This is a genomic window from Psychrobacillus vulpis, from assembly GCF_006861825.1.
GTDB classification, from domain to species: Bacteria; Bacillota; Bacilli; order Bacillales_A; family Planococcaceae; genus Psychrobacillus; species Psychrobacillus vulpis.
This window is the reverse complement of record NZ_VDGI01000012.1, coordinates 1-179,311: the sequence shown is the minus strand read 5'-3', so window position 1 is coordinate 179,311 and position 179,311 is coordinate 1. Positions and strand designations below refer to the sequence as shown.

General features: G+C 36.2%; 175 protein-coding genes, 2 pseudogenes and 3 riboswitches. Of the genes and pseudogenes, 44 read left to right on the top strand and 133 right to left on the bottom strand.

The annotated features are described in order from the left end of the window. Positions 1 to 179 precede the first annotated feature (179 nt). The 3 genes from FG384_RS12150 to FG384_RS20175 all read right to left on the bottom strand — a co-directional run bounded on the left by FG384_RS12150 (position 180) and on the right by FG384_RS20175 (position 3,341). Positions 180 to 1,802, bottom strand: coding sequence for an ABC1 kinase family protein (locus tag FG384_RS12150; protein ID WP_142642865.1), 1,623 nt, complete (start codon positions 1,800 to 1,802; stop codon positions 180 to 182). Between the two features lie 352 nt (positions 1,803 to 2,154). Beyond that, on the bottom strand, positions 2,155 to 2,502 hold the full coding sequence (locus FG384_RS20180; protein ID WP_240793413.1) for a beta-lactamase family protein: 348 nt from the start codon (positions 2,500 to 2,502) through the stop codon (positions 2,155 to 2,157). 350 nt (positions 2,503 to 2,852) lie between these two features. After that, positions 2,853 to 3,341: a serine hydrolase domain-containing protein gene (locus FG384_RS20175; RefSeq protein WP_240793412.1), complete on the bottom strand. Its 489-nt coding sequence runs from the start codon at positions 3,339 to 3,341 to the stop codon at positions 2,853 to 2,855. Positions 3,342 to 3,493: 152 nt separating this feature from the next. On the opposite strand from FG384_RS20175, the gene FG384_RS12140 reads away from it, so the two are divergent. Next, positions 3,494 to 4,093 (top strand): TetR/AcrR family transcriptional regulator, encoded by a 600-nt coding sequence (locus FG384_RS12140; RefSeq protein ID WP_142642864.1) that lies wholly within the window; start codon positions 3,494 to 3,496, stop codon positions 4,091 to 4,093. A gap of 295 nt (positions 4,094 to 4,388) precedes the next feature. Here the strand turns inward: FG384_RS12140 and rnz are convergent, their stop codons facing one another. The 6 genes from rnz to mce form a co-directional block, all read right to left on the bottom strand. Further along, positions 4,389 to 5,333, bottom strand: a complete 945-nt coding sequence (gene rnz / locus FG384_RS12135; RefSeq protein WP_142642863.1) for a ribonuclease Z — start codon at positions 5,331 to 5,333, stop codon at positions 4,389 to 4,391. Positions 5,334 to 5,337: 4 nt separating this feature from the next. Then, positions 5,338 to 6,582, bottom strand: coding sequence for a DNA polymerase IV (locus FG384_RS12130; protein ID WP_142642862.1), 1,245 nt, complete (start codon positions 6,580 to 6,582; stop codon positions 5,338 to 5,340). A gap of 148 nt (positions 6,583 to 6,730) precedes the next feature. Beyond that, complete coding sequence (locus FG384_RS12125; RefSeq protein WP_142642861.1) at positions 6,731 to 7,216, bottom strand: chemotaxis protein CheW; 486 nt, start codon at positions 7,214 to 7,216, stop codon at positions 6,731 to 6,733. 22 nt (positions 7,217 to 7,238) lie between these two features. Further along, positions 7,239 to 8,351 (bottom strand): M20/M25/M40 family metallo-hydrolase, encoded by a 1,113-nt coding sequence (locus tag FG384_RS12120; RefSeq protein WP_142642860.1) that lies wholly within the window; start codon positions 8,349 to 8,351, stop codon positions 7,239 to 7,241. A gap of 17 nt (positions 8,352 to 8,368) precedes the next feature. Then, the gene (locus tag FG384_RS12115; protein WP_142642859.1) at positions 8,369 to 9,916 is read right to left on the bottom strand and encodes an acyl-CoA carboxylase subunit beta; all 1,548 of its coding nucleotides are present in this window, start codon (positions 9,914 to 9,916) and stop codon (positions 8,369 to 8,371) included. A gap of 3 nt (positions 9,917 to 9,919) precedes the next feature. Then, a complete protein-coding gene (gene mce, locus FG384_RS12110; protein WP_142642858.1) occupies positions 9,920 to 10,330 on the bottom strand; it encodes a methylmalonyl-CoA epimerase in 411 nt (136 codons plus the stop codon). Positions 10,331 to 10,477: 147 nt separating this feature from the next. Between mce and prli42 the strand changes: the two genes are divergently transcribed. Further along, positions 10,478 to 10,573, top strand: coding sequence for a stressosome-associated protein Prli42 (gene prli42 / locus FG384_RS19655; RefSeq protein WP_150136656.1), 96 nt, complete (start codon positions 10,478 to 10,480; stop codon positions 10,571 to 10,573). Between the two features lie 147 nt (positions 10,574 to 10,720). Here prli42 and FG384_RS12105 read toward each other — a convergent pair whose 3' ends face one another. From FG384_RS12105 to FG384_RS12085, 5 genes are all read right to left on the bottom strand, one after another. Continuing rightward, a complete protein-coding gene (locus FG384_RS12105; protein ID WP_142642857.1) occupies positions 10,721 to 11,161 on the bottom strand; it encodes a BrxA/BrxB family bacilliredoxin in 441 nt (146 codons plus the stop codon). Positions 11,162 to 11,200: 39 nt separating this feature from the next. Further along, positions 11,201 to 12,295, bottom strand: a complete 1,095-nt coding sequence (meaB, locus tag FG384_RS12100) for a methylmalonyl Co-A mutase-associated GTPase MeaB (RefSeq protein WP_142642856.1) — start codon at positions 12,293 to 12,295, stop codon at positions 11,201 to 11,203. Then, positions 12,295 to 14,454, bottom strand: a complete 2,160-nt coding sequence (gene scpA, locus FG384_RS12095; protein ID WP_142642855.1) for a methylmalonyl-CoA mutase — start codon at positions 14,452 to 14,454, stop codon at positions 12,295 to 12,297. Before scpA ends, meaB begins: the two co-directional genes overlap by 1 nt. Continuing rightward, positions 14,441 to 16,090 (bottom strand): methylmalonyl-CoA mutase family protein, encoded by a 1,650-nt coding sequence (locus FG384_RS12090; RefSeq protein ID WP_142642854.1) that lies wholly within the window; start codon positions 16,088 to 16,090, stop codon positions 14,441 to 14,443. Before FG384_RS12090 ends, scpA begins: the two co-directional genes overlap by 14 nt. A gap of 238 nt (positions 16,091 to 16,328) precedes the next feature. Then, positions 16,329 to 16,796, bottom strand: coding sequence for a GNAT family N-acetyltransferase (locus tag FG384_RS12085; RefSeq protein ID WP_142642853.1), 468 nt, complete (start codon positions 16,794 to 16,796; stop codon positions 16,329 to 16,331). Between the two features lie 274 nt (positions 16,797 to 17,070). On the opposite strand from FG384_RS12085, the gene FG384_RS12080 reads away from it, so the two are divergent. Beyond that, a complete protein-coding gene (locus FG384_RS12080) occupies positions 17,071 to 17,694 on the top strand; it encodes a hypothetical protein (RefSeq protein ID WP_142642852.1) in 624 nt (207 codons plus the stop codon). Positions 17,695 to 17,808: 114 nt separating this feature from the next. Here FG384_RS12080 and FG384_RS12075 read toward each other — a convergent pair whose 3' ends face one another. After that, on the bottom strand, positions 17,809 to 18,138 hold the full coding sequence (locus FG384_RS12075; protein ID WP_142642851.1) for an HIT domain-containing protein: 330 nt from the start codon (positions 18,136 to 18,138) through the stop codon (positions 17,809 to 17,811). Between the two features lie 17 nt (positions 18,139 to 18,155). Continuing rightward, complete coding sequence (locus tag FG384_RS12070) at positions 18,156 to 19,148, bottom strand: zinc-dependent alcohol dehydrogenase family protein (protein ID WP_240793411.1); 993 nt, start codon at positions 19,146 to 19,148, stop codon at positions 18,156 to 18,158. 102 nt (positions 19,149 to 19,250) lie between these two features. Here FG384_RS12070 and FG384_RS12065 point away from each other — a divergent pair, with 102 nt between their 5' ends. Next, a complete protein-coding gene (locus FG384_RS12065; RefSeq protein WP_338101331.1) occupies positions 19,251 to 19,700 on the top strand; it encodes an HIT family protein in 450 nt (149 codons plus the stop codon). 95 nt (positions 19,701 to 19,795) lie between these two features. Here FG384_RS12065 and FG384_RS12060 read toward each other — a convergent pair whose 3' ends face one another. Next, a complete protein-coding gene (locus tag FG384_RS12060) occupies positions 19,796 to 21,034 on the bottom strand; it encodes an MDR family MFS transporter (RefSeq protein WP_142642849.1) in 1,239 nt (412 codons plus the stop codon). 98 nt (positions 21,035 to 21,132) lie between these two features. Here FG384_RS12060 and FG384_RS12055 point away from each other — a divergent pair, with 98 nt between their 5' ends. The 3 genes from FG384_RS12055 to FG384_RS19830 all read left to right on the top strand — a co-directional run bounded on the left by FG384_RS12055 (position 21,133) and on the right by FG384_RS19830 (position 25,343). After that, entirely contained in the window at positions 21,133 to 22,779 is a 1,647-nt protein-coding gene (locus tag FG384_RS12055; RefSeq protein WP_142642848.1) for an ABC transporter substrate-binding protein, read from the top strand. A 1,290-nt stretch (positions 22,780 to 24,069) separates the two neighbouring features. Further along, complete coding sequence (locus tag FG384_RS12050) at positions 24,070 to 24,786, top strand: 3-ketoacyl-ACP reductase (protein ID WP_142642847.1); 717 nt, start codon at positions 24,070 to 24,072, stop codon at positions 24,784 to 24,786. Between the two features lie 413 nt (positions 24,787 to 25,199). Beyond that, entirely contained in the window at positions 25,200 to 25,343 is a 144-nt protein-coding gene (locus FG384_RS19830) for a hypothetical protein (RefSeq protein ID WP_166462439.1), read from the top strand. Positions 25,344 to 25,477: 134 nt separating this feature from the next. Here the strand turns inward: FG384_RS19830 and FG384_RS12045 are convergent, their stop codons facing one another. The 6 genes from FG384_RS12045 to FG384_RS12020 form a co-directional block, all read right to left on the bottom strand. Continuing rightward, positions 25,478 to 26,044 carry an NADPH-dependent FMN reductase gene (locus FG384_RS12045; protein ID WP_142642846.1) on the bottom strand — a complete coding sequence of 189 codons (567 nt, stop codon included), beginning with the start codon at positions 26,042 to 26,044 and terminating at the stop codon, positions 25,478 to 25,480. Between the two features lie 12 nt (positions 26,045 to 26,056). Next, entirely contained in the window at positions 26,057 to 27,115 is a 1,059-nt protein-coding gene (locus tag FG384_RS12040; RefSeq protein ID WP_142642874.1) for an LLM class flavin-dependent oxidoreductase, read from the bottom strand. A 21-nt stretch (positions 27,116 to 27,136) separates the two neighbouring features. Further along, the gene (locus tag FG384_RS12035; RefSeq protein ID WP_142642845.1) at positions 27,137 to 28,066 is read right to left on the bottom strand and encodes a ring-cleaving dioxygenase; all 930 of its coding nucleotides are present in this window, start codon (positions 28,064 to 28,066) and stop codon (positions 27,137 to 27,139) included. Between the two features lie 110 nt (positions 28,067 to 28,176). Continuing rightward, positions 28,177 to 28,620 (bottom strand): MarR family winged helix-turn-helix transcriptional regulator, encoded by a 444-nt coding sequence (locus tag FG384_RS12030; protein ID WP_142642844.1) that lies wholly within the window; start codon positions 28,618 to 28,620, stop codon positions 28,177 to 28,179. Between the two features lie 618 nt (positions 28,621 to 29,238). Continuing rightward, a complete protein-coding gene (locus tag FG384_RS12025) occupies positions 29,239 to 29,532 on the bottom strand; it encodes an RNA polymerase alpha subunit C-terminal domain-containing protein (protein ID WP_142642843.1) in 294 nt (97 codons plus the stop codon). 614 nt (positions 29,533 to 30,146) lie between these two features. Continuing rightward, the gene (locus FG384_RS12020) at positions 30,147 to 30,443 is read right to left on the bottom strand and encodes a TOBE domain-containing protein (RefSeq protein ID WP_142642842.1); all 297 of its coding nucleotides are present in this window, start codon (positions 30,441 to 30,443) and stop codon (positions 30,147 to 30,149) included. 216 nt (positions 30,444 to 30,659) lie between these two features. Between FG384_RS12020 and FG384_RS19825 the strand changes: the two genes are divergently transcribed. The 5 genes from FG384_RS19825 to kynB all read left to right on the top strand — a co-directional run bounded on the left by FG384_RS19825 (position 30,660) and on the right by kynB (position 35,238). After that, a complete protein-coding gene (locus FG384_RS19825; RefSeq protein ID WP_166462438.1) occupies positions 30,660 to 30,905 on the top strand; it encodes a hypothetical protein in 246 nt (81 codons plus the stop codon). 188 nt (positions 30,906 to 31,093) lie between these two features. Beyond that, entirely contained in the window at positions 31,094 to 32,371 is a 1,278-nt protein-coding gene (gene kynU / locus FG384_RS12015) for a kynureninase (protein WP_142642873.1), read from the top strand. A 14-nt stretch (positions 32,372 to 32,385) separates the two neighbouring features. Further along, positions 32,386 to 33,240 carry a tryptophan 2,3-dioxygenase gene (gene kynA / locus FG384_RS12010; protein WP_142642841.1) on the top strand — a complete coding sequence of 285 codons (855 nt, stop codon included), beginning with the start codon at positions 32,386 to 32,388 and terminating at the stop codon, positions 33,238 to 33,240. A 16-nt stretch (positions 33,241 to 33,256) separates the two neighbouring features. Then, the gene (locus FG384_RS12005) at positions 33,257 to 34,609 is read left to right on the top strand and encodes a sodium-dependent transporter (protein ID WP_142642840.1); all 1,353 of its coding nucleotides are present in this window, start codon (positions 33,257 to 33,259) and stop codon (positions 34,607 to 34,609) included. A gap of 2 nt (positions 34,610 to 34,611) precedes the next feature. Further along, a complete protein-coding gene (gene kynB / locus FG384_RS12000) occupies positions 34,612 to 35,238 on the top strand; it encodes an arylformamidase (RefSeq protein WP_142642839.1) in 627 nt (208 codons plus the stop codon). A gap of 24 nt (positions 35,239 to 35,262) precedes the next feature. On the opposite strand, the gene FG384_RS11995 is transcribed toward kynB, so the two are convergent. Beyond that, positions 35,263 to 36,051: a Cof-type HAD-IIB family hydrolase gene (locus FG384_RS11995; RefSeq protein ID WP_142642838.1), complete on the bottom strand. Its 789-nt coding sequence runs from the start codon at positions 36,049 to 36,051 to the stop codon at positions 35,263 to 35,265. Positions 36,052 to 36,232: 181 nt separating this feature from the next. On the opposite strand from FG384_RS11995, the gene FG384_RS11990 reads away from it, so the two are divergent. Both FG384_RS11990 and FG384_RS11985 read left to right on the top strand, forming a co-directional pair. Next, positions 36,233 to 37,624 carry a protoporphyrinogen oxidase gene (locus FG384_RS11990; protein WP_142642837.1) on the top strand — a complete coding sequence of 464 codons (1,392 nt, stop codon included), beginning with the start codon at positions 36,233 to 36,235 and terminating at the stop codon, positions 37,622 to 37,624. A gap of 138 nt (positions 37,625 to 37,762) precedes the next feature. Then, positions 37,763 to 38,713: a nuclease-related domain-containing protein gene (locus FG384_RS11985; RefSeq protein WP_142642836.1), complete on the top strand. Its 951-nt coding sequence runs from the start codon at positions 37,763 to 37,765 to the stop codon at positions 38,711 to 38,713. Between the two features lie 138 nt (positions 38,714 to 38,851). On the opposite strand, the gene FG384_RS11980 is transcribed toward FG384_RS11985, so the two are convergent. After that, positions 38,852 to 39,616 carry a DUF817 domain-containing protein gene (locus tag FG384_RS11980; protein ID WP_142642835.1) on the bottom strand — a complete coding sequence of 255 codons (765 nt, stop codon included), beginning with the start codon at positions 39,614 to 39,616 and terminating at the stop codon, positions 38,852 to 38,854. A gap of 118 nt (positions 39,617 to 39,734) precedes the next feature. Continuing rightward, positions 39,735 to 39,941 (bottom strand): twin-arginine translocase TatA/TatE family subunit, encoded by a 207-nt coding sequence (locus FG384_RS11975; RefSeq protein ID WP_142642834.1) that lies wholly within the window; start codon positions 39,939 to 39,941, stop codon positions 39,735 to 39,737. A 205-nt stretch (positions 39,942 to 40,146) separates the two neighbouring features. Here FG384_RS11975 and FG384_RS11970 point away from each other — a divergent pair, with 205 nt between their 5' ends. From FG384_RS11970 to FG384_RS20405, 4 genes and pseudogenes are all read left to right on the top strand, one after another. Then, a complete protein-coding gene (locus FG384_RS11970; protein WP_142642833.1) occupies positions 40,147 to 40,737 on the top strand; it encodes a hypothetical protein in 591 nt (196 codons plus the stop codon). A gap of 80 nt (positions 40,738 to 40,817) precedes the next feature. Continuing rightward, positions 40,818 to 42,413, top strand: a complete 1,596-nt coding sequence (locus FG384_RS11965) for a catalase (RefSeq protein WP_142642832.1) — start codon at positions 40,818 to 40,820, stop codon at positions 42,411 to 42,413. 83 nt (positions 42,414 to 42,496) lie between these two features. After that, positions 42,497 to 43,153, top strand: a complete 657-nt coding sequence (locus FG384_RS11960; protein WP_142642831.1) for an HAD family hydrolase — start codon at positions 42,497 to 42,499, stop codon at positions 43,151 to 43,153. Positions 43,154 to 43,196: 43 nt separating this feature from the next. Further along, positions 43,197 to 43,325: pseudogene (locus FG384_RS20405) on the top strand (hypothetical protein); the annotation flags it as partial. Positions 43,326 to 43,535: 210 nt separating this feature from the next. Here the strand turns inward: FG384_RS20405 and FG384_RS11955 are convergent. Both FG384_RS11955 and FG384_RS11950 read right to left on the bottom strand, forming a co-directional pair. Then, positions 43,536 to 44,564, bottom strand: a complete 1,029-nt coding sequence (locus tag FG384_RS11955) for a DUF4179 domain-containing protein (protein WP_142642830.1) — start codon at positions 44,562 to 44,564, stop codon at positions 43,536 to 43,538. Beyond that, a complete protein-coding gene (locus tag FG384_RS11950) occupies positions 44,540 to 45,082 on the bottom strand; it encodes an RNA polymerase sigma factor (RefSeq protein WP_166462437.1) in 543 nt (180 codons plus the stop codon). The genes FG384_RS11955 and FG384_RS11950 overlap by 25 nt, the downstream gene beginning before the upstream one ends. 328 nt (positions 45,083 to 45,410) lie before the next feature. Between FG384_RS11950 and FG384_RS11945 the strand changes: the two genes are divergently transcribed. The 8 genes from FG384_RS11945 (at position 45,411) to guaA (ending at position 57,380) form a co-directional block, all read left to right on the top strand. Continuing rightward, positions 45,411 to 46,163 (top strand): exodeoxyribonuclease III, encoded by a 753-nt coding sequence (locus tag FG384_RS11945; protein WP_142642828.1) that lies wholly within the window; start codon positions 45,411 to 45,413, stop codon positions 46,161 to 46,163. 110 nt (positions 46,164 to 46,273) lie between these two features. Next, positions 46,274 to 47,554 (top strand): aminotransferase class I/II-fold pyridoxal phosphate-dependent enzyme, encoded by a 1,281-nt coding sequence (locus FG384_RS11940; protein ID WP_142642872.1) that lies wholly within the window; start codon positions 46,274 to 46,276, stop codon positions 47,552 to 47,554. A gap of 144 nt (positions 47,555 to 47,698) precedes the next feature. Next, positions 47,699 to 49,180: a nicotinate phosphoribosyltransferase gene (locus FG384_RS11935; RefSeq protein ID WP_142642827.1), complete on the top strand. Its 1,482-nt coding sequence runs from the start codon at positions 47,699 to 47,701 to the stop codon at positions 49,178 to 49,180. A 2-nt stretch (positions 49,181 to 49,182) separates the two neighbouring features. Continuing rightward, positions 49,183 to 50,010: an ammonia-dependent NAD(+) synthetase gene (nadE, locus tag FG384_RS11930; RefSeq protein ID WP_142642826.1), complete on the top strand. Its 828-nt coding sequence runs from the start codon at positions 49,183 to 49,185 to the stop codon at positions 50,008 to 50,010. A gap of 1,103 nt (positions 50,011 to 51,113) precedes the next feature. After that, positions 51,114 to 52,064 (top strand): AAA family ATPase, encoded by a 951-nt coding sequence (locus FG384_RS11925; protein WP_142642825.1) that lies wholly within the window; start codon positions 51,114 to 51,116, stop codon positions 52,062 to 52,064. Next, positions 52,061 to 53,266, top strand: coding sequence for a DUF58 domain-containing protein (locus FG384_RS11920; protein WP_142642824.1), 1,206 nt, complete (start codon positions 52,061 to 52,063; stop codon positions 53,264 to 53,266). The genes FG384_RS11925 and FG384_RS11920 overlap by 4 nt, the downstream gene beginning before the upstream one ends. After that, positions 53,263 to 55,455 carry a transglutaminase TgpA family protein gene (locus FG384_RS11915; RefSeq protein ID WP_142642823.1) on the top strand — a complete coding sequence of 731 codons (2,193 nt, stop codon included), beginning with the start codon at positions 53,263 to 53,265 and terminating at the stop codon, positions 55,453 to 55,455. Before FG384_RS11920 ends, FG384_RS11915 begins: the two co-directional genes overlap by 4 nt. A 34-nt stretch (positions 55,456 to 55,489) precedes the next feature. After that, positions 55,490 to 55,591: riboswitch (purine riboswitch) on the top strand. 235 nt (positions 55,592 to 55,826) lie between these two features. After that, positions 55,827 to 57,380, top strand: coding sequence for a glutamine-hydrolyzing GMP synthase (gene guaA / locus FG384_RS11910; protein ID WP_142642822.1), 1,554 nt, complete (start codon positions 55,827 to 55,829; stop codon positions 57,378 to 57,380). 49 nt (positions 57,381 to 57,429) lie between these two features. On the opposite strand, the gene FG384_RS11905 is transcribed toward guaA, so the two are convergent. Beyond that, positions 57,430 to 57,822 carry a GyrI-like domain-containing protein gene (locus tag FG384_RS11905; protein WP_142642821.1) on the bottom strand — a complete coding sequence of 131 codons (393 nt, stop codon included), beginning with the start codon at positions 57,820 to 57,822 and terminating at the stop codon, positions 57,430 to 57,432. A 30-nt stretch (positions 57,823 to 57,852) separates the two neighbouring features. Further along, on the bottom strand, positions 57,853 to 58,776 hold the full coding sequence (locus FG384_RS11900; protein ID WP_142642820.1) for a helix-turn-helix transcriptional regulator: 924 nt from the start codon (positions 58,774 to 58,776) through the stop codon (positions 57,853 to 57,855). A 153-nt stretch (positions 58,777 to 58,929) separates the two neighbouring features. Continuing rightward, positions 58,930 to 59,031: riboswitch (purine riboswitch) on the top strand. Between the two features lie 164 nt (positions 59,032 to 59,195). Between FG384_RS11900 and FG384_RS11895 the strand changes: the two genes are divergently transcribed. Then, complete coding sequence (locus tag FG384_RS11895) at positions 59,196 to 60,527, top strand: NCS2 family permease (RefSeq protein WP_142642819.1); 1,332 nt, start codon at positions 59,196 to 59,198, stop codon at positions 60,525 to 60,527. Between the two features lie 1,089 nt (positions 60,528 to 61,616). On the opposite strand, the gene FG384_RS11890 is transcribed toward FG384_RS11895, so the two are convergent. The 8 genes from FG384_RS11890 to FG384_RS11860 all read right to left on the bottom strand — a co-directional run bounded on the left by FG384_RS11890 (position 61,617) and on the right by FG384_RS11860 (position 67,977). Continuing rightward, a complete protein-coding gene (locus tag FG384_RS11890) occupies positions 61,617 to 62,852 on the bottom strand; it encodes a sensor histidine kinase (protein ID WP_142642818.1) in 1,236 nt (411 codons plus the stop codon). Positions 62,853 to 63,320: 468 nt separating this feature from the next. Then, positions 63,321 to 64,127, bottom strand: a complete 807-nt coding sequence (locus tag FG384_RS11885; RefSeq protein ID WP_142642817.1) for a VanW family protein — start codon at positions 64,125 to 64,127, stop codon at positions 63,321 to 63,323. Between the two features lie 335 nt (positions 64,128 to 64,462). Further along, positions 64,463 to 64,789, bottom strand: a complete 327-nt coding sequence (locus tag FG384_RS11880) for a hypothetical protein (RefSeq protein WP_142642816.1) — start codon at positions 64,787 to 64,789, stop codon at positions 64,463 to 64,465. 35 nt (positions 64,790 to 64,824) lie between these two features. After that, positions 64,825 to 64,974, bottom strand: coding sequence for a hypothetical protein (locus FG384_RS19820; protein ID WP_166462436.1), 150 nt, complete (start codon positions 64,972 to 64,974; stop codon positions 64,825 to 64,827). A gap of 98 nt (positions 64,975 to 65,072) precedes the next feature. Further along, the gene (locus FG384_RS11875; RefSeq protein WP_420849959.1) at positions 65,073 to 66,368 is read right to left on the bottom strand and encodes an FtsW/RodA/SpoVE family cell cycle protein; all 1,296 of its coding nucleotides are present in this window, start codon (positions 66,366 to 66,368) and stop codon (positions 65,073 to 65,075) included. Between the two features lie 7 nt (positions 66,369 to 66,375). Next, the gene (locus tag FG384_RS11870; RefSeq protein ID WP_142642814.1) at positions 66,376 to 66,780 is read right to left on the bottom strand and encodes a PadR family transcriptional regulator; all 405 of its coding nucleotides are present in this window, start codon (positions 66,778 to 66,780) and stop codon (positions 66,376 to 66,378) included. Beyond that, positions 66,780 to 67,313 (bottom strand): sigma-70 family RNA polymerase sigma factor, encoded by a 534-nt coding sequence (locus FG384_RS11865; RefSeq protein ID WP_142642813.1) that lies wholly within the window; start codon positions 67,311 to 67,313, stop codon positions 66,780 to 66,782. Before FG384_RS11865 ends, FG384_RS11870 begins: the two co-directional genes overlap by 1 nt. 190 nt (positions 67,314 to 67,503) lie before the next feature. After that, complete coding sequence (locus tag FG384_RS11860) at positions 67,504 to 67,977, bottom strand: DinB family protein (protein ID WP_142642812.1); 474 nt, start codon at positions 67,975 to 67,977, stop codon at positions 67,504 to 67,506. Positions 67,978 to 68,109: 132 nt separating this feature from the next. Here FG384_RS11860 and FG384_RS11855 point away from each other — a divergent pair, with 132 nt between their 5' ends. Together FG384_RS11855 and FG384_RS11850 are read left to right on the top strand one after the other, a co-directional pair. Then, complete coding sequence (locus FG384_RS11855) at positions 68,110 to 68,442, top strand: DMT family transporter (RefSeq protein WP_142642811.1); 333 nt, start codon at positions 68,110 to 68,112, stop codon at positions 68,440 to 68,442. Positions 68,443 to 68,463: 21 nt separating this feature from the next. Beyond that, positions 68,464 to 68,802 (top strand): DMT family transporter, encoded by a 339-nt coding sequence (locus FG384_RS11850; protein WP_142642810.1) that lies wholly within the window; start codon positions 68,464 to 68,466, stop codon positions 68,800 to 68,802. A 33-nt stretch (positions 68,803 to 68,835) separates the two neighbouring features. Here FG384_RS11850 and FG384_RS11845 read toward each other — a convergent pair whose 3' ends face one another. The 26 genes from FG384_RS11845 to FG384_RS11720 all read right to left on the bottom strand — a co-directional run bounded on the left by FG384_RS11845 (position 68,836) and on the right by FG384_RS11720 (position 96,727). Next, positions 68,836 to 69,207: a YolD-like family protein gene (locus FG384_RS11845; RefSeq protein WP_142642809.1), complete on the bottom strand. Its 372-nt coding sequence runs from the start codon at positions 69,205 to 69,207 to the stop codon at positions 68,836 to 68,838. Positions 69,208 to 69,546: 339 nt separating this feature from the next. Next, positions 69,547 to 70,539: an LLM class flavin-dependent oxidoreductase gene (locus FG384_RS11840; protein ID WP_142642808.1), complete on the bottom strand. Its 993-nt coding sequence runs from the start codon at positions 70,537 to 70,539 to the stop codon at positions 69,547 to 69,549. 29 nt (positions 70,540 to 70,568) lie between these two features. Continuing rightward, the gene (locus FG384_RS11835; RefSeq protein WP_142642807.1) at positions 70,569 to 71,051 is read right to left on the bottom strand and encodes an Rrf2 family transcriptional regulator; all 483 of its coding nucleotides are present in this window, start codon (positions 71,049 to 71,051) and stop codon (positions 70,569 to 70,571) included. Positions 71,052 to 71,488: 437 nt separating this feature from the next. Beyond that, positions 71,489 to 71,860, bottom strand: a complete 372-nt coding sequence (locus FG384_RS11830) for a VOC family protein (RefSeq protein ID WP_142642806.1) — start codon at positions 71,858 to 71,860, stop codon at positions 71,489 to 71,491. A 199-nt stretch (positions 71,861 to 72,059) separates the two neighbouring features. Continuing rightward, the gene (locus tag FG384_RS11825; protein WP_142642805.1) at positions 72,060 to 72,497 is read right to left on the bottom strand and encodes a hypothetical protein; all 438 of its coding nucleotides are present in this window, start codon (positions 72,495 to 72,497) and stop codon (positions 72,060 to 72,062) included. Continuing rightward, complete coding sequence (locus tag FG384_RS11820) at positions 72,497 to 73,294, bottom strand: DUF3100 domain-containing protein (protein ID WP_240793409.1); 798 nt, start codon at positions 73,292 to 73,294, stop codon at positions 72,497 to 72,499. Before FG384_RS11820 ends, FG384_RS11825 begins: the two co-directional genes overlap by 1 nt. 578 nt (positions 73,295 to 73,872) lie before the next feature. Next, positions 73,873 to 74,664, bottom strand: coding sequence for a 2-keto-4-pentenoate hydratase (locus tag FG384_RS11815; protein ID WP_142642804.1), 792 nt, complete (start codon positions 74,662 to 74,664; stop codon positions 73,873 to 73,875). A 3-nt stretch (positions 74,665 to 74,667) separates the two neighbouring features. After that, on the bottom strand, positions 74,668 to 75,696 hold the full coding sequence (dmpG, locus tag FG384_RS11810; protein ID WP_142642803.1) for a 4-hydroxy-2-oxovalerate aldolase: 1,029 nt from the start codon (positions 75,694 to 75,696) through the stop codon (positions 74,668 to 74,670). 24 nt (positions 75,697 to 75,720) lie between these two features. Beyond that, positions 75,721 to 76,614 (bottom strand): acetaldehyde dehydrogenase (acetylating), encoded by an 894-nt coding sequence (locus tag FG384_RS11805; protein ID WP_142642802.1) that lies wholly within the window; start codon positions 76,612 to 76,614, stop codon positions 75,721 to 75,723. Between the two features lie 43 nt (positions 76,615 to 76,657). Beyond that, positions 76,658 to 77,437: a 2-keto-4-pentenoate hydratase gene (locus tag FG384_RS11800; RefSeq protein WP_142642801.1), complete on the bottom strand. Its 780-nt coding sequence runs from the start codon at positions 77,435 to 77,437 to the stop codon at positions 76,658 to 76,660. A gap of 64 nt (positions 77,438 to 77,501) precedes the next feature. Next, positions 77,502 to 78,971 (bottom strand): aldehyde dehydrogenase, encoded by a 1,470-nt coding sequence (locus tag FG384_RS11795; RefSeq protein WP_142642800.1) that lies wholly within the window; start codon positions 78,969 to 78,971, stop codon positions 77,502 to 77,504. A gap of 13 nt (positions 78,972 to 78,984) precedes the next feature. Further along, complete coding sequence (locus FG384_RS11790) at positions 78,985 to 79,434, bottom strand: RidA family protein (RefSeq protein ID WP_142642799.1); 450 nt, start codon at positions 79,432 to 79,434, stop codon at positions 78,985 to 78,987. Continuing rightward, positions 79,431 to 80,447, bottom strand: coding sequence for an amidohydrolase family protein (locus FG384_RS11785; RefSeq protein ID WP_205961785.1), 1,017 nt, complete (start codon positions 80,445 to 80,447; stop codon positions 79,431 to 79,433). Before FG384_RS11785 ends, FG384_RS11790 begins: the two co-directional genes overlap by 4 nt. Further along, the gene (locus tag FG384_RS11780) at positions 80,438 to 80,965 is read right to left on the bottom strand and encodes a 3-hydroxyanthranilate 3,4-dioxygenase (protein WP_142642870.1); all 528 of its coding nucleotides are present in this window, start codon (positions 80,963 to 80,965) and stop codon (positions 80,438 to 80,440) included. The genes FG384_RS11785 and FG384_RS11780 overlap by 10 nt, the downstream gene beginning before the upstream one ends. A 225-nt stretch (positions 80,966 to 81,190) precedes the next feature. Continuing rightward, positions 81,191 to 82,675, bottom strand: a complete 1,485-nt coding sequence (locus FG384_RS11775) for a 4-hydroxyphenylacetate 3-hydroxylase family protein (RefSeq protein ID WP_142642797.1) — start codon at positions 82,673 to 82,675, stop codon at positions 81,191 to 81,193. Between the two features lie 19 nt (positions 82,676 to 82,694). Continuing rightward, entirely contained in the window at positions 82,695 to 83,180 is a 486-nt protein-coding gene (locus FG384_RS11770) for a flavin reductase family protein (RefSeq protein ID WP_142642796.1), read from the bottom strand. 456 nt (positions 83,181 to 83,636) lie between these two features. After that, positions 83,637 to 84,914 (bottom strand): TRAP transporter large permease, encoded by a 1,278-nt coding sequence (locus tag FG384_RS11765; RefSeq protein ID WP_142642795.1) that lies wholly within the window; start codon positions 84,912 to 84,914, stop codon positions 83,637 to 83,639. Then, the gene (locus FG384_RS11760) at positions 84,911 to 85,396 is read right to left on the bottom strand and encodes a TRAP transporter small permease (protein WP_142642794.1); all 486 of its coding nucleotides are present in this window, start codon (positions 85,394 to 85,396) and stop codon (positions 84,911 to 84,913) included. The genes FG384_RS11765 and FG384_RS11760 overlap by 4 nt, the downstream gene beginning before the upstream one ends. 14 nt (positions 85,397 to 85,410) lie before the next feature. Then, positions 85,411 to 86,433: a TRAP transporter substrate-binding protein gene (locus FG384_RS11755; protein WP_142642793.1), complete on the bottom strand. Its 1,023-nt coding sequence runs from the start codon at positions 86,431 to 86,433 to the stop codon at positions 85,411 to 85,413. 393 nt (positions 86,434 to 86,826) lie between these two features. Continuing rightward, complete coding sequence (locus FG384_RS11750) at positions 86,827 to 87,573, bottom strand: IclR family transcriptional regulator (RefSeq protein ID WP_142642792.1); 747 nt, start codon at positions 87,571 to 87,573, stop codon at positions 86,827 to 86,829. A gap of 511 nt (positions 87,574 to 88,084) precedes the next feature. Further along, positions 88,085 to 89,389: a dihydrolipoamide acetyltransferase family protein gene (locus FG384_RS11745; protein WP_142642791.1), complete on the bottom strand. Its 1,305-nt coding sequence runs from the start codon at positions 89,387 to 89,389 to the stop codon at positions 88,085 to 88,087. 393 nt (positions 89,390 to 89,782) lie between these two features. Further along, entirely contained in the window at positions 89,783 to 90,766 is a 984-nt protein-coding gene (locus FG384_RS11740; RefSeq protein WP_142642790.1) for an alpha-ketoacid dehydrogenase subunit beta, read from the bottom strand. Further along, the gene (locus FG384_RS11735) at positions 90,766 to 91,776 is read right to left on the bottom strand and encodes a thiamine pyrophosphate-dependent dehydrogenase E1 component subunit alpha (RefSeq protein WP_142642789.1); all 1,011 of its coding nucleotides are present in this window, start codon (positions 91,774 to 91,776) and stop codon (positions 90,766 to 90,768) included. The genes FG384_RS11740 and FG384_RS11735 overlap by 1 nt, the downstream gene beginning before the upstream one ends. A gap of 16 nt (positions 91,777 to 91,792) precedes the next feature. Then, positions 91,793 to 93,223, bottom strand: coding sequence for a dihydrolipoyl dehydrogenase (lpdA, locus tag FG384_RS11730; RefSeq protein ID WP_142642788.1), 1,431 nt, complete (start codon positions 93,221 to 93,223; stop codon positions 91,793 to 91,795). Between the two features lie 300 nt (positions 93,224 to 93,523). After that, a complete protein-coding gene (gene bcd / locus FG384_RS11725) occupies positions 93,524 to 94,618 on the bottom strand; it encodes a branched-chain amino acid dehydrogenase (RefSeq protein WP_142642787.1) in 1,095 nt (364 codons plus the stop codon). An 87-nt stretch (positions 94,619 to 94,705) separates the two neighbouring features. Beyond that, positions 94,706 to 96,727: a sigma 54-interacting transcriptional regulator gene (locus tag FG384_RS11720; protein ID WP_142642786.1), complete on the bottom strand. Its 2,022-nt coding sequence runs from the start codon at positions 96,725 to 96,727 to the stop codon at positions 94,706 to 94,708. 254 nt (positions 96,728 to 96,981) lie between these two features. On the opposite strand from FG384_RS11720, the gene FG384_RS11715 reads away from it, so the two are divergent. Next, positions 96,982 to 97,227, top strand: coding sequence for a DUF2627 domain-containing protein (locus tag FG384_RS11715; protein ID WP_142642785.1), 246 nt, complete (start codon positions 96,982 to 96,984; stop codon positions 97,225 to 97,227). 203 nt (positions 97,228 to 97,430) lie between these two features. Here FG384_RS11715 and FG384_RS11710 read toward each other — a convergent pair whose 3' ends face one another. From FG384_RS11710 to FG384_RS11585, 27 genes are all read right to left on the bottom strand, one after another. Then, on the bottom strand, positions 97,431 to 98,156 hold the full coding sequence (locus tag FG384_RS11710) for a glycerophosphodiester phosphodiesterase (protein WP_142642784.1): 726 nt from the start codon (positions 98,154 to 98,156) through the stop codon (positions 97,431 to 97,433). Beyond that, positions 98,149 to 99,720 (bottom strand): DUF342 domain-containing protein, encoded by a 1,572-nt coding sequence (locus FG384_RS11705; RefSeq protein WP_142642783.1) that lies wholly within the window; start codon positions 99,718 to 99,720, stop codon positions 98,149 to 98,151. Before FG384_RS11705 ends, FG384_RS11710 begins: the two co-directional genes overlap by 8 nt. A 623-nt stretch (positions 99,721 to 100,343) precedes the next feature. Then, positions 100,344 to 101,135, bottom strand: coding sequence for a sporulation transcription factor Spo0A (gene spo0A, locus FG384_RS11700; protein WP_142642782.1), 792 nt, complete (start codon positions 101,133 to 101,135; stop codon positions 100,344 to 100,346). Positions 101,136 to 101,360: 225 nt separating this feature from the next. Further along, on the bottom strand, positions 101,361 to 102,323 hold the full coding sequence (locus tag FG384_RS11695; RefSeq protein ID WP_142642781.1) for a SpoIVB peptidase S55 domain-containing protein: 963 nt from the start codon (positions 102,321 to 102,323) through the stop codon (positions 101,361 to 101,363). Between the two features lie 204 nt (positions 102,324 to 102,527). Then, positions 102,528 to 104,231, bottom strand: coding sequence for a DNA repair protein RecN (recN, locus tag FG384_RS11690; RefSeq protein WP_142642780.1), 1,704 nt, complete (start codon positions 104,229 to 104,231; stop codon positions 102,528 to 102,530). A 148-nt stretch (positions 104,232 to 104,379) separates the two neighbouring features. Next, positions 104,380 to 104,829, bottom strand: a complete 450-nt coding sequence (gene ahrC, locus FG384_RS11685; RefSeq protein ID WP_142642779.1) for a transcriptional regulator AhrC/ArgR — start codon at positions 104,827 to 104,829, stop codon at positions 104,380 to 104,382. Positions 104,830 to 104,927: 98 nt separating this feature from the next. After that, positions 104,928 to 105,746 (bottom strand): TlyA family RNA methyltransferase, encoded by an 819-nt coding sequence (locus FG384_RS11680; protein ID WP_142642778.1) that lies wholly within the window; start codon positions 105,744 to 105,746, stop codon positions 104,928 to 104,930. Next, positions 105,743 to 107,638 (bottom strand): 1-deoxy-D-xylulose-5-phosphate synthase, encoded by a 1,896-nt coding sequence (gene dxs / locus FG384_RS11675; RefSeq protein ID WP_142642777.1) that lies wholly within the window; start codon positions 107,636 to 107,638, stop codon positions 105,743 to 105,745. The genes FG384_RS11680 and dxs overlap by 4 nt, the downstream gene beginning before the upstream one ends. A gap of 89 nt (positions 107,639 to 107,727) precedes the next feature. After that, complete coding sequence (locus FG384_RS11670; RefSeq protein WP_142642776.1) at positions 107,728 to 108,612, bottom strand: polyprenyl synthetase family protein; 885 nt, start codon at positions 108,610 to 108,612, stop codon at positions 107,728 to 107,730. Continuing rightward, on the bottom strand, positions 108,605 to 108,826 hold the full coding sequence (xseB, locus tag FG384_RS11665; protein WP_142642775.1) for an exodeoxyribonuclease VII small subunit: 222 nt from the start codon (positions 108,824 to 108,826) through the stop codon (positions 108,605 to 108,607). Before xseB ends, FG384_RS11670 begins: the two co-directional genes overlap by 8 nt. Before the next feature lie 5 nt (positions 108,827 to 108,831). Continuing rightward, on the bottom strand, positions 108,832 to 110,184 hold the full coding sequence (gene xseA / locus FG384_RS11660) for an exodeoxyribonuclease VII large subunit (RefSeq protein WP_142642774.1): 1,353 nt from the start codon (positions 110,182 to 110,184) through the stop codon (positions 108,832 to 108,834). Between the two features lie 68 nt (positions 110,185 to 110,252). Further along, positions 110,253 to 111,107: a bifunctional methylenetetrahydrofolate dehydrogenase/methenyltetrahydrofolate cyclohydrolase FolD gene (gene folD / locus FG384_RS11655; protein WP_142642773.1), complete on the bottom strand. Its 855-nt coding sequence runs from the start codon at positions 111,105 to 111,107 to the stop codon at positions 110,253 to 110,255. A 26-nt stretch (positions 111,108 to 111,133) separates the two neighbouring features. Beyond that, the gene (nusB, locus tag FG384_RS11650) at positions 111,134 to 111,511 is read right to left on the bottom strand and encodes a transcription antitermination factor NusB (protein WP_142642772.1); all 378 of its coding nucleotides are present in this window, start codon (positions 111,509 to 111,511) and stop codon (positions 111,134 to 111,136) included. Between the two features lie 1,043 nt (positions 111,512 to 112,554). After that, the gene (ltrA, locus tag FG384_RS11645) at positions 112,555 to 113,817 is read right to left on the bottom strand and encodes a group II intron reverse transcriptase/maturase (RefSeq protein WP_142642771.1); all 1,263 of its coding nucleotides are present in this window, start codon (positions 113,815 to 113,817) and stop codon (positions 112,555 to 112,557) included. A gap of 559 nt (positions 113,818 to 114,376) precedes the next feature. Further along, positions 114,377 to 114,769, bottom strand: a complete 393-nt coding sequence (locus FG384_RS11640) for an Asp23/Gls24 family envelope stress response protein (RefSeq protein WP_142642770.1) — start codon at positions 114,767 to 114,769, stop codon at positions 114,377 to 114,379. A gap of 14 nt (positions 114,770 to 114,783) precedes the next feature. Further along, positions 114,784 to 116,133, bottom strand: a complete 1,350-nt coding sequence (gene accC / locus FG384_RS11635) for an acetyl-CoA carboxylase biotin carboxylase subunit (RefSeq protein ID WP_142642769.1) — start codon at positions 116,131 to 116,133, stop codon at positions 114,784 to 114,786. A gap of 111 nt (positions 116,134 to 116,244) precedes the next feature. Next, entirely contained in the window at positions 116,245 to 116,742 is a 498-nt protein-coding gene (gene accB, locus FG384_RS11630) for an acetyl-CoA carboxylase biotin carboxyl carrier protein (protein WP_142642768.1), read from the bottom strand. A gap of 128 nt (positions 116,743 to 116,870) precedes the next feature. After that, a complete protein-coding gene (locus FG384_RS11625) occupies positions 116,871 to 117,404 on the bottom strand; it encodes a SpoIIIAH-like family protein (RefSeq protein ID WP_142642767.1) in 534 nt (177 codons plus the stop codon). Between the two features lie 4 nt (positions 117,405 to 117,408). Continuing rightward, positions 117,409 to 117,543: a hypothetical protein gene (locus FG384_RS20305; protein WP_276612763.1), complete on the bottom strand. Its 135-nt coding sequence runs from the start codon at positions 117,541 to 117,543 to the stop codon at positions 117,409 to 117,411. 498 nt (positions 117,544 to 118,041) lie between these two features. Continuing rightward, a complete protein-coding gene (locus FG384_RS11620) occupies positions 118,042 to 118,953 on the bottom strand; it encodes a stage III sporulation protein AE (protein WP_142642766.1) in 912 nt (303 codons plus the stop codon). A 14-nt stretch (positions 118,954 to 118,967) separates the two neighbouring features. Continuing rightward, positions 118,968 to 119,351, bottom strand: coding sequence for a hypothetical protein (locus tag FG384_RS11615; RefSeq protein ID WP_142642765.1), 384 nt, complete (start codon positions 119,349 to 119,351; stop codon positions 118,968 to 118,970). Between the two features lie 3 nt (positions 119,352 to 119,354). Further along, complete coding sequence (locus FG384_RS11610; protein ID WP_142642764.1) at positions 119,355 to 119,564, bottom strand: SpoIIIAC/SpoIIIAD family protein; 210 nt, start codon at positions 119,562 to 119,564, stop codon at positions 119,355 to 119,357. A 1,031-nt stretch (positions 119,565 to 120,595) separates the two neighbouring features. Continuing rightward, positions 120,596 to 121,153, bottom strand: a complete 558-nt coding sequence (gene efp, locus FG384_RS11605; protein WP_142642763.1) for an elongation factor P — start codon at positions 121,151 to 121,153, stop codon at positions 120,596 to 120,598. Between the two features lie 16 nt (positions 121,154 to 121,169). Continuing rightward, complete coding sequence (locus tag FG384_RS11600) at positions 121,170 to 122,231, bottom strand: M24 family metallopeptidase (RefSeq protein ID WP_142642762.1); 1,062 nt, start codon at positions 122,229 to 122,231, stop codon at positions 121,170 to 121,172. Positions 122,232 to 122,305: 74 nt separating this feature from the next. Continuing rightward, the gene (locus FG384_RS11595; RefSeq protein ID WP_142642761.1) at positions 122,306 to 122,734 is read right to left on the bottom strand and encodes a hypothetical protein; all 429 of its coding nucleotides are present in this window, start codon (positions 122,732 to 122,734) and stop codon (positions 122,306 to 122,308) included. 133 nt (positions 122,735 to 122,867) lie between these two features. Then, positions 122,868 to 125,432 carry a vitamin B12-dependent ribonucleotide reductase gene (locus FG384_RS11590; RefSeq protein WP_142642760.1) on the bottom strand — a complete coding sequence of 855 codons (2,565 nt, stop codon included), beginning with the start codon at positions 125,430 to 125,432 and terminating at the stop codon, positions 122,868 to 122,870. A 156-nt stretch (positions 125,433 to 125,588) separates the two neighbouring features. After that, entirely contained in the window at positions 125,589 to 126,425 is an 837-nt protein-coding gene (locus tag FG384_RS11585) for a lipoate--protein ligase family protein (protein ID WP_142642759.1), read from the bottom strand. 119 nt (positions 126,426 to 126,544) lie between these two features. Between FG384_RS11585 and FG384_RS11580 the strand changes: the two genes are divergently transcribed. Next, on the top strand, positions 126,545 to 126,910 hold the full coding sequence (locus tag FG384_RS11580) for a rhodanese-like domain-containing protein (protein WP_420849961.1): 366 nt from the start codon (positions 126,545 to 126,547) through the stop codon (positions 126,908 to 126,910). A 903-nt stretch (positions 126,911 to 127,813) separates the two neighbouring features. Here the strand turns inward: FG384_RS11580 and FG384_RS11575 are convergent. Next, positions 127,814 to 128,086, bottom strand: a pseudogene (locus FG384_RS11575) (transposase); the annotation flags it as partial. 556 nt (positions 128,087 to 128,642) lie between these two features. Between FG384_RS11575 and FG384_RS11570 the strand changes: the two are divergent. Then, entirely contained in the window at positions 128,643 to 129,914 is a 1,272-nt protein-coding gene (locus FG384_RS11570) for an ATP-binding protein (protein ID WP_142642757.1), read from the top strand. Between the two features lie 209 nt (positions 129,915 to 130,123). Here FG384_RS11570 and gcvPB read toward each other — a convergent pair whose 3' ends face one another. The 11 genes from gcvPB to comGA all read right to left on the bottom strand — a co-directional run bounded on the left by gcvPB (position 130,124) and on the right by comGA (position 139,052). Next, positions 130,124 to 131,584: an aminomethyl-transferring glycine dehydrogenase subunit GcvPB gene (gene gcvPB, locus FG384_RS11565; protein WP_142642756.1), complete on the bottom strand. Its 1,461-nt coding sequence runs from the start codon at positions 131,582 to 131,584 to the stop codon at positions 130,124 to 130,126. Beyond that, positions 131,577 to 132,923, bottom strand: coding sequence for an aminomethyl-transferring glycine dehydrogenase subunit GcvPA (gene gcvPA, locus FG384_RS11560; RefSeq protein ID WP_142642869.1), 1,347 nt, complete (start codon positions 132,921 to 132,923; stop codon positions 131,577 to 131,579). The genes gcvPB and gcvPA overlap by 8 nt, the downstream gene beginning before the upstream one ends. A gap of 24 nt (positions 132,924 to 132,947) precedes the next feature. Further along, entirely contained in the window at positions 132,948 to 134,051 is a 1,104-nt protein-coding gene (gene gcvT / locus FG384_RS11555; RefSeq protein ID WP_142642755.1) for a glycine cleavage system aminomethyltransferase GcvT, read from the bottom strand. 158 nt (positions 134,052 to 134,209) lie between these two features. Continuing rightward, positions 134,210 to 134,304, bottom strand: a riboswitch (glycine riboswitch). Positions 134,305 to 134,421: 117 nt separating this feature from the next. Next, the gene (locus FG384_RS11550) at positions 134,422 to 134,934 is read right to left on the bottom strand and encodes a shikimate kinase (protein WP_142642754.1); all 513 of its coding nucleotides are present in this window, start codon (positions 134,932 to 134,934) and stop codon (positions 134,422 to 134,424) included. Between the two features lie 383 nt (positions 134,935 to 135,317). After that, entirely contained in the window at positions 135,318 to 135,518 is a 201-nt protein-coding gene (locus tag FG384_RS11545; RefSeq protein ID WP_142642753.1) for a hypothetical protein, read from the bottom strand. Beyond that, positions 135,496 to 135,948 carry a competence type IV pilus minor pilin ComGF gene (gene comGF / locus FG384_RS11540; protein WP_142642752.1) on the bottom strand — a complete coding sequence of 151 codons (453 nt, stop codon included), beginning with the start codon at positions 135,946 to 135,948 and terminating at the stop codon, positions 135,496 to 135,498. Before comGF ends, FG384_RS11545 begins: the two co-directional genes overlap by 23 nt. After that, a complete protein-coding gene (locus FG384_RS11535; RefSeq protein ID WP_142642751.1) occupies positions 135,918 to 136,235 on the bottom strand; it encodes a type II secretion system protein in 318 nt (105 codons plus the stop codon). Before FG384_RS11535 ends, comGF begins: the two co-directional genes overlap by 31 nt. Then, entirely contained in the window at positions 136,225 to 136,656 is a 432-nt protein-coding gene (gene comGD / locus FG384_RS11530; RefSeq protein ID WP_166462435.1) for a competence type IV pilus minor pilin ComGD, read from the bottom strand. Before comGD ends, FG384_RS11535 begins: the two co-directional genes overlap by 11 nt. Before the next feature lie 6 nt (positions 136,657 to 136,662). Next, on the bottom strand, positions 136,663 to 136,986 hold the full coding sequence (gene comGC, locus FG384_RS11525; protein ID WP_142642749.1) for a competence type IV pilus major pilin ComGC: 324 nt from the start codon (positions 136,984 to 136,986) through the stop codon (positions 136,663 to 136,665). Positions 136,987 to 136,999: 13 nt separating this feature from the next. Then, a complete protein-coding gene (comGB, locus tag FG384_RS11520; RefSeq protein WP_142642748.1) occupies positions 137,000 to 138,064 on the bottom strand; it encodes a competence type IV pilus assembly protein ComGB in 1,065 nt (354 codons plus the stop codon). Beyond that, positions 138,045 to 139,052, bottom strand: a complete 1,008-nt coding sequence (gene comGA / locus FG384_RS11515; protein ID WP_142642747.1) for a competence type IV pilus ATPase ComGA — start codon at positions 139,050 to 139,052, stop codon at positions 138,045 to 138,047. Before comGA ends, comGB begins: the two co-directional genes overlap by 20 nt. A 351-nt stretch (positions 139,053 to 139,403) precedes the next feature. Here comGA and FG384_RS11510 point away from each other — a divergent pair, with 351 nt between their 5' ends. Further along, positions 139,404 to 139,646 (top strand): DUF2626 family protein, encoded by a 243-nt coding sequence (locus tag FG384_RS11510; protein WP_142642746.1) that lies wholly within the window; start codon positions 139,404 to 139,406, stop codon positions 139,644 to 139,646. A gap of 141 nt (positions 139,647 to 139,787) precedes the next feature. Here the strand turns inward: FG384_RS11510 and FG384_RS11505 are convergent, their stop codons facing one another. Continuing rightward, positions 139,788 to 140,432: an MBL fold metallo-hydrolase gene (locus FG384_RS11505; RefSeq protein WP_142642868.1), complete on the bottom strand. Its 645-nt coding sequence runs from the start codon at positions 140,430 to 140,432 to the stop codon at positions 139,788 to 139,790. 154 nt (positions 140,433 to 140,586) lie between these two features. Here FG384_RS11505 and FG384_RS11500 point away from each other — a divergent pair, with 154 nt between their 5' ends. Then, a complete protein-coding gene (locus tag FG384_RS11500) occupies positions 140,587 to 140,766 on the top strand; it encodes a DUF2759 domain-containing protein (RefSeq protein ID WP_142642745.1) in 180 nt (59 codons plus the stop codon). A 46-nt stretch (positions 140,767 to 140,812) separates the two neighbouring features. Here FG384_RS11500 and FG384_RS11495 read toward each other — a convergent pair whose 3' ends face one another. The 5 genes from FG384_RS11495 to rpmG all read right to left on the bottom strand — a co-directional run bounded on the left by FG384_RS11495 (position 140,813) and on the right by rpmG (position 145,204). Further along, entirely contained in the window at positions 140,813 to 141,922 is a 1,110-nt protein-coding gene (locus FG384_RS11495; RefSeq protein ID WP_142642744.1) for a YqgU-like beta propeller domain-containing protein, read from the bottom strand. Between the two features lie 159 nt (positions 141,923 to 142,081). Beyond that, on the bottom strand, positions 142,082 to 143,986 hold the full coding sequence (locus FG384_RS11490) for an LTA synthase family protein (protein ID WP_142642743.1): 1,905 nt from the start codon (positions 143,984 to 143,986) through the stop codon (positions 142,082 to 142,084). Positions 143,987 to 144,205: 219 nt separating this feature from the next. Continuing rightward, entirely contained in the window at positions 144,206 to 144,403 is a 198-nt protein-coding gene (locus FG384_RS11485) for a YqgQ family protein (protein WP_142642742.1), read from the bottom strand. Continuing rightward, positions 144,400 to 144,987 (bottom strand): 5-formyltetrahydrofolate cyclo-ligase, encoded by a 588-nt coding sequence (locus tag FG384_RS11480; protein ID WP_142642741.1) that lies wholly within the window; start codon positions 144,985 to 144,987, stop codon positions 144,400 to 144,402. Before FG384_RS11480 ends, FG384_RS11485 begins: the two co-directional genes overlap by 4 nt. A gap of 67 nt (positions 144,988 to 145,054) precedes the next feature. Further along, positions 145,055 to 145,204, bottom strand: a complete 150-nt coding sequence (gene rpmG, locus FG384_RS11475; RefSeq protein ID WP_053588882.1) for a 50S ribosomal protein L33 — start codon at positions 145,202 to 145,204, stop codon at positions 145,055 to 145,057. Positions 145,205 to 145,379: 175 nt separating this feature from the next. Here rpmG and FG384_RS11470 point away from each other — a divergent pair, with 175 nt between their 5' ends. Both FG384_RS11470 and FG384_RS11465 read left to right on the top strand, forming a co-directional pair. Beyond that, on the top strand, positions 145,380 to 145,733 hold the full coding sequence (locus tag FG384_RS11470) for a helix-turn-helix domain-containing protein (protein ID WP_142642740.1): 354 nt from the start codon (positions 145,380 to 145,382) through the stop codon (positions 145,731 to 145,733). Continuing rightward, positions 145,730 to 146,206 carry an endolytic transglycosylase MltG gene (locus FG384_RS11465; protein WP_142642739.1) on the top strand — a complete coding sequence of 159 codons (477 nt, stop codon included), beginning with the start codon at positions 145,730 to 145,732 and terminating at the stop codon, positions 146,204 to 146,206. Before FG384_RS11470 ends, FG384_RS11465 begins: the two co-directional genes overlap by 4 nt. Positions 146,207 to 146,430: 224 nt before the next feature. Here FG384_RS11465 and phoU read toward each other — a convergent pair whose 3' ends face one another. From phoU to FG384_RS11415, 10 genes are all read right to left on the bottom strand, one after another. Beyond that, the gene (gene phoU / locus FG384_RS11460; RefSeq protein ID WP_142642738.1) at positions 146,431 to 147,090 is read right to left on the bottom strand and encodes a phosphate signaling complex protein PhoU; all 660 of its coding nucleotides are present in this window, start codon (positions 147,088 to 147,090) and stop codon (positions 146,431 to 146,433) included. A 19-nt stretch (positions 147,091 to 147,109) separates the two neighbouring features. Next, positions 147,110 to 147,910 (bottom strand): phosphate ABC transporter ATP-binding protein PstB, encoded by an 801-nt coding sequence (gene pstB, locus FG384_RS11455; protein ID WP_240793408.1) that lies wholly within the window; start codon positions 147,908 to 147,910, stop codon positions 147,110 to 147,112. A gap of 28 nt (positions 147,911 to 147,938) precedes the next feature. Next, on the bottom strand, positions 147,939 to 148,817 hold the full coding sequence (gene pstA / locus FG384_RS11450; protein ID WP_142642736.1) for a phosphate ABC transporter permease PstA: 879 nt from the start codon (positions 148,815 to 148,817) through the stop codon (positions 147,939 to 147,941). Then, positions 148,818 to 149,765, bottom strand: coding sequence for a phosphate ABC transporter permease subunit PstC (gene pstC, locus FG384_RS11445; RefSeq protein ID WP_142642735.1), 948 nt, complete (start codon positions 149,763 to 149,765; stop codon positions 148,818 to 148,820). A gap of 84 nt (positions 149,766 to 149,849) precedes the next feature. Next, complete coding sequence (locus FG384_RS11440; protein ID WP_142642734.1) at positions 149,850 to 150,818, bottom strand: PstS family phosphate ABC transporter substrate-binding protein; 969 nt, start codon at positions 150,816 to 150,818, stop codon at positions 149,850 to 149,852. A 347-nt stretch (positions 150,819 to 151,165) separates the two neighbouring features. Then, the gene (locus tag FG384_RS11435; RefSeq protein WP_142642733.1) at positions 151,166 to 152,080 is read right to left on the bottom strand and encodes an iron-hydroxamate ABC transporter substrate-binding protein; all 915 of its coding nucleotides are present in this window, start codon (positions 152,078 to 152,080) and stop codon (positions 151,166 to 151,168) included. Positions 152,081 to 152,458: 378 nt separating this feature from the next. Then, complete coding sequence (locus FG384_RS11430) at positions 152,459 to 154,654, bottom strand: peptidoglycan D,D-transpeptidase FtsI family protein (RefSeq protein WP_142642732.1); 2,196 nt, start codon at positions 154,652 to 154,654, stop codon at positions 152,459 to 152,461. Positions 154,655 to 154,858: 204 nt separating this feature from the next. After that, positions 154,859 to 155,467, bottom strand: a complete 609-nt coding sequence (locus FG384_RS11425; protein ID WP_142642731.1) for a superoxide dismutase — start codon at positions 155,465 to 155,467, stop codon at positions 154,859 to 154,861. A gap of 119 nt (positions 155,468 to 155,586) precedes the next feature. Next, positions 155,587 to 156,066, bottom strand: coding sequence for a DUF456 domain-containing protein (locus FG384_RS11420; RefSeq protein ID WP_142642867.1), 480 nt, complete (start codon positions 156,064 to 156,066; stop codon positions 155,587 to 155,589). Continuing rightward, the gene (locus tag FG384_RS11415) at positions 156,066 to 157,697 is read right to left on the bottom strand and encodes a Na/Pi cotransporter family protein (protein ID WP_142642730.1); all 1,632 of its coding nucleotides are present in this window, start codon (positions 157,695 to 157,697) and stop codon (positions 156,066 to 156,068) included. Before FG384_RS11415 ends, FG384_RS11420 begins: the two co-directional genes overlap by 1 nt. Before the next feature lie 172 nt (positions 157,698 to 157,869). Between FG384_RS11415 and FG384_RS11410 the strand changes: the two genes are divergently transcribed. The 4 genes from FG384_RS11410 to FG384_RS11395 all read left to right on the top strand — a co-directional run bounded on the left by FG384_RS11410 (position 157,870) and on the right by FG384_RS11395 (position 160,529). Continuing rightward, positions 157,870 to 158,370 carry a DUF1189 family protein gene (locus FG384_RS11410; protein WP_142642729.1) on the top strand — a complete coding sequence of 167 codons (501 nt, stop codon included), beginning with the start codon at positions 157,870 to 157,872 and terminating at the stop codon, positions 158,368 to 158,370. A gap of 48 nt (positions 158,371 to 158,418) precedes the next feature. Further along, positions 158,419 to 158,745: a hypothetical protein gene (locus tag FG384_RS11405; RefSeq protein WP_142642728.1), complete on the top strand. Its 327-nt coding sequence runs from the start codon at positions 158,419 to 158,421 to the stop codon at positions 158,743 to 158,745. Positions 158,746 to 158,828: 83 nt separating this feature from the next. Beyond that, positions 158,829 to 159,935: a flavodoxin-dependent (E)-4-hydroxy-3-methylbut-2-enyl-diphosphate synthase gene (gene ispG / locus FG384_RS11400; protein WP_142642727.1), complete on the top strand. Its 1,107-nt coding sequence runs from the start codon at positions 158,829 to 158,831 to the stop codon at positions 159,933 to 159,935. Between the two features lie 12 nt (positions 159,936 to 159,947). Continuing rightward, the gene (locus FG384_RS11395; protein WP_142642726.1) at positions 159,948 to 160,529 is read left to right on the top strand and encodes a hypothetical protein; all 582 of its coding nucleotides are present in this window, start codon (positions 159,948 to 159,950) and stop codon (positions 160,527 to 160,529) included. Positions 160,530 to 160,934: 405 nt separating this feature from the next. On the opposite strand, the gene FG384_RS11390 is transcribed toward FG384_RS11395, so the two are convergent. Genes FG384_RS11390 through FG384_RS11380 form a run of 3 tightly spaced genes read right to left on the bottom strand, consistent with a single transcriptional unit; the run spans position 160,935 to position 162,953 of the window. Beyond that, a complete protein-coding gene (locus tag FG384_RS11390; protein WP_142642725.1) occupies positions 160,935 to 161,345 on the bottom strand; it encodes a Fur family transcriptional regulator in 411 nt (136 codons plus the stop codon). 22 nt (positions 161,346 to 161,367) lie between these two features. Then, positions 161,368 to 162,189 (bottom strand): metal ABC transporter permease, encoded by an 822-nt coding sequence (locus FG384_RS11385; protein ID WP_142642724.1) that lies wholly within the window; start codon positions 162,187 to 162,189, stop codon positions 161,368 to 161,370. Beyond that, positions 162,186 to 162,953 (bottom strand): metal ABC transporter ATP-binding protein, encoded by a 768-nt coding sequence (locus FG384_RS11380; protein WP_142642723.1) that lies wholly within the window; start codon positions 162,951 to 162,953, stop codon positions 162,186 to 162,188. Before FG384_RS11380 ends, FG384_RS11385 begins: the two co-directional genes overlap by 4 nt. Before the next feature lie 103 nt (positions 162,954 to 163,056). On the opposite strand from FG384_RS11380, the gene FG384_RS11375 reads away from it, so the two are divergent. After that, positions 163,057 to 163,323: a hypothetical protein gene (locus tag FG384_RS11375; RefSeq protein ID WP_142642722.1), complete on the top strand. Its 267-nt coding sequence runs from the start codon at positions 163,057 to 163,059 to the stop codon at positions 163,321 to 163,323. A gap of 103 nt (positions 163,324 to 163,426) precedes the next feature. Here FG384_RS11375 and FG384_RS11370 read toward each other — a convergent pair whose 3' ends face one another. Both FG384_RS11370 and FG384_RS11365 read right to left on the bottom strand, forming a co-directional pair. Beyond that, positions 163,427 to 164,314: a deoxyribonuclease IV gene (locus FG384_RS11370; RefSeq protein WP_142642721.1), complete on the bottom strand. Its 888-nt coding sequence runs from the start codon at positions 164,312 to 164,314 to the stop codon at positions 163,427 to 163,429. 13 nt (positions 164,315 to 164,327) lie between these two features. Further along, positions 164,328 to 165,626 (bottom strand): DEAD/DEAH box helicase, encoded by a 1,299-nt coding sequence (locus FG384_RS11365; protein ID WP_142642720.1) that lies wholly within the window; start codon positions 165,624 to 165,626, stop codon positions 164,328 to 164,330. An 81-nt stretch (positions 165,627 to 165,707) separates the two neighbouring features. Here FG384_RS11365 and vrrA point away from each other — a divergent pair, with 81 nt between their 5' ends. Together vrrA and FG384_RS11355 are read left to right on the top strand one after the other, a co-directional pair. Next, positions 165,708 to 166,313, top strand: a complete 606-nt coding sequence (gene vrrA / locus FG384_RS11360) for a VrrA/YqfQ family protein (protein WP_142642719.1) — start codon at positions 165,708 to 165,710, stop codon at positions 166,311 to 166,313. A gap of 66 nt (positions 166,314 to 166,379) precedes the next feature. Next, complete coding sequence (locus tag FG384_RS11355) at positions 166,380 to 167,360, top strand: 4-hydroxy-3-methylbut-2-enyl diphosphate reductase (protein WP_142642718.1); 981 nt, start codon at positions 166,380 to 166,382, stop codon at positions 167,358 to 167,360. 64 nt (positions 167,361 to 167,424) lie between these two features. Here the strand turns inward: FG384_RS11355 and FG384_RS11350 are convergent, their stop codons facing one another. From FG384_RS11350 to ccpN, 9 genes are all read right to left on the bottom strand, one after another. Next, positions 167,425 to 168,543, bottom strand: a complete 1,119-nt coding sequence (locus FG384_RS11350) for a Nif3-like dinuclear metal center hexameric protein (protein ID WP_142642717.1) — start codon at positions 168,541 to 168,543, stop codon at positions 167,425 to 167,427. Further along, on the bottom strand, positions 168,540 to 169,238 hold the full coding sequence (locus FG384_RS11345) for a tRNA (adenine(22)-N(1))-methyltransferase (RefSeq protein ID WP_142642716.1): 699 nt from the start codon (positions 169,236 to 169,238) through the stop codon (positions 168,540 to 168,542). Before FG384_RS11345 ends, FG384_RS11350 begins: the two co-directional genes overlap by 4 nt. An 85-nt stretch (positions 169,239 to 169,323) precedes the next feature. Continuing rightward, positions 169,324 to 169,707, bottom strand: a complete 384-nt coding sequence (gene cccA, locus FG384_RS11340) for a cytochrome c550 (protein WP_142642715.1) — start codon at positions 169,705 to 169,707, stop codon at positions 169,324 to 169,326. Positions 169,708 to 169,843: 136 nt separating this feature from the next. Next, a complete protein-coding gene (locus FG384_RS11335) occupies positions 169,844 to 170,983 on the bottom strand; it encodes an acyl-CoA dehydrogenase family protein (RefSeq protein ID WP_142642714.1) in 1,140 nt (379 codons plus the stop codon). 90 nt (positions 170,984 to 171,073) lie between these two features. After that, on the bottom strand, positions 171,074 to 171,637 hold the full coding sequence (locus FG384_RS11330) for a hypothetical protein (RefSeq protein ID WP_142642713.1): 564 nt from the start codon (positions 171,635 to 171,637) through the stop codon (positions 171,074 to 171,076). A gap of 279 nt (positions 171,638 to 171,916) precedes the next feature. Continuing rightward, the gene (gene rpoD / locus FG384_RS11325; RefSeq protein ID WP_142642712.1) at positions 171,917 to 173,044 is read right to left on the bottom strand and encodes an RNA polymerase sigma factor RpoD; all 1,128 of its coding nucleotides are present in this window, start codon (positions 173,042 to 173,044) and stop codon (positions 171,917 to 171,919) included. Between the two features lie 25 nt (positions 173,045 to 173,069). After that, positions 173,070 to 174,902, bottom strand: coding sequence for a DNA primase (gene dnaG / locus FG384_RS11320; protein ID WP_142642711.1), 1,833 nt, complete (start codon positions 174,900 to 174,902; stop codon positions 173,070 to 173,072). 332 nt (positions 174,903 to 175,234) lie between these two features. Then, a complete protein-coding gene (locus tag FG384_RS11315) occupies positions 175,235 to 176,044 on the bottom strand; it encodes a pyruvate, water dikinase regulatory protein (protein ID WP_142642710.1) in 810 nt (269 codons plus the stop codon). A gap of 11 nt (positions 176,045 to 176,055) precedes the next feature. Further along, positions 176,056 to 176,694 carry a transcriptional regulator CcpN gene (gene ccpN, locus FG384_RS11310; protein ID WP_150136655.1) on the bottom strand — a complete coding sequence of 213 codons (639 nt, stop codon included), beginning with the start codon at positions 176,692 to 176,694 and terminating at the stop codon, positions 176,056 to 176,058. 336 nt (positions 176,695 to 177,030) lie between these two features. Here ccpN and FG384_RS11305 point away from each other — a divergent pair, with 336 nt between their 5' ends. After that, a complete protein-coding gene (locus FG384_RS11305; RefSeq protein ID WP_142642709.1) occupies positions 177,031 to 178,413 on the top strand; it encodes a glycine--tRNA ligase in 1,383 nt (460 codons plus the stop codon). The last annotated feature ends 898 nt before the right edge of the window (positions 178,414 to 179,311 follow it).

Here is a 179,311-nt window from a genome sequence, read left to right as displayed (position 1 = left end):
CGCTTAAAGGCTAATGTTACCATTAGCCCTCCAAGACTCGCTACGAGTGAATGGCTAGTTCTTTCTCGACGGGAATCCCACCCGCTATATGATACGACCTAGGCTCGGCCGCACAAGCACCCGTTAGTTTAAGTACAACCCTTCACAATCCAACTATTACTTTAACATTACTATGCAATTTAATCTTTCCGTTTTTCATGCATGTACTTCATCCATTTTTTTAGCTTATAACTACAAATAATATACCCGATACTTGAGAAGGCATTTACTCCAACTGACAACTTCCAAATAAGGGGATGTGAGGTATAGATACCTGCTGCTATCCCTGTGAAACCAAGTAGCGTTAATTGAAATAACTGCTTTTTATGATTTTCATAAATAATAAATTGAAATTGTCTTCTTTGTTCGGTTTCCTTTAAACGTTCTAATGTTTGAGGTGCATTTAAAAATTCTGTAACAGAATGAAAGATTTTAAATATAGGTTGTGACTGAATCCATTGCCAAACAAATGACCATTTATTACTCCCTTGTTTATTCAACCATTCCATAAAAACAGGTTTACCGAGTTCAATGAGTTCCTCCTCTGGTGCCAAATTGCGGAGGATTCCTTCAATCGTTACGAAAGAACGACCTAAAAAGACAAATCTTGTTGGAACTTGAATGGGTAGTGCTTGAATCATATCGTTCATTTCTAGTTTTAACGCGATAAGATCCATTTCTTTTAATTGAGCAGGTTGGAAGGACATAAATTCAGCTAATAGCCTTTCGATCGTTCTTGATTCAGCATCAGGGAGCAAAAATCCTAATTGAGACAAGCAAACAACAGCTTTAGCATAATTTTTCGAAAGAAAGCTTTCAATCAAACCTTGAAAATTAGCAGCATCCTTTTTGGTGATTTCCCCTACCATTCCGAAATCAAGTAAGATGATTCTTCCTTCCTTTGATACAAGTACGTTTCCCGGATGTGGGTCAGCATGGAACGTACCAGGCTCAATCCATTGTGGAAGGAACACTTTGATGAGCCGTTGAGCCAACTCATGACGGCTCACTTCTAACTGATCTAAAGCCCTCACATTTGTGAGTCTTATTCCTTCAACCCATTCCATCACCAGTACCTTTGACGTACTAAGCTCCGAATACACAGAAGGAATTTGTACAATATCGACATCCTTAAATCGTTCTCTAAAATACAGTATGGCTTTCAGCTCTTTTGTAAAATCAAGCTCTCGTTCAATCACTTGTTTTAGTTCCTTAAACAAGACTTTAAAATTTATAAACCCTTTTGGAACGGGAACAAAGTGATCGGCAAACCAAATGATGATTCCTAAAGTACGGAAGTCAATTTGTACAATCGAATTAATATTAGGACGTTGCACTTTAATAGCGACCTTTGTTCCATCTTTCAAAACACCTTTATATACTTCTCCAATGGATGCTGAAGCAATTGCATCTTTTTCGATTGAAAGAAAGTGATGATTAAGGGGATTCCCCCATTCCTTTTCAAGAATTTCCTGAACATCACTCCAGTTAGAAGGGGGAACTTTGTCTATAAGATCTTGGATTTGGCTTATAAATGCATTGGGCAACAAGTCGGCACGAATGCTGAGCAGCTGTCCGATTTTGATTAGTAAACCTTCTAATTCAAAAAGTGTTTTTCGAAACCTTTCCCCTATTTTTCCCCAAAGTTCTTCCCATTCAGCTTCAGGCTTTTTCCGAATTTTATACCAATAAACTTGAATGAAGATGGAAAAGGACATAGATAGCACCTTTGACATCCGAACCAACTTATTCTTTGTTTTCATCACAAAACCTCTCATTTCTTTTTTAGCCATCCAATCATATTTCTTGAGACGTCTACACCTAAAACCTTCGAAGACCGTTACCTTGCAAATTGACCAGTTCCACAACCTAAATCTAATATTGACATCCAGTACGCTCTCCTCTTTTTATTAACGATTCAGCAGGGTCCTCTTAAGTGTTGTCATTTTTCTTTTCTTGAAGAAATTTATTTACATGGTAGTTCAATAAGACAAAAGAGCTGCCTAAGCAACCCCAGGTTCTTTAACTAAAGCTTCCGTATTTTCCCTACTATTCATAGCTAAAAACTGTACAAAATCAAATAATCTCTTACTACTTTCACATATTTTTATTTTTTCATAGGCAACTGTACAAAGCTTTTCTTAGTGCGAGTTCTCTTAGTTCATTAGCCATTCCAAATCCATGTTTATTCATCGCATAAGCATAACCTAATTTCTCATCTGGATCGGCAAAGCAGAATGATCCTCCTGCACCGGGGTGACCAAAAGAACTTTCACTTCGTCCAAATTTCATATCAGAAAAGTGCTTCCAAAATCCCGAGGAATAGGCTATGTTTATACAATTCACATGATCATAATACCCTTCTATTGGAGGTGTGGCCCTTTTGCATAATTCATTTATTGTTTCTTCACTTAATCCCAGTTCTTTTGAACCACTAGCAAAAGCACCGTAGATTTTTGCCATGGATCGTACTTGTCCTACCCCATAGATAAAATAGGTCGATGATTAAAATTATCATTTGCTACAAATTCTTTGGGGTCTACTAAACTTCTAGCTACTAATGACTTTGTATTAAGAAAACCTAGTAACATTTTTTGGGGCAACTTTGTTATTCCCATAAGTAATTGAATGGGGTGATTTATTCCTTCAATAGTTGTTATTCTATCTTCTGAAACATCTGTGGGAAGACCAATATAAAACTCTGCCTTTAATGGTTCTGCTATTTCCTCTTGAAAGAAATCTTTTAGGGTTCGATGTTTTGGATCTGTCCTTTTAATCAGTTCTCCTATTAAGGTCCCGATTGTCCAAGCGTGTTAGCCTTGTATTTTTCCAATTTCCCAAGCAGGTTTACTTGCAGCAAGGGAAACCGATAAACGAGAAGTATCCAAGTCTTCTAACGTATCAATTCCGAGTTCATTTAGAGGTGACAGCCCTGCTTGGTGTGCTAGAAACTGTCTAACGGTTATCTTTTCTTTTCCATTTTGAGCAAATTCAGGCCAATATGAACACACTTTTTCATCGTAGTTAATGTAACCCCTAGATTGCGCTAAACTTAAAGCCAATGAAGCAAAACCTTTTGTAGCTGAAAATACTTGAACAAGTGTATCTTCTTTCCATTCTGCACGAGTATGCCGATTTCGATATCCACCCCATAAATCAACGACTGCTTCATTATTAATATATACAGAAAAAGCAGCTCCAACTTCTCCTCTTTTAGTGAAGTTCTTAATAAATTCATCCTTTACTGATTCAAATCCCGATGCAACAAATCCATGAACTGATACATTATTTCTTATACCCATGTCTTTACCACCTTTTTTAAGCAAAATCTAGCAATCCTTCAGAAATAACATTTATGTATTTACAAAATAAAAATAATACAATAAAATAAATTTAACAAATATATGACTAAAAGTCTATAAATAGTCAAATAAAACTGGAGTGATAATGAATTATGGCAAGAATTACATCTGAACAGAGAAAACAGATATACGAAGCCCTTCTCATTAAGGGTAAAGAACTGTTTACTCAATATGGATTCTCTAAAACCAGTATTGATGACATAGTAAATGCATGTGGAATTGCAAAAGGTTCTTTTTATACATATTATTCATCAAAAGAAGAGTTGTTTTACGCAGTATTACGAAAAGAGGAAGAGGTGAAAAATATAATTATTTCAGAAATTATGCAGGAGTCTCTACCTCCAAAAGAACTTCTAATTCGCTTCTTTGAGACATCATTTAAAACTATAGAGCAAAATCCATTTTTACAAAGTCTTTATCAAAGAGGGGAATATGAGAGAATTGTGAAAAGACTTCCAAAGGAGCTTCTAGATAATCATGCAAAGGAAGATTTAGATAGTTCTTTAGATTTTGTAAAATTTCTACAAGAAAAAGGTGTAACAGAAGATGATCCTGAAGTACTTATTGGCCTTTTTCGGACAACCATACTTATTCCTTTACATCGACAAGAAATTGGAGAACCAACTTTTTCAAAGATGATGAAAAAAATGATTGAATGTCTATCAGATGGTCTGACAAAACATAGAGAGTGAATTTCATTTATTATAAAGTTAATACTATGGTGCTTCAATTTTCACTTCTATAAAATTATGATTCAGCGATGTATGCTTTCATATTGAAAGCTTAGGACTTTATTTTATAATCTAAATCAATTTTAAATGGACCTTTTCCTTTAACAAAGCCATAATTTTACGACTGGATAGAAAAAAATCTGCCCGGATAAAATCTTTTCTGTCCATATAGAATTATTTCTGACCGGATAGCATTTTTTATTGTTTGACAAAAAGAAAATAGATTCCGAGTGATGACTATTCGCTCGGAATCTTTTTAGTTTTCTCGTTTTGTTAAACTCCCATTTGACCAATCATACTCATCAAAGTCAGCAGCAACATAAATTGGAAACTCGAAATGTTCTACTTGAGAGACCATTTCCTTTATATCGGATGGCATAAATCGTGCACTAATATGATTGACGATTAAATGTTTGGCGCTAGCTTCTCTACATACATTTGCAGCATCAACAATAGTCGAATGTCCATATTGGCTAGCAAGTTCCGCTGTCTCTAGATCGAATGTACCTTCATGTACAACAATATCAGACCCACGACTTAACAATATAGAGTTCTCACAAAAACGCGTATCGCCTAATATAGTTACTTGGAATCCTTCTTTCGGTTCACCAGTTACATCCACACTTTTTACAATACGTCCATCCGGTAGCTCTATATTATGTCCTTCTTTTAATTGCCTTAATAATGGACCTCTCGGAACACCAAGGGCATCGGTTTTTGCTATTAAAAGCTCAGGAGAAAGTGGTTTTTGTGTCACTTTATACCCAAAACAAGGGATAACATGTTCAAGAAGTTTTGCTTCGACGATAAATTGTTCATCTTCAAATATAATTCCTTCTTCGATTTCAATAACATTAAGAGGATATTTAACATGTGTATTTGATATCGAAAGTGTCATTTCAATCCATGCTTTAATACCAGTTGGTCCGTAAATAGTTAGTGCCTCATCTCCTCCTAAAAACGAACGGGATCCAAGTAATCCTGGTAAACCATAAATATGATCGCCATGTAGATGAGTAATAAATAATTTCTCCAGTTTTCTCGGTTTCAATGTTGTATGTAGGATTTGATGTTGCGTCGCCTCACCACAATCAAATAACCAAAATGTCCCTCTCTCATCCAGTAGTTTTAATACAGTTGCCGTTGTATTTCTTTGTTTCGACGGCATACCTGCACCTGTTCCTAAAAATAATATTTGCATCTTGTCACCTGCTTTCATGATCATCCAAAAAGTCTTTACTGAAACTCGTTTTGGATTCTAACGAGGCTTTCTTTTTTACTTTAATACCTCGTTTAATACTATCCTTCCCAAACTTAGTCTGCAACTGTTCGACAAGCTTTAAGATAGGTTCTTCTTTTGCATGTTCTTCAAAATTAAAGATGGATAACTGCTCGACGGATTCCCCTTTATCGTATACATTATTTACTGTAACACCGAGTAATCTAATTGGATCCCCATTCCAAGATGCATGAAATAGTTCGACTGCCAATTGAAAAATTTCATTCTCGTTGTAAAGTCTATTCGACACTGTTTTACTTCTCGTTTTATTTTTCCAATTGACATCTCTAATATGAATAGTAATCGAACGCCCTGCTAAATTTTTAGCATCTAGTCGAGAAGCTACTTTTTTGGATAGTCTGCGAAATACTTTTTCAATTTCCTCTATATTTGTTTCATCGTAAGGAAGCGTTGTAGAGTTTCCAACACTTTTCGTATCAAATACTGATTCCGGATCAACTACCCGATTGTCTATTCCATTTGCACGCTCGGAAAGTCGAATTCCTATTTTCCCAAGTTTCTCTCTTAAAATACCGGGTGTTGCATTAGCTAAATCTCCGATTGTATGAATATCGAATTCCGCTAGTTTTTTCGCAGTACTCCCCCCAACGCCATGCATTTCGATGACCGGGAGTGGCCAAAGTTTTTCCTCAACCTCACGTTTACGTAAGACTGTAATCCCCATTGGTTTTTTCATATTCGATGCGGTTTTAGCTAAAAATTTATTCGGTGCTATTCCGATAGAACTCGGTAAATCCAACTCACGAATAATGCGATTTTGAATGGTTTCCGCAAAAGCAATCGGATCTTGTTCCATTTCTACATCACTCACGTCCATATATCCTTCGTCAATTGACACAGGTTCCACGAGTGGCGTATACGAACGTAGTATATCAAACATAGCTTTGGAAGCAGCTCGATATCGCTCAAAATTAGGAGGCAATAAGATCAATTCCGGACATTTTCGTTTCGCTTCCCAAACAGACATCGTAGTATAAATGCCCTTTGCTCGTGCTTCATACGAGCAAGTGACTAGAATCCCTCGTCTTTCTTTCGGATTCCCAGCAACTGCAATTGCTTTACCTTTCAAAGAAGGATCATGTGCCTGTTCAACAGAAGCATAGAAGCTATTCATATCAAGATGAAATATTATTCTTGCCTTACTCTGCACGTATCTCACCTCAACTTTGTATTATTCTATTATACCAATTTTGTCTCGAATGAAACACTTGCTCGTTTAACAATTTGCAGTGCATAAAGAATAGAAAATGTCTATCAAATCAATAGACGATTTGATAGACATTCTGGGTTACAACTTATTATAAACTAGCTTGTTCTTCCTTCTTAACGCTCTCCAGGTAGGATTGAATATCCTTAATTCCTTCCAATGAACGCACTAAAATGGATGGATCCACTATTGTAATCATACGGTTTTCTAAATTAGCAACCGAAGTAAAATATTGCGTTTTCGTATAATTCACTAATCCAATTTGCTTTAAATCATCGGATGCAATATCTAGAATCTCTTTTGCTTCCTTTACGAGTAGTCCAATTGAAATATCTTCTGTATGCATAGTAATAATCCGAGCGACATCATGATCGACTCCACTACGATTGTACAAAATTTGTTCAAAATCGATTATTGGTACAAGCTCTCCACGAATTTTCATTAGTCCAATTAAATAATTTGGTAAATGTGGGATAGGATTAATATGCTCTAATTTTTCAATAGAAATAACATGTTCTACTGGTACTGCGTAATCTTCGTTTCCACATTGAAATACAACTACCTTTTCACTAGACATTAGGAAACACCTCCTGAGAATATTATTCTGCTGCTACTTTCACTATTTCTACTAGTAAGTCTGCTAGCTTTTCTAACTCTTCTACTGGCATACGTTCATTTGTTGTATGAATTTCCTCATAACCAACTGATAAAATAACAGTTGGAATTCCGAAGCCAGCAATAACGTTTGCATCACTGCCTCCACCACTTGTTTTAATATCGGCTGTTCTTCCAATACGTTCAACTGCACGTTTAGCTACTTGAACTACTTGATGATCTTCTTCAAAACGAAAACCAGGATACATAAGCTGTGTTTCCGTTTCAACAGCACCACCAAGCTTAGATGCTGTTTCATCAAATACTTGAACCATATGAGCTACTTGTGCATCTAGCTTTTCTTTATTAATGGAACGTGCTTCCGCTAAAATGTGCACTTCGTCACATACGATATTAGTAGCTTTTCCACCTTCAAAACGACCAATATTAGCAGTCGTTTCCATGTCAATACGGCCAAGTTTCATAGCAGAAATAGCTTTCGCAGCTAGTGTAATTGCCGAAATCCCTTTTTCAGGCGCTACCCCAGCATGTGCCGTTTTTCCTTTAATCGTTGTCCAAAGTTTTGCTTGGAAAGGAGCTGCTGTTACTATACCACCAACAGTTCCATCACTATCAATAGCGTATCCATATTTTGCGGTAATTAATGAAGGATCCATTTCTTTCGCTCCAACGAGACCACTTTCTTCACCAGCAGTAATAACAACTTGAATATCACCGTGTTCAATATTTGACTCTTTTAGTCGTCTAATTGCTTCAAAAAGAGCCGCAATACCAGCTTTATCATCAGCACCTAAAATCGTTGTACCATCCGAATAAATATAACCATCCTCTTTCAAAGTTGGTTGAATACCTTTACCAGGAACAACTGTATCCATATGCACTGTAAAATAAATTGCATCTGCATCTGTTTTTGTACCTTTTAAAGTTGCGATAAGGTTACCTGCTCCATGCCCTGTTCTTGCTGCAGAATCATCTTCCATAACAGAGAATCCAAGCTGCTCTAATTTATTCATTAAAATTGGTGCAATTATTTGTTCATGTTTTGTTTCTGAGTCGATTTTCACTAGTTCAAAAAACTCTTCTATTAAACGATTCATCTTGTCTAATGACTCCTTTATAATGGAATATTTCCATGCTTTTTAGTTGGTCTTGTTTCTTTTTTATTACGCATCATCTCTAAAGCTTGAATAAGTTTTACACGGGTATCACGAGGATCAATCACATCGTCTACCATCCCCATAGAAGCTGCTACATATGGATTTGCAAATTTTTCACGATATTCTTCAATTTTTTCTGCTCGAACTTTTTCTGGATCATCACTATTTGCGATTTCACGAGCAAATATTATATTTGCTGCTCCTTGTGGACCCATTACCGCAATTTCTGCATTTGGCCATGCATAAACTACATCAGCTCCAATTGATTTGGAGTTCAATGCAACATATGCACCACCATATGCTTTACGTAATATTACTGTCATTTTTGGAACTGTTGCTTCGGAATACGCAAACAAGATTTTCGCACCGTGACGAATAATACCGCCGTGTTCTTGTTTAATACCAGGGAAGAAGCCCGTAACATCTTCAAATGTAATAATCGGAATATTAAATGCATCACAAAATCTGATAAATCTTGCTGCTTTATCACTGGAATCGATATCTAACCCTCCAGCCATCACTTTTGGCTGATTGCAAACGAGTCCTACTACTTCCCCTTTAATACGAGCTAAACCTATCACGATATTTTTTGCAAATTCCTTCTGAACTTCAAAGAAAGAATCTGTATCTACCACTTGCTCAATTACTTTTCGAATATCGTATGGACGAACTGCTTCAAATGGAACTATATCTGCTAAATCTGGACGATCATCTTCTTCACTTGTAACACTAACCATAGGAGGTTTTTCTTCAAAGTTTTGAGGTAAATAACTTAAAAGCGTACGTACATCTTTCAAAACCTCTTCTTCCGTTTTCCCACGGAAATGTGCATTACCACTTATTGTATTATGTACCTTAGATCCCCCAAGGTCTTCGGAGGAAATTTTTTCTCCAGTTACTGTTTCGATTACTTTTGGTCCTGTAATAAACATTTGACTTGTTTCGTCAGTCATAAAAACAAAGTCGGTAATAGCAGGTGAATAGACAGCTCCACCAGCACATGGCCCTAATATAACAGAAATTTGTGGAATTACTCCCGAGTATATAGCATTACGATAGAAGATTTGTCCGTAACCATCTAGCGAAACAACACCTTCTTGTATGCGGGCTCCACCTGAATCATTTAATCCGATAAAAGGCGCTCCATTTTTAGCTGCTAAATCCATAACATTCGCAATTTTCAACGCATGCATTTCCCCAAGCGCTCCACCAAATACAGTGAAATCCTGCGAGAATAAGTAGATAGGTCGTCCATTCACTTTCCCATAACCTGTTACTACTCCATCGCCTGGTCCTTCTTGTTTGTCCATGCCAAAATCTACAGTTCGATGTTGAATAAATGGATTTAATTCAACGAAGGAATCCTTATCTACTAGTAATTCAATACGCTCTCTTGCAGTTAACTTTCCTTTTTCATGTTGTTTCTCAATACGGCTGTCTCCGCCACCTAATTCAATTTTACGTTTACGATCGTATAGATCATTAATTTTTTCATAAATATCCATCTATTACTTCGCTCCCCCTGATTTATCACAAAGTTCATATAAAACGCCGCCAGATGCTTTTGGATGAATAAATGCTACTTGTGCTCCCCCTGCACCTATCTTAGGTGTTTCTTGAATAAGCCTAACCCCTTTTTCTTTCAGCTCGTCCAATCGCTCTTGAATATTCGAAACACCGAAAGCAACATGATGTATGCCCTCTCCTTTTTTCTCAATAAACGTATGAATTGTACTTGTTTCATCCATTGGCTGTAGCAATTCTAGCTTTACATTCCCACTATCAATAAAAGCAACACGAACTTTTTCAGATGGAACGTCTTCAATATGTATAAGTGATAACCCTAATGTTTCTGTATAATACGGTAGTGAATTTTCAATACTTTTTACAGCAATACCTATATGATCTACTTTTTCCACTGTCTCCCACCCCAATTTTAGAATACATATATTAGCTGCTTTCTTTGCTATACTTTCTATTGTACATATTTCAAAAAAAAATGGCTACCACTTGTGCTTTTTTTCGAATTTGTTAAAATAAAAGTAATTGTTAAAGGAGAGAATTTCATGCGCAATCAAACATTCCGTAAAATAATTGTATACTTAATGATTTTTGTAATGGTTATGTCCTCTTTATTATTTGGTTTAAGCTTTATCTTATAATAGAAAGAATGTGTAAGAAGCCTAAGTCTGGACAAGGGTCTTATTATGAGGCTTGCAAATGTAGAGGCTAAGGCTTGAGCATAAAGTAATTCTTTCTTATTGTGAATAAAAACAGCGGAGGCACTTAGTGCTTCCGCTGTTTTTGTATTAGATTTCTTCGCAGTGTTCTTCAAACAATGCTTGGATATGAGTAATAACAGACATTGGATCATGTCCTTCAATTTCGTGACGTCCTACCTCTGCTACTAGCTGTCCATCTTTTAAAAGAGCAAATGATGGAGATGAAGGAAGATGTTCATCACCGAAAAGATTACGTGCTTGTTGTGTTGCTAATTTATCTTGTCCCGCAAAAACTGTAACAAGATGATCTGGTCTTTTATCGTAATGAATTGCATTAGCTGCTGCAGGGCGAGCGATACCACCTGCACATCCACAAACTGAATTTATCATTACAAGCGTAGTACCTGGACGAGCAAATGCAGTATCTACCTCTTCTGGTGTTGTTAATTGTTCATAACCGCTCGCATCCATTTCTCCACGAGCTTGCATTACCATATCATTCATCAATAAATTAAAATCCATATTCATTATGAACACTCCTTTCCAAACTATTTTTATCTTAGCAGATTACTCTTTAGAATTCGAGGAAAATAACTCTTCTACCGCTTGGGAAACGGTTACTTTTTCTTCTCTCACTAATTGTTCCAGTTGCTTCATTGATTGCTTCTTCTCCATCGAAGAAAAGAAGTCGTCATATAGCTTGTTTACAATCATCGTTTTAAACCAATCAATGGTTTGATCTTTCCTTCTATTTTGCCACACCTGATTAGACATCATCTTACTTTGAAATTGTAAAATGGTTTCCCAAACCGCATTTAATCCTGTTTTATAAAGGGACGAAACTGCCAATGCAGGAGTTATCCAATTAGGAGTGGACGGTGCTAGGAAATGAAGGATTTGTTTATATTCCGCAACTGTTTTTTTAGCCAGCTTCTCATTCGTTCCATCCGTCTTATTGACAATAATCGCATCTGCAAGTTCCATAATTCCCTTTTTCATCCCTTGCAGTTCATCTCCTGCACCAGTTAATGCAAGAAGTAAAAAGAAATCGACCATTCCACGAACAATCGTCTCACTTTGTCCCACACCAACTGTTTCCACAAAAATTACGTCATATCCTGCAGCTTCACACAAAAGCATCGTTTCTCGTGACTTTTTGTGAACTCCACCTAATGTCCCAGCCGAAGGAGAAGGTCTAATAAAAGCATTCGGATGCTTCGCAAGCTCTTCCATTCGTGTTTTATCACCTAATATACTCCCACCGGTAACGGATGAACTTGGGTCAATTGCTAACACCGCCACTTTAAACCCTTTATCCACAAGCATTTTTCCAAAAGATTCGATGAATGTACTCTTCCCTGCGCCAGGCACACCAGTTATACCTATTCGAATACTGCTCCCTGTGAATGGTAGCAAAGATTTTAATAATTGCTGACCAATCGTTTGTTGATCAGTTACCGTACTTTCTATAAACGTAATAGCTTTCGCTAAGTGAAGTCTAGAACCTTTTCGAATTTCACAAATATATTCCTCTTGATCGATAACAAGTGGTTTTCTTTTCGAAAATTTCTTTACAGATGCTGTTCCTATTCCATCGTGCTGAGATTTAATGCCGCTCATGACATGCAGTGCCGATTGGTTTGTTTTATCCGTTTCTGCCATTAGCCATCCACTTCCTCATAACCCAATCTTCTATAAATTTCTTCGATTACTTTTAGTGCTGCGACTGGAATAACGGTTCCTGGTCCAAAAATAGCTGATGCACCGTTTTCGCGTAAGAACTCATAGTCTTGAGCAGGTATAACCCCCCCAACAACGATTAAAATATCTTCACGTCCTAATTTTTTCAGTTCTTCTTTCAATGCAGGAACAAGCGTCATATGCCCTGCTGCCAGAGAGCTAACACCAACCACATGCACATCATTTTCCACTGCTTGCTGTGCTGTTTCCTCTGGAGTTTGGAATAACGGACTTATATCTACATCAAAACCTAAGTCTGCAAATGCTGTGGCAATTACTTTTGCACCGCGGTCATGGCCATCCTGACCCATTTTTGCTATTAATATACGTGGGCGTCTTCCTTCATTTTCTAAAAAGTCCTCAGACATTTGTTTCACTGCTTCGATTTCATCTGCATCATTAAAGTTTGCACTATATACACCACTCACGGAACGAATCACCGCCTTATGTCTTCCCGCAACAACTTCAATCGCATCGGAAATTTCCCCAATTGTAGCTCTTTTTCTAGCAGCATCTACTGCACACGTTAACAGATTTTCGTTTCCAGTTTTTGCAGCTTCCGTTAAAGCAGCAAGTGCAGCTTTCACAGCTTTTTCATCACGATTTTGTTTTACTTGTTGTAAGCGTTCCATTTGTTTTTGACGAACTACCGTATTATCGATATTTAAAATATCTATTGCGTCTTCTTGATCTAGACGATATTTATTGACACCGATAATAATTTCCTTTGAAGAATCAATTTGAGCTTGTTTTTTTGCCGCCGCTTCTTCAATTTTCATTTTTGGAAGGCCAGTTTCTATTGCTTTTGCCATACCACCAAGTGCTTCAATTTCTTCGATAAGAGCCCACGCTTTTTCCATTAGTTCATTCGTAAGTGTTTCCACATAATACGAACCGCCCCATGGATCAATAACTTTCGTCATATTCGTTTCTTCTTGTAGAAATAATTGCGTGTTACGAGCAATTCTTGCAGAGAAATCTGTAGGTAGAGCAATCGCTTCATCTAATGCATTTGTATGAAGAGACTGTGTGTGTCCCATTGCTGCAGCATTTGCTTCAACTAGAGTTCTTGTGACGTTATTAAATGGATCTTGCTCTGTTAAACTCCATCCAGATGTTTGTGAATGTGTACGTAGCGCTAGTGATTTCGAATTTTTCGGATCGAAGCTTTTCATCATCTGAGCCCAAATTCTTCGTGCAGCTCGCATTTTTGCCACTTCCATGAAGTAATTCATGCCAATCGCCCAGAAGAATGAAAGCCTTGGTGCAAATGAATCAATTTCTATTCCTGCTTTTATACCTGTACGAACGTATTCTAGTCCATCCGCTAATGTATAAGCTAATTCAATGTCCGCCGTTGCTCCTGCTTCTTGCATATGATAGCCAGAAATCGAAATTGAGTTGAATTTCGGCATATTTTTAGCAGTATACGCAAAAATATCTGCAATAATTTTCATTGACATTTCTGGTGTATAAATATATGTGTTACGAACCATATATTCCTTCAATATATCATTTTGTATCGTTCCAGCTAGCTGCTCCGGAGTTACTCCTTGTTCTTCTGCAGTTACAATATAAAAAGCAAGGATAGGTAACACTGCCCCGTTCATTGTCATGGAAACAGACATTTGGTCGAGAGGTATACCATCGAATAGAATTTTCATATCCTCCACAGAGTCAATCGCGACTCCCGCTTTTCCGACATCACCGGTTACACGTGCATGATCTGAGTCGTATCCACGGTGAGTTGCTAAATCGAATGCAACAGACAATCCTTTTTGTCCCATCGCTAAGTTTCTTCTATAAAATGCATTACTTTCTTCTGCAGTCGAGAATCCAGCGTACTGGCGGACTGTCCAAGGTTTCGCAACATACATGGTTGGATATGGTCCTCGTGTATTTGGCGCAATTCCTGGAAGGTCGTGTAAATGATCCAACTTTTCTCTATCGGATTCATCATACACTTGTTTTAACGTAATACCTTCATTTGTCATGAAAGAAGTTGCTTCTATATGTTCTTGGGTTGTCGTTTTTTCCAATAGACTATCGATGGATACTTTTGAGTAATTAGGCGTTTTCATGAGAATTCTCCTTTGTAGCAAGAGCTAGTAGTTTATGTCCTTTATCAAGAAGAGATTGCCCTGCGTAAATTCTTCCGGAAAGACCCATATCTAACCAGTCTTCGTATTCATCAAATTTTCCAGCAACATCCATTGGAACAAGTAATTGTTCATTTAATAGTGCAGGTACTAAACCAGCAGTCTGTTCATCGTTTCCAACGAAAACTACGTATTTAATGCTATTGCTGTTTATCCATTTCTGCAAATCTACAGGTTTTAAGTTTTCTGATGCAACAATAGGATTTATTCCAATTGAAGTTAAGTAACCACTGACAAAATCCATCCGAGATTTGTAATCTTTTAAAACTCCATAAGGGATAATAGCAGTGTTCAGCGGATTATGCTGAAATGACTTACGTAAATGTTCGAATGGCTCCGCAAGACGTTTGTATTTTGTAGGAAGAATCTCCATTTCTACTTGGTCTTCTGGATTCGCATATATATTTGTGCCGATTAACGACTTTTTACGAGTAGCTAAGCTTGTAAGCTGCTGTTCCCATTTTATAGCTGCACGTTCTTGTAGCTTGGATTCCCTATCCTCCATCGTATCTTCCTTCATTAACTCTAAAAAGTACTCCCAGCTTTTTTCTACAAGTTCTTTTGTTAATGTTTCTATATAATAAGAGCCACCAGCTGCGTCTAATACTCGGTGAATATGTGTTTCTTCTTTTAGAACAAGCTGCATATTTCGTGCAATTCGCTTTGACGTCGTATTAGCCCCTGTCAAATAATCATGTGGAATCGTAGTAACACTATCAGCTCCCCCTAAAACTGCTGCAAGCGCACTGTTACCAGCACGAAGAATATTCACATTTGGATCAAGTGCAGAGAATGACCGTAAAGATGTTTCCGCATGTACTGGTATGGAAGTGATTGTTTCGTTCTCATGTGCTTCTCCAAATGCTTTCCAAAGTACTCGAAATGCACGTATTTTCGCAATTTCCATAAAGAAATTAGTATCAATGGAAAATCGAACAAATGATTTTTTTATTACTTTATCTAGACTAGCAGATGCAACTGCAGCATCTGCTTGAACAAGCACACTTGCTAACTCACTTACAGCGTCTCCACCTTCTTGGTGAATTTTAGATCCGTCTAAGAAAATTGTGCGTGCACTTGGAAAATCGATTGTGTCAGCGCCTATAATAGCCCCTTTTATGTCTTGGAAATTATGTAAAAAAGACGGATTACTTGATACATCTAAAAGAACATTGTGATCAGCTAAAAGAGATGAAAATTCCTTTATTTCCGAAGCCGTCCAGCTATGATTTGTATCCACTATGTAATGGATTACATCATTCCCCTTTGTGAGCGCTTCTTTTATATCTGCTAAAATCTCTTCACTTGAATTACCAGTAGCAGCTTGAGCTACATGCCAATTGGAAGATTTTTTGGATTGTCTGATCGTTTTTGTTTGATTTGCAGGAGTTCCTTGTAAATCCGCTAAAGAATAAAGCGGTTTCAAAACTATATTTTCTAAAGTTTTAGTCGAAAGTGATTCAAGTGTTCTTCCTTTCAAGGACTTTAGAGCAACTTGCTCCCATTCAGCAAGAGTCGCTTCTGTAAATGTCGTTTGTTTCATGTTATGTATTGTCATATGAACGCTTTCGCTTCCCCCTTGTAAACTCTATTTACTAGTTTTATTTTACATCAGTAAGTGGATGGAAGAAAGAACAATAGAAAAAAGTGATTTCCATTTTCCTATTCACTGTGATAGTTGGAAAATAGGAAATTTAGTTGGAAAAGCATGGGCATTAGTTGGAATGTGATGATAAAAAGGGCCATCTCCTCAGTCGATTCATTTATCAACATAGGAAAAAGCCCTTGGAAATATTTTATTTATTTTTTATTACTAATTCACTTGGTTCTTCTAAATACTCTTTTGCAGGAGCAGGATGAGTATATCTTCCCATCGCTGTTTTATGCTTTCTAAGTCCTAACTTTTCATAAAATCCTTCTCTGCCATGTGTAGCTGTAAGTTGGAGAAAGAAAATATCACTACAGTTAGTTAAAATATCCGCCATCACTTTTTTCCCAATCCCCATACTTTGGAAGTTGGGATGTACTAAGACGTCATAAATAGTACCATAAAACTCACCATCCGAGACTACCCTACCACAGCCAATTAATTTTCCTTCTAAATACGCTAATGAAACAAAATAGCTTGCAGTAAATGCTTTTTGAAGTCTATGTTTAGGAAAACTAATCCACTCCACATCTACATAGAGTTGCTCTAACTCATCCCAATCTAAATTATCTAACGAATTAACAATCGAAACTTGTGATACGATGTTCGAACTCATTCTACTTCCCCTCCGTAAAATCTCTCTACTGCTTTGGAACAATTATATATTCGTTACAATATAGAACAATTCCTCTCTATTATTAAAATAAAGACAAATCGAAAAAGACATATAATCGCTAAAATAGAACAATTTAAGATAGAGGTGAATCTATGTGTCCAGTAAATTAATTAAGATAGTTTTGATTGGCGTATTATTTTTCAACTTAAGTGCTACACCATCTTTCCATGCAGAAGAATTTATTGAAACGGAAGAGAAAAGATTGTAGAAAAAGGTGGACGAGCTGAATGACCTGATAAAAGAAATGAAACATCGTCTTCAAAGACTAGAACCAACTGATGCTATACAAATTTCTGATCCTCCCTGGAGTGAACAAGCTTTCCCATCAACGGTCGTACCAGTTTCAGAAGTTATCGAGAATGGAACAAAAATTGCTTTCGAAACAATCTTGAATAAACCTGATTATAAAAGACCTTCTTACGAAGCACATTGGCATAGTACAACTGGGCGATGGAGTTATGTTCCTAATAGGATTCATTATGCTCTACATCGATTATTTATAAATTACGATGCTGGACTCTCTGGTTGGTACGACTTCGAACACAATATCGGATTATCAATTCCTATGTTTCAAAATGAAACAGACTTAGATTTATATATTGTCGTTTTTCAGACTGAAATTACCGATGTTTATACGAAAGGTAATCAAGTGGTTGTTGTCGGTAATCCAAAAAGAAATGGCGTCCAGGCTATTACCATTAAAACAAGTGCGATACATCCAATTAATAAAGAGGAAGCCCTGCTTGTTCAATTAGTTACTCCCACAGGAGATGAAATGGATTATGCGCTCACTTCTTATATGCCTCCTGACTTTTGGTCAAAGCAAAAGCAAAACTAAATAAGTAAGAATGCAAATCAAAAATAGAACGTTATTTATACGAACAAAAGAAATAGCTTGTTTTGAAAAAGATAATTCAAAACAAGCTAAATTAATGATCTCACTATTTTTTGATTATTTAAGAGGCGATCCAGAAACTATATGCCAATGGAGGTGTTTAGAATCTTGGTATTTACCCATGTTAGTAATTACTCTACAAGCCCCATTTTCTAAAGTTACTTTTGCCGCAACATCTTTCACTACTCTTAATAGTTCTAGAAGTAATTCATTTTCACTCTCATCCATTGCTATTAATGATGGTATGTGTTTTTTAGGAATTGCCACTATATGTACTGGATAGAAGGGTTTCGTATGGTAATATGCAAGTACATTATCAGTCTCAATGATTTTATTTACAGATGTTTTCCCATTTAATACTTCATCACAATAAAAATCCTCTGACATAGTATACCCCCTATCAATTATGAGCTTGTTAGAAAAACCTTCCCTTTCCTTCTATTAGAAGATTCCACATTTTCAATTGCTTCTTTCACATTCAAAAGATCGTATTGAGCATCCATTTTCATTAAGTGTAATTTTTGATCATTTATGAGTGTTTTTATTTCATTGAATGCCCCTTGCCAAGTATCTAAAGAGGCTTGATTATTCCAATTTCTTAAATGAAACAAATTCGCGTTCACTTTTGCCTTATGTATTATTTCTGCCCAGTTAACTTGTACTCCGGATAAAAGTCCAATCGTTAAAAAATTCCCATTCGGATGTACGCAAAAACCCAACTCCGTACCTGATGGACCTCCCACAGAATCAATGGCAGCATCAACACCAATTCCATTCGTTATTTCCATAACTGTTTCATATAGTGGACTTTTAGATGTATCAATTACATAAGAAGCACCACATTCTAGTAAGTCTTTTGTATGTAAATTATTCCGAGTAACTGCAATTAACTGAAACCCCAAAACCTTAGATAATTGGGCAAAAATATGACCAATAGAAGAGCCACATGCATTTACCAATAAGACATCATTTGGTCTTAATGCTAAGACTTTCTTACAAGTAACCCACGCTGTAATTGGATTTATATACATTTGTGAAGCTGTAAAATCATCAATAGAGTTAGGTATAGAAACTGCATATTCTGCTGATGTTTTGACATATTCTTGCCAAGTACCTTCCCCACGCAAAGGTAAAACACGTTTACCAATTAAATTACGAGATACTAAAGAACCTACTTCTTCTACAATTCCAACTCCTTCATAGCCAGGAATATTAGGCAAAGAAATCCGATGAGCATAAGATCCTTTAATCGGTATTAAATCAGAAGGATTAATAGGCCGAGCCAACATTCGTACAAGGACTTCATTTTCCATTGGCTTCTGAATACTTTTAGATTCCACTTTTAGTACGTCTTGAGGGCTACCGAATTCAAAGAATTTAATACATTTTGCCTCCAAAACAATAACCCTCCTTTAATAATTATGATATGTTCTATTAATAGACTCTTTCTCCATCTAATATAATTCTATAACTCGAAGTTAATATATAAGTAGTCAAAAATTAATTCTCATCAAAAGGAGGAAATAGAGATGAAAAACAAACACTGTGTGTTTTGCAAAATAGTAAATAAAGAAGCGCCTTCAAATATTATATATGAAGATGAACTGATTTGTTGTTTTTTAGATATAGATCCTATAAATGAAGGTCATGTATTGATAGTACCTAAAGAGCACTACCATGATGTTGATGAGTTAGATGATGAAACTTTACTAAGAATTACTAAACTATCTACAAAGCTTACGAAAGTTATAAAAAAAGCTTTTAATCCAGATGGATATACAATTATGCAAAATGGAGGTATTTTTACTGATTTTGGACACTATCATATGCACATATTTCCAAGATATATTGATGATGAATTTGGATGGACGTGTAAAGAACTGGATAATAAAAATAGTCTAGATTCAGTAAAAGAAAAAATAAAAGTAATACTAGATAGAGAATTATAATGGGTTAGATTATTTACAAATACAATTAAATTACTTATAAAGAGGGCTCAAATTTAGCCCTCTTTTGTTTTACATATTAAAAAATTTGTATAATTTTAGCTCAATAGATTTGTTTTAATATTTTTCCTTACAAATAAGCCTGTATATACAAGGAATATACCTATCATCAAAATAATGCCAATATACACGGACATCATTGTAGGGATTAAAAACGCTCCGATGATAATGGTTGATCTTGCTATTAAATCCGCTCCACTAAATGAAATGTTCGAAAATGCGGAGTAAGATCCTCTCTTATCAGCTGGAATCATATTCGCTTGTTCAGCATTACGAACAGGTGAGTAAACTAATTCACCAATCGTAGCAATAAGGTTAAACAAAACTAGTATGTACCACGTGTTCGCAGAAGTGACCGTTATATAACCTATACTATAAATTATCAATCCAATTAGTAATACTTTTTGCTTACTGAAGCGATCTGTAAATTTATTTATCAAAAATGTAAAACATACTACTAGCAACATATTTTCTATATTAAGAATACTTAACATACGTACTCCGACAATTTCGAAATCTCCGATATTTACAGATTTGAACGTTTCCGCCAATCTCACACCGATATAGCTATTTAAAGAAAATTCTGCTGCAACGATAAACATTGAGCCTAATACGACTTTGACAAAAGGTATATCTTGAAAAGCTACTTTATAATTTTGTAACAAGTCAATAAGCACATTATCATGTTGTTTTTCTAAACGATTTGTATGTTCATCAATCAGCCAAATTTTGTATGCAATTGGAACGATTATAGACGTAATAGTTAGCATGGCAAACAGTTCAATTTGATGATTTATATACAGCAATCCTCCAAGAGCTGCCCCTATAGCCATCGATAAATTCACAAGCCAATAATCTAGTGCATACACTTCCTTTCGATTTTCAGGTGTAGTGGAATCAATAATGATTGCATGCATCGCTGGTCGGCCTAGGCTACTCGTTACTATAAAAGCTACATAAGCAGTGGCAAATAGCCAAATAATATTCTCTTTTGGAAATAAACTAATGGTCATGAATAAAAACATCAAGCCACTTAAAAATGATGTAAAAACTAGCACTCTTTTCCTGGGGAATCTATCTGAGATATAACCACCAATTAAATTAACAAAAAAACTGACGATTACTGTAAATATTAAAAAGACTCCAGCCCAAACTTTACTCATTTCTTGTGCAAAAAATAAGGCCATAAAAGGCATTACCGCTGATGAAACAGCACGGTTAAAAAAAGACGTAATTAAACGTACTTTAATATTTTGTGGATAGTTTTTCCAAGACATGTTGTCAACCCCCTCTGTCTTATGTATATTAAACTAGACTCAATAATTATTAAATGGACATTTGAAATAATTATGTCCACTTTTAAAAGGAGCTTACTATGGATAAATACTTATTAACGTTATGGCAATCTATTTCGTCGGGAAGTATTAAACAATCTGAAGTAGCAGACTTGCTTCAATTAAGCCCGAAGCAAACTACTCGTTATATACAAAAGTGGTCAAAAGAAGGTTGGCTAGAATTTACTTCTGGTGTAGGAAGAGGCAAAGTATCATCTTTAAAATGGAACAAAAATGTGGAAGTTTTTTTTGAGGAACAAGTTATGACAATGATCGATAAGGATCCTGTCGAATTAAGTAGTAAATATTTATTATTAGATTGGTCACCAGCCAGTAAACTCCGTCTAATGAATAAGTTTCGAGACAAATTTGGATATGTTCAATCTACTAATGATAAACTTGTTATTCCTAGAAGATACCCTTTTTTGACAATACATCCTTTAGAAGCTGCGGATGTAAATAGCGCTAGCTTAGTAGCGAATGTTTATAATCGTTTAGTCTCAATCGATGAACAAGGTGTTGTTTCGTCTGAACTGGCACATAGTTGGGATGTTACTTCAACAAAAGTTCGGTTATATTTGAAAAAAGATATTAAATTCCATGATGGTTCTATATTAACTGCAGATGATGTAGTCGTTTGTTTAGACAAATTACGTAACAATCCCCAATACCAACATTTATGGAAACCGGTTCAACAGATAAAAGCCCTATCACCATTAGTAATTGATATTTATTTCCCAACAGGATGCAGTTATTGTTTACAGATGCTCGGAACGATGAATGCGAGTATTTATAAAGAGAATAAAGGTGATGTGCTAGGTACTGGTTGTTTCTACTTAGAAGATAACAACGAAAAGAAAACAACCTTACTAGCGTTTAAGGATTATTTTGGTGAAAGGCCGTTACTTGATGTAGTAGAATTCGTTCAAGTTCCTCAGGAGTTCGACGTAGTGTATAGATCCTCTGCACAAGAAGAAACTCACGCTACTTTTCAAGTAGAAAGTGATTCAGGTTTTGGCGTAGTGATGATGAATACATATCGAAATACCGCAATACAACGTAAAGATGTACGTGATTATTTGCATTATATTATTGCTAAAAACCGACATGAAATAGTACAAGTTGATTCACGTAAACTTCCGAATCATCAAGGCTGCCTCATAGGAAAAGGTGGCAGTTATGCTATTTCTGAAGTAAAAAGGCCAGTTTTTTCAGAGCCTCTCGTTTTGAAATTAGTGAATTACACAGAAACCACAACGTTGTGGTTGAAAGACATATTGGAAAAAGAAGGAGTTCCAGTCGTAACAAAAAGGGTTTCATTTAAGGATACGGTTTCCAATAATGCGGAGAACGAGGATGTCGACCTCTTTATACACGGAGAAGTGTTTGAGATGAATCAAAACTTTTCATTTTTCTATTTTCTATTAAATGGATACTCAAAATTAGCTAGCATCTTGAAAAAAGATAAGAAATTGAATAGTTATTTAGAGGAATACCTACACACTCCATTTGATAAATGGACAACCTTAAATGTGAAAGTAGAAAAAGAATTAATCAACAAATCTATTATGATTCCGCTATATTACGCAAAACGGCAAATCCCTTTTTCAGCAGATTTAATGAATATTAACATTAAGCATTTTGGCTATGTAGACTTTTCAAAACTCTGGGTACGACCAGAAATATAACAAAGCCCATTCGCCTTTTAAGTGCCATCTGAAAATGCAGAGCAACCATAAGAAAAGCCCAGTGCCCCCTAAGTGCATCTTCTCTTCATCGTTTCTTGCGTGCTTTGGACATTATGTCGGCCATCTTATTACCGGATAAGCTTTAAGAGGGACGGGAAGTGGCAAGCCACTTCCCGTCCCTCTTTTTCGGTAATCCTTTGGCTGTCGTTTATCCGTCGCCCGCTTGAAATGGTTGGAGTCAAGTTTCTTTTGCTTAGGTTAAATGAAAGAATTGATACTATCTACCGGGAGAGCGGCTCCCGAAGATACAATTTCGGGCGCTCTTCGCTTCTCAATTTAGAGATGCTGCTTATTTTTTTCAAGTATTAATGTCGAAAACATATAAACAAAAACGAGGGCGGTGAAAAACTTGAAATTAGTACTTTTATAGGAACTTTTTACTTTATCCTTTTTTTATATAGGAGAAAAAAGCGCGGCGGTATGAGACTTCTGCGGGAAAGCGAGACATACTAGACCCCGCACGGAGCGAAGCGAGTGTACTGAAAAACTGTCTATTTTTTAAGGTAAATACTTTTTCACATCTAGAAAATCGTTGAAAAAGGCGACACTCCTGCGGGAATAGCGTTAGTCGAAGACCCCACAGCGAAGCGAGGAGGCTGAGGCAACGCCCGCGGAAAGGGAGGGCACTGAAAAACCTTAGCTTTTAATTTTTTTATATACTCGCCATCAAAAAAGACAATTTTTCGTTCGATTTTGAACGAAAAATTGCCTTTTTCTCCTGTTNGGAGAAAAAGGCAATTTTTCGTTCAAAATCGAACGAAAAATTGTCTTTTTTGATGGCGAGTATATAAAAAAATTAAAAGCTAAGGTTTTTCAGTGCCCTCCCTTTCCGCGGGCGTTGCCTCAGTCTCTTCGCTTCGAGGGCACTGAAAAAGTGTCATTCATATAAATTATCTATCAAATAGTCCTAAGAGAATTTAGCGCTTTGGCATTCGCTTTCCGCGGGCGAGCGACGAGCCTCCTCCTACGCTTCGCNTCCTACGCTTCGCTTCGTGTGGGGTCTCGTCTGTCTCGCTTTCCCGCAGGAGTCTCATGCGTCGCGCTAAATTCTTTAAATGATATACAGCAAATAGTTCCTATAAAAATAATAATTTTGAGTTTTTAGGTTTCTAATAGTTTTAGCATTATTAGACTATTTGGCAGATTAGCATATTAAAGCAAATTAATGTACTTTTTTATTTGATGAAGGTAGCATATTTAAGTAGCAAGATACGTGGAGGAGAGATACATATGCAAACAATTACTGGTAAAACTGCACTTATCACAGGAGCAGGTCGTGGAATAGGAAGAGCAACAGCTATTGCATTTGCTAAAGAAGGCATTAACGTTGGTCTACTAGGAAGAACGATTGAAAATCTAGAAAAGGTAGCTGCTGAGTTAAAAGAGTTTGGGGTGAAGGTTTCATTAGCAACTGCAGACGTTGCAAATATGGAATCCGTTAATCTAGCAGTTGAGAAAATTAAAGAAGAGCTTGGCTCGATTGATATTTTAGTGAATAACGCAGGTATCTCCAAGTTCGGTCACTTTCTAGAAGTAGATCCAGAGGACTGGGCCAAAATTATTCAAGTAAATGTAATGGGCGTCTATTATGTAACAAGAGCCGTATTACCAGACATGATTGAAAGAAAAACTGGAGACATCATTAACATTTCATCTACTGCTGGACAGAAGGGCGCACCTGTGACAAGTGCTTATAGTGCATCAAAAGCCGCTGTAATCGGATTGAGCGAATCATTAATGCTCGAAGTAAGAAAGCATAATATTCGTGTAAGTACGTTAACACCAAGCACAGTTGCCACAGATATGGCAGTTGAACTAAACTTAACGGATGGAAATCCAGAAAAAGTGATGCAGCCAGAAGACATTGCAGACTTTATGGTAGCACAGCTTAAAATGAACCCGAGAATCCTGCTTAAATCGGCTGGGTTATGGTCAACCAATCCTTAAATAAGAAAATCGTTGAAACGGATCTCTTTCCGGAGGCCACTGAAAAACCAAAATTCAGAAAATAAAGTCACCACTTGAGAAGTATATTTGTATCAAAATTGGCATGACGTCCCCATAAACACCCTAAAAAGTGAAGGAATTATGGGATTTCGTTTTTATTTTTTGAAAAAAAGTGACTTTTTCAGTGGCCTCTCTTTCCGCGGGCGTTGCTTCAGTTGCTTCGCTTCGGGGTCTTCTGCTAACGCTATTCTCGCAGGAGTGTCGCCTTTTTCAACGATTTTCTAGAACTGATAAAGTAGAGTATGGGAATTATTGAAAATCCCTCTCTACTTTTTTAGCTTTTTAAACATCCTTTTTTGTATAATCCTATTCTTCAAGGATACACTAACGTAAAAGAAAGGATGAGTTTTTGAATGAAGGATACTAAATTTGCTGAACTTGATCGTGAGCAGTTGCAAGAGCTTAACGAGCTGGAAGATAAACTTGGAGTTACACTTGTCGCTTATGATACTTCAGCGACTTATAATAGTACATCTAGTGAAATGCCCAATTCATAAGCAAGCTAAGAAGTATATTAAAAAGAAGCATGTCTCATTTTTATCTGAGGCATGCCTTTTTTTGCTGTAGAGCATTTTTCCAACTAAATCGTTAAAAATTCCAACTAACCTTAGTTTTTTTCCAACTAAACGCATTAAAAATCGTATGCTGCTTCTTTTGCCTCTCTAATCATATTTACTACATCCATCATCTGAACCGTGTCATCCACAAGTCGATTAATGCGGAAGTGTACATCATCATTTACAATTTCTTTGCGATGGAAATCTTGTTCTTCAACAAATACATAAGTTGGGACAATAGTTGCTTTCATATAGGCTAGAATAGGCTTCAACTGTTGTTCCACCATTAAGAAATGCTTAGATGTTCCAGCTGTTACAACCATGCTTACTACTTTTTCACGAAACGCATTTTCAGGCAATAAGTCAAAAATATTTTTCAATGTTCCTGGAATGGATGCCTGAAATGTCGGCGTTCCGATAATCAGTGCATCAGCCGCCATAATTGTTTCGGTTACGTATTTTGTATCACCATCGTAATCTATATAATTACGTCCATCACTGTAGACAATGTTATAGGCACCTAAATCAATTAGTTCTACTTCTGCATTGGGATATTTTTCTCGAACTTTATCCATTGTATATTCCATTGCGATTTTAGTTTTAGAGCCAACGATAGAGCCGGCTATTCCAACAATTTTCATTTGAATGTCCTCCTATTTTTGGGCAGTTGCTTTTTTCACTGCTGGCATAATTTCGGTTGCTAGTAATTCAATATTTTTCGCTATTTTTTCAAATGGCACGCCACCTGCGTCAATTTGTGCGAGGAAACGTTGTTGTCCGTATAATTCGTATTGGTATAGCAATTTCTCAATTATTTGTTGTGGGCTACCAACCATTAATGCGTCACGGACACTTTTAGATTCTGCAAATTGTGCTTTTGGATAACCAGAACCACGTAACTGTAACATCGTATTATTAATATATGGGTAAAACTCACGCATAGCCGTTTGAGAATCTTCCGCTGTATATAATAAACTAGTTGTCGAGATAGGTAGGGTAGCTGGATCATGTCCGTATTCATGGGCCATTGCGCGATACATATCGACAGATGTTTTAAATGCCATCGCAGGACCTCCTAATGTTGTGAGCATCATCGGCACACCTGCACGGCCTGCTTTAATCGCACTTGCTGGTGGGCCACCTACTGCACGCCAAATGGGCAGTTTCCCATTTAACGGTTGCGGAAAAATTTGCGCATTATTTAAGGAAGGTCTATATTGACCGCTCCATGTGATCTGTTTTTCTTCATTGATTTGTAATAAAAGATCCATTTTCTCTTCGAATAATTCCTCATAATCACGTACATCATAGCCAAATAATTCATATGCCCCTAGTCGAGAACCACGCCCTGCAACGATTTCTGCTCGGCCATTTGAAATTAAATCAAGTGTTGCAAAGTCTTCGTATACGCGTACTGGATCTGCAGTACTTAATACAGTTGCAGAACTTGCAATTTTAATGTTTTTTGTTGCTTGAGCAATAGCACCTAAAATAACGGTATGCGCCTGTGTCGCAAATTTGGGTTGATGACTTTCACCTACAGCGAAGACATCTAAACCTGCATCATCTGCTAATTTTGCTGCTTCGATTAATTCTTGAATACGTTGTTGCTCACTAATTTGATGTCCTGTCATCGGATCATTCAAATAATCTCCTATTGAATAGATTCCTATTTCAATCCCATTTTCTGGTTTTATTCGATATTGTTCCATCATTTATATATTCCTCTTTTCTTATATAATTGGTTTTAGTTTTGCTTCGATTTCAGCCCGTCTATTTTCTAAAAACGGAGGTAATGCTAATTCTTTACCGAGATTTTCATTTGCTTCGTCTGCACTAAATCCAGGGCCGTCTGTCGCTAATTCAAATAAGATGCCATTGGATTCTCTGAAGTATAGACTGTGAAAGTAGTAACGATCGATTACACCGGTAGATTCGAATCCAGCATTTCCAATGCGTTCTGCCCATTCTTTCATATGTTCTTCGGTATCAACGCGTATAGCGATATGATGTACGCTACCACGACCTGGTCGTTCTAAATCCCCTTGTAAACTTTTCAAAACGATTTCACTATAAGCAGCACCTTCCACTGATTGAAAAACGCCTTCTTGTATCTCGTGATAGCCAAGTAAATTGGTTAACATATTGCCTGTTTTCGCTATATTACGAACTGTTAGTTCGACTGGTCCAATTCCTAAAATTTGATGTTGAATAGGAACAGGGGAGCCTTCCCATGGTGTCCAAAATGTCGGTGTTTCTTTTGCTTCATTGCTAATAAGCAGTAATTGTAATCCATCAGGGTCTTCAAATGGTAATGCTAAGCGGCCACCATAAGTAAAGAGATCACCATGCTTTACGTCTAATAACAGAAAGCGTTGTTGCCAATAAGTTAATGTTTCTTCGTTTTGTACTAATAAACCAATTCGTGAGATAGAATTGGTTCCTCGATGCGTACGGGCAGCTATTGGTAATTCGAAAAAAGATAATTCAGTACCAGGACTTCCTGTTTCGTCACCATAGAATAGGTGATACATGCTAGGAGTGTCTTGGTTTACTGTCTTTTTAACTAATCGTAATCCTAATGTTTCTCGATAGAAATTCACATTTGTTTGTGCATTTTTTGTAACCATTGAAACGTGGTGATGACCTTTGATTGTGTTCATTATTTGTTTCCTCCTTATCAATTTACATATCAACTGATATTGTAAAATTTTTTTTGTTTAAATCTAACACCCTCAGATCTCAACATCTGATAAAGGCGCTCGTAATTTTGTCATTTTTGAGGACATTCCTTTTCTAAGCTATGTTTTTGAATTTTTGTCATGAGCATATAAAGTTGTTTTTTCTCTACTTCATTCAGCACTTCGTCAAACATAGAAGATTGAAACTCCGTTTGTTCAGGCATTGCTTTTTGTATAAGAGCTCGGCCTTTATCAGTTAATGAAATGTACTTGATCTTCCAATCCTGCTTGCGTACGATTAGGCGTTCTTTCTCTAGGCGAGTTAACATACGAGACATACCGCCTCTGCTAACAGTTAGTTTTTCTGCTAAATCCATTTGTGTAATAGGCTCATAAATATGAATTTGTGCAAGTACATCAAATTGTGCAGCAGTCATATCGTATCTTTCCAAAAACTCATTCGACAACTGATTACTTCGTTGTACAAAACGCGCAATTCGCAACCAAATGAGAGAGCTTAGCGTATGTTGTTCCATCATTACCAACTCCTTTTCTTTATCTTGTAACATCAGTTTACTAGTAAATTGATAATAACGCAAGATATTTATTTTGAATTCAAGATATATTGATGTAGAGGGAGTTCTAGAGTGATAGATTAGAGATTAAGGCAAATAAGAAAATCGTTGAAACGGCTCCCTTTCCACGGGCCACTGAAAAAGTCACTTTTTTTCAAAAAATAAAAACGAAATCCCATAATTCCTTCACTTTTTAGGGTGTTTATGGGGACGTCATGCCAATTTTGATACAAATATACTTCTCAAGTGGTGACTTTATTTTCTGAATTTTGGTTTTTCAGTGGCCTCCCTTTCCACGGGCGTTGCCTCAGTCTCCTCGCTTTGCTGCGGGGTCTTCGACTAACGCTATTCCCGCAGGAGTGTCGCCTTTTTCAACGATTTTCTTGAAATGAAAAAGTATTATCTTAAAAAATCCAGTTTTATAGTGCCCTCCCTGAAGGTCTCAAGACTCACGCTATTCCTACAGGAGTCGTCATCGATTGACGCGCAGAGAATTAATTCTCTGAGCGTTTTGAATGGTGGGGCACTTGAAGAAAAAATTACAAACTACATTCCTGAAAATATAATAATTCTTGGTGTTTAGTTTCTGAATGATAACCCATTTTCCTTTAAAGCAGATCTAAGTTTAGGTAAAGAAGCTGGTCCCATACCGTGAAATTGCAAAATCTCTTTTTCACTATATTTAGATAGATTCTTCAAAGAAGTTATTCCGTTTTTTTCTAATGCTCGCCTTGCTGGTGCGGAGAGCAATGAAAGGAATCCATCGACAGGTCTGCGTTCTTGCTCACAGGTCGGACAGGTTGGACAATCGCTGCTTTTATAATATTTATGTCCATTGTTGCAAGTCCTTAAATTTTTCTCTGAAGTTGTCATTTTAAATTGTCCCCTTTTCTTATGAAATTTATTTCACCTTTCAAAACTTTCTCAGTGTATTAGACGTTCTTGCTTGCGTTAATTTAAGTACATTTCTTAACAATCTATAGATTTATTTTATCATATGGTTACAAATTTCCTTTTTTTCAGGTAAGAAACCTTTACGTGCATTGTCCTTAGAAAGTTTAGTATTACAAGTTCAAGTTTGCTACATTAATACTCTAGGATATTTTTAGGAACGGGACAGGACACAATGGTGACATACTTTGTGTCGTTTGGAGAAACGTCCGCTCGACTCCAGCGGGAAAAGCGAGACAGACGAGACCCTGCAGGAGCGTAGCGACGAAGCGGCTCGACGCTCCCCCGCGGAAAGCGAGCGGTAAGCTTCGGAAAACAAATTGCTTACCGAATGTATATACTTTCTTTCTTCTCAAGAAAAGCGCCAGCACCTTGGTAAGCCCCAACAAGCAAATAACCAAGGCGATCGTTAAACGTTATCCACATGAGTACCGAAAAAGGGAGAGGAAGGAAAGTGACGAGTCACTTTCCTTCCTCTCCTAAAATTTCATCGGTAATAGTGTAGTTAACGTGCAATCAAAGCACTCGAGAACTTACTATCTTATACGACTTTCAGTTTCCTTATCGAAGAAATGGCTTCTTGATAAATCGAATGATAGTTTAATATTTTGGGCAGGTTGGATAAGTGAATCAGAGTTTATTCGGGTAACATACTGTTGACCTTCGAGTGCAGAATAGACCATCAATTCTGTTCCAGTTAATTCAGATACTTCGATATTAGCTTCCACTGTTGATTCCGAAAATTGAGCTAGAACTTCAGCATCTTCTGAAATATGTTCGGGTCTTATTCCGAGAAGAACCTCTTTTTCGTTGTATCCTTGAGAATTCAGCATCGTGAGTTAGTGAACAGATCCGTGCTAAATCCAATTTGAAAGTCTTTTCTGCGACGAGGAGACTCACGGACCGCCCGCAGAAAGCGTCCGTCTGTAACGGAAATCAACAGTATAGTTAACAGAGCCAAATAATTAAACCCTTTTTATGACTATTAAAATCAAAAGCTGAAACAGAACAGTTAAAGTTCCAATAGCTTCAAGATAGGAGATTTCACAGTGTCCACAGACTTAGTTGCACTCTTTCCATCTATCGAACTATTATCTAAATGCCCAGTTGTAAACGAATCATATATATACATATTTCATAATGAAAATTCGAATTGTTGGATGACCATCAACAAAAATGAAGTATCTGATCGTGAATATACATTGCTTTCTTCAGTTTTTCCAGAAGTTAAACAAACCATTCCGTGGGCGAGCGCCGAGCCTCCTCCTGCGCTACGCTTCGTGCGGTGTAGCTAAGCCTCCACAAAAGGATTTGATGAATCTTTTTGTGGAGGCTTAGCATATAATGATGTGCAAAATTAAATTGCTCTTAATCCTTTTGCAACTTATCAATAGTTTCATTGACACTATATCACTTAAAACATATCATTAATTTAAATAGAAAGAATATTTAGAAACATAAAAAGGAGTGACGATACTGGATGATGGAGAGAGATACAAGATTAGAATATGCAAGAAAATTAGATCAGCAAGACGCGTTGAATAGTTATCGAGATGAGTTCTATTTGCAACCTGAAGTTATTTATATGGACGGAAATTCTTTAGGATTGTTGTCTAAAAGAGCAGAGCAGTCATTATTATCTGCACTTGATGCATGGAAGAAATACGGGATTGATGGTTGGACACAAGGAAAGGATCCATGGTTTTATTTCTCCGAGACATTAAGTGAAATGTGTGCACCACTTGTTGGTGCAGCGAAAGAAGAAGTAATTATTACAGGCTCTACAACAACAAATTTGCATCAGCTAATTGCTAGTTTCTATCATCCAGAAGGAGCACGCATCAAAATTCTAGCGGATGAATTGAACTTTCCTTCCGATTTATATGCGATTAGCAGTCAGCTAGTCTTGCACGGCTATGATCCTAAGGAGCAGATGAAATTAGTGAAAAGTCGTGATGGAGATACATTAAGCGAAGCGGATATTATAGATGCGATGACAGATGATGTCGCGCTAATAGTGCTACCAAGTGTACTTTATCGAAGTGGACAAATCTTAAATATGAAAGCGCTTACTAATGCTGCGCATGAACGAAATATATTAATTGGATTTGACTTATGTCATTCGATTGGATCGATTCCACATTGTTTGGATGATTGGGATGTAGACTTTGCATTTTGGTGTAATTACAAACACCTAAATGGAGGGCCAGGGGCTGTTGGAGGCTTGTATGTTAATAAGAAACACTTCGGACAAAAGCCTGGGCTTGCTGGCTGGTTTGGTTCGGATAAAGAAAAGCAGTTTGATCTGGCGATCGAAATGACACCAGCCTCGAATGCTGGTGCATACCAAATTGGAACACCGAGTATTTTTAGTGCTGCACCATTATACGGTTCACTTCAAATATTTGCTGAAGCAGGCATACATGCAATTCGTGAAAAGTCGTTGAAATTAACGGATTATATGACATTGCTTGTCGAAGAAGAATTGAGTGACTACCAATTTACAATAACAAATCCAAAGGAACACGAACGTCGAGGTGGTCATCTTTTTCTAGTTCATGAAGAAGCGGCTCGGATTTGTAAAGCATTAAAAGAATACAAAGTTATTCCGGATTTCCGTTCTCCAAATGGCATTCGTTTAGCACCTGTTGCACTATATAATTCATACGAAGATGTGTGGAGAACGGTGCAAATATTAAAGAAGATTATGAAAGAAGAGTCATATAAAAAGTTCGAAAACAAACGAGACGTGGTTGCATAAAAAGGAGGGGTTCGATGTCGGAGAATATTTCGGAACTGCATGAAAAGCTAAAAAGTGAAAAAGGGATTTATACTGATTTTCGGGAAGATATGACGTACGGTGAGTATTTGCAGCTCGATGGGATTTTATCTAGTCAAAAACGATTATCAGGTCATCATGACGAAATGTTATTTATCATTATTCACCAAGTGAGCGAGCTTTGGATGAAATTAATATTGCATGAGCTAAATAGTGCTATTCAAGCAATTCAGGACGATAAAATGCAAGCTGCTTTTAAAATGCTTGCACGTGTTACGAAGATACAAACGCAGATTATCCAAGCTTGGGACGTACTTTCGACATTAACGCCTGCCGAGTATTTAGAGTTTCGTGATAAGCTAGGAAAAGCATCTGGATTCCAATCGTTTCAGTATAGACAAATTGAATTTGCACTCGGCTATAAAACAAAACATATTTTGAAAATCTATGACCAAGATACTGCCTTATATGAACAACTTGAAAAAGCGTACAATGCGCCAAGTATTTATGATGTAGCAATTCAAGCATTAGCAAAAGCAGGATTTACATTGAATCCAGCTGTCGTGGAGCGTGACTATTCCGTGACTTATGTGGGAGATGAGTCAGTTGCTGCTGCATGGAAAGAGGTATATCTAAATGTGGATAAGTATTGGAATTTATATCAATTAGCAGAAAAACTCGTTGATGTGGAAGATTGGCTTCAGCAGTGGCGCTTCCGCCATATGAAAACAGTTGAACGCATTATTGGATTTAAAACTGGAACAGGTGGTTCTTCCGGTGTAAATTATTTACGTAAAGTGCTTGATCATCGATTTTTTCCTGAACTGTGGGATTTAAGAACAAACCTTTAAGGAACGGAGGGAGTAAATGAACTCTAATAGAGGACAATGGTCTACTAGACTTGGCTTCATCTTATCTTCAGCTGGGGCAGCGATTGGGCTAGGAGCTATTTGGAAGATGCCATATGTCACTGGCCAAAGTGGTGGAGGAGCATTCTTTTTAATCTTTGTATGTTTAACGCTTCTTATCGGGCTTCCGATGCTAGTCTCTGAGTTTATCATTGGGCGCGGAGCTGGAGCAGAAGCAATTACTGCTTACAAAAAATTAGTGCCAAAAAGTGCATGGGTATGGATTGGTCGGCTTGGCGTAGTTGGATGCTTCCTCTTATTATCTTTTTATAGTGTAGTAGGTGGTTGGATTCTAGTATATAGTGGCATGTCTGTTGTTGGAAATGTCATTACGGAAGGTACAAGTTCAGAGGCGTTGTTTGGCACTATTATAAGTACCCCTTGGATTACACTCGTAGGATTGTTATTGTTTACGCTATTAAACGTATTAGTTATTTCCTCAGGTATCCAAAATGGGATAGAGAAAGCCAATAAATTTATGATGCCATTATTATTCATTTTTTTCTTTATACTCGTTATTCGGTCTCTAACAATTGATGGCGCAATGGAAGGTGTAAAGTTCTTTCTATCACCAGATTTTTCGAAAACTACAGGTGAATCTATTCTTTATGCATTAGGGCAATCCTTTTTTGCGTTAGCAGTTGGGTTTTCTTGTATGGTCACGTACAGCTCCTACTTAAAGAAAGATGTAAGCTTACCATATTCAGCAGGTTCAGTTGTATTAATGAATATTTTCGTATCATTACTTGCAGGATTAGCAATTTTCCCAGTCGTTTTTGCTTTTGGCTATGAGCCAGCAGAAGGTCCAGGGTTATTATTCATCGTCCTACCAACTGTATTTGGACAAATGCCATTTGGGGAGTTATTTTTAGCTCTATTTTTAATATTATTCTTATTTGCTACACTGACTTCTTCTTTTAGTATGTACGAAATTATTGTTGCGGCACTTATGGAAAAATGGCAAAATGCACGTAAAATGATTTCATGGATAATAGGTGGAGTGATTTTTGTTGCATCTATTCCATCCGCATTATCATCAAGTTTACTTCAAGACGTGACGATCTTTGGAAAAAGTGTATTCGACTCGACGGACTTTCTAGTAAGTAATATGATGCTTCCACTAGGCAACCTGCTCATTGCTATTTTCATCGTTCATAAGATGAACAAAGTATTAGTGAAGGAAGAATTTACGCTGAGTAGTTCGTTATCTCCTATGTATTATACAATTTGGCGCTTTTTAATGACGTGGATTGTGCCAGTTGTGATTGTTATTGTGTTAGCTTATTCACTTTGGCCAATTTTAGGAGGATGACAATGGAGAAACGATGGGTTGATATTTCACAACCATTTTCGAATAAAATCGGCACTTGGCCAGGTGATACGCCATTTCAATTTGAACTAGCATACTCAAAAGAGCAGACTGGTTCTGTTAACATCGGTCGTTTCACAACAAGTGTGCATACCGGGACACATGCCGATGCACCATTTCATTTCGACAATAATGCACCGACCATTGAACAGCTCGATGTCAATATCTACATTGGTCATGCTAAAGTAGTAGATGTCACAGGAGTGGAATCAATCGGACGAGAAGAATTACAAGCATTCGAGTTAGATGGTGTGGAACGATTACTATTAAAAACAGCTAAAAAAAATAGTGTAGAACAGTTCCCTACACAAATTCCAGTCTTAAAAGAAAATATCGGTGCTTTTTTGCAGGAGAAAGGGATCTTTTTAATAGGAGTCGATCACCCTTCCGTCGATGCTTTGGATAATAAAGACTTACCTGCTCATCATGCACTTTATCGACATGGTGTCCATATAATAGAAAACTTATTATTACAAGATGTCGCTCCAGGTAATTATGAATTGATTGCGCTGCCTCTAAAGATTCAAGGAGCAGATGGCAGTCCGGTACGTGCTGTCATTCGAGCTATCTAGTAGATAAAGCAGAACTTGCTTTATCTACTTTTTTTGTCCTAACTTGAAGAGAGTTTCCAAAGTTTTTGCTACCCCGTCGTTATCATTTGTATCTGTAACTTCTTTAGCCAATTCCTTTAATTCTTCTATTGCATTTCCCATGGCTACTGGATAACCACAAAGCTTAAATAATCCTAAGTCATTAAAATCATCCCCAAATACAACTATCTTCTCAGGAGATATGTTGAGTTTATCTGACACGAAAGAAACTGCATATTCTTTCGAGATATTTAATTGCATTATTTGGATTAATTTATTTGAATCGGTAATGATGATGTTTGCTTTATCATTATACTTTTCAATAAACGGTTGAATCAGACTTATATTCGAAACTAAAATTTTTGTAGGTTGCAACTGTTTTAGTTTCTCTAACTCGAGTTTTTCAGGGTTATTTGTAATTTTCATAAATGCAGTGTAGTCAATGTCTTTGTAACTGTACCATTTGTCTTCTACTTCTATAGATAACCAATGATTTGGTTCAGCTTCAGTTAAGTAATCGATTATATCGGAACATACATTTGAATCTATCGAAAAATGTTCGTTTATTTTTAATTCCTCACTAACAATCATTGCTCCGTTATAGTAAATCATAACTGATGACGATTGAATTTCTTCGGGTAGTAGAAATTTAACTGACCTAGGAGGACGGGCTGTAGCGATGATTATTGGGATTCCGGACCTTTTTAGTTTTATGATCGAATCAATATTCCGTTTACTAATTTCTTTATTCGAATCTAGTAAAGTACCATCTAAATCTAGAACTACTGCTTCCATTTTTGATTCTCCTTTTCTTATTAATATACAACTAAAATGTAAATTTGACGAAACTGAAAACTATAGAGTATTTTTAATGGAACAGAGGAAGAATAGTGAGGTAAGTCATACCAGATATTTTTAAAACCGCTTATACTAGGGATAGTGAGTAATTCTGGATGAATGACAAGGAGTGAGCATGTTGAAAAAGGTAGTTGTAATAGGCGGAGGAATTACAGGTCTCTCTACAATGCATTATTTACAAAAAATAAAATTAGAAAAAGCATTAAACGTAGAATTGGTTCTAGTTGAATCTAATGATCACTTAGGAGGAAAGATCCACTCGGTGAAGCATAAAGATTTTATTATGGAAACGGGAGCAGACTCGATTGTTGCTCGAAATGAAGGAGTTATACCTTTAGTAGAAGAGTTAAATTTACAAGACGAACTTGTTTATAATGCGACAGGTATTTCATATATTTACACAAATAACGAGCTACACGCTATTCCAGAGGATACGGTTTTTGGTATACCTACAAGCGAAGAGTCTTTAGAAAGTAGCACATTAATATCGGATGAGGGTAAAGAGGAAGCATTAAAAGACTTTGAGTTAAAAAATGTGAGTTTTACGAAAGAAAGCTCAATTGGATCGTTTTTAGAGCATTTCTTAGGAAAAGAATTAGTTGAAAAACAAATTGCTCCTGTGTTGTCAGGCGTATATTCAGGGGACCTGGACAAGCTAACCATGGCTTCTACTTTACCTTATTTGGTAGATTATAAAGATGAATACGGTAGTATCATAAAAGGTTTGGGTGCAAATAAAGAGCAGTTCCAAGCTGCAGCAAATAAAAAATTTATCTCCTTCCAAAATGGTCTTTCAACTTTGATCGATCGTTTGGAACAAGAGCTTAACGATTCTACCATTTTAAAAGGTGTACATACAACGAAAGTAGCGAAAAAAGAGGATAAATATGAAGTCTTCTTTTCTAATTACGAGTCAATCGAAGCAGACTACGTTGTGTTAACGACTCCACATGATGTAGCACAAACACTTTTACAAAATGCAGAATTAGATGTCGATTTTAACAAGCTGAAAAACTCTTCTCTAATAAGCATTTATCTTGGTTTCGATATCCCAGATAATCAGCTTCCAGCTGAAGGTACAGGTTTTATTGTTTCAGAGAATAGTGATGTGAATTGTAATGCATGCACGTGGACAAGCCGTAAATGGAAGCATACATCAGAAAACAGCCATTTGCTCGTTCGAATGTTCTATAAAAGCTCAAATCCGGCGTATGTCGATATGAAACATATGAGAGAGGAAGAACTTGTTCAAGTCGCTCTTCAAGATATCGAAAAGAGCTTGAAGCTTAATGGCAAGCCTTATGTCGTAGAAGTGACCAAATGGAATGATCTAATGCCAAACTATCATATGGAGCATGGTCAAGCGGTTAAATCTTTACAACAGAAAATGACTGCTCAACTTCCTAATGTAGTGCTTGCAGGATGTTCTTACTTCGGTGTTGGCATAGGCGCTTGTATTAAAAATGGTAAAGAAACAGCAGAGTTAATTGGTGAGAATATAGCTAAATAAATTTTCTAATAGAAAATATTCATGTTTGGACCAAAATTTAATTTTGGTCCTTTTTTAATTGGCAAAATGAAATTGTTGGTGTTTTAGTGAAATTTACAATTTTAGAGTGTATGTTAAGATGCGGTTGGGGGTGGTTTATTGTTAGTAAAATCGCGTTCAAATGAATTTAGTTTAATTGGACTGCAGTTGTTAGATAAGCGTTTGCCACAGATGCATGAGATGAAGGAATTAATACATTCGAAGATGCATATGGCCAAGGCGGGTATTTATGGTGAAGTGCTAGTAGAAAGTGTGTTTCGGAAGTATTCATTTCCATTTGAACATGTTGTGCTCCATGATGTTAGCCTGAACTCATATGGAAATTTTCAAATTGATACGTTGTTTTTGACTCAGTATTTTGCAGTGATTTTAGAGAGTAAGAACATTGCCGGGAAGTTGAGTTTCCAGCAGAATCCTCCACTATTAATGAGAGAAAATGATGAAGGGAAAGTGGAGATGTTCGAGAGTCCAGAGACACAGATTGAGCGGAATATATACTTGCTCGGCGAGTGGTTGCGAATAGGAGGAGTGAACATTCCTATATATGGCGCCATTGTGCTGACGAATTCTAAAATTTTGATAGAAGATCCACCTAAGAAATATCCTGCTATTCTTCCTCAAACAAACCCCGTATTTCTAAGGAATATGCCACGAGAAAAAGTATATTTAGAGGTATATGCATTGCATGGATTAGCTAAGAGAATCGCTGTAAGCCATCAACACTACTTTCCTTATCCAATGTGTAGTCGCTGGGGTATACTTCCGAAAGATTTGCTGACGGGTGTACACTGTGAGAAGTGTGAATCTTTTGGAATGGTGAAACAGAAAGGGGGGTGGAGTTGTCCACGGTGTGGTCATTTGGACAAGCTTGCACATGAAAAGACAATTAAGGAGTGGTTTGTTTTGATTGGAGAAACTATTAATAATCGGCAATGTCGATATTTTTTGCAGTTAGATTCTTATCATGTAGCATCTAGACTACTAAATTCAATGAATCTAGAGAGAAGTGGAAAATCCAAAAACACGATAATTTATCAGTGGAAATGGTGAATCGCTCAATCTTGGGTGAAAATCGCTCAATCTCCTCTCAGAATCGCTCAATCTAGGCACACAATCGCTCAATCTCCGCCTAAAATCGCTCAATCTTCCGAAAGAATCTAAAAAAGGTTTACCCGTGGGCAAACCTTTTTAATCGGCTAACTTCAAACTATGTTTCACTCGTTTCAATTGAGCCACGATAATAATGCTAATGATGACAAGCAAAAACCATGAACTTATTTTTCCGATATGAACGAGCGACCAGGAAGCTTCCTGGTTCGGGTATTGCCAAGCTCCGAAAAAAGTAGTGATATTTTCAGCAATCCATATAAAGAAGCCAATCAATAGAAAAGAGAGAATCATTGGCATTTTATAAACTTGCTCGTTAAGTTGAAACGTGACAATTGTTCGGAAAAAAATAATGACTAGTAAGCCTTTTAAAACCCAGCGAATGTCATAAGTAAAATGGTGAGCAAAAAAGTTCAAATAGATTAATACGCTTATACCAACAGCAAAAAAGGGCTTTGGCCAGTTGTAAATATGTAAATCTAATCGTCTCCAACTTTGACAAATGTAGCTTGCTACGCTTGCATACATGAATCCACTATATAAAGGCACTCCAAAAAATTTACTATAAGCTTCTTCGGGATATGTCCAAGAGCCCATATGTACTTTAAATAATTCAAGCGCTAGACCTATCACGTGAAATAGGCAAATAACTTTGAACTCATCCCATGACTCAAGTTTGGTGACGAGCATAAATACTTGAGCCGCTAAACAAATAATTAATATAAAATCATAACGCGGTAAATAGGGAATAGTAATGAGTTTTGATATAGCGAGAGCGGCAAAAATGATAACTGGAAATATGCAGGAAAGCGCCTGTAAATACACAAATTGTAGAAAGTTTCTCATAATAAGCCTGTCCTCTGTTTTCTTAATAATAACTACTTGGATATGGACGAATCAAACTTATTCTGGTTTCATCCCTAAAAAAAGCCAGCTATTTCATAAGAAATAGCTGGCTTATCGTTTAGTTTTTCTTTTCTACTTCTGTCTCTTTAGCTTCTAGTTTGTTAGCATCTTTTTCTTCATCATTTATGATATCTCGTGTAGAGGTTTTAAATTCTTTTAATGTTTGTCCAACAGCTCTACCTAGTTGAGGAAGCTTTGATGGGCCAAAGATAACTAAAGCTATTATTAGAACAAGTATTAAACCCGGAATTCCTATGTTTGGCATGAAATTTCCTCCTATTCTTTTTTCTCACTACAAATATAACATATTCAGCAGAAAATTGCGTTTTCCTGTATTTAGGAGGGGGGTCTCTACGTCTTAAGCCTTACTAATTTTCCTTCTCAAGCCCGTTTGGAAAAAGTTGTACATAAGGGATGATTAAAACAGCAGATAAGGGGGCAAAATGCTACCTGTGGACGAGGTGAAGAAAATGGAAAAAACCATCTATATTATTTTAAGTAATACAGGAACATTATTTTCGAAAGCTATTGGTGTATATACGAGAAAAGAATTAAATCATGCATCTATTGCTTTCGATGACGAACTGAATGAGATGTATAGTTTCGGAAGGAAAAATAAAAATAATCCTTTTATAGGAGGATTCATTAAAGAAGATCCTACAAATGGACTTTTTAAGCGCGCAACCTGTGCGATATACAAATGCCAAGTTACTTTGCAAGATTACAATCGGATGCGAAATAAAATCCGTCTTATTGAACGGCAAAAAGAGCTCTATAAATATAATTTAATCGGACTATTTGGTGTAGCGATGAATATAAAAATCGAACGTGAGCATGCTTTCTTCTGTTCACAATTTGTCGCAACGATTATGAATGAATGCCAATCATCTAAGCTACATGTATCACCGTGTTTAGTTCAGCCTCATCATTTCGAGGAACTTTCTTCGTTAAACCTTTTGTATAGAGGAAACTTACAAACTTATCTATGTAGTAAACGAGAAAAAGAAGAGAGAATACAAGTCGGTGAGTGGGAGCAATTTACGTTTCAAATGCAGGCATAACCTAATGTTGGAATATTTGTCTTCCTATCTGGACAGTATATAGATGAATAGAATCTATATAGGGTTTAGGAGGACGAAAGGTGACAAAAGAGAAATCCAACTATGAGACAAATTTGGATGATGAGGATACGTTAACAAATAGACAAGGGCATCCGATTACAAATAATCAAAACATAAGAACTGTAGGAAATCGCGGACCTGCAACGCTTGAAAACTATGATTTCATCGAAAAAATTAGCCATTTTGACAGAGAACGTGTTCCAGAACGTGTCGTACATGCTCGTGGTGCTGGTGCGCATGGTTATTTCGAAGCATATGGAAAAGCTGGAGATGAACCCATCTCGAAGTACACTCGTGCAAAACTTTTCCAAGAAAAAGGAAAGCAAACACCAGTTTTTGTACGTTTTTCATCAGTTATTCATGGCGGTCATTCTCCTGAAACATTGCGCGACCCTCGGGGATTTGCGGTTAAATTTTACACAGAAGATGGTAACTGGGATCTTGTGGGGAACAATTTAAAAATTTTCTTTATTCGAGATGCGATTAAATTTCCAGACATGATTCATGCCTTTAAACCAGATCCTATAACGAATATTCAGGATGCTGAGCGTTTCTTTGACTTTTGTGCAAGCTCGCCTGAATCGTTTCATATGGTCACGTTCGTTTATTCTCCGTGGGGAATTCCAGCGAACTATCGAATGATGCAAGGTTCAGGAGTGAATACGTATAAATGGGTGAATAATGAAGGCAAAGCAGTCCTAGTAAAATATCATTGGGAACCGAAACAAGGAATTCGTAACTTAACGCAAAAAGAAGCAGAAGAAATACAAGCAAAAAACTTTAATCATGCGACTCAAGATTTATATGATGCAATTGAAAAAGGTGATTTTCCAGAGTGGGAGCTACTCGTTCAAATTATGAGTGATGACGAGCATCCCGAGCTGGATTTTGACCCTCTAGACGACACAAAGCTTTGGCCGGAAGACCAATTCCCATGGATGACCGTTGGAAAAATGGTGTTAAATAGAAATCCAGAAGATTATTTTACTGAAGTGGAGCAAGCTGCATTTGGTACTGGAGTGCTCGTAGATGGCCTTGATTTCTCGGATGATAAAATGCTGCAAGGTCGTACTTTTTCTTATTCAGATACACAGCGTCATCGTGTAGGTTCGAATTATTTACAGTTGCCTATTAATGCTCCGAAAAAGCGAGTAGCGACCAATCAAAGCGGTGGTCAAATGCAATACAAATTGGATCGGGCTCCTTTCCAAAATCCGCATATCAATTACGAACCGTCTATACTAGATGGATTACAAGAAGCAAAGCAAGTAGGAAAAGAATATACACCTATGATTAAAGGAAATTTAGTTCGTCAATCCATCGATAGACAAAACAATACAAAACAAGCTGGAGAAACGTATCGGAAATTTGAACAATGGGAAAAAACCGAGCTCATTTCGAATCTTATAAACGATCTTTCCAGTTGCGATAAAAGAATTCAAGAAAAAATGATTGCTTTAGCGGAAGAAGCAGATAAAGAGTACGGCCGTCATTTAAAAGAAGGCCTAGCACATGCCCATAAAGGTGGATCAAGCAATAAACCACTAGGGAATCGCGGTGGAGATCAAGCACCAAAAGAAGCAATTGAAAAAAGTAATGAAGCAGAACCATATTAAATTACGAACCCCATTACCTAAGTAATGGGGTATTTTCATTTAAAAAAGAGTAAAATTAATTTTAAGAAATTGGAGGGATTAGGATGAGTAACTATAAAGTAATATTATTTGATTTAGACGGAACACTTTCAGACCCCAAAGTAGGTATAACGAAATCTGTTCAATATGCTCTAGGGAAGATGGGGATGGCTGAGCCAAATTTGGAAAGTTTGAATTGCTTCATAGGACCTCCACTTCAAGTTTCATTCGAAGAGTATTATGATTTCGATAAAGAACAAACGAAAAAAGCAATACAATATTACCGACAAAGATTCAAGGAAAAGGGAATGTTTGAGAACGATGTTTATGAAGGAATCCCTTTGTTATTAAATTCTTTAAAGAAACTTTCATATAAACTAGTTGTTGCAACATCAAAACCAACAGTTTTTGCAAAGGAAATTCTAGAGTATTTTCATATAGAAAATTATTTTGAACTTGTCATTGGAAGTAATCTTGATGGGACAAGATCTGCTAAAACAGAAATTATTCAATACATTTTAGATACATACGAAGAATATGAAAAAGAAGATTTTATCATGATAGGAGACCGGAAACACGATATTATAGGTGCAAATAATACGGGAATTGACTCCATAGGAGTTACTTATGGATATGGTTCTATGGAAGAACTACAAGATGCTAACGCTACTTGGATTGTGAAAAATGTGGATGAATTAAAGAATCTATTAATCACAAAGTAATAGTTCGTTTAAGGGGATATAAAATAGGTTTTGTTCAGAGTCTAGTGAAATTATAAATGCTGTGAGAATAGCAGTGGAAGCAAAATTACCACACACATTTTTGCGAGATACCATTTTTACACACCCAACAATGAGTGATTCGCTTAATGATTTGTTTTCTAAAGTAGAATAACTAGATTGTATTGACTCTAAAGTTTACTCCTTTAAAATGAGTGGTATAGAAGGAGTGTTGAACGATGGGTTTAATTGGGTTTGCAGCAATTTCACTTGCTATATTGTTTGGATTATTTGTACTTGCTATTGCAGTTTTTGTTTTATTGAAGATGGGGAAGAAATAAAGAAAGAGTGGACCAGTTATCATATGGTCCACTCTTTTGTATGATTAATTATTGTATTCTGGACGACTTAGATCGATTGTGTAGGATAGGTTTTCTAGTTTTTCAAGCTCTTCTCCATCCTTGTAATTAATAATTGTGGGTACAATCGTCAACTCTTTATAGGACTTTTCTTTTGTCGGTACGAAGTATGTGTAACGCATATTTAACCGCTTATTTATATACTCCCCTCCTTCACCATCTCCAAAAATAATAGGTACTGGATCTCCGTTTTCATCAAAAATATTGTAGATAAGTTGTTTCCCTGTATCTCTTAATGCTATATAGTGTTCGACCGTTTCCTTTTCCTCAAATGACAAGATAATGTTAGATGGATAAAAAGATATATCTTTATACAAAATGGATAATTCTTCATTTTGTTTTTCTTTTTGAATATCAAGGACAGTATGGTCGCCTTTTGAAACAATTGGAATCGGCACCCACGAGTTGTCGGATTTGATGGAGAAATTAAACTCCTCTGGTAATGGCTTTTGTGTTTTTAGAATGTATACTCCGGCATAAAGACCATCGGACACAGGTTCTTCCTGCATATCAATTCGTAAATGTTTTCCCCACTCTTGATATCGTATATCGTTAATTTTATAAATCATACGATCTAATAGTTTTATCACTTCCCTCTGGCTATTGGCTTCTACGACGAAACTAATGGCTAATCGACTACCATCAAACATCGTTTCCTCTATTAGAAGCTTATGACCATCTATTTGCATTTCAAGACTATGTTCTGTAGCAATTCCTTGTTTGACGGATGTTTTTATTCCTTCATCTGTTACTTGTAGCCATTCAAAAAGTGATCCTACTACCGGAATAGATTGAAGCGTTGTGGCCATTGCTGGAGAAAAGATGGAACCGACAATAATGGATAAAAACAAAACAGCGGCGGCGATAATCCCCGTAGTTCGGGCTTTAAATTTTTTTTTCGGTAATCGTTCGAATGCCTTCTGAATGCCTAGTTCAACAGATTCAGGTAAATCATCGTTTTGTTTTTCTGTTAAAAACTTTTCCCACTTGTCCATGAATGTTCCTCCGTTTCTTTTTCAGTTAAGTAATCTTTCATTTTTTGTCTCGCTCGGTGCATTTTACTTTTTACTGTGTTTTCGGGCAAATCTAGTACGTCTGCTATTTCTTTGATGCTCAACCCAACCGTGTAAAAAAGTATTAATAGTTGTCTATGGTCATTAGATAAATGGTCCAACGCTTCTTCAATTTCAAGATAGTCAGACATGGGATGATTGTAAGAAGGCTCAAGAATCGAATCTAATGGAATAATGTTAGTTGACTTCCTTAGTAAGTGGTAACTTTCATTCATCACAATGCGTATCAACCAAGTTTTAAAATAGGATGGCTCCTTTAATTTATGAATGTTCAAAAATGCTTTGATGATACTTTCTTGAATCGCATCCGCGCAATCTTCATCGTTTTTCAAAATTGTTTTAGCCATGTAGTACATTGCTTGTTTGTAATGGGTGATTAAAAGTTCAAATGAGGTTATATTACCTTTTTGTGCCTTTTTTATAAGTTTGAGTGTGTCCAATTCCGTATGCTCCTTTCTGCACTTATCTCTTAGATGAAGAAAAGAGTTGGAAAGTTCCATGTTGATTTAATAATATATTTCAAGTGTAACAAATGTGAATCAATAACTATTTTATTTAAAAAAGATTATAATAGAAGAAATAGCTCGATGGTTTGGAAGGCACTGAAAAACTTGATCCTAGTATGTTATAGGAACTACGCGACGCATGAGAGAAGCGAATGCTAAAGCACTAAATTCTAGTAGCTGTTATTTGTTAGAGAATTTATTAGAATGCCACTTTTTAGGGCACTTGTCCTTTGAGTGGGTTTTTATTTTGGAGGGAATACATATGAAACTAGTTTCTTGGAATGTGAATGGACTTCGTGCATGTGTGCAAAAAGGTTTTATAGATTATTTTAATGAAGTGAATGCAGATATTTTTTGTTTGCAGGAGACGAAGCTGCAAGAAGGACAAATAGAGTTGAACCTAGATGGGTATTCACAATATTGGAATTATGCTTTGAAGAAGGGGTATTCTGGAACTGCTGTGTTTACAAAAGTGAAGCCACTTTCAGTGAAATATGGTGTGGGGGAAATAGAGACGGAAGATGAAGGGAGAATTATTACTCTTGAATTCGAAGACTTTTACTTAGTAAATGTATATACTCCGAATGCAAAACGTGATTTAACAAGACTTCCTTACCGTATAGAATGGGAAGATGACATGCGTGCATATTTGAAAGAGCTTGATAGTGTGAAGCCTGTCATTATGTGTGGGGATTTAAATGTGGCACATGAGGAAATTGATTTGAAAAACGCTAAGTCCAATAGAGGTAACTCTGGTTTTACCACTGAAGAACGTGGAAAGATGACAGACTTATTAGCTGAAGGATTTGTGGATACATTCCGTTATTTTTACCCAGATCGAGAGGATGCTTATTCATGGTGGTCTTATATGAATAAAGTGAGAGAGCGGAATATTGGATGGAGAATTGATTATTTTATAGCTTCTGAAAGATTGGCTCCGATGCTAAAGGATGCATCTATTGATACTCATGTACTAGGTAGTGATCATTGCCCAGTTATTTTGGAACTTCAGTAAATGAATTCGGAGTAAAGATGTGAAATATATATAATTTTTTTCAAAAGGTACACTACTTTAGCAAAATGGAGTACAATATTGCTAAATCAACTATCTGGAGGTCCCTAATGATGAATGCTTTAGCTGTACAATTAAATGAAAAAATGCAAAAAGAGAGTCCTGCAATTTATGATATGTTATCTGATTTAGGAAAGAACTTATACTATCCAAAAGGTATCCTAAGTCAAAGTGCAGAAGCAGGGAAAAAAGCACATCGTTTTAACGCAACTATTGGAATTGCAACGGAAAATGGAGAACCTATGCATTTCCGTCATATACAAGAAAAATTAGGGTATGCTCCAAAAGATATCTACCCATATGCTGCACCACAAGGAAAAGAATTATTACGTTCTATATGGAAAGAAAAATTATTAGCTGACAACCCTTCTATGCAAAATAAATCAATTGGTCTACCAATTATTACTAGTGCACTGACGCACGGGTTAAGTATTGCAGCGGACTTATTTATGAATCCAGGTGACGTACTTATTACACCAGAGCAATATTGGGGTAACTACAATACTGTGTTTCAAATTCGAAGAGGCGGTCGTGTTGAAACATTCCCATTGTTTAACGAAAATGGCGGGTTCCATGTAGATGCTTTCCGCGAAACATTAGAGAAACAAAAAGAAAAAGCGATTGTATTATTAAATTTCCCAAACAATCCAACTGGTTTCACACCATCTATTGAAGATGCAAATGCAATTGTTCAAGTAATAAAAGACGTAGCAGCTTCAGGTACTAAGTTAGTTGTTTTATTAGATGACGCTTATTTTGGATTATTTTATGAAGATTCTATTAGAGAGTCACTATTTGGTCTATTAGCAGACATACATCCTAATATTTTGCCGGTGAAAATCGATGGTGCAACGAAAGAAAATTATGTATGGGGATTACGTGTAGGGTTTATCACATATGCGGCGGATCCAGATGTTTTAGATGCACTAGAGCAAAAAACAAAAGGCATCATCCGAGGAACAATCTCTAGCGGATCTCATATATCACAAACGATTCTTTTGGAATCTTTACAATCTGAAGAATACTTAAAAGAAAAAGAAGAAAAATTCCAAATTATGCAAGGACGTGCGGTGAAAACGAAACAAGTGCTTGCTAACGAAAAATACGCTCCATTTTGGACTTACTATCCATTTAACTCTGGTTATTTCATGTGCTTAAAACTCAATGATATCGATGCAGAGGAACTTCGACTTCATTTACTAGACAAGTATGGAGTTGGCGTAATTGCTAGCAATAAAACAGACATCCGCGTTGCATTTTCATGTGTAGAAGAAAATGATATTGAAGAGCTTTTCGATTTGATTTACGAAGGATGCCAAGACTTATCAAAATAATGACCTGAAAAGTAAAACTGTCCAATGCTTCATTGTATTGGACAGTTTTTAATTATTTTAAGAAGTATATAGAAGTGATTAATTATCCAAGAAAAAGGGTAAATGGTGTATACTTAGTTCAATAGTTATGAGAAGGGGATATTCATGAAAAACAATTATTCAGACGATGGTTTAGCTTTACATACAGATTTATATCAAATAAATATGGCCGAATCTTATTGGGCTGATAATATGCATGAAAGAAAATCAGTTTTTGAATTATTTTTCAGAAAGCTTCCGTTTGGAAATGGATACGGAATTTTTGCAGGACTTGAAAGATGTCTGGATTTTTTACGAGATTTTCATTTCACTGAAAGTGATCTAGAATATTTACAGCAAGAGCTCGGATATCGAGAAGATTTCATCGATTATTTACGTACAGTTCGTTTTACCGGAGATGTCTATTCGATGGTTGAGGGGGAGCTTGTGTTTCCTAACGAACCTATTATGCGAATCGAATCCACATTAGCAGAAGCGCAGCTTGTGGAAACAGCATTATTAAATATTGTGAACTACCAAACGCTTATTGCTACTAAAGGATCTCGTATTAAACAAGTTATAAAAGATGAAGTTGCGATGGAGTTTGGATCTAGACGTGCACATGAAATGGATGCAGCGATTTGGGGTACTCGAGCAGCGTATATAGGTGGAATTGAGTCAACAAGTAATGTCCGTGCAGGGAAAATGTTTGGTATACCTGTTTCAGGGACACATGCACATTCACTTGTTCAAGCGTATAAAAGTGAATATGAAGCTTTTCATTCATATGCAAAAAGACATAAAGATTGCGTCTTTTTAGTGGACACGTACAATACGTTGAAAACGGGTGTACCTACAGCGATAAAAGTGGCAAAAGAGCTTGGTGATAAAATTAATTTTATCGGAATTCGTTTAGACTCTGGAGATATTTCGTTCCTTTCAAAGGAATCTAGAAAAATGCTAGACAAAGCTGGATTTACTGATGCGAAGATTATTGTTTCAAATGATTTAGATGAATATACAATTTTAAACTTAAAAGCACAAGGAGCAAAAGTAGACAGCTGGGGTATTGGAACGAAGCTTATTACGGCGTACGATCAGCCTGCACTCGGTGCAGTTTATAAAATTGTTTCTATTGAAAACGAAGAAGGCAGAATGGAAGATACGATCAAAATTTCATCTACAACAGAAAAAGTAACAACACCTGGCCAAAAGAAGCTTTTCCGAATTATCGATAAAGAAAATGGAAAAGCGGAAGGTGATTACATTACGATGCATGATGAAGATCCAACGCATGAAGAACGTTTAAAAATGTTCCATCCAGTACACACATTTGTATCGAAGTTTGTGACGAACTTTGAAGCGAAAGACTTACATGTAAAAGTTATAGAAAATGGACAAGTTATTTATGAAAATCCGACTTTAGAGGAAATGCAAAAATATGCTCATGACAACTTAGATTTGTTATGGGATGAATATAAGCGTTCACTGAATCCGGAAGAATATCCAGTCGATTTGAGCCAAAAATGTTGGGACAATAAGATGAGAAATATTCAAGAAATAAAAGAAATGGAACACAATCTTATTGCACAAAATGGAGGTTTCTAATAATGTCTACAAAGCAACTAGAGATTATCGAAGCGTTAAAAGTAAAACCGATCATTAATGTGGAAGAAGAAATTAGACTAAGTATTGACCTTATGAAAGCCTATTTAACAAAGCATCCATTCTTGAAGAGCATGGTATTAGGTATTTCTGGAGGGCAAGATTCAACACTTACAGGTAAACTTGCACAACTTGCAGTGGATGAATTAAATGAAGAAGTAGGCGAAGAAAAATATACTTTTATAGCAGTGAGTCTACCATATGGTGTGCAATTTGATGAGGTAGAGCGTCAAGACGCATTAGAATTTATTCAACCATCAAAGCGAATTACAATCAATATTAAAGAAGCGGTGGATGCAAGTGCACGTACACTTGCTGAAGCTGGAGTCACATTGTCCGATTTTGCAAAAGGAAATGAAAAAGCAAGGGAACGAATGAAGGCACAATATTCTATTGCTGCTATGTACAGCGGTGTTGTTCTTGGTACCGACCATGCAGCGGAAGCAGTCACTGGTTTTTATACAAAATATGGTGATGGCGGTGTGGATTTAGCACCAATATTCCGATTGAATAAAAGACAAGGGAAGCAAATACTTGCGCATTTAGGTTGTCCAGAACATCTATACTTAAAAGTTCCAACCGCAGATTTAGAAGAAAATAGACCTGCACTTCCTGATGAGGTTGCACTAGGTGTAAGCTATGAGGAAATTGATGATTATTTAGAAGGCAAGATAGTTTCCAAAGAGACGCAAGAAATAATTGAAGGATATTATAATCGCTCTATGCATAAACGACATATGCCGATTACAGTATTTGATGATTTTTGGAAGTGATACTTCACTTTTTATCGACTAAATTTATAACAAGAGCCGAGCTGTTTGCATTAAACAGCTCGGCTTTTTTTAAAGATAAGAATGAATAAAACCTGGTATGTCATGAACACAGTATTCATAGTCTTTTGTCAAAGGATTCCGTTACAATCGGACGCTTTCCGCGGGCGTTGCCTCAGCCTCTTCGCTTCAAGGGCACTGAAAAAGTGTTATTCTAATAAATTTTCTATCAAATAGTCCTAGGAGAATTTTGCGCTTTGGCATCCGCTTTCCGCGGGCGAGCGACGAGCCTCCTCCTTCGCTCTGCTTGAGGGGACTGAAATGTCCCTATAATCAGCTTTGCGAAAGAGTTGTACAATAACCCAATAAATAAGAACATCGTTGAAACGGCTCCCTTTCCGCGGGCGTTGCCTTAGCCTCCTCGCTGTGCTGCGGGGTCTTCGGCCAACGCTATTCCCGCAGGAGTGTCGCTTTTTCAACGATTTTCTAGAAATGAAAAAGTATTTATCTTAAAAAAATAGACAGTTTTTCAGTGTCCTCCTCTGCTTCGTGCGGGGTCTCGTCTGTCTCGCTTTCCCGCAGGAGTCTCATGCGTCGCGCTAAATTCTCTTAAATAAATACAGCAATTAGTTCCTATAAAAATACTAATTCGAGTTTTTCAGTGCCCTCCTCGCTTCCCTGTGGGGTCTTCGACTAACGCTTATCCCGCAGGAGCCGCCGCTTTTCACTCCATCCATTCGTTATGAAAAATTATAAAAGAGCTATTATTATATAAATAGTGCGTATCATTTATTTCAACGATTTATATCTAATAGGTGGATGAACATTCAAATTTTTTATTTGTTGTTTGGAGAAGCGTCCGCTCGACTCCTGCGGGAAAGTGTAGCGGTAAGCTTCGGAAAACAGCTGAGATGGACATGAATTGTGTTTACAACTAACGATGTTATGTCCAAGTTCAACATTTTCATTCTATATATTATCTCTTCCAATTTTTTCTTATTTAATACATTTCTTATTTGTATTAGATTGTAAATTTCGGTATGCTAATAACGTGTTATATAAATTTTCAAACTAATCTATCAATAGTAGATGTTGGGGGAAATCAAATGACTGAACACTTACAAATCCAATCTATCATATCAAATATAGAAAAAGTAATGATTGGAAAAAAGAATATTGCAGAACTGGCAGTAATAGCGCTACTTGCAGATGGCCATGTTTTATTAGAGGATGTACCAGGAGTGGGAAAAACGATGATGGTTCGTGCTCTTGCTAAATCTATTGGAGCGGATTTTAAGCGAATTCAATTTACTCCGGATTTATTACCATCCGATGTTGTAGGGGTTTCAATCTACAATCCGAAAGAGATGGAATTCGAATTTAGACCTGGTCCAATTCTAGGGAATATTGTATTAGCAGATGAAATAAATCGAACTTCACCAAAAACACAATCCGCTCTATTAGAAGGTATGGAGGAAGCATCTGTCACAATTGATGGCGTTACAATGCCTATTCCTAAGCCATTTTTCGTAATGGCTACACAAAACCCAATTGAGCATGAAGGTACGTACCCACTTCCAGAAGCACAATTAGACCGTTTTATAATGAAGTTAAAAATGGGCTATCCTCACCCAAGCGAGGAAATAGAAGTACTGAATCGATTAGAAAAACGAATGCCAATTGATGAGTTGCATGCGGTTATTTCATTGGAAGAATTAATCAACCTTCAAAAGAAAGTGAAGGATGTTAAAGTAGATTCTACAATGAAAGGTTATATCGTAGAGCTTGCCAATCGTACAAGAGAGGATACATACATTTACCTTGGTGTGAGTCCACGCGGCTCCATTGCATTAATGCGAGCATCTCAAGCATATGCCATGCTGCATGGAAGAGATTATGTAACTCCGGATGATATTCAATATTTAGCACCATTTGTTTTTTGCCATCGCATTATGTTAAGACCAGAAGCTCGCTATGATGGTATTTCAACGGAAGAAGTTCTTTCAAGAATAGTGAAAAGAACGCCAGTCCCAATAAAGAGGAAAATAATTCAATGATAAAGTGGTTTAAGCAACTAAAGAAGCTAAAAGGGGTTTTCGGATTAACAACCCTGCTAATTGCGGCTTTTGTCTATGCGATGTTCCAAGGGGGCTTTGTAAGCTGGTTTCTTTTTTATCTTGCCATTCCAATTTCTGTTTATTCGCTACTGTTGTTTATGTATCCCCTTTCTAAGATTGAGGTGGAAAGGACGATTGAAACCCGTCATGTATATAGTGGTGGAAAATTTTCAGCCACTATACACGTGAAAAGAAAGAATCATTTCCCTCTTATGTATACTACCTTTGAAGAGAAGGCAAGTAATAGTTTACAGCCAGCTCCCTCTTGGAAGCGGATGACATTTTGGGGGATGAAAAAAGAATTTAAGTGGACTTATGAGATGGAACACATTCCAAGAGGTGAGCATGAACTTGAAGGTACAATTATTCGAGTGAGTGATTTATTCGGTTGGGTAAGGAAAGAAAGTTTTATTCCAAATAAGAAAACGATTTTAGTATTTCCTAATCTGACTGATATGGTATATATCCCGATAGAATCAAGGTATGACCAAGGGGCTGCGGCATCTAGAATTCTAGCGATGAAGGATACATCGATGGCAATTGGTGTGCGATCCTATCAACCTGGAGATAGAGTTTCATGGATTCATTGGAAATCGTTTGCAAGAACACAGTCACTAAAGACGAAAGAATTTGAAGAGCGACAGTCGCAAGATTTGTTTGTACTACTGGATAGAACATCATCCCCTTTATTCGAAGATGTTGTTGATTTGACGGCTTCTATAATGCAATCGATTGTACGGCACCAAGCATCTAGTGCGTTTCTTTCGATTGGTGAAACACGGGTTTATATTCCAGCAGTTCAAAGTGAAGAACAGCTTCAACGAGTAATGTATCATTTAACAAAAGTACAAGCAGATTTATCTAAACCAATGGACCAATTAATATTAAACGATTCAGCAATTCGTCAAGCAACTTCCCTGTTATATATAACTAGCAATCTTACGTATGAGTGGCTAGACAGCATTCAAAAGACAGTTGATAATCTTCGTGTTTGTACGTGTTTTGTTGTGAAACAAAAAGAGATGAAACTGCCTAAAGAGGAATCGTCTTTGCATCAATATGCGGCAAGTAGGGGAATTGACGTTCATATTTTGACGAAAGATAGATTTGCCCAAGCGTTCTTGGAGGTGAGTCGTTCATGAGTGAAAAAACACGTCTATCATTTTTGTCTTTAATGATCTACTTGTTTGTTTTTATCTTAATGGTTGAATGGCTAAAACCCGTAATAGAGTTGACGGATACAGATCATTTGAATTTATTTTGTCTATTTTTAGCACTTTCTTTTCTATTTTATTTAGTAAAACTAAATTGGAAGATTGCGATTCCATTAAAAATATTATTTATTTGGTGGATACTTGTCTCCATTTATACAGAGGTATCTTTTTTTTCTAGAGATTCATTTTCTTTTTTATTTGATACAACTATCGTAAATATAAAGGCATTAATTGCGCAAGAGTGGCTAGCAGTGACCGATTCATTTCGCACATTATTGTTTTTCATCCTATTATGGATGACTACTTATTTATTGAACTATTGGATAAGAGTAAGGCAAAATTTACTTCTATTTTTTGCATTGACGGTTTTATTTATCGCCATATTAGATACGTTTAGTCCGTATAACGGAGAAAGAAGTATTGTAATTGTATTGGCTGTTGGATTTTTATTAAATGGATTGTTATATGCACAGAAGGTAATTAATGAAAATAAAGTTCAACCATTCGGAAAGCTTCTTCTCACTACAGTATTAAGTCTTTTTGGATTAATCGCAGTGAGCGTAGGATTGGCATTTGTGTTACCAAAAGCAGGTCCAAGTTGGCCAGATCCAGTACCATTTTTTACTTCATCGAGTACTACCCATACAGGAAGAGAAGGTTCGGGTGTAGGTGGCATTCGAAAAGTTGGATATGGTGAGAATGACGAACATTTAGGTGGAGCATTTTTTGGAGATGATACACCTGTATTTTATGCGACAGTACCGAGAGAACAATATTGGAAGATTGAAACGAAAGATACGTATACATCTAAAGGATGGATTCAATCTGATACAGAGGCCCAAATTAGTAGTTATGAAAAGGAAAATCCAATTGCTCTTGATATTTCTCCAGGACAAGAGGAGGAATTAGCAGTTGCAAATATTTTAATGAGGCAGGAATTTCCATTTGTAGTGCAGCCTTACGGATTAACAAGTATAAACTCATTAGAACAAGTTACACTATCTTTGAACGCAACAAACCAAAAAATTTCAACTTTTCGGGGTGGAGATACTGTGCCACTTGGAAGTTATGAAGTTTCCTTTAGAGAACCGACATACAGCTTACAAGCACTTCGAGAAACGACGAGTGAAAGTTTGAATGGGTTAACAACCGAGTTTAATCGATACTTACAGCTACCTGAAACACTTCCTTCTAGAGTGAGAGATTTAGCAACATCTATTACCGAAAATGAAACCAGTTTATATGATAAGGCAAAAATAATTGAACGATATTTTCGACGAAACGGGTTTAGTTATAACCAAACACTTGCCGCAGTTCCAACAGGAGATACAGATTATGTAGATCAGTTCTTATTCGAAACCAAATTAGGTTACTGTGATAATTTCTCCAGTTCTATGGTCGTTATGCTAAGATCGATTGGAATACCTTCTAGATGGGTGAAAGGTTTTGCTGCTGGAGAAGTTGACCACAAGGAAAATAATGTTCCAGTTTATGAAGTGACAAATAATAATGCACATTCTTGGGTGGAAGCTTATTTTCCTGAAATTGGGTGGATGCCATTTGAACCAACTATTGGTTTTTCAAATAGTATTAATATCAAGTATGACTTAGATATAACGGCAAATGATTTTGACACTCCTGTACCTGTACAGCCGCCATCTTCAAAAGATAAACCTAATACTGAAAAAACGGAATTGTCCAAAGGGTTTACGGATGTCATGAAGAGTGGGTTAGAGTGGATATCTAATCGAAAAGCAGCAATTATTTGGTCATGCGTTGGCTTACTTTTATTAAGTTTAACTGCCTATCGGTATAAACGTAAGTGGATTTCAAAAGTATTAATTCCTCTATATCGAATCCGAAAGAATGACTGGTATACTTTTGAGAAAATGTATCATCAACTACTGAAACAACTAAGTTTTTACGGACTTGGAAAAGAACAAGGCCAAACACTAATGGATTATGCACAACAAATCGATGCATATTTTGGAGATAAAAATATGAGAAACCTTACAAGTGTATATGAAAAAGGATTTTATGGCGGGAATCGTGAGGATATAAATTATAAAAAAATGAGAGAAAGTTGGGAAAATTTAATCAATCAGCTAAGCGGTTGATTTTACGCTCCACAACCTGTAAACTGAAGTCAAATTAAATTGACCAAGTTGCCCTCGTATATGTCCGATGATATGGTTCGGATGTCTCTACCAAGTTACCGATAATAACTTGACTATGAAGGTGAATGCAGTCATGTCTTTTTTGGACATTTGCATTCGCCTTTTTGATGTAGAGAACATAAACGCGTAGAAAGAGGATACTTTCATACGCGTTTTTTTATTCTTATTTGCTCATACTGAATAAGATAAAGAACCAGCCGGATGCTGCAGATATTTTACATTTTCCAGGTGAAAAAATCTGGGCCAAATAAGCCAAGGCGAATTTGATAGGGAAGCGAATTTGGATTACTTAAAAGAAGAGGTGGATGCTAATGTCTTCAACTCCATTGTTGAAAGAACAAGAAAAAATTGTCGTACTAGATTTCGGTAGCCAGTATAATCAGCTAATCACGCGTCGTATTCGTGAATTTGGAGTGTACAGTGAACTACACCCACATACAGTAACTGCGGAAGATTTAAAGAAAATGAATGCTACAGGGATCATTTTCTCTGGTGGCCCAAATTCTGTATATGATGAAAATGCATTTCATATTGACCCAGCGATTTATGAAATCGGTGTACCAATTTTAGGGATTTGCTACGGAATGCAATTAATGTCCCAACATTTCGGTGGAAAAGTAGAGAAAGCTTCTCACAGAGAATACGGAAAAGCGGAAATTGACGTTAAAAATGCAACGGCTTTATTTGGACAACTTCCTGCAAACCAAGTTGTTTGGATGAGTCACGGTGACCACGTAACAGTAGCTCCTGAAGGATTTGAAGTTATTGCTACTAGCCCTTCATGTGAAGTTGCTGCAATGGCAAATGAAGCGAAGAATTTTTACGCAGTTCAATTCCACCCAGAGGTAAGACACTCTATCTACGGAATCGACTTACTTCGTCAATTTGTATTCGATATTTGTCATGCAACAGGCGACTGGACAATGGAAAGCTTTGTTGAAATGGAAATCGAAAAAATTCGTGCGGAAGTTGGCGACAAGAAAGTTCTTTGTGCACTTAGTGGTGGAGTAGACTCTTCAGTAGTAGCTGTTTTAATCCACAAAGCAATTGGTGACCAGTTAACTTGTATGTTCGTTGACCACAACCTAAACCGAAAAGGTGAAGTTGAGCAAGTTATGAAGACTTTCACTGAAGGCTTTAATATGAAAGTTATTAAAATTGACGCACGTGAGCGTTTTATGAATAAATTAGCAGGAGTTTCTGATCCTGAAAAGAAACGTAAAATTATCGGTAACGAATTCATTTACGTATTTGATGAAGAGGCTTCTAAGTTAGATGGTATGGATTTCTTAGCTCAAGGTACTCTTTATACAGATATTATTGAATCTGGTACTGCAACAGCTCAAACAATTAAATCTCACCATAATGTAGGTGGACTACCTGAAGATATGCAATTCAAGTTAATCGAGCCTTTAAAAACTTTGTTTAAAGACGAAGTGCGTGCACTTGGTTTAGAGCTTGGTCTTGATGAAGCGATCGTTTGGCGTCAACCATTCCCAGGTCCGGGTTTAGGTATCCGCGTTCTTGGTGAAGTTACAGAAGAAAAATTAGAAATCGTTCGTGAATCAGATGCAATTCTTCGTGAAGAAATCGCAAAAGCTGGACTTGATCGTGATATTTGGCAATACTTCACTGTACTTCCAGACATCCGTAGCGTAGGTGTAATGGGCGATGCTCGTACATATGACTACGCAATCGGTATCCGTGCTGTAACATCTATTGATGGAATGACATCTGACTGGGCACGTATTCCATGGGATGTACTTGAAAAAGTTTCCGTACGTCTAGTGAATGAAGTGCCACACATTAACCGTGTACTGTATGATGTAACGAGTAAACCACCAGCAACTATTGAGTGGGAATAGTTAATAATAGCCTAGAGTCCTTAGTATAAAAGGGCTCCAGGCTATTCTTTTATGACTTAGTTAAAACCGATAAATAAATGTCAATACTCCCGTCTGTTTTATAAACCTCAAAATCAGTTGTATAAGCTCTTGGTAAATCACTTTTCCAAATTTCATTCCATGCCTTACCAACACCACTTAGATCTTGAGATTCCACTTCCCAAATATAGTATTCTCCTTCTCCGATAGTTATAAAATGTTCTCCATTCTTTTTTTCCGTTCCAATCATAAAGTCAAAGTTGCCTGTGAAGTCACTTTCATAATTACTGTATACTGCGTAAATATCACCCTGCACTTTGTTTTTTAAGAATTCCTCCCACAGTTTTGAAAAAATACTACTGTCATTATTGTTTGTTCTCACTTTATTTCCGTAGATTACTTTAGTAGAAAAATTTTCTCTCACTTTAATCTCCACCTTTCTAAAGTGAATTTATCATGGTATATATGACAACTGTTTGTCATCTTTTATTTTTTTGTAGATTTTGTTTAATTCTTTGTAATATTTTTCTTTTAATTCCTTTGGTTTAATAACTTCAACTGAGCTACTAAACATTAATAGAAACGGAATTAGGTTTTTATTACAGTCGTACTCAAAAGTAACTCTAATATCATTTTTTTGAATTTCAATTTCCTCTTCTAAGAAAAAATCATACAGTTTGCCTAATTGGTCCCTGTGGAATAATAATTCAACTACCTCATAATTGGCTGCTAAGCTAAGTTCATTTTCTTTTGTAGTGAAGTATCCTTCTTCTAATAAAATACATTCGCGAATTCGAGTTAGTTTAAATATTCGATTATCTTTTCTGTGATCACAATAAGCATCTAAATACCAGTTGCCATCTTTTAAACTAATTCTATATGGAGAAATAACTCTGTTTGTTACTTCTCCAGTGAAAGAGATATATTTTATTTTCATCTTTTTATGATGAGCCATCGCTTCTCTTGAGATTTTTAGTTTTTCTTTTGTTTCTATTTCAATTTCTTCTCTATGAATAGTTGGAGAATAAAAGGAGAAGTTTCTATATGATTCTTCACTTTCTCTTAAATTCTCCAACTTCTCTATAAGGATTTGGTTATCTATTTGCATCATATTATTTTGCATTTTTAAAGCTTCAATAATTTGGAGTTTCTCTTCATCAGAAAACAAGTATTTATCCATTTTGTAAGAGGGCATCAATCCAACACCCCCATGCCGTCCATGAATTGTTACAACTGGAATTCTGGACATAGCTAATGATTCAATATCTCTATAGATAGTTCTTTTACTCACTTCTAACTTATTTGCTAGTTCCTCGGCAGAAACTATTTCTTTATTTAGTAAAATAACTAAAATAGATAACAGTCTTTCAATTTTCATTTTCTATGTACTCTCCTTATATTGTCGCCATTTTATTGAATAGAATTTTTTTATGTTGTATTAGAATCGTCAGAATAACGAACTATTACATAATATTATTGAATAATGTTCGGATTTAGTATTGATTTTCAAAAAGGACAATGTTATATTACTAACATAATTTAATTATGTCGTCGTATAACGTTGGGAATAAGGCCCAAAAGTCTCTACCGGATCACCGTAAATGATTCGACTACGATGAGTGGAAAGTGTTTTTCTTTCGCTTATTAGAGATGTTTAAGCATACGACTGTGAATAGTCGTATGCTTTTTATTTTACTCCTGAGTATAGTTCATCGCATCCAAGAGGATTTTTTTGCAGAGACTATTATCAGAGGCTTGTGCTTATCCAGTTATCGTGACAATAAAATGGAGGAACTCATGAAAAAGTATTTTCGTTTTGAAGAACTAGGTACAAACTATCGTCGTGAAATTATTGGTGGTTTAACAACATTCTTAGCAATGGCGTACATCCTAGTAGTAAATCCAATAACTTTATCTTTAGAGACTGTTCCAGGTTTACCAGAATTCATGTATATGGACAAAGGATCTGTATTTACAGCAACAGCAATTGCTGCAGCAGTAGGGTCCATATTGATGGGGATATTAGCAAGATATCCAATTGCGTTAGCTCCTGGTATGGGTCTAAATGCATTTTTTGCTTATACGGTTGTATTGACTTACGGAATTCCTTGGCAAGTTGCTTTAACAGGTGTTTTATGCTCAGGTATTATCTTTATTATTCTTTCATTATCCGGAATTCGTGAAACAATCATTAATGCTATTCCAGCTGAATTGAAATATGCGGTTGGTGCAGGAATCGGTTTATTTATTACATTCATTGGTTTACAAAATTCTAAAATTATTGTGAGCAATGAAGCAGTTATTGTAGGTTTAGGAGACTTATCTGATCCTAATGTTTTATTAACAATATTTGGTCTTGTACTTACAGTGATCATGATGGTTAAAGGAATAAAAGGCGGCATTTTCTACGGTATGTTAATTACTACAGTTGTAGGTATGGTATTTAGTTTAGTACCTATTCCAGAAGCTGTAGTAGGAAATATCCCTTCTATGGCTCCAACATTCGGAGCAGCTTTTGATGCAATCGTGAATGATCCAACAGCTTTACTAACAACGCAATTTTTAGTAGTAGTTTTAACTTTCTTATTCGTTGATTTCTTTGATACAGCAGGAACTTTAATATCTGTTGCAAACCAAGCTGGTTTAATGAAAGAAGGGAAATTACCACGTGCTGGAAAAGCATTACTTTCAGACTCAATCGCTACAGTAACTGGTGCGATTGCTGGTACTTCCACTACAACTTCTTATGTAGAATCAAGTGCAGGTGTAGCAGCGGGTGCTCGAACAGGGCTAGCAGCAGTAGTAACAGGGGTATTATTCCTATTATCATTATTCTTTTACCCGGTACTTAGTGTGATTACTTCTCATGTAACGGCTCCAGCGTTAATTATTGTAGGTGTACTAATGGTTGCTTCTCTAGGTCAGATTGAATGGACTAAGTTTGAAATTGCTGTCCCAGCATTTTTTGTAATTATTGCAATGCCATTAACTTATTCTATCGCAACAGGTATTGCAATTGGATTTCTTTTCTATCCAATCACAATGATTGTCGCAGGAAGAATAAAAGAGATACATCCAATTATGTATGGTTTATGGCTTGTATTCCTAGGTTATTTTATTTTCTTATAATAGAAATCAAAAAGAGAGACCGCATGTTGCTCTCTTCAGACTGTAGACAAACTCAAAAAAACGAGTTGTTTACAGTCTTTTTGTTTTAAACTAGGATAGTTCAGGTTGTCCGAAGCTTATCGCTCTCTTTCTGCGGGCGCCGAGTCGCTTGGGCCAACACGATGTTGGTCATGAAGGCGTTGAGGCCCACACGACGTGGGTCATGCAACCGTTGCCACGGGATGTGGCGAACTTAGGTTGCCTTCCATTTGACGAGGTGCACTTAGCCTTCCTTCCTCTAACATGCTCCTGCAGGGTCTCGACTGTCTCGCTTTTCCCGCAGGAGTCAATCGGACGCTTCTTCAAACCAATCAATCACCTCTGAAACATAACTTTGTTATTTATGTAATTCAGTAGATTAGTAGTTACTTTAAATGATTAACTATAATTTTATATAGAAACTATGTGGGGAGATTATGATTTTTACTAGAGGGCGTGTATTAAGTTAGATGCATGTAAATGTAGATAACTGTTGAATTTTACGAGATTATTTTATATAAGGGAGTTTTTCGTTGCATTTTTCAGAATAAAGTGTTATTATCTTTTTACACCTTTCTACAAAAATAGTGTTGACTTTACCTTTTGAAGGGTGTTAAGATACAAAGGTCGCTAAAACAAGACGACAACATGAACATTGAAAACTGAACATGCAAAACGTTAAGACATATAGCTTGATAGACTAACTTCGGTTAGTCCGATAGCAAAACAATTTNTCGCCCGTGGAAAGCGAGCGGTAAGCTTCGGAAAACTACGGGGGAACTTCATTAAAAGTGAAACTATATGGACTTTTTCAGTGGCCTCCGGAAAGGGAGCCGTTTCAACGATTTTCTTATTTATTGGACTATTGGACAACCCTTCTGGCAAAGTAGAATTATAGGGACTTTTCAGTGCCCTTGAGCGAAGCGAAGGAGAAGGCTCGTCGCTCGCCAGCGGAAATCACTGCTTTCAATCATTATTTCATTTTAAATAAAAAAGACTATAGGCAAATTCGATTTTATCGAATTTGTCTACAGTCTGAGATGTGCAAGTATACACATCCTTCTACCAGACTTAAGTGGGAATGGTAATAGTAAAAGTCGTTCCCTCTCCTGTTCTGCTTTGCACATCGATTTTCCCTTTAATTTTACTAATGGTCCCGTATACCATCAACATGCCAAGACCCGTTCCTTCTTTTTTGGTTGAATAGTAAGGTTTTCCTAATTGACGGATCTCATCATTCGTCATCCCAACCCCATTGTCTTGTATACTGATAATAATATTCTTCCCTTGCTCCATAACTTTTATGGAAAGGGTACCTCCATCATCCTTCATTGCTTCTATAGAGTTTTTCATTATGTTGATTAAACATTGCTTCATCTGGTTTTGATCATAATCTTTTTTCAGGGAATTGGTAAATTGATAGTCAATCTCCACATTATTAAATACAGCGAATGGCATCAATACATTTTTTACATACTCCATTTCTTCCTTTAAATCGGAGTGGACCATATTCTCTGATTGAGGTTTTGCGAACGCCAGATAATCATTTAATATATTTTCTGCCCGAATTAGTTCTTGTAATGAGTACTCAATATACGCTTTGTCCTCGTCCTTGATAGTTCTGGAGACACTTAATAACTGTAGAAATCCTTTCGTCACGGTTAGAGGATTTCTTATTTCATGGGAAACACTGGCCGAAAGCTCACTCATAACATGCAGTCGTTCAGCACGAAGAAAGTTTTCTCTATTTTTGATGTTGGATATGATTCTTTCTATCATAATCATGTTCAATGCAATAACAATGGTATGGGCAATCACAGCATAAAAAGCGAGTGTCCAATATTGTTTCGTTAGTTCCTCAAAAAAAGTGGACAAACTAAGAAGATAAAAGACGACCGTCAATAAGACTGCAATGACACCAGTCATTATTCTCTTTCTAGTATTATATCCTGAAAATTTTTGAGTCAGCATAGGCACTGTAATAAAAATAACTGTTGAAAAAAGAAATGACTGGAACAAACCTTCTCCACCTATTATAAAGCGATGTACATTCAATATGATATATAGTGGAAAAACCCTTTTATGCCCCCCGTATAGCGCTACTATGATAAATGGTACATATCGCAAATCAAAAATAAATCCAATTTCCAATTTAAACGGATAAATCATGCATAGGATCATGGAAAGTGAGAAAAAAAGGAGGAAAAATATATAATGATACTCCTTTATGTACCTGTCAAAAAAGACCACAATGAGAAGGACCGGAAAAATTAAAAATAAGATATTAATTAATAACGTTTCTAACATATAGATAACATCCTCCCTGCATTAAGGATTACCGGTACTGGGAGAAAAAACCTTCTTTTTACCCCATTGAAGGCTACGTTCAATGTAAATCAGATACAGGTGATTTAAATGCTAAGCTCCTCTTGCAAAAACGAAATATTACATTGATAAAATTATATCATACTAGTTATTTTTTGAATGAAGTATTTATTTTTCTGTTTACTTTCCATATATTCTATCCCTGTAACCTAATACGAGAATATGTTTATTCAAAGAAAAAAGAGGTACATAGAAAGTAAGAATGTTCAACTACCGAAAAGTAAATTGGAGGGATATTGAAGTGAAATGATCCATTATTAGAAGATGATGGCCAAAATGATCATGGAATTCCCAAGGAAAAGAAGGATGAAGATACTGAGTCAAGCAAAAACCCAGGTTCATAATTTGTTATTTCCTGCCTACTCAAACCTTTTTAAAAAGGTTTGAGTTTTAGCTGCCATCATTTCTACTATCAGTTTCATATTTTACTTCCGAGAAATTTTTTATAAGCATTTCTTCATTTATATAATTCCCTGTTCTTTTGTCAACCGTTTTTCTCCAAATTTCATTCTTTCTAAAATTCTTCCCATTCTTTTTAATAAACTCATGATTCCTTTCTTCCATATGATAAGTATAGGGCCATTCCTTGTTCGTATATATGGCTCCTTTCAAGTGATTGTTTGTTAACCAAATACGTATTTGAAATGACTGTTCTGTATTATTTTGAAATCTTAAATCCACATAATTGTAAAAGACTCCCGCACCACTACCAAATGGAAGAACTCTTCCTTCATCAGGGAATGGATCAAAGCTGTGGTGATGCCGTTCGATAATTGTTAAAGGGGTATGTATTGCCATCCAGTATAGGAGATTAGCAAGCTGGCATATTCCTCCACCAACTCCTGTTTTCACTTCCCCCATAGATAGTTGCATTCCTTCTATATATCCTTTTGCCTTAGTTGTTTTCCCTACTAATTTCCAAAACGAAAAAACTTCCCCAGGGTTAATTACAATACCGTCAATTTTACTCAATGCAATTGAAATATTTACAATTTTATTCTCCTGAAGTTGTGGGTCACTATCACCCAACCGCCTCCTTAATAGCGACTGATGTTTTTTACAAGTGTAAGAATAAGGAGTATCAAGAATACTTTTAGCGAACTTGTCTCTATTTTTCACATTTTCCCATGAACGGAATAACCTCTTTTGAAAAATTCGAATTCGATATACTAACGGATGAATTTCTGAAATTCTCAACGTCTTCTCCCCCTACAATTTGATGTTGTACCTTAAAGAAAAATGAATTGACACTAACTAGCTATTAGTAAAACTAGAAATAAAAAAACACCATTTGCCTTGTACTAACAGTGTTTTTACTCCATTTCCCATATGTTAAATCAGTAGTTAAAATCTACTTTGATTTCTAAATCATAATCCGAATTAAAAATAACCCCTTCTCCTTCAATCCATTTAGCATCTTTTACTCCTAACACTTTTAGATTATCACCTGTTCGCCAGTTGTAAGACTCATAGAAGGTCTCATCCTCACTTCCACTAACAGAAAATCATTCTCTTCATTTTACTTAAACATTTCAATTTGGATTACTATTCTTGACAAAAAATACTATTGGATTTACGAAACACAGACCAACAATTGCTAAAAATAAATACGTAGAGAGTGCATCTCCATCTAATCCAATCTCATCTACAATAATCCCAGTACTATAAAGAAGTTGAGCGGAAATTAATATAGACACTAAAGAAATGCTAGATACAGTGAAACCATTGATAATTTTATTTTTAGTTTGTGGTAGTAGTACTAGTAACAATAAAAGAATTGATAATACTAATAACGTAATAAAAATGGGTCTCATTAAAGTAAACATCCCGGATGTTTCAAATGATTCATATGTATACATATATACCTCCAAGTTGACTTAACATAGTAGGAACATTAAAATCCCCCATGTTTCTTATCATATTTCAGCAGCTCAACTTCAATTTCTAATTCATTTACTCTTTTTTCAAGCTTTTTCCTTGTCGTGCTAGCTTCAAACATTGCCCCAGTAGCAACAGCAAATGCTAACCATGCTATATATACCATCATCATTCTCCTTAATATTTTTAAACTAGTTGTATCTAATACTTAAAAGGACACTCTTTCCAATCCTTCAACTCTTGTTATTTTCATTTAGCATTAGCTTAGTTTGTAATAAAACAACTTGAAACTAAATCTTTACGTCGATATACACTTAGGACGACACCAATTAAAAACGCGTTAAACAGAGTAGGCATTAATCCGTAGCTAATAAATGGCAAGGACATAGAAGTTAATGGGAAAAATCCTAGTGTCATTGCAATATTAGTTACTAGTTGAACAGTATAAAGAGCAATAGAACCGATAAGTAGTAGCTTACCGTACGCATGATGTATGTTTCGTGTGATTACAACAATTCTTGCAACAAATAAAGAAAGGATTAATACAAGTGCAATCGCAAAAGACCAACCAAAGTAAGAAGTGAGGCTTACTAAAACAAAATTAGTATGACCTTCTGGAATAAATTCATTTGTCATTGAGTTTCCAAACCAGTCCGCTTTAGACAATAGCTCTTTTAGGAGCAATATCATGTAGCCTCCACTATCTGGATACTGTTCTGGATTAAAAAATACCTCCAGTCTATGTTTCTGGTACGGAGCAACAGTTTGCCAAAATATAATGCAAACAATTAAAAATGAACTAATCGAGATTCCTAAAGTTTTAAGAATTGTTTTTCGACTAAATTTACTCCAACACAGCATAACAAAGACCATGACACCATATATGTAGGCTGTAGAAATACTAGGTATAGTAAAAATCAAATAAAAAGGGACAAAAAACAAAATGCTCAAATGCCATATCTTCAACCTTATATCATTGAAAAAAGATGCCCAGGCAAGAAAAAAGAATGGTATTACCATCAAGCTTTCAATTGTTAAAGGTCCAACTTTAATAACAGATATTCCATTTACAAAATGTGTTGGAAAAAACGATAATATTAAGAGAATAATTATTCCGATTGTGTAAAACAGCCAGCCGAACTTTTCTAACTTTCGATAATCCATCAACATCATCCCAAAGGCCACTGTTCCCCCAAGCAGAACAAAGATAGCCTTATGTGTTGAATAATACCTCATATTCATAGAGTCATCACTAAAATTATTGTTAAGGGATAGCATCGGTAAAAAACTTAAACCTAACGTGATGAGCAGTAATATAACCGTTAACCAATCTACTTTTGGACGATGAAGCTTGTTTAGCTGTTGACCTAGCGTTATAGGGTTCCCCATTTGACCTACTGCTTTTTCTTCTGCATCTGCTTCATTTAATCCTTTATTTATCCATTCTTTTTTCGCTTGTTTTATGTGATAATCTAATTCGACGGAGACATAATCTTTTGCTTCCTTTGATTTTATCTGATCACTAACTTCTCTTAAATAAGATTGTCTTCCTTTTTTCACCAGTATTTCACCTCTCTACTAATACTTTGAAAGCAAATTGTTTAGTTATAGGTTTTTTTTCAGATTTTCTTAATAAATTTCTTCCTTTATTATTTAACCGATAATGTTTGATGTTTGCCTCGCTCCAGCTCGAATTTAAGTAACCATCTCGCTCTAGTGAATGTAAAAATGTGTATAAAATCCCTTCATTTCCTTCAAATTTATCAATTCCTCTTCCTCTTAAAAACTTCACCAACTCGTATCCTGTTTTCTCTTGAACAAGCAGTTGCATAACTGCTAAAAAGATAGCATCTTCCTTTTCTTCATACTTCATTTTTTCTTGAATTGCGTTGCGATGTTGTTCGGTAAATTTCAATTTAGAAAATGCTGTTTTATCCATTGATTTTTTCAAGTCTATTAAGCGATTCTCCATTACTTCTCCCCCAAACTTTCTTCCAGAAGTGCTTTGGCACGTCTAAGCCTTGTTTTGACTGTGCTAATCCCAACTTCAGTTAGCTCAGCTATTTCCTTAATGAGTAATTCCTCGTAGTAAAATAGATAAATCGCTTCACGGTATTTTATAGGTAACGTCATTAACGCAGAAATTAATTGACCATCCGCTTCTTTTTGAATAACAACTTCTTCGACCATTTCTTCTCTTGTTTCTATGTACGTAGTATCTTCTGTAATGATCACATGCTTGTTATACCAGCTCTTAAGGAAATCCTTGCAATGATTAATAGCTATTCGCCATAACCATGTTTTTAACTTGGATTTCCTCTTGAAGGTATGAAGAGATTTGTAGAATTTTACAAATATATCTTGTGTTAAATCCTCCGCAACCTCTTTATTATTTACATACGAATAGACGAGTTTTAATATATCTTGACCATATCTGTTCATCATCTCATTCATTAACTCTTCCTTATCCTCTAGTTCAAATGCATCCTCTAACAATTCTTCCACATTATCCCTCCTATCTTTAGATTAGACGACGTTCCCTATTGGAAGGTTTTTATTTCTAAATCTCTTAATATCATTCCCATAATAAAATCCTCTTCATGCAGTCTTGTATAACCCCATGACATGGGGTTATACACTGACTACCGAAAGAGGATAGTACTTTAAAAAAGTTATACAATAAATATTTGATTGCCTATTTATAATTGATACTTCGATATAACCTATTAATTGTTTCCATATGTAATCCTTCATGATAAAAACTAAATAATAGTGTTTCGCCAAGCGTATGGAATGTAATGCCCATTCTATTCGTAAATGGGTTTGGAAGTTTTTCTGAAAAACGTCCCGGGAGGAATTCTCTTATTCTAATTGTTTGTTCTGTTAGGACGGAAGAAATCTCTGGAAGTGTTGGGGGTGTTCCTTTCCAATCAGAAGGTTTAGTCCCCGCACCAAAAAATTCCTCATACTCACTCTGAAGGCTCAACTTCTCTCCTAATACGCCATATACGAGTTTCTCTTGCACAAATGCAATGTGACCGTAATTCCAGCGTATGTTATTGTTAAATCCTTTAGGTACAATATCCGCAATCTCTTCCGGTATTTTATTAATCGAATTCTCCGTTATACGCCGTACTATTTCCATATGGTTTAAAATTTTTTGTTCCAAATAAAACCCTCCTAATTATTCTTATAACATACCTTCCACATGCTCCTATAGATATCCTTTATTATATTGAGTATGTTAGATTGACGTTAGCCTGCTTTTACCGTTTTAATAAGAGATAGGAGGCGATTTATTTTGCATTCATACATATTACTTACGATTGCAATTGTAAGTGAAGTTTTCGGTAGTTCCATGTTGAAAATGACGGAAGGTTTTAAAAAAGTGCTTCCTTCTCTTGGTGTAATAGTAGGGTACGCCATTGCTTTTTATGCATTATCTCTATCGTTAAAAGCACTTCCAATCGGAACAGCTTATGCTATATGGTCTGGGGTAGGAACTGCTCTTACTGCCTTAATCGGGGTAATCGTCTATAAGGAAGGATTTAATCTAAAAAAGTTTTTAGGACTCGTATTAATTATCGGTGGGGTCATTTTGTTAAATCTTTCTAATGGTGATATTCATTCGTAGAGAAAAAGAGGAGAATTGCATATGAAAGGCTACAGTTTGCTTAGTATTTCTATTTTGAGTGAGGTTTTTGGTACTACAATGCTGAAATTTTCTGAAGGGTTCACAAATGTTGCTCCTTCCATTGGTGTCATCGCAGGCTATGGTTTGTCTTTTTATTGTTTAGCGCTATGTTTAAAAACAATTCCTTTAAGTTTAGCGTATGCCATTTGGTCTGGTGTCGGAACTGCGATTACTGCCATGATTGGGATAGTCATTTGGAATGATCCTTTTAATTTGCTCACACTTTCCGGGTTAGCCCTTATTATTGGAGGGGTTGTATTACTTAATGCATCAGACAATAGGAAAGAACCATCTCATTAAAGTAGATGATTCTTCGTTGAGCATTTGACGAAATCATTCCATGATGGTAGCATCCACTATTTCATCTAATAGTAATTCAAATGAACTAAATGGATCTTCCAGTTCAATTGTTCTTTTTGTCAGGTCAATCCATTGAATGGCGCCTTGATTGTAAAGCAACTCACCGTTTCTCCATCGGATGATTTTGATTTCAACATTTCGTTTCATTGCGAGCTCGATTTGTTCTTGAATTGCTTCGTAGTCAAATTCATTTAAATTAGGACATGGCACTTTTTTTATTGTTACGTTAAAGTCTCGAAGCATTTTCACGTGTTCTGGTAGCATCATCGATACCCACTTTTTCGAGCCTCTATCTTGTACTTTGGATAAATCTAATCTGCTCCACTCTTCCTCGTAGTTCACCATCTCATCACTTTCTTTCTTTTTTTATTTATTATAACGAACATTTGTTCTAATTAATAGTGGGAAGTTATGGCTGAAGTTGGTTTTCGATTAAAGGGTGTCAATTTGCGATTAGAAGGAGTCAATTTACGATTAGGAAGTGGGAATTTGCGATTAAAGCACTTCAATTTGCGCATAGCAAAGTTGAATTTGCGGATATCACTTTTTTACTTGTGGATTTAATTATTTTCATAAAGAAATTAAGTTAAAAAACTCACATGGAATTCTTCCTAAAATAACTCTTATGAACCTATACAAAAAGGCTGTCTTAAAAGATAAAACTTTTGAGACAGCCTTCTGTTATTAAAATAACTCACGTGCAAGCAGTCGATATACATCCAGCCGTTTTTCTTGAGAATGTGGAATGCTACAAATCATCGCTTCATCAAAACCATACTGGACTTGTTCTTCTTGTAAAATTGTTGCGACCTCTTTTGCTGTTCCAACTAAATGTATTTTGCGGTTTTCATGAATCATTGCACGATCCATTTCTGATAATGGATAATTTCGTGCTTCTTCTGGGGTTAACGTTTGACGAATTTGTCCCCTCATTAATGATAGCCTAGAAATATCTTGAGGTAGTGCCTCATACTCCGCTTCTTCTTTTGTTTCGGCAACTGTTACCATATATGTTACATTTATTTCTGGGTTCTCCATAAGTGAAGATGGCTTGAAATTACTTCGATAAGTATCGAAAATTTCTTTCGTCATCCCCCCTTGGAAAAACTGAGCAAATGAATAGCCGAGTCCTAAGCGTCCTGCTTGAACTGCACTGTTTCCAGTTGAACCGAGCAGCCATGCTTCTGGTAAAACAATATTCGATGGGGTAGCGATTGTACGATTATAAAGACTATCCTCTGGCACTTCATCATTTATTAATTGTAGCGTTGTCGTAAGTTTTTCATACATATTATTTAGCATCGGCTGACGACCTTCGGAAAGAGCGTACATTGCATAATTGTCTCCTCCAGGAGCGCGTCCTACTCCAAAGTCAATACGTCCTGGTGAAAATGCACTTAATGTTTTAAACACTTCTGCAAGCTTCAACGGGGAATAATGCATCATCATCACTCCACCTGTCCCAATACGAATCTTGTTCGTTTTCGCAGCTAAATGTGCAGCTATTACTTCTGGCGCTGAGCTCGCAATTGTACCGGTACCATGATGCTCAGCCATCCACATACGATAATAGCCTAACTCATCTGCTAAAATGGCAAGTTCCTCTGCTTTTTTTAAGGCATCCACGGCAGTATTACCTACCGTAATAGGCGCTTGATCTAAAACACTTAATTTCATCGTTCTTCTTCCCTTCTCATAATGTATTTTTACATGACCATTTTTTCACTTATCCATAGTTGCAGAGATTCGACTTTGGCTTTAAAACGTTCTGTTTGCATCTCCCGATAAAGAGATTCGATTGTTTCTCGTTTCAAAACAGTCTTCCATGATTCCTCTGCTTCTTCCATTAAGTCAGTTAGTAAGCAGCATTTCTCTTCATGTTCCAAATGCAACAAATCATCGAGGATTCCACTTGCAGAGTAAAGAGATTGCTGCCCTTCTATAGCAAGGTAGACGTCATAGATTCGAATATCTTCCGGTTTTTTCTTTAATCTAAAACCACCCTTTACTCCTGGTACAGAAGTAATTAAGTCGGCGGTTACTAATTTACGCAAGAGCTTTTGAAAATACGTCGGAGATGTTCCAAGTTGCTGACTTATTGCTTCTCCTGATAACACTGCTTTTTCTGGTAATAAATTTAGTAATAAAATCGCATAGACCGACTGCTCTACACCAGTTTTCATTTGCATATTATTCACCCCGATCAATGTAGATAATAATTATCCACTTTAAAAAAGTGTAATCGTATACAAATGGAAAGTAAACAAAAGAGACTCTCGCTTTAACAACGATTTCTTTTCCAAGTGTTAGGAAGCGAATGATTATACACAAGAAATCCCAGTCATACCCTGAATTAATTCAGCTATATTTTGCATTTAAGAATGTTTTAGAAAATAGAGATTAAAGAAAAATCCATATCAATCTTTCATTTATATGGATTCTATCTAAGTTTTTCAAGAGAATATAACATCATTTCCTTATAATAAGGTTCATCGAGCTAAATATTACAGTTGTAAAAAAACACAATTTATCCATTCATATTAATCCACAATCAAGTCCAATACATAAAAAAAGACACTTTTCTTTGTAAAAGAAAAGTGTCTGATTACTGTTTCCATTCCCTACTTCATACGTGTTGATCTACAAGGATGGGATTACCATCTGGATCTTCAATTGTAAAACTTGCAGGACCTTCGCTTGATTCATCTGCTTCAGACAGCATTTTAATTCCTTTTGCTTTAAGCTGCTTTTGAAGGTCTCGAATGTCCGTAAATGAATTGAGATTTTCAGCATTTTCATTCCATCCTGGATTAAAAGTCAGAATGTTCTTTTCAAACATTCCTTGGAAAAGCCCAATTATGCAACTTTCATTCTTCATAATAAGCCAATTTTGGGTAATATCCCCTCCGAACACTTGAAATCCTAGGTTTTCGTAAAATGATTTGGATATATTAATGTCTTTTACACTTAAACTTACAGAGAATGCGCCTAGTTTCATATTCGTACCTCCCATTATAAACTAAATTTTCAGATATCATTATTTTTATGTGGCAGTTTTAGAAAACTTTATAATTTAAGTATAAATGAGTACTTTGCCTAACACAACGTTCACCTGTCTGTCACTTAACAAAATTTACCGATAAAATAATAGAAACCAATCAGTAGCCACACTGATTGGTTTCCCTGGGCTAGTTACATTAAAATCTACCTTGCAGTTTAAAAACAATTTCAGCGAATAATGTAGCGAATAGGAAAGTTCCTGTATAGACTACTAATGAAATAACGACAATTCGCCATCCTAGCTTTTTAAAACTTTCTAAGTCTTTTCCGAGAGATAGACCTGCATATGCTAGGATAGGTGTAGCTAATGCCATGAAGTTAATTTCGCCTGTTTTTTCAACAATCCATTCATTCCCTGGGAAAATTGGAGTTGTCGCGATTAACGCAATCAATGAAATCCATACAACAGCTGGCATTTTAGGAATGAGCGTATTTAAGCCTAAACCGATTATTGTAAATAATACGATAAGAATCATACCAGGAAGCGCTTTAATAGGAGATACATCATACCCTACCCAATTCCCAAGAATTGCAATGATTCCGATCAATGCTAATACTTTTGTTTTTTCTAGCATTATTTTGCAGCCTCCTTCCGAGTACGTCCAATTTTAGGCTCAAGCCATTCATAAAGACGTGCAGTGACAGGAAGCGAGAAGAATACACATAAATAAGTCCCTAAAATTGTAGAAATCAAGTTGGCTGCTGCTGCAAATAGAGCGATATCTTCCGCATCATTTGGAAACGTGACTGCAAGTGCTCCAGAAGCTGCAGCCATCATACTTCCAGAACCAACTCCTGCTCCCATGGCCAATGAAATCGGATGAAAGATACCAAGACTCCCTAAAAATCCTGCAAGCATCGCTAAATAGATAGCCCCAAACACTGTTCCACAGATGTAGACACCTAATGCTCCTCTTCCCTCTGGTGAATCCGCACCGTATTTTTCTGAAATAATGGCTAAATTTGGCTCTCGGTCTATAGAAAAGGTTGCACCGATTGCTTCTCGTTTCATACCAATAAGTAATGCAATTGGTAATCCAATAATAATGGTTCCCAAAACATGTCCTACTTCTTGAACAGCTAATGACACTCCTGCATCGAAAATTTTCGGTAATGATGGACCTAACATCGATCCTAGTTTAGCTACGAATAACAAAAAAGATATACCTAATATTCCTGCAGCTTTTTTCATTTGTCCTTCATTTAACCACTTTAACTTTGGAAAACTTACAATTCCACCCATTATCAAAACATATAGCATAGGGAACAATGCGATTGTACCTACCCCTAAGTTGAACTGTTTAACACCTATTGCTTCACCTATTAATACAAAGACCAAAACGATAATATGAAGCTTCCAATCTTTCAGCAATAATATCTCCTCCGAAAAGTTCAATAACTATTTTTATTGCACATCATATTTTGCACTTAACCGATAAAACGTTCATAAAGTTCCTTCTTACTATGTAATGTTAAAGTTGTTCTATAAATGTCATAAGAAAACTTATTTCAAGAGACTATAGAATAATAATTCATTAATTACCATGTAACTGAATATAAATTCAAAAAAGTGATGTGCTACATAATTTAAATTTAATCTTTCAGAATAAGAACTCTCCCTTACTATTTGACATCTCCCTTCTCTTGCTGCCCAAAATCAAATCGTTATGAAAAGGGGACAGATCTTAGTAAAATAAAAAAATCCTTCTTGTAGAATGCATGTTGGACAAACATTCTAAAAAGAGGATTCTCTTTATGAAATAATACCACCAACGTCTTCTTTGTACAAAACATTATTTTCTATATTGATAGAAAATATAGTCCATTCTGCCTTTTCCATAGATATAGCTGATACGCAAAATTTTTTATAGTTAACTTCATTATGGATAGATATTTATTTATACAAAAAAGAGAGGGCCATAAAGTAGTCCTCCCCTTTATCTTTTCAACTTATTTACAATACAGTGTTACAGAACCTAAGCCATCGAATTCTGCTATCACAGAATCCCCTGCTTGAAATGCGATTGCTTCGGACATAGCCCCACTTAGCACTATATCTCCTTTTTTAAGCCCTTTTCCTAGAGCACCTAGTTCGTTAACAGCCCATGCAATCGCTTCCGCTGGATGCCCTAATACTGCCGCACTTGAACCTGTTTGTTCAACGTTACCATTTTTGGACATAACCATGCCAATGTTACCTACATCAATAGCACTCGGTGAAACCCATTTACTTCCCACTACAAATTTTGCAGAAGAACAATTGTCAGCAACTACATCCACTAAAGTGAACCGAAAATCTTTATAACGGCTATCAATTACTTCAAGAGCAGGTGCCACATATTTCGTAGCTTTTAAAACGTCCTCTGCTGTGATATTTTCACCTTGTAAGTCTTCCGATAATAGAAAGGCAATTTCCGGCTCTACTTTCGGGTGAATAAGTTCGGAAAATTGGATGGCTTCCCATTCATATGCGAGCATATCATTATGCAAATAACCGTAAATTGCTTCATTAACGCCCATCATTTCTTGCTTCGCTTTACTTGTTAATCCTAACTTCACTCCGATTGTTTTCGTACCATTTTCCGTTAGTTTTCTTGTCAGTAAGCCATTTTGTATTTCATAAGCTTCCTTTATTGTCAATTCTGGATATTCGTCCGTCACTTTCATAACTTCACGAGCATCACGCTCTGCCGTATATAAGTATTCAATAATATCTTTATTTTTACTTGTTAGTAGAGTCATTATTTATACCCTCACTTTATTATTTTTCGCCAATTCGGCCGCTACGTCCAGAATCATATCTTCCTGCCCGCCAACAACCTTCATTTTTCCTAGTTCAACTAATATATCTCGTGGGTCGATTCCAAATCTTTTTCCTGCACGTTCGGCATGGAGCAAAAAGCTGGAATAGACACCTGCATAACCTAGAACGAGACTCCCCTTTCGAATTTCTTGAGAGCCAGGAATAATAGGACCGACTATCTCTTCTGCTACATCCATCATTTTGTATAAATCGATGCCGACATCTATCCCCATCCGCTCCATCACAGCGAGTAACACTTCTGTTTGTGTATTCCCGGCACCTGCTCCTAAACAACGGACACTGCCATCAATGCGTGTAGCTCCTTCTTCGATGGCAGCAATCGTATTCGCTACCGCAACTGATAAATTGTTGTGAGCATGAAAGCCGACTTCAATATCCAATGAATTGCGTAACGCTTTAATCCGCTCACGCACCTCGATTGGCAATAAAGCTCCTGCTGAATCAGTAACATAGACAGCTTCTGCACCATAGCTCTCCATTAATTTCGCTTGCTCGACCAACTTCTCAACCGAAACTGAATGAGCCATCATTAAAAATCCTAATGACTCCATACCAAGTTCGCGAGCTTTACTGATATGCTGGGCGGAAACATCTGCCTCCGTCGCATGCGTAGCAACTCTTACAAGCCTAGCACCTAGTTCACTTGCCTGCTTTAATTCATTTACAGTTCCGATTCCCGGTATTAGCAAAACAGCTACTTTTGCGTTTTGACATTCATCAACAGCTGCTTCAATTAATGTCATTTCATCAACTAATGATTTTCCATACTGTAAAGTGGAACCACCTAGACCGTCCCCATGACTTACTTCAATATAATGCATACCTGCTTCATCTAACCCTCGTGCAACATTACGTACCTGTTGTTCAGTAAATTGATGTGCTACGACATGACTACCATCACGTAAGCAAACTTCCGTTAGTTGGATTGGTTTATTCATACGTTTATTCATTATGGAACCTCCTTTCCAGTCGTTTTATATTAATGATTCTGCCGCTTTTTCTTTCAGCATTGATCGAGCAAAATCTTCACCTACGCGCATAGCAGCCGCTGTCATAATATCTAAATTTCCTGCATATGCCGGAAAATAATCGCCTGCTCCTTCCACTTCAATAAAAACTGTCACACGATTCCCGTCAAACATCGGGTCCTGTCTTAACCGATACCCAGGAACATATTCTTTTACTTTTTCAACCATTTCCGTTATGGATTTTCTAATTGCCGATTCATCCATATTTTTCACTTCACAATAAACCGTGTCTCGCATTAATATAGGTGGATCTGCCGGATTTAAAATAATTAACGCTTTTCCTCGGTCCGCACCGCCGACTTCTTCAATTCCACGGCGTGTTGTAATCGTGAATTCATCAATATTAGCTCGAGTTCCCGGTCCAGCACTTAAGCTGGAAATCGTCGCAACAATTTCTCCGTAACTAACATCTGCTACTTGATTCACAGCGTGTACAATTGGTATTGTTGCTTGTCCTCCACAAGTAATCATATTGACGTTATCCAACTCTCCAGAGCTTTGATTCGAACTGACTGCTGGACAAAAGAAAGGCCCTCTTGCCGCAGGTGTTAAATCGATTGTCAGTATTCCTAATTCTTTTAATACTTTGGCATGCCGCACATGCGCTTTTGCGGAAGTGGCATCAAAAACAATTTCTGCGATATGTGGATTTTCAATGATCCCTTCAATTCCATTCGTAAAGACCGTGTAGCCTTTTTGCTTTGCACGTTTTAGCCCATCCGAATCTGCATCAATACCAATCATTGCTGTTAGTTCAATAACGTCACTTCTTTCCAGTTTATACATTAAATCAGTTCCAATATTGCCGGAGCCGATAATTGCCGCTTTAATCTTCCCCACAGTCATTCCCCTTCCTCATGCTTCGGATTAATGTGTAGAAATATTATTCGAAATGAACAGTTACCGATCCAAGTACACCAAATTTCGCTTCAATTGTGTCTCCAGCAGAAACTGAAACCGCGCCGGATAACGCACCTGGTAAAATTAATTCGCCTTTTTTCAATGTAATTCCGAATTCATGTAATTTATTTGCTAGCCAAGCAATAGCATGAGCTGGATGACCAAGTGCGGCTGCACCTGCACCTGTTGCAAGGAGTTCATCGTTCTTAAATAGCACCATACTATTTGTACGTAAATCTATTCCGTCTAGTGCTGTTAGTTTCTCGCCCACTACTACTTTTGCAGAAGAACCATTATCAGCAACTGTATCTATTAACTTTATTTTCCAATCTTTCACACGACTATCAATGATTTCAAGTGTTGGCACAACATATTTAGTAGCCATCATAACGTCAAGATACGTAACATTCGGTCCTACTAAATCCTCATCAAGTACAAAACCGATTTCAGCCTCAATCTTTGGAGAAATCATCGAATCGATTTTGACTAAAGCACCACTCTCCACACGCATATCATCTAATAAATGGCCGTAATCTGGTTCATTTACATTTAGCATTTTTTGCATTGCAACACTTGTTAATCCTACTTTTTTCCCGATTACTTTTTTTCCTTGTGCAAGCTTTAAATTGACTGTTTCCAATTGAATGTTATACGCATCTTCCACCGTTAAATGCTCATTACGATCCGTTAAAGCTGAAATTGCTTGTCGCGTTTCCTCAGCCTCCAACAGTTCATTTGCAAACTCAACATTCTTTACTGTCACTTGAAAACCCTCCCCATACTAAAACAAACAAAAGGCGAGCAATATGCCACCTTTCGTTGTTTTCTTATTTTTTTATCGTAATTGTTTTCGCTTCTGTATAAAAATCAAAACTATGTCGGCCGCCTTCTCGACCAATACCGCTCGCTTTTGCACCACCAAATGGTGTACGTAAATCGCGAACATACCAACAATTCACCCAAAGCAAGCCCGAATGGATATGCGATGTTACCCGCTGTCCACGTCGTAAATCATTCGTCCATACGACACCTGCCAAACCGTAAATAGAATCATTTGCAATATTAATCGCATCTTCTTCCGTTTTAAATGGAATAATAACGGGAACAGGACCAAAGATTTCTTCTTGTGCAATCCGCATTTTGTTATCTACATCATAAAGTACAGTCGGCTCATAGAAATTGCCTTCTGGAAGATTTGCGACAACCTTTCCACCATAAGCAAGTTTTGCACCTTCTGCGAGTCCAATTTGAACGTAGTCATCGACTGATTTCAAATGTCCCTGTGAAACTAGCGCACCCATATCCGTTGATTCATCAGTCGGATCCCCTACTTTAATCTTCCTTACAGCTGCAACGAACTTATCTAAGAATTGATCATAAATGCTCTCTTGAACGAGGATTCGTGAACCGGCTAAGCAAATTTCACCTTGGTTTCGGTAAATCGCCTCAATGGAGCCAGCTACTGCTTCATCTAAATCTGCATCTTCAAAGACAATATTGGCTGACTTACCTCCAAGTTCTAATGAAATAGGTATTAAATTTTCAGCAGCATTACGCATCACTGTTTTTCCTGTATTGGATTCTCCGACAAATGAGATTCTTCGAACGGATGGATGTGTTGCCATAACTGTCCCGACAGTACTTCCAGGACCCGTTAATATATTTAAGACACCAGGTGGTAACCCGGCTTCATTAGCAATTTCTCCAAGCATAACTGCACTTAACGGTGTATAAGATGCCGGCTTAATGACAACCGTATTTCCTGCGGCCAAAGCAGCAGAAGCTTTCCAAGTCATTTGCATAAAAGGTAGATTCCAAGGGATAATCAAACTTGTAACACCCGCTGGTGCATACTGTACATAAGACATGTGGTTACTCATATCGTAGTGCTCGTGCACCATATATTTTGCCATTTCAGCGAAGAAGCGGAAGTTGGCAGCAGCTCGTGGAATATCGAATCCACGGCTTTCCTTAATCGGTTTACCTACATCCAACGTTTCAACGTAAGCAAGCTTATCCACATTTTCCATGATTAAGTCTGACATCCTGCATAATATCTTAGATCTTTCTTCAACAGGCATTTTACTCCAAATACCACTTGCAAACGTCCGCTGAGCCACTTCAATTGCAAGTTTTGCATCCGCTTTCCCACCATTTGCAACAGTGGCCAACTTTTTATTTGTCGCAGGGTTAATTGAGTCAAAAGTTTCCCCTGAGAGAGCATTGACATATTCCCCATTAATAAAGAGCTTTGCGTCTTGAATAATAGTATGGTCAGCAACTAACCCTTTTGTCACAGTCGTCTCCCTCCTAGTCCTCTATTTCAATAATCATTTCAATTTCAATGGCTGTGTTGTTCGGCAACTGCGCCATCCCGACTGCTGAACGACCATGCTTCCCTTTATCACCAAAAACTTTCCCTATTAGATCAGATGCACCGTTCATCACTTTTGGTTGGTCTGTAAAATCTTCTGTGCTATTAACCATCCCAAGTATTTTGACGAATTGCTTTACCTTACTTAGTTCACCAATTTCATTTTTAACAACACTTAGTAGATTAAGCATCGATTGTTGGGCAGCTAAATAACCTTCTTCCACCGTTAATTCTCTACCCAATTTTCCGTGATATTCATCTACTCCCTGGCCAGCAGTGAATAACAAATTTCCGGTTCTTACACATCCCACATAGTCTCCTAGTGCAGGTCGTAAAGGGGGTAATTCAAGCCCTAATGCCGAAAGTTTTTCTTCTGGAGTACTCATCGTTTAATCTCTTCCTTTATTTCAATATTTAAAAAGGCGAGCGCATTTTTACCTAAAATAGCTTGCTTTTGTTCGTCCGTCAGCTCAATCGTCTCATCAATCACTTTGCCAGGTGGAATCTCTCTTAATAAAAATGGGTAGTCTGAACCCATTACAATTTTTTCATACCCAAAACGATCTACTAAATATTTAATGTTTAGCGGGTCATAATTCAACGAGTCAAAGTAAAAGTTCTTGGCATAATAACTTGGAGGTTTACTCGTTTGTCGCAGATGCGGCCATACATTCCAGCCTTGATCCAAACGAGGTAATATGTATGGGAAAGACCCTCCTCCATGTGCGAAGCAAACCTTTAGACGTGGGAATTTCTCCATGACACCACCGTTTATTAAACTAGCAGCAGCCAATGCCGTTTCACTTGGCATGCCAACCGTGTACATAAAGTTATGACGTGGCATCCGTTCAGTACCTAACGTTTCCCACGGATGGACGAACAACGGCACTTGCCATTTCTCCGCCATTTCAAAAAATGCGGTAAACGCCGGGTCATCCAAGTTTTTTCCATTGATATTTGTTCCAATTTCAATTCCTTTTAATCCAAGCTCATGCATACAACGATCCATTTCCCGGATTGACACCTCGACATCTTGCAGAGGTACTGTTCCGAGGCCAATAAAGCGGTACGGATACTGTTTCACAGTATCCGCAATAAAATCATTTTGAATTTTCGACATTTCTTCCGCAGCCTCAGGTTCAGCCCAATAAGAAAATGTCACTGGAATAGGTGACAACACTTGAATATCGACACCTTCTGCATCCATATCCTGAATTCTTTTTTCAGGACTCCACACTTGGTCCGTCACTTCACGGAACACTTTCCCGGCTACCATGATATTAGCACCGCAAGAACATGTTTTTTCTAAAGTTGGCCAACGTTCCCCACCAAATTTTTCAACGAAATCTGGAATATTTTCAGGTATGATATGAGTATGAAAATCTACTCTCATTTCCATAGCCCTACTTCTTCGGACATGACGTGGTTGCAATTTTTACACGTACGTAGTTCTAAGCTGCTATTGAACTCTTCAATCGCACCTTTTACTTGCGTTTCAATGTCTGTCAATTGAACACGTTTTCGGTGCATTTCTTCATCACACTCATCACAGAACCAAACGAAATCTTCTAATTCTCCAAGGTCGCGTTTTCGCTCAATAACTAGACCATACGTATCGGCAACACGGTGTGGAGAATGTGGAACCATCGCTGGAAGCATAAATACTTCACCTTCTTTAACTGTTACAACTTCACGTTTTCCATTATTAATAACTTCAACGTAACAGTCGCCTTTAATCTGATAGAAGAACTCATCTGAAGGGTCAACGTGGAAGTCACGGCGTCTATTCGGTCCGCCTAGTATCATACAAATAAATTCAGAGTCTTCCCAAAGAACCTTATTATTAACTGGTGGTTTAAGCTGATCTTTATTTTCTTCAATCCAATTCAATAGATTAAATGCTTGTAATTTTGAAATCGTAGATTTTGTCATTTTCGTAATACCTCCATTGTTATATTAGTAAATGAAAAACATAATGCTTAGTTTATATTATTGAAATAATCAAATAATTAAAAACGTATATCTAGTCTTCCCACCTACCTTTTACTATGTTCTTAATGTTTCTATCATCAATATAATGAAACCGCCGTGAAATACCTTGATAATGCCTTTACGTGAAAGCGTTGTCATTTTTCTGAAATACTAAATCGTAACAGTTTCTTTCGATAACTCTAAAGAAACTCTAAGTGCCTCTTCTACCATTGGATACGTTGGGTTATTTCGCTTATGTGTGTTGTAGAACATTGCCATTTTGCGAATTGGATCTCCTGAGTAGTATCGTTCGTATTGAACAAGTCTTTGCCCGAATGCTTCCCCACACAAATCCCATGCTAATTTGAATAGACGAACTCGTTCATCAGCAGTTACGCCTTCGCGGCCACCATAATGTTTATGCATATCTTCCGTTAACTCTGGATTTGCGAAGTCTGCACCTGATGGCGACATTAAGAGTCCACCTGCACCAATTATTTGTAAAATTTCTATTGCTCTTGGATACAATTTAGGTAATATACCACGGACAGTTTCAAGTGGTACAATTGCTGGAATTGCTTCACCATAAGGCGTCATCACATATTCATATTCAGCGATACGAACTAACGCTCTAATCGTTTCTACTCCTTGTAAAAGTTCAGATAATTGATTTTGAACGTTTAAGAATCCGTCCACACCAATTGAATCTGCCATCGAACATGCGACTTCCGTAGCAAATGAAATTTTGACAAGGCCCCTAATGGCAGATTGATGAGAGGGTTGCAGATTAATGCCTGTTTTAGGATATAATAAGTTACCTGCCTCTACATTTTGATTAATGAACACACGATCCCATGGAACTAAGACATCATTAAAGACCAATACAGCATCCATTTCTTCAAACCTTGATGCTAATGGATGATCCCATGTTGACCTTGTACCATTTTGCGTTTCTTCTCTACATAGAATACGTAAACCAGGTGTGTCAATCGGAACCGCAAATGAAATTGCATACTTCTCATCTCCAGGTTTGAAACTCGGATAAGAATATATGATAACTTCATCCGTTAATGGTGCAAGTGTAGCTAGCATTTTAGATCCACGGACAATTAGACCTTCTTCTGTCTCTTTAACGACTCCAAGATGTGTATACGTATCGACCTGTTCGTTAGAGGCTTTACTACGATCATTCTGCGGATTAATAATTGCATGCGTTAAGAAGAGATCATTATCTCTTATATACTTATAGTAATTTACAATATTATCTCCCCAGCGGTCACCATATTGCCTAAAGAACCAATCGTTGGAGGCCATTGCAGTTACTACTGTCCCCAAAAAATCTGGCGTTCTTCCCATTAAACCAAACGTTGCTTGTGACCATACTTCAAATAGTTCTCTCCGTGCTTTTAAATCTTCTCCATTGCGAGGATTCAAGTAAGCATTGTTTACACGTTCTCCTGTTTCTTCACAAATATGCGTAATTTTATCTTGATATTTAGGATCATGCTGCATATCAAATAACTTAGCTAATTCCTTAATCGGCTGCTTAAAAATTGGCTCTTCTGCTAAATTTGTTACTCTTCTCCCACCTAACCATACTTCCGGTTGTCGTGACTTAATAGCTTGAATATAATCTTCACCTGTTCTGATACTCATCAGTTAATCCTCCAATACTTTAATTGTTTACGACAATCTGGTTATTTTCTGTTTTCAAGAACTTCCCTCTGAAGAAAAGGAGGCTGTCTGCATTACTATACGAAAAATCCACTACTTTCCCGACATACAGAATATGATCTCCACCTTCATATTCTGCCCATGGAACACATTCAATGGTAGCAAGAGCATCTTTTAGGCGTGGACTATTCTTGGAATCTATCTCCCATTCAACAACAAGATTTTCATTTGGTCGCCCAGCAAATTGCCAAGCATATGGTTCCTGAGATTCTGATAACACATTAATGACAAATGGACGATTTTTTAATGCTTCGCAAGCCTTAGCACTTTTAGCAATGGAAACTAGTACAAGTGCTGGATCTAAGGAAACTGATGTAAATGAGTTTACGGTTATTCCATACCTCGCACCTTGATCATCATTCCAAGTGATGACTGTTACACCAGTCGCAAATTGTCCAAAACAATTTCTTAATTCTCTTACATCCATTCCTCTCATACCTCCTTTTGTGATAACAATGTACTCATAATATATCGAATAGTTTTTCATCTAACTATACGAATGTTTCACAGAGTGAAATAATTAGAATATTTTTTATATTTCAAAAAAAATTCTAGTGCTCAGATATCTAACTTCTCTATATTCAAGCTTAATTATCAAAAAAAAAAAAAAAATAAAACACCCCACTCTATAAAATGGTGGTCGGAAACTACTACCAAATAGATGGGATGTCCACTTTACAATTATTCTTCTGTTTTAGAAGATTCTCTTTAAGCTTTATATTCGTTTATTCTTTCTAAATAAAGCGATAAATCGTAGAGACGAATAGCCAAGGAATTCCTAGACACTACGATGTAATATTTCACTCTTTCAATAATATATGGAAGATCGTTGTCTTTCTTCACCGCGATTCTCCCTTGTATTCAACAGTAAATAAATCTTTCGTCAATCTTTATAAAGACTAGGAATCCACATTACCGCATCTTCCCAGTAAGTAAGGATAAGAAGAATGAGAATTGCCATCCCTAAGAAAGGCATAATTGCAATGACCAATCTTTCAAATTTTACCTTTGCAATGGAAGAAACGATAAACAATCCAGTCCCTACTGGTGGCGTTAGTAACCCAATAGTTAAGTTAATACAAATGATAATACCGAAATGAACCGGATCTATTTGATATGTCACTAGTAGTGGCATCATTACGGGAACCAAAATAATTAACGCTGCAATTCCATCTAACACTGTTCCAACTAACAGTAAGAATAAATTCACTAATAATAAAAAGACAAGTGGGTTATCAGAAAGGCTCAGCATCGATTCTGCAACTAATTGTGGAATTTTTTCATAGGCAATTATAAAACCAAATAAATTCGCTGTTACGATTAAAAACGAAATTGTTGCTGTATTGACCACTGTATTCACAAGAATTGTTGGAAGACTTTTCAGTTTTAATTCACGATAAACAAAACCAATAATGAAAGCGATTACACATGCAATCGATGCTGACTCTGTTGGTGTAAAAACACCGCCTAAAATACCAAAAATGATTGTGAATGGGATTAGCATGGCAGGGATAACTTGTAAGAATGTTTTTACGATTGTTTTCCAATTCGCCTTCTCACTTTTGGGGAATTGTTGTTTATGATTCATGATTCCAATAACAATAATAAAACCGATTCCTAACAAAATACCGGGAATAATTCCAGCCATGAATAAATCAGCAATCGATGCTCCAGTTAACGTTCCGTAGATGATAAACAACATACTCGGTGGGATGATAGGAGCTACGATAGATGAAGCTAATGTAATTGCAGAAGAGAACTCACGTGTGTAACCTTCCTTTTCCATCTCGGGAACCATCACTTTACTCATCATCGCCGCTTGAGCATTGGCTGATCCTAAGATTGAAGCAAGGAACATGTTAGCGATAACTGTTACATAAGCCAGTCCACCTCGATAATGACCGATTAGGACTTTTGCAAAGGCGACTAGTCGTTTTGTAATTCCCCCGCCGTTCATCAACTCTCCAGCCAACATAAATAATGGAACAGCCAACAATCCAAAATTGTCTAATCCAGAAAACATTTTCTGTGGCGCTGAACTCATTAATGTTGTCAGATCACCGAGAAACAAATACGAAAGTGACGTAATTGCCAACACAAGCGATATCGGTATACCGAGAAATAAGAATATAAAAAACAAAGCAATAACCGCAATTGTCATAAAGGTTCACCGCCTTGTTGTTTTTTCTTAAATAAATTTACTAGGTTGTTTAATAAGTGGATAAAAGCAAAAGTTAAACCAACTGGGACAGAAAGGTACGGAATCCACATCGGAATTCGCATCGAAGTAGACTTTTGGTGTGACGACGAAAATACCCATTGGTAACTTAAATATAGTAATAAAGCCATGAAGATTAAGATAATCACGTATGATACGATTTCAAAGACTCGTTTTCCATTGTCTGAAAAACGATCAACCAAAAATGTTACGGATGCTTGAGACTTATATTTAAGTCCCAAGCTCCCCCCTATAAACGTCAGCCATGCCATCATGAAAATACTTGCTTCACTCGCCCAAAAAATAGGTGCGTTTAATAAGTATCGAAAAAGAACAGCAGCAGCAATTACGATTGTCATTGACGCTATCAATATCATGGCAATCACCTTTTCAATCGATTCAATCCATCCGCTTAATGTATTCATATTCGTAATTCCTCCTACTTACGGAATGTTTCAATGAACTCTTTTATTAAAGGATCTTTTGCTTTATATTCTTCATCGAACTTTTCCATATATGACTTAAACAGAGACTCGTCCATATCATAAAGCACCATTCCTCTATCAGTTAACGTTTTTACGTACTCCTCTTCTAATGAAGAACGTTTCATCGTCGCATATTCAGACGCGGCAGCCATCGCTTCACGAATTATTTTTTGATCTTCTTCAGGCATTGCATCAAAATTCTTCCCATTCGCTATCATAACGGATGGCCAAACCATATGATTGGTCATTGCTGCATACCCCGTTACTTCATTGAAATTAGATGTGACTGCTGCATCTAAATCCATTTCCATCCCGTCAATTACCCCTGTCTGAGCAGCTTGGTACACGTCTGGTAATGAAATAGATTCAGGGTTAGCTCCTAAATAGCGGTACCAATCTTGCAATGCTGGACTCGGAGTCACGCGTAACGTCAAACCTTTCATACCTTCCGGCGTTTCAATTTTTTCACGGAACATCATTGTTCGGTTTCCCGAAAAGAAAATATCTAGAGCCCTTAATCCTTGATCATCGAGTGTAGCTAAAATTTCTTTTGACACATCAGAGCCTTTTGCTTCAAAAGCAGCTTCATAGGAATCAAATAAAAATGGAGCAAACCAAGCACTAAATGCATCTGATCTTGATGTTAAAAAAGCAGTTGTGATAAACCCAAAATCTAAAGAACCCGTTTCAAGTTGTTGCACCATATCAGGTTCTCCGCCCAATTGTCCTCCTGGATATAGATCCATTTTCATCCGACCATCTGATCGTGTTTCTAATTCTTCAGCAAATTTTTTCGCTGCTTCATTCCAAATATGATCAGGTGGTGCTATATGAGCAAGCTTAAAATTATAAGTTTTTCCTTCTGCCTCTTTTTGTTCACCAGAATCCCCACTAGCATTACTTTCGTCGCACGCACCTAAAACAAGAATTATAGCCATCAAAAAAGTGAAAATATAAAAGCTATTTCTTTTCATCATTCAACAACCCCACTTTTTAATTTTTTTAGTACTAATTAAAGACTTTTAATCAATCCCTGTTTTAATAAAGACATAAAATCATTAGCAAGAATTCCTAAATTCACTACACTTTACCTCAACAATTAACTAAATATAATAAAAATTCAGTTAATTTAATTTATAACTTCACCTCCAATATCACTACGAAAATGAATAAATTACTCTCAAAATTCATATGTTCCTACTTCTATCGAAACATACGTATTATCCCTATTTAGGAAAATATACTATTCCGATTATAGGAGAACATAACTGTAATAGCCCCCTGATAATTTCAAACTATGAAACTTTAATAATTTATTAGAATACATCATTCATTAGTAATGCCAATTGTTACATCTTTTCTTTCACAACTTAAACCTCAATATATCCTAATTCCTGAGAGATCGATTGAGCAGTATTTATAACGCTTTGGATTATCATGTTGCGGTGACTCCCTTGCATATAGGAAGCTGGTCCAACTAAATTAACCGCTGCAATAGTTTTACCAGAATACGATAGAATAGGTGCAGCAATTGCATAAGTTGCAGTCGAATTTTCATTATTACTTATCGAATAGCCTAATTTACGTACCATCTCTAATTCCTTTTTTAAAGTATCGATATCAGTAATCGTATTTGGTGCTTGTTTTGATAATCCTCTGCTAATTGTTTCATTTAGATAAGAAGAATTAAAGGATAATAATACTTTCCCTGTACTAGTAGCATAAGCTGGTTTTCTTGAACCGATATAAGTGTGGATTGGAGATGCTTCTTGCGAGGATACTTTTAATACAAAAACAACTTCACCTTTGTCGAACATAGCAATATGAGCTGTACCTATAAATCGATGAATTAGATCTTTCACTAGTGGAATTGCCCTGTCATAAATATCTTGCTGAAACATAACATTATTATTCCACTCGAGTAATTTCCATCCAAGACGATATTTTCTTTTTTGATCCCTCATTAAGACTCCCTCATTGCAAAGTGTACTGAGTAAGTGGTGTGTAGAACTAGGATTCATTCCGAGCTTATTAGCAATCTCTGCATTTCCTAACACTGGCTCTTCACTAGAAAAACAACTAATTATTTGACATGCCTTTTTTACAGATTCTATCACGTCAGATTTCCCCCTTATCTATCGTTGCATTCTCATACAGCTTTACATATCAATATTACCTGGAAACCATTTTCAAAATACCTTTAGAACTCCCCTTTGAAACCGCTTTCACGACACACAAAAAAACTTAGAAATATTCTTGCTTTCTATCAAAAAAAATTTGCAATAATATTTCTAAGAACATTGAATAACACTACTGTTTCATTTATCTTTCAATTAATTAATTGAAAAATCAATTAATTATAGAGGTAGATTCTCCTAATATACTTTAGAGCATAGTTATAGACAAGTAGAAAATTTCATAATATGAAACTCGCCTAGTATCTATTACACTTTAAATCGCCAATCAAAGGTCAAAGTATATGCTATTTAATCTTTCGAAAGCTAATCAGATCGATAGTGATTTTCCAACTAATCCAGAGAAAAATATTCAGCTCCCACAGTACAAACAAAAAAGCCGAAAGTTTTCCTAATTAGGTTATTAGGAAAGCTCCGGCTTTTTATATTTTCATTAGTAAATAGAAGTATTGTCTTTAGTTATGTTCTCTAGGATTTCTTTCACTCGTGCTAAGAAACGACCAGCAACTAGACCATCTAGTACACGGTGGTCTAATGAAAGACATAAGTTAACCATGTCACGAGCAGCAATCATACCACCATCCATAATAACTGGACGTTTCACAATCGATTCTACTTGAAGAATCGCTGCTTGTGGGTAGTTAATAATGCCCATAGACTGAACAGAACCGAATGATCCTGTGTTGTTTACTGTGAATGTTCCTCCTTGCATTTCGTCTGATTTTAATTTACCAGAGCGAACTTTTGCAGCAAGTTCATTTACTTCACGAGCAATGCCTTTAATCGTTTTTTCATCCGCATTTTTGATAACAGGAACAAAAAGTGCATCTTCTGTTGCTACAGCAATCGAAATATTGATGTCTTTTTTCTGTACGATTTTGTCGCCAGCCCACATAGAATTCATCATTGGGAATTCTTTTAATGCTTGTGAAACAGCTTTTACGAAAAATGCAAAATAGGTTAAGTTAAAACCTTCTTTTGATTTGAACTCTGTTTTTAATGAATCACGATATTGTACTAAATTCGTTACATCCACTTCAATCATTGTCCAAGCATGCGGTGCTTCGTGTTTACTACGCAGCATGTTCGCAGCGATTGCTTTACGTACACCTGTAACTGGAATTTCGATATCTCCAACTGCCACAGGGACATTAACTGGTGCTGTTTTTGGTGCAGCTGCCGGTTGTGTTTGTGGTGTTGCAGATACTTGTTCTGCTTTTGGTTCTTGTTCTACTTGTGAAGCTACTGGAATTTCTCCGCTCTCAATAATCTTTAATAAATCTTTACGCGTAATTCGTCCTTCATTGCCAGTACCATTAACTAAAGTAGGATCAATCCCATGTTCTTGTGAAAGTTTTAATACCGCAGGTGAATAGCGAGCTTTTGCGCCTTTTTCACGATTAACTGGAGCAGCGTGCTTTTGCACTTCGGCCGGTTTTACAGTTTCAGCTGTTGGCTGTTCTGGAGCGGCTTCTACTACTTCTTCTGTAGCTCCACCTTCTGTTTCAATCGTACAAACGACTTCCCCAACTGCAAGAGTATCTCCTTCGTTTGCAATCAGTTCTTTAATAATTCCTGTAAAAGAAGAAGGCACTTCAGCTGTAACCTTGTCTGTGTTTACTTCCGCTAGAGCGTCGTATTTATTAACATGATCGCCTGGTTTTACTAACCATTTTTCAATTGTACCTTCTGTAACACTTTCTCCAAGTTGAGGCATTTTGATTTGTTCTAGTGCCATTCGAGTTCCTCCTTAATGAGATCAAATTCGCCTTGGCGTATTTACTTCCGCTTCTCTTCTTTCAGCTCCGCAGAAGTTATTGCTTCCGCTTCTCTTCGCTCAGCTCCGCAGAAGTTATTGCTTCCGCTTCTCTTCGCTCAGCTCCGCAGAAGTTATTGCTTCCGCTTCTCTTCGCTCAGCTCCGCAGAAGTTATTGCTCCTGTGCAAAGCTCGTCGCAGAAAACAGTGGGTCAAGATTTTGAATCGTGCACCTGCATGATTCAAAATCTGTGACATCCGACGGAGGCATTGGGCCAACAGGATGTTGGTCACTCAGGCGTTGCTGCAGGACGCGGCGATTTTAGCCAGAGTTCAGCGACATTCAGCGAAGTCTTTTTTTTTTGCTGAATGAAGTTAATATGCTGCTAGCTCTCGCATCGCTTTTTCGACTTTATCTGGATTAATCATAAAGAATTTTTCCATCGTTGGAGCATATGGCATAGCAGGAACATCTGGCCCAGCAAGACGCATAATAGGTGCATCTAGATCAAATAAGCAGTTTTCTGCAATTATTGCAGCTACTTCACCAATGATACTACCTTCTTTATTATCTTCTGTTACAAGCAGAACTTTTCCTGTTTTAGAAGCTGCTTCAATGATACCTTCTTTATCTAATGGATAGATTGTACGTAAATCTAGAACATGCGCAGAAATCCCATCTTTTTCTAAACGTTCTGCTGCTTGAAGTGCAAAATGAACAGCAAGACCATACGTAATTACTGTAATATCTTCGCCTTCACGTTTTACATCTGCTTTTCCGATTTCGATTGTATAATCTTCTTCCGGAACTTCACCTTTAATGAGACGATATGCACGTTTATGCTCAAAGAACATAACTGGATCCTCGTCACGAATCGCTGCTTTTAATAATCCCTTAGCATCGTAAGGTGTTGAAGGAATGACAATTTTTAATCCAGGTTGGTTTGCAAAAACTGCTTCGACCGATTGAGAATGATAAAGTGCACCATGAATACCACCACCGAAAGGAGCACGAATAACAATCGGACAAGTCCAGTCATTGTTGGAACGGTAACGAATACGAGAAGCTTCCGAAATAATTTGGTTTACAGCAGGCATAATGAAATCAGCAAATTGCATTTCTGCTATAGGACGAAGACCATACATTGCAGCACCAATACCTACTCCTGCAATCGCAGATTCGGCCAATGGTGTGTCAAGGACACGGTATTCACCAAACTCATCATAAAGGCCATTTGTTGCTTTAAATACTCCACCTTTACGACCAACGTCTTCACCTAAGATGAAAACACGTTCATCACGAGTCATTTCTTCTTTCATTGCAAGTGTAATTGCATCGATATAAGACATTACTGCCATTATGCGTTCCCCCCATCTTTTTCCGCATAAACATGCTTCAATGCATCTTCTGGAGCAGCATATGGCGCAGATTCAGCATAGTCAGTCGCTTCGTTTACTTCCTTCATAATACGATCATTAATTTCTTTTTCCAGTTCGTCTGTTAAAACACCAGTCTCTTTTAAATACACTGCAAACGTAATAAGTGGATCTAAAGCTTTACCTTCTGCAATATCTTCTGCTGTACGGTACTGTCTATCATCATCATCTGAAGAGTGAGCTGTTAATCTGTATGTCACTGCTTCAATAAGACTCGGACCTTCTCCGTTACGAGCGCGATCTGCTGCTTCTTTTACTACTTTATAAACCTCAATCGGGTCCTTACCATCGACTCTAAAACCAGGCATACCGTAACTAGATGCACGATCTGCAACAGTTTTACTCGCTACCTGACGTTCAAATGGTACAGAAATTGCGTAATTATTGTTTTCAACCATTGTAATACATGGTAGTTGATGAACTCCTGCAAAGTTAAGTCCTTCGTGGAAATCACCTTGGTTAGAAGAACCTTCTCCTAGTGTTACAAATGTAATGAAATCTTTTTTCTCAATTTTAGCTGCTAATGCAACTCCAACTGCATGTGGTAATTGAGTAGTAACAGGTGAAGACCCTGTAAGGATTCTATTTTTCTTTTGTCCAAAATGTCCTGGCATTTGACGTCCGCCGGAGTTTGGATCTTCTGCTTTTGCAAATGCTGATAACATTAAATCTCTTGCTGTCATTCCGAAATGTAAAACAACACCCATATCACGGTAATATGGTGCAATATAGTCTTTTGAATTATCCAGTGCGAATGCAGCTCCAACCTGTGCAGCTTCTTGCCCTTGACATGAAATAACAAAAGGAATTTTCCCTGCACGATTTAGTAGCCACATACGTTCATCAATACGACGTGCCATAAGCATCGTCTCGAACATTTTTAACACATCTTCATTCGTTAAACCTAATTCTGCGTGACGATTTGTTGTCATTTAGAACTCCTCCTTTTTACATATGAATAGCTTTACCATCTACAGCTAATGCCGCTTCTCCCATTACTTCACTAAGTGTCGGATGCGGGTGAATTGTATGAGCAATTTCCCATGGAGTGGCATCTAATACCATTGCTAAACCTGCTTCTGAAATCATATCCGTCACATGCGGACCAATCATATGGACACCTAAAATATCATTTGTCACCTTATCCGCAACAATTTTAACAAATCCATCTGATTCTCCATAAACAAGTGCTTTCCCTATCGCTTTAAATGAGAATTTACCAACTTTGACATCAAATCCTTGCTCTTTAGCTTGTTGTTCAGTAATACCAACGCTCGAAGCTTCAGGATTAGAATAAATACAACGAGAAACAAGTTTATAGTCTATTGGAGTAATTTCGTTACCAGCAATATGCTCAATTGCTGTAATTCCTTCATGACTAGCAACATGGGCTAGTTGAAGCCCTCCAATTACATCACCAATAGCATATATATGAGATTCTTTTGATTGGAATGTTTCAGACACTTGGATAAATCCTTTTTCTACAACGATATCGGTATTTTCGATTCCAATACCTTCTACATTTGCTTGACGTCCTACAGATACAAGCATTTTTGCTGCTGTAAAAGTTTTCGTTTCTCCATTCATTTCTGCAGAAATTGTTACTTGGTTGTCGCCTGCTTCCAATGTTTCAGGGAGAACCTTTGCACTTGTTGCAAATGTTACTCCTTTTTTAGAAAGTAATTTTTGCATTTCTTTTGATATATCATGATCTTCAGTAGGTATAATGCGATCAGCATATTCAATAACAGTCACTTCTACTCCGAAGTCATTTAACATAGAAGCCCATTCTATCCCAATTACACCGCCACCTACTATTAGAATAGATTTTGGTAATTCTGTCATTGCTAAAGCTTCGTCTGAACTCATGACAAATGTACCGTCAATTGTTAATCCAGGTAAAGTGCGAGGTCTAGATCCTGTTGCAATAACTACATTTTTTGGAATAAGCATTTCGTTTTCATCGCCATTATTCATTTCTACTGAAATCGTTCCACCTGGTGAAGGAGAAAAAATAGATGGTCCTAACATTCTTCCTGTTCCTTCGAAAACATCGATTTTTCCTTTTTTCATCAATCCTTGAACGCCTTGATGTAATTGATTAACAATCGACTCTTTTCTTGCTTGCACTCTACTAAAATCAAGTGTAACTTCTTTTGCATTTACACCAAAATCGGCAGCATGATTTTTTGTAGTAGCATACACTTCCGCACTACGTAGTAATGCTTTACTTGGGATACACCCTTTGTGTAAGCAAGTACCTCCAAGTTTTCCTTTTTCCACAATTGCAGTTTTCAAACCCAATTGCGCAGAACGTATAGCAGCTACATAGCCGCCAGTTCCGCCACCTAAAATTACTACATCATATTCTTTAGCCAAAACTTTTCCTCCTAAATCTCCGGGTTTGCATTGAATACAGATGAAGAAGGCCGCTTTTACAAGTCGGCCTCAGACTGTTGACAAACGCTTTCATTCTTCGTTACTTGCACTTCGTTGTAAGCTCATGAACTTTTAGTTCTACTTGCTTCCGCCTCGTACAGGCGTGCCTTGACTGACAAGCGTTTTCAAGACAGTCTGAAGACACCTTCGAATTCTAAATTTGTCTACAACCCGAGGCCACTTTACAAGTCGGCCTATAAATTCGTTTATTGAATTAGTTTAATCTTCATCTATTGAGTATTAACGTCCTGAGATAATATGTTTGCCGTTTTGTAAAAATTGGCTACGAGATTTGCCAACACGAGCAATACGCTCCTCAGCTAAACGGTCTGCTGCTACATATGTTGGTATTCCGTCACGTTTTGAAATCTCAAAAATTCGTTCAATTTTATCGTAAATACCAGCAACGCGCTTCATTGCACGATCATGGTTGTAACCATATAATTCGTCCGCTACGTTAATAACTCCACCAGAGTTAATTACATAATCAGGTGCATATGCAATTCCCATTTCATGAATTAAATCACCATGTTTAGTATCTTTTAATTGGTTATTTGCAGAACCTGCAATCACTTTTGCTTTTAACTGTGGAATTGTATTGTCATTAATAATGGCACCTAATGCACATGGTGCGAAAATATCAGCATCTTGTGAGTAAATTTCATCTACACTTACTTGAACTGCTCCGAATGCATTAACTGCACGATCAACAGAAGCTTGGTTAATATCTGCAACAATCAGTTTTGCACCTTCTTTATGTAAAAATTCACATAATGTGTATGCAACGTTTCCTACACCTTGTACCGCAACTGTTTTCCCTTCAAGTGAATCGGAACCAAATGCTTCCTTTGCAGCAGCTTTCATGCCTACGTATACTCCATAAGCAGTAACTGGTGATGGATTACCTGAAGAACCGAATGCTTCTGAAATACCAGTTACATAATTTGTTTCTTCATGAATTAAGTCCATGTCTTCTACAGTTGTACCTACATCCTCTGCTGTTATGTAACGGCCATTTAACCCTTGAATGAAACGACCAAATGCACGGAACATCTCCTCGTTTTTATCTTTTAAAGGATCACCGATAATAACCGTTTTACCACCACCTAAGTTAAGACCAGCAGCTGCATTTTTATAAGTCATCCCTTTTGCTAAACGTAGAGCATCTTCAATTGCTTCTTCTTCTGTTGCATAATTCCACATGCGTGTACCACCTAATGCTGGTCCTAATGTTGTGTCATGAATTGCAATAATTGCTTTTAACCCCGATGTTTTATCTTGGCAAAATACTAATTGTTCGTAATCGTAAGTCTCCATATATTTGAAAATTTCCATGTGTAGTTCCTCCTAGTAGTTAAGTTATTATTTATTTTTCGAAAATTTTTATTTTCGTAAAATACATCCCCAATGTTTTATTTCACTTTAATCTAGATTATATTTTTCTAATTTATAATAGAGTGTTCGTAGTGAAATATTTAGCTTTTTAGCTGTTTGTGATTTGTTTCCTGAACATACTCGGAGAGCGTTCAGTAAAACTTTTTTCTCCATTTCATCCATTTGCTCTGCTAGTGTACCTATTTGCACATCTTCTGATTCATCACCGGAAATAGATAGTATCGATTTTGGTAAATGATGTTCTTCAATCATCCTATCTTGTGCTTCTAGGAAAATCATCGTTCGACTGATGATATTCTCAAGTTCCCGTAAATTTCCTGGCCAATCATATAACAACAAACTTTCCATAGCTGTTTTTGAAAATCCTTCAATATTACGCCCGAATTCCTTGTTTAGCTTTACTAATAAATGATTTGCTATGAGTGAAATATCTTGTTTTCTTTCCCTCAACGCCGGAACATGAATAGGCATTCGGTTTAACTGAAAGTAGAAATCTTCTCGGAAGGTTCCTTCACGCATCAACTTTTCAAGATTGAAATAACTTGCAGCTATTATTCGGACGTCCACTGGTATAGAATTGGTGCCGCCTATTCTAACAAAAGCATTTTCTCTAAGTACTCTAAGCAACTTAGCCTGTGTTTTAATCGTTAACTCGCCTACTTCATCTAAGAAAATAGTGCCTTTGTTTACTTCATCGAATAGCCCAGAATAGCTTGTTCCATCCTTTTCATAGCCAAATAACTCTCGTTCTAAAAGATGTTCTTCTTGAGAACTACAATTAACACGAATGAAGTTATTGTCTTTCCTATTACTTGCGCTGTGAATGGCATGTGCAAACAATTCTTTCCCTGAACCAACCTCTCCCCTTAAAAGTACAGTTACAGGTACACTTGCAGCAAGTTTTGCTTGTTCAACAGCGAATTGAATTTGTTCTGATTTTCCAATTATATCTTCAAAAGAAAAATTAAACTCTAAATTTCGAATACGTGTACGAGCATGATCAAGTTCTTTCATCAACGAGCGCATTTCCGTCATATCGTGAATTACACCTACACTACCTTTAAGCCGATCATTGACTATAATTGGCGCAACATTGACGATAACATCTTTTCTTTGTTGTCCAACTCTTAAGTTTACACCTCTTATAGCTTTACGGGTTTGAAGTACTTTCAAGTGCATACTTTCACCTTCTGAAATATCTGCAGTTGCAGGCTTACCTATCACTTCTTCCTCACTTAGCCCAGTAATACGCGAATACGCTGGATTAATGAGGATACCTTTTCCTTCTTCGTCTACAACAGATATAGCATCTTCACTTGATTGGATGATTGCTTGAAGCATTGTTTGTATTTCAGTAAGATTCGTTATTTCTTCTGCAAGCCGGACAACTTCTGAAATATCTTTGAAAACCGCAAATGCCCCAATCTTTTTTCCTTCATCGTTGATCATCGGATATCTTGATGTGACTATTTTGGTACCGCTTTCAAGAATAAGTTCTTTGTTTGTTTCGGTACAACCTGTTTCAAATATTCTCGGAAGTTCACTTTGAGAAATTACTTCATATACATGTTTTCCAATCGCATCTTCTACTGCAACTTCTGTCATTTTTGATGCGCTTTTATTGAAGAAGTTCACGATACCTTTATCATTAATACCGACCATGCCTTCTTCAATGGAGTTAAAAATCAACTCTTGAATCATTTTTTTATTGTTTAATATTTGTATATATCTATTTTTTTCGTTTAGTAATGTAACAATTAAATTTGCGATTTCTCCAGGAATTAGTACTGCAGTAGCAGGACGATTCGATAGAAGTTCTTCAAAAACTTCCTTCTTTCCCGTTACTTCAATGATAATTTGAATGTTTTCATCTAAAACGGGTTTCCAATCACTATAAGTATGAATATGATTTTCTTTTGCATAAAGCATTCCAGGTGCATTTCCATCAATATCTACGATTCCTTTTACTTGAAGGTAATCAGTTTGTTCAAATAGCCTTAAAAGTGCATATCCACCTTTACCAGCACCAATGATTAGTATGTTTTGCAAAAATATTCACACCCCCGTATTCACTCTGCAAGTTATTGCACTTCTCATTTATCATATCGTAAGTTCCATGAGTTGACAATAATATTCTCACATGTAAAATTAAATTTAATAAGAAATGCGGAAGGCGCCTGCTTTTCGACAACATTTTTTCTTCAAAGGGTTTTTATATTAGTTTGAAAATGATGATTCGTAGGGACACCATTTGCCCACGAATAGACGGCGCCGGAGGTTAGACAGACACAGGAGTGAATTTTATGGCTAGATTAGCCGCTTTAATCGTATTATTAATCCCTGGTATACTCGCTGCTTTTGGTATTAAGCTCATGAGAGATACATTTTTTGGAATACATATACTACCTTTCGGAATGTTATGGCTTCAATTTGTATGTGGTATCCTTTTCACGGTTTTAGGCTTAGGCTTTTTTGCAGGATTTTTATTAAACAGAGATCGAAAAAACGGAAAAGTAGCACCACGATTTCAAAAGAAAAAGGAATCTTGACTGTTTTAAGTCAGATTCCTTTCAGACTGTTGACAAACGCTTTCATCCTTCGTTACTGGCACTCGTTGTAAGCTCATGAACTTAAAGTTCTATTCGCTTCCGCCTCGCGCTGGCGCGCCTCGACTGACAAGCGTTTTCAAGACAGTCTGAGGTAATACCTTCGAACTAATTATGTCTACAACTCGGAAGGAATCTTGACTAAGTTATGTCAGATTCCTTTTTTGTTTTTTCATTACTTTGTCTGGAAAATCAGTGATCCACCCAATGACAGATTCATGTGGATTTTCGATGTATGTTTCATTTCCTTTTAGATTGTAAAAACGCATCGGAAACCCCGCATTCCATATGGAATACATAAGATCCGAATTATAGTACTTTTTATTCAAATGAATTGCATCCAATTCTTTTATCGATAATACATAGTCCCACTCAGTATATTTTTTTCCGATAAAAGCAGTTTGTACATTCGTTTTCATAGCATGAATAGTTTGTAGAATACTAAACTCGAAAGAAGAAAAATGAACATCTCGTACATCTTTACTTTTTTCAACTACTTCTCTAATCTTTTCACCTTTACCTAAAAAAGATTCTTTTAACTCGATATTAAGTTTGATACCAGTGGGAATTGCAAATTTTAAAAATTCATCAAACGTTGATATTCTACATCCAAAAAACTTCCTATAGAACGTTTTCCCTAATTTCAATTGCATAATCTCATCGGCTCGCATATCTGTAATTCTTCTTTTATTACCCGCTAAGCGAAAGAAATCGATATCATGCGTTACAAATGCAACTCCATCGGCAGAAAGTTGTAGGTCTAATTCAATACCATCTGCTCCCAATGTGACCGCTTTTTTAAAAGCTGTCATTGTATTTTCAACAGTACCAGTAGAAACCCCTCTATGTGCATAAACAGGAATATTAGACATTTATCTCTCCATTTTCAAGCATAAACTTTCCTTTTTTTGAATGAGATAATGTTGTTGATTTACTTCCTATTTGAATAATTGTTCCAGCATTTGCTTCTTGCGAAATTTGAATAAAATAGTTTGCTGAATGACGAAGCATTTTCAAGGTTCTTTGTATTTCCGTATCCATTTCTTTCACTTCAATTTCCATACGATTATATTTTTGTTTCGTTTGCTCATATAGTGCAATCTGTTGGGATGACATATTATTTTTGAATTGGCTAAGCTGAGTAATATTTTCACTTGTTTTTGCCATTTCTTCTTGAATTTTTAGCATCGCTTTCGCTTTTTCTTTCGCATTTTCGGTCAAAATTTTTCGATCAATGCCTTGTACAATAAGTTCTGTCTTTCTTTCTAAGCTGTTACCGGAAAAAGCTGTAGTGATTGAGTTAATAGCAATTACTTTTCCACCAATAATCTTTCCTTTTCGTTCATCTAAAATAACTTCGTTTCCGAAAACGGTTGATCCTAATGCGTAAAATCCAATATGGATATTTTCTTTTGCCTCTAATGTGCACCCATTAGCATGCTTGATGTAAATATTATTACCGGCTTCTACTTTTGTAATATCTCGTCCAAAAATGCCGCCCTTAATAAATACATCCCCTTCCGTCGACTTAATAAGCTCTGCTGAATTAACACCATCGTTTGCTTCTACAGAAATATCTCCAGATGCGATAACAGAATATCCTGGCATTACTGTACCTTTTATTTGTATAGTGCCATCAAATTTTAGATTTCCTGTCTCTAATCCAACGTCCCCTTCAATGACAAGATGCTTTTGAACTGCAAGCAAACCGTTGACTTCACCTATTACTCCTTTTGTTTTCGAACGAAGAACAATTTTCCCATCTTCTTCTACTTCATACGCTGATTCTGTATCATATCTGAGCGGAATGTCGTCACCTTTACTTGCAGGTAGTGATTCTCCAAATATGTTTATGCCTTCAATCCCTTCCTTAGGAGGTATTTTTTCACCAAGCCATGACCCTTCATTGATCTCCACAATAAAATTCATGTCAAAATAATCTGCTTTACCATCTTCTTTAATTTCAGGTTTCTTTTCTGCTTGCTGTAAATACGTTACTATTGCATCTGCACCCCGTTGAGGTTGTAAACCATTAGCAACTATGTATGATTTCCCTGTTTTTACAGTTTCTAAATCTATTGACTCATGCCCGTATACAATATTATTTTCAATAAGTAATTTTTGTATATTGGATTGAATCTCGTGTATATGTTCTTGAATGTAACTCTCCGTTTCATAAATCGTAACAATAGCTTGCATTTTGTCACCACTAATATCTAATCCTACGCTTTCGATCCAACTACCAATTTCAATTGGTTCTTGTGATTTACTATCCAAAGCCTTTTTAAGAGCCATAAAGTTAGTAACTTTTAGTCGAGGTAATTTTCTTGTCATTTCATCAAACTGTTTTAGATTATATCCATCTGTCTTAATAGTAATGTAAGCCCTTCCATTCTCCACTGTTAAGGCTACTTCATTATTTTCTTCAATCACCATGAATTATCCACTTCCTTCCTTCTCTCTATTATACTCATTTTTCGAAAAATTGGTTTAAAGAAATTAAAAAGTATCTTCATTTTCATATATTATGCAAATGAAGATACTTTTTAATATTATCATTACTATGAAAATGATCATTTGTAAAAAACTTTTTGATTAATTTGTAATTCCATAGTTGAGGATTTCTTTATTTACTTTTGCCTTTAAATTCAGATTGGGATATTGCACATTTGCTCATATGCAGAAAAGAAATTCTCCACTTCATATTTATTTTTTTTCATTGTTTAAACATCTCCCATTTTTTTAAATTGCCTCCTTCTAGAAGGCTGTCTATCTTCTTCTTACCATTTCTTTCACCTCATTATTTTAATAAATGAAAAAACGACCTTCTCAAATTATGGAGTAGATCGTTTATTACATATTATTCAAATATAATTCTTATTCTAGAACACATTTTTGGTTATCGATGGATTGATCGATTATTCGTTAAGATTGATCGATTGTTCGTCGTGATTGATCGATTGTTCGTCGTGATTGATCAATTTTCCGGTGTGATTGATCGATTAACCAACAGTCATTTTAAAAACATAAAATTATAATAAGTGCTGTAATATTAATACTTAGCTAGCCATATTCTCCATACGAATTTTATCTGCGATCATCGCGATGAATTCACTATTTGTAGGTTTACTCTTCAAATGGTGGACAGTGTAACCAAACATTTTGGAGATGCTTTCGTAGTTTCCTCTATTCCATGCGACTTCAATTGCGTGTCGAATAGCTCTTTCTACACGAGAAGGTGTCGTTTGAAACTTTTTCGCAATTTCTGGATACAATACTTTTGTGATGGATCCAAGTAGTTCGATATCGGAATACACCATTTGAATAGCTTCTCTTAAGTAGGAATAGCCTTTAATATGTGCTGGCACCCCAATTTCTTTGATGACATTTGTTATGGTGTTGTCAATCATTCGCTTATTTTGTATTGCTTCTTTTTCAGGATTCGATTTCACTGGAGGTTCTTGGATACTTGATTTTCTACCAGCTACTTGTTTTATTTGGGTAACAAGTCTTTCAAATTCAAAAGGCTTAAGCATAAAGTAAGATGCACCTAATTCTGCAGCTTGTTTCATCACGTCTTCTTGACCAAAAGCAGTTAACATAATGACTTGAATATTATTTATTCGATCATTTTTTTGTATACTATCTAAAACAGCAATGCCATCAAGATGAGGCATAATAATGTCCAGTAGTAATACATCTGGTTCGATTGTTTCTAGCATTTCTAAACAAAGTTTTCCATTTAAAGCTGTTCCAATTACTTCTATTTCAGGGTGATTGTCAAAATAAGCATCCATTGTGCGAATTAAATCTTTATTATCGTCTACAATTGCAATTTTTATTTTTTCCATTGAGCTCATCCACCTTTTGTATTTTTTAACATAGATAGTATTCGCTATTATTAGACGGCATCCTTTATTTTTATAAAAAATAAGTCTTTTATAATACGTTTCTTTTAACGTTCGACAAATTAACAACTATTTCTATCTCCTTGTCGAATAATTCTTACTTATAATTTTAACAAATTACAGGAAAAAGACCACACCAAATTTTCGGTGTGGTCTCTATAGAAAATACTAAGGATTTTTTTTCATCATTTCTGTAATGGATAATGCTGCACCATTTTTCGGTTTATCTACGTACATATGAGTTACGACGCCTATTAATTTATTGTGTTGCATAATTGGACTTCCGCTCATCCCTTGAAGAATGCCACCTGTTTTTTCAATTAATGTTTCATCTGTTACTGTAAATTGAAATAAATGGCCTTCGACAGTCGTAATTTCAATTGCAAAGTCTTGTACTTTTTGGCCATCGATAGAAGTTCGCATAATTGCTTCACCAGTCATTATTGCTTCTTTGTCAGCAATTTCAACTTCTTTCATAGAAATATTGTCCATTGCATCTGCATCTATTTTGCCGAAAATGCCATACACGTTATTTTCGTTTACTCCCCCTATAGGAGAAGTATTATTATGATGGGAAGTAATTTTGTAACCAGGCTTACCTGGAATACTTTTCTTTATTTGTTCAATTGAAGACAGGTAAATAGATCCTTCCGAAAACTTTGGAGTTAATCCTGACGCATGGTCGACAATTTGATGACCTAGTGCACCAAATTCATTTGTTTCCAAATCAAAATACGTTAAAGTACCAATACCCTCTGTTGCATCTCTCAAAAATGGAAGAAGTTTCAACATTTGGTCAGAAGTGATTTCTTTTGTATACATTTTTTTATTTCGCTCATAATGAATAGTGATTTGCTCTTTATCTTTTATATGCGTTTTAACATCTTCCATTGTTGCGACTTTTTGTGAATTGATTTGATGAATGGAGTCACCTGTCCGCAGCCAATAATCGTCTGATAACAATACGTCATTATTTAAAAATACAGCTCCGTACTGTAGGTCAATTTGTATGGATTGACCTAATGGTACTACCGAGGAAGTTGTTTTTTGTGCAAATGAAGGACTTACTGCAAAGAATAAAGTAAAGAAAAGTATTGGAATTAGCGACCATATACGATAGCTTGGCTTCATGTTTCACCTCCTATACAATTACTATATCCTGCGATAAAGACTCTATGTGAGGTAAATAATTGATAATATGAAAAGCCGAAGACTCTGCCTTGGTGCGACAAGGAAATGCGGGATTTCGTAGGAGACATTTTTTTTCGAAAGATTGTCGAGAATTAATTGGGCTGTGAATCCTGGTAAAAAAGAAGACCCCAAAATTTAAGGTCTTCACAGTTTTCGTACTATTTTTTTTCGTTCTTTTGCTAATTTTAGCAGCTCTTTGGAATGCTTTAATGTTGTACTAGTAATTTCAGCACCTGACATCATACGACTTAACTCTTCTGCACGTTTATCATCAATTACTTCTTCTAAAACAGTAAAAGTTCGATTCCCAGTTACTTCTTTTTTAATCATTAGATGCTGATCAGCCATTGCGGCAACTTGAGGCAAGTGGGAAATACATAAAACTTGGGAGTTAGTTGCAATTCCAGCTATTTTCTCTGCGATTGCTTGTGCCACACGACCACTTACTCCAGTATCCACTTCATCAAAAATGATGGATGTAATTCCTTGGTGTTTGGAGAAAATGCTTTTTAATGCAAGCATCATTCGAGACAATTCCCCACCAGAAGCAATTTTCGTTAATGCTTTTAAAGGTTCCCCAACATTCGTTGAAATATAAAAGGACAAATCATCCATACCATTTTCATTATATGATGTATTCTGATGCTCATGAAACATCACAGAAAATGTTGCTTTTTCCATATAAAGTTCTTGTAATTGCTCCATTATTGCTTCACTTAATTGCTTTGATGCAATTTTACGTTTATCGGTTAAATCATTTGCTTCTAGTTCTAAATCTTTCTCTATTTGAGCAATTTTTTCTGCTGTTTTTTGAATTTGTTCGTCTCTATTCACAAGCTGCTCTAAATTCTTTGTAATTTGTTGTTTATAGGCGAGAATATCTTCTATAGATTGACCATACTTTCGTTTCAATGTTTGTATAACAGCTAAGCGGTCTTCCACATATTGGAGTTGATTTGTATCGTATTCCATCTCATCTAATTCATTCTTTAATTGGTGAGCAGCATCTTGTAAAATGTAAAATGCTGATGAAACCTGTTCACTTAGTTCCGACATATTTTTGTCAACATCTGAAATATCCTGCAATTCTACCATTGCAGTTCCAATATAATCTAGACCTTTAGATTCCCCTAGAATGGCTTCATATGCATTGCTCATTTTATCAAAAACCTTGTGAAAGTTTTGAAGCTTTCTTTTTTCTTCTTGTAGTTGTTCTTCTTCTCCAACTACTAAGTTAGCATCCTCTATTTCATCTACTTGAAACGTATACAAATCAATTTTATGTGCAATTTGTTGTTCATTTTCAGTTAATGTTGCTAATTCTTTTTTCCATTTTTTATATTTTGCAAAAAGCTCTTGATAAGCATCTTTTACAACTTTTAGTTTTTCTCCAGAAAATTGATCTAACAAATGAATATGTGCTTTTTCATCCATTAATTCTTGGCTTTCATGCTGTCCATGTATATCTATCAAAGAAGCACCTATTTCTCGCAATATACCAATTGTTACTAACTTTCCATTTACACGGCAAACACTTTTTCCAGAGTCGTTTATATCTCTTCTTAAAATGATAGATTCTTCCTCTATGTCAATACCTACGTCGGTCATCTTTTTGAAGACGCCGTGCTTAGGGTTAGAAATGATAAACAACCCTTCTAATTCTGCTTTTTTTGCACCATGTCGAATAAACTCTTGAGACCCTCTTCCACCACATAGCAAATGAACCGCATCAATTATGATTGATTTACCTGCGCCAGTCTCTCCAGTTAAAACTGTAAGCCCTTCTTCAAAGCTAACTGTTAATTCATCAATAATTGCAAAATTTTTGATTGATAATTCTTTTAACAACAGCTTTCACCTCTTTAACAAATTCGCCTTGGCATTTCTGCCCAGATTTTTCTACTACTAACTTCGTTCAGCACACCATTAGAAAAATCTGTGGCATCCGCCGGAAGCATTAACCTTACAGCAGTCCAACCAATCATTTGTGAGTAGGTTAGAGCATTTCTAGCAAACGATTTTTTACAGCTTCACAATCTAATTCCTCACGACAGATGATTAAACAAGTATCATCACCACAAATTGTACCTAGAATTTCAGTCCAATCTAAATAATCAATTAATGAACCGATAGAATGTGCATTACCTGGTAACGTTTTCATAACTAAAAAATGGCTAGCTCCGTCAATACTTACAAATGCATCTGTCAATGCTCGACGTAATTTTTGCGTTGGATTAAATCGTTGATCTGCAGGTAAGCTGTATTTATAATTACCATTTGGCAAAGGTACTTTTACTAAATGTAATTCTTTAATATCCCTCGATACAGTTGCTTGAGTGACGTTATAACCTGCATTTTTTAAAAAATCAACTAAATCATCCTGTGTCTCGATTTCATTATTAGCAATAATATCTCTAATTCTAATATGTCTTTGTCCCTTGTTCATACAAGTCACCTCATTGTATATTTATACTAGTTACTTTATACCATAGCATTTCATCGAAAATCTCACAAGAAAAAACGCGACTCTTTTTAGGAGTCGCGTTATTTTAATGTCGAGTGTGCTTCGTTGACAAGGCTAATAAAATCCATATCATGTGGAGTTACTGTTCCATCTTCTACACTCACTAAATGAAATAAGAATTCAATGTTTCCTTCTCCCCCAGTAATAGGTGAATAAGAAGCATTCTTTAACTGGAAACTTTGACTTTCCGCAAAGTTGGCTATTTCATTTAAAACATCCACATGAACATCTTTATCACGTACGACACCTTTTTTTCCGACACGCTCTTTCCCTGCTTCAAACTGCGGTTTGACAAGTGCAATAACATCACCATTTGGTACAATGATTGTTTTTAAAGTTGGGAAAATTAGTTTTAATGAAATAAAAGATACATCTATCGATGCAAACGAAGGCAATCCTTCGCCGAAATCAGCAGGCGTAGAATATCTAAAATTCGTTTTCTCCATCACTGTAACCCGTGAATCTTGGCGTATTTTCCAAGCTAATTGATTACTACCAACATCAAGTGCATAAGCATGCTTTACACCATTTTGTAATCCGCAATCTGTAAAACCACCTGTAGAAGAACCAATATCTAACATAATTTTATCTTGGATAGACAGGTTAAATTGGTCTAATGCTTTTTCAAGCTTTAGACCACCTCTACTCACATATTTCAATACTTGACCTTTCACTGACAAAATAGAATCAATTTCTATTTTCTCTCCAGGCTTGTCAATACGTTCTTCTTTTTTATATACAAGCCCGGCCATAATAGCGCGTTTAGCTTTTTCTCTTGTTTCAAATAATCCCTGTTCAACTAACAGGATATCTACTCGTTCTTTCGGTATTTTAGTCATGACTTAATATACCTGTTCGATGGAATAATGGAATTCTCCACTACTTTTACTATTTCTTCAGTCGTAACATTAATTTCATCTAATAATAGATTTACATCTCCATGTTCAATAAACATATCTGGAATACCAATACGTTTAACATTTGCTTGCAATCCATTTTCATTGAAGAATTCTAATACAGCACTACCAAATCCACCTTGCAAAATGCTTTCTTCGACTGTAATAATAGGAATATTACGCTGTTGTAAAGAGCGTAACATCTCTTCATCTAGTGGTTTAATGAAACGAGCATTTATTACCTCTACAGAAATATTCGATTGTTCAAGCAAATCTGCAGCCTTCATAGCCATTGGAATAGTTGTACCGAAAGTTATAATTGCTGCATTCTTACCTTCTTTTAGCACTTCCCAAGTACCAATTGGAATCGATTTCAATTCAGCATCCATTGGTACACCTAATCCGTTACCACGTGGGTATCGAAGTGCAATAGGACCATCGGAATAATCAAACGCTGTTTTGACCATATGTTGACCTTCATTTTCATCTTTAGGCATCATAATGACCATATTCGGTAAGTGACGTAAAAATGAAATATCGAACACACCTTGATGTGTTTCTCCGTCTGCTCCAACTAGTCCTGCACGATCAATTCCAATTACAACATTTAGATTTTGACGACAAATGTCATGTAATACTTGGTCATAAGCGCGTTGAAGAAATGTAGAATAAATCACTAGAAACGGTTTCATTCCATCTGCTGCAAGACCCGCGGCCATAGTTGTTGCATGTTGTTCGGCTATTCCAACGTCAAACATTCGATCCGGAAATTCAGAAGCAAAACCTTCTAGTTTGGAGCCTACAGGCATTGCAGGAGTAATTGCTACGATACGTTCATCTTCTCTCGCTATTCTTCTTGCAGTTTCTGCAATTAAGCCACTCCAAGATGGTGCTTTCGAAGAAGATTTCACAAAATCTCCAGTCTCCATTTTATATGGCCCTGTACCATGCCAAGTTCCGATTTTATCTTCTTCAGCTGGAGTATATCCTCTTCCTTTTTTCGTGATGACATGAAGAAGGACCGGACCTTTCATTTTTTTCGCATATTGTAGATTTTCTTCTAAAGCTTCAAAATTATGCCCATCTATTGGACCTAAATACGTAAAACCTAATTCTTCAAAAAAGACTCCTGAAACAAGCAAATACTTTAAGCTATCCTTCACTCGCTCAGCTGTACTCGCAAGCTTTCCACCTACAGCAGGAATTTTTTTCAATAAGTACTCTAAATCATCTTTTGCTTTATTGTATTTGCCGTGTGTACGTAATTTTCCTAATACATTATGAAGTGCTCCAACGTTTGGTGCAATTGACATTTCGTTATCATTTAAAATAACAATCATGTCCGTTTTTTCATGACCAATATGATTCAATGCTTCTAATGCCATACCACCTGTAAGTGCACCATCACCGATTATTGGAATAACATAGTTTGATTTCTTTTGAATATCTCTTGCTTTTGCCATTCCCATAGCAGCAGATAAAGACGTAGAGCTATGTCCAGCTTCCCAGACGTCATGCTCACTCTCAATTCTTTTTGGGAAACCACATAATCCTTTGAACTGACGCAAAGTATCAAATTGATCTGCTCTACCAGTTAAAATTTTATGCACATAAGCTTGATGTCCAACGTCCCATAGGAATTTATCAGCAGGACTATTAAATGCACGATGAAGTGCAATTGTTAGTTCTACTACTCCTAGATTTGGGCCGATATGTCCCCCTGTAACAGATAATTTTTCTATTAAAAACGATCGAATATCTTCACTTAATTCCTTTAATTGTTCATTATCTAAACTTTTTAAAAAGGATGGGCTAGAAATTGACGTTAAATCCATTGCCATCACACACCTTCTTTTAGATTTCCTTAGTAATTCACTAGTTAATATCATAACAATAAACTGTCTTAAAACAAAATTATTCGCTATTATTTCGTTCTTTTCGTAATATAATTTGCTATTTCTACTAAAAGACCTTCGTGTAAATTAACTACCTTTAATGCTTCAATTGCAAGATCATACTGTTTTTGAAGCTGCTCTTTCGCTCCTTCTAACGTTAAAATAGAAGGGTATGTATTTTTTTCGCTTAATACATCTTTTCCAGCAGTTTTTCCTAATTGCTCGGAAGTTCCTTCAATATCCAAAATATCATCTTGTATTTGAAAAGCTAATCCTATATGAAATGCATACTTTTGTAAAGCATTCATCACATCTTCAGATGCTTTCGCAATAATTCCTCCAGCTAAAATGCTATATGAAAGAAGTGCGCCAGTTTTATTCACATGAACTTCTTCCAACTGTTCTAATGTTAAAGATTTACCTTCGCCTAATATATCTAATACTTGTCCACCGACCATTCCTTCGGCTCCCGCTGCATAACTAAGCTTGTCGATTAGTAATATTTTTTGATCTGCTGTAAGATTTTCTAATCGAGCAATGATGCCTAAAGCTAGCGTAACTAATGCATCGCCTGCTAGAATTGCAAGCGCTTCACCAAAAACTACATGATTGGTTGGTTTCCCTCTACGAAGATCATCATCATCCATACTTGGAAGATCATCATGAATAAGTGAGTACGTATGAATCATTTCAATTGTACTTGCAACAGAGATAGCATCTTCATTTTTAACTTGAAGTTCTTCTAAAACTGCTAATGTATATAGTGGTCTAATTCTTTTACCACCTGCTAGTAGAGAATAGGCCATCGCTTCCTTTAACTGAACAGGAGCTTTAATTTCTTTAATAATTACATCCATTTGCTGTTCAATGCTTGGTTGATTGGTTTGGATAAATGATGTTAGTAAATTACTCATTTGTATTACCAGCTTCTTCTGTATTTTCACCCATGAAAGAGACGAGTTGCTTTTCTGCATTTTGTAACTTTTCACTGCAGAGCTTGGAGAGCTCCATTCCTTTTTGGTAAAGTTCAATTGCATTCTCGAGTGGTACATCGCCTTGTTCCAATTGGCGAACGATGTTTTCCAAATGTTGCATTGCCTCATCAAATGGAATTTCTTTTTTAGCCATTAAAATTAGTCCCCTTTCTCTTTTACTACTGTTTGTTGAACCGTAGCTTCGATACGACCATCCGGGAGTGTAACATATATGGTATCGCCTTTTTGTACATTTTCCACAGTTTTAACTAGCTTGCCCTCTTTATACGTAATACTATATCCTCGGTCCATTATTTTTAATGGGTTTAATGCTTCTAAAGTTCGAATAGAACCGATGAAATGTTGGCGATGTTTTTCAAAAGTAGATAATGCAACATGGTTCAATTGTTTAGTTATCGTTTGTAGCGATTTATCGTGCTGATCAATTAATTTTTTCGGTGAAAGCTGAAAAATTCTATTTTGTATTTGTGAGAAATTACGTTCTTTTTCCCGGTATATTCGATTTGTTTCTCGTTGAAGCTGCTGCTCCGCACGTATATACCTTTCGATAAAGGGACGATATAGCTTTTCAGGTGTTGAAAGAACAGGCGATTCAATTGCTCGTTTATGTCTATTTTTCTCATCTACTAGCTTTTTTGATACAAAGTTCAAACACGCAGATTGATACGCTAAAATATTTTTCAAGAGATTTTCTTTACTAGGAACAGCCATTTCTGCTGCTGCAGTTGGTGTTGGGGCACGTAGATCGGCTACAAAATCAGCAATAGTTGTATCCGTCTCATGACCGACAGCACTTATAATAGGTATATGACTATTAGCAATTGCTCGAGCTACTTGTTCTTCATTAAATGCCCATAAATCTTCAATAGATCCTCCACCACGACCTACTATGAGTACATCAATCGTACCTAAGCGATTTGCTTGTTCAATCGATTTTGTAATTGATGGTGCGGCTTGCGGTCCTTGTACAATGCTTGGGAACACAACTACTTCACTAATAGGATATCTACGTTCTAATGTAGTTAATACATCTCGAATTGCGGCACCAGTTTTAGATGTGATTACACCAATTTTTTTAGGAAAAGTCGGTATACTTTTTTTCCTACTTGGATGAAACAGTCCTTCTTGCTCTAATTTCTTTTTTAATTGTTCAAATGCTAAGAAGAGTTCCCCAATACCATCAGGTTGGATGCTTGAAGCGTATAGTTGGTATTGCCCAGACGCTTCAAACACGTTAATGTCTCCTCGAACAAGTACATTCATACCACTTTCTGGGGTAAACTTGAGCGTTCGAGCATTCATCGCAAACATGACGGAAGTCAGTCGTGCAGCGTCGTCTTTCAAAGTAAAATAAATGTGTCCACTAGAATGGACTTTTACGTTTGAAAGTTCGCCTTTCACGTACACATCACGTAGATGAGTATCCGCATCGAATTTTCTTTTTATGTATTTAGTTAGTGCTTTGACAGTTAAGTATGTATGTGATGTCACGAAAACAACTCCTCAGACTGTTGACAATGTAAAAGCTGTTTCTCCATAGAAAAACAGCCCTACTTCGATTAATTGTTTAGAGTAATTTCTGCCGCTAAACATGTATTTTCCATTAACATAGCAATCGTCATTGGACCTACACCACCTGGAACAGGTGTAATTTTAGAGGCAACTTCTTGAGCAGAAGCAAAGTCTACGTCGCCACATAACTTGTTATTTTCATCACGGTTAATCCCTACATCAATGACAACAGCGCCTTCTTTAATATAACTTCCATCGATCATTTTTGCACGACCTGTAGCTACGACTAAAATATCCGCTTGTTTCGTAAATGCATGTAAATCCTTTGTTCTAGAGTGACAATACGTAACAGTTGCATCTTTTTGAAGTAAAAGTTGTCCCATAGGTTTCCCTACAATATTACTTCTTCCAATAATAACAGCGTGTTTGCCTGCAACATCAACTCCACTGTACTCCAATAATTTTAATACTCCAAATGGAGTGCAAGGTAAAAATGTTTGTTGACCAATCATCATTTTACCAACGCTTTCTGGATGAAAACCATCCACATCTTTCTTAGGAGAGATTGCTGCGATTACACGATCTTCATCAATTTGTTTTGGTAAAGGTAATTGAACTAAAATGCCATGAATTTTATCATCATTATTCAATTGTTCTACTTTATGTAAAAGCTCTTCTTCCGAAACTTGCTCATCTAATTCAATAAGAACGGAATACATTCCTAACTTTTCACAAGTCTTTGTTTTATTGTTTACATATGTTTGAGAGGCAGCATTATTTCCAACTAAGACTACTGCTAAACCAGGTGTTACACCTTTTGCTTTTAAATCTTCTACTCTTTTTTTTACTTTTTCTGTAACTTGCGCTGCAATCTGTTTGCCATCGATAATACTATTCGTCACGATAAACGCTCCTTCATTTCGATACATTATTGATCTGTATATTTGGATAAAACTCCATTAACAAAACGGCTAGACTTTTCATCGCCGAAAACTTTACAAATTTCTAGTGCTTCGTTAATAACTACTTTTGCTGGAGTTTCTTCTGTAAATAATAGCTCATAAACCGCTATGCGAAGTACTGTCCGCTCGATTTTAGGTAGTCTTGAAAGTGACCAGTTCTCTAACTTTTCTGTTAACGAAGAATCAATTTTTTCTTTGTGTTCAATTGTTCCACTAACTAGCTGAGTTAAAAATGCATCTTGTTCTTCTGTCACATGACCAATTGCTTCCTCTATGGAAATTTCATGATTGTCTAACTGGAATAGTGCTTGCAGTGCTAGTTCTCTTGCTTTTCTTCGTTTCATTTTTTAGTTCTCCTTTAAATGTAACTATCTAAACTATAATAGCATATTTCTCTTTAGATTGCGTAATTGAAAGAAGAAAATAAAAAAAAGAGCCATCGTAGATTGGCAATTTAAGTCTGTAGTCAAACTGAAGAAATGAGTTGTTTTATAGTCTTTTATTTTTATATCGCATAGATCAAGTTTTTCGAACTTACTACTCGCATTCCGCCGGCGAAAGCCGAGGCAATTCGTCGCTATTCTGAGGGCAGTGAAAAAGTCCTTATAATTCGACGTTGCGGAATAAGGTTGCCCATATTTCAATAAATAAGAAAATCGTTGAAACGGCTCCCTTTCCGGAGGCCACTGAAAAACAAAAATTCAGAAAATAAAGTCACCACTTGAGAAGTATATTTGTATCAAAATTGGCATGACGTCCCCATAAACACCCTAAAAAGTGAAGGAATTATGGGATTTCGTTTTTATTTTTTGAAAAAAAGTGACTTTTTCAGTGGCCTCCCTTTCCGCGGGCGTTTCCTCAGCCTCCTCGCTTCGAGGGCACTGAAAAAGTGTCATTCAAATAAATTATCTATCAAATAGTCCTAAGAGAATTTAGTGCTTTGGCATTCGCTTTCCGCGGGCGAGCGACGAGCCTCCTCCTTCGCTCTGCTTCGTGCGGGGTCTCGTCTGTCTCGCTTTCCCGCAGGAGTCTCATGCGTCGCGCTAAATTCAAATGATATACAGCAAATAGTTCCTATAAAAATAATAATTTTGAGTTTTTCAGCGGCCTCCTCGCTTCGCTGCGGGGTCTTCGACTAACGCTATTCCCGCAGGAGTGTCGCCTTTTTCAACGACTTTCTAGAAATGAAAAAGTATTTATCTTAAAAATAGACAGTTTTTCAGTGTCCTCGCTACTCTCCGTTGGGTCTCGGCTGTCTCGCTTTTCCCATAGAAGTCGAGCGGATCTTCTACAAGCCAGTAAAATAAAGACCAATCGAGTAGGAGGGAGTGATTAACTCCCGTCCTCTCACACCACCGTACGCACGGTTCCGTATACGGCGGTTCAATTAAGATGAATAACGCAAGATTTCATAACGAGCTTGCAGACTTTTGAACCCTTGGTTACTCCAGTAGGAGTTGTTAAGGGCTCTGCTTAATATTGGACTATTGGAGATTCTCCAATAACCTTTGCGAGTATTTCCCCATTCAAATGCTTTTCCATCTGGAATACCTAATCGGATGAGATTTCTCACTTTGGTTCTGGGTTTCTTCCAATTCTTCCATAGACACATACGAAGTCTTCTGCGAATCCAACCATCTATTTCTCCGAAAATTAATTTCGTGTCCGCTAACGCAAAATAACCACACCAACCAATTAAATAACGATTTAGTTGTTCAATGCGATATTCCATTGGATACGGTTTCTTCCTGGAGGTGATTTCTCGGATTTTCTTCTTCATTCGTTGTAAACTCTCTTTTGCGATACGAACCTTTGGCTCTTTATTAGAAGTATAACTAAATCCCAAAAATTTACGTTTCCAAGGACGGTCCACGGCGGATTTCTTTTTATTTACCTTCAATCGAAGTTTTCTTTCAATGAATGTTTGGACACTTTCCATGACACGTTCGCCCGAACGTTTAGATTTCACATAAATATTACAATCGTCCGCATAACGGACAAACCTGTGACCTCTCTGTTCTAGTTCTTTATCTAGTTCATCTAGCACGATATTTGATAATAGAGGGCTAAGGGGACCACCTTGTGGTGTTCCTTCGTTTATGTCTAGTACAATCCCATTGATTAAAACACCTGATTGTAGGTATTTTCGAATTAACTTGAGTAGTGGTTTATCGTTGATTCTTTTCGCTAGTGTGCTCGTAAGTCTATCATGGTTCACCTTATCAAAGAATTTCTCTAAGTCCATATCAATTATCCAGCGATATCCTTCTTTTATATACCCTTTGGCTTTTCGAACTGCATCATGGGCACTCCGATTTGGTCGAAAGCCATAACTGTGCTCCGAAAAGGTTGGGTCATAAAGTCTTGATAACACTTGTGCAATGGCTTGTTGAATCAAACGGTCTGTCACAGTTGGGATACCTAGTAGACGCACGCCGCCGTCAGGTTTTGGGATTTCAATTCTGCGAACTGGCTGCGGTTCGTAAGTTCCCTCGAGTAACTGCTCTTTGATGGATAGCCAATTGTCTTTCATGTGCTGACGTAAGGTTTGTACGGGCATCTTATCGACGCCATGGCTTCCTTTATTCTTTTCTACACGTCTCAGTGCTTGGAGTAAATTCTCCCGTGACAGGATTTGATTCAACAGCATCGTTAGTTCTTCCTTCCTTGAATAGCTTGTCTTCTTATACCAGTTGTCACTCCACCCTCCGAGAAGCTCCACACGGGATTCACCGCTTCCTTCTTCCAGTGAGGTAGTACGTTTTCTGTGTTCATTGTAATCAACTGAATGCCAAGGGCTATTCTCTCTCAATTGCTCAGTCCTTCCCAATAGCTCTAGATCCATTGGTACTATGACCTCGGCTGACTTCTGATGGTTCAGCTACTTATCATTAAGTAGGTTATGAAGGGCACTTCACGTTTCCATCAGACCTCCCCGGGTAAGCGTATGCACTNCACGCTCATCCAAACAGACCTAGCCTTATATGAGATTCGTGTTCCTCGGACCGGAGATTTGCCGCCAGCTTCCTTCAGATTCCACGTCACCATGGACACCCTTGCTCTTGGCTAACCACTACTTCTGTCTTCGTGGCTCAGGACTTGCACCCTATAGTTCATACGCATGCCGGGCACATTTAAAAGGCAGTTGGAATGAGCTCATTCCAACTGCCTTTTGTCTTCAGTGTGAATATCCACTGTAAGATAACCTTCTAGACTGTTTGTTCAAATTGAACGCCAGTAATATGAACATTTACTTCCTTTGGTACTAAGCTTGTCATGTCTTCAATTGCTTGACGAATTTGTGTTTGAACTTCTCTAGCAACCGCAGGAACGGATGCACCATATTTAACAAGACAATATACATCGATAAATAATCCATCGCTTGTAATTTCGGTTTTTATTCCTTTTCCGTGCACTTTTTTACCTAAACGTTCCACCACACCAGCAGCAAAGTTTCCGCGAGTTCCCGCGATTCCTTCCACTTCGGTTGTAGCAATTCCAGCAATCACTGTAATTACTTCTGGTGCGATTTCAATTGTACCTAAACTTTCTTTTCCATCAGGAGTCATTTGAACAAATTTTTGCTCGTTTGTTTCAGTCATACTTTCCACTCCTTTTATGAATTAATTACATCGTATTTTTCTAGGAATTTCGTATCAAAATCTCCTGAAATAAAGACCTCATGATTCATTAATTTTTCATGGAATAAAATAGTTGTTTCAACACCATCTATTACAAATTCACTTAGTGCACGTTTCATCGTCGCAATTGCTTCCTCACGTGTGTCACCATACGTAATTAGTTTAGCAACCATAGAGTCATAAAAAGGAGGTATATTGTAACCTGGATACATAGCAGAATCTACACGTACTCCATTTCCACCTGGTGCAAGATACATCTCTACCTTACCTGGTGAAGGCATGAAGTTTTTTGCTGGGTTTTCTGCATTAATACGACATTCAATGGACCAGCCTTTAATTTTGATATCTTTTTGTTCGAAAGCAAGCTTTTCTCCAGCTGCAATTTTTAATTGTTGTTGTATTAAGTCGATACCAGTTACCATTTCTGTAACAGGGTGCTCTACTTGAATACGTGTATTCATTTCCATAAAATAGAACTTATTATTAATATGATCGAAAATAAATTCAACCGTACCAGCGCTTTGATAGTTTACTGCAAGAGCTGCTTTTACTGCAGCTTCTCCCATCGCAGAACGAAGCTCTTCAGATAGTGCTGGAGATGGTGCTTCTTCTACAAGCTTTTGCATTCTACGCTGGATAGAACAATCACGTTCACCTAAATGTACCGCATTTCCATGACCATCCGCTAATACTTGTATTTCCACATGTCTAAACTCTTCGATAAATTTCTCTAAGTAAACACCTGGATTTCCAAATGCAGCAGCTGCTTCTTTTTGGGTAATTTGAATACCTTTTACTAGTTCCTCTTCATTTCTAGCTACTCGAATTCCTTTACCACCGCCACCAGCAGTCGCTTTAATAATAACAGGGAAACCAATTTCTAACGCAACTTTTAGTCCTTCTTGTTCATCTTCAACAATACCTACAGAGCCTGGAACAACAGGTACTCCTGCTTTTCTCATTGTTTCTCTTGCGACGTCTTTTGTTCCCATACTCGAAATTGCCGAAGAAGATGGACCGATAAATGTTATAGCACATTCTTCACATAGCTCTGCGAAGCTTGCATTTTCTGCTAAAAATCCATATCCAGGATGAATACCATCGCATCCTGTAAGTTTAGCTACGCTAATAATATTTGAAAAATTCAAATACGAATCTTTCGATAATTTTGGTCCTATGCAATATGCTTCATCTGCTATTTGAACATGAAGTGCTTCACGATCTGCTTCTGAATAAACAGCAACTGTTTCAATATTTAATTCTTTACATGCGCGAATGATACGAACAGCAATTTCACCGCGATTGGCAATTAATACTTTTTTCATCACTCTTGCTCCTTTCTACGTTAATAAGAAAGCGAATCTTTCTTACTTTAATACTTTCTAGATTATTGGTGTCGGTCTATTGTTAAAATTACCGAACCATGTCCGCTTTTCTTATACACTTTTTACAAGGAACAAAGGCTGACCATATTCAACTAATTGTCCGTCTTTAACAAGAATCTCTACAATCTCACCATTTACTTCCGCTTCGATTTCGTTGAACAACTTCATCGCTTCTACAATACAAACGATTGAGTCTGTCGATACTTTGCTACCTACTTGAACGTATGCTGCTGCGTCTGGTGAAGACGATTGATAGAAAGTACCAACCATAGGCGAGGTAATTTTATGTAATGAACTATCTTCCACTACAACTTCTACTTTTTCTACAACTGTTTCTTTCGGAGTTTCAGTTACTTGTACTGGTGCTGCTTCTACTACTGGAGTTTGAACTGTAATTGAAGAGCTTTCCACTGCCGCTCCTGTAGTTGAAACAGAGCTTTTATCTTTCTTCTTTAACTTAATTTTTGTTCCTTCTGATTCATATGAAAACTCATCTAATGTGGATTGATCAATTAATTTTATTATTTCTCTGATTTCTTGTATTTTCATGTGATCTATCTCCCTTTTATATACTTAATTATTACTTACTCTATCCATTTTAGACGTTTTCAACCTAATTTGAAATAGCTAAGGTTTAAAGAATAAAAAAAAAGCGCCTAAACGGCACTTTTCTTGTGTTATTGGTCGTTAAATTTTACTTCAACATTATAGGCTTTTGGCCACTCTCGCTTAACAGCATAAACTATATCAGATGCTTTTTTCGTAGATTTCTCATTTGAAACAACATCGATTAATACTGAGTTATCTTCAATGCGTACAAGAGCATCGTCATATCCTAACGCTTTAATAATTAGCTCCAACATTGCTTCTGTAGAGTCTAATTTTACTAATTCCTCAATTTGAGTATACGCTTCATCTTTTTCTTCTGCTGTAAAATCATTTGAACCAACCTTTAACGTTAATTGTTCATGAAGTTTACTACGTTTATCTTGAACTTCCATTCTCATTTCTTCAAATGCATTACTTTTAGAAACAAAGGATTCTTCATTTGTTGAAGATGTTTCAACTAAATCAACATCCTCTAATGTATCATTTGAAAATAGTGCTATTCCATCAAATGGTGATGGCCGATCTGATATATAAAAAACTGTAATTACTGCAATTAAACTAATCAACGTTAAAAACCAAACAGATCTCTTTTTTATATTCATATTTTCAATCCTCCAATTCCATTTCTTCAATTACAATTCTATGTGGAGATATTTGTAAAACAGATGAAAGTGTCATCAATAGTTTGTTTTGTATGCGTTTATCGCTCGCTCCCTCCGCAACTACTAATATTCCGGTCAACTCCTCCTTGTTCCCTTTGCTGTCACTTGTCCATTGGAAAAATGAAACATCACTCTCCGTTTTTTCTCCAGAGCCATTCGCATAATGGAAATATACAGATACCTTACCTACACCGCTAATCTTTTCAAGTACAGACGAAAGGTCATTCGGTGATGGTGTTGTTTGTTGAATAGAATCTGCATTATTACCATTATTCGTATTGAACAGGCTTGAAAGAAGTAGACTAATGAATAGAACAGTTCCTCCTATTACAACAAAACGAAAAGTGGGTTTTTGTTTAAGTGTGATAGATCTTCACCCTTCTTTTCATTATGGATATAATACTTTATGCAGTTGAATCTATTTATATGAAGAGATTAGATACAATCCAAAATATTATCGCTATTTTTACGATAAAACCTATTTTCTCTTTGTCTATATGCTCCAATAGAATGGAGAATAACTCTCCGATAACAACAATGAGTAAGATACCGTATAAAATGGATTGTATAATTGTATTTATCCTTTCACGCTTATTAAGAGTTTTGCAAAAAGCATCGTTAAGATAATTGTGAAGAAAAAGGCAAACGCGATTAACACAGAAATAATGGAAAGAACAAAAAGTGTTTTTCCAATATCATCTAATAAACCACTTATATCCTTGTCTAAAAAAGGCTCTAACAAAGCTCCGAGCAAGCGATATAAAAAAGCTATTAATATCGTTTGGATTGTAGGGATTGATACTAATACAAGTACAGAGATGAGTAGAGCATTTCCTGTTACTACTGATGCAGAAGAAGAATAACTTTTCATCGTGCTAATACTTTCGGTTAATAGTGATCCGACAAAAGGAATGTTGTTTTGTATAAGTCGTTTAACAGATTCATTAACTGCTCCACCTACCGTCCAAGTAATAACACCATTCACGGTAATGAAAAAGCTATAAAGGACTAGAATAATAGAGGTAGTTCCAACCAAAGTTACTCTAATCAGATCAGATAGTTTGGTGAAAGAAGTGGTCGGATGAATTCGACTGATTAAGTCGAAGATAAATGCTGCCGTGATGGAAGGAATCAAAACTTTCTCTGCTAAAAATGCAGTGAAAGAGGCAAATAAAACAACGCCGGGATTCCATAATGTTACTAATAATGCGCCTCCTGAAACGGCAATTCCTGCTGTTAATAGTGGATACATTCCTAAAAACATAGTGACTAATTGACTTGTTAACGTTTGAATCAGTTCTAATGTCCGATAAGCAGGCTCTAAACAAAAAAAACAAATGATATAAATAAACAAAAACTTCAACAATCTTTTACTCTGTGGAATGAACCATTCTAAACAAAGAAAAATAAAACCAAATAATAGGATATACGTAAATGTTTGTACTACTTCTTTAACTGGCTCTAGTAATGTGGTGATCATTTCATCCATCGTGTTTCATTCCTTCAAGAAAGTAATCCCATTATGGAAAAAAATTTTTCATAAAATTGTTGCATATGTCTTAACCAAACAAGTACTAAAATAGCTTTTGTAGTAAATGTAATAATTGTAGCTAGGCTTGTATATTCATAGTCCGCTAAAAGCTCTTCTATTATTTGAGAAACAAATAATAGAATGACAGAAAATATGAGCAGCTTAAATACAGGTAAAAGGGCTGACGGGATGACGGAGATAAATTCTGTCGTGTAAGGGATGATGAAGGTCATCAATATATAATACAAAAATAAAATAATATAGATTGTATAAATAACTGAGTGAATTCGAGGATAGATTTCCTTCACTAATTGTAATAAGCAGAATGCTATGATTATCGTTACATATACAATCATTTGCTAACTCGTCATAATAAGCCATTCAAGAAATGTAGAAATTTCGTAGAAAAATAGTTTCAACAAACGTAACAATTCAATCGTCATATAAATATACCCGACAAAAAATAAAAAAAATGCAAATTCTTTTTTCCCTGTAGATTCAAAAAACAAGTGTAGTATCGCGATCAACAAGCCTATACCAGCTACTCGAAGTACATCGTGAAGTTCCACAATGCCTCCCCCTTCCATACAATGAGCATATGAAAGTGATAAGAAAATTATGAAAAAAAAAGATGCACAACAAACACCGTTGGCATCTTCCGTACTCTTTTACACATTATGAATTCAAGATCATCTAGGCGTAATGGCGTAGTAGTCATCCTCTCCAAAGCAATCCGAAAACGCTGAAAAAAAAGTAAACAACAGTCAGGCAAGTGCATTTACGATTAGCTTGCTTAGGAGTATATAGAAAAGTTTATACTTTCATAAGAAAAGCGCAGAGCGCCCTTTAAGTGCATCTTGTCTTCCTCGTTTCTAGCGCGCTTTGAACAGCAAGTCGGCCATCTTATTACCGGATATGCTTTATTTAAGAGGGACGAGAAGTGGCAAGCCACTTCTCATCCCTCTTTTTCGGTAATCCTTTGGCTGTCGTTTGTCCGACGCCCGCTTGAAATATTTCTTGAAAATCGTTGAAAAAGGCGACACTCCTGCGGGAATAGCGTTAGTCGAAGACCCCACAGCGAAGCAAGGAGGCTGAGGCAACGCCCGCGGAAAGGGAGGCCACTGAAAAAGTCACTTTTTTTCAAAAAATAAAAACGAAATCCCATAATTCCTTCACTTTTTAGGGTGTTTATGGGGACGTCATGCCAATTTTGATACAAATATACTTCTCAAGTGGTGACTTTATTTTCTGAATTTTGGTTTTTCAGTGGCCTCCGGAAAGGGAGCCGTTTCAACGATTTCCTTATTAATTGGACTATTGGACAAACCTTCTGGCAAAGTAGAATTATAGCGACTTTTTAAGTGCCCTTGTGCGAAGCGAAGGAGGAGGCTCGTCGCTCTCTCGCGGAAAGCGAATGCCAAAGCGCTAAATTCTCTTAGCGGCCATTTGATAAATAATTTATTGGAATGTCACTCTTTTGGCGCCCTTGCAAGTCTTTACTGACCCTAGTAAAAGTACTATAAACACAGGGTTCTAGTACCTATATACTTTCTTATCTTATAAAAAAAGAGCCACGCAAATGCGTGACTCCTAAAAAATATTAAGCTCTTGAAACGTATGAGCCTTCATCCGTATTAATAATAAGTTTGTCACCAACATTTATGAATAATGGAACAGTTACTACTAGACCAGTTTCAACGGTTGCTGTTTTAGAGCCGCCTCCTGATGTATCGCCTTTAATACCTGGTTCCGTTTCAGTAACTTCTAATTCAACTGATTTTGGTAATTCTACACCAAGTGTATCTCCTTGAAATTGAATCACGTGTATTTCCATGTTCTCTTTTAAGAATTTTAATTCGTACTCAATTTGAGTTTCGCTCAATTCAATTTGCTCGTAAGAATCTGTATCCATGAATACATATTGATCTCCGTTAGCATATAAATATTGCATTTTTCGATTATCAATTTGAGCTTTTTCTACTTTTTCACCAGCACGGAATGTTTTTTCATTCACAGAACCGTTACGTAAGTTACGTAATTTTGAACGTACAAATGCTGCACCTTTACCTGGTTTTACGTGTTGAAAATCAAGTACGCGATACAGAACTCCATCTACTAGTATAGTTAAACCAGTTTTAAAATCATTTACAGAAATCATTATTTTTCCTCCAAAATTAAGTTAAGATTAGTAATTCTTTTGTGGAATGCGTAAGTTTCTCAAGACCATTTTCAGTTACAATTGCGTCATCTTCTATACGAACTCCACCAATATTTGGCAAGTAAATTCCTGGTTCAATCGTAATAATCATACCTGGTTCTAGTGTAATATCAGATCGGAAAGATAATCCTGGACCTTCATGCACCTCTAAGCCTATACCATGACCTAAAGAATGCCCAAATGCTTCGCCGTATCCTTTAGAAGCAATATAATCGCGAGCAATTGCATCCGCTTCTTTCCCTGTCATTCCTGGCTTAACTTTTTCTAATGCAAGCAATTGTGAATCTAATACTACTTGATAAATTTCTTTCAATTTATCACTTGGCTCACCTACAGCAACTGTACGAGTAATATCTGAAATATAGCCATTATAGTAAGCACCGAAGTCTAATGTAACAAAATCACCATCTTCGATTACCTTATCAGATGCCACGCCATGTGGTAATGCTGATCTTACACCAGAAGCAACAATGATATCAAAAGATGAGGAAGTTGCTCCTTGTTTTCTCATGAAAAATTCTAACTCATTAGATACATCTAACTCCGTCATACCTGGTTTTATGTATGTAACGATATGATCAAACGCTTTATCCGCAATTTGACAAGCTGCCTTTATAATACTAATCTCTTCCTCCGTCTTAATCAAGCGGATTTTTTCCACTAAACCAGAAAGAGGAACTAAATCTGCTTTAATAGCTTGTTTATATAACTCATAGCTGCTATAAGTTACAGCATCTTTTTCAAAACCAAGTGAGTTAATACCCATTTCAGCTACTTGATTTGCAACTTCTTCTACTAATGTTTGTGTATGTTTTACAATTCGATAGTCTTTAATTTGGCTTGCGGCTTGTTCAGTATAACGAAAATCTGTAATAAATACTGCATCATTTTTTGAAACGATTGCAACACCAGCAGTACCAGTAAAGCCAGTCATATAACGTCTGCTATATTCGTTCGTAATCAATATCGCGTCTACACTATGTTCTTCTAAAGCTTTGCGTAATTTTTCAAGTTTCATGAATATACCCCATCCCTTTTCACTTAATAAAATCTATTATATATTTTATCATAGGAAATGATGTGGGTAAATTTTCATTTATTTAGAGGATGATCCTGTGCATGGAATATTGCTGACTCCATCATAAATCTTACTAAAATAACTATAATACACATGAATGGAATGGACATATGCTTTATCGTTTTTTCAAACGTATTTTCGTCTAAAATTACCCATTCTAAAGCTGTAGCTATAATAATTCCGAGAGCTAAACTACTAATGGAAATAGGTACTTTTATAAAAACTAAACTAATATAGTAAAATACAATACAAATACACCATATAACAATAAACAGTATTGCCCACTTCACAAATGTATGACTTGTATCAAAAGTTTGTAGTTGTTCTGTATACCCTATTGGGCTCCACTTGATAAAATGAAACAAGTCAATTATTTTCAATAAGATAATACAAACTAACGCTGCAACAAAACTAGTACTAATTGATAATCCCTTCTCTTTCATCTTCATTCTCCTTTTTTGCATTAGTTTGGTACTTCTTCATGATTACTAAACAAAAACATGGAAAATTTCTGAAATACAAAAACGCACACTGCCGAATGAATCATTCAGCGTGTGCGTTTTTTATAAGGTTATTTTACAAACCGCATTTTAGTTGCGCATTACAGTTTGTACATGTGTTACATCCGCCCATCTCTTCTACCGTACCTTTACGACAAACTGGGCAAGTGTTTCCAACTTCTGATCCAATCGTTACATTTGTTGAACGCAAGTCTTGGATTGTATCAATTAAAACAATTGGTCGTTTTTCAAATACTTTTTCTTCATGTGATTGATCATCAAGCGTATTTTCTTCCGCTTTCAATGTCAATACTTGAGAATCACGACTACCATCTACGTATACTGTACCGCCTTTAGCGCCACCGCGATATAGACGCTCATATACTGCCTCTACTTGTTCAACCGTATAGCCACGAGGAGCATTTACTGTTTTAGAAATAGAGCTATCAATCCAACGTTGAATAATACATTGAACATCCGCATGTGCTTCCGGTGCAAGCTCCATTGCAGTTACAAACCACTCTGGCAAATGATTTTCTTCAGCGTTTTCATTTGCTTGTAAGTATTCTTGTACAATATCCGCTTTTACTTCAATGAACTTCCCTAGACGTCCACTTCTGTAATAAGTGAATGAATAATATGGTTCAAGCCCAGTAGAAACGCCTACCATAGTACCAGTAGAACCAGTAGGTGCAACTGTTAGTAAATGAGAGTTGCGAATACCATTTTCTAAAATAGAGTTTCTAATTTCTTCAGGCATTGATTGCATAAACCCTGTTTCTGTAAATGCCTTACGTAGACGATTTGTTTCTTCTTCTGTTTCTGCAGTTAAGAACGGGAAACTTCCTCGTTCTTTCGCAAGTTCAGCAGAAGTTTCGTATGCAGCTATAGCAATAGTTTTAAATACCTCATCTACTAATACATTGCCGTCTTCAGAACCATACTCTTTTTCACAATAAATTAGTAAATCCGCTAGTCCCATAACTCCTAGTCCTACACGTCTTTCACCTAATGCTTGTACTTTATTTTCCTCTAAGAAATATGGAGTTGCGTCGATAACATTATCCTGCATACGTACACCAACACTTACAGTTTCTTTCAACGCTTCAAAATTAACTGTCTTTGTATCTTTATTTGCAAATTGAGCTAAATTAACAGCAGCTAAGTTACAAACGGAATATGGTGCAAGTGGCTGTTCACCACAAGGATTGGTAGCAACAACTTTTTGTCCATATGCAGTAGCATTTGTTTTTTCGTTTGCATTATCAATAAAGAAAATGCCTGGCTCAGCGGAATAAGTTGCACAAATATTAATCAAATTCCAAAGCTCTTTCGCTTCTACTGTGCGATATGTCCTTACTTCAAAGCCCATTTTTTCCCATTCGCGAACATCACCAATTTTATGCCAATGTTCGTTATAGTAAGCCATTTGCTCAGGAGTGTAAGATTCTATAGCTGGAAAACGAAGTTCAAAGTCAGTATCTTCTTCTACCGCCTTCATAAAATCATCCGTCAGAGTGACAGAAATATTCGCGCCAGTTAAAAATTCTGAATTGTGAACGGAGTAATTACCACCGTCACGAAGTTTGGCTTCTGCTTCACGAATAATTTCATTGCTAAAGCCACCTAGACCTGGGATTGTCTTATAATTTACAATTCCTTGGTACATAGCTTCTTCTTGCACTGTTAACGGTTTGAATTTTAGCTTGTCCTTCGCTAATTGTTTAATCGTTTCATCTTTTGTATTTTCAATTAAGAAACGTAATATACGTGGATTTTGCATCTTCGAAATAATGAATTCTGCAATATCAGGATGCCAGTCGGCTAACATAATCATTTGCGCTCCACGACGTGAACCACCTTGTTCGACAAGATGCGTCAATTTAGCTATATCATCTAACCAAGAAACAGAACCGGAAGATTTTCCGTTTACTCCACGCGCTAAAGTGTTTCGTGGTCGAAGTGTGGATCCGTTTGTTCCAACTCCACCACCACGGCTCATAATTTCCATTACTTGCTTACGATGATCACTGATTCCTTCACGAGAATCTGCAACGAATGGCATTACGTAACAGTTGAAATAAGTAACATCTGTTCCTGTTCCTGCTCCGTATAGAACCCGTCCAGCAGGGATGAACTTCAATGAAACTAATTGTTGATAAAACTTTTCAAACCATTCTGCACGCTTTTCCTCCGTTTTTTCGACAGATGCAAGACCTGTAGCATTTCGTTTTGCAATTTGTTCATAAAATACTTCAAGAGGTTTCTCTATAACATTTAATGAACGTTTCACAATTCCTGTTTCCATTTCGTTGCCGTCATCAATCGCACTTCGATAATCTTCTTCAATCATTACTTCTGCAGTTTTTGTCGATTGATCAATCGACACGATATACCCTAGCCCTCTTGCTGGAAACTTTGGATCTGCTTTTACAGTAAGGACGACAAAATCCCCCACTTTTAGTGTTTTTTTCGCTGTATCTTTAAAAGAGTAACGGTCAATCATGACCAAGCGGGAAACACCTTTGTGCGTCAATTTCATATCTGCTGTAATTGGGTGTACTTGTGGAAATAGTTCAATATCTTCGTTTAACTGTTCAATGTTAATGGTTGCATTATTATTCTGAGATGCTAATACCATCATATTGCCTCCCTTTATCCAAAAATAAAACACACCACATATGGTGTATGATTAATTTTAACCTTACTACATGTTGTGTTACTTTGCAAATGAGTGAATTTAATCTAAACCCATGTGTCACAGTAGTCAATGGACTAAATGACTAAAAAAAATAAATTATTTTTTAAAATTCCATTCATCATTTGCGTAACGTTTCGTTTCAAGCTCTTTTACGTACGTCTCTTGTTCCTTTGTTAGCGTATATTCTACTAATTCTATATGTAAAGCATCTTCAAATCCTAGTTTAAACGCTTTTTTGCAGTCGTCGATTGATACAGGATTTTGACTTATTTTGTTGATAGCAACAGCTTTCTTTGATAAGCTTGCTTTCACTCTATCACGTAACCCATCTGATGAAAATTTAAACGTCTCAATTAGCTTATCCTCATCTAGATCTAATAAGATTGCTCCATGTTGTAAAATAACACCTTTTTGTCTAGTTTGTGCGCTTCCTGCTACTTTCTTCCCCTCTACAACAAGTTCGTACCAACTTGGTGAATCAAAACAAACACCTGACTTCGGTTTCTTTAGATCCTGCCTTTTTTCTTCTGTATCTGGAACAGCAAAGTAGGCTTCTAGTCCTAGATTTTGAAATCCTAGTAACAAACCTTCACTAATTACACGATAAGCTTCCGTCACGGTTGCAGGCATGTCCGGATAACTTTCAGTCACAATGACACTATAAGTTAATTCATGTTCATGGAGTACTCCTCTTCCTCCAGTAGGTCTGCGTACAAAACCTAACCCTAAACGTTTCACTGCTTCCATATCAATTTCTTTTTCCACCGATTGAAAGTAGCCAATGGAAAGTGTTGCTGGATTCCATTCATAAAACCTAACAACTGGTGGAATAAGTCCCTCACTATGCCAATCTAACAACGCTTCATCGAGCGCCATATTATAAGATGGACTACATGGCCCAGAATTTACGAAGTACCATTTTGTCTTTTCCATCGTATCTCCCCCTAACAATGTTATTCATTTTATCAAATAGATTGAATTGTATCTAGCAATTCTTTTATAATAAAGATGGAAACATAGAAAGGGGAAAGACCGTGTCTACTACTTTATACATTTTAATTGGAATAATTGTTGCATTACTAGTATATGCTGGAATTCAAGCATTCCGTTTAAAGAAGGCTGTTACAAATCTTACACAAGAGAAGTTCATTGAGGGTTACCGTAAAGCTCAATTAATCGATGTAAGAGAACCTAAAGAGTTTGAAGCAGGACATATTCTCGGAGCAAGAAATATTCCTTCATCACAACTTAGACAAAGATTTAAAGAAATTCGTCCGGATAAACCCGTTTATCTATATTGTCAAAGTGGTGCAAGAAGTGCTCGTGCAGCCATGTTTTTAAAGAAAAAAGGATATACTCAATTAAACCAGCTCCAAGGTGGTTTTCGTGGTTGGACTGGCAAGATAAAATCTAAGTAATGAAATTATCTTCCATAGTACCGTAAACATTGTCGGATTCTGTGGAAGTGCTTTTGAAACTATCTCTGTTTTTAGTTAAAAAGTTTTTCTATATTTAGATGAACCGTTCAGCCTGTAGACAAGCTCGAATTTAACGAGTGGTACTGCCCCGTAAATGTTAGACATCAAACTAACATTTACGGGGTGTTTTTTATGGCTAATGTTACTGCCGAAGAGAGTTGTATAATAACTCCGTAGATTAGAAAATCATTGAAATGGCTCCCTTTCCACGGGCGTTGCCTCAGCCTCCTCGCTGCGCTGCGGGGTCTTTAACTAACGCTATTCCCGCTGGAGTGTCGCCTTTTTCAATGATTTTCTAGAAATTTATCTAAATAAATTGACTCTTTTTCCATGTCCTCGCTAAGCTAATGGCGATGAAAATACCTACAATCAGCTTTGCCAGATGGAGCTGTACAATAACCCCATAGATTTGAAAATCATTGAAATGGCTCCCTTTCCACGGGCGTTGCCTCAGCCTCCTCGCTGCGAGGGCACTGAAAAAGTGTCATTCATATAAATTATCTATCAAATAGTCCTAAGAGAATTTAGCGCTTTGGCATTCGCTTTCCGCGGGCTAGCGACGAGCCTCCTCCTACGCTTCGCTTCGTGCGGGGTCTCGTCTGTCTCGCTTTCCCGCAGGAGTCTCATGCGTCGGGCTAAATTCTTTGAATGATATACAGCAAATAGTTCCTATAAAAATAATAATTTTGAGTTTTTCAGTGACCTCCTCGCTTTGCTGTGGGATCTTCGACTAACGCTATTCCCGCTGGAGTGTCGACTTTTTCAATGATTTTCTAGAAATTTTTCTAATTAAATTGACTCTTTTTCCATGTCCTCTCTAAGCTAATGGCGATGAAAATACCTACTTGGGTCGATCACGGGATCTTCTGGTGCCAGATCTAAGAAATACTTGAACGACATGTCGTATTTGGACCGTTCTACTAGATCCACATCGGATACATCAAAAATTTCCTTTAATAGTAAGTACTTAAACATCCAAATTGGGGGAACGGCATTCCGACCATTATCTAAACAATATTTTGTTTTCAACTCCTCTAAAACGAAGGAGAATTCTACCAATTCGTTTATTTGACGAAGTATATTATCTTTAGGAACGATCAAATCATAAATCGCCATGAATGGGCTTAAATTCTTGGTTAGAAATCATTTTGCACACCACCATTTAGTCTCTCTATTATTAACGAATGAGGTTTTTAGAAGAATAGGTGGATGCTAGTTGATTGGAGGGGAAGGCGGCGACTCCAGCCGGAATAGCATGAGCTGAAGACCCTGGATGAGTGTAGCGAAATTAATTTTTGCGACGAGCTTGCGCAGGAGCAAGGGAAGCGGCTGAAGCCATGCCGGCGGAAAGCGTCCGCCTGGAACGGAAATCAACGATTTCCCAATAAAAAGAGAGTATGTGGACAACTCGTCATTCACCATACTCTCTATGAAATCTCTTGGAGGACTTTTTCAGTACCCTCAGCTTGCGACGAGGAGGCTCACGGGCCGCCCGCGGAAAGCGTCCACCGTAGTGGAAATCAACGGTATTTTTAGTACCATTTTAAATGAAAAAAACTGTTAACAACCCATTTTTTTGAGTTTGTCTACAGTCTGAAAGGTTCTTCTATATTTAGAAGAACCTTTTTTGTTATACTTATATTAGAGAATAAAGATTATATGGAGGTATTTAATGGACGATCAAGTATTATTTTCTCATAAAGAAGATTTTAGAAACTCACTTCCGAATTATGAGGACTTTGCTTTAGTTTCTAAGCGAATTATTCATGCACTAAAAGATAGAAAACCTGGTGATTGGAAACATATTGATATCGGGGAAACGATTGTTCAACTTGATCCAAACTTATTGGAAATGATGGAGAAAAATTTATTGCCATATGAGTCGCTTGCTTATATTTTTGAAACGAAGCCAGTTGGCAAGATAATGAGTAAATCCAAGATGTCCACGGAAAACAAGTTAGAAATTGTGGAAACATTTGAAAATAAGCTAATTTATTTCCCAGACTATGATGTTGCCTTAACATTAGCGTTTAACTTCTCTGCAAGCCACAGCTGGCCAGAATATCATTTCTTTTCTGTATCGGTTGAAAAAGCACTTCTCTTTTTAGATGAAATTAACGAAAAGCTAAGACAGCTTTTAATGCAATCCATTACTTATTTAGTTGATACAGAAAATGGGGTTCAACGAAGAAATTACGGTGAACAAGCTGTCGTTAATCGAGAAGATGTTTTATTGACAAATAACATCAAGCAAGATATTTTCCGTTCTATAGATGAATTTTTTAAAGAGGACGGTCATTTTTTCAAAGACTATGGACTTCCTTATAAAAGGGGTATCCTACTCTATGGATCTCCAGGTAATGGAAAAACTACGTTAGTAAAATCTATTACAGGCTCAACGAAAGCACCTGTAGTATATTGGCAAATTACCGAGTTTACAGGGAGTCATTCTATTCAAGAGGTATTTGGGATCGTTACTAGACTTGCCCCAGCTATTCTCGTGATAGAAGATATCGACTCGATGCCTGAATACACGAGATCCGTCTTTTTAAATACATTAGACGGCGTTCAATCAAGAGAAGGATTATTTATAATAGGCACAACAAATTACCCTCAGAAAATCGACCCTGCGCTGATTAATCGTGCCGGCCGATTTGACCGTGCATATGAGATACCTTCCCCTCCAGAAAAATTGAGAGAACAATACTTACGAAAATTAGATATCAAACATATATTCACTGATGAGCAATTCGCAGATATGGCAAGACGTTCAAAAGGGCTCTCCATGTCGCAACTAAATGAATTATATATGTCTGTGGCATTGAACTGGCATTATGATGGAAAACTTGCGTATGAAAGTCGTATTGAAGAACTAATCAAACAAAATAAACGTTCCATCAAAAATGAATGGGAAACAGATGATAATTCGATTGGATTTGGATAATTGGAGTAGGTAACCGGCTATTTCATTACCGTGATTAGAGAAGCGAGGGAAGTGACAAGGTCACTTCCCTCGCTTCTCTTTTGGTAAACTTGTGACGGTTGTTTGTCCATCGCTCCCCTGCATTTATAACGGACACCACGTTACTGTTTAGAATAATGTATCTTAACTACAAAAAAGTGCGATCCTAATTTAGGATCGCACTTTTTAATTTATGCTTTTTTATAACGTAGTACTGGCTGACGAGCAGCTTTTGTCTCATCTAAACGATTAATAACCGTTGTATGTGGTGCGTTTTGAACGATTTCTGGATTTTCTTCTACTTCTTTTGCAATTTGAATCATAGCGTCACAGAATGCATCCAATGTTTCTTTTGATTCTGTTTCTGTTGGCTCAATCATCATACCTTCTTCTACATTTAATGGGAAGTAGATTGTTGGTGGATGGTAACCAAAGTCTAGCAGACGTTTAGCCATATCTAGTGTACGTACGCCAAGTTTCTTTTGACGACGGCCACTTAATACAAATTCATGCTTACAATGACGGTTGTATGGAAGATCGAAGTACTCTTCTAAACGTCTCATCATGTAATTTGCATTTAATACTGCATACTCAGTTACAGCTTTTAGACCATCTGGACCCATTGAACGAATGTACGTGTATGCACGAACATTGATTCCGAAGTTTCCGTAGAATGGTTTTACACGACCAATCGTTTGTGGACGATTGTAGTCGAATGTATATTTGTCATCTTCCTTTACAAGTACTGGACTTGGTAAGAACGGAATTAGGTCGGCTTTAACTCCAACAGGACCAGAACCTGGACCACCACCGCCGTGAGGACCTGTAAATGTTTTGTGCAAGTTCAAGTGAACACAGTCAAAGCCCATGTCTCCAGGACGTGCTTTAGACATTACAGCGTTTAAGTTAGCTCCATCATAATAAAGTTTACCACCAACACCGTGGATGATTTCAGCTAATTCTAAAATGCTTTCTTCGAATAAACCTAATGTATTAGGGTTAGTAAGCATTAGAGCCGCTGTATCAGGACCAGCAACACGACGTAAGTCTTCTAAATCTACTAAACCATTTTCATCAGATTTTACAGTAATAGTTTCGAATCCTGCGACAGTAGCTGATGCAGGATTTGTACCGTGAGCCGAGTCAGGAACAATTACTTTTGTACGGTGAGTATCCCCGTTAGCTTCATGGAATGCACGAATCATCATTAGTGCTGTCCATTCACCGTGTGCACCAGCAGCTGGTTGAAGTGTCACTTCGTCCATACCAGTGATTTCGATTAAATGTTCTTGAAGATCGTACATTAACTCCATTGCACCTTGAACAGAAGATTCATCTTGTAACGGATGAATATTTGCGAACCCTGGGAAACGCGCAACAGATTCATTGATTTTTGGGTTGTATTTCATTGTACAAGATCCAAGTGGGTAGAATCCTGTATCTACACCGTGGTTACGGTTAGATAATGCTGTATAGTGACGCATAATATCAAGCTCAGATACTTCAGGTAAATCTGCTTCTTCTTCGCGAAGAACACCTTGTGGTAATAGTGAAGCTACATCAACTTCTGGCACATCCAGTTCAGGTAGGTTATACCCTACACGACCTTCTTTCGTAATTTCAAAAATTAGTGGTTGATTATCCTTATGCATAAAGAGCCCCCATTTCTTGCACGAGTGCATCTATTTCTTCTTTTGTACGTTGTTCTGTAACAGCAATTAATACGTGATTTTTTAAATCTGAATTTACACGACCTAGATCAAATCCACCGATAATTCCTTTTTCAAGCAATGCTTTGTTTGCTTCTGTAACGGAACCGTTTACTTTAACAACGATTTCATTGAAATGTGCTCCTTGGAAAGGAACTACAAATCCAGCTTTTTCAAAAGCTTGTTTTGCATAATGAGTTTTTGTGATGTTTTGAATAGCCATTTCTTTTACACCTTTTTTACCAAGGGCTGTCATTGCTACAGAAGCTGCAAGAGCATTTAACGCTTGGTTTGAACAAATGTTAGATGTAGCTTTGTCACGACGAATATGTTGTTCACGTGCTTGTAGTGTTAATACAAAACCACGACGACCTTCTTCATCCGTTGTTTCACCAACAAGACGACCTGGTACTTTACGCATTAATTTAGAAGATACTGCGAAGAAACCACAGTGAGGACCGCCAAATGCTTCTGCAATACCAAATGGTTGTGCGTCTCCAACTGTAATATCTGCTCCAAATTTACCTGGAGGTGTTAATGCTCCAAGTGCAAGTGGATTTGCAGAAACAACGAATAATGCTTTTTTGTCATGAGTAATTTGCTCTACTTTTGCTAAATCCTCAATTTGCCCAAAGAAGTTAGGATATTGTACTAGAACAGCAGCAGTTTCCTCATCTACTAGTTCTTCCAATTTTGCTAAATCTGTCACACCATCTTTAGTTGGAACAGTTACAACTGCTACATTTTGTCCTTTAGCATACATTTTAACAACATCAATATACTCAGGATGAACTGCTTCCGAAACGACTAATTTTTTTCTGCGAGTATGTCCTGCAGCTAAGTTTCCAGCTTCCGCTAATGCAGTACCGCCATCATACATGGATGAGTTTGCAAGTTCCATTCCAGTTAATTCACAAATCATTGTTTGGAATTCAAATATTGCTTGTAACTCTCCCTGTGAAATTTCTGGTTGGTAAGGAGTATAAGCAGTATAAAACTCAGAACGAGAAATCACATGATCCACAATAATTGGTTTAAAGTGATCGTAAACCCCAGCTCCTAAGAAAGAAGCATGTTTTTTGCTATCCGCATTTTTCTCAGCAATTTGAGCCAATTCTTTTAATAACGCAGACTCGGCTTTAGCTGGTTTAATATTGTACTCACCTTTAAAACGTACTTTTTCCGGAATGTCTGAAAATAATTCGTCAATGGAAGAAATGCCGATTACATCTAACATTTCCTTTTGATCTTGTTCAGTCATTGGTAAATAACGATGCTTCATCAATGGACAACCTCTTTCTTAGTCTTATTTTTCTCTTTTATAAAATGGAGTTGCTACAATTTTAGCTTTTAATCGTTTATTTCTAATTTCTACTTCTAACTCTTTACCTGCTTCAGCAAATGCTGAATCGATAAGAACAAGACCAATATTTTTCTTTAATGTTGGTGATTGAGTTCCAGTAGTAACAAAACCTATTTGCTCTTCCCCAACATAAACAGGATACCCTGTTCTTGGAATTCCTTTATCGATCATTTCAATTCCAACACTTTTTCTCGGAACGCCATTTTCTTTTTGATCAACTAATACTGATTTCCCGTTAAATTCTTGTTCCTTTTTCAATTTAACGACAAAACCTACACCAGCTTCTAATGGAGTAATATCTTTTGATAACTCTTGGCCATATAGCGGTAAGCATGCTTCAAATCGTAAAGTATCACGAGCTCCTAATCCACATGGAAGCAGTCCATCTTCTTTACCAGCATCTAAAATGCTACTCCATAATTCTTTAACATCATTACTTGATGCATAAATTTCAAATCCGTCTTCACCAGTATAACCAGTACGAGATACAAGAACCGATTTCCCAGCCACTTCGACATTATCTGCGAAACGGAAGAATCCGATTTCGTCTAGATTTTTAGAAGTAAGCTTTTGTAAAATGCTTTGCGCAACTGGTCCTTGTAATGCAAGTAATCCAAATTCATCGGATTTGTTTACTAACTCAACATCGCCTGTAGCATTTTCTTGCAACCAAGCAAAATCTTTGTCAATATTCCCTGCATTTACTACTAATAAATAATGGTTATCTTCCACTTTATAAACTAATAAATCATCTACGATACCGCCATCTTCATAACACATTGCAGTATACTGCGCTTGTCCATTTACTAATTTGGAAACATCATTTGTCATCGTTTTTTGTAAAAACGCTTCACTTGCTGAACCTGTAACGAAAATTTCTCCCATATGAGAAACATCAAACAATCCTGCTTTCGTTCTTACAGCTTCGTGCTCTTCTTTAATACTAGAAAATTGTACAGGTAATTCCCAGCCACCAAAATCGATTGTTTTACCTCCGTAAGCTGCATAAACATCAAATAGAGGTGTTCGCTTCAACTGCTCTGACAAAAAAATCTCCTCCTTAACTATTTCACACACAAAAAAGGACAGAAAAACCCCTTTACATTAAAGTGGGTTCTCTGTCCTGGCACCTGAAAGTTTACCAAAAATGGCTTTCCCCTTTGGTGGCTTTGCGTGATATTAAACGAAAGCACTCTCCAGAGTTGCGTCCTATACGAGTTCTTTTGCCTGAGAGATTCATAATTTTCATTACTTGCTCCTTCGGCGACGCATCGAATGCGTTCTCTCCCCGTATATTCATCCGCGATATCTGTATTAATCACTCGCTTTGTCTATATCCTAACATTGAACAATAAAAGACGCAATCCTTTTTCAAAAATTACTTTAAACACGAACGATTAAATTAAACAAATTAGAATCATTCGCCTTTGAGGCGATTCACTTGATATCCAGCATATTCTGTAATTTGTCTTAACGACCGATTTTCTGTAAGTATTATAATGTGCGCTGCTTTCTTATAGAATTTTCTTCTTCTATTATATAATTGTTCTAATTCCTCTCTTGTACTAGTTTGTACGATTGGTCTATTCTTATCACTTTTTATTCGCATCCAAATGTCATTAAATGTTGCATCTAAATATAAAACTAAACCCGTTTTCCGCATAATTTGAATATTTTTCTCATTCATAGCAACACCACCGCCAGTAGAGATAATACATGATTCATTACGAAAATTCTGGAGAAACTCAGTTTCTATTTTTCGAAAGTACACTTCCCCTTCTTGTTCAAATATTTCTGGAATTGATCTTTTTTCCATTTTTACTATTTCTTTATCCATATCATAATAGGGCATCTTTAATAAATAGCTCAATCGTCTTCCTATTGCACTTTTACCACTACCCATAAACCCAACCAAATATACTTTATACATTGTTCACCAACTCACTACATACAAGGATTATTTTCTCGCGCTATAAATCATTCTAAGCTTTTGATAGTACAAGCACTTTCGAGTTTTTCTTCTTTTTTTCATTTATCTTTGTACTAAAGCAATGTTTTTATTTCATTTATAAAAACCAATTATTCATTTAAGTTATCCTTATTATAGAGAGCCGTAATGACTATTACAAGAATTATTAAAAATCACGATTCTTACTCTTTAATAGAAGAAACAAAAAAACCACTCATCTTTCGAGCGGTCTTTTACTAATTCCTTCTTTAATTCAAGCTATGATGTTTAACTGATTCAAAAAGAAATTAAATGAAATGTGAGTAATCGTTCATCATATAAACGATTTAACTGTCTAAAAACCTTTAAATATCAATATTTCTCTTTATTGATTTTTCTATCTTTTGGATTGTAGCATTAATATTACTAATCTCCAGTGAATCATACGTTCGATATTTGGATTGAAATGCAGCCGTTATTGCAAATAAAGAAAAACAGACTAGAAACAGTAATAATATTGCTGCTGGTAATATTACCCCTCTATCATTCTGAATGAAATGCAACATAAAATGTATGCTCCTTTTTTATCCCATTCATAAACTCTACTGAGAATTTCAACGATTGACCATCGAAATTCGTTAAGAGAGATTTCACATGTAACAACATCTGCTCATGTCCCATTCTATTTTTCTGTTTTCTAATTAAGTCTTGATAAAATTCAATATCAAATTCCTCTCCATCCTTTAGAAAACGTATTCCCATATCACTTTGCAAGGTTAATACCTCTACATTATTTAAATAAGTTTCAACATCGTGAACAAATAATGCCCATTCAATGTCTGTAGGATTCGTCACATTTTCTTCCATTCTATGTAACCATCCAATCGTTATAGCAAAAACTTGTGTAAATAACATTAACACTGAAAGCTGAATAATTCCTTCTAATAAAGTATATCCTCGCTCACTCAATCGCTTACATACGAAATTGTTAAGCAATTACTTTTCTCCTCTCGCATTCCTTCATAATGTACACAAATCTGTTCTGAATCAATTGCAAATGAATATTCCAGTTTTTCAATTTGCATCGTTCCACGCTGTGTATTATCTATTAAATACATTTTTATAGCTTCATGTATGACAATGGATGAATGATATTTTCTCTTTTTCTCTTCCAGTTGAATTGTCATATTACTTAATAGAGGAAGTAAAGTTGTTGCGATTAGAAAAATAACAGTTAACGAAACAATCGATTCTGGCCACGAAAATCCATAGCTATTTTTCATAATTAACTCTTCCTCTTCCAATATAAAATGTCACTTTTTTAGAACCGTTAGTTGTTTCAAATAATAACGTTCCGAACTCTTTAATAGATCCATTTGGATGAAAAGCAATTTCCTTTAAATTACTATTTTTAGATAAGCGGACTCCAGCTGGCAATTCATACTCAAATAATTTCACATTAGCTGATTTAGCCACATATTTTGATCCATTATCAAAAAAGTTCAGATACGTGTATTTCTCTTCTCCAATTGCTATAGATTGAAGTTGTTGTACATCTAAATGAAACTGTTTAAAAAATCTTCTTTCTTCTATTTCTTCTAGCTTGGAAGTAGTAACAAAAACTACGGAAGATGTTATAACCATTACAATGGATAATACAAGCAACATTTCAATAAATGTAAATCCATTTTGACTCAGTTTCATTTCCATTTATCCTGTTTTCTCTACTACAGTTACACTTCCATCTGCCGTATCTATATTTACAGCATTACCATTCGGGCACCCATCTTCCCCTTTAAGATAACCCTCATCACTCAACTCTTTTAGAGTAGGAATTTTTTTAAACTCTATTTTATAAGCTTCTACTTGTCCTTCTATCATTTTGACAAAAGCCTCGCACCCTTTTTTGTCAATATTAGCTGAATGCTTCGTCACATTTGGAATCGAAATTAAAATTAAGACTGAAATGATGAGTAAAACGATCATCATTTCCACCAGGGTGAATCCTTCGTTTTTTTCTAATATATTTTTCATGCTTCTTCTCCTCTTAAACAATATTTATCATTTCATAGATTGGAAGTAATATTGCTAAGTAAGCTCCAATAATAAAAATAGCCAAAACTAAAAAAAGTGTAGGCTGTACAACACTTAAATACTTTAATAATTTTGCTTCTATTCTATCTGTCAAAAATTCTCCATACAATGAAAGCTCTCTTCCTAAGTAACCACTATTTTCTCCATGTACGACAAACAGATGAAAATCATCCGTAAAATGATTTAGTAGCAATGTAGAATTGGAAAATGATTCTCCATGGACAATTTTTTCTTTCATCTGCTCCGATATATATCGTAGTGCTTGATGTTCTTCTTGAGAGATGAGAGCATCAAATGCTTGTTGCAAAGACATACCACTCTCGATAAGGCCACCCATTTCTCTAGAAAAGTCTCTTGTTAAAAACAATCGATACCAATTGTTTATAATAGGTATTCTCCCGTAGAATAATAGCTGCACTTGCACGCTTCTTTTATTCATAAAAATAATCACGGTAAGAATTGTGACGATAACAAACAACATAACTAGAAAAAAGTAATTTGGTAAATGGAGTAATATGTTCGACCAGACTAGGGAGGTGTCGTTGTCCAATGTATTTCTCGCCCCTAGTAATCCCTCCATGTTTGGCAAAAAATAAATTTGGAAAATCGAAAACAATAATAAAATAACGACAAATAAAAACATTGGATACATCAATAAATTGTTTAATCTTTTTCTAGCACCTTCGAAAATTGCTGCTTGGTCTCCTAGAACTGAAATAGTTTCTTGAAGTCGCCCATGAATGGTCGCAAGATTAATTGGAAGTAGTAGTCGTTTAGAAAATCCAAGAAGTTTAAATACTTCGGTAACATTTAACCCGTTTTTGTGAATTTCGGTAATTTTTTGAATGACAAAGTCGGATTTCTTAACGTGAAAAGGAATTAACATAGAAACTGCCGTATGAAATGTATAACCTTCCTTTAACAAGTCACTTAGTCTTTTTAAAAATGAGGATTGAATATTTAATGGAATCGTTTCTTCCTTTCGAGCCAAATAATGATTAATTTTTTTTAATAACACCTTCTCTTACCCCTCTCTCTATTTGGTAAGAAAGTGTCAAAGAATGTGGAATGTGAAATATATTACCTGTCCTAATGGAGTTCAGAGCTTCCGTTAAAAATTCATCTGAGATAATCTCAAAAATTGCCGAAAGATCATTACTCGAGACAGAAATTAGTCTTTGTGCCACAATTCCAATAATAGTTTGTTTTAGCTCGTCTACAGATACACCAAGGTCCATCAGCCGATACATAGAACCAATAGCATCTTTGGCATGAATCGTAGTAACTACAAGATGACCGGTTAATGCTGCTTGTATTGCTGCTTTAGCGGTATCTTTGTCTCTGATTTCCCCTATCATGATAACGTCGGGTGAATGTCTTAAAATTGCCTTTAATCCTGAAGAATACGTCACTCCAGAACGCTCATTCACTTGAATTTGCAATAAATGAGATTGACTATTCTCTACAGGATCCTCTAGCGAAATAACATGTCTATTAAGAATTTCAGAGCAATATTTAGTGAGCGAATACATTGTTGTCGACTTACCAGAACCTGTAGGGCCGACAAAAAGGATTAAACCTTGTCGATTATTTGCAAGTTCTACAATTTTCTCTGATGCATCACGAAATAACGATAAGGAGTGCAATATTTTTGCATTGTCATGTTGTTGTAGACGAATCACTAATGATTCGCTACCAAATATAGATGGTAACGTGGATACACGAAATGAAAATTTCTGAGAGTTGAATATGTGTTGGAATGAACCACTTTGTGGCTTTCTTTTTTCGCTGATATCAAGAGAGGATAAAAACTTGAAGAATGAAATAATACGTTCGCCCATGTTTAGGGGAAGCTTCCCTGCCTCAAACATTTGAGAATTTTTTTTAAAGTAGTAAAAATAGTTCTCATCGTTTGGTATCATGTGCAAATCAGAAGCACCAAATGTATGTGCTTTTTTAAGTAATTGAAAACATTTTTGTTCAACAATATTTTCTATTTGTTGCATGCATCTTTCCTTTCCCCAGTACAAGTTGCGACCGCTAACAACTTGTTTAGAAATAGTATACTTGGAAATAGATTATAATGAAAGACATTTTATTAAATTTTCTAACAATTATTAGAGAATTGTTATTAAGCGACTAAATACAACAAAGTCTACAGATGGAATTCAAGTAATATCATTGTAAGAATTGCTTATATCAAATAGAAGTTCTATAATAGAAAGTAAATTACACATATTTGTGACAATGTTAGTCGGAATGTATGAAGAAAATTAATATTCGGTTTACATGCATGAACACTTTCATTTATAATGAGTATGAGAATATTTGTGTCGTTGCAAAAGGAGGGACTACAAATGGGCAATATGTATAAAGTGATGGCTTTCTGGACAGGGATTTTCGCAGTTTTCTTTTATTTAGGTGGTATGACAGAAGCATCTCTACTATTTTTAGCAAATACGGGATTATTCCTTCTTTTAGGGTTCTTGAACCTTTCTGAGCGTATGTATATGTACATCTTCGGGGCTTACTTAATGTTCTTCTTCGCAGGTTTTACATACTATACAACATTCATTCACGTACCAGGTGCTGGACATTAAGTTGTTCCAAAAAAGCAGCTCATTATATGAGCTGCTTTTTTCATGGATAAATTCAGACTTGGATGTCGCTAACTTATGTTGCCACTCCTAGCAATGGTCTCCAAGACAATCTGAAGTGACACTTTCAAAATCTTACTTTCTCTACAAACTAAATCCATTTAAAAATGGATTCGTTTCCATCTCATCCTCTGGAGTTGTTGCAGGACCATGTCCAGGATACAAAACCGTCGCCCCAGGTAAAGTTAATAGTTTTGTATGGATAGACTTCAACAATTCCCCATTGTTACCGCCTAATAAATCAGTTCTTCCGATACTATTTTGAAAAAGTGTATCACCTACGATAGCAAAAGCATCTTCACTAAAATAATACGTTATACTACCTGGGGAATGGCCTGGTGTGTGGAAAACTTGTAAGGAGAAGTCTCCAACTACTAATTCAGATTCATTCGATAAAATAATATCCGCCTCTTTGCAAGAAATGGATGGAATTTCTGCATATTTTCCAGAACCATTTTTTGTTGGATCCATCAACCACTTCTTTTCAGCAGAATGTATGTAAACTGGTATATTGTACACATCTCTAACATGATCTACCGCACCAATATGGTCAAAATGTGCATGTGTTAATAGAATTGCAATTGGCTTCAAATTCAAACGATTAAGCTCATGTATTAATTTATCACCTTCACCACCCGGATCAAAAATTAAACATTGTTTAGAAGCATTTGACACGACATAACAGTTTGTTTGAATGTAACCTAATGGATAAGTTCGTATATTTAAAATAATAATCACCTCATGCTTATTCTAAACGATATAGTACCGTTTGTTCAATTATTCGCCACTTTTTTCACTCGACAAAAGTAACGAATACAATTACAATAGAAGAGGAATATGCAATTGCGACATTCATTTTCTGATGTCGAAAGGAGTGTCTTTCATGAACTTATTAATGGTTATTTTTGGGCTTGTTACGATTTTAGCTGTAATTGGCACTTTCCAAGCTTTCAAAGAAAAGAATGTGCTAGGAGTTCTATTTAACTTTGGTACATTTGCTGTTTTTGGCTTCTTTACAGTCATGACTATATTGAACCAAGGCTATCCACCAAGCTTACACTAAAATGTAATAGAAAAAGCTGTTGTACAACTTGTACAACAGCTTTTTTCTATTCATTCAGATGAATCCATAGCTTTTCTTTGAGAGGTTTTAACTGTATCCAATTTTCCTTTTCATATCCACCAAGACATATCTCTCCATTTGGTGCACATGCAATAGGCTGTGAGGTGATTTCTCCAAGCTCTTTCTCACCTTCTAGGGAAATACTCGAGATTATACCTCTTTTATCATTTTCATCCACGTTACCACTCTCAACTGATTTAATCGCTATAATTTTATTGGGTTCTATGACAGAAATAGTTGGTATAACCCATTCTGAATAATTACTTATAGTTGGAGATGTCCATTCGAAAGAATCACCTGATTCAATCGAAACTAAACGATACTCATAAACATTTTCCTGCTCGTTTATATGAATATAAAGCATACTTTCTCCTAAATTTTGAACGTCTAATAAATGATTAATACCTGTACTCTTCAACGACTTGTCATTTAAAGAGTATAGCATTAGTTCACTTCCATCTAAGCTACTTTCAGACCCTGTAAATACCATTAAGTGCTGTTCATCATACCATTTCACAAACGGATTTTCGACTTCAATCGATTCCAAAACCTGAGTAGAACCATCATAAACAAACGTATTGTATGACCAATCTTCATAGAAAGTCGTAAATACTATTAAATCAGGATTTGTCGGATGCCAATCCATGTATAATTCTGCTGATTCAAAAGATAAACTATGCACTAAATAACCATTCTTATGTAATACTTGAACTTCTGCTGATGAAGAATTACTAGATGTATGTAATAAGATTAGTTCTTTATTTGGATGGATGATAGCTTGAACAATTGGAATCGGTGATGTATATATCAATTTCCAAGATTCACGGGATACCGAATAAGTTTGTACAGTCCATTTCCCTTTATCCGAAAGGATGAAAACGACCTCATCATTTGACAACCAACCAACAACGCACTGAAATGCAGAGGGAGCGAATGATATGGATGGAAATGCTTTCGGAGGAATTGTTGGTGAAACACTAGGTAATGATGTTTCTTCCATATTACGTTTAGGTTGTTTTACCTCTACTTGAACTTTACTATCTTGACAAGCTTGAAGTAGTAACATGCAAATGATAAGTATTCCAATTTTCTTCAATCGACTCCCCCCTTCACATTATTGTATTAGACGCATGAAGCCTCATTTTTGTTTCATTATATAAATATGCATTTTGGGATAAATTAAGATATTCAAACACAAAATGGAGGCATGTCCGCAAACGAAAAGCACAGACAATATATATGTCTGTGCTCTAAATTACGGCTTCTCTTTTTCCGCCTCATCTATTAATAGATTTCCCGTTTTCGAATCATAGAAACGCAGTAAATCCCCATTAATTATCTGATCAGAATAGCCGAGTTCTTGAGTCGCTCGTTCAATATAAGGTTGACAATTTTCAATGTCAATTTCCGTTCCTGTTGAATTATCATAACAAGCATTGCCCGCATACACAAATTTATCTGTTACGAATCCACCGTTACGGAAAATAGTAAAGTCTTCATGGTCCTCAGAGAATACATCGGCACCTAATTGCATATCTTTAGCAGTTTCTACACCTAACAAATGCAAAATAGTTGGTCTAATATCAATTTGACCAGCAGTTTCAGTCATTTCTTTTCCTACTCCACTATTTGGAATATGAACAAAGAATGGAACACGCTGTAGTTTTGCTGACTCATAAGGTGTAATTTCTTTTCCTAAATACTTAGACATAGCGACATTATGATTTTCTGAAATACCGTAATGATCTCCGTACATTACGATAATCGAATTATCATACAATCCTTTTGCTTTTAAATCGTCAAAGAACGATTTCAAAGCTTCATCCATATAACGTACAGTTTGGAAGTATTTATTTAGTGTACGAGAATTCGAATCATATGGAGGAATGAATTGATCTTCCTCCTCAAGATCGAACGGGAAGTGATTCGTTAGTGTTATCAAACGAGAGTAAAATGGTTGAGGCATTTCTGCCATATGGTCAACTGATTGTTCAAAGAAAGGAATATCCTTCATACCCCAGTTAACAGCATCTCCTTCGTTTACAACATAATCATTAACATCATAAAATTTTTGAACTGATAGTGCTTGATACATCATATCTCGATTCCAAAAGCTTTTACTATTTGGATGCATTACATTTGTAAAGTATCCTTCTTCATTTAAGCTCTCAGCCATCGAATGAAACTTATTCCCACTATGTGTAAAGAAAACAGCTCCCCCACCTAATGGGTATAACGAGTTCTCTACAAGGAATTCCGAATCAGATGTTTTACCTAACCCTGTTTGATGATAGAAGTTAGAAAAGTAAAACGTATCTTTATCCTTCGTTAAAGAGTTTAAAAATGGCGTAATTTCATGGCCATTCATATCATTGTTAATTACAAAATTTTGTAAGGATTCCATTGAGACAACGATTAAGTTGCGACCATCCGCAAGCCCAAACATTTCCGCATTTGGCTCTGCTTGATTGGATCGAACGTAGTTATTTACTTCTACAAGTTCACTACCATCTGCAAGTGCTCTTTGTGCATGTGATTTCGATTGAATGTATAAATCGTATAGATGGTAATTGTACGATCCAATATTTTTCACTAACATTTCACGGTCAAAACTTCTTGTTAGAAGTTGTGGACGTTCGATTTCAGCTAACCCTAAATTTAAAAACAAAACTGCTGCTGCTAAAACAAAATAAGCTCTTCTAATAGCAGGCTTAATCACTGATACTTTCTCGCCTATTTTCAACCATTTAATTGCAATCAAAATAATAGCGACATCTGTAAAATAGAAAATGTCTGTTAAGTAAACAGATTCTTTCGCTGATGTTCCTAAATCTCCAAAGTTACTTGTTTGGAACAATACTGGGATTGTAATAAAATCCGTAAAAAAGCGATAAAAAACTGCGTTCGCATACAAAACAATTGCTAATATTATACTAGTGACAACAATATATCTATTTCTTGTTTTTGGACTCTTAAAAAATAGTGATAGTCCATAAATAAACAAAAGAAAACTGAGCGGATTTATAAATAAAATAAATTGTTGCATCATATTCTCGATTTTCATATCAAAGCTAGTGTGATAAACGATATACGTTTGTATCCAAGTTGCCACAATAGCTATAACAAGAATAGAATGTGTCGGCCAGTTTTTTTTCTTCATGCCTACATCCTCCCCTTTTTAACTCTTAATTGTATAAGTAAAAGTAACAGAATATATCTTAATCCTTTCTTTACAATAAATCAATATAAATGAAATGGAAATTTGATATAATTATTCATGTCCTAAAATTTACATACCTCCTATTAGACGATTGTAAACCAAGAAAGTTTCATTTTTTTTACAAATAAAAAAAACGGCAGTATTTATTTACCTTTGCCGCTATGATTTCTTATATTTATTTTGCTCTTGCCTCAATAATAGTATAGCTATTTGAAAGTCTTTTGCTTCTATCATTTGCATCTGGTACAACTCTTTTATTTCCTCTTTCATCAATTCAAGATCTGCCAAACGATCTTTTGTATAAACATATATTCCAAAACGTTTTAAAAGTTGCATGACATCATATACGGATTTCATTTTGTTTCCTCTTCGCGATTTATTTTACAAGAAATGATTTGGGTATTTGTAATTAGTTTGTCCACAGGTAGATCAAAGCTTTCTCGTTCTATATGATTGCACACCTGAAAGTCAAATGCCAATGAAATAGTTTGGCCACTAAATTGCATTAAAAACCGATCATAATATCCGCCACCATAACCAATGCGGTAACCTGTATCACTATAAACAATTCCAGGCACTACAAGCACATCAATTTCACTCGAGGATACTGGTGTACATAAAAGTGGATTAGGCTCTAATAATTGCATATAAACCGTTTCTAGCTGATCAAAGCTATCTATAGAATAAAAAGTCATCGTGCGTTCCTTCGGTGCACACTTTGGTACTACAACCGTTTTTCCTAAATCCCAAACCTTTTGAATAATTCCTTCCGTTTCGACTTCTGGAAAAGAAGAAATGGTGATGCCGATGATAGATGCATTTACTACATTTTCCTCTTGAAGAAAGCGTGATTCAATTTCTTTTGAATAGGAATGATATTGTGACTTTTCTAAAGAAGCTAGCCGATTTTTCATGTCGTCTCTTTGGACTTGCTTAGTCATGTCTTCTTCCTCCCCCTAATTTACAATAGAAAAAAACCAAAACCACATTTGGTTTTGGTTTAAATTATTATTTAGTTTCTCTATGAAGAGTCATTTTCTTTTCACGTGAGCAATATTTTTTAAGTTCAAGACGTTCTGGATTGTTACGCTTGTTTTTCTTAGAAATATAGTTGCGCTCTCCGCAATCTGTACAAGCTAATGTAATATTAACGCGCATGGTTGTCCCTCCCACTCTTTGCCAGGATTAAATATAAAACTTGAGCATGATTTATACGACTAACCAATTATAGCATATATCCAAGGAAAATCTACTATTAATAAAAGAAATTATTCAAAGTTTTTTTGGATATGTTAGTATTATAATAAGAAGAAATAATTTAGAGGTGAATTTGATGGACTTTTCAAACATTATTATGATAATAGGTATTTTATTAATTATCGTTTCCTTTTTCTTCAAAGATTCTTCCAAAAAAATGGAGTCTGAAGTGGAAGATCTTTCGTTTTCTTTTTATCAGGAAACAAGTGCTTTAAAGAGAAGACTAAAAGTTGTCGAAGAAGAACTATTAATAGAAGGAAACAAAATTGCATTACCCAAAAAACAAAAACCAAAACCAGCTATTCATGAAATCATAAAAAATCAAGTACTGGAATTACATAAGCAAGGATACTCAATATCTGAAATCAGTAAAAGATCTTCCCTTACTATGGAAGAAGTGAAGTCCGTCATAGGTGGTGGAAAAGGATGAACAAAGCATCCATCCGGTCATTAGGTATTGGATTGTTTCTTGCTGGTGCAGTATTCCAATTGCAACATTTGTTCAAAACAGATGAAATAACATCGACAAATACAACTATTGAAGAAGCATATGAGAAGTCCCAATCAGAACTAAAAACTGTCAAACAACAGCTTGCTCAGCTTCAGTTAGATTTAGAAAATGCACAAAAAGTACAAGCTTCCGCAGAAAAAGTGGAGCAACAACCATCTAAAGATGATAAGACAACAAATGATGTTACAAATTTCGTACTTATTGTTCAATCTGGTATGACTTCTAAAGATATCAGTTATGCATTAGAAAGTGCGGAGATTATTCTAAATAAACAAGACTTTGAGGATTATCTTATCACCCAAAACTTAGCAGGACGAATTCAGATAGGTGAATACGAGTTAGATTCATCTATGACGATTAAACAAATTGCACAAATAATTACAGGAAACTAAGACAAGCTCTCGCCTTTTGTTTGCTAGATCATTACAAGAATCTTTTGGAGGGTTGGAAGTGGATATGTCACTTCCAACCCTCTTTTTTCTCGGTAATTTTCTTGCTGATGTTTGTCCAATGCCCTCTTCAGATTACTTTTCGTTGGTTATTTACAGAAAAATACTTTCCTATTTCTTAAAAAGAGGCCATCCAAAAACAACTTTTGGACAGCCTCTTTTCATTATTAATTATTCAATTCATAATGCTTTCCCTTTAGTAAAAACAATAATCGCTCTGCCATATTTGTAGCATGATCTGCAGATCTTTCTAGATATCGACAAACAAAAGAAAGTTGTGTAATTTGGCTAAGTTGAGAGGGTTGCTCTACACCAACTGAAAGGAGCGTTCTAATAGCATGACCGTACATCTCATCGATTTCATCATCCAGCTTTGCAATTTTCTTTGCTTCTTCCATATCTTCATTAATAAAAGCATCTAAAATCTGCTTTAACATCGCAATTGTTTTGATGCGCATTTCATCTATTAAATGGATTGGTGCAATATGCTCATCTTTTCCGATTCGAATCGTTTCTTTTGCGATATTTACAGCATAGTCTCCGATACGTTCCATATCAGAGGCTGCTTTTACAAGTACCATTAATCTTCGTAAATCAGTCGCTACAGGCTGTTGTTTTGCAATTAGCAAAATAACACGGTCATTGATTTCTTCTTCCATATGATTAATATGAATATCGTTATTAATTACTGTAAGTGCACCTTCAATATTATTCGATAATAAATGATCCATAGAATCATTTAATGTATTAATTGCCATATTACTCAGCTCAAGCATTAAATCCTGCACTTTTTTTAATTCAGCATCGAACTTCTCTCTTCCTACCATCTCTTATTAACCCCTTTCCTCATCCAAAACGTCCTGAAATATAGTCTTCTGTGCGCTTATCTTCAGGTGTAGAAAAAATTACATCCGTATTGTCAAACTCCACTACTTCCCCGTTTAAGAAAAATGCTGTTTTATCCGAAATACGTGCAGCTTGCTGCATATTATGCGTAACGATAATAATTGAATAATCTTCTTTTAGTTCTTGAATAAGTTCTTCTACTTTTAGTGTAGAAATTGGGTCAAGTGCTGATGTAGGTTCATCCATTAAGATAACGTCTGGTTCGATTGCCAAACAACGTGCTATACAAATACGTTGTTGTTGTCCACCTGATAAGCTGTATGCATTTGTATTTAAACGATCTTTCACTTCGTCCCAAATAGCTGCTCCACGTAAACTTTTTTCTACTATTTCATCTAATATTTTTTTGTTTTTTATTCCGTGAATTCTAGGTCCGTAGGCAATATTGTCGTAAATTGATTTTGGAAATGGATTCGGCTTTTGAAAAACCATTCCTACTTTCGTACGTAGCTCTTCAACACCATAATCTGCATCAAAAATATTACGTTCACGATATAGTATTTTCCCTGAAGTTTTAACTGTAGGTACTAATTCCACCATACGGTTTAATGTTTTAATATATGTTGATTTACCGCATCCAGAAGGCCCTATAATTGCCGTTACTTCATTTTCTTTAATCTCAAGATCGATATTTTTTAAAGCATGGTGATTTCCGTACCATAAATTTAATTGTTGTGTATTGTAGACAATATTTGATGATTGATTGTTCATTGATGACGCTTTTTCTAGAACCTTTTCCATCATTGTTTCCCCCTATTCACAAATAAGCTTAGTACCTTTTTTGAAATTTATTTCGAATAAATACTGCAATGGAGTTCATGATTATTAAGAACATCATTAATACAAGGATTCCCGCAGCTGCGACATTTTGAAACTCTAATTGAGGTCTCTTAGCCCAGTCATATATTTGCATTGGTAAAGCTGTAAATTGACTAAGCAGGTTTTCAGGCAAAAATTGTATAATCACAGGAACTCCAATAACAATTAACGGTGCTGTTTCACCAATTGCACGAGAAAGTGCTAAAATCGCACCTGTTAAAATTCCAGGAATAGCTGAAGGTAAAACAACTTTTGTTATTGTTTGCCACTTCGTTGCTCCCATACCATATGATGCTTCACGAACTTCTTTTGGTACCGCACGAATTGCTTCTTGAGCAGCAACGATAATTACTGGTAGAATCAATAAACTCATCGTAAATCCTGCAGCTAGTATACTATTTCCAAGGGATAATGCTCGAACAAAAATAGTTAATCCGAGTAATCCGAAAACAACGGATGGTACGCCAGAAAGGTTAGAGATATTCATTCGAATAAAGTCATTCAATTTATTTTTCTTCGCATATTCTTCCAAATAAATAGCTGTTCCAACACCTAATATTAAAGATACTGGAGCTACAACGCACATTAACCATATTGAACCGACTAATGCAGCTTTCACTCCGGCTTTTGCTGGAAATCGAGAACCGAAGTTCTGAAAGAATTCTGGTGTTAAATAACCAACACCTTGTGTAATAATTCGATAAAAAAGGACAGCTATTGTTAATAGAGCAAACAATGTTGCAAGGAAAAAAAGTGTTTTTAAAATTCGATTTACAATTAGTCTACTATTCATTCTTTTTACGACTGAGTTATGATCTATATATTTCATTTAGTATTCCTCCCGATATTTTTTTGAAATAACGTGAGCAAGATAGTTCATTAACAGTGTAAATAAGAATAATGTAAACCCTACAGAATAAATAGAGTAATAGATGGTAGTTCCGTATCCTGCATCGCCTGAAGATACTTGAACAATGTAGGCAGTCATTGTTTGAATGGAATCCGTAACATCCCAGTCAAATTTTGGTGTAGACCCTCCAGCTAAAGAAACAATCATTGTTTCACCGATTGCACGAGAAAGTGCTAGTACAACCGAAGCAACAATTCCAGATAAAGCTGCAGGTAAAACTACTTTCAATGCTACTTCCAATTTCGTAGACCCCATGGCAAGTGCACCTTCTCGGATTGAGTTTGGTACAGAAGTCATAGCATCTTCGGATAATGACGCTATCATAGGTAGAATCATAATACCAACAACAATACCTGGGCTTAATGCATTAAAAATTTTCAAATCCGGGATAAATTGTTGCAATAATGGAGTAACAAAAGTTAATGCGAAAAATCCATATACAATAGTTGGTATACCAGCTAATACTTCTAAAATTGGTTTAATAACTCTTCTCAAATTTTCACTCGCATACTCGCTTAAAAATATTGCAGAAGCTATACCAAATGGAACAGCTACGATTGCAGCAATTACTGTAACTTTTAATGTTCCAACAACTAATGGAAGTATTCCAAATTGTTGTTCTGTATTGGCAAACGGAAACCACTCCGTCCCAAACAGAAATTCTAGTACTGGAACTTTAGTGAAAAATATAACTGTCTCCACAATTAAAGTAAAAACAATTCCAATTGTCGTTAAAACGGATACAGATGCGATTAACAACAAAATAAATGGAATTAGTTTTTCAATTACTTTTTTTTGTTTCTTACTATTTGATTTTGCAATTAGCTCTTGAACTGATGGTTGACCAGTAACATCCTTTTGAGCCATGGTGAATCCCCCTTTTACCAAACGAAAGAAAAGAGTAGCAATACTGCTACTCGTCTCTTTACTTTTCCGATTTACCTAAACCTATTATTTCAAGCCTTCTAAATCAGCTAAACCTTTATCGTAATCAGCATCTGGAAGTTTTACATATCCTACTGCTTCAGCCATATCTCCTGCATTTTCAAGAGTATATTTCATAAAGTCATAAGTTGCTGGATTCTCTTTCACTGCGCTGTTTTTTACGTATACAAATAGTGGACGAGATAATGGTGAGTATTCACCAGATTCAATTGTTTCGTTAGTAGGCTCTACACCTTCTACTTTAACTACTTTCAATGTATCTTTGTTAGCTAGGTAGTAAGCATAACCAAAGTAACCGATTGCGTTCTTATCTCCTTGTACACCTTGAACTAATACATTGTCATCTTCAGAAAGTGTTGCTGTTTTCACTAAATCTGCTTCATCTAGAACTACTTCATCGAAGTAATCGTAAGTTCCTGAATCTGTACCTGGTGAATAGAATACGATTTCTTCATCTGGCCATTCTGGGTTAATATCTGACCATTTTTTCACTGAACCATCTTCAACCCACATTTTTTTCAAGTCTTCAACTGTTAAAGAATCTACCCAAGTATTATCTTTATTTACTACTAATGATAAACCGTCATACGCCACTTTAAATTCAGTAAAGTCAATACCTGCAGCTGCAAGTTTTTCTTTTTCTTCATCTTTTATTGGACGAGATGCGTTTGCGAAATCAGTTGAACCAGCGATGAATTTTTCAAAACCTCCACCAGTTCCAGATACACCAACTGTTACTTGTACTTTATTTTGTACTGCTGCATATTCTTCTACAATTGCTTCCATGATAGGTGCTACTGTACTTGAACCGTCTCCAGCTACTTTACCTTCTAGAACTGCTGTTTCTTCTTGAGGTTTTTCAGTTTCTGCCGCTGGTGTTTCAGTAGTTTCTGAAGTTGATGCATTTCCACAAGCTCCTAGAGCAAGTGCCGATCCTACCATTGTTGTCATTAATAAGTACTTCCAGTTCTTCATCAGGTAAATCCCCCTAAAGTTGTTTTTCTATTTCTTTCTCTTACAATGACAACTTTACTGGATAGATGTTGAGTCGATGTGAATGTAATGTAAAGCTTTTGTAAACTGTATATATGTATCCGCAAGAGCATACAAATGTAGATCAAATCATTACTATGTGCAAGATATAGGTAATAAACATATCAAGAATTATAAGAAGTTACCTGAAAATAGAAATTAATGAGGAAGAGAATATGCCAGTATATAAATAGAACCCCGCATGGGGCTACTTTTTTTAAAAGTATCAACCATACGAGGTTCAGTTCAGTAATGTAGTAATTCATATAAAAAGAACACCTTTTTGCTTACTAATTATTAAGAAATGATTTTCCGAAAAATACCAGAAGATATTCTAGAGTGATTGGATCACTGTAGGTAGATGCCTTCGTATTTATTTCAAATACATGATTGTTTTTAACTGCAGATATGTTTTTCCATAAATCGGTCTCAAAAAATGAATTATCACCATCTGGGTTTTTACTCAAGATTACATAATCTCCAGCAAGCTCAGGAAGCATTTCCGATGAAAAGGTATAGATACCCGATTCAAGTGCCAGTTCCTTTACTTTATCAGGCATTTTCAATTCCATTGCTTGATATAATATTTCTGTTCCGCGCGCATAATTATTTCCAAATACATAAAACTCTTTATCACCACTTTCGATTACAGAAACGGTTGCATCTTCACCGATTTTTGCTCGAATGGCTTCTCCTGTGGATTCAGCACGCTCTTGGAAATCTTTGACCCATTCTTTTGCTTCCATTTCTTTGTTTAAGAGTTTTCCGATTTCAACTTGTTGTGTTAAATAATCCAATTTCCCCCACGTGTAAACTACAGTAGGAGCAATTTCATTTAGTTTATCAATATTATTCATATGAGATCCGGCTATGATTAGATCTGGTTCCAGTTCAATTATTTTCTCCAGGTTATCCTCTGATACGACTTCCACTCCCTCAAGTCTTTCTTGAAAAAGAGGGTTCATATTAGTCCATTCATCAATCCCAATAATGTTAGCATTTAAGGCCAATGCATTAGGTCCGTTAGTAAGAGAAATTATTCTTTGGGGATTTGTAGGAACCTCAATAGGTCCAGTTTCTGATTGGTAAGTAAATGTTTCTTTCTCAGTATCGATTGCATTATCTTCGTTCACCGTCTCATTATTTCCACAAGCACTAACTATGAGTACAAACAAAAATAGGAATGGTATGTATAGCTTTTTCAAAATGTTTTCTCCTTTTCTTCATATAATGTGAGTTTATTAGAATAAAATAAATGAAAATACTCTAACATTAATAATGATAATCATTTTCAATTGGTTCAAATAAAATACTAATAGTAATGATAAAAATTGTCAATTAAATTTTTTGAACTAAATATATTAATGGTTGTTAGTAGATTCTTTTTTATAAGTAGCGGAAAAAATAAAGAAACTTTGTCTTGAAAGCAAATTAATAATATATAGAATAATTGAGAGAAAGGTTCCTCACGCACTGCCTTATTGTTAGCTACAGCTCAAAATATAATAACAATATATTTAACAGCCTATTTATTGAGCAATAAAAAAACTGGCCACCCTCATATAAAAGGATGACCAGCTATCTTATGATTCAGTTTCTTCTTCGTCTATTTTATCATTCGTATATGCAGGCTTTATAGTTGGTGTAGCGGTGGAATCATTTTCTTTCAATCCCGCATTTTTTTGTTGAATTTTAAAATACTCATCAACTAGCTGTCTTGTTAGTGCAGTAGAAAAATTTGTTTTGTAATCTGACTCAAGAGATGCCCATGGAATAAGGACAGCGTATGCTATCTCTGGATTTTCATAAGGCGCAAAACCAATGTGTGTTAAGTTTACAGTACTAAATCTTTTCTTTTTTTCGGGATCATAATAGAAAGATTGTGCAGTTCCTGTCTTACCCGCCCCATTAAATGGAGAGTTTCCAAACGCTGATCTCGCCGTACCTTTATCTCCGTAATATACACGTTGCATTGCACTTCGAACACGTTCAATTTCTGCCTCCGTATTATCAACTGTATTTAATATATTCGGAGTAAATTCTTTTACTACTTTTCCTAACTGTGTTCCATCCGTCGAAGGTTCTCTAATTTCTTTCACTACATGAGGTTGGATACGATCTCCTCCATTAGCAAGTGTTGCCGCAAATTGAGCAAGCTGTAATGGTGTATATGTATCATACTGCCCGATACTTAGGTCCAGAAGTTTCCCCATTTCGAGTCCGCCTTCAACACCTGATACTTCACCAGGTAAGTCGATTCCAGTTGGCACACCTAAACCTAATTGTGCATATCCATTTCGCATTTTTCGGAATGCATCTAGGTCAAAATTAATCCCATAATGTGGAAGATAATTTTGACCACCAAGCCTATAAGCAATTTTAAACATATAAACGTTAGAAGAGCGCTCAATTGCTACTAAATCATTCATGGCAATTCTTCCAGATCTATTGAAAACAGAACTTTTTGGATTAGAGCCTTTTATATAAATCGGTTCATCAATCATGGTTTCATTAGGTTTTACTACATTCTCACGATAACCAGTAAGTAGTGTTCCAGGTTTAACTGTAGAACCTACTTCATAGGATGTAGTAAATGAACCAAATGCATAGTCTCTAACTGTTTGTTTTCCCGTTTTAGGATCTTTCACAATTTGTTTCCCAATTAATGAAAGAACTTCTCCTGTGCTTGGATTTAACATGATAAAAAATGCTCTATCTAAATATTTTGTTCCTGGATTATTATTTTTCAATTCAAGTAACTGCTTTTCAAGTATTGCTTCTTGTGCCATCTGAAGTTCGCTATCAATTGTCAAAACTAAGTCTTTTCCAGGCTCCCCTTCAAAAACCGTTTGAGTATCAATAACTCGCCCTTTACCATCTGTAATATTTTTGACCACACTTTTCCTACCTTGTAGTACCTCTTCATATTGTTGTTCAATATAACTTTTACCAACACGATCGTTTCTAGAATAATCTCTTGATAAAAAATAGTCTAAACGATCTTTTGGAATACCCTCTTTAGGTAATGTTGTTGAGCCTAGTATTGCAAGTGAAGAAGTTTTTACTCTTCTCCAATCAGTCGTCGTATTGACTCCTTTTAATTCACCTAATCGCTCTGAAACTCGAGCGAATTCTTCAACGGAAACGTCCTCCCCTTTAATAATTTGAGGAGATAGTGCGTAACCTGAAGCCATTTCTCTGTATATCGCAATGACCTCTAGTTCTTCCGGAGAGAAAGATTGTAATTGTTCTTCTGTTATTCTGCTTCTTGTTAACTTATTAATCTCCGCATTTTTCTGTTTCGTAGATAAATCTTCGTTAGCAGTAATTTCTTTTCGCTCTTCCTCTGTTACTAAGTTATTAGCCTCCTCTTCATATTTCCGAAGCCAATAATCTTGTAAATCACTTTTCGTAATTCCCTTTGTATCCTTCTCGATTAGTACACTTAGCTTTTCAGCAATATCAAACATGTCACTTGATTTGGTTGTTTGCATTTTCGTATAAGTAATTGCACGTTGCGGTTCATTATCGACTAATATTCTACCTTCGCTATCAAAAATACGACCTCTTGGCACACTCGTATTCACTGCTACTTCTTCTGTACGTTCAATAGCTCTCGTGTAATCTTCCCCTTTTACAATTTGCAAATAACCTAATCGTAAGATTAACATTGTAAATAAAAGGAATATAGAAAAGAATAGTATATTCATGCGAAATGTAATATTAGCTCGTTGTTTTGCTTTTACACTTTGTGCACGTTTATTGGGAGTTTTTCGCATGAGGATCACCTACTTCTATCAAATTCGCCTTGGCTTATTTTGGCCATAATTTTACATCCAACTTGCTGGATGAACTTTATTATAAAATCTGTGGCATCCGCCGGAGGCATTAAAGTTAATAAATTTCACTATATTCTAGTGTAACATAAAAAGCACACACTTTTAGACGAAAAAGTGTGTGCTAGGTTTCTTTTTATAAAATAATTATTTTGCAGATGCGTAACGTTTTGAAACTTCATCCCAGTTAACTACATTCCAGAAAGAACCAATGTAGTCAGGACGACGGTTTTGATAATTTAAGTAGTATGCATGCTCCCAAACGTCAAGACCTAATAATGGAGTTTTACCTTCCATAATCGGAGAATCTTGGTTAGCTGTAGAAGAAACTTCTACTTCTCCGTTTGCAACTGATAGCCAAGCCCAGCCAGATCCAAAACGAGTTGTAGCTGCTTTAGCAAATTCTTCTTTGAAAGCGTCAAAGCTTCCGAATTTTTTGTCGATAGCTTCTGCTAATTCACCAGTTGGGTTTCCGCCACCGTTTGGTGAAAGGATTTGCCAAAATAGTGAGTGGTTAGCATGTCCGCCACCATTATTACGAACTGCAGTACGAATTGCTTCAGGAACTGCATCTAAGTTAGCGATTAACTCTTCTACTGATTTACCTTGTAGATCAGAGTGACCTTCAAGTGCATTATTTACGTTAGTTACGTAAGTATTGTGATGTTTAGTATGATGAATATTCATCGTTTCTTTATCAATATGTGGTTCAAGTGCGTCATACGCGTAAGGTAGTTGTGGTAATTCGTATGCCATTATAGTTTCCTCCTAAAGAATAATTTAGAAAATTCTTTCCATGTATTAGCGTATCAAAATAAGAGGAAACGTTCAACGAAAAACAACTAAAAATAATATTATCATACTTTTGACTGAACTCATACGAAGAGGATAAAGACAACAAGCATTACGGTTAGAACAATGATCTTTACGATTGAAGAAGTAAGAAAACCAATTAAAGATCCAATCCCCGATTTTATAGCTTGTTTAAAGCCTTCTCGTGTAACAATTAATTCTGCTAATACCGCACCAATAAATGGCCCAATCAAAATACCAGCAACGGGAATAACAAATGGACCTATGATCAAACCTATAGTACTTCCCCAAACTCCCGCTTTTGTACCCCCAAATTTTTTCACGCCAAAAGCATTCGCAGCCATATCCGCACTAAATAATAATACAACGAATAACAACTGAATGATCCAGAATAGCCAATTTAACTCGGTAAAAGAGAAGAACAGTCCATATATTACATAAGCTAGAAGCATAAATAATACGGAAGGTATAATAGGGTAAACAGTTCCAATAAAAGCTACGATAAAACTAGCAACGATTAATATCCATCCAATGATTTCTATCAAATACGTTTACCTAAAATGGCATCAGCAATATTTACTGCATGATCGCCAATCCTTTCAAGATTACTTAATATATCAACAAACATTATACCAGCTTGACCAGAACATTTCCCTTCGTTTACTCGCATAATATGATTTTTTCTAAATTGTCTTTCCATTCGGTCAATCGTATTTTCTTGCTCTGACACCTCACGTGCAATCTCGGGACTGTTTGTATCTAACGCGTCCACAGCTTTTCTAACTGTATTAATTGTTAACTCAAACATTTCCGAAACATCTTGCATCGCATCTTCTGTAATCTGAATACGATTTACTTGTTGATAATCAATTAGTTCAATAATATTTTCAAAATGATCTCCAATTCTTTCAATATCTCGGACAGTATCCATTAACATATTGTGCCTACTAGAGTCTTGACTGGATAATGATTGTGAAGAAATTTTTACTAGATAGTCTGTAATTTTTTGATCTAAATTGTTTAATGCTTCTTCTATTTGATTTGTCGTATCTGCATCTCGTTTATTTTTTGTTTTTAAATAAGAATAGGTAGTTTCTAGCCCTTGTATACTAAGCCCACCCATTCGAAGAATTTCTTCTTTTGCTTGTCCTATCGCAATAGACGGCGATTGTTCAATGAAGTGTACATCTAAATGTTTTGGTTTATATTCAATCGATACATCTTCCCCTGGAATTAGTTTTGTAACAACATAAGCCCAAACTCCAATTAGAGGAAACTGTAAAATGGTATTTGCAACATTAAATGATCCATGGGCAAATGCAATTTGCATTTTGCTTTCTAAGTTTAGTACACCTGAGATCCATTCTATATACAATGTGAATGGTGTTAAGAGAAGGAGGAACACGATTGTACCTACAACATTAAACAATACATGCGTTGCTGCTGCTCGTTTTGCCGCAATTGATGCTCCTAACGAAGCAAGTACTGCAGTAATAGTTGTCCCAATATTGTCTCCGAATAATACTGGTAGTGAACCTGACAATGAAAGTAAATCTTCTGCATAAAGTCCTTGTAATATCGCAACAGTTGCACTAGAACTTTGTACAATTAAAGTAAAGATGGTACCAGCTAGCACACCTAAAATGGAATGATCGCTCATACTTAAAGTGAAATCTGTAAATGCAGAAAGCTCCCGAAGCGGCTTCATACCATTACTCATTAATTCGAGTCCTAAAAATAGTCCACCGAATCCAAAAATTACTTCTCCAATACTTTGTGCCATATTCTTTTTAAAGAAGAAAATTAGGAATGCACCTACAGCCATAATTGGCAGTGCATATCCACCAACATCAAATCCAATGATGAATGCGGTAATCGTCGTTCCAATATTAGCTCCCATTATTACACCAATTGCTTGGCGTAGTGTCATAAATCCTGCACTTACTAAACCTACCGTAATAACAGTAGTTCCCGAACTAGATTGGATTAGAACAGTAACGATAATACCAACTAGTACCCCCATAAACGGGTTAGTTGTATAGCGATCCAAAATATCTCTCAATCTATCTCCAGCAGCTTTTTGTAGGCCATCCCCCATATACTTTATGGCAAATAAAAAGATACCTAGTCCACCAAAAAATTCAAATAGCATTTCTTGCCAATTGAGCTCCACTTCATCAGTCAACTCCTATTTCACGTTTTTCACACGTCTACTATTATGGTGAAATTATAAAGGCATTGTAAATAGAACGAGTACAATCTTTACAATTTCTTAACAATACAAAATGAATACTTTGTTTTACTTGCTGAATTGATGATAAAATAGCTTGGAAAGGGTGACATTCATGAATTTATTTCAATTGTTTAAAGCAAGCCTACATAGCCCAAAAAAGATTGCGGCTTTTCGACTGGTTCCTATTGGGAAGGTCATGCAATACATATTTAGTTTCATATTCATTTTGACAATTATAGCTTTTGTTCAATTTACAAATGGATTATCTATTCAACAAGCAAATATGGAAGGACTACTAGAGTATTTCCAAGATATTAAGTGGCTCATTTATCCTTTTGCTTTTATCTTTTTATTTGTTTTAAACACTTTGTTTATCTTTATTCGTGTTAGTATTTTTGCATATATCGGAACAATAATTCAAACTCTTTTAAAAAGAAAAGGTGAATATAGGCATTTATGGCGAAGCACACTTTTTGCTAGCACAGTACCACTACTTTTCTCCATAGTTGTTGCGATTTTTCAATGGTCAAGCATATATATACAACTTATAATCTATGTAGTTACATTCATTTATCTATTTTTAGCATGTAAATACTATCCTATTAAACGGTGAATCATATTTCCTCCTTTCCTACATATAGTGGGACAAGGAGGTTTTTTCATGAAAATATTCGTAGCAACTATCATAATTCTAGTCACCTTTTATATTATTAAAGTAGATATGTTTGAAGGAACAATTCCTCTCGCATTTTATCCAACTGAAGTATGTGAAGAAACAATGGACTATATTGCAGTAAAACCAGTCCCAGGGGACACTCTTTTCTCCCTTTTTAACATGTACCCAACGAACACTACTGTTTCAATGGAAGAAAGAAAAAATGACTTTTACGAATTAAATCCACACCTTGTAAATCAGAAGGTGCAAGATGGTGAATTAGTGTTTTTACCTGTTTACTCCTCATCGGAAGCTTGCAAAAATGAAAGATAGATGTTTCTTCCTTGTCTTTTCAATCATAAGACTGCTAAAATATACGAGAGAGAAGGTAAAAGCATTAAGAAGGAGAGAATTTCATGTCTGAAATAATTCATCGTTCCAATACTCGTCCTGTAAGAGTTGGAGATTTAACTATAGGTGGTAGCAACGAGCTTTTTATACAAAGTATGACTACAACAAAAACACATGATGTCGAAGCAACTGTTGCAGAAATATTACGATTAGAGGAAGCTGGATGTCAAATTGTTCGTGTTGCTTGTCCAGATGAACGTGCAGCCTATTCTATCGGTGAAATCAAAAAACGAATTAATATCCCTCTTGTAGTAGATATTCATTTTGACTATAAACTTGCACTCATTGCTATTGAGCAAGGTGCAGATAAAATTCGGATTAACCCTGGTAATATTGGACGTAAAGAAAAAGTAGAAGCAGTTGTAAATGCTGCAAAAGCAAAAGGTATTCCAATTCGAATTGGTGTAAATGCCGGCTCACTTGAAAAGAAATTTCTTGAAAAATATGGCTATCCAACTGCCGATGGTATGGTTGAAAGTGCCTTACACCATATTAAAATTCTGGAAGATTTAGATTTTCACGATATTATCGTTTCCATGAAAGCATCAGATGTAAATTTAGCAATTGAAGCGTACCAAAAAGCTTCCAAAGCATTTGACTACCCTCTTCACTTAGGAATTACTGAATCAGGCACACTTTTTGCTGGTTCCATTAAAAGTGCTGCAGGTCTTGGTACACTATTAAGCATGGGTATTGGTAACACAATGCGTGTGTCATTAAGTGCGGATCCAGTAGAAGAAATTAAAGTAGCACGTGAATTATTAAAAGTTTTTGGTCTTTCTTCAAATGCAGCAACACTTATTTCATGCCCAACATGTGGACGAATTGAAATTGACTTAATCTCTATTGCCAATGAAGTCGAAGAATATATTTCACATATAAAAGCGCCGATTAAAGTAGCTGTACTAGGTTGTGCAGTAAATGGACCTGGAGAAGCACGTGAAGCAGATATCGGTATTGCAGGTGCTCGTGGAGAAGGTCTTTTATTTAGAAAAGGGAAAACAGTTCGTAAAGTACCAGAAGAAACAATGGTCGAAGAACTAAAAATTGAAATTGATAAAATTGCTTCAGAGTACTTCGCTAAGCAAGAACTTGAAAAACAACAAGCATAAGGAGTAATACACATGAGGAATGTTCGATTCGGAATAGATATTGATGGAACAGTAACATGTCCTACTTCTTTACTGCCACATATTAACAGTGCATTTAACTGCAATTTGCAGTTAGATGATATAAAAGAGTATGACCTAACTAAAGCGTTTCCTGTTAGTGAGAAGGAGTTCTATGAATGGTTTAAAAAATCAGAGTCAGTCATTTATGCTACTTCCCCTATTCAACAAGACGCACATGCTGTTTTATCTGCTTGGAAAGAAAAATATGAGTTATTTTTCATCTCCGCGCGTGGAGAGAACGTCATGGACGTGACGCTCAATTGGTTTAAAGAACAAGAATTACTTTATGATCATATTGAATTAATCGGAACGCATAACAAAATTGAAACGGCGAGAAAACATGGTGTTCATGTATTCTTTGAAGACAAGCATGATAATGCCGTTGAAATCCACGAAGAACTTAATATCCCAGTGATATTGTTTAATACACCATACAATCAACAAACAGCTCCAAACGGTGTGATTCGTGTGAACAATTGGATTGAAGCAAACACATGGATTGAAAAAGAATTTGCATTGACTTTAAATAAATAATAAAAAAACTCCGTCAAACGTTTGGCGGAGTTTTTTTAGATTAGAAAGTAGATAAACTAAGCATACAGATAACCCCATGATCATCGTACTTTCAATTAATAAGTAGTATCTATCCATAACAAAAAAAGAGTGAGGCTGGGGACAAAACCCAAAAATTGATTTTCGTTTCGGGTACGCTTTCCGCGGGCACGGCTCGAGCCTGTAGTCTCTCACTCGTGCTATTCCCGCAGGAGTCGACCCTACACTTCAATCAATTTTATAAAGTATCAGATTTTTATCGAAAATTTCCGCCAGTTTCTTTGAAATTTCTACTTATGTCCCAGCTCTCGCTACTCTAATTTTGGGAAAGCATTTTTTCTTTAATTAACCCAACCAAAAGCAGTCTGTCGGGCTCTTGTGTATTTATTAATGACACTCTGGGCATTTTCCGTAGATTTCGAACTTATGGCTATCAATTTGGTAAGTAGGAATCGCATTTTGCAGCACTTCCATCGGACAATAATTTATTTCTTTAATATTTCCACATGACATACAAATAAAATGATGATGATGGTGATCCATTTCGCATTGCATCCTGAAATGCTTTTCACCTGTCAGTTCTGTTTCTTCTAAAATACCAAGATCTACAAAAGTGCTTAAATTACGATAGATTGTATCATAGCTCATCCCTGGATGTTCCACCATCATGACATCTAGAATATCTCTTGCCGTTATATATTTCTCTGTATTTGAAAAGATTTCTAAAATTTGTTCGCGTTTATCGGTTTTTTTATAACCTTCTTTTTTTAGAATTTCCCATGCTTTATCAATGTTCATTGCGATACTGCTCCTCTCATACTCATTTTTTCAATGTAATAGTAAGAAGTAAAATAATAATCGACGTTACTACGATTGTACCACCTGGTGCTAAATCTAAGTAATACGCGCTCACTAATCCAATAATCACTGCAGACTCACCAAATAAGACAGAGAAGATTAAAGCTTGTTTAAATCCTTTCGCGATTCGCATTGCAGCAGCAACTGGTAAAGTCATTAAAGAAGAAACGAGTAATATCCCAACAATTCGCATCGAACCAGCAATAACTAATGCAGTCACAATCATAAATAGAACATGAATCCACTTTGCAGGAAGCCCAGATGCTTTTGCATACTCTTCATCAAAGGAAAGTACAAACAACTCTTTATAAAACAACATTAAAAATAATAAAACAACGATGGCAATACTTATAACAATCCATAAATCTTGCTGACTTACTGCTGAAACAGAACCAAATAAATAGCTAAATAAATCAGAACTAAACCCCTGTGCGAGTGATATAAATATTGCGCTAAAGCCTAAACCAGCCGACATAATGATTGGTATCGCAAGTTCTTCATAATGCTTATATAATCTTCTGAGACGTTCAATAAATAGAGAGCCTGTAACAGAAGCGACAATCCCTAAATATAATGGATTTAATAACGCCAGTGCTCCTATCGATTGACTTAAATACAGACTCCCAGCTATTCCAGCTAACGTTACATGACTCAACGCATCAGCAATTAAAGAAAGTCTTCGTACAACGATAAAAACTCCAAGTAATGGTGCAATAACTCCAATGATTAACCCAGAAATAAATGCATTTTGTAAAAATTGATATTGTAATATTGCCTCAATCATAATTGCACCTCATTTTGATGATTCACTTTTCGTACAGAATGCCCGTACCAAGCTTCTAATTGTTCATCACTCATAGAATTCATTTCGTTTTGAAAACCGTGAAAATGAATCGTCTGATTAAGACATGCAACATGACTAATGCTTTTCGATACTGCATCCACATCATGTGTGACTAACACAATTGTTATTTGGTGTTCCCGATTTAAATGAGATAACATATGATAAAATGAACGTACATTTTCACTATCTACCCCAACTGTAGGCTCATCCAATATTAATATTTTTGGATTACTGATTAATGCCCTTGCGATGAATACTCGTTGTTGTTGACCACCAGACAAATCTCCAATATTTTTTTGGGCGAACATTTCCATCCCTACAGATGTTAGCGCATCTTTTACTTTTGACTGAACATTTTTCGGGTAAGCATGGAATAAGCCAACTTTTTTAGTTAAACCACTTTTAACAACTTCTTCTACTGTAGCAGGAAATCCCGTATTAAATGCATTCGATTTTTGCGAAACATAACCTATTAGCTCCCTTTCTTTAAATAATGGAGCAGGTTTTCCAAATAGTAAAACTTCACCCTTTGTAGGTTTTAATAATCCTAACATTATTTTTAGTAGTGTCGACTTTCCCGATCCATTCGGACCAATGATTGCTAGAAAGTCCCCTTCGTCGATTGTTAGCGTTATATCTTTTAAGGCTTCTGTTTGTTCATATTGATAATATACATGTTGTAAATGGATTAATTGGTTGGGCATTTTTATTCCTCTATTCTAATCAATAATCATTACGATTTACAAAGTAATAGTATAGAGGAAAATAACGTAAGTGTAAATAATATTAACTTGAGAGGATGATCAATTGGATATTGCGAAGTTCATTTATCAATTACAAACGAGTTCCATACAAGAATTTAAACAAATACTTAAAGGATTCGATATACAATTATCAGATAAAGAAATAAAAGAAGTTTACCCTCTACTCCAAGAAATTTCGATTACTTGGCTTGTACTAGGTGTACCAGTGACAATTCAACAAAAACTAATCAACACACTAGGTGAGCAAAGAGCAATTGATTTGTTTCATCAATTAAAACAAAAAGCACCCTCATCTTTACGTGAAAAATGAGGGTACTACAGAACATTTAGAAATGCTTGTCAGTCTATGTTACTATTTCGCATCGACTGACAAGCATTTTCAATTAGTCTATTCTATCTAATATACGCTTAAACTAACCTCTTAAAGCATCAATTGCTTCCGGAGTAAATGTTTTAGTACGGAGCATTTCTATTTCTTCTTTATAAGGTGATTGTTTAGATTTGGCGTCAACTCCAACAAAAGGAGTTTCTAATATTTTTGGTAGTTGCATTAACTGTGGATGATGCACAATGTATTGCAGCGCTTCAAATCCAATCTCACCAAAACCAATGTTTTCATGTCGATCTTTTGCCGCTCCACGAATGTTTTTACTATCATTAACATGAAGCACTTTTAAACGGTCTAGCCCAATCACTTTATCAAACTCGTTTAAAACGCCATCAAAATCATTCACGATGTCATATCCTGCATCGTGCACGTGGCATGTATCTAAACAAATGGAAAGTCGATGATTATTTTCAACTCCATTAATGATTTGTGCTAGTTCTTCAAAAGTACGTCCACATTCAGATCCTTTACCAGCCATTGTCTCAAGTGCAATTTGTACAGGATAATCTTGTGTAAGAACTTCATTTAAGCCCTCCACAATTTTTTTAATCCCTTCATCTGCTCCTGCGCCAACATGCGCACCGGGGTGTAGTACAATTTGAGTTGCCCCAAATGCAGCAGTTCTTTCTACTTCCTTTTGAAGAAACTCTACTCCAAGTGCAAATGTCTCTGGTTTTGTCGTATTCCCCAAATTAATAATATAAGGAGCATGCACAATGATATTGGATAAACCATTATCTTTCATATGCTGTAAGCCTTCCTCTATATTCAATTCCTCAATTGGTTTTCTACGAGTATTCTGAGGTGCACCTGTGTAAATCATAAATGTATTAGCACCATATGAAGCTGCTTCTTCACTTGAAGCAAGTAGCATTTTTTTCCCGCTCATCGAAACATGAGATCCTAAAAGCATAGAAAAAACCCCCTTATTTCTTCCGATTTTTTATACGGCGTTCTCTTTTTTTAATTTTATCCATTTCCCATTTCATATTACGTTTATAGCCTGGTTTAACTTTTTTCGGTTTACGAACCAATGCTTTTGCTTTTGCATCAATTTCATTTTCCGTTTTCGCACGATTTTTACGAGCATGTCTTTCTTTTAACTCAGACCATTCACCATTTACTACATCTTTATGCTCGAATGTAATCCCCATTTTCTCAATGCGGATTAACGCGTCCTCATCAGATGGTTCATATAATGTAATTGCTGTACCAGTAAGACCTGCACGAGCAGTTCTTCCAACTCGATGAATGAAAAACTCTAAGTCATCCGGAATCTCATAGTTAATAACATGACTTACACCAGGAATATCAATTCCACGTGCTGCTAAGTCAGTAGCAACAATATATTGGAATTCTAATTCATGGATTTGTTTCATCACACGTTTACGATCACGTGGAGCAATATCCCCATGAACAACGCCGACCTTTACTCCGTTACCTTGTAAATAATTCGCTACCTCATCTGCATGTTGTTTTGTATTAGCAAAGATTATTGCTAAATATGGGTTAATCCCTTCCATTACATCTAACAAACGTTTTTTACGAGATTTACTTCGAACTGGAACAACAGTAAAGTCAATCCCTTCGGCTACAGGACGCTTGTCTCCAATTTTAATATGGATTGGTGAATCCATATATTTTTTCAAAAATGGTTGTAACTTTTCTGGAATTGTTGCTGAGAATACATACATTTCAAGTTGTTCCGGCATGCGTGAAGCAAATTGATCGATTTCATTAATAAAACCTAAATCAAATGCTAAGTCTGCTTCATCTACTACTAAAATGTTTGAAGTATGAACTAGTAAAGCTTGTTCTACTGTCAGATCACGAATTCGTCCTGGTGTTCCAACGACAATTTGTGGCTGTGTTTTTAGCTTTTCAATGGAACGAGCTTTATCAGTACCACCGATAAATAACTTCGCTTGAATTTCTGTTCCTTCTACTAGCTTGTTCAACTCATTATAAATTTGTGTTGCAAGCTCTCTTGTTGGTGATGTAATAATTGCTTGTACTTCTTGTTTACTAGCATCTATTTTTTCAACAATTGGGATCAAAAAACTATGTGTTTTTCCTGTTCCAGTATGTGCTTGACCAATCGCGCTTTTACCTTTTAATACTAAAGGAATCATTTCTTTTTGAATTGGCGTTGGTTCTTGAAAGCCTAATTTATCGATTGCAGTTTGTAAAAAAGGCTGAAAATTATAATCTGTATATTTGGACATTTGAGTCCCTCCCTCACATTTCTTTATTGTACCACGATTGTACATAAAACGTATAATTTGCATAGAATAGAAGGACTCACATTGTCGAAAGGAGATGATATAATGCGCTATGAGTCTTTTTATCCTTTCTCTCAAACTGGTGGTAGTGGCTTTTTTAATTTTACAGGTGCACCTCAAATGCCAATGTCTCCCCCAGCAGGAGATTTTTTTGGCAATCCAGGTAACTTTTCACCCCCTACACAACCTAGTAATCCAGGAGGAGGTTTTTTCGGAAATCTAAGTAACTTAACTGCTCAAATGCAACCAAATAGACCTGGAGGAAATTTTTTAGGTAACCTTGGTAATATTGCTTCTCGTATGCAAGGAAATAACCCATTAGGAGGAATGGCACAAGGAGCCCCTACTGGGAGTAAAGCAATGTCTTATTTACAAACTGCTGATAAATTTCTAAATACTGCCCAACAAATTACACCAATGGTAAGGCAATATGCACCTATGCTTCAAAACGTTCCAGCACTTTGGAAGCTCTATAGAGGTTTTCAATCCGCACCAAATGCAACTACGGCTGCCTCTTCTGCAGGAGCCGCAGCAAATACCGCTGCTAGTGCATCTACAGCTTCAAGAGCAGCTGCTTCCGCTGTTTCCACCGGAGCTTCCCTTCCTCGGATATTCCAGCCACCATTTTAAAGTTTTGTATTCATGTATGCGCTCCGTTATAATATGAGTATGCTCGTATTGAAAGGAGTTATAGAAATGATTGTACAAAAAATTTCGCCAAGGGGTTATTGTTATGGAGTAGTAGATGCAATGGTTATTGCACGAAATGCTGCATTAGACACATCTCTTCCTCGGCCAATATATATTTTAGGTATGATTGTCCATAACAAGCATGTAACAGACGCATTTGAACAAGATGGTATTATAACTTTAGATGGTGAAAACCGTTTAGATATTTTGTCAAAAGTCGATCAAGGAACTGTTATTTTTACAGCGCATGGCGTATCTCCTGAAGTGAAAGAACTTGCACGTAAAAGAGGATTAGTTTCCATCGATGCGACTTGCCCAGATGTAACTGTTACACATGATCTTATTAAAGAAAAGACAGCTGAAGGCTACGATATTATATATATTGGGAAAAAGGGTCATCCAGAGCCAGAAGGCGCTATTGGTGTTGCACCTACAAAAGTTCATCTCGTTCAGACTTTAGCGGATGTTGAAAACTTAACGATTGAGACAGATAAGCTTCTTGTAACAAACCAGACTACGATGTCTCAATGGGATGTTGTACATCTTATGGAAAAGTTAGAAGAAAAGTTTCCTCATATTGAAGTGCATAAAGAGATTTGTTTAGCTACACAAGTCCGACAGGAAGCTGTTGCTGAACAAGCAGGAGAAGCAGAGCTATTAATAGTTGTTGGAGATCCAATGAGTAATAACTCTAATAGATTGACGCAAGTCTCAGAGGAAATAGCAGGCACTCCTTCTTATCGTATAGGTGACATATCCGAGATCAAACTAGAATGGTTAGACAATATTAACCATGTAGCGGTGACTGCTGGAGCATCTACGCCAACTCCAATCGTAAAAGAAGTTATTCAGTTTTTAGAACAATACGATCCGAATGATCCGTCTACACATGATACAGCTAAAAAAGTATTGCCAGAAAAAATTCTTCCAAAGATAAAAGTACCAAAACCTGTCATTCGCATAGAACCGTACGAGGTAAATGAGTAAAAAGAAGAACCTAAATGCCAAGTTAATCTTAGCATTTAGGTTTTTTCAGTTAAGAGAAATTTTACTATATAAGCTGGAAAGGCTCTGTTGAAAACTTGGAAGGTATGAAGGAGCAAGTAATTTTATGACTTTCGCATACTTTATTCATATAATCTGCCACTCCAGCTTTCATAATTTGTTCAATATGATGCCCTGGATCAATTACTGCCAGATCAATTGCTTCAGCATCTTGTGCAATATGGAAATATAAATCACCTGTTATAAATACATCTGCACCCGCTCTTTTAGCAATGTGGATGTACTTATTTCCATCTCCCCCTAAAACTGCTACCTTTTGAACTTTTCTATCCAAATCCCCTACAACACGCACAAACGGAACATTTAACTGGCTCTTTACGGTTTGAGCATAATCGGCAAGTGTTATAGAATTTGATAATTCCCCAATTCTTCCAAGTCCTTTTTCATTTACTTCAGTATCTAGCAGGTACAAGTCATAAGCGGGTTCTTCATATGGATGATTTGTAAGTAATGCTTTTAATACACGATTTTTTATCGATTGTGGAAATACAACTTCCACTTTATCTTCATCTACAATGGAAAGCTCATTAGCTTTACCGATATATGGGGTAGCACTCTCTAAAGGCTTGAAACGCCCCTCTCCATGGGAAGTAAAACTGCAACTTGTATAATCTCCAATTTTACCAGCACCTGAATTAGCTAAAGCGGTTCTAATTTGTTCTGTTGCTTCTTTAGGAGTAAACACTGAAAGCTTCATCAATTTTTCTGCAGAAGTTTGTTCTAAAATTTTTACATCTTTTAATTGTAATGCATTTGCGAGTAAATCATTAACTCCACCGGTAGCTATATCTAAATTTGTATGAGCAGCATATACGGCTATATTATGCTTAATCAGCTTCTCGATTAATCTTCCTTGTGGTATATCTGTACGCATATTCTTTAGCCCTCTAAAAATTGGAGGATGATGTGCAATAATTAATTCACATTGCTGTTCGATTGCTTCCTCCACTATTTTAAGGTTTACATCTAAAGTTACAAGGACTTTAGAGATAGTCTTATTTAGTGTTCCTATTTGAAGGCCAACTGGATCTCCATCCACAGCTAATGACTTAGGAGCCCACTTCTCAAAAAGTTCTATGAGCTGTTGTCCATTTGCAAGTTTCATGATGTTATTGACTCCTTAACTAATGAAATTTTATCCATAAGCTCTTCTTTTTTCTGTCGAACTTCTTCAGTTAAAGTCGTTTTTTCAAGCTGATCTAAAATCCGCTGCCATTCACTTACTTCGTTTGACCATTTTTTCATGAAAGCGTCTGACTTATCTTTCATCAATATAGGACCTAATAAAGCTTCCTTATTTGTAAGATTCATTTTTCCCCGTTTTAATACGAGTATTTCATAAATTTTATCTTGCTCTTCCAGAATCGCTTCATTCACTATATTCCAGTTTTCTTTCATTGCCCATTCACGAATCGCCTTAGCGTGAATATTCGGTTGAAGAATTAAACAATCTACTGAAGCTAATTTATTTTTACCTGTTTCTAGAATGGAAGAGATTAATGGGCCCCCCATACCAGCAATGGTTATTGTTTGTACAGCATCAATTTCTTTTATAACTTCTAATCCATTTCCTAATCGGACATCGATAATATTGGATAATCCTTCTTGTGCTACTTGATTTTTAGCTGACTCAAAAGGTCCTTTTACTACTTCTCCAGCAATTGCTTTTGTTATTTTTCCAGTATGAACTAGATAACACGGTAAGTATGCATGGTCACTTCCGATATCGGCAAGTACAGTATTTTTTTCAACATAAAAAGCTACCTTTTTTAATCGTTCTGATAAATTTTTTGCATTCAATATAAACACCTCTTCAATCCATTATAACAAAAAGTAAAAAAGACCTCGATTCTTTTATAGAATCTGAGGCCTTTTTAAAATATTATTATTCACCTAAAGATTTAACCCATGCCGCCATAGCGTCAAGATTTTCTTCTGGAACTAGTCCAGCAGGCATTGCACCTTTACCATTAGCTAAAACATCTTTAATCTCATCTTCAGATAATTTTGTAGCTACTAGAGAAGGGAATGCACCTTGTCCTTCATAACTGTTACCATGACAACCGATACATTTTCCTTGAGCAAGAGCTTCCGGATCAAAGTTACCAGCTGCTGCTTCCTCGCCACCTTCAGCAGCACCTTCTTCGCCTTCAGCATGTTCTGAAGCAATTTCTTCTTTGTTACTTACACCTTCAACAGATAAGAAGAAAATAAGACCGATACCAAATGCCATAATTAAGATAAATGGAATAATTGGATTCTTTTTCATTGTTAACCCTCCCTCTTGATACATTCATTCTAACATAGAATTAGTCAACACTAATATTGTACTGCATTCTAACAAAAACGAAAAGTACTAAAGAGGAAGTTTTCTTTCTTTGTGACATTTTAGACATAATTAAAATCTAGCAACCAATATGTCTCGCAATTACCATACGTTGAACTTCAGATGTACCTTCTCCTATTTCGAGTAGTTTCGCATCTCTCATATAACGTTCCACTTCGTATTCTTTCATATAACCATAACCACCGTGAATTTGAACTGCTTGATCTGCCACTTCCATCGCTATCTCGGAAGCATATAATTTACACATAGATGCCTCTTTACCAAACGCTCTCCCTTGGTCTTTCAACCACGCTGCTTTATGCACCATATTTCGTGCTAATTCTATTTTCATAGCCATATCTGCTAGTTTGAATTGAGTGACTTGAAACTCAGAAAGAGATTTCCCAAATTGTTTACGCTCTTTTGAATAGCGTAGTGCTCTATCAAAAGCTGCTTGTGCAATTCCAACAGCCATTGCACCTATTCCAATTCTACCTCCATCCAGAGTTACAAGAAATTGTCTAAATCCATTTCCACGTGTACCGAGCAAGTTTTCTTGTGGTACTCGAACATTTTCTAATACTAATTCAGTAGTATTAGAAGCGTTTAACCCCATTTTTTCATAATTATCAATAACTGAGAAACCTTCTGCATCTGTTGGGACAATAATCGCAGAAATCTCTTTATTTCCATCTTTAATGTCAGTAATTGCTGTTAAAGCTAAATGTTTTGCGTAGCTTGCATTTGTGATAAATGCTTTATTGCCATTAATCACGAAATCATTACCGTCTTCTTTCGCTGTAGTTTGTGTTCCTCCAGCATCAGATCCAGCATTTGGTTCTGTTAATCCAAATGCTCCAAACGATTCCCCTGTACATATAGGAACTAAATACTTTTGTTTTTGCTCCTCTGTTCCAAATAAACTGATTGGAGCCCCCCCTAAAGAAATATGTGCAGAGTAAGTTATACCAGTCGAAGCACAAGCACGACTTAATTCTTCCGTAACAATTGCAAAGCTGACTGTATCAGCCCCCGCACCTTCATACTCCTCTGAAAACGGTAAGCCCATCATCCCCATGTCAGCTAACTGTTTAAAGATTTCTTTTGGAAACGCTTTCGTTTTATCTCGCTCAATTGCACCAGGAGCGACTACTTCATCCGCAAATTCACGAATTGTTTTACGGATCATTTGCTGTTCTTGTGTTAAATCAAAGTTCATTTCTTCCATCCCCTTTGTAAATAAAAACGCTTACATTATTATTATAGCGAATTTATGCAAAAATCACAGTTTAAAATAAAAAATAGCTCTCTAAACATAAAATCGAAATAAATAAAATAATATTAATGCAATTCCTATAATGCCCGAAATACTGAAATAAACAAGTTTTAAGAGCAATCCCGAAAATAGCCATATTAGACAGTTACTTATGATTAATCCAATTAAAACGGAAGGATAATCAGCAAAATAGACGTCCCAAATTTTGAAGGAAGCACCTAAAAGTAAAAGTGCTGAACAAATGAGCAAAAACGGTGTCATAACTGATTTGTTTTTTGCTGATTTGAAAGCTATGAATAACAGTCCAAGTACAGTAATACCAGCTAATAGAATCGGAATAAAAGCAAGTGTTGTCATAAATACTAAAGACGCCAATATTACAGAAGTAGTAACGCCTAACATAATATATAAAACTCTTTTATTCCATTTTTCTTTTGCTAGCACTGCTTTAGATGAATTGTCTTTCTCTTCTATTTCTGAACTCTCTCCTTGAGCATAAAGTGCCGTTAAAAAATCACAATAATGTTCAGGTAGAAGCTTACTCTTTTTCCAAAACGCTATTTCATTTAATATTATTTGCTTTCGATGAAGTGACATTATTCGTCCTCATTTCATGTAACCATTGACAATAGTATATCATTTTTGAGACATAGAAAAAAAGACATCCTTTACACAAGGATGTCTCAGACTGTTGACAAATGCTTTCATTCTTCGTTGCTTGCACATCGTTGTAAGCTCATGAACTTTAGTTCTATTCGCTTCCGCCTCGTGCTAGCGCGCCTCGACTGACAAGCGTTTTCAAGTCAGTCTGAAGTTATACCTTCGTATCTTTTGGTCTACAACATGAGACATCATTTACTCAAGGATGTCTGTTTATTATTCTAAGAAGTCTTTCAAACGTTTACTTCTAGATGGATGACGAAGTTTGCGTAATGCTTTTGCTTCGATTTGTCGAATACGTTCACGCGTAACACCAAACACTTTACCTACTTCTTCCAGTGTTCTTGTACGCCCATCATCTAATCCAAAACGTAAGCGTAGAACATTCTCTTCTCTATCTGTTAACGTATCCAATACATCTTCTAATTGTTCTTTTAATAATTCATAAGCTGCATGGTCCGATGGAGATTGTGCATCCGCATCTTCGATAAAATCCCCTAAATGCGAATCATCTTCTTCTCCAATTGGTGTTTCTAAAGAAACTGGCTCTTGTGCAATTTTTAAGATCTCACGTACTTTTTCTGCTGGTAGATCCATTTCTTCTCCAATTTCTTCTGGGGATGGTTCGCGACCTAAGTCTTGAAGTAATTGGCGTTGGACTCTTATCAATTTATTGATTGTTTCCACCATATGCACTGGAATTCGAATCGTTCTTGCTTGGTCTGCAATTGCACGAGTGATAGCTTGTCTAATCCACCATGTAGCGTAAGTACTGAACTTGAAACCTTTACGGTGATCAAATTTTTCTACGGCTTTGATTAGACCCATATTACCTTCTTGTATTAAATCTAAAAATAACATGCCACGCCCAACATAACGTTTTGCAATACTTACAACTAATCGAAGGTTCGCTTCTGCTAGACGTTTTCTAGCTTCCTCGTCACCTTGCTCAATTCTTTCAGCTAGAGCAATTTCTTCCGACGCTTTTAAAAGATCTACTCGTCCTATTTCCTTTAAATACATACGAACTGGATCATTGATTTTTACACCTGGAGGAACACTTAAATCGTTTAAATCGAATGTTTCTTCTTCTTTGCCTTTCATCAATCGATCCAAATCTTCTTCATCGCCATCTTTTCGGTTTAACTCAATTTCTTTTCCTTCTAAATGATCAATAAACTCTTCAATCTGATCAGCTTCTAGTTCAAAATGAGATAATTTCTCTGCAATATCTTGATAAGTTAGCTCACCATTTTTTTTACCTAGTTCGATTAATTGTTTTTTTGCTTCTTCTAATGACATTTCAATTTCAGTTTCTTTTGTACGTTCAGACTTGTCCGCCATAAGAATTCCTCCTTTTACTACCGGATTATCTCTCAAAAGTAGCTAATGATATTTTTAATTGAATAGCTTCTTGAGCAAGTTTTGTCGCTTTTGCAATGTCAGCCATTTTTTCTGCTTCTTTTGCCTCATGTAACTTTTGCTCGATTTGTTGCTCCACCCGGTATTTTCTAATATGGCGCAAACAGTCCATGACTTCCTCTGTTTCATGGTCTGGATCACGTTCTGAGAGCGCTGCTTCCATAACTATTTTTCTAAGTTCAGCATCATTTAGTAACTCTAAAAATCGTTGATAATCTCCATCTGGGTAATCTTCATAATATCCTGATAGTCGAACATACGCTGCTTCGTATACATCTCTTATGAAGCACTGATCTCCAGAATTTCTTCGTGCAATATCGATTACTTGCGGATTGTGAAGCATATGGGAAAGTAAGATTCTTTCAGACACTTCATCAGCTGATAGTGTTCTTGTCTTTTTTTTCTTCTCATTACTAACTTGTAAAGGAATAGTTTGTTCATTCTTGGATTGCTTTGCTATGTTACCTTGAATTTTTCGCAGATGCTGATAAATGGCTTCCTCTGAAACATTTGTTTCTTGAGAAAGTTGTCGAATATACAAATCGCGCTCTACGGAAGAATTTCTCTCACTCAGTATTTCCAATATTTCTTGAATATACTGCAAAGTATCATTTTCGTTATTAAAGTTCTTGTCTCTTTTAGAAACAATCATCATAAACGATAGGAAAGAATGCGGTTTTTCGATAATTTTAGTTCGAAATGCATCTTCTCCAAAGTTTTTTATATAATCATCTGGATCCATAGCATCTGGGATGATAGCTACTTCCGTTTGAATATTTTGAGCTTGTAAGGATGTTGCTGCTCTTTTGGCAGCTTCCATGCCGGCTTTATCCCCGTCATAACAAAGCGTAACATTAGATGTTAATCTGTTGAGCTTTGTAATATGTTGAGACGTCAAAGCCGTCCCCATTGTTGCAACGCCATTAGTAATACCTGCCTTAGAAGCTGCTATCACATCTAAAAAGCCTTCAAAAACGACTACATTCCTTTGCTTTCTAATATCTAGACGAGCTTTATCTAAGTTGTAAAGTACTTGGCTCTTTTGAAAGATAGGAGATTCTGGACTATTTAAGTATTTTGCTTCATTTTCGTTTTTTGTAAGGATTCTTCCTGAGAAAGCGATTACGTTGCCACTTTCATCAGATACAGGAAACATGATTCTTTCTCGAAATCGATCAAAATACTTTAGTTCGTTTTCTTTGCGGATAATGAGCCCAGTTTTCTCAATTTCCTGTAAATCCATACCTTTTCTCTCTAATAAAGTGGTAAGGGCATCCCAATTTGGAAGTGACCAGCCAATTTTGTACTTTTCGATGAGTTCTTTCGAAAACCCTCTTTCCTCTAAATAATTTAATGCATTTTCCCCTTCCTCAGTATGAAGCAGCAAATGATGAAAGTACTCACAAGCAAATTCATGTGCTTTCCTCATGATGGATACTTCTTTTGAGATAGGTGTTTTTGCTTCTGAACTATTGGAGGAACTTTCTTCTATCGTCAAACCTATTCTGCTACCAAGTTTACTAACTGCATCTTGGAAGGAAAGATTTTCGATATCCATTAAAAATGTTATTACATTTCCACCAGCACCACATCCAAAGCAATGAAATATCTGCTTTTCTTGTGTTACTGAAAAAGACGGTGTTTGTTCTCCATGAAAAGGACATAAACCAAAATAGTTTCTACCTCGTTTTGTTAGTTGAACATATTCGCTAATTACATCGACAATATCATTGCTATTTCTAACTTGTTCGATAATCTCTTCTTCTATACGATTTGTCATTATTTCACCATCTTTACTTGCTAATTAATTTAATTCGAGAGAATCAATAAAATTCCTGCAAGAATCGACAAAATAATTCATAAAAAAATTACATGTTATTATATTCTTTTTTCCACAAATAATAATTATAGGACATTTTATCTTATTAATCTATACTTATTCGATAGACAATACAAAAAAACCTTTTCACAAACGTGAATCGGTTCTTTAAAAACAAAAAAAATATGCCAAAACAATAGAAATCTTACAAAAGTGGTTGTATTGACCGAAAAATTGCTTCTTCTTAAATCATCAACTGCTTTATCAACCTTGCCACCTGCGATTTCTAATAATTATTTTTGTTGAATATGATTGATAACGACGTTTGCTGTTTCTTCTACAGCTCTGTTCGTTACATCAATAACTCTGCAACCAATTTTTTGAACTATTTTCTCAAAATGTTTAATTTCCTCATTTATACGATCTATTCTTGCATAACTTGCATCATCATTTAAACCGATTGCTATTAATCTCTCTTTACGAATAGAGTTTAGCTTTTCAGGAGTTATGACAAGTCCAAAGCATTTAGACGGATCTACTAAAAAAAGCTCCTCTGGTGGCTCAACTTCTGGAACGAGCGGTACATTTGCCACTTTATATCTTTTATGGGCTAAGTACTGGGATAATGGGGTTTTAGAAGTTCTAGATACACCTATAAGGACGATATCTGCCTGTAACAAGCCCCTTGGATCTCGTCCGTCATCATACTTAACTGCAAATTCTATAGCTTCTATTTTCTTAAAATAATCTTCATCCAACTTTCGAACTAATCCAGGTTCTTCAAATGGTTTTTCTCCAAGATTAGTTTCGAGTAAGTTAATAACTGGACCGATTAAATCTACCGACTCTAGTCCATACATTTTACAATATGCTATTAAAGCATCTCGCATATCCGTCTGTACAAGTGTATATAAAATGATTGCATTTTGTTCTTTTGCAAGTTCAGTAATTTCCTTAATATGATCTAAAGAATCAATATGTGTAAATCTTTTCAACTTAGTATGTTGCAGACCAGGTCTAAATTGACTTATTGCCGCTTTCGCTACTAGTTCACCAGTTTCTCCAATAGAATCAGAGACAATAAATAGGTTAAGCATTTTCATAGTTTTCCCCCTCACAGGTCATGGTCATCGGCTAATGATAGGAAAGCACGTGTAATATTTGTTTTCGTAATTCTTCCAACTACCTCTAAACCATCTTTTCTTTCTTTTACAACTGGTAATGAATCAATTTGTCTACTCATCAATTTATTTGCTACATCAATAATCGTGTCTTCTTTCAAACAATACGTAATGTTAGGCATTCTTGTCATAATCATATGTACCGGAATTTTATTTAAATCTTGGTTTCCAATACTTGTTCGAAGAAAATCTTTCCTGGATAAAACACCTGATAATAAAGATTTTTTATCAACTACAAACAAAGAACCAACATCCTCTAAAAACATATGGCATATTGCATCATAAACGGTCATGCTTTCCTCGACAACTACTGGTATAGATTGAAAATCTTTTACTAGCATTTGAGCAATATTGTCAGAAATAGCTTGACTCGTTTTCTTTCCTGAATAGAAATATCCAACTCGCGGGCGGGCATCAAGAAAGCCAGCCATTGTTAAAATTGCAAGATCCGGTCTAAGTGTCGATCTTGTTAAATGAAGTCGTTCTGCGATTTGTTCCCCTGTAATAGGGCCGTTTCCTTTTACAATGTCCAGAATTTCGACTTGTCGTTTGTTGAGTTCGATTGGACTCACCGCCTCAAAATGTTATACAATACTAAATTATTATATACGATATTGTACATTATTGCGAAGTAAACACGCTCGTGTTACAATGTCCATAAATAATAAAGCGTTGAAGAGCATTATAAGTACTGTAAAAAACCAGCGAGTGGTAATAGTGAGAGGCCACAATACAGGAAAAAGGCAGCTCGGAGCTTATGCTTTTAAAGAGGATTGTAGCGCATACAATCAATCGGGGTGGAACCGCGGGTATAAAACTCGTCCCCGGGCTAATTTAGCCCGGAGACGAGTTTTTTTGTTGTCTGCCCTTTCTAATAAAGCATTTCAAATTCAATTGGAGGTATTTATATGTCAATATCAATGGAAAACGTTGTTAGTTTAGCTAAGCATAGAGGATTTGTTTTCCCTGGATCTGAAATTTATGGCGGTCTAGCTAACACATGGGATTATGGTCCCCTAGGTGTAGAGTTAAAAAACAACATTAAAAAAGCATGGTGGAAAAAATTTGTTCAAGAATCTCCTTATAATGTGGGATTAGACGCTGCCATCTTAATGAATCCTAAAACTTGGGTTGCATCTGGTCATATTGGAAACTTTAATGATCCAATGGTAGACTGCAAAAAATGTAAAGCGCGTCATCGCGTTGACAAAATTATTGAAGATGCACTTGAAAAAAAGGGCATTGAAATGGTTGTGGATGGTCTTTCCTTCGAAAAAATGGAAGAGATCATGAAAGAACATAACATTGTATGCCCAACTTGTGGAGAATTTGATTACACAGAGATTCGTCAGTTCAACTTAATGTTCAAAACATTCCAAGGTGTAACAGAATCTTCTACAAACGAAATTTTCTTACGACCTGAAACTGCACAAGGTATCTTTGTAAATTACAAAAATGTCCAACGTTCTATGCGTAAAAAAATGCCATTTGGTATTGCTCAAGTAGGTAAAAGTTTCCGTAACGAAATTACTCCAGGTAACTTCACATTCCGTACTAGAGAATTCGAACAAATGGAACTAGAGTTTTTCTGTAAACCTGGTGAAGATATGGAATGGTTTGCATTCTGGCGTAATTATTGTAAACAATGGCTATTAAACTTAGGTGTTTCAGAAGATAGTATTCGTTTACGCGATCACTCAGATGATGAGCTTTCTCACTACTCTAATGCAACGACTGATATTGAATATAAATTCCCATTTGGTTGGGGCGAACTTTGGGGTATTGCAGACAGAACAGACTTTGACTTAAAACAACATATGGAGCACTCTGGTGAAGATTTCAACTATATCGATCCTGTATCCAACGAAAGATATGTTCCTTATTGCATCGAGCCATCACTAGGAGCAGACCGAGTAACACTTGCATTCCTTTGTGAAGCATATAGTGAAGAGCAATTAGAAGGTGACGACACTCGTACCGTTCTACGTTTCCACCCTGCTCTAGCTCCTATAAAGGCAGCTATTTTACCGTTATCAAAAAAATTATCTGAAGGCGCAACTTCTTTATTCGCAGATTTAAGTAAACATTTCATGGTAGATTATGACGAGTCGCAATCTATCGGAAAACGTTACCGTCGCCAAGATGAAATTGGTACTCCATTCTGTATCACATACGATTTTGATTCAGAAACGGACGGTCAAGTAACGGTACGTCATCGTGATTCTATGGAGCAAACAAGAATGCCAATCGCTGACGTAAAAGCATACATCGAAAGTCAATTACAATTTTAATTAATATAAATCCAGATCGGCAATTGTCTGATCTGGATTTTTATTTGGTGATTTGTTTAGATAGGCTTGGTTATGTACATGTAGCTTATTTTTATGTTCGGATAAGTTCTAGGTATGCTCGGATAGATCATGTTTATGCTCGCATAGCGTCTAGCTTTGCTCTAACACGAGCTTTATGCTCGGTTGACACTCATTTATGCTCGGATAGATGATGTTTGTGCTCGCATAGCGTCTAGCTTTGCTCTCACACGAGCTTTATACTCGGTTGGCACTCATGTATGCTCGGATAGATCATTTTTTTGCTCGCATAACGTCTAGCTTTGCTCTAAATCGAGCTTTATGCTCGGTTAACACTCATTTATGCTCGGATAGATCATGTTTATGCTCGCACAGCGTCTAGCTTTTCTAAAACGAGCTTTATGCTCGGTTAACAATCATTTATGCTCGGATAGATGATGTTTATGCTCGCACAGCGTCTAGCTTTGCTCTAAAACGAGCTTTATGCTCGGTTAACAATCATTTATGCTCGGATAGGTTATTTTTATGCTCGCATAGGGACTAGCTTTGCTCTAACACCAGCTTTATGCTCGGTTAACACTCATTTATGCTCGGATAGATGATGTTTATGCTCGCACAGCGTCTAGCTTTGCTCTAACACGAGCTTTATGCTCGGTTAATAATCATTTATGCTCGGATAGGTTATTTTTATGCTCGCATAGTGACTAGCTTTGCTCTAACACGAGCTTTATGCTCGGTTGACACTCATTTATGGATTAAGTCCATATAATTGTGTAAAAAGGAAAAGGGTCAAATTAATCCCTCTTGGTTACAATGTTTTCAACGACGATAAACAATGAGGAGAGATTAATAATGACCCAATTAAAGTTTACCCTAGATA

Bases quoted from the DNA above. Each gene is read 5' to 3' on its own strand.
- FG384_RS12140 (WP_142642864.1), top strand. From the start codon at position 3,494: ATGGCAAGAATTACATCTGAACAGAGAAAACAGATATACGAAGCCCTT.
- ahrC (WP_142642779.1), bottom strand. From the start codon at position 104,829: ATGAACAAGGGACAAAGACATATTAGAATTAGAGATATTATTGCTAAT.
- FG384_RS11305 (WP_142642709.1), top strand. From the start codon at position 177,031: ATGTCAATATCAATGGAAAACGTTGTTAGTTTAGCTAAGCATAGAGGA.
- pstC (WP_142642735.1), bottom strand. From the start codon at position 149,765: ATGGCTCAAAAGGATGTTACTGGTCAACCATCAGTTCAAGAGCTAATT.
- FG384_RS11880 (WP_142642816.1), bottom strand. From the start codon at position 64,789: ATGTATACATATGAATCATTTGAAACATCCGGGATGTTTACTTTAATG.
- FG384_RS11615 (WP_142642765.1), bottom strand. From the start codon at position 119,351: ATGATTGTATATGTAACGATAATCATAGCATTCTGCTTATTACAATTA.
- FG384_RS11625 (WP_142642767.1), bottom strand. From the start codon at position 117,404: ATGAATATAAAAAAGAGATCTGTTTGGTTTTTAACGTTGATTAGTTTA.
- accC (WP_142642769.1), bottom strand. From the start codon at position 116,133: ATGAAAAAAGTATTAATTGCCAATCGCGGTGAAATTGCTGTTCGTATC.
- gcvPA (WP_142642869.1), bottom strand. From the start codon at position 132,923: ATGAAGCATCGTTATTTACCAATGACTGAACAAGATCAAAAGGAAATG.
- FG384_RS11545 (WP_142642753.1), bottom strand. From the start codon at position 135,518: ATGTTGCATTTCATTCAGAATGATAGAGGGGTAATATTACCAGCAGCA.
- accB (WP_142642768.1), bottom strand. From the start codon at position 116,742: ATGAAAATACAAGAAATCAGAGAAATAATAAAATTAATTGATCAATCC.
- pstB (WP_240793408.1), bottom strand. From the start codon at position 147,910: ATGGAAAAGGTTCTAGAAAAAGCGTCATCAATGAACAATCAATCATCA.
- pstA (WP_142642736.1), bottom strand. From the start codon at position 148,817: ATGAAATATATAGATCATAACTCAGTCGTAAAAAGAATGAATAGTAGA.
- FG384_RS11975 (WP_142642834.1), bottom strand. From the start codon at position 39,941: ATGCCAAACATAGGAATTCCGGGTTTAATACTTGTTCTAATAATAGCT.
- ltrA (WP_142642771.1), bottom strand. From the start codon at position 113,817: ATGCTGTTGAATCAAATCCTGTCACGGGAGAATTTACTCCAAGCACTG.
- FG384_RS11760 (WP_142642794.1), bottom strand. From the start codon at position 85,396: ATGAATACATTAAGCGGATGGATTGAATCGATTGAAAAGGTGATTGCC.
- FG384_RS12075 (WP_142642851.1), bottom strand. From the start codon at position 18,138: ATGTCAGAGGATTTTTATTGTGATGAAGTATTAAATGGGAAAACATCT.
- FG384_RS11920 (WP_142642824.1), top strand. From the start codon at position 52,061: ATGATAAAGTGGTTTAAGCAACTAAAGAAGCTAAAAGGGGTTTTCGGA.
- FG384_RS11790 (WP_142642799.1), bottom strand. From the start codon at position 79,434: ATGAGTACTCCAGAAGAAAAACTTTCGGCATTAGGGCTTGAATTACCC.
- FG384_RS11485 (WP_142642742.1), bottom strand. From the start codon at position 144,403: ATGAAATCCGTATATGATGTCATGCAACTTTTAAAACGTTTTGGAATA.
- FG384_RS11500 (WP_142642745.1), top strand. From the start codon at position 140,587: ATGAACTTATTAATGGTTATTTTTGGGCTTGTTACGATTTTAGCTGTA.
- FG384_RS19830 (WP_166462439.1), top strand. From the start codon at position 25,200: ATGAAGGATACTAAATTTGCTGAACTTGATCGTGAGCAGTTGCAAGAG.
- FG384_RS11735 (WP_142642789.1), bottom strand. From the start codon at position 91,776: ATGACAACAAATCGTCACGCAGAATTAGGTTTAACGAATGAAGATGTG.
- FG384_RS11670 (WP_142642776.1), bottom strand. From the start codon at position 108,612: ATGAGTAATTTACTAACATCATTTATCCAAACCAATCAACCAAGCATT.
- FG384_RS11915 (WP_142642823.1), top strand. From the start codon at position 53,263: ATGAGTGAAAAAACACGTCTATCATTTTTGTCTTTAATGATCTACTTG.
- FG384_RS11470 (WP_142642740.1), top strand. From the start codon at position 145,380: ATGGACTTTTCAAACATTATTATGATAATAGGTATTTTATTAATTATC.
- prli42 (WP_150136656.1), top strand. From the start codon at position 10,478: ATGCGCAATCAAACATTCCGTAAAATAATTGTATACTTAATGATTTTT.
- FG384_RS11480 (WP_142642741.1), bottom strand. From the start codon at position 144,987: ATGACTAAGCAAGTCCAAAGAGACGACATGAAAAATCGGCTAGCTTCT.
- bcd (WP_142642787.1), bottom strand. From the start codon at position 94,618: ATGGAAATTTTCAAATATATGGAGACTTACGATTACGAACAATTAGTA.
- xseB (WP_142642775.1), bottom strand. From the start codon at position 108,826: ATGGCTAAAAAAGAAATTCCATTTGATGAGGCAATGCAACATTTGGAA.
- FG384_RS11590 (WP_142642760.1), bottom strand. From the start codon at position 125,432: ATGGTATTAGCATCTCAGAATAATAATGCAACCATTAACATTGAACAG.
- FG384_RS11385 (WP_142642724.1), bottom strand. From the start codon at position 162,189: ATGATTGAGGCAATATTACAATATCAATTTTTACAAAATGCATTTATT.
- FG384_RS11715 (WP_142642785.1), top strand. From the start codon at position 96,982: ATGGCTAGATTAGCCGCTTTAATCGTATTATTAATCCCTGGTATACTC.
- FG384_RS11900 (WP_142642820.1), bottom strand. From the start codon at position 58,776: ATGAAAATTGAAAGACTGTTATCTATTTTAGTTATTTTACTAAATAAA.
- FG384_RS20175 (WP_240793412.1), bottom strand. From the start codon at position 3,341: ATGGGTATAAGAAATAATGTATCAGTTCATGGATTTGTTGCATCGGGA.
- FG384_RS11740 (WP_142642790.1), bottom strand. From the start codon at position 90,766: ATGGCAGTAATGTCTTATATCGATGCAATTACACTTGCAATGAAAGAA.
- FG384_RS11640 (WP_142642770.1), bottom strand. From the start codon at position 114,769: ATGACTGAAACAAACGAGCAAAAATTTGTTCAAATGACTCCTGATGGA.
- FG384_RS11595 (WP_142642761.1), bottom strand. From the start codon at position 122,734: ATGAAAGAGAAGGGATTATCAATTAGTACTAGTTTTGTTGCAGCGTTA.
- FG384_RS11315 (WP_142642710.1), bottom strand. From the start codon at position 176,044: ATGAAAATGCTTAACCTATTTATTGTCTCTGATTCTATTGGAGAAACT.
- rnz (WP_142642863.1), bottom strand. From the start codon at position 5,333: ATGCAAATATTATTTTTAGGAACAGGTGCAGGTATGCCGTCGAAACAA.
- FG384_RS11535 (WP_142642751.1), bottom strand. From the start codon at position 136,235: ATGAAAAATAGCTATGGATTTTCGTGGCCAGAATCGATTGTTTCGTTA.
- FG384_RS11870 (WP_142642814.1), bottom strand. From the start codon at position 66,780: ATGGAGAATCGCTTAATAGACTTGAAAAAATCAATGGATAAAACAGCA.
- FG384_RS11755 (WP_142642793.1), bottom strand. From the start codon at position 86,433: ATGATGAAAAGAAATAGCTTTTATATTTTCACTTTTTTGATGGCTATA.
- FG384_RS11830 (WP_142642806.1), bottom strand. From the start codon at position 71,860: ATGAAACTAGGCGCATTCTCTGTAAGTTTAAGTGTAAAAGACATTAAT.
- FG384_RS11955 (WP_142642830.1), bottom strand. From the start codon at position 44,564: ATGGACAAGTGGGAAAAGTTTTTAACAGAAAAACAAAACGATGATTTA.
- FG384_RS12120 (WP_142642860.1), bottom strand. From the start codon at position 8,351: ATGAATCGTTTAATAGAAGAGTTTTTTGAACTAGTGAAAATCGACTCA.
- nusB (WP_142642772.1), bottom strand. From the start codon at position 111,511: ATGAAACGAAGAAAAGCAAGAGAACTAGCACTGCAAGCACTATTCCAG.
- dxs (WP_142642777.1), bottom strand. From the start codon at position 107,638: ATGGATTTAACGTCAATTTCTAGCCCATCCTTTTTAAAAAGTTTAGAT.
- FG384_RS11395 (WP_142642726.1), top strand. From the start codon at position 159,948: ATGAGGAATGTTCGATTCGGAATAGATATTGATGGAACAGTAACATGT.
- FG384_RS12060 (WP_142642849.1), bottom strand. From the start codon at position 21,034: ATGTCTTGGAAAAACTATCCACAAAATATTAAAGTACGTTTAATTACG.
- FG384_RS11465 (WP_142642739.1), top strand. From the start codon at position 145,730: ATGAACAAAGCATCCATCCGGTCATTAGGTATTGGATTGTTTCTTGCT.
- FG384_RS11355 (WP_142642718.1), top strand. From the start codon at position 166,380: ATGATTGTACAAAAAATTTCGCCAAGGGGTTATTGTTATGGAGTAGTA.
- kynA (WP_142642841.1), top strand. From the start codon at position 32,386: ATGTCGGAGAATATTTCGGAACTGCATGAAAAGCTAAAAAGTGAAAAA.
- FG384_RS11365 (WP_142642720.1), bottom strand. From the start codon at position 165,626: ATGTCCAAATATACAGATTATAATTTTCAGCCTTTTTTACAAACTGCA.
- FG384_RS12045 (WP_142642846.1), bottom strand. From the start codon at position 26,044: ATGAAAATTGTTGGAATAGCCGGCTCTATCGTTGGCTCTAAAACTAAA.
- FG384_RS12035 (WP_142642845.1), bottom strand. From the start codon at position 28,066: ATGAACACAATCAAAGGTCATCACCACGTTTCAATGGTTACAAAAAAT.
- FG384_RS11945 (WP_142642828.1), top strand. From the start codon at position 45,411: ATGAAACTAGTTTCTTGGAATGTGAATGGACTTCGTGCATGTGTGCAA.
- comGD (WP_166462435.1), bottom strand. From the start codon at position 136,656: ATGAAACTGAGTCAAAATGGATTTACATTTATTGAAATGTTGCTTGTA.
- FG384_RS11405 (WP_142642728.1), top strand. From the start codon at position 158,419: ATGAAAATATTCGTAGCAACTATCATAATTCTAGTCACCTTTTATATT.
- FG384_RS11370 (WP_142642721.1), bottom strand. From the start codon at position 164,314: ATGCTTTTAGGATCTCATGTTTCGATGAGCGGGAAAAAAATGCTACTT.
- kynB (WP_142642839.1), top strand. From the start codon at position 34,612: ATGGAGAAACGATGGGTTGATATTTCACAACCATTTTCGAATAAAATC.
- cccA (WP_142642715.1), bottom strand. From the start codon at position 169,707: ATGAAAAAGAATCCAATTATTCCATTTATCTTAATTATGGCATTTGGT.
- gcvPB (WP_142642756.1), bottom strand. From the start codon at position 131,584: ATGCATAAGGATAATCAACCACTAATTTTTGAAATTACGAAAGAAGGT.
- kynU (WP_142642873.1), top strand. From the start codon at position 31,094: ATGGAGAGAGATACAAGATTAGAATATGCAAGAAAATTAGATCAGCAA.
- FG384_RS12085 (WP_142642853.1), bottom strand. From the start codon at position 16,796: ATGAGTTCGAACATCGTATCACAAGTTTCGATTGTTAATTCGTTAGAT.
- FG384_RS11550 (WP_142642754.1), bottom strand. From the start codon at position 134,934: ATGTATAAAGTATATTTGGTTGGGTTTATGGGTAGTGGTAAAAGTGCA.
- FG384_RS11745 (WP_142642791.1), bottom strand. From the start codon at position 89,389: ATGGCACTAGAACAAATCAAAATGCCTCAACTTGGAGAAAGTGTTACA.
- FG384_RS12025 (WP_142642843.1), bottom strand. From the start codon at position 29,532: ATGACAACTTCAGAGAAAAATTTAAGGACTTGCAACAATGGACATAAA.
- FG384_RS11510 (WP_142642746.1), top strand. From the start codon at position 139,404: ATGGGCAATATGTATAAAGTGATGGCTTTCTGGACAGGGATTTTCGCA.
- FG384_RS12105 (WP_142642857.1), bottom strand. From the start codon at position 11,161: ATGAATATGGATTTTAATTTATTGATGAATGATATGGTAATGCAAGCT.
- FG384_RS11940 (WP_142642872.1), top strand. From the start codon at position 46,274: ATGAATGCTTTAGCTGTACAATTAAATGAAAAAATGCAAAAAGAGAGT.
- FG384_RS11840 (WP_142642808.1), bottom strand. From the start codon at position 70,539: ATGAAATTAAGTGTTTTAGATCAAGCGCCTATTACGGTAGGTAATACT.
- FG384_RS20180 (WP_240793413.1), bottom strand. From the start codon at position 2,502: ATGGCAAAAATCTACGGTGCTTTTGCTAGTGGTTCAAAAGAACTGGGA.
- FG384_RS11825 (WP_142642805.1), bottom strand. From the start codon at position 72,497: ATGCTAGAAAAAACAAAAGTATTAGCATTGATCGGAATCATTGCAATT.
- FG384_RS12030 (WP_142642844.1), bottom strand. From the start codon at position 28,620: ATGGAACAACATACGCTAAGCTCTCTCATTTGGTTGCGAATTGCGCGT.
- phoU (WP_142642738.1), bottom strand. From the start codon at position 147,090: ATGGTAGGAAGAGAGAAGTTCGATGCTGAATTAAAAAAAGTGCAGGAT.
- FG384_RS11845 (WP_142642809.1), bottom strand. From the start codon at position 69,207: ATGGTGAACTACGAGGAAGAGTGGAGCAGATTAGATTTATCCAAAGTA.
- comGA (WP_142642747.1), bottom strand. From the start codon at position 139,052: ATGCAACAAATAGAAAATATTGTTGAACAAAAATGTTTTCAATTACTT.
- FG384_RS11430 (WP_142642732.1), bottom strand. From the start codon at position 154,654: ATGCGAAAAACTCCCAATAAACGTGCACAAAGTGTAAAAGCAAAACAA.
- FG384_RS11705 (WP_142642783.1), bottom strand. From the start codon at position 99,720: ATGGTGATTGAAGAAAATAATGAAGTAGCCTTAACAGTGGAGAATGGA.
- FG384_RS12005 (WP_142642840.1), top strand. From the start codon at position 33,257: ATGAACTCTAATAGAGGACAATGGTCTACTAGACTTGGCTTCATCTTA.
- FG384_RS11775 (WP_142642797.1), bottom strand. From the start codon at position 82,675: ATGAGTATCAGAACAGGTGAAGATTATATTCAAGCTATTAAGTCACGA.
- FG384_RS11380 (WP_142642723.1), bottom strand. From the start codon at position 162,953: ATGCCCAACCAATTAATCCATTTACAACATGTATATTATCAATATGAA.
- FG384_RS12055 (WP_142642848.1), top strand. From the start codon at position 21,133: ATGGATAAATACTTATTAACGTTATGGCAATCTATTTCGTCGGGAAGT.
- FG384_RS12125 (WP_142642861.1), bottom strand. From the start codon at position 7,216: ATGTCTAGTGAAAAGGTAGTTGTATTTCAATGTGGAAACGAAGATTAC.
- nadE (WP_142642826.1), top strand. From the start codon at position 49,183: ATGTCTACAAAGCAACTAGAGATTATCGAAGCGTTAAAAGTAAAACCG.
- FG384_RS11620 (WP_142642766.1), bottom strand. From the start codon at position 118,953: ATGGATGAAATGATCACCACATTACTAGAGCCAGTTAAAGAAGTAGTA.
- meaB (WP_142642856.1), bottom strand. From the start codon at position 12,295: ATGGCAGAAACGGATAAAACAAACCAATCGGCACTGCATGTCATGAGC.
- FG384_RS11680 (WP_142642778.1), bottom strand. From the start codon at position 105,746: ATGACTAAAATACCGAAAGAACGAGTAGATATCCTGTTAGTTGAACAG.
- spo0A (WP_142642782.1), bottom strand. From the start codon at position 101,135: ATGGAAAAAATAAAAATTGCAATTGTAGACGATAATAAAGATTTAATT.
- comGC (WP_142642749.1), bottom strand. From the start codon at position 136,986: ATGAAAAATATATTAGAAAAAAACGAAGGATTCACCCTGGTGGAAATG.
- FG384_RS11960 (WP_142642831.1), top strand. From the start codon at position 42,497: ATGAGTAACTATAAAGTAATATTATTTGATTTAGACGGAACACTTTCA.
- FG384_RS11980 (WP_142642835.1), bottom strand. From the start codon at position 39,616: ATGAGAAACTTTCTACAATTTGTGTATTTACAGGCGCTTTCCTGCATA.
- FG384_RS11770 (WP_142642796.1), bottom strand. From the start codon at position 83,180: ATGGATGTAAGAGAATTAAGAAATTGTTTTGGACAATTTGCGACTGGT.
- efp (WP_142642763.1), bottom strand. From the start codon at position 121,153: ATGATTTCTGTAAATGATTTTAAAACTGGTTTAACTATACTAGTAGAT.
- FG384_RS12040 (WP_142642874.1), bottom strand. From the start codon at position 27,115: ATGGAACAATATCGAATAAAACCAGAAAATGGGATTGAAATAGGAATC.
- FG384_RS11710 (WP_142642784.1), bottom strand. From the start codon at position 98,156: ATGTCTAATATTCCTGTTTATGCACATAGAGGGGTTTCTACTGGTACT.
- FG384_RS11570 (WP_142642757.1), top strand. From the start codon at position 128,643: ATGGACGATCAAGTATTATTTTCTCATAAAGAAGATTTTAGAAACTCA.
- FG384_RS12020 (WP_142642842.1), bottom strand. From the start codon at position 30,443: ATGCTGAATTCTCAAGGATACAACGAAAAAGAGGTTCTTCTCGGAATA.
- FG384_RS11995 (WP_142642838.1), bottom strand. From the start codon at position 36,051: ATGGAAGCAGTAGTTCTAGATTTAGATGGTACTTTACTAGATTCGAAT.
- FG384_RS11835 (WP_142642807.1), bottom strand. From the start codon at position 71,051: ATGCAAATGAAAACTGGTGTAGAGCAGTCGGTCTATGCGATTTTATTA.
- FG384_RS11440 (WP_142642734.1), bottom strand. From the start codon at position 150,818: ATGAAGAACTGGAAGTACTTATTAATGACAACAATGGTAGGATCGGCA.
- FG384_RS11785 (WP_205961785.1), bottom strand. From the start codon at position 80,447: ATGGAAATGAGAGTAGATTTTCATACTCATATCATACCTGAAAATATT.
- FG384_RS11410 (WP_142642729.1), top strand. From the start codon at position 157,870: ATGAATTTATTTCAATTGTTTAAAGCAAGCCTACATAGCCCAAAAAAG.
- ispG (WP_142642727.1), top strand. From the start codon at position 158,829: ATGTCTGAAATAATTCATCGTTCCAATACTCGTCCTGTAAGAGTTGGA.
- FG384_RS11390 (WP_142642725.1), bottom strand. From the start codon at position 161,345: ATGAACATTGATAAAGCATGGGAAATTCTAAAAAAAGAAGGTTATAAA.
- rpmG (WP_053588882.1), bottom strand. From the start codon at position 145,204: ATGCGCGTTAATATTACATTAGCTTGTACAGATTGCGGAGAGCGCAAC.
- dmpG (WP_142642803.1), bottom strand. From the start codon at position 75,696: ATGAATAAACGTATGAATAAACCAATCCAACTAACGGAAGTTTGCTTA.
- FG384_RS11815 (WP_142642804.1), bottom strand. From the start codon at position 74,664: ATGACTCTACTAACAAGTAAAAATAAAGATATTATTGAATACTTATAT.
- FG384_RS11350 (WP_142642717.1), bottom strand. From the start codon at position 168,543: ATGAAACTTGCAAATGGACAACAGCTCATAGAACTTTTTGAGAAGTGG.
- FG384_RS11425 (WP_142642731.1), bottom strand. From the start codon at position 155,467: ATGGCATACGAATTACCACAACTACCTTACGCGTATGACGCACTTGAA.
- dnaG (WP_142642711.1), bottom strand. From the start codon at position 174,902: ATGACAAATCGTATAGAAGAAGAGATTATCGAACAAGTTAGAAATAGC.
- FG384_RS12115 (WP_142642859.1), bottom strand. From the start codon at position 9,916: ATGGATATTTATGAAAAAATTAATGATCTATACGATCGTAAACGTAAA.
- FG384_RS11850 (WP_142642810.1), top strand. From the start codon at position 68,464: ATGAAAGGCTACAGTTTGCTTAGTATTTCTATTTTGAGTGAGGTTTTT.
- FG384_RS19820 (WP_166462436.1), bottom strand. From the start codon at position 64,974: ATGGTATATATAGCATGGTTAGCATTTGCTGTTGCTACTGGGGCAATG.
- FG384_RS11895 (WP_142642819.1), top strand. From the start codon at position 59,196: ATGAAAAAGTATTTTCGTTTTGAAGAACTAGGTACAAACTATCGTCGT.
- FG384_RS11765 (WP_142642795.1), bottom strand. From the start codon at position 84,914: ATGACAATTGCGGTTATTGCTTTGTTTTTTATATTCTTATTTCTCGGT.
- FG384_RS11330 (WP_142642713.1), bottom strand. From the start codon at position 171,637: ATGTCACTTCATCGAAAGCAAATAATATTAAATGAAATAGCGTTTTGG.
- FG384_RS11695 (WP_142642781.1), bottom strand. From the start codon at position 102,323: ATGAAGCCAAGCTATCGTATATGGTCGCTAATTCCAATACTTTTCTTT.
- FG384_RS11925 (WP_142642825.1), top strand. From the start codon at position 51,114: ATGACTGAACACTTACAAATCCAATCTATCATATCAAATATAGAAAAA.
- FG384_RS11970 (WP_142642833.1), top strand. From the start codon at position 40,147: ATGGAAAAAACCATCTATATTATTTTAAGTAATACAGGAACATTATTT.
- FG384_RS11600 (WP_142642762.1), bottom strand. From the start codon at position 122,231: ATGAAACTTGAAAAATTACGCAAAGCTTTAGAAGAACATAGTGTAGAC.
- FG384_RS12150 (WP_142642865.1), bottom strand. From the start codon at position 1,802: ATGAAAACAAAGAATAAGTTGGTTCGGATGTCAAAGGTGCTATCTATG.
- FG384_RS11585 (WP_142642759.1), bottom strand. From the start codon at position 126,425: ATGGAAAAGACAAAATGGTACTTCGTAAATTCTGGGCCATGTAGTCCA.
- rpoD (WP_142642712.1), bottom strand. From the start codon at position 173,044: ATGGCGGACAAGTCTGAACGTACAAAAGAAACTGAAATTGAAATGTCA.
- guaA (WP_142642822.1), top strand. From the start codon at position 55,827: ATGTCTTCAACTCCATTGTTGAAAGAACAAGAAAAAATTGTCGTACTA.
- FG384_RS11935 (WP_142642827.1), top strand. From the start codon at position 47,699: ATGAAAAACAATTATTCAGACGATGGTTTAGCTTTACATACAGATTTA.
- scpA (WP_142642855.1), bottom strand. From the start codon at position 14,454: ATGAAAACGCCTAATTACTCAAAAGTATCCATCGATAGTCTATTGGAA.
- FG384_RS11335 (WP_142642714.1), bottom strand. From the start codon at position 170,983: ATGAACTTTGATTTAACACAAGAACAGCAAATGATCCGTAAAACAATT.
- FG384_RS12050 (WP_142642847.1), top strand. From the start codon at position 24,070: ATGCAAACAATTACTGGTAAAACTGCACTTATCACAGGAGCAGGTCGT.
- FG384_RS11490 (WP_142642743.1), bottom strand. From the start codon at position 143,986: ATGAAGAAAAAAAACTGGCCGACACATTCTATTCTTGTTATAGCTATT.
- FG384_RS12090 (WP_142642854.1), bottom strand. From the start codon at position 16,090: ATGACAATACATAACATGAAACAAACGACATTTACAGAAGCGACTCTT.
- FG384_RS11890 (WP_142642818.1), bottom strand. From the start codon at position 62,852: ATGTTAGAAACGTTATTAATTAATATCTTATTTTTAATTTTTCCGGTC.